Source organism: Nocardioides dongkuii (assembly GCF_014127485.1).
GTDB classification, from domain to species: Bacteria; Actinomycetota; Actinomycetes; order Propionibacteriales; family Nocardioidaceae; genus Nocardioides; species Nocardioides dongkuii.
This window is the reverse complement of record NZ_CP059903.1, coordinates 3,943,732-4,165,834: the sequence shown is the minus strand read 5'-3', so window position 1 is coordinate 4,165,834 and position 222,103 is coordinate 3,943,732. Positions and strand designations below refer to the sequence as shown.

Sequence of the window (222,103 nt, the reverse complement as noted above, 5' to 3'; positions counted from 1 at the left end):
CGCGGGGGTCGGGTCCAGGTTCCCGGCGGCGTCGACCGCCTGCACGCGCAGGGTCTTGTCGCCCGGGGTCAGCGCCGGCAGGGTCGTGGTGCCCGCCGCGCACGGCACCGACCTGCGGTTCAGGGTGCACCGGAAGTCCGCGGCGTCGGTCGAGGAGAGGACGAACCGCGGGCGGGGGGTGCCGACCACCGGGCGGCCGGGGGTGTACCGGTCGGGCGCGGTGCCCGCGACGGTGGTGTCGGGCGCCACGGTGTCGACCCCGAAGGTCAGCGTCGCGGGGGTCTGGTCGACGTCGTCGACGGGCTCGGAGAGCCGGCGGGACAGGTCGTACCAGCGGATCCCGGAGTCGGTGTCGTCGACGGCCCGGGCCCAGAGCACGTACGCCGCCGCGTCGGACTCCTCGAGGTCGGTGAAGACCTGGTCCACGTCGCACTCCTGCCACTGCGCCGCGGTCGGCGCGGCGCCGTCGGTGCTCAGGTGGCATTCGAGCGAGATCGGGTCGGTGTCGGCGTCGGTGTGCACGCCCCGGAGGCTCACGCGCAGGCTGCGCTTGTTGATCCAGCCGCCGGCCGTGACCCGCGGCGCGCTCGGCCCGAAGGAGGTCTCCGGGGGCGTGGTGTCGTCGCACCCCTGGGGGCTGAGGACCGGCACGACCGAGACGTCCCGGAGGCACCCCGCGGCCGCGCTCGCGACGGCGGCGCTCGTGGGCGACGGCGCGACGATCGCCGCAGCGACCAGCCCCGTCGTGGCGGCGAGCAGGATGGCGCCGCGGGGCAGCTGGCGTCGAGCGCCCATGGGGAAGACCTCCGGGGTGTGACCGTCGTCGTGAGGCGGACAAGGTAACGGAGCCCGGACGGCGAGGAGCGGCTTTCAGCGGAGCGCGGCCCCGGTCACCAGCCAGGCGTCCCCGCGGGCGCGGTGCAGGAGGACCGCGAGCCGGGCGCCCATGAACACGAAGACCATCGCCGCCCACACCGCGACCAGGCCGGCGCCGGCGACGGCGAGCGCCACGGGCGCGTAGACGACCAGCGTGACCAGGCCGCCGCGGGCGAGGTAGCCCCCGTCGCCGGCGCCGATCAGCACGCCGTCGAGCACGAACACCACCCCGGCCACGGGCTGCCCGAGAGCGGCGACGAGCAGCACCGGCACCAGCGCCTCCCGGACCGCCGGGTCGCCGGTGAAGAGCCGGCCGAGCACCGGGCTCGCCGCCGCCAGCAGCACGCCGGTGACCACGCCGCTCCCGACGCCCCACTGCACCATCCGCCGGGTGACCGCGCGGGTGCCGGCGACGTCGCCCGCGCCGAGCAGCCGGCCGGTGATCGCCTGGGCGGCGATGGCGACGGCGTCCAGCACGAAGGCGAGGAAGGTCCACAGCGTCATCGCCAGCTGGTGGGTCGCGATGTCCACCGACTGCCCGGACGCGCGGGCGGCGCCCAGCGTGACGGCGTACGTCGTGACCAGCAGCGCGGCGCGCAGGGTCAGGGTGCGGACGACCAGCGGCACCCCGGCCCGGGCGGCGGACCGGACGCCGGCCGGGTGCGGGCGCAGCGACGCGCCCTCGCGCCGGGCGCCCCGGACCACGACGATCAGCAGCGCCGCCGCGCTGGCGACCTGCGCGACCACCGAGCCGATGGCCGAGCCCGGCAGCCCGAGGCCCGAGACCGGGCCCACGCCGTACACGAGCAGGACGTTGAGGACGACGTTGAGCACGTTGCCCCACACCGCGACGACCAGCGGGGTGCGGGTGTCCTGCAGGCCGCGGAGCACGCCGGTCGCGGCGAGCATGAGGAGCAGCGGGGTGATGCCGAGCACGGCGATGCGCAGGTACGTCGTGGCGTGGTCGGTGACCTCGGGCGCGGCGCCGAAGACGGCCACCAGCGGGCCGGCGAGCAGCAGGCCCAGGACGGTGGCGACCGCACCGATGAGGACCGCGAGCCAGAGGCCGTCGACCCCCTGCGCGAGCGCCCCGCGCCGGTCGCCCGCGCCCAGCTGCCGCGCGACGCCCGCGGTGGTGCCGTAGGCCAGGAAGACGCAGAGGCCGACCACCGTCTGCAGCACGACCGCGGCGATCCCGAGCCCGGCGAGCTCCGGGGTGCCGAGGTGGCCGACGACGGCGGCGTCGGCGAGCAGGAAGAGCGGTTCGGCGACCAGGGCCAGGAACGCCGGCCCGGCCAGGCGCAGGATCTCCCTGTCCTCGGGCCGCCGCATGGGAACAGCGTAGTCATGTAAGAGTCACTTCTTGCCCCTGACCCCGACGGGCCTAGTTCTCCACGACCGGTGGATAACCAGCTCACATCTGTGGACGGGCCCTCCGGGGGCGCGGTTTGTCGACATAGCAACGGACGCCGTCCGGATGGCGGGCAGGTGACGCATCCCCGGGTGCCTTATTTCTCCTCCACAGGCTTGAGGCGGTGTTTCCGCAGGTCAGCGCGGTGTCGCCGGAACGGCGCGGCGTGTCCTCCACAGGGTCTTCCCCAGGCTGTGCGCGCGGCCCAGCGTGTCATCCCCCGGGTTTCCCAAGTTATCCACAGGGCCTGTGGACAGGGTGGTGTCGGGCGGGGACCCGCGCGACGTACGGTCCCGGGGTTGTCGGTGCCGGTCCCTAGCCTCGACAGCACCATCCGGGGTCGACCCGGGAGCGCACCAGGAGGCACGTTGAGCGTCACCGAGCAACCGGGTCGAGGGTTCCCCGACCCGCCGTTCGAGGACTGGGGCGACGGCCCCGTGTCCTATGCCCCGGGCGAGCGCCCGAGCACCCCGGGTGACCGCACCCCGCCCCAGGACATGGCCGCCGAGCAGTCGGTGCTCGGCGCGATGCTGATCTCCAAGGACGCCATCGCCGACGTCAGCGAGACGATCCGCGGCACCGACTTCTACCGGCCCTCCCACGAGACCATCTACGACGCGATCATCGACCTCTACGGTCGCGGCGAGCCGGTCGACATGATCACGGTCGCCGCCGAGCTCCAGCGCCGCGGCGAGCTCCAGCGCATCGGCGGCGCGCCGTACCTGCACACGGTCTCGGCCAACGTCCCGATCGCCGCCAACGCGTCGTACTACGCCGAGATCGTCCGGGAGAAGGCGATCCTGCGCCGCCTCGTCGACGCCGGCACCAAGATCGTGCAGATCGGGTACGCCGGCGAGGGCCAGGTCGACGACGTCGTCGACCAGGCGCAGGCCGAGGTCTACAAGATCGCCGACAAGCGCTCCGGCGAGGACTACGCGCCGCTGAGCGACATCATGACCGGCGTCCTCGACGAGATCGAGGCGATCGGCAACCGCGAGTCCGGGCTGTACGGCGTGCCCACGGGCTTCGCCGACCTCGACGACCTCACCAACGGCCTGCACGCCGGCCAGATGATCATCGTCGCGGCCCGTCCTGCGATGGGGAAGTCGACGCTGGCTCTGGACCTGTGCCGGGCGGCGTCGATCCACAACAACCTGGCGAGCGTGTTCTTCAGCCTGGAGATGACGCGCTCGGAGATCACGATGCGGCTGCTCTCGGCCGAGGCCAAGGTGCCGCTGAACCACATCCGCAACGGCAACATGAGCGACGACGACTGGGTCAAGCTCGCCCGCAAGATGGGCGAGATCTCCTCGGCGCCGATGTTCATCGACGACAGCCCGAACATGACGATGATGGAGATCCGGGCCAAGGCGCGGCGGCTGCGCCAGCGCCACGACCTGCGGCTGATCGTCATCGACTACCTGCAGCTGATGTCGTCGGGCAAGAAGGTCGAGTCGCGCCAGCTCGAGGTCTCGGAGTTCTCGCGCCAGATCAAGCTGCTGGCCAAGGAGCTCGGCGTCCCGATCATCGCGCTCTCCCAGCTCAACCGTGGGCCCGAGCAGCGCGGCGACAAGCGCCCGATGATGAGCGACCTTCGCGAGTCCGGCAGCATCGAGCAAGATGCGGACATGGTGGTGCTGCTGCACCGCGACGACGTCTACGAGAAGGAGTCGACCCGCCCCGGCGAGGCCGACCTGATCGTCGCCAAGCACCGCAACGGCCCGACCCGGGACATCACCGTCGCGTTCCAGGGCCACTACTCACGCTTCGTCGACATGGCGCACTAGCAGCTGTCCGGCGTAGGAGTGCCGTCCGGCGCCTAGCCCCGCCGCCACCAGGACCGCCGCGGGGCTGGCGCGACCCGGTGGCCCAGGGCGACGCGGAGCATCCGGAGGGTGGTGTCGTCGCCCTCGACCCGGGGGGAGGGCCCGGCGTACCCCTCGAGCCAGCGGAGGAGCGCGGCGGAGTCGTCGGTCAGCACGATCGCCGCCGAGGCCGCGGAGCCGGGGGCGATGGCCGGGTCGAGCTCGTCGCCGTCGCTGAATCGGATCCACCACGACCGTCCGGTGTCCGCGGCGACGAGATGGGCCGGTGCGGGATGCCAGTCGACCTCGGCGTCCGACCGGCTCCAGTGCGCGAGGGCGCGGTCGATGCAGTCCGACGCGACGTCCGGGTGCAACGGCGACGGCGGGGTGCCCCGAGCCTCGCCGGCGGCAGCGGCGACGCTGATCGCCTCGTGGGCGAGCAGGCGCGCCACGTCGTACGACGTGCCGGGCCGGCCGAAGTAGTCGAGTGCCAGGTCGGGCCCGACGTCCACGAGCTGCCGGGTGAGGCGGTCCCGCTCGCGCCCGATCGCGGCGAGCACCTCCTCGTAGCGAGCGGGGGGAGGGCCGCCGTCGAAGGCGTCCCAGCCGGACCCCGGGTTCGCGAGGAGCCAGGCCCAGACCTCCAGCGTCGCCAGGTGGTCGCGGGCGTACCCCAGGGCGTCGGCGCCGTCGGGCGGGAGCGTCGCGTCCGGCCGCAGCGTGCCGAGGGCGTCGAGCGCCGCGCGCTCGTGCCGGTCGAGCAGCTGGAGGTACTGCGGGAACGGGAGGGCGGGAGGCGTGGCCACCGGGCGACCCTAGGTCCTCACGGGTCGGCCCCGGTCAGCGACCGGAGGCGGCCAGGCGCATCGCCCGGCGCGGGGCCTCCCACCAGTCGCGCAGCGGCGACATGGTCACGACCAGGAACCCGGCGACGCCGGCGGCGAAGACGGGGAAGCCGGCGCCCACGGTCCTCTCGTCGGAGGAGGCGGCCGCCAGGTAGAAGATGCCGGCGACCAGGGTGCCGACGACCAGGAGGGTGGCCACCAGGTTGATGCTCTTGCGGGGCCGGTCGATCGGGGCGGCGGACCCGATGACGTAGAGCACCCAGAGGGCGGCGAGGGCGCACACCATCAGGCCGAGGAACCCGGTGCCGACGGCGATCGTGAACCCCTCGACGTCGCCGTCGTCGTCGCGCCAGCTGAGGCCCTCGAACCCGACGGTGACCAGACGCGTCATCGGGCTGTCGTACTCCGAGGTCTCCTCCAGCGGCAGGTAGTCCAGCAGCGACCCGACCACCAGGAACAGCCCGGTGAGCCAGCAGGCGACCTGCACGACCAGTCGCTCGAGCCGGTCCACGCGTCCTTCGAGCAGCCTCAGGTCATGTTCGGTGTGGATCTCCATGGCGCACCCCCTCCGGGCCCCGTCGAGATGCCCGGAGGGGTCGCGGCTCAAACTCCGGGCCGCGCCGCGGTCGGGCCGACCAGGCCGGTCTCGTACGCGGTGACCACGAGCTGCGCCCGGTCGCGGGCGCCCAACTTGAGGAAGAGACGCGAGACGTGCGTCTTCACGGTGAGCGGCGAGAGCACCAGGGACAGGGCGATCTCGGAGTTGGAGAGCCCGCGGCCGACGTACGCCAGCACCTCGCGCTCGCGGGGCGTCAGCGCGGAGAGCCGTACGTCGGGCGGCGCCGCCGCGGGGACGGGTACGGCGGGCGCGGGCTCGTCCTGCGCGACGAACGCCTCGATCAGGCGGCGGGTGACCCGCGGCGAGAGCAGCGCCTCGCCGTCCGCGACCGTCCGGACGGCCTCGATCAGCGCCGCCGGCTCGATGTCCTTGAGCAGGAAGCCGGAGGCGCCGGCGCGCAGGGCGCCGAAGACGTACTCGTCGAGCTCGAAGGTCGTCAGCACCACCACCCGGGTCGCGGCCAGGTCGGGGTCGGCGGTGAGCGCGGCGGTGGCCTGCAGGCCGTCGAGGCGCGGCATCCGGATGTCCATCAGGACCACGTCGGGCCGGGTGCGGTGGGCGAGGGCGACGGCGTCCTCGCCGTCGACGGCCTCGCCGACCACCTCGATGCCGTCCTCGGCGTCGAGCAGCACCCGGAAGCCGGCCCGCACCAGCGCCTGGTCGTCGGCGAGCAGCACGCGGATCACGCGCCCACCCCGTGCGGGGCGGGCGTGGCGGGCGTGGCGGGCGTCGCGGCTGGCACCGGCACCGGGACCGGCAGCGCGGCGGTGACCAGCCAGCCGCCCTCGGGCCGGGGCCCGGCCGACAGGGTGCCGCCGAGCGCGCGGACCCGCTCGCCCATCCCGCGGACGCCGTGCCCGCCGGCGCCGCTGCGCGGGCTCGGCGGGCGGTCGCCGGCCGGTCCGTCGTCCTCGACCCGGAGCCGCAGCGCCCCGTCGGCGCGGGTGACCTCGACGCGGACGGTGGTCGGGCCGACGTGCCGCATCACGTTGGTGAGCGCCTCCTGCAGCACCCGGTACGCCGTGGCGTCGAGCGTCGGCGGCAGGGTGCCGACCGCCGGGTCGAGCGAGAGCTCCACCTCGACGCCGGCGGCCAGGAGCCGGCGGCGCAGGTCCTCGAGGCCGGCCAGCCCCGCCGCGGGTGCCACCGGGGCCTGCTCGTCGACCTCGCGCAGCATGCCGAGGGTGGTCCGCAGCTCGCCGAGCGCCTCGCCGCTGACCCGCTTGATCTCACGGAACGTCGCGCGGTTGGTCTCGGGGTCGGGGTCCCGCACGTGCGCGGCGACCCCCGCCTGGACGTTGATGGCCACCAGCGCGTGCGCGACCACGTCGTGCAGGTCGCGGGCGATCCGCAGCCGCTCCTCGTCGACCCGGCGCCGGGCCTCCTCCTCGCGGGTGCGCTCGGCGGTCTCGGCGCGGTCGACGAGCGCGTCGAGGTAGTCCTGCCGGTTGCGCGCCGCCACCGCCACCACCAGCGGCAGCGCGACGAACGCCAGGTTCTTCGGGGTCTCCCAGGAGAAGAAGATGTGCGGGGCGACGATCGCGAGGTTCACCAGCACCACCGCGCCGAGCACCAGGCCCAGGACGATCGCGGCGCCGCGGTCCAGGCGCCGCGCGAGCGTGTAGCCCACGACCATGCTCGGGAACGGGATCGTCTGGTGGATCGCGATGACCGTCTCGAGCAGGAAGAGCGCCCCGAAGCAGGCGACCAGCGCGGCCACCGGGTGCGTCCGCCGCCACAGGACCGGCAGCGCCGCGAGCACGATGACGGCGACCGCGGCCCCGCCGACGTGGCTGGAGTCGTCCAGGCGCGCCTCGACGAGCATCGCCGCGGCGAGCGCCGCGGCGATGCCCAGGTCGACGGCGAGGTCGACCGCCCGGTCACGGTCGGGCACGGACCACCTCGTCGTCCGGCCCGACGTCACTCCCGCTCTGGTCACGGGTCGACGCTAGCCCCGGGTGGGCGCCCGTGGCATCCGCCTGGGGGAGTACGTCGTCCTGGCCGCCCTCCGCGAACCCCACGCGGTCGTGCACCCGGCGCAGCCACAGCGGGGCCCACCAGTTCCACCTGCCGAGCAGCCCCATCAGCGCCGGCACCAGCAGCGACCGGACGATGAACGCGTCGACCAGCACGCCGACGGCGGTCGCGACCCCGATCTGCTGGATGAACGAGATCGAGCTGGTCGCGAAGGCGCCGATGGCGACCGCGAGGAGGATGGCCGCCGCGGTCACGACCGACCCGGTGCGCTGCAGGCCCACCGCCACCGACTCCCGCTCCGGCAGCCCGGAGTCGCGCGCCTCCTTGATCCGGCCGAGCAGGAAGACCCCGTAGTCGGTGGACAGCGCGAAGACCAGTGCGCTGGTGACCAGGAAGTCGGTCGGCTCGACGCCGCCGTTCGGCGTGTAGCCGAGCACGTCGGTGAACCGCCCCGCCTGGTAGACGAACACCAGGGCGCCGAGCGCGGTCCCGACGGTCAGGGCGTTCATCAGGACCGACTTCACCGGCAGCACCACCGAGCCCGTCATCAGCCACAGCACCAGCAGCGTGAGCCCGACCAGGAGGGCGACGGCCAGCGGCAGCCGGTCCGCGATCGCGGCCTGCTGGTCGACGAACTCCGCCGCCGGCCCGGCGACCCAGGTCTGCACGCCGGCGGCGTCCAGGTCGCGGACCTGCTCGACCAGCTCCCGCGCCGCCGGACCGGAGGGCTCCCCGGGGACCTCGACGTCCAGCTGCCAGGTGTCCGCGTCGAGCGGCACCGGGTCGGCGACGGCCGCGGCCGGGTCGAGCGCCGCCACCTGCTCGGCGTACGCCGCGACGTCCGCGCCGCCGTCCGGCCCGTCCGTCGCGACGGCGACGGTCAGCGCGCTGTCGGCGCGGCCGGAGAAGTCCGCGGCGATGGCGTCGGAGACGGTGCGGGCGCTCTGGCTGGTCGGGATCGCCGTGGCGTCGATGGGGGTCCAGGTCGCCTGCAGGGCGGGCAGCGCCAGGCCGAGCATCACGACGGCGGTGACCACGGCGACCGCGCCGGGGCGGCGCATGACCGCGTGCGAGAGCCGGTACCAGCGGCCGGCGTCGTCCGGGGCGCCCGTCCGGGCCGCCGACCGACGGGAGCGGCGGACCAGCTTCTCGCCCCAGAGGCCGAACATCGCGGCGCTGACGACGATCGACGCCGTGGCGGCGACGACCGCGACGACCGCGCCGGCGATCCCCATGGAGACCAGGAAGCCGAGCGGGAACACCGTGAGCGTGGCGAGGGCGACGGCCACGGTGGCGGCGGAGAAGACGACGGTACGGCCAGCCGTGCGCATGGTGGTCGCGATCGCGGCGGGGGTGGCGCCCTGCCGGGCGACCTCCTCGCGGTACCGCGTGACCAGGAAGAGCGTGTAGTCGATGGTCAGCCCCAGCCCGAGGCCGATGACCAGGTTCAGCGCGAAGACGCTCAGCCCGTAGACCTCGTTGACGCCGGCCAGGACCAGGAAGGTGCCGAGCACGGCCGTGCCGCCGGCGGCGAGCGGCAGCACCATGGCCCGCCCGCCGAAGAAGAGGAAGGACAGCAGGAGCAGCAGCGGCAGCGCGAGGGCCTCGGCGCGACCGAGGTCCTTCCCGACCGTCTCGCCGATCTGGAGCCCGGCGATCTCCTGGCCGCCGGCATCGACGCCGTCGCGGGAGCCGATCCCGTCGAGCACGTCCTGCGCCACGGCCTCCTCGTCGGCGTCCGCGTCGAGGGTGCCGACGACCAGCGAGGAGTCGCCGTCGGTGGCGACCAGGCCCGAGCCGGGTGGGGCGTCGTCGCTGGAGACGACCTCGGACATCCCGGGTACGGCGGCCAGCTCGGCCGCGGCCTCGTCAGGGCTCGGCGCGCCCTCGTCAGGGGTCAGCAGCAGCACCACACCCGGGCCGGCGGCGCGGCCGGTCGCGGCCTCGATGCGGTCCAGGGCGGTCACGGAGTCGGCATCGGGGGGCGTGAAGCTGCCGGAGTTCTCGAGGGCGCCGGCGACCGGCCCCCCGAGGACGCCGGCCAGCACGACGAAGAGCAGGAGGGCCAGCAGCGAGCGGCGTGGGCGGCGGGCGAGGGATGCGGTCAGTGAGGTCATGCACCGATGCTCGGCCCGCGAGGGGGTGCGGCGCGTCCGCCCGGGGGATGCTCTCGGGCGGCCCGGGAGGACGGCGTACATCCCCCGGAGTAGGCCCCGGGATGGGGCCGGCCGGTCAGGCCCCGGTGGGCATGATGGTCCGGTGGGCGACGTACGCCGGGCCGCTCGCGGCTCCCTGGGGTCCTGGCTGGCGACGGTGCTCGCGCTCGCGTGGGCCCGGGCCTGGGGCGCGCGGATCCGGTACGACGAGTCGGCGCGCATGTTCGTCTGCAGCGGCATGCGCGGCGGTTTCGCCCGCGGCGGTACGGCGGTCGGCGGCGTGTTCCTCAGCCGGCGCGAGCCGGGTCCGCGGCTATTGCGCCACGAGGCCGTGCACGCCGACCAGTGGGCGCGGCACGGGCTGGCGTTCCCGCTGCGCTACCTGCTGGAGGAGCGGCGACGGCCGGGGCCGCGCAACCGGTTCGAGGTGGAGGCGGGCCTGCGCGACGGTGGCTACCGCCCGCCGGTCACGTGACCGGTCGATCTGCCCGCCGTGACCGCCCCAGCAGCCCGCCCGCCCAGAGCGCCCAGACGACCAGCACCGGCTGGAAGAACAGCCGGACCAGGCGCTTGGTGTCGGTGTCCAGGCCGAAGGCGTCGGTGCCCTCGGCGTACTGGGCGATGTTGCCGGGGAAGATCACGACGTAGAACCCGGCGAGCAGTGCGCCGACGAGGCGCTTGCGGCGCGGGAGCGCGACGAACGAGGCGCCGAGCGCGATCTCGACGACGCCCGACCCGAGCACGGTGAGGTCCTCATCGACCGGGAACCAGTCCGGCACCTGCGCCTGGAACTCCTGGCGCTGCACGGTGAGGTGCGCGACGCCCGCTCCCACCATCAGCGAGCCGAGGACGATGCGGCCGACGGTGCGCGCGAGGCTCATGCCACCACCCTACGGAGCCACCCCCCGCCGAGTCGGCGTGAATGTCCGGCTTTTTCCCAGGCCTGCTGTGGAGAAAGCGAACATTCACGCCGACTCGGCGTGCAGGGAAACCGGAAAACCCTTGCTAAGTACAGTGAAGGTCCTTTAGTGTTCTAAGGGTGAACCTCACTGACCGGGAGCGCGAGATCGTGGCGCTGCTGCGGCGCGACCCCCTGCTGGGCTCCGAGGCGCTGGCCCGCGCGATCGGCAGCACCCGCGCCGCGGTCAACGTGCACCTCTCGAACCTCGGCAAGAAGGGCGTGATCCTCGGCCGCGGCTACGTCCTCGGCGACGGGCCCTCGGTCGTGGTCGTCGGCGGCGCCAACATGGACGTCAAGGCGCGCAGCGCCCGGACAGTACGCCGCGGCACCAGCAACCCCGGCGTCTCGGTGCTCGCGCCGGGCGGCGTCGGCCGCAACGTCGCGGAGAACCTCGCCCGCCTCGGCACCCGCACCCACCTCGTCGCCGCCGTCGGCGCCGACCCGCTGGGCGACCAGGTGCTCGCCGCGACCTCGGACGCCGGCGTCCGCGTCGAGCACGTCCGCCGCAGCCCGCACGGCACCGGCACCTACACCGCCGTCCTCGACGCGGACGGCGAGCTCGTGGTCGCCGTCGCCGACATGCGCGCCACCGACGAGCTGGCGCCCGAGGACGTCGACGCCGCCCGCGACCTGGTCGCCGCCGCCAGCCTGGTCGTCCTCGACGGCAACCTCGCCCCCGCGACCCTCGGCTACGCGCTCGACCTGGCCGCGTCGGCCGGCGTCCGCGTCGTCCTGGAGCCGGTCAGCGTGCCCAAGGCCGAGGCGGCGAGCGCGCTGCTCGACCCCGACCGGCCCGTGCACGTGATCACCCCCAACCGCGACGAGCTCGCCGCGATCACCGGCCGCCCCGTCGGCACCGAGCGCGAGCTGGCCGCCGCCGTCGACGACCTGCACGCGCGGGGCGCGACGTACGCCTGGGTCCGGCTCGGCGTGCAGGGCTCGCTGCTGAGCGGGCCCGACGGCCGCGTCGCGCTGGACACGGTCGCCGCCACCGAGGTCGTCGACGTCACCGGCGCCGGCGACGCGATGCTCGCGGCGTTCTGCCACGCGTTCCTGGCCGGCGAGGACGAGGCCGCCGCCGCGGCGTACGGCCACGCCGCCGCCGCCCTCACCGTCGCCAGCACCCACACCGTCCGCCCCGACCTCACCGACCGGCTCGTCAGGAGACAGACCGCATGACCACCCCGAACCCCGTGCCGCACCCCTCGCTCCGCCTCACCGAGGAGGTCGCCGACGCGCTCCGCGACGGGCGCCCCGTCGTCGCGCTCGAGAGCACGATCATCAGCCACGGCATGCCCTACCCCGAGAACGTCGCGATGGCGACCGAGGTGGAGGACATCGTCCGCGAGCACGGCGCCGTCCCGGCCACGATCGCGGTCCTCGACGGCGTCCCGCGGATCGGCCTGGAGACCCAGGACCTCGAGCTGCTGGCGAGCCACGCCGACGTCACCAAGGTGAGCGTCCGCGACCTGCCGTACGTCGTGGCCCGCCGCCTGCACGGCGCCACCACCGTCGCGGCGACGATGCGGCTGGCGGCGCTGGCCGGCATCCGGGTCTTCGTCACCGGCGGTCTCGGCGGCGTGCACCGCGGCGCCCAGCAGACCTTCGACGTCAGCGCCGACCTCACCGAGCTCAGCCTGACCGACGTCGCGGTGATCAGCGCCGGCGTCAAGAGCATCCTCGACATCGGGCTCACCCTGGAGACCCTCGAGACCCTCGGCGTGCCGGTGCTGGTGGCCGGCAGCGACGAGTTCCCGTCGTTCTTCTCCCGCGTCAGCGGCCACGCCGCCCCGATGCGGGTCGACGGGGCGGAGCAGGTCGCCGCGGTGATGCGCGCCAAGTGGGACCTCGGGCTCGCCGGGGGCGTGGTGCTCGCGCACCCGATCCCCGAGGAGGACGAGATCCCGGCCGACGAGATCGGCGGCATCATCGACCAGGCGCTCGCCGACATGGACGCGCTCGGCATCCGCGGCAAGGACGCCACGCCGTACCTGCTCGGCCGGATCGTCGAGATCACCGGCGGCGCCAGCCTCGAGGCCAACATCGCGCTGGTGCGGGCCAACGCCCGGTTCGGCGCCGCGGTCGCGCGGGCGTACGCCGGCTGACCCGCCACTCCCCGACGCGCCCGGCCCACCACTAGGGCAGGCTGGACGCGTGCAGCAGCCCGCCCCCTCGCCCCCGCCGACGTACGTCGGCCTCGACCTGGCCTGGGGCCCGAAGGGCGCCACCGGCGTCGCGGTCCTGGACGCCGACGCGCGGCTGCTGCACGTGTCCACCCAGCGCACCGACGACGAGATCGACGCGGTGCTGTCGGCGTACGTCGAGGGGCCCTGCCTGGTCGCGATCGACGCGCCGCTGATCGTGAAGAACCCGACCGGCTCGCGGCCGGCGGAGAAGGCGCTGAGCAAGGACTTCCGCCGCTTCGAGGCCGCGACCCACCCCTCCAACACCGGCAAGCCGGAGTTCGCCGACGGCGGCCGGGCCTGGCACCTCGCCAAGCGGCTCGGGCTGGACGTCAACCCGCGCTCCGGGCGGGCCCGGCGGGCGATCGAGGTCTACCCGCACCCGGCGATCGTCGTGCTCTTCGGCCTGGGCCGGACGCTGAAGTACAAGCACAAGCAGGGCCGTGACCTCGAGCTGCTCCGCTCCGAGCTGCTGGAGCTGATGCGCCACGTCGAGTCGGTGGTCACGGTCGAGGAGACCTGGGCCGCGCTGCGCCGCCAGGTCGAGCAGGCCACCCGCAAGAGCGAGCTGCGCGTCGTGGAGGACCAGGTCGACGCGGTCGTCTGCGCGTACGTCGGGCTGTTCGCCGACCGCTGGCCGGACCGGACCACGACGTACGGCGACCCGGACCCGGGCTGGGACCAGGGCTACATCGTCACCCCGGCGCTGCCGGACGAGAGCAAGGCGATCAGCCGCGCCGTCCAGGCCTACGCCGACGGGCACGCCGAGCTCACCGAGGCCGCGGACCAGGCGCTGGCGCTGGTCACGGCGGTCCTCGACGAGGCCGGCATCAACTACCTGACCGTCACCGGGCGCGCCAAGTCGGTCGCGTCGTTCGCCGAGAAGGCGGCCCGGATGGTCGACGGGAAGCCGCTCTACGCCGACCCGCTGCGCGACATCACCGACCAGATCGGCATCCGGGTGATCACCTACGTGCAGAGCGACGTCGACGCGGTGGCCGACCTGCTCGCCGACCAGGTGGTGGTCAAGGACGACCGCGACATGGGGCAGGAGACCGCCAGCGAGGGCCGCTTCGGCTACGCCAGCCGGCACCTGATGGTCGCGCTCGACGAGACGCGGGCCAGCCAGCCGGCGTACGCCCTGCTCCGCGGGCGGGTCGCCCAGGTGCAGGTGCGCACCGTGCTCCAGCACGCGTGGGCGGAGTTCGAGCACGACATCCGCTACAAGGGCACGATGCCGGCCGAGCACGCCAGCGACTTCGACCGCCGGTTCACCCTCGCCGCGGGGCTGCTGGAGCTCGCCGACCGGGAGTTCTCCACGATCCGCGAGCGGCTGCGCGAGGCCAGCACCCCGCCCCCGGCGCCCGCCGCCGACGACGCGGCCGACCCGCGCCTGGACCCGCGCGAGCTCGCGGCGTTCCTCGCCGGGCAGTACGCCGACGCGGGCTGGTCGCGCACCGACCACTACGCCTGGATCTCCGGGCTGCTCCTCGAGCTCGGCATCACCTCGCTCGACGAGCTGGCCGAGGCGCTCCGGCCGACCGCGGCGATGGGGCTGCCGGAGCGGATGGAGTACCGCTACCCGCCCGGCGCCGTACGCCGCCTCGACGACGCGCTGCTCGCCGTCTTCGGGGAGCGGTACGTCGGGCTGCACGGCAACGCGCACCGCGCCCCGCTGCTGCGCCAGCGCCTGGAGCGGCTCCGGCCCCTCCCCTGAGGCCCTAGGACGCGGCGCTGCGCAGCTTCTCGAGCAGCGGCTCGGCGACCTCGGCGAGGAACCGCTCCTGGTGGCGGTCGCCGACCTGCACCAGCGCGACGTCGGTGAAGCCGGCCTCCCAGAACGGCGTGACCGCCTCGACGATCGCGTCCAGGTCGGGGCCGCAGGGGATGCTGTCGGCGACGTCCTGGGGCCGCACGAACTGCGTCGCGCCGGAGAACCCGGCGGGCGTCGGCAGGTCGGCGTTCACCTTCCAGCCGCCGGCGAACCAGCGGAACTGCTCGTGCGCGAGCTCGATCGCCTCGTCCTCGCTCGGCGCCCAGCAGATCGGGATCTGGCCGACCGCGCGGGCGCCGTCCTGGCCGATCGGGGTCGCGCCCTCGGTGTCGTTCCAGGACTCGATCAGGTCGGCGCGCGGCTCGGTCGCGACCAGGTGGTCGGCCAGCGGCGCCAGCTCGGCGACCGCGCGGTCACCGCCGACCGCGACACCGATGTCCACCCCCTGCTCGGGCACGTCCCAGATCCGCGCGGACTCCACGTCGAAGTGCGCGCCGCGGTAGTCGACGAGCTCGCCGCTGTGCAGCGCGCGGATGATCTCCACCGCCTCGACCAGCATCTCCTGGCGGACGCCGACCGCGGGCCAGCCGGCGCCGACGACGTGCTCGTTGAGGTTCTCGCCGCTGCCCAGCCCGAGGGTGAACCGGCCCTCGGCCAGGATCTGCAGGGTCGCGGCCTTCTGCGCCACGACCGCGGGGTGGTAGCGCAGCGTCGGGCAGGTCACGTAGGTCATCAGCCCGACCCGCTCGGTCGCGTGGGCCACCGCGCCCAGCACGGTCCAGGCGTACGGCGCGTGGCCCTGCTCGGTCAGCCAGGGGGAGAAGTGGTCGCTGGAGACCTCGAAGTCGAAGCCGGCCTGCTCCGCGGCGACGGCGTACCGCACCAGCTCGCGGGGTCCGCTCTGCTCGGTCATCAGGGTGTAGCCGAAGGACGTCATGGCGCGCTGGTACCCCGTGGATGGCCGTCGTACCGTCGAGGGCATGACCCCTGCCGAGCTCCTGACCGACGCCTTCGACCGGGTCCGCGAGAGCGCCGCCGCGGTCGTCGACGGCCTCTCGCCCGACGACCTCGCGCGCCGTCCCGCGCCGGACGCCAACCCGATCGGGTGGCTGGTCTGGCACCTGACCCGGGTGCAGGACGACCACGTCGCCGACGTGGCCGGCACCGAGCAGGTGTGGACCGGGCAGGGGTACGTCGAGCGGTTCGGGCTGCCGCTCGACCCCGCCGACACCGGCTACGGCCACTCCGCGGAGCAGGTCGAGGCGGTCCGCGCGGACGCGGCGCTGCTGACGGCGTACCTCGACGCCGTGCACGCGCAGACCCTCGCCTTCCTGCGCGGGGTCGGCGAGGACGACCTGGACCGGGTCGTCGACGAGGGCTGGGACCCGCCGGTCACCCTCGGGGTGCGCCTGGTCAGCGTCGTGAACGACGACACCCAGCACGTCGGCCAGGCGGCGTACGCCCGGGGCCTGCTCAGCCGCTGACCCGCTCCGCGCCCTTCTGCCCGTCCGGCCCGTCCTGCTCGTCCTGCTCCTGGTCGACCTTCTTGCGGATCCGGCCCATGCCCGGCAGGCGCAGCACGGTCTCGCTGAGCTCCTCGACGACCGCGAGCATGGTGTGGATGTCGGGTGCCACCGTGCCGAGCGTCCCGAGCAGGGGGATCACGTCGTCCCGGAGCGCGGTCTCGAGCTGGGGCAGCCGGTCGATCATCGCGACGGCCGCCTCGACCTCGTCGGGGTGGGTCGACTCCGCGAGCGCGGCGAGCACCGGCTGCAGCGCGATCAGCGGGGGCTCGAGGCCGTCGAGCAGCCTGGTCATCCGGTCCAGCGGGTCCTGGACCCGGTCGATCAGCCCGTCGGCGCGCCGGCGTACGTCGTCCACGCCGCCGATCGCGGTGTCGGCCTTGTCCCGCACCTCCGCGACGCCGTCGATGACCCCGTCGGCCCGGGTGCGGACTTGGTCGACGCCGTCGATGACGCCGTCGGCGCGGGTGCGGACTTGGTCGACGCCGTCGATGACGCCGTCGGCGCGGGTGCGGACTTGGTCGACGCCGTCGATGACGCCGTCGGCGCGGGTGCGGACTTGGTCGACGCCGTCGATGACGCCGTCGGCGCGGGTGCGGACTTGGTCGACGCCGTCGATGACGCCGTCGGCGCGGGTGCGGACCTGGTCGACGCCGTCGATGATGCCGTCGGCGCGCGCCCGGATGCCGTCGACCTTCTCCACGACCTCGACCGCGCGCAGCCGGGTCTCCTCCATCCGCACGACGAGGGCCTGCACCTGCGCGAGCAGCACCCCCGCCTCGGCGACGAGGCGCTCGGCGCCGGAGAGCAGCCGGCCGGCGCGCGGCGCGAGCGCCAGCACCTGCTCCAGCAGGTCGGCCAGGTCACGGGGCCCGGGAAGTGATGGGAGTCTCACCGGGAGGCGGTACCCCGCGCGCGTCAGCGCACGCTGCTGAGCCGGTAGCGCACGAACGCGGGGACGGCGAGCGCGGCGACCACGGTGCCGACGACGACCAGGACGCCGCCGCCCGCCGCCGCGGCCGCGGTGCCGACGGCGGCCGCCGAGGCGCCGTGCGCGACGTCGGCGACCCGCGGCCCGCCGGCGACGACCACGATGAAGACGCCCTGCAGCCGGCCCCGCATGTCGTCGGTCGCGGCGGTGAGCAGCATCGAGGTGCGGAACGCCGCCGAGGCCATGTCGGCCGCGCCGCCGACGACGAGCATCAGCAGCGCCGCGACCAGCATCGGGGTGCGCCAGTGCTCGGCGAGCCCGACGGCGAGCCCGAACCCGGTCATCGCGCCGCCCCACACGAGGATGCAGACGATCACCGCGAGTCCCTGGCGGTCGATCCGCGAGACCCAGCCGCTGAGGACGCCGCCGAGCACCGCGCCCGCCGGGATCGCGGCGAAGAGCAGCGCGAACACCAGGCCGCCCTCGTCGGGCCCGCCGAAGTCGAGGTGCGCGATCTCCGGGAACAGCGCACGCGGCATGCCGAAGACCATCGCGATGATGTCGACGACGAACGACATCAGCAGCACCGGCTGGTGCCGCAGGTAGGCGAACCCGTCGACGACCGCGCGCACCCCCGGGACGCCCCCCGTGGTGACCGACCCGAAGCGCGGCAGCCGGACCACGGCGGACAGCGTCGCGATCAGCGTGAGGGTGTCGATGAGGTAGAGCCAGGAGAAGCCGATCACCGGGATCAGCACGCCCGCGACCAGCGGCCCGGCGATCGCGCCGGCCTGCATCACGGTCATGTTCAGCGAGTTCGCCGCGGGCAGCAGCTCGGTGCCGACCAGCTTCGGCAGCAGCGCGCTGCGGGTCGGCTGGTTGACCGCGAAGAACGCCTGCTGCACCGCGAACAGGCACAGCAGCAGCCACACGTTGCCGAGGCCGAGCGCCGCCTGGGCGTAGAACAGCCCGCTGGTCACGATCAGCCCGATCGTGGTGACCACCAGGATCGTGCGCCGGTCGAAGACGTCGGCGAGCGCCCCGCCGTACAGGCCGAAGACGACGAGCGGCACCAGGCCGAACAGCCCGGTCAGCCCGACGTACGCCGAGGAGCCGGTCTGGGCGTAGATCTGCGCCGGCACCGCCACCACCGTGAGCTGGGCGCCGACGACCGTGATGATGTTGGCCAGCCAGAGCCTGCGGAAGTGCTCGTTGCGCAGCGGGCGGGTGTCGGCGACGAGGCTGCGGAGGCGCGACACGCCGCGGAAGGTTACGCCGGGCTTGGTCGCGCGGGTTCACTGGCCTGGTGCGACGACCACGGCCCGAGCGGCCCGGACCCGGCCAGGAGTCGGTCTGGGACTACCCCCGCCCGCCGCGGGTCGAGGAGTGCTCGGCGTCGGTCGTGGTCGAGCTCGGCGGCACCGTCGTCGCGCGGACGACCCGCTCGTGGCGGGTGCTCGAGACCAGCCACCCGCCGACGTACTACCTGCCGCGGGCGGCGTACGCCGAGGGCGCGCTGCGCGCGTGCGCGGGCAGCTCCTTCTGCGAGTGGAAGGGCGCGGCGGCGTACTTCGACCTGGTCGGGGGCCCCGAGGGCGACGTCGTCTCGCCGCGCGCGGCCTGGACCTACCCCGACCCCGCCCCCGGCTTCGCGGCGATCGCGGGCGCGGTCGCGGTGATGGCCGCCGGCACCGACCGGTGCCTGGTCGACGGCGAGGTCGTCGTGCCGCAACCGGGCGGGTTCTACGGCGGCTGGATCACCTCGGGCGTCGTGGGTCCGTTCAAGGGGATCCCGGGCTCGCACGGCTGGTGAGCGGGGCGGTCACTCGGCCGCGGGGAGGTCGTCGACGCCGATGTCGAGGTGCAGCAGTTTTCGTCGACGATGTCGTATCCGTCCGGGCCTGTTCGTGGAGAGGATGAGAGGCAGCCACGGGGCGCCCCCGAGACCGAGGAGACCGTCATGTCCGAGTACCTGCTGTCCGTCCACCACGACCCCGCCGACGACGAGCGGATGGCCGCGATGACCCCCGAGGAGATGCAGCCGGTCTTCGAGGCGGTGGAGGCGTTCAACCAGAAGCTGCAGGCCGAGGGCGCCTGGATCTTCGCCGGTGGCCTGATGCCGATCGAGCAGGCCACCACCGTCGACAACACCGGCGCGCAGCCGGTCGTCACCGACGGCCCCTTCGCGGAGTCCAAGGAGTACCTCGGCGGCTTCTGGGTGATCACGGTCCCCGACCTCGACGCCGCGCTGGGGTGGGCCAAGGAGGGGTCCCGGGCCTGCCGCGGCAAGGTCGAGGTCCGGCCGTTCCAGGCCGAGTGAGCGGTACGGCGGCCCCCGGCGCCGCGATCGAGCGGGTCTTCCGCGACGAGCACGCCCGCGTGGTCGCCTCGCTGGTGCGCCGCTTCGGCGACCTCGACGTCGCCGAGGACGCCGCCAGCGAGGCGCTCGTCGCCGCGCTCGAGCGGTGGCCGGCCGACGGCACCCCGCCCAACCCGGGCGGCTGGCTGACGACGACCGCCACCCGCAAGGCCATCGACCGGATCCGCCGCGAGCAGCAGCGCGACGCCAAGCACCAGGCGGCCCTCGTGATCGGCGACGACACCCCGCCCGAGCCGACCGGCGTCGTGGCCGACGACCGGCTCCGGCTGATCTTCACCTGCTGCCACCCGGCGCTCGCGCCCGAGGCCCGGGTGGCGCTCACGCTGCGGCTGCTCGGCGGGCTCACCGTCGGCGAGATCGCCGCGGCGTTCCTCGTGCCGGAGACCACGATGGCCCAGCGGATCACCCGCGCGAAGGCCAAGATCAAGGGCGCCCGGATCCCGTTCCGGGTGCCGGGGCCCGACGACCTCGCCGAGCGGCTGGGCGCCGTCCTCGCGGTGGTCTACCTGGTCTTCAACGAGGGCTACCTCGCCTCCGCGGGCGACGCCCCGGTCCGCGCCGAGCTCACCGACGAGGCGGTCCGGCTCGGCCGGGTGCTGCGGTCCCTGCTCCCCGAGGAGCCGGAGGTCGCCGGGCTGCTCGCGCTGATGCTGCTCACCGACGCGCGCCGCGCGAGCCGGTTCGCCGGCGGCGAGCTGGTCCCGCTGCCCGAGCAGGACCGCGGCGGCTGGGACCGCGCCAAGATCGCCGAGGGGCACGCGCTGGTGCGCGAGTGCCTGGCGCGCAACCGGCCCGGCCAGTACCAGCTGCTCGCCGCCGTGAACGCCGTCCACACGGATGCCCCGACGGCGGCCGACACCGACTGGGCGCAGGTCGCGACGCTCTACACCCACCTGCAGGCGATCGCGCCCAGCCCGTTCGTCACGCTCAACCGGGCGGTCGCGGTCGCGGAGCTCGACGGGCCGGAGGTGGCCCTGGCCGAGGTCGACCGGCTGCCGCTCACGACGTACCACGCCTGGCACGCGACCCGCGCCGACCTGCTGCGCCGGCTCGGCCGCAGCGCCGAGGCCCGCGCGGCGTACGACGCTGCCATCGCCGCGACCGGCAACTCCGCCGAGCGGGCCTACCTGACCCGGCGGCGGGACCAGCTCAGCGGGCCCTGAGCCGGCGTCGGCAGGGCCACCTACGCTGGCCCGCGTGACCCTCGAGCCGCTCGCCCTGCCCGCCACCGACGACGCCCTCGCCTGGGTGGAGGGCCGCACGACCGACGGCCTGGCCACGGCCCGGCGCCTGGTCGACGAGCTCCGCGCGGCGCCGCCGGCCGACGCGCTGGACGCGCTGCGGCAGTGGGACGAGGTCGCGCTGCAGCTCGGCAACGTCGCGGCGGTCGGGTCGCTGCTCTCCAACGTGCACCCCGACGAGGCGGTCCGCACCAGCTGCGAGCAGGCCGAGGTCGAGGTCGACCGGCTGGCGACCGAGCTGCGCCAGGACCGGGCCCTGTACGACGTGTTCGCCGGCCTCGACGCCAGCGGGCTCGACGAGCAGGCGGCCCGGCTGCACGGCAAGGTCCTCGACGACTTCCGGCGCGCGGGCGTGGACCGCGACGACGCGACCCGCGCGCGGCTCGCCGAGATCAACGAGCGGCTGACCGCGATCGACCAGGAGTTCGGCCGGAACGTGCGCGACGACGTCCGCACCGTGACCGCGGCCGCCGAGCGGTACGCCGGCCTGCCGCAGGACTGGCTCGACGCGCACCCCGCCGACGCCGACGGCAACCTCACGGCGACGACCGACTACCCCGACGCGGTGCCGGTGCGGATGTTCGCCCACGACGCCGGCCTGCGCCACGACATGAGCGTCGCCTTCCTGACCCGTGGCTACCCGCAGAACGAGCCGCTGCTGCAGGAGATGTTCGCGCTGCGCCACGAGCTGGCGACCCTGGTCGGCTACGCCGACTGGGCGTCGTACGACGCGGCCGTGAAGATGATCGGCTCCGGCCCCGCGATCCCCGCGTTCATCGACCGGATCGCCGACGCCGCGGCCGCGCCGATGGAGCGCGACCTCGCCGTGCTGATGGAGCGCTACCGCCGCGACCACCCCGACGCGACGGAGATCCCGGCCTCCGACGCGACGTACTACCAGGAGGTCGTGCGCCGCGAGCAGTACGACGTCGACGCCCAGCAGGTGCGTCGCTACTTCGACTTCGCCCAGGTGCGCCAGGGGCTGCTCGAGGTGACCGGGCGGCTCTTCGGGCTGCGCTACGAGCCGGTCGCCGACGCGCCAGTCTGGCACGACGACGTCACGGCGTACGACGTGTGGGAGGCCGACGGCGCGGCGCCGTTCGCGCGGATCTACCTCGACCTGCACCCGCGCGAGGGCAAGTACAAGCACGCCGCCCAGTTCACCCTCGCCGAAGGGGTCGCCGGACGGCAGCTGCCCGAGGGGGTGCTGGTCTGCAACTTCGCGCGCGGGCTGATGGAGCACGACCACGTGGTGACGCTGTTCCACGAGTTCGGCCACCTGGTCCACCACGTGCTCGGCGGGCGCGGGCAGTGGGCGCGGTTCGCCGGCGTCGCCACCGAGTGGGACTTCGTCGAGGCCCCCAGCCAGATGCTCGAGGAGTGGGCGTGGGACGCCGACATCCTGCGCAGCTTCGCCACCGACGAGGACGGCGAGCCGATCCCGGCCGCGCTGGTCGAGCGGATGCGCGCCGCCGACGACTACGGCAAGGGGATCCAGGCGCGGGTGCAGATGTTCTACGCCGCGATGTCGTACTGGTTCCACACCGACCGGCCCGCCGACCTCACCGCGGCGATGAAGCAGATGCAGGCGCGCTACTCGCCGTTCCCGTACGTCGAGGGCACCCACATGTTCGCCAGCTTCGGCCACCTCGCCGGCTACTCCTCGGCGTACTACACCTACATGTGGTCGCTGGTCATCGCCAAGGACCTGTTCAGCGCCTTCGACCCCGACGACCTGTTCGCCCCCGACGTCGCCCGCCGCTACCGCGACCGGGTGCTCGCCCCCGGTGGCGCCAAGGACGCCGCCGACCTGGTCGCCGACTTCCTCGGCCGGCCGTACACCTTCGACGCGTACGCCGCGTGGTTGGCGCGGTAGGTGGGGCGGGTCTGCCTGGGCGGGTTTCCCCAAATATCCGGGGAAACCTGACGTTCTCGGCCATCACGATCCCTGAGAACATCAGGTTCTCCCTGATCACCGGGGAAACCTACGACGACTAGATCCACCCCAGCCGGCGAGCAGTGGCAGCGGCGTCGTGCCGGTTGGCGGCACCGAGCTTGGTGACCGCGCTGGAGAGGTAGTTGCGCACGGTGCCGGGGGAGAGCGAGGCCCGGCGGGCGATCTCGTCGACCGGGGCGCCGTCGGCGGCGAGCTCGAGTACGTCGGCCTCTCGCGGCGTCAGCGGGCTGTCGCCGGCGGCGATCGCCTCGGCGGAGAGCTCCGGGTCGACGTACCGGCCGCCGGCGTGCACCGACCGCACGACCGCCGCGAGCGTGGCGGCGGAGGTGGTCTTCGGCAGGAACCCGCGGACCCCCGCGGTCAGCGCCCGCTTGAGGTGGCCGGGGCGGCCGTGCCCGGTGACGATGACGACCCCGCAGCCGGGGTGGATCCGCAGCAGCTGCTCCGCGGCGGAGATGCCGTCGGTGCCGGGCATCTGCAGGTCGAGCACCGCGACGTCGAGCTCGCGGGCCCGCGCCACCGCGACCGCCTCGTCGCCGGAGCCGGCCTGGGCGACGACGGTGAGGTCGTCCTCGAGCTCGAGGAGCTGGGCGAGCGCGGTGCGGATCAGCTGCTCGTCGTCGGCCAGCAGGATCCGGATCGGAGCGATCACGCCGGCACCTCCGCGGCGCGGGTCGGCAGCTGCACCCGCACCTCGAACCACTCGGCGTCCCCGCCGGACTCCAGCGTGGCGCCGAGCGGCGCGAGCCGGTCGGCGAGGATCCGCAGCCCCGTGCCGGAGACGGCCGCCGCACCCGGCGGCACGGTCGGCCGGTCGTTGCGCACCCGCAGCACGCCGTCGTCGTACCCGATGTCCACCCGGGTCGCCGCCGAGTGCCGCAGCACGTTGGTGACCGTCTCGCGGACCACCCACCCGGCGGCCTCGTGCCAGGGCCCGGGCAGGCCGTCGACGTCGAGGTCGACCGCGATGCCGGCCGAGCGCAGCAGCGACCGCGCCCCCTCCAGCTCCTGGCCGAGGTCGGTCGTGCCGTAGCCGCGCGCCAGCTCGCGGGCCTCGCGCAGCGCCTCGTGCGCCACCCCGCGGACCTCCAGCATCCGGTCGGCGGCGCTGGGGTCGCCGCGGCGCGCGAGCGACGCGGCCAGCTCGGCCTGCAGCGCGATCGCCGAGAGCCGCCGGCCCAGCACGTCGTGCACGTCGCGGGAGAACCGCAGCCGCTCCTCGGCCACGGCGAGCGCCTCGCGGGCGACGCGGGCGCGGTCGAGCTCGCGGACCACGCTGTACATCCACAGCGACACCCGGACCGTGAAGACGAAGAAGCCCCCGATCACCAGCGCGCCGAGCATGAACGCCGGCATCAGCACGAGCTGGCGCGCGGCGGCCGCCGGCAGCACCGCGAGGGCGACGACCAGCGGCACCGAGACGCGACGGTCGCGCAGCCCGCCCAGCGCCCAGGCCAGCGCCGACCAGAGGACCATCACGCCGAAGCCGCGGACCTCGGTCGGCATCGGCAGCACCGCGACGTACCCGACCGCGGCCAGGCCGAGGAACGGCCCCATGCTGCGCCACGGCAGCGGGCCGTACGCCGGGTGCAGCGAGACCACGTCGCCGAGCACCCGGTGCGCCGCGGCCGTGAGGACCAGGCCCCCGATCGCGACCGCGAGCAGCAGCCGCCGCTCGTCGTCGGGGACGGTGTTGGCCGCCTGCACCCCGACGAGCAGCGGGGTGCCCCAGAGCAGCAGGTAGAGCGACTGGCGGGTGTAGAGGTCGACGCGGCGCACCTGGTCCTGCTCGGTCCCCGCCGTCCAGCCGGCCCACCATCGCCTCACGGCCCCAGTCTGCCCGGCCCGCGGGCCGGGCCGGGTCACGAGCGCGGCTCCCACCGCATCGAGCGTGCCGCGAGCCACACCGCGAGCGCCGCCCAGGCCGCCAGGACGAGCAGCGGCTTGCCGGCCGCGGTCCAGGTCTCGGCGAACGAGAGCACCCGGTCGGTGGAGGTGCCGTCCATCCCGAACCACGAGCTCCGCACCAGGTCGGTCACGGCGGCCCCCGGGGTCAGGTCGGTCCAGCGACGCACGTCGTCGGGGAACCCGATCGCCATCTGCCCGAGGACCGCGAGGACGAGCACCGGCATGCTGGTGATCTGGGCGGCCTCGGCGTTGCGCGTCCACGCGGCGGTCCAGAAGGCGAGGACGGCGAAGACTGGCGCGGCGGCCAGCACGGCGAGCAGCACCAGCACCGGGTTGACCGGCGCCTCGGCGCCCAGCGCCAGCGCGACCGGGGCGGCCAGGACGGTCACGACGACGGCGACGACGACGCCGGGCAGCGCGAGCGAGACCAGCAGCTCGAGGTCGCGCGTCTCGCCGGTGCGGATCCGCTTGAGCACCAGCTCGTCGCGGCGGGTCACGACCATGGACAGCACGTTGTAGAAGACGGGGAACAGCAGCGCCAGCATCACCACCGACACCAGCCCGGCGGCGGCCGACCCGGTGTCGCCGCGCGGGCCGATCGGCAGCAGGGCCAGGGGCAGCAGCGGCAGCAGCAACCCGTAGGCCAGCGTCAGCCGGTTGCGCAGCATCAGCACGGCGTTGGCGCGGGCGAGGCCGAGCGTCCGGCGTACGGCGGGGGCGCTGGTCAGCGCGGTGGTGGCACTCATCGGGTGGCTCCTTCTCGGGCGATCGCGAGGAACGCCGACTCCAGGGTGGCGCTGCGGGCCTCCAGCCCCTCGAGGCGTACGCCGTGGCGCCCGGCCCAGGCGAGCAGGTCGGCGAGGGTGGCCTGCAGGTCGTCGGTCTCGAGCGTGGTGGTGCCGGGCGCGCCGCGGCCCGCGGGCCGGGCCGCCGCGAGCGGGGGCAGCTCGTGCCCGGGGGCGGCGAACCGCACCGTCGACGGTTGGGAGGACACCACCTCGGCCACGGTGCCGGAGCGGACGACGACGCCCTCGTGCATGATCGCCAGCGCGTCGGCGAGCTCCTCGGCCTCCTCGAGGTGGTGGGTGGTCAGCAGCACCGACGCGCCCTCGTCGCGCAGGTCCCGGACCAGGTCCCAGACCGCGCGGCGGCTCTCCGGGTCCAGCCCGGTGGTGGGCTCGTCGAGGAGCAGCACCTCGGGCCGGCCCAGCAGCGTGCACGCCAGGTCGAGGCGGCGCCGCTCGCCGCCGGAGAGGGCGACCACGCGGGTGCCGGCGCGCCCGCCGAGGTCGAGCAGGCCGAGGACGTCGTCGGTGGGGCGCGGGTCGGTGACGGTCGAGGCCCACATGCGCAGCGTCTCGGCGACCGTGAGGTCGCCGCTGAAGCCGCTCGCCTGGAGCAGCACGCCGGTGCGGCGGCGTACCTCCGCGCGGTCGGCGCGTGGGTCCAGGCCCAGCACCCGCACGGTCCCGGCGTCCGGCTCGGCCAGCCCCTCGACGACCTCGAGGGTGGAGGTCTTGCCGGCGCCGTTGGTGCCGAGCAGGGCGACCAGGCGGCCGCGCTGGACCTCGAGGTCGACGCCGCGCACCGCCTCGAACGGCTGGCCGCCGGCGGTGCGGTAGCTGCGCCGCAGGCCGCGCACCTCGATCGCGAGCCCCGGATCGGGGCTGGGTCGGGCGTCGGGCCGGGCATCGGGTCGGGTCTGCATGCCTCCAGCCTGTCGCCGCTCCCGGCCACGCGGCAGTGCGAGGCCTCATCGATCACCCGTGACGGATGTCAGGTCGGCTGAGGTGACTCGCCAGTAATCTCGGTGCATGAGCGACGCGACCACGCCCTCCTTCGGCCTCGGCCCCGACCACCTCGAGCTGCGCGACTGGGTGCACACCTTCGCCGCCGACGTCATCCGCCCGGCCGCGGCGGAGTGGGACGAGAAGGAGGAGTTCCCCTGGCCGGTGGTCGAGGAGGCCGCCAAGGTGGGCATCTACTCCTTCGACTTCATCGCGACCCAGGCCTTCGACCCGACCGGGCTGGGCTTCCCGCTCACCATGGAGGAGCTCTTCTGGGGCGACGCCGGCATCGGTCTCTCCATCGTCGGCACCTCGCTGGCCGCGGCCGGCGTGCGGGCCAACGGCACCGACGAGCAGGTCGGCGAGTGGATCCCCGAGATGTACGGCGAGCCGGGTGACCTGAAGCTCGGCGCGTTCTGCTCCTCCGAGCCCGACGCCGGGTCCGACGTCGGCGCGATGCGCACCCGCGCCGTGTACGACGAGAAGACCGACGAGTGGGTCCTCAACGGCACCAAGACCTGGGCCACCAACGGCGGCATCGCCGACGTGCACGTCGTGACCGCGGTCGTCGACCCCGACCTGCGCACCCGCGGCCAGGCCAGCTTCGTCGTCCCGCCCGGCACCAAGGGGCTCAGCCAGGGCCAGAAGTTCCACAAGCACGGCATCCGCGCCTCGCACACCGCGGAGGTCGTGCTCGACCAGGTCCGGGTGCCCGGCCGCTGCCTGCTCGGTGGCAAGGAGAAGCTCGACGCCCGGCTGGCCCGGGCGCGCGAGGGCGGGGGCGGCCGCGGCAACGCGAGCATGGCGACCTTCGAGCGCACCCGCCCGGCGGTCGGCGCGCAGGCGGTCGGCATCGCGCGGGCGGCGTACGAGGTGGCGCTGGACTACGCCAAGACCCGCGAGCAGTTCGGCAAGGCGATCATCGAGAACCAGGCCATCGCCTTCGCGCTGGCCGACATGAAGACCGCGATCGACGCCTCCCGGTTGCTGGTCTGGCGCGCCGCGTGGATGGCGGCCCAGGGCAAGCAGTTCGAGGCCGCCGAGGGGTCGATGTCGAAGCTGATGGCCGGCGAGACCGCGGTGAAGGTGACCGGGCAGGCGATGCAGATCCTCGGTGGCAACGGCTTCACCCGCGAGTACCCCGTCGAGCGGTGGGCGCGCGACGCCAAGATCTACACGATCTTCGAGGGCACCTCCGAGATCCAGCGGCTGGTCATCGCGCGGACCATCTCGGGGGCGCCGATCCGATGACCGGCGGGGTGGCGCGGCGACGCGACCGGGGGCGCGAGCGCCTCCGCGACCCGGTGTTCTGGACCGACGTCACCCAGCTGGTCAAGACCGTCGTCGCGGTCGTGGCGTCGTGGGTGCTGGCCACCCACGTCCTCGACCTCTCCCAGTCCTTCCTCGCGCCGTGGGCGGCGCTGCTCGTCGTGCACGCGACGGTCTACCGCACCTTCTCCCAGGGCCTGCGGCAGGTCGCGGCCGCCGTCCTGGGCGTGGTCCTGGCCTGGGGCGTCGGCAGCGCGCTGGGGCCCGACCTGCTCGCGCTCGGCCTGGCCGTCGGGGTCGGCCTCGCCGTCGGCGCGATCGGGTGGTTCGGCGACGAGGGCACCACGATCGCGGCGACCGCGCTGGTCGTGCTGACCACGGGGTTCTCCGACGACCGGATCGTGCTGGCCGCCCGGCTCCTGGACACCGCGATCGGCATCGTCGTGGGCCTGGTCGTCAACGCCCTGGTCTGGCCGCCGCTGCGCCAGCGGGTGGCGATCGTCGCCCTGGACGCGATGGACGGCAAGATCGGCACGCTGCTGGTCGACATCGCCGCCGGCGTCGAGCGGGGGTTCAGCGACGACGAGGTCTCCGCCTGGCTCGAGCGCACCCGCGAGCTGGACGAGGAGCTCGACCGCACCTGGGCGCTGGTCCGGCAGGCCAGCGAGAGCGCCCGGATGAACCCGCGGCGGGCGGCCGACGAGCTGCGCGACCCCAAGGAGTGGTTCGACCTGATGTGGCGCATGGAGCAGGCGCTCGCCGAGATCCGCAGCCTCGCCCGGACCCTGTCCTACGACCAGGCCGACGAGCCGCAGTGGCAGCCGCGGTTCCGCACGGCGTACGCCGCGGCGCTGCGGACCGCGGGCGAGGGCCTGGTCGACGCCGACCGGGAGGAGATGCTGCGCGCCTGGGAGCAGCTCGACCGTCTGGTCGAGGAGCTCGGCGAGCTGCGGCCGGCGCCGGCCCAGTGGCCGGTCTACGGGAGCCTGGTGGTCAACCTGCGCAACCTCGTGGACGCGATGGAGGAGGTCGCCGCCGAGAACCCGCTCGCCCAGCCCCCGCTGCCGTTCGCCCGGCTCCGCGCGCGGCGGCGGCGATGACCGGCCGGTCGCGCTCACGGTCGCGCTTCCGCGGCGCGATCGCCGGGATCGGCACGACGAGCGGCGTGCGGGTCGTGGTCGGGCGGTGGCCGGACTCGCCGTACGGCTCCTTCGCGGACGCGATGGTCGAGACCGCGGCCGGCCACCGGGTGCTGCTCGCGCCGAGCGAGGAGGTCGCGGAGTTCGTCGCGGCGACGTACACCTTCGACGAGGTGCGGATCGAGGACATCGGCGCGGAGGTCGGCGTGGGCGGCGACTGGCAGGTGCGCTCGCCGTCCCTGACCCTCGACCTGGCGGTCGGCGGGCGTACGCCGCTGGGCCGGCTGCTGCGCCTGGTGCCGGCGCGGCTCGCCGAGGCGCCGGCCTGGTGCGCGGTCACCGACCCGGTGGCCCGGGTCGTGCTGCGCGGCGTCCGCACCCGCGGGACCGCGGGCGGCGACCGGCGGGAGTACTACGGCGCGACCGACCACCACCGGCTGCTCGCCGCGACCGGCCGCTTCGACGGCGCCGACCTCGGCACCCTCGCCCCGGTCGACCCCTCCCCCCGCTTCGGGTTCTCCTCGACCCCCCGCCGACCCTCGGTCACCTCGGTCACCACCACCGTCCTCGCCGCCCCGTAGGTCCGTAGGTCCGTAGGTCCCGCGAGTCGGCGCTTATGTCCGCCTTCTCCACAGCCGATCTGTGGATAACCCGGACATTCGCGCCGACTCGGCGAGAAGGCGGCGGGTCAGGCGGCGGGGGCGGGGCGGACGGCGGGGAGCACCGTCTCGGAGATCAGGCGCAGGCTGGCCCAGGACGGCTCGGCGGGCAGGCCGCCGCAGGCGGGGTGGCTGGTGACCAGGCGCAGGCCGTCGCGGCACCGGTCCACGAGCTCGTCGGCGGTGGTGACCAGGTAGACGCCCGCCGCGCGCATCTCCTCGACGGTGCGCGAGGGGTCCAGCACGTAGGACCCGGCCTCGCCGTGCCACTCCTGGTACGACGTGGCGTCGGCGAGCAGGTGGTGGCCGTAGCGCTCCCAGAACTCGTCGGGGTCCTCGGCGCAGAAGACGTTCGCGGGCCCGCCGAAGGGCGCGCGCAGCACCATCCCGGGCTCCCGGCCGAGGGCGCGGCAGGTCTCGTCGTAGGTGGTCTTGAGCGCGCGGTCGCCGTGCTGGGGCTGGAAGCCGAGCCCGAGCCGGGCCGCCCGCTTCGCCGCGGCGGGCGAGCCCCCGCCGTACAGCAGGAACGGGTGCGGCTGGGAGTACGGCGCGGGCGTGACCGCCCCCGACGCCCACAGGTCGAGCATCCGCAGGATCCGCTCCTCGATGTCCTTGCCGCGGGTCGACCAGGAGCGGCCGTGCAGCTCGTACTCGACCGGCCGGTAGCCCAGCCCGAGCGTGTAGCTGACCCGCCCCGCGCTCAGGTGGTCGAGCACGGCGATGTCCTCGGCCAGCCGGGCCGGCTCGTAGAGGTTGACCAGCAGCGCCGAGATGGTGATCGGCACCCGCGAGGTGACCGCGGCGAACGCCGACGCCAGCAGCATCGGGCTCGGCAGGTAGCCGTCCTCGGAGGCGTGGTGCTCGGAGACCATGATCGCGTCCTGGCCGTTCCGGTCGACGTACGCCGCCTGCTCGACGGCGCGCGCGTAGACCTCCTGCCGCTGGGCGGGGGTCGCGTCGGGGACGCGGAGGTCGTAGCGGGTGACGAAGCTGGTGGCCATGGCGTCAGCCAACCAGAAGTAGAACGTGTTCTACAGGGCAATGGCGCGGTTCACCCAGGTCGAGGTGACCTGCATGCCGACCTTCTCGTAGAGACCGAGGGCGCCGGTGCGGGAGTCCGTGGAGAGCTCCGAGCGGACGGCGCCGTGGGCCCGGGCCTCGGCGAACGCGTCGACGAGCAGCGCCTGGGCGAGCCCGCGGCCGCGCCGGTCGCGGCGGGTGGCCAGCCGCGCGACGTAGCCGGTGCCCTCGCCCATGGTCAGCACCGCGGCGGCGACCACCTCTCCGTCGTCGGTCACCACCCGCAGCTGCCACGGCTCGTACCCGGGCCGCTCGAGGACGGTGGCGGTGAAGTCCTCGAAGGACTGGCGGTCCCGCTCCGACCACTCGAGGAACGCGTCCTCGAGGACGGTCCAGCAGGCCCGGTGCTCCTCGGCCCGCGCCGCGCGGACGGCGTACCCGGCGGGCAGGGGGCGCTCGGGGACGGTGCGGCCCTCCGGGAGCTGGAGGACCCAGCTGGTCCAGCGGACGTGGTAGCCGAGCTCCGCCAGCAGCCGGTCGCCCGGCGAGCCCTGCGGGACCGGCATCCCGACGACGGTCGCGCCCTGCGCGCGGGCCAGGTCCTGCATCCGGTGCGCGAGCCAGGTGCCGATCCCGCGGCCGCGGGCTCCGGGGTGGACGGCGGCGTCGCCGCGGTCGGCGCCGGACGCCTCGGCGTACCCGACCATCCGGTCGCTCTCGAGGACGCCGACCGCGCTCGTGGCGAGGTCGAAGGAGGGCCGCTGCCAGTCGGCGACGATGTCGGCCTCCTCGATCACCACCTCGCCGAGGTCGGCGAGCTCCTGGGCGGCCATCAGCCCGTAGACGGCCGGGGCGTCGGCCGGGGTCAGCGGGCGTGCCGTGAGCCCGGCGGGGAGGTCGGGGTCGGCCATGGCCAGCAGTGTGGACGCCGGCGCCGCCGCGGCGCGCGGGATTTTCCCGGGCCCCCGCCTCAGGTGCGGGCCGCCACGGTCGATGGGAGGGGTGACCCCGGGGGACACCCCTCGCGGTGCCAGAAGCCAGGAAAGGCATCCCCCCGTGCCGAGCACCTCGCCCGCTGAGACCCTCCCCTCCCGCCGCCGCGCGCTGCGGATCGCCGGCAGCGCCGTCGTCGCCGCGACCACCACGGTCGCCGCCGGCCCGGTCGAGGCCGCGCTCGCCGGCGGGGCGTCGGACGACGCCGCCGAGCGCCGCCGCCGCCGGCGCAAGCGTCGCCGGGACCGGCTGGACGACAAGAAGGACAAGAAGAAGCCCAAGCCCAAGCCCAAGCCGAAGCCGAAGCCCAAGCCGAAGCCCAAGCCGAAGCCGAAGCCGCCGTCCCCGGCTCCCACCCCGCAGCCGACGACCGAGCCGACGCCCACCCCGCAGCCGACGCCCACGCCGACGCCCGAGCCGACTCCCACGCCCGAGCCCCAGCCGACCCCGAACCCGACCCCGGACAGCCCGTTCGCGTCGGGCAGCTACCCCGGGACCCCGGTGCTCCCGGTGGCGGCGCGGCACCTGGCGAACCGGTTCAGCTACGGCATCACCCCGGAGCTGGCCGACGAGGTGCGCGCGGCCGGGCACCACTGGGCCTGGTTCGACCGCCAGCTCGAGACGGCGTACGACGGGCAGGCCGACGCGGTCGGCGACTGGTGGCCCGACCTGCACCTGGACGCCGCGACCATCTACCGGCGCCAGGTCGACCAGGTGCGCGGCTCCTGGGAGGTCAGCACCGACCACGGCCGCCGCGCGATGGTCCGCCGGATGCAGTCGCCCCGGCAGGTGCTGGAGGTGATGACGGAGTTCTGGGAGAACCACCTCCACGTGCCGAGCAACGCCGACAACATCGGCACCTTCCGCGGTGCGTACGGCGAGGTCGTGCGCCGGCACGCGCTGGGCCGCTTCGAGGACCTGCTGACCGCCGCGGTGCTGCACCCGGCGATGCTGATGTACCTCGGCAACGCCTCCTCCACCAAGAAGCACCCGAACGAGAACCTCGGCCGCGAGCTGCTGGAGCTGCACACCGTCGGCGTCGGCAACCACACCGAGGACGACGTGAAGAGCTCGGCGCGGATCCTCACCGGCTGGCGGGTCGCGACGTACTCGACCTGGGCGGCCTACTACAGCCCGAACGACCACTGGACCGGGCCGGTGCGGGTCAAGGACTTCACCGACGCGAACGCCGCGGCCGACGGGCAGGCGGTCACCAAGCGGTACCTCTCCTACCTCGCCCACCACCCCGACACCGCGCGGCGGATCGCGACCAAGCTGGTGCGCACCTTCGTCTCCGACACCGTGCCGGCCGCGCTGGTGGACGCGCTCGCCGCGGTCTACCTGGAGCACGGCACGGCGATCGCGCCGGTGCTGCGGGCGCTGGTGCGCTCGCCGGAGTTCGCGGTCTCGGTCGACCAGAAGCTGCGGGACGCCGACGAGGACGTGGCGGCGACGTACCGGCTGCTCGGGGTGCGGGTGACCCCGCCGGCCACCGGGTCGTCGGCCGCGAACGCGGTCACCTGGCAGGTCTCCTCCCTCGGCCTGGCCCCGTTCACCTGGCCGCGCCCGGACGGGCAGCCGGTGGACAACCGGGCCTGGGCCTCGCCCACCCGCGCCCTCGCCTCGATGGAGCTGCACTGGAGCATGGCCGGCCGCTGGTGGCCGACCGAGGGCATCGCCTGGACCGAGCCGGCGGGTTCCCTGCCGGCGCCCACGATCGCGTTCCGCGACCTGGTGGACCACCTCTCCCGCCTGCTGCTGCAGCGGCCCTCGACCGAGGCACTGCTGCGGATCTGCTGCGCGGCGACCGAGACCGCGCCGACCAAGCAGGTCACGGCGGCCTCGGACCTGGTCCGCTGGCGGTGGCCCCGCCTGATCGCGGCGATCCTCGACAGCCCGACGTTCTACCAGCACTGACCGCGCCCGAAGACCCGAAGGACACCCCATGACCCTGACCGTTCCCCCCGAGCTCACCGGGTGCGGCTGCCCGGAGGGCGCCGCGCTCGCGTCGGGCGGGCTGGTCGCGAGCCGGCGCGGGGTGCTGCGCGGCGCCGCGCTGGCCGGCGCCGCCACGGTCGTCGGCTCCACGGTCGTGACGATGGGCCGCGCGGCCGCGGCGGGCACCACCCCCGCGGCGAAGTCGGTCCTGGTGGTGGTCTCGCTGCGCGGCGCCGCCGACGGGCTCTCCCTGGTCGTGCCGCACGGCGACCCGGCGTACTACGCCGCCCGGCCGCGGATCGCCGTCCCGAAGCAGAGCCTGGTGGCCCCCGACGGGTTCTTCGGGATGCACCCGGCGATGGCGCCGCTGCTGCCGCTGTGGGAGTCCGGGCGGCTCGCCGCCGTGCACGCCACCGGCCTGCCCGTGGCGAACCGGTCGCACTTCTCGGCCATGGAGGAGCTCGAGGACGCCGACCCGACCTCCTCGGCGCGGGTCGGCTGGCTGAACCGGATGATCGGCACCGACGACGTCACGGGCAGCCTGCAGGCGATCGCGGTCGGGGACACCCTGCCCACCTCGGTCCTCGGCCCGGAGGTGGTGATGTCGTTCCGCTCGGTCGACGACGCGGTGCTGGCCGGCGCCGACAAGTGGGACCCGACCGGCACCCGCGTCCGCGCCCTCACCGAGGCGTGGTCCGACGCGCCCGGCGAGATGGCGGTCGGGGTGCGGACCGCCCTGGGCGCCGTGGTCGACCTCGGCGCCGCGCAGCAGCAGCCGGACCGCTCCGCGACGTACCCCGCCACCGACCTGGGGGAGGGGCTGGCGTCCGTCGCGCGCACGCTGCGCGCCGACATCGGCGTCTCGACGGTCACCGTCGACTCCGGCAACTGGGACATGCACACCGGGCTCGGCTCGGCGACGTCCGGCTGGATGGTGCGCAACGCCGGCGACCTCGCCGGCAGCATCGCGGCGTTCTTCGCCGACCTCGGGCCGGTCGCCGACAAGGTGACCCTGGTGACGGTGAGCGAGTTCGGCCGCCGGGTCCAGGAGAACGCCAACCAGGGCCTCGACCACGGCTGGGGCAACGTGATGCTGGTCGCCGGGGCGGGCGTCAAGGGTGGCGCGTACTACGGCCGCTGGCCCGGCCTGCAGAACACCCTGGACGCCGACGTGGCGGTCACGACCGACTACCGCAGCGTGCTCGCCGAGATCGTCGCGGCGCGCACCGAGGCGTCGGTGTCGACGGTCTTCCCGGGCTTCCAGCGCGAGCGGGTCGGCGTGATGGCGGGCCAGTAGCCGCCGCTCCTCCGCCTCACGACGACGACGGCCCGGGTCCACCAGGACCCGGGCCGTCGTGCGTGCGGCGTCGTACGCCGTGGCTCAGGCGTTGCGGATCGCCGAGACGTCGAAGTCGAGCTTGACCTTCTCGGAGACCAGCACGCCGCCGGTCTCGAGCGCGGCGTTCCAGGTGAGGCCCCAGTCCTTGCGGTTGATGCTGGTCGAGCCCTCGAAGCCGACGCGCAGGTTGCCGAACGGGTCGCGCGCGGAGCCGGTGGGCTCGAAGGTGACCAGCACGGAGCGGGTGACGCCCTTGATGGTCAGGTCGCCGGTGACGGCCCAGTCGTCGCCGTCGCGGGCCACCTCGGTGGAGACGAAGGTGATCTCCGGCTGGGCGGCGGAGTCGAGGAAGTCGGCGGAGACCAGGTGGCCGTCGCGGTCGGCGACACCGGTGTCGATGCTCGCGCTCTGGATCGTGAGGCTGACCGAGGAGGCGGCGGGGTCGGCGGCGTCGATGTGCGCCGTGCCGGTGAAGTCCTTGAACTGGCCGCGGACGGTGGTGACCATCGCGTGGCGGGCGCTGAAGCCGACCCGGCTGTGCGTGGGGTCGATGGTGTAGTCGCCGGTCAGGTCGTCGATGGCCGTGGTGGCCGGGTCGAAGACGGGCTCGTCGGTGCGGGTGCTGCGGCTGAAGATGCTCATAGGGGACTCCCTCGGGTCGGTGCCGGTGTGATGCAAGATTCAAGGACTAGAACCGGACCCAGGTCCGCTTCATTCCTGGGGCGCATCAAGTGGTCTCGACCAGTGGCGTTTTGCTTCTTCCTGCCCGATTCCGGGCAGGAAGTTGTCGTACGGCGCTGCGCCGACGCACAGTGGGGACGTGGCTGTCGACCCGGACCTCGTCGCGCACCTGACCCGCACGGCGGGGCTCACCGCCGCCGAGGCGGCGCGGGTGGTCGAGGACGTGGTGGCCTTCCACGCGGAGCCGGTGGAGGAGTACGTCCGCCGCCGGCACGCCCACCTGAAGACCTACGGGGTGCGCAACCCCGAGATCTTCGCGCGGGTGGCCGAGGAGCTTGCGGACCGCGTGGTCGCGCCGCCGCCGCTCTCCGAGCGCCAGCTACGTCGCATCGTCTACGGCTGACAGGAGTCACACATGTGCGGGATCGTCGGGTACGTCGGGGCGCAGCAGGCCGCACCGCTGCTGCTGGAGGGCCTGGCCCGGCTCGAGCACCGGGGCTACGACTCGGCGGGCATCGCCGTGCTCGGCGGCAACGGCGCCGCGGCGGCCAAGCCGCGCGTGGTCAAGCGGGCCGGCCGGGTCCGTGACCTGGTCGAGGCGGTGCCGCAGCGGTTCGCCGGGAAGGTCGGCATCGGCCACACCCGCTGGGCCACCCACGGGCCGGCGACCGACGCCAACGCCCACCCGCACACCGACGCCACCGGCGAGGTCGCCGTCGTCCACAACGGCATCCTCGACAACGCGGCCGCGCTGCGGGAGCGGCTGACCGAGGACGGCATCGAGCTGGTCAGCGACACCGACACCGAGGTGCTCGCCCACCTGATCGGCCTCTCCACCGCCGACACCCTCGAGGCCCGGGTGGCCGAGGCGCTGCGCGTCGTCGAGGGGACGTACGGCGTCGCGGTGGTCCACGCGGCGTTCCCCGACCGGATCGTGGTGGCCCGCAACGGCAGCCCGCTGATCATCGGCGTGGGCGAGAAGGAGATGCACGTCGCCTCCGACCTCGCCGCGCTGGTCCGCTACACGACCACCGTCGCGCACCTCGAGGACGGCGAGATGGCGACCCTCACCGCGGGCGGCTTCACGACCTACCGCCAGGACCTCTCCGCCACCTCCACCCGGCCGACGACCCTCGACATCGACCCCGCGGCGTACGACGCGGGCGCGGCGCTGGGCCCCGGCGAGTCGCACATGCACCGCGAGATCCACGAGCAGCCGCAGGCCGCCGAGCGGGCGCTGCGCGGCCGCCTCGACGAGCGGTTCGGCACCGCGCACCTCGGCGGGCTGAACATGGACCCGCGCGAGGTGCGCGCGATCCGCCGGGTGAAGGTGCTCGGCTGCGGGTCGGCGTACTACGTCGGCCAGATGGGCGCCTCGCTGATCGAGGAGCTGGCCCGGGTGCCCGCCGACGCGGAGGCGGCGAGCGAGTTCCGCTACCGCAACCCGATCATCGAGCCGGACACGCTCTACGTCGCGGTCAGCCAGTCCGGCGAGACCATCGACACCCTGCTCGCCGTCCAGGAGATCCGCCGCAAGGGCGGCCGGGTGATCGGCCTGGTCAACGTGGTCGGTAGCGCGATCGCGCGCGAGTGCGACGGCGGCATCTACCTGCACGCCGGTCCCGAGGTGTCGGTCGCGTCCACGAAGGCGCTGACCAACATGTTCGTCGGGTTCGCGCTGCTGGCCCTCCAGCTCGGCCGGGTGCGCGACCTCTCCATCGCCGACGGGCGCCGGCTCATCGACGGGCTGCGGCGGCTGCCGGAGCAGATCGCCGAGGTGCTCGACCAGGAGAAGCAGGTCGCGGCCGTCGCCGAGCGGCTGGCCGAGGCCGAGAGCCTGTTCTTCATCGGCCGGGTCCGCGGCTTCCCGGTCGCGCGCGAGGGCGCCCAGAAGCTCAAGGAGGTCAGCTACCGGCACGCCGAGGCGTACCAGACCTCCGAGCTCAAGCACGGGCCGCTCGCGCTGATCAGCCCGGCGGTGCCTACGGTCGCGATCGTGCCGTCCGACGAGCTCACCGACCGCAACGTCGCGGCGCTGCACGAGGTCGCCGCCCGGCGCGGGCCGCTGGTCGTCGTCACCCACGCGGACGTCGACCTCGGCGGGCTCGACGTGCAGCGCATCGACGTCCCTCGCAACGAGCGCGAGCTCGACCCGATCCTGCTCACCGTGCCGCTCCAGCTGCTGGCGCTGCACGCCGCGCAGCACCTCGGCCTCGACGTCGACAAGCCGCGCAACCTCGCCAAGTCGGTCACCGTCGAGTGAGCGTGACCGATCGCACCGCCACCTCGAAGCGGCTCCACGGCACCGAAGCCACTACCGTAGGCGGGTGAGCACCGAGGACATCGACGTCGACCCGACCCCCACTTTCGCGGACCTCGGACTCGACGACGCCGTGCTGAAGGCGCTGCGCGACGTCGGGTACGAGACCCCGTCGGCCATCCAGGCCGCGACCATCCCGCCGCTGCTGGCCGGCCGCGACGTGGTCGGCCTGGCGCAGACCGGCACCGGCAAGACCGCGGCGTTCGCGCTGCCGATCCTGAGCCGGCTCGACATGCGCCAGAAGACGCCGCAGGCGCTGGTGCTCGCGCCGACGCGCGAGCTCGCGCTGCAGGTGTGCGAGGCCTTCGAGCGGTACGCCTCCCACCTCAAGGGCGTCCACGTGCTGCCCGTGTACGGCGGCCAGGGGTACGGCGTGCAGCTCTCCGCGCTGCGCCGCGGCGTCCACGTCGTCGTCGGCACGCCCGGCCGGATCATGGACCACCTCGAGAAGGGCACGCTCGACCTCTCCGAGCTGCGCTTCCTGGTGCTCGACGAGGCCGACGAGATGCTCAACATGGGCTTCGCCGAGGACGTCGAGAAGATCCTCGCCGACACCCCGGCGGACAAGAACGTCGCGCTCTTCTCCGCGACGATGCCCGCCCAGATCCGCCGGATCTCCAAGAAGTACCTCAACGACCCCGAAGAGATCACCGTCAAGAACAAGACGACGACCTCGGCGAACACCACCCAGCGCTACCTGATGGTGAGCTACCCGCAGAAGGTCGACGCGCTCACCCGCATCCTCGAGGTGGAGAACTTCGAGGGGATGATCGTCTTCGTCCGCACCAAGCAGGAGACCGAGACGCTCGCGGAGAAGCTCCGGGCGCGCGGCTTCAGCGCGGCGGCCATCAACGGCGACGTCGCCCAGAACCAGCGCGAGCGCACCGTCAACCAGCTGAAGTCGGGCAAGCTCGACATCCTGGTCGCCACCGACGTCGCCGCCCGCGGCCTCGACGTCGAGCGGATCAGCCACGTCGTCAACTACGACATCCCCACCGACACCGAGTCCTACGTGCACCGGATCGGCCGCACCGGCCGCGCCGGCCGCAGCGGCGACGCGATCTCGTTCGTGACCCCGCGCGAGCGCTACCTGCTCAAGCACATCGAGAAGGCGACGCGCCAGCCGCTGACCCAGATGCAGCTGCCGAGCGTCGAGGACGTCAACGTCACCCGGCTCTCGCGCTGGGACGAGCAGATCACCGCGGCCCTCGAGCAGACCGGCCGCATCGACCGGTTCCGCGAGATCATCGGCCACTACGTCCGCAACCACGACGTGCCCGAGGCCGACGTCGCCGCCGCGCTCGCCGTGGTCGCCCAGGGCGAGGAGCCGTTGCTGCTCGACCCGGCCCGCGAGAAGCCCGTCCGCGAGCCCCGCGGCGAGGAGCGCGACCGCCCCGAGCGGTCCGCCAGCCGCGAGCGCCGCGGGTCGCAGTCCGACGTGCCGATGGCGACGTACCGGATCAGCGTCGGCAAGCGCCACAAGGTCGAGCCGCGCCAGATCGTCGGCGCGATCGCCAACGAGGGCGGCCTGCGTCGCGGCGACTTCGGCCACATCTCGATCAAGCCGGACTTCTCGCTCGTCGAGCTGCCCGCCGAGCTGCCCAGCGAGGTCTACGAGGCGCTGCGCGGCACCCGGATCTCCGGCAAGCTCATCGAGCTGCAGCCGGACTCCGGCGCGAGCGCTCAGAGCGCGCGCCCGTCGTACGACCGCAAGCCCCGCCACAAGGGCTGAGCCGCACTTCTCAGGGTTTCCCTGAACTTCTCAGGCGTTGCGATGCCTGAGAAGTTCAGGTTTCCCCGGTGAACCGGGGAAACCGGCAGCCCACCAAGCCCTATCCCGCCAGCCCCCAGTCCTCGACCACCAGCGCCTGCACGGCACTGGAGGCGGCGACCAGGCCGGCGGCGGCCGACGTGAGCACCGACGGCATCGGCATCGGCAGGGCAGCCAGGTGGGCGAGGTCGCCGGCGGCGTACACGCCCGGGCGGCTGGTGCGGCCGAGCTCGTCCGGCCCGGACGCGAACGACACCGTCGCGCCGCCGGCGCTGCGCCGGAACCCGGTGACCGGTTCCGGCCGCACCGTCACGCCGGCGCGCGCCAGGAGGTCGCCGGCCGCGGGGTCGATCGGCCCGCCGTCGGCGAGCACGGTCACCCGGTCCGCGATCGGGGCGAGCAGCAGCGGCAGCCGGGCGGCGTGCGGCCCGTTCCCGAGCACGGCGACGTGGGTCCCCGCGAGCTCGTGCCCGTGGCAGAACGGGCAGTGCGCCGCGACCGTGCCGAACAGCTCGCCCAGGCCTGGCTTGTCCGGGAGGGTGTCGCGGACGCCGGTCGCGAGCAGCAGCGTGCGGCCGCTGATGCTCGTGCCGTCCTCGAGCGCGACCCGGAACAGCCCGTCCTCCTCCGTCGCGCTCCCGGCGCGGGCCTCGCGCACGGTGACCGAGGAGTACGCCGCGAGGTCGGCGCGCGCGGCGGCGCGGAAGTCCGCGGGGGCCCGGCCGTCGTGCGTGAGGAAGTTCTGCAGGTGCTCCACCGGGGCGTTGCGGTACTCGCCCGAGTCCAGCAGCAGCGTGCTCCGGTGCATCCGGCCCAGGGTGAGGGCGGCCTGCAGGCCGGCCGGCCCGCCGCCGACCACGACCGCGTCGTAGGTGTCCATCGTGCGTCTCCGTCCGTCGGGATTGCGTCCGTGACGAGGATGTGACTTCATGTTGACATGAAGTCAAGCACCGATCCGACACCGTGGTCCGTGGGCGACGTCGCCGCCCGGTTCCGGCTCGCCACGCACGTGCTGCGGCACTGGGAGGACGTCGGGCTGCTGCGTCCGGCGCGCGACGCCGCGGGCCGCCGGCGCTACGGCGTCGACGACCTGTTCCGGGTCGCGGTGATCATGCGGAGCAAGGACTCCGGCATGAGCCTCGACCAGATCGCGGTGCTGCTCGACGCCGACGCCGCCGACCGGCACCGCGTGCTCCAGGCCCACGTCGACGACCTGGACCGCCGGATGGCGGAGATGGAGCGGTCCCGCGCGATGACCCTGCACGCGCTCCGGTGCCGCGCGCACGACGTCGCCGCCTGCCCCAACTTCCAGCGGTTCGTCGACGACGTGGTGGGTGCCGTGGGCTGACCGGCGCGGTCCTCCACAGGTCCCGCCGGAGACCCTGGCGGCCGTCGGCGGGCGGTGCTTGGCTGGAGCCGGGCCGCACCGGGCGGCCCTCTCGGACCTCGGAGCCGCTCGTGCGAGCCGTCACCGCCTTCGTTACCGCCTTCGTCACCGCCGTCGTCACCGTCCTGCTGGCGCTGCTCCCCGCCGCGCCCGCGGCCACCGCCAAGCCCGTGTACGTCGCGCTCGGCGACTCCTACGCCTCGGGCGTCGGCACCGGCGCCTACCGCGACGACGGCACCACCTGCCGCCGGTCGTCCGCGGCCTACCCGGCCCTCGCCGCCCGCGCCCTCGGCTACCGGCTCCGGTTCCGGGCGTGTGCCGGTGCCACGGTCGCCCACGTGACCGCTGCCCAGCTCGGTGCGCTGCGGCGCTCCACCCGCTACGTCACCCTCTCGGTCGGCGGCAACGACGCGGGCTTCGCCGGCGTCCTCACCACCTGCGCCACCCCGTGGTGGCTGGGCGACTGCGAGCGGGCGGTCGCCGGCGCCCGCAGGTTCGTGCGCGACTCCCTGACCCGCCGGCTCCAGACGTTGTACGCCGAGGTCCGGCGCCGCGCCCCGCTCGCCCGGGTCGTCGTGGTCGGCTACCCGCGGATCTTCATGGGCGAGGACTGCGACGCCGGCACCTGGTTCTCCGCCGACGAGCAGCGGCGGCTCAACGGCACCGCCGACCTGCTGAACGCGCGGCTCGGCGCGGCGGCCCGCGGCGCCGGGTTCGCGTTCGCCGACCCCACGTCGGCGTTCCGCGGCCACGCGGTCTGCGACGAGGCGGAGTGGGTCAACGGGCTCTCGTTCCCGGTCGCGGAGAGCTACCACCCCCACCGCGCCGGGCACGCCTCCGGCCTGCTGCCGCTGGTCCGCCCGCTGCTGCGGGGTGCGCCGGCCCGCGCCGCCGTGGTCCGTCCGGCGGCGGAGCCGAGCCCGGCCCGGGCCCGCGGCGTACGCACCGCGCCGTTCCGCCGGCCCGACCTGACCACGCCCCGGGCCGAGCGTGCCGCCCGCCGCCACGGCATCGACCTCGATCGGTGGCTGGCACGGCACCCGTGAGCCGGTCGGCGCCGGCTGGTAGAAGGGTGCGCATGCTGCGCCGACCCCCCGCGACCCGGCTCGCCCTCCCCGCCGCCGTCCTGCTGGTGCTGGGGGCGCTGTCCTCCTGCGACCAGGCCGACCCGGACCCGGGCCCCGACCCCGAGGGTGCGGCCGCCGACCTCGCGACCGGCCTGGCGGGGGGCGACCTCGCGGAGGTCGCGTTCACCGGCACGACCGGTGCCGAGGCGACCGCCGTCCTCGAGGGCGTCACCGAGGGGCTGGTCGCCGGGCTGGGCGAGGTCTCGCCCACGGTCGAGGTCACCGACGTCACCGACGGGGAGGGCGGGACCGCCACCGCCACCCTCACCTGGTCCTGGCCGGTCGGCGAGGAGTCCTGGGACTACGACAGCGAGGCCGCCCTCGAGCTGGTCGACGGCGAGTGGCGCGCGGCCTGGTCGCCGAGCCTGGTCGAGCCGTCGCTGGCCGACGGCGAGGTGCTCGACGCGACCCCGATCGGCGCCCGCCGCGGCGACATCACCGGGGCGCGCGGCCAGACCCTGGTCACCCAGCGGCCCGTGGTCCGGTTCGGTGTCGACCGCTCGGCGGTGCCGAAGGCGGCCGCGGTCGCCGCGGCCCGCCGGCTGGCCGCGCTCACCGACGTCGACGCCGCGCCGTACGTCGAGGAGGTCCGGGCGGCCGGCGAGAAGGCGTTCGTCGAGGCGATCACCTACCGCCGCGAGGACGTCCCGGTCGCGCTGGCCCGTGAGTACGGCTCGGTGCCCGGGATCCTCGCCGTCCAGGACGAGCTGGCGCTCCCGCTGACCCGTGACTTCGCCGCGCCGATCCTCGGCACCGTCGGCGAGGTGACCGCGGAGATGGTCGAGGAGGACCCGGAGTCCTACGCCGCCGGCGACGTGGCCGGGCTCTCCGGGCTCCAGGCGCGGTACGACGACCTGCTCCGGGGCGCCGACGGCGTGGTCGTCGACGCGGTCCCCGCCGAGGACGCCGAGGACGCCGAGGACACCGAGCGCGAGCTGTTCCGCGTGGAGCCCACGGCCGGCGAGCCCCTCGAGCTCACCCTCGACCCCGACCTCCAGATCGCCGCCGAGGACCTGCTCGCCGAGGTCCGGCCGGCGAGCGCGATCGTGGCGCTGCGCCCGAGCAGCGGCGAGATCGTCGCGGCGGCCAACGGTCCCGGCACCGACGGCTACAACATCGCGACCTTCGGCCAGTTCGCGCCCGGGTCGACGTTCAAGGCCGTGAGCACCCTGGCGCTGCTCCGCGCCGGGCTCACGCCGGACAGCCCGGTGCCGTGCTCCTCGACGCTCACCGTCGACGGCAAGCGGTTCACCAACTACTCCGACTACCCCGCCTCCGCGCTGGGCCGGATCCCGCTGCGCACCGCCCTGGCGCACTCCTGCAACACCGCCTTCATCTCCCAGGCCGACCGCCTCGGCGGCACCGACCTCTTCGACGCGGCCGTCTCCCTGGGGCTCGGGCTCGACCACGACCTCGGGTTCCCGGCGTACTTCGGCAGCGTCGAGCCGCCGGCCTCCGAGACCGAGGCGGCCGCCGACCTGATCGGACAGGGCACGATCCTCGCCTCGCCGATGGTGATGGCGACGGTCGTGGCCTCGGTGCAGCGCGGCGAGCTGGTGGTCCCGCAGCTGGTGCGCTCGGTCGAGGTGAGCGCGCCCGACGGCGCCCGGCCGCTGGGCGCCGCGGAGGCGCGCGCGCTGAAGACGATGATGCGCGGCGTGGTGACGTCGGGCAGCGGCAGCGGGCTGGCCGACCTGCCCGGTCCGCCCGCGATCGCCAAGACCGGGACGGCGGAGTACGGCAGCGGGACGCCGCTGCGCACCCATGCCTGGATGGTGGCCGCCCACGGCGACCTCGCGGTCGCCGTGTTCGTCGAGGACGGCGAGTCCGGGTCGCGCACCGCGGGCCCGCTGCTGGAGGCGTTCCTGCGCGCCGCGCGCTGACCGGCCCGGGGAACGGCGCGCTGAGACCGGCCGCTCTGAGGCGGACGCGGGGGCCCGGATCGAGATCCGGATCCCCGCGCCCGCGACGTCCGGCACAGGGGGGACAAGCGGCGCCGGACGGGAGCGGACCCCTCGCCGCATGGGGTCGGCGGGGGGTCCATGTCGGTTCGAAGTGCTCCCTCCGAGTCGACTCCTCCAGCATTCCACGGGCGCTCAAACCTGTCAGCGGATCCTCGCAACTGAGGAGGTGGCAGGCTGGGTCCCATGACCGGACTCGACCTGCTCGCCGACCGTCACCGTCTCCTGCTCGTGGGCGGCACCTGGCGCGAAGCCGACGGTGACCGACGCTTCGACGTGCTCGACCCCGCCGACGGCAGCGTGCTCACCGAGGTCGCCGACGGCTCGGTCGCCGACGCCGTCGAGGCCCTGGACGCCGCGGTCGCCGCGCAGGCCGACTGGGCGCGGACGGCGCCGCGCGAGCGCGGGGAGATCCTGCGCCGCGCCTTCGACCTGCTCGCCGCCCGCGCCGACGACTTCGCGCACCTGATGAGCCTCGAGATGGGCAAGACCGTCGCCGAGGCCAAGGGCGAGGTCGGCTACGGCAACGAGTTCTTCCGCTGGTTCTCCGAGGAGGCCGTGCGCATCCACGGCCGGTGGATGCAGGCACCTGCCGGCGGGAGCCGGCTGCTGACGGTCAAGAAGCCCGTCGGCCCCTGCCTGTTCATCACCCCGTGGAACTTCCCGCTCGCGATGGGCACCCGCAAGATCGGGCCCGCCGTCGCCGCCGGCTGCACGATGGTGGTCAAGCCCGCCGCGCAGACGCCGCTCACCATGCTCGCGCTCGCCGCCCTGCTCGAGGAGGCGGGCCTCCCGCCGGGCGTCCTCAACGTCGTCCCGACCACCCAGGCCGGCGCGGTCAGCGAGGCGCTCCAGGCCGACGGCCGGCTCCGCAAGGTCAGCTTCACCGGCTCGACCGGCGTCGGCAAGGTGCTGGTCCGCCAGTCCGCCGACCGGCTGCAGCGGATGAGCATGGAGCTCGGCGGCAACGCGCCGTTCCTGGTCTTCGAGGACGCCGACATCGACGCGGCCGTCGACGGCGCGATGATCGCCAAGATGCGCAACATGGGCGAGGCCTGCACGGCCGCCAACCGCTTCCTCGTGCACTCCTCCGTGGCGGCCGAGTTCGCCGAGCGGCTGGGCGCCCGGATGGGCGCGCTCACCGTCGGCCGCGGCCAGGACGAGGGCGTCGACGTCGGCCCGCTGATCGACGAGAAGGCCGTCGACTCCGTCGACCGGCTGGTCTCCGAGGCGGTCCGTGACGGCGCCACGGTCGTGACGGGCGGGTCCGCCCCCGAGGGCCCCGGCTACTTCTACCCGCCCACCGTGCTGCTCGACGTCCCGGAGGGCGCGGCGATCACCGCGGAGGAGATCTTCGGCCCGGTCGCCCCGATCACCACCTTCGAGACCGAGGAGGAGGCGGTCGCGAAGGCCAACGACACCGAGTACGGCCTCGCGTCGTACGCCTACACCCGCGACCTGGCCCGCACGATCCGGCTGGCGGAGTCCCTGGACTTCGGGATGATCGGCATCAACAGCGGCCTGATCTCCAACCCCGCGGCGCCGTTCGGCGGCGTCAAGGCCAGCGGCTTCGGCCGCGAGGGCGGGTTCGAGGGCATCGAGGAGTACCTGGAGACGACGTACGTCGCGCTGCCCGCGGGCTGAGCCCCGGGCCACGACCGGTCAGGTCGGGCCCCGCCGTGCCGATAGGGCTCCCAGGAGTCATCGGCAACGGGGGGACGCGCGACAGTGGGTGGGGCCAGGAGGCGAGGTGGCGCGCACGCCGCCGTGCGCGAGCACCGGCTGCCCTGGTGGGCACGCCGCGCCCTCGGGGCCGGTCTCGCCGGCGGCCTCGCCGGCATCGCCTGGGCCGGCGCGTGCGAGCTCGGCGACCCCACCGCCCCCTGGAACCCGCACGCCGCCCCCGTGGCCCGCGCGCAGGCCGCCGTGCCCCCGCTGGTCGCCGCCGCCCCGCCGGTCGTGCCCGTCGTGCACACGGTCGTCGCGCCGCCGGGGATCGCCGGGACGGCCATGTCCCGGAGCGACCGTGCCGCGCGGTCCCTGGTCCGGCTCGCCGGGCAGCGGGCGGACGCCCTCGGGCGGCTGGCCGCGGAGGCCGACGAGCACGCCGACGAGCTGCTCGAGCGGCAGCGTCGCGAGGCGCTCCGCGAGCGGGAGCTGGCCGCGCTGGCCGGCCTGCCGCCGATGGCCGACGGCTCGACCGCGTGGGTACGACCCGTGGGCGCCTACGTGCTCACGGCCCGGTTCGGCGACGCCGGCCGGCGGTGGTCCAGCACCCACACCGGCCTGGACTTCGCCGCCCCCACCGGCACCCCCGTCGTCTCGGTCGACGCCGGCACGGTGACCTTCGCCGGCACCGCGGGCGCCTACGGTTCCAAGGTCGAGGTCACGCACGCCGACGGCACCGTGACCTGGTACGCCCACCTCTCGCTGATCGCCGTGACCGAGGGCCAGGAGGTGCTGCGCGGCGGCGCGGTCGGCACGGTCGGCGCGACCGGCAACACCAGCGGCCCGCACCTGCACTTCGAGGTCCGCCCCGCCGGCGGCGGCCCTATCGACCCGGTCGCGGCGCTGCTGGCCCGCGGCGTCGTGCTCTGAGCCGTCAGGCCGGGGCGCCGAAGGTGGTCGCGAGGCGGGTGCGCGAGGCGATGCCGAGCTTGCGGTAGACGTGCGAGAGGTGCCACTCCACGGCCTTGATGGTCACCAGCAGCTGCTCGGCGATCTGCCGGTTGGTGAGGCCGTCGGCGGCGAGCCGCGCGACCCGACGCTCGGCCGCGGTCAGCGCCGCGAGCGCCTCGCTCTGGACGCGCCGCGGCGGCTCGCCGAGCCGGTCCAGGAGCCGGCGCACCCGGCCCTGCAGCGGCCACAGCTCCTGGTGGCCGGCGTACTCCTCGGCCGAGCGGAGCAGCGCCAGCGCCTCGACGCTCGTCGCCGGGGAGGGGTCGAGCAGCAGCAGGCCGGCGAGGTCGGTGTCGACCTGCGCGGCGAGCCGGGCGGCGGGGGTGTCGCCGAGGGTCGCGCGGGCCCGGCGCAGCGTCGCGACCCGGTTGCCGGAGGAGTCCACGGTGGCCAGGGTGCGCAGCGCGTGCGCCTCGGCGTACGGCGACCCGGCGGCCACCGCGACGGCGTACCACTCGGTCGCCAGCGCGGCGGCCTCCCGGCGCCGGCCGACGCGGACCAGGGCCAGCGCCGCGCCGGCCCGCCACGGGACCAGCGCGGGGTCGGCCAGGGGCGGGCCGGCGGCGAGCCGCCCGCCGGCGGTGGTGGCGTGCTCGACGGCGAGGTCGTCCTCCCCGAGCGCCGCGGAGAGCTCCCCGCGGGCGTGGTGCGCGACGGCGCCGGCGGTGCCGGGCAGGTCGAGGCGGCCGTCGAGGTCGGTGCCGAGCGCGATCGCCTCGCCGAGCGCGCCGCGCGCGAGGTGGCAGTCGAGCAGGGCTGCGGCGACGAGCGCGGCGGAGACCGGGTCGTCCGCCGTCGCACCCCGGGCGTGCAGCGCGGCGAGCGCCGGCAGGGACTCCGCGATGCGTCCCGCGCGGACGCCGGCGAGGGCCGCCGCGCAGGTCGCGGACGCGCCGGTGAGCGCAACGGGGACCTCGAGCGACGGCATGCGCCGAGACTAGGCAACCCCGGCCGGGGGCCGAGGGGGGATCGCGGAGATCCCCTCCGGTGGACCAGTCAGGTCGCGGCCCAGGAACGCCAGCAGCCGTACGTCGGGCGTCGCGTCCGCCGGGACCGGTCGCGGTCGGCCGAACCGGACGCCGCGGTCGCGGTCGTCGACGAGGCGGCCCGCCACCCCGAGGAGCCCGCGAGCGAGGTCGGGGGGCAGCGGCCGGGGCCGCCCGGTCGCCTGCCGGACGTCCCACCCGTGCACCGCGATCTCGAGGGCCGCGGCCGCGACCAGGACCGGGCTGGCGAGCGCGGCGTCCCCGACCAGCACCGCGTCGTGCCGAGCGCGCACCCAGGCGCCGAGCAGCGCGCACGCCTTCTCCCGCAGCGCGTCGACCCGGTCGGCCGCGGGTGCCGGTGGCGCGACCGCCACCACGCCCTCGGCGGCCTCGAGGAAGGCGTCGAGGGAGTCGCCCATGTGGGCGAGCAGGGTCTCGAGCGTCCACCGGCCGCAGGGGGTCGGCGCGGCGAGGCGGGTCGCGTCGACCGTGCTCAGGGCGCCGCTGGTGTAGGCCAGGGAGCGGTCGAGCAGCTCGACGGCACCGTCGAGCGCGGTGCTCACCGCGGGGCCACGCTCTGGGGGGCGTCGTCCGGCAGGTAGCCCGCGGGCAGCTCCTCGGGCAAACCGAACCGCGCGAAGAGCGTGGCGTCGAAGAACGCGTGCACGTGCCGCACCCGCTCGCCGTCGAGCTCGAGCACCTGCAGCTGGAACGGCACGAAGCTGCCGGTCGCGGTGCGCATGTAGAGGCCGAAGGCGGGCTGGCCGTTGGCGGAGGTCGCCAGCATCGGCATGTCGTTCTCCTGGCCCGGGCACTGGTGGTCGATCAGCTCGCCGATGTTCCGCGCCCCGACGTACCAGCTCGTGAACGGCGGCATCTCCCACACCGCCTCGGCGGTCAGCAGGCTGACGATCTGGTCGATGTCCTTGCGCCAGAACGCGTCGACGTAGCGGTCCAGGAGGTGCTGCTGCTGGGCGGTGAGGTGCGGCTCCACCGTCTCCTCGGTCAGCCCACGGTCGGCGAGCTGCGCGTGCGCGCGCTGGAGCGCGGAGTTCACCGCCGCGGGCGTGGTCTCCAGCGCCTCGGCCACCTCCGCGGCCGACCAGCGCAGCACGTCGCGCAGGATCAGCACCGCGCGCTGCCGGGCCGGGAGGTGCTGGAGGGCGGCGACGAACGCGAGCCGGATCGAGTCGCGCTCGGCGACCACGACCGCGGCGTCCGGCACCGGCTCGAGCCAGGCGATCTCGTTGTTGGACTCCAGCGTGTCACCCGCGACCGAGTCGGGGGTGCCGAGCCCGGTCGGGAGCGGGCGGCGCGGCCGGCCCTCGAGGTTGGTCAGGCACACGTTGGTGGCGATCCGGTAGAGCCAGGTGCGCACCGAGGAGCGGCCCTGGAAGTCGGCGGACGCCTTCCAGGCGCGCAGGAAGGTCTCCTGCACCAGGTCCTCGGCCTCGTGCACCGAGCCGCTCATCCGGTAGCAGTGGGCGAGCAGCTCCCGCTGGTAGCGCTCGGTCAGGGTGGGGAAGTCGTCCAGCTCGCTCGTGGTCACGTGCTCGGTCTCCACTGCCATCGGTACTGCCATCGGTGCTGCCGTGGGTGTGGTCATGTGGTGCGCCCCTCGCGTCGTCCAGTCTGCCTGTCGTACCGACCGAGGTCGAGGGGTCGATTCATCGGCGACCGGCCGCTACGCGTCGAACGCCCAGACCAGCAGCTCGGTGGGGACCGCGGCGGTGACGGAGACCGACGGGTGGTCGGTGAGCTCGAAGGCGTCGCCCGAGGCGAGCGGCTCGGCGAGCGAGGAGCGGGTCAGCGCGCCGGACGCGACGTAGGCGTGCACGCGGGCCGCCTCGGGGAGCGCGACGGTGTCGCCGATCCCCAGCCGGGCCACCGAGAACCGGGCGCCGGGCAGCGGAGTGACCACCTCGGTCAGCGCGCCGGGCACCAGCGCCGGCTCCACCACGTCGTACGACGGGCCGCCGTCGTCGTCGGCGTCGGTCGCCAGCCACACCTGCACGAACCGGGTGCGCGGCGCGCCGGCGTGCTCGCTGTGCTCGACGCCGTCGCCGGTGCGCAGCACGGCCGCCTGCCCCGGGGCGACGACCACGTCGCCGCCGACGGACCCGGCGTGGACCAGCGCGCCGGAGACCACCCAGGACACGATCACCAGCCCGGAGTGCCCGTGCTCGGGGAACCCCTGGCCGTCGGCCAGCAGGTGGTCGTCGTGGCACACCATCGGGCCGAAGCGGAGCCGGTCCGGGTCCAGGTGCGGCCCGAAGGAGAGCGAGTGGTGGGTGGCTCGGCCCGGCGCACGTTCGGTCAAACGTGCGGAAGCTCGGCGGATCTCGACGGTCACGGTCATGATTGTGCCCGTGGACCCTCAGTCCGGCGGTGGAGCGTTCCCCGCGCTGCCTCCCGGCTTCCGGTTCGGGACGAGCACCGCGGCGTACCAGGTCGAGGGCGCGTGGGCCGAGGACGGCCGCGGCCCGAGCGTCTGGGACACCTTCGCCCACACCCCGGGCCACATCAACGACGGGTCGACCGGCGACGTCGCGTGCGACCACTACCACCGGTACGCCGAGGACGTCGCGCTGATGCAGCGCCTCGGCGCCGGCGGCTACCGCTTCTCGATCTCCTGGCCGCGGATCCAGCCGACCGGCTCCGGGAAGCCCGAGGGGCGCGGCCTCGGCTTCTACGACCGGCTGATCGACCGGCTGCTCGAGGCCGGCGTGCAGCCGATGGCCACGCTCTACCACTGGGACCTGCCGCAGGCGCTCGAGGACGACGGCGGCTGGCTGAACCGGACCACCATCGACCGCTTCGCGGAGTACGCCGCCATCCTCGGCGAGCGGTTCGCCGACCGGGTCGAGCACTGGGTGCCGGTCAACGAGCCCAACGTCGTGATGATGATGGGCTACGCGATCGGCATGCACGCCCCCGGCCGGGTGCTGATGTTCGACGCGGTCCCGGCCGCCCACCACCTGCTCGTCGCGCACGGCCGGGCCGCGATCGCGCTCCGGGCCGCCGGCGCCACCAGCATCGGCTGCGCCAACAACCACGCGCCGATGTGGCCGGCCAGCGAGGACGCCGCCGACGTCGGGGCGACCAAGCTCTTCGACGCCCTGTGGAACGGCATGTTCCTCGAGCCGATGCTGCTGGGCCGCTACCCGGCCGACCTGGCCCCGCTGCTCGAGGACGTCGTCCAGGACGGTGACCTGGCGACCATCCGGCAGCCGCTCGACTTCTACGGGATCAACTACTACCACCCGATGCGGGTCGGCGCCGCCCCGGACGAGTCGGAGATGCCGTTCGAGCTCCGCGACCTGGTCGGCCACCCGGTCACCGACTTCGGCTGGCCGGTGGTGCCCGAGGCGCTGCGCGAGTGGCTGATCGTCCTGCGCGCCCGGTTCCGCGCGGCCCTGCCGCCGCTGATGATCACCGAGAACGGCGCGTCGTACGCCGTCGGCCCCGACGAGCACGGCGTCGTCGACGACCAGGCCCGCATCGACTACCTCGAGGGTCACCTCCAGGCGATCGCGGACGCCTGCCAGCGCGGTGTCGACGTCCGCGGCTACTACGCCTGGTCGCTGCTCGACAACTTCGAGTGGACCGAGGGCTACACGCAGCGGTTCGGGCTCGTGCACGTCGACTTCGAGACCCAGGTGCGCACCCCGAAGCGCTCCTTCGACTGGTACGCCGCGCTGATCCGCGCCCAGACCCGCTCCACGGGCTGACGCCGCGGCCCTACGTCCGCAGCGCCGCCGCGAGCCGCTCCACGATCGCGGCCAGCCGGTCCGCGGAGGTCGCGAAGTTCAGCCGCACGTGGCCGGGGAGCGCGGGGTGGTAGTCCTGCCCCGGCGCGAGTCGTACGCCGTGCGGCAGCGCCGCGGCGGCCGGGTCGTCGACGCCGTACGCCCGCAGGTCCAGCCAGGCGAGGTACGTCGCCGACGGCGGGGTCCAGCGCGCGTCGGGCAGCTGGTCGGCGAGCAGCTCGCCCAGCAGCGCGACCTGTCCGGCGAGCCGCTCGCGCAGCGCGGCCAGCCAGTCGTCCGTGCGCGTCCAGGCGGCCAGGCCGGCGATGATGCCGAGCGGCGAGAAGCCGAGGTTCTGCACGTGCGGGACCGCGCGCAGCCGCTCGTGGTCGGGGGTGAGCACCTGGGCGCAGTGCAGCCCGGCGGTGCCGAAGGTCTTCGAGTGGCTGGTGACGATCGTGGCCCCGGGGTCGACGACGGCGTACGGCGTGAACGCGGCCCCGGGCAGGGTCAGCGGGCCGTGGATCTCGTCGCTGACGACCAGGGCGTCGTACCGCCGGGCCACGTCGCGCAGCGCCTCCAGCTCGGCCCGGGTCGGGACCGTGCCCAGCGGGTTGTGCGGGTTGCAGAGCAGGATCGTGCGCGCCCCGCCCGCCAGGGCGTCGGCCACCGCGGCCAGGTCGAGCGAGGGCACGGTCACCGCCTCGCGGCCGACGACCTCGACCACCTGGAGGAACGGCGGGTAGCACGGCAGCGGCACCACCACCGGCCCCGGCGGGGCGAGCACCTCCAGCGCCAGCCGCAGGCCGCCGACGACGTCGCTCACCACGACCGAGGTCGCCGGGTCCGGGGCCCAGCCCCAGTGCCGGCCCGCGAAGCCGGCGAAGGCCGCGCCCAGGCCGAGGTCGCCGAAGGGCGGGTAGCCGGTCGTGCCCCGGCGCACGGCCTCGCCCACGGCGTCCAGGATCGCCGGTGCGACCGCGTAGTCCATCTCCGCCACCCAGGCCGGGATCACCCCCGGCCCGACCTCGCCCCACTTCAGCGGCAGCGCCGCCCGGGCCTCGTCGTCGCTCAGGTCGCGGATCACCCTGGCGACGCTAGCCGAGCCGGGCGAAGGAGTGGCGCTGCTCACGTCGGCCGGAGCTGGGCGAGATGGGCGGCGGCAGGGGCTCCCGGGTGCCTACGATTCGACCATGCGCCTGCGCCGTACCGCCCTCGCCGTCCCGCTCCTGCTCGCCGCCGCGGCGTGCGCCCCGGTCGACGACGAGGAGCCGGAGACCGCCGCGGACGCCTGCGCCACCGACGCGCTGCCGCTGGTCACCCCCGGGACGCTGACCGTCGGCACCGACTCCCCGGCGTACGAGCCCTGGTTCGTCGGCGACGACCCCACCAACGGCGAGGGCTTCGAGTCGGCCGTGGCGTACGCCGTCGCCGAGGAGCTCGGCTTCTCCGCCGACCAGCTCGAGTGGGTGACGGTGCCGTTCAACACCTCCTACAAGCCGGGTGCGAAGGACTTCGACTTCGACATCAACCAGATCTCGATCTCGGAGAAGCGGGCCAAGGTCGTCGACTTCTCCGACGGCTACTACCAGGCCGCGCAGGCCGTGATCGCGCTCAACGGCTCCGAGGCCGCGGACGCGACCTCGCTCGAGGACCTCGCCGGCCTCAAGCTCGGCGCGCAGACCGCCACCACCTCGCTCACCGCCATCACCGACGTGATCGCGCCCGAGACCGACCCGCTGGTCTTCGAGGACACCAATGCCGCCAAGCAGGCGCTGCTCAACGGCCAGGTCGACGCGATCCTCGCCGACCTGCCCACGGCGTTCTACATCTCCGCGGTCGAGATCGAGGACAGCACGATCGTCGGCCAGTTCCAGCCGGAGACCTCGGAGACCGAGGAGTTCGGGATGCTCTTCGAGAAGGACAGCAAGCTGGTGCCGTGCGTGAACGAGGCGCTCGCCACCCTCCGCGAGGACGGCACGCTGGAGCAGATCGAGCAGGAGTGGCTCTCCGACGTCGTGGACGTGCCCGAGCTCCAGTGAGCGACTGGCAGCCCAGCGCCCGGGAGCTCGAGCGCCGCGAGGTACGGCGCACGCTGCGGCGGCGCGGCGTCCTGGTCGCCACCGGGGCCACGGTCGTGCTCGTCGGCGCGCTCGCCGTCGGCGTCCTCTCGTCGCCCGGGTGGCCGCGGGTGCAGGCGCTGTTCTTCGACGGCTTCCACGCCCGGGAGTCCTTCGACGAGGTGGCGAAGGGGTTCTGGATCAACGTCCAGCTCTTCTTGATCTGCCAGCCGATCATCCTGGTGTTCGCGCTCGCGGTGGCCCTCGCCCGCACCGCCCGGTCGCCGTGGCTGGTGCCGCTGCGGCTGCTCGCCGTCGTCTACACCGACGTCGTCCGCGGCATCCCGACCCTGCTGCTGGTGGCGCTGCTCGCCTTCGGCGTACCGGCGCTGGAGCTGCAGGGGCTGACGACCAGCCTGCTGTTCTGGGCCGGCGTCGCCCTGGTGATGTCCTACGTCGCCTACGTGGCCGAGGTGTTCCGCGCCGGCATCGACTCGATCCATCCCTCGCAGGTCAACAGCGCCTCCGCGCTCGGGCTCAGCCGCGCCCAGACGCTGCGTTTCGTCGTGGTCCCGCAGGCGGTGCGCCGCGTCGTACCGCCCCTGCTCAACGACTTCGTGTCGCTGCAGAAGGACACCGCCCTGGTCTCCTCGGTCGGCATCCTGGACGCGCTGTACGCCGCGCGGAACTACGGCGGCTACAACTTCAACTACACGCCGATCGTCGTCGCCGCGTGCTTCTTCATCGTGATGACGGTGCCGCTGGCGCGCTACACCGATTGGCTGCAGCGGCGCTGGCTCGAGCGCGAGCGGGCGGGGGCACTGTGAGCGCGCTGCTGGAGGTCGAGGGGCTGCGCAAGTCCTACGGCGACCGCGTGGTGCTGCAGGACGTCTCGCTGACGGTGCAGCCCCACGACGTGGTCTGCCTGATCGGGGCGTCCGGGTCGGGGAAGTCGACGCTGCTGCGTTGCCTGAACCTGCTCGAGGAGATCGACGACGGCGTCATCCGGCTCGAGGGGCGCGAGGTGTCCGACCCGAAGGTCGACGTCCGCGCGGTGCGCCAGCGGATCGGGATGGTCTTCCAGGCCTACAACCTGTTCCCGCACCTGACGGTCCTCGACAACTGCACCCTCGCGCCGCGCCGGGTGCACGGCGTACCCCAGCGCGAGGCGGAGGACCGCGCCCGGGAGCTGCTGTCCCGGTTCGGCCTCGCCGGGCACGCCGACCAGCACCCCGACCGGCTCTCCGGCGGCCAGCAGCAGCGCGCCGCCCTGGTGCGCGCGCTCTGCACGCGCCCCTCGGTGCTGCTGCTCGACGAGATCACCGCCGCGCTGGACCCCGAGCTCGTCGGCGAGGTGCTGGCGATCGTCCGCGCCGAGGCGGAGGCAGGGATGACGATGGTGCTCGCCACGCACGAGATGGCGTTCGCCAGCGAGCTCGCCACCACCGTGTGCTTCCTGCACGAGGGCCGGATCCTCGAGCAGGGCCCGCCCGAGCAGCTGTTCCTGGCCCCCCGCGAGGAGCGGACCCGGCAGTTCCTGCGCCGGGTGCTGCCGAGCTGACCGCGGCGGGCGGCCGGGACGTCATACGAGTCGGCGGCTGTCGCGACCACGTCGTATGACGTCCGGGCGCCCCCGGGCCGCGGACACCCCTGCGAACGTGACAGCGATGGTGTCATGATCGGCGGCATGACGGAGACGGAGACGTACGAGCTCGGCCAGGGCACCGGACCCCTGCGGGGCGTGAAGGTCGTGGAGATCGCGGGGATCGGGCCGGGCCCGCACGCCTGCATGATCCTGGCCGACCTGGGCGCCGACGTGATCCGGGTGGAGCGCCCCGGCGGGCAGGTGCTCGCGGGCGGCGCGCAGAACCTGCTGAACCGCGGCCGGCCCAGCGTCGCGATGAACCTCAAGGACCCCGAGGCGGTCGCCACCGTGCTGGAGCTGGTGCGCGGCGCCGACGTCCTCGTCGAGGGGATGCGCCCGGGCGTCACCGAGCGGCTCGGCCTCGGCCCCGAGGACTGCGCGGCGGTCAACGAGCGGCTCGTCTACGGCCGGATGACCGGCTGGGGGCAGGACGGCCCGCTGGCGCAGGCCGCCGGCCACGACATGAACTACATCGCCATCACCGGCGCGCTCTACGGCCTCGGCCAGGACAAGAGCCGCCCGCACTTCCCGACCAACCTGCTCGGCGACTTCGGCGGCGGCTCGACGTACCTCGTCATCGGCATCCTCGCCGCCCTCCTCGAGGCGCGCCTGAGCGGCAAGGGTCAGGTCGTGGACGCCGCGATCGTCGACGGCACCGCCCACCTCAACGCGATGACGGCGGCCTTCGTCGGCGCCGGCACGTTCAGCGAGGAGCGCGCGACCAACCTGCTCGACGGCGGGTCGCCGTTCTACGACATCTACGAGACCAGCGACGGCCGGCACATGTCGGTGGGCGCGCTCGAGCCGCAGTTCTTCGACGCGTTCGTGACCCTCCTCGGGGTCAAGGACGTGGTGCCGGGCCAGTTCGAGCTGGAGCGGTACGACGAGATGCGGGCACTGTTCGCCGACACCTTCCGCACCCGCACGCAGGCGGAGTGGGTCGAGGTCTTCGAGGGCACCGACGCCTGCGTCGCGGGGATCCTGCCGCTCAGCGAGGCCGCGAAGCACCCGCACCTCCAGGCGCGCGAGGTGTTCGTGACCAAGGACGACCTGCTGCAGCCGATGCCGGCGCCGCGCTTCTCCCGCACCGCGCCCACGCTGACCACCCCGCCGTCCCCCGAGGCCGGGGCCGACACCCGGGCCGCGCTCGCCGCGTGGGGGATCGGCGACGTCGACGGGCTGGTCGCCCGCGGGCGCCGTCCAGGCGTGAGACCGTGCAGCCGATGAAGCCGTTCCTCTTCCTCGGCACCCGCGCGGAGGACCTCGCCGCCGACGGCGAGTACGGCGCCGTCCTGCGCTTCTCGGGCCTCGACGAGCGCGACGTACGCCGCGTGCGGCTCGAGCGCGACGAGCTCGGCCCGATCGACCTCGACGACTGGTCGGGGATCGTCCTCGGCGGCGGGCCGTTCAACGTCAGCGACCCTCTGGAGGCCAAGAGCCCGGCCCAGCAGCGGGTCGAGGCCGAGCTGCGCGGGCTGGCCGAGGAGGTCGTCGCGCGGGACTTCCCGTTCCTCGGCGCCTGCTACGGCATCGGCACGCTCGGGGGCCTGGCCGGCGGCGTCGTCGACCGGACGTACGCCGAGCCGATCGGCGCCACCACGATCACCCTGACCGAGGAGGGTCGCGCCGACCGGCTGACCGGCGTGCTGCCCGAGGAGTTCGACGCGTTCCTGGGCCACAAGGAGGCCGTCTCGCGGCTGCCCACCGGCGCCGTGCTGCTCGCCTCGAGCGCCGGCTGCCCGGTGCAGGCGTTCCGGATCGGCGAGCACGTCTACGCCACCCAGTTCCACCCCGAGCTCGACCTCGAGGGCATCTGCACGCGGATCGACGTCTACCGCCACTACGGGTACTTCGAGCCGGGCGGCGCCGACGAGCTGATCGCCCGCGCCCGGGAGGCGACGGTCAACGAGCCGCCGCGGATGCTCGCCCGGTTCGTCGAGCTGTTCGCCACCTGAGCGGCCCTCGCCGGGCCTACCGTCGGGGCATGACCCCCTCACGACTGCTGCTGCCGCTCGCCGTCGCCTCCTCGCTGGTCCTCGGCGGCGCGGCCGTCGCCGGCGTGCTGCCGGGCCCCGCGCCGACCACCGCCGACCCGACGCCGGCCGCCGTCGAGCGCGCCCACGGCTACCTCCGCGAGGGTCCGGCGGCCACCTACGGCAGCGACTACGGCGCCATCGCGGAGGTCGACCCGGTCGTCGTGGAGGTGCCCGACGAGGCGGGGCGGTACGACGCCGTCGTGACGGTCTCCTTCGCCTACCGCACGAAGGGGCCGGGGCCGTTCGCGGCTGCGGTCGCCGTGCGGGAGGCCGGCACGTCCGGAGACGGGCTCACGGTCCGTCCGGGAACGCTGCCGCTGGCACCGGCCCGCCGTGGCACCGCCACGCTGCGCTTCCTGGTCGGCGGGCTCACCGCCGGCACGTCGTACGACGTCCTCCCGAGCGTGAGCTCGACCTCGGCCGGGCGCTGGCGGAACGTGGTCCGCACGACCAAGGTGCTGGTGACGGTCGACCTGACCCCCCGTTGACGCTATTGAACAATCGTCAATAGCGCGGCTAGGATCGCGGCATGACCGAGCACGTGGACGTCCTTGTCATCGGCGCAGGCCTCTCCGGCATCGGTGCGGCCTGCCAGCTGCGGGTGCACCACCCGCAGCGCAGCGTCGCGGTGCTCGAGGCCCGGTCGGTGAGCGGCGGCACCTGGGACCTGTTCCGCTACCCCGGCATCCGCTCGGACTCCGACATGTTCACCTTCGGCTACCGCTGGCGGCCGTGGCCGAGCGACACCGCCCTCGCCGACGGGCAGCTGATCCTCGACTACGTGCGCACCGTCGCCCGCGAGCACGGCGTCGACGAGCTGATCCGCTACGACCACCGGGTGTCCGGGGCGAGCTGGGACTCCGCGACCCAGCGCTGGACCGTCGAGGTCGAGGGCCGGGAGCCGATCACCGCCAACCTGCTCTGGGGCTGCTCGGGCTACTACGACTACGAGGCCGGCCACGCGCCGGAGTTCCCCGGCGCCGACCGGTTCCGGGGCGAGGTCATCCACCCCCAGCACTGGCCCGAGGACCTCGACTACGCGGGCAAGAAGGTCGTCGTGATCGGCAGCGGGGCGACCGCGATCACGCTCGTGCCCGCGATGGCCGACACCGCCGAGCACGTCACGATGCTGCAGCGGTCCCCGACGTACGTCCTCTCCCGGCCGGGCCGCGACCCGTGGGCGAAGGCCCTGCGCCGGCTGCCCGGCCGCGTCCGCCACCCGCTGGTCCGCTGGAAGAACATCCTCGTCGCGACCGGCTTCTACCAGCTCTCCCGCCGCCGGCCGGCGCTGGTGAAGAAGATGATCGGCGGCGCGCTCCAGCAGCAGCTCGGCAAGCACGTCGACGTCGACAAGCACTTCCGGCCGACGTACGACCCCTGGGACCAGCGGCTCTGCTTCGTCCCCGACGGCGACCTGTTCAAGGCGCTGCGCAAGGGCACGGCGTCGGTGGTCACCGACACGATCGAGACGTTCACCGAGACCGGCATCCGGCTCACGTCGGGCGAGGAGCTCGAGGCCGACATCATCGTGACCGCCACCGGGCTGAAGCTGCTGCCCTTCGGCGGCATCGCGCTCGAGGTCGACGGCGAGAAGGTCGAGCTCAGCGACACCATGGCCTACAAGGCGCTGATGCTCAGCGGCGTGCCGAACTTCATCTACACGATCGGCTACACCAACGCCTCCTGGACGCTCAAGGCCGACCTGGTCGGCGAGTACGTCGTCCGCGTGCTGAAGCACCTCGACCAGCACGGCCTGTCCAGCTTCGTCGCGGAGAAGGACCCGTCCGTGGGGGAGCGGCCGTTCATGGACTTCCAGTCCGGCTACGTCCTCCGCGCGCTCGACGGGCTCCCGAAGCAGGGCGACCGGACGCCGTGGATGCTCAAGCAGAACTACCTCACCGACGTCCGCACCATCCGCACCGACAAGATCGACGACGGCGTCCTGTCCTTCCGGTGACGGTGCCGTTTCCCATCCCGCCGCCGCGGTTACCGGGGGAGCACCCCAACCAGGAGGTCCACACATGGGCATGATGGACAAGGCCAAGAACAAGGGCGAGGAGCTCAAGGGACAGGGCAAGGAGCACGCCGGCAAGGCGAGCGACGACCCGGGCCTGGAGGCCGAGGGCAAGGCCGACCAGACCTCGGCGTCGGTGAAGAACGCCGGCGAGCACGTCAAGGACGCCGCCAAGGACGTCAAAGACGGCCTCACCAAGTAGCGCAGATCACCCTGCGCGGATGCGCGGGTTGCCGGGCCGCACCCCTAGTGTTGAGGGTGCGGCCCGTCCTGTCTTGCCTCGGGCCCGCCTCGCGACCGGATCTGATCGGTCGCGCTTCTTCTGGCGAGACGCCGCCACAGTGAGTGATCTTCTCTTGTCCTCGAACACCTTCGCCGATCTCGGCGTCCCCACCTCCCTCGTCGCGCTGCTCTCCGAGCGCGGCATCACCGAACCCTCCCCGATCCAGGCCGCGACGCTGCCCGACTCGCTCGCCGGCCGCGACGTGCTCGGCCGAGGCCGCACCGGATCCGGCAAGACCTACGCCTTCCTGCTCCCGCTCGTCACCCGCCTGCAGGCCTCCGGCCGCACGGCGCAGGCGAAGAAGCCCCGCGCCCTGATCCTGGCCCCGACGCGCGAGCTCGTCGGCCAGATCCAGGAGGCGCTCGCGCCGCTGGCGAAGGCCACCGGCATGACCACCATGACCGTCTTCGGCGGTGTCGGCCAGAACCCGCAGGTCCAGAGCCTGCGCCGCGGCGCCGACATCGTGCTGGCCTGCCCCGGCCGCCTCGAGGACCTGATCGGCCAGGGGCACTGCGACCTCTCCGACATCGAGATCACCGTCCTCGACGAGGCCGACCACATGGCCGACCTCGGGTTCCTGCCCGCCGTGCGCCGGCTGCTGGACCGCACCCCCCGCGAGAGCCAGCGGCTGCTCTTCTCCGCCACGCTCGACAACGCCATCGACGTCCTGGTCAAGCGCTACCTGCGCCAGCCGGTGACCCACCAGGCCGACTCCGCGCAGTCGCCGGTCTCGACGATGGACCACCACGTGCTGCACGTGTCCCGCGAGCAGCGGGTGCCGGTGCTGGTCGACCTGACCAGCGCCCCCGGCCGCACGGTCGTCTTCACCCGCACCAAGCACGGCGCCAAGGCGCTGGCCCGCCAGCTGAACAAGAACGGCGTCCCCGCCGTCGAGCTGCACGGCAACCTCAGCCAGAACGCCCGCACCCGCAACATGGACGCCTTCCACGAGGGCCGGGCCACGACGCTGGTCGCGACCGACATCGCCGCGCGCGGCATCCACGTCGACGACGTGGCGCTCGTCGTGCACGCCGACCCGCCGGCCGAGCACAAGGCCTACCTGCACCGCTCCGGTCGTACGGCGCGCGCCGGCGCCGCGGGCACCGTCATCACGCTGATGACCGAGGACCAGGTCCGCGACGTGCGCGACCTGACCCGGGCGGCCGGCATCAAGCCGACCATCACCCGCGTCGACGGTCCGCGGCACCCCGTGCTCGTCACGCTCGCCCCCGGCGAGCGGGTCGTCGTCGACGGCGGCCTGGTGGTCGACGTACCCGAGGCGCAGCCGCAGCGGCGCACCAGCTCGCGACCCAAGCAGGGTGGCGGCCAGCGCGGTCCCAAGCCGGCCGGCTCGCCGTCCGGGTCGCCGTCCGGTCGCTCCGGCTCGGGCTCCGGCTCGGGTGGCGGCGGCGGGCGCAACCGGCGCCGCGGCGGGTCCTCGTCGGCCGGCTCCTCCGCCGGCTCCTCGACGGGCGGCTCCCGCCACAGCGCGTCCGGGTTCTCCACCGGTCGCTAGCCTCCACTGGCATGAGCCCGGTGGTCGACTGGCTGCGGAGGTCGTTGTGGGACATGGTCCCGCGCGACCACCGCGAGGCGCCCGAGACACTGCGCCGTCGCCAGTGGGTGACCGCCGGGTTCGTGCTGCTCGGGGCGTCGGTGCTGGGCTTCTCGCTCCGCATCGAGCCCGGCAGTGACTGGTTCTACCTCTCGACGCTGGTGCTGGCCGGGGTGTGGGCGGTCGGAGCGTTCGTCTCCGGACCGCTGCACCTCGGCCGCATCGCGCACCGCGACGAGCTGGTCCGTCCCTGGGCCACCCCGATCGGGCTGGGCCTGGCGATCGCCGGCCTCTTCGTGGTCGGCGGGCTCGTGGTGCGGGAGATCCCGTTCCTCGGCGACCAGGTCGCGTCGGTCCTCGACTACGCCGACCAGGGGTCGCTGGCCATCCTCGTCGGCATCACGCTGGTCAACGGCGTCGCCGAGGAGCTGTTCTTCCGCGGGGCGGCGTACGCCGCGATCCCGCGACGTCCCGTCCTGTGGACGAGCATCGCCTACCCGATCGCCACGCTCGCGACCGGCAACGTGATGCTCTCCTTCGCCGCGGCCCTGCTCGGCGTGGTCGTCGGCCTCGAGCGCCGCGCCTCCGGCGGCATCCTCGCCCCGATCCTGACCCACATCACCTGGTCGCTGTCGATGCTGCTGGTGCTGCCGCTGGTCTTCGGCGCCACGCCCGGCTGAGCCGACCGGCCCCGGATCAGCCCTCCGCCAGCGCCCGCCGCACCGACTCGGCGTACGTCAGCGGCTCGCCGGGGACCAGGTCGCGGATGGCGAAGTCGGTCTGGATCACCTCGGTGCCCATCGAGTCGATGAGGTTGCGGCCGGTGGTGACGTCGACGCTGGTGACCAGCGAGATCCAGTACGACGAGAGGCGCGGGGTCAGCACCGGCGCCTTGAGGATCGGGACGCGGCGGCCGAGCATCACCTCGGCGGCCTCCTGGAGCATCTGCAGGTAGCTGAGCTGGTCGGGACCGCCGACCTCGAAGACCCGGCCCATCGCCTCCTCGCGGCCGACGACGCCGACCAGGTAGCGGACCACGTCGTGGATCGAGATCGGCTGGGTGCGGGTCTCGGCCCACTTCGGCACCACCATCGCGGGCAGGTTCTTCACCAGCTCCCGGGTCATCTCCCAGGAGATCCCGCCGGCGCCGACGACGATCGCGGCGCGCAGCACGGTGACCGGCACGCCGGACTCGCCGAGCAGCCGCTCCACCTGACGTCGGGAGCGCAGGTGCGGCGAGAGGTCCTCGCCGTCCTTGCCGAGACCGCCGAGGTAGACGATCTGGCGCGCCCCGGCCGCCGCCGCGGCGAGGCCGAACGACCGGGCGGCCTCGGCGTCCACGCGCTCGAAGTCGTCGTCGTCGAGGGAGTGCACGAGATAGATCGCGACGTCGACCCCGGACAGCGCGTCGGCCAGCGAGCCGGCGTCGTGCACGTCGCCGTGGACCGGCTCGCCCGGCCCGTCGTACGCGTCGGGCTTGCGGGTCATCGCCCTGACCTGGTGCCCCTCCTCGACGAGGGCGGGGACCAGGCGCTTGCCGACGAAGCCGGTGGCGCCCGTGACGAGCACGGTCTGGGTCATGCCCCGACTCTAGGAGTCGTCGCCTGACACCCGGCGGGTCCGTTCGGCGATCCGCTCGCGCTTGGTCTCGTCCATCGCCGACTCGTACGCCGAGACCAGGCTGGCGATCGAGAGCGGCTTGAGCCGCTCGACCACCTCCTGGATCTTCTCGGGGGCGGCGCCGGCCTCGCGGTAGACCGGCCAGACCATGGTGCGGAACAGCTCGTTGAGCTCGTGGGCGAGCTGGCGGCCGTGGGCGGCGTACACGTCGGCGGCGGCGAGCGCGGCCTCGGTCGGGAAGCCGAGGTCGATCAGCCCGAGTCCTACCGGCAGCTGGGACATCGAGACCTGGTAGCGACCGCGCTTGCCGCGGATCGCGATCCCGAGGGCGGCGAGGGTGGCGAGGTCCTCGTCGCTGAGCGTCCGGCCGGTACGCCGGTCCAGCTCGGCGCGGGTGAGCTCCGCGGGCGCGTCCGCCTGCCAGGGCGCGAGCATGGTGCGGTGCAGCGCGATGTCCTCGGGCGTCGCGTCGGCGGGGATCGCGCCGACGTACCGCTCGATCGCGGAGAGCGTGAACCCGTGCTCCTGGAGCTCGCGCACCAGCTCCAGCCGGGCGACGTGGTCGGCGGTGTAGTAGCCCGAGCGGCCGCGCCGCAGCGGCGGCGGGACCAGGCCCTTGGTCGTGTAGAAGCGGATGTTGCGCACGCTCATGCCGACCCGGGCGGTCAGCTCGTCGAGCGTGAGCAGCTCCTCGCCTGCCAGGGAGTCCGCCATCGAGTACCTCCTCCTGCGTCTGGGGCCGTGACCGGCGCCACATCGGCGGGTTGCCTCTTGACCGTGACACTAACGGTGTCACAATCGACGGACCACCGCGGGTCCACGAGGCCCGCGCCCCTGAACAGTCGCTAGGACGGTCATGGCTGAAGCTTTCGTGTACGACCACCTCCGCACGCCCCGCGGCAAGGGCAAGGCGGCCGGCTCCCTCCACGAGGTGAAGCCGGTCGACCTCATCGTCGGGCTCCTCGACGAGGTCAAGGTCCGCAACCCCACCCTCGACCCCGCGCGCGTCGACGACGTCGTCCTCGGCGTCGTCTCGCCGATCGGTGACCAGGGCGGCGACATCGCCAAGACCGCCGCGCTCGCCGCCGGCTACCCCGACACCGTCGCCGGCGTCCAGCTCAACCGCTTCTGCGCCTCCGGCCTCGAGGCCGTCAACCAGGCCGCCTCGCGCGTCCGCGGCGGGTTCGAGGACCTGATCCTCGCCGGCGGCGTGGAGTCGATGAGCCGGGTGCCGATGGGCTCCGACGGCGGCGCCTGGGCGTCCGACCCGGCCACGGCGTTCCGCGCGGGCTTCGTCCCGCAGGGCATCGGCGCCGACCTGATCGCGACCATCGAGGGCTGGAGCCGCGACGACGTCGACGCGTACGCCGCGGAGTCCCACCAGCGCGCCGCCAAGGCGTGGGCGAACGGCTACTTCTCCGGCGCGATGGTGCCGGTCCGCGACCTCAACGGCCTGGTCGTGCTCGACCGCGACGAGACCATCCGTCCCGACACCAGCGCGGAGAGCCTGTCCCGGCTCAAGCCGTCCTTCGCCGGCATCGGCGCGGACGCGGGCTTCGACGACGTCGCGCTCGAGAAGTACCACTGGGTCGAGAAGATCGACCACGTCCACCACGCGGGCAACTCCTCCGGCATCGTCGACGGCGCGGCCCTGATGGCGATCGGCACCGAGCAGGTCGGCACCGACCTCGGCCTGACCCCGCGCGCCCGGATCATCGCCACCGCGGTCTCCGGCGCCGACCCGACGATCATGCTCACCGGTCCGGCCCCGGCCGCCCGCAAGGCGCTCGGCAAGGCGGGCCTCGAGGTCGGCGACATCGACCTGTTCGAGATCAACGAGGCGTTCGCCGCGGTCGCGATGCGGTTCATGCGCGACCTCGACATCAGCGCCGAGATCACCAACGTCAATGGCGGCGCGATCGCCATGGGCCACCCGCTCGGCGCGACCGGCGCGATGATCCTCGGCACGCTCATCGACGAGCTGGAGCGCCGCGGCCAGCGCCGCGGCCTCGCCACGCTCTGCGTCGGTGGCGGGATGGGCATCGCGACCATCGTCGAGCTCGTGTGACCCAGGCACGAGGTCACCTCGTGAGCCGGGCGCCGAGCGCAACCACAAGCCTTTCGACGTACGAAGGAAACAGATGAGCCAGACCCAGACCCAGAGTGCCGTCCGCTACGAGCGCGACGCCGACGGCATCGTCACCCTCACCCTCGACGACCCCACCGCCAGCGCGAACACGATGAACCAGCTCTACCTCGACTCGATGCAGGCGGTCGTGGACCGTCTGTACGCCGAGGTGGCCGCCGACGAGCAGAGCATTTCGGGCGTCGTGGTCGCCAGCGCGAAGAAGACCTTCTTCGCCGGCGGCAACCTCAAGAACATGGTCCAGGCCACCAAGGACGACGCGCAGTCGGTCTTCGAGATGGGCGAGAACGTCAAGGCCGGCCTGCGCCGCCTCGAGCAGTTCCCCCGCCCGGTGGTCGCCGCGATCAACGGCGCCGCGCTCGGCGGCGGCTACGAGATCTGCCTGTCCTGCAACCACCGCGTGCTGCTCGACGACCCCAAGGCCATCGTCGGCCTGCCGGAGTCGACCCTCGGGCTGCTCCCCGGCGGCGGCGGGGTGACCCGCATCGTCCGGATGTTCGGGCTGCAGGCCGGCCTGATGGACGTGCTGCTGCCCGGCACCCAGTTCAAGCCGGCGGTCGCGCTCGAGAAGGGCCTGGTCGACGAGCTGGTCGCGACCCGCGAGGAGCTGGTCCCGGCCGCGAAGGCGTGGATCAAGGCCAACCCCGAGGCGTCGAAGAACCCCTGGGACGCCCCGGGCTACAAGATGCCCGGCGGTACGCCGAAGTCCCCGGCGCTGGCGAGCTTCCTCCCGGCGTTCCCCGCCTTGCTGCGCAAGCAGACCAAGGGTGCGGTCTTCCCGGCCGCGCGGGCGATCCTGTCCGCGGCCGTCGAGGGCGCGCAGGTCGACTTCGACACCGCCTCGCGCATCGAGTCGCGCTACCTGACCAACCTGATCGTCAACCAGGGCGCGAAGAACATGATCCAGGCGTTCTTCTTCGACCTGCAGGCGATCGGCTCCGGCTCGCTGCGCCCGCAGGGCATCCCGCCGTACCGCGCGGTCAAGGTGGGCGTCCTCGGCGCCGGCATGATGGGCGCCGGCATCGCGTACTCCTGCGCCCGCGCCGGCATGCAGGTCGTCCTCAAGGACGTCTCCGCCGAGAACGCCGCCAAGGGCAAGGCCTACTCCGAGAAGCTCAACGCCAAGGCAGTGAGCCGCGGCAAGCTGACCGAGGAGAAGAGCCAGGAGCTGCTCGACCGGATCACGCCGACGGCCGACCCGGCCGACCTCACCGGCTGCGACCTGGTCATCGAGGCGGTCTTCGAGGACCCGGCGCTGAAGGCCAAGGTCTTCGCCGAGGTGGCGCCGTACGTCAACGACGACGCGCTGCTGTGCTCCAACACCTCGACGCTGCCGATCACCGAGCTCGCCTCGGGTGTCGACCGCCCGGCGGACTTCATCGGCCTGCACTTCTTCTCGCCGGTCGACAAGATGCCGCTGGTCGAGATCATCCGCGGCGCCGACAGCTCCGACGAGGCGCTGGCCAAGGCCTACGACGTGGTGCAGCAGATCAAGAAGACCCCGATCGTCGTCAACGACAGCCGCGGCTTCTACACCTCGCGGGTCATCGGCTTCATGGTCAACGAGGGCATGGCGATGCTCGCCGAGGGCGTCCGCCCCTGGACCATCGAGCGGGCCACCAGCCAGGCCGGCTACCCGGCCCCGGTGCTGCAGCTCTCCGACGAGCTCAACCTGGAGCTGATGGGCAAGATCGCCACCGCGACCCGCGAGGCCGCCGAGCGCGACGGCACGCCGTACGCCGAGCACCCCGGCACCGCCGTGGTCACCCGGATGCTGGAGGCCGGCCGCGCCGGACGGCTCCGCGGCGCGGGCTTCTACGAGTACGACGAGGCCGGCAAGCGGGCCTCGATGTGGTCGGGGCTGGCCGAGCTGTTCCCGCCCGCCGAGGTGCAGCCGCCGATCCAGGACGTCAAGGACCGGATGCTGTTCGCCGAGGCGCTCGAGACCGCGAAGTGCTTCGAGGAGGGCGTCATCACCTCCGCCGCCGCCGCGAACATCGGCTCGATCATGGGCATCGGCTTCCCGCCGATGACCGGTGGCGCCGCGCAGTTCATGACCGGCTACGAGGGCACCGACGGCGAGATCGGCCTGGCGGCGTTCGTCGCCCGCGCCGACGAGCTCGCCGAGCAGTACGGCGACCGGTTCCGCCCCACGGCGTACCTCCGCGAGCTGGCCTCCTCGGGCGGCTCGTTCCCCGCCTGACCCGCCCACCAGCACGACCAGCACGACCTGTGGAGGACCTCGCCGAGTCGGCGCACATGTGCGCCGACTCGGCGGGTCTGTCCACAGCTGCGGGGAGCCGGCGGCGTCACCGTAGGGTCGCCCCCATGGACCTCGACCCCCGAGCACGCAGATGAGCCGCATCCTGGTCACCGGGGCCGCCTCCGGGCTCGGCGCCGCGCTGGCCGAGGCGTTCGAGGCGCGCGGCGACGAGGTGCTCCGCACCGACCTCACCGGCGGCGACCTCACCCTCGACATCACCTCCGACGACGACTGGGCGGCCGCGGTCGCCCACGTCGAGGAGCGCTGGGGCGGCCTCGACGTGCTGGTCAACAACGCCGGCGTCGCCGGCGGCGGCCGGCTCGACGTGGCCGACCTCGACGAGTGGCGCTGGATCACCGAGATCAACCTGTTCGGCGCCGTCCGCGGCCTGCGCGCCTTCGTGCCGATGCTCAAGCGGCAGCGGTCCGGGCGGATCGTCAACGTCGCCTCCCTCGCCGGGCTCGTGCACCCCGCGGGCATGGCGTCCTACAACGCGGTCAAGGCGGCGGTCGTCGCCCTCACCGAGACCGCCGGCCACGAGCTCGCGCCGTACGGCGTGACCGCGCACGTGGTCTGCCCGTCCTTCTTCCGCACCCGGCTGATGGACTCCCTGCGCGGCCGCGACGAGGGTCTCGGCAGCGTCGTCCGCCAGCTGGTCGAGGAGTCGCCGACGACCGCCGAGCAGGTGGCGGCCGCGGTGCTCGAGGGGCTGGACCGCGGCGACGAGGTGATCCTGCCCGACCCGGCCGCGCAGGCGGCGTACGGCCTCAAGGTCGGCGACCGCGCGGCGTACGACGCGATGATGCGCGACCAGGCCCGCAAGCTCGACACCCTCGCGTCGTCCCGGGGGGACCGTCGATGAGCACCGACGGCAACCCGGCGCGGCCGGTCCGCGACGAGGACGCCTTCGACACCGAGGCGGTCGCCGCCTGGCTCGGCCTGGGCGAGATCAGCGAGGTGCGGCAGTTCGCCGGCGGCGCCTCCAACCTCACCTACCTGCTGCGGCTGCCCGACCGTGAGCTGATCCTGCGCCGCCCGCCGGCGGGGCAGAAGGCCGCGGGCGCCCACGACATGGCCCGCGAGCACCGGATCCAGGCCGCGCTCGCGCCGGTCTTCCCGCACGTGCCGGCGATGGTCGGCCTCTGCGAGGACGAGTCGCTCATCGGCTCGCCGTTCTACGTGATGGAGAAGGTCGAGGGCACGATCCTGCGCCGCGACCTGCCCGGCGCCATGACGGCCGACGAGGTCTCCCGGCTGTGCCGCAACGCCTGGGACGTGCTCACCGAGCTGCACTCCGTCGACGTCACCCGGCACCCCGAGCTGGCCGCGCTCGGCCGCGGCGAGGGGTACGTCGGCCGCCAGGTCGCCGGCTGGACGAGCCGGTTCGCGAAGGCCCGCACCGACGACACCGGCGACTGGTCCGACGTGACGTCGTGGCTCGAGCAGCACCAGCCCGCCGACGTCGCCCAGGTGCTGGTGCACAACGACTTCCGCCTCGACAACCTGGTGCTCGCGCCCGACGACCCGACCCGCATCGTCGGCGTCCTCGACTGGGAGATGGCCACCGTCGGCGACCCGCTGATGGACCTCGGCGGCTCGATGGCCTACTGGGTCGAGGCCGGGGACGACGAGGTGTTCCAGATGTTCCGGCGCCAGCCCTCCAACGCGCCGGGCATGTGGACCCGCGCCGAGATCGTCGAGCGCTACTGCTCCCGGGCGGGGTACGACGTGTCGCCGGACCAGTGGCGCTTCTACGAGGTGTTCGGGCTCTTCCGGCTCGCGGTGATCGCCCAGCAGATCTGGTACCGCTACGCCCACGGGCAGACCACCAACGAGGCGTACGCCGTGTTCGGCCCGGCCGTGCAGTACCTCGAGGCGCGCTGCCGCCGCCTGGTCGACGAGACCCGCTGATGGGGCGGCTGCTCCTCGTCCGGCACGGGCAGGCCTCGTTCGGCGCCGACGACTACGACGTGCTCTCCGAGACCGGGTGGCAGCAGGGCCGGCTGCTCGGCGCCCACCTCGCCGCGAGCGGCACGGTCCCGACGGTCGTGGTCCGCGGCGGCATGCGCCGCCACTGCGAGACCGTGGACGCGATGCTCGAGGGGGCCGGCTGGGACCTCGCCGCCGGCGTCGACCCCGGGTGGGACGAGTTCGACCACCTCGGCGTGGTCGCGCGCCACCCCGACCTGCCCGAGGGCGAGCTGGACCGGCGGGCCTTCCAGGCGCTCTTCGAGCAGGCCACCGCGCGCTGGACCAGCGGCCGGCACGACGAGGACTACCCCGAGTCGTACGCCGCGTTCCTCGCCCGGGTGCGCGACTCGCTGCGCCGCGCCTGCGAGCAGGCGGGCCCGGGCGGCACGGTGGTCGTGGTGACCTCCGGCGGGCCGGTCGCCGCCGCCTGCGCCGACCTGGTGCACCCGCCCGCCGGGCCCGACGACGGCGACCTCTCGGCCACCGCGCGCCTGTGGGCCCGGTTCAACACCGTGGTCGTGAACTCCTCGGTCACCCGCGTCGTGGTCGGGTCCACCGGACCCCGGCTGCTCACCTTCAACGAGCACGCCCACCTCGCCGGCGACGCGCTCACGTACCGCTGAGCGGCCGCCGCCCCGGGGTGGCCCTCACCCGAACGGGCTACTGGCACGCAACATTTGGGTTACGGCCGCGCAGACCCTTGACCACGCCGAGGTAGTCCTCTTAGGTGATCGTGCCCCCGGCCGGCGCGCTCGCGCCGGTCCGGGAACGACCAGTCAGGAGAACGTCGTGCTCAATCACAGGTTGGGGTCCGGGCGCCAGAAGCGCCTCGTCGGCCTCGCGTCGGCGGGAGCGGTGGTCGCCGCCCTCCTTGCCAGCGTGCCTGCGGCCACCGCCGCGGGCAGCGTCTCGGCCGACGAGAACGTCGCCCTGCCGGCCGGCGCCAAGCCGACCCGGTTCACCGACGGCCGCTACGTGGTCGTCCTGCAGGAGCCCGCGGTGGCCGCCCGTGCCGCCGCCCGCGCCCCCGGTGCGGTGTTCCGTGCCGACAGCGGTGACTCCCGCGCGTACGCCGAGCGCCTGCGCACCAGCCACGCGCGGATCGCCGACGAGGTGGGCGCCGAGGTCGACCGCAGCTACACGGTCGCCACGAACGGCTTCGCCGCGCAGCTGACCGCGGAGCAGGCCATGGACCTGGCCACCGACCGCCGCGTGCTGGCCATTGAGAAGGACGTCGCGCGCGAGCTCGACACCTGGCGCTCGCCGGACTTCCTCGGCATGACCGGCAAGAACGGCGCCTGGACCAAGTTCGGCGGCCAGAAGCGGGCCGGCGCCGGCGTCGTCATCGCCGACCTCGACAGCGGCATCTGGCCGGAGTCGAAGTCGTTCGCCGGCAACCGCCTCACGCGCAAGGCGAAGACGAAGTGGGACATCTCCATGAAGGGCACCGCGACCCGGATGGAGAAGGCCGACGGCGGCGTCTTCCGGGGCGAGTGCGAGCCGGGCGAGGCGTGGACCGCGTCCCTGTGCACGACCAAGATCGTCGGCGCCCGCTACTACCCCGAGACCTTCCTCGCGGCGACCGATCCCGCGAACATCTCCCCGGACGAGTTCATCTCCACCCGTGACGGCGACGGGCACGGCACCCACACCGCCGGCACGGCCGCCGGCAACGCCAAGGTCAACGCCCGGGTGGAGGGCCGCAGGTTCAAGGCACTCTCCGGCATGGCCCCGGCCGCGAAGCTCGCGATCTACAAGGTCTGCTGGGAGGACACCGACCCCGACACGGGCGGCTGCTACAACAGCGCGATCCTCGCCGCCGTCGACGACGCGGTCTCCGACGGCGCCGACGTCCTCAACTTCTCGATCTCCGGCGCCACCGACACCGTCGTCGACGTGGTCGAGCTCGCCTTCGAGGGCGCGGCCGAGGCCGGCGTCTTCGTGAGCGCCTCCGCGGGCAACTCCGGCCCCGGCGCCTCCACCGTGGCGCACAACAGCCCCTGGCTGACCACGGTCGCGGCGAGCACGCACGCCCTCTTCGAGAACACCCTGGTGCTGGGCAACGGCCGCAAGATCCTCGGCGCGTCGATCGCGGCCGAGAAGCTCCCCGCCAAGCCCCTGGTCACCGCCGAGGCCTCCGTCGTCGCCGGCGGCGACGCCGCCGACGCCGCCCTGTGCGGCCCGGACACGCTCGACCCGGCCAAGGTCACCGGCAAGATGGTGGTCTGCATCCGTGGCGGCTACGACCGGGTCGCCAAGAGCGCCGAGGTCAAGCGCGCCGGCGGGGTCGCGATGCTGCTCGCCAACGCCACCGAGGGCAGCCTGGACGCCGACTTCCACACCGTCCCGACCGTGCACATCCCGCACACCGAGACCCCGCAGGTGATGAGCTACATCGCCTCCGCGGGCGCCGGTGCCACGGCGAGGTTCGAGCTCGGGAACCTCACGAAGAAGAAGACCCCGCTGCCCCAGGTGGGCGGGTTCTCCTCGCGCGGTCCGGCCCTGGCCAACGACGCCGACCTGCTCAAGCCGGACATCGCGGCACCGGGCGTCAGCGTCCTCGCGGCGGTGGCCCCGCCGTCGAACTCCGGTCGCAAGTACGACCTCTACTCCGGTACCTCGATGGCCGCTCCGCACATCTCCGGCCTCGCGGCCTTCATCCTCGGCAACCGCCCCCGCTGGGAGCCGATGGACGTGAAGTCGGCGATGATGACCACGGCGAAGAGCGTCAGGAACGCCGACGGCCGCCGCTCCAAGGACTGGTTCGGCCAGGGTGCCGGCCAGGTGCAGCCGAGGAAGTTCCTCAAGCCCGGCCTGTTCGTCACCTCCGACGCCCAGGACTGGCGCGGCTTCCTCACCGGGCTCGGCGTCGCCAACACCGGCGTCCGGGCCATCGAGGCCAAGGACCTCAACGTGCCGTCGCTGGCGCAGAGCGGGGTGACCGGCCAGACGTCGTTCACGCGGAGCTTCCGCTCCTCGATGAAGGGCCGCTGGAAGATCAAGGTGAACGTGCCCGGCTTCACGGTGAAGACCCGCCCGGGCATCACCGCGACGCGGGCGGGCGACGTCAACGACGTCACCTTCCGGTTCACGCGCACCACCGCGCCGCTCAACCAGTGGGCCAAGGGCTCGGTCACCCTGACCGGCCCCACCAAGGTCCGGATGCCGATCGTCCTGCAGCCGGTGGCCGTCGACGCCCCCGACCTGGTCGAGGGCGAGGGCACCAGCGGTGAGGTGCGGGTCCCGATCACGGCCGGCTACACCGGCACCCTCCAGGTCGACCCGGTGGGCCTCACGCCCGCCGAGTCGTTCCCGGGCGGCGTGCCGGAGGGCGACTACGCCATCGAGTGCGTCCAGGTGACCGAGGGCACCGACCTGTCCCGGTTCGAGCTCGACGCGACCGACGACTCCGCCGACCTCGACATGTACGTCTACAGCGCCACCTCGTGCAGCCCGGCGACGGTGACGGGGCTCGTGGGCGAGGCGGCGACCGGTTCGGCCGACGAGCTGTTCATGGCCGAGGAGCTCGCCGCCGGGACGTACCTGGTCCAGGTCGACGGGTTCGCCGCCGGTTCCGCGGGCAGCCCGATCGACTACGAGCTGCGCTACTTCGGCGTCGGCGGGGTCCCGGACCAGGGCAACCTCACCGTGGACCCGAACCCGGTGCCGGTGCAGGCGAACCAGCAGACGGCGTTCGACCTGTCCTGGAGCGGCCTGACGGCCGACACGCGGTACTTCGGGATGCTGAACTACGCCGGGTCCGACGACCCGACGTACGTCTCGGTGGTCACCGGGACCGACTGACCGGTCGGCAGCAGCAACACAGCAGCACGGGCGGCGCCCGGGACCCACGGGGTCCCGGGCGCCGTTCCGCGTGTCAGGCCGGGGGCCGCAGCAGCAGGCCGTGCGCCACCAGCAGCCGCTCCACCCGCTCGCGCTCCAGGTCGCGCTGCGGGCCTTCTGGCAGGTCCCGCAGCCGGTGCTCGAGGTCCAGGCACCGGCACGCGGCGGCCAGCACGTCGTCGTACGCCGCCTGCCAGCCGCGCAGCCGGGCGACCGGGGTGCCCGGCGGTGCGTGCCGCACCGTGGAGCGCAGCCGCTCGGCGGTCGCGGCGAGCTGCTCGATCGGCGGGCCGTCGGGGGTCGGGGGCGGAGGGTCGACGAGGTGCAGGGCCCGCCCGAGCCGGACGGCGCGGCGGCGGTACCGCTGCCAGTCGGCGGCCACCCAGAGGGCGACGAGGACGGCGAGGACCACGCCGACCTTGACGACCACCTCCGCGTCCACCACTCGATGGTGCGCCGGGCCCCGCGCCGGGACAAGACGGCCGGGGCGCCGCGGTCAGATGAGGCGCTTGAGCACCGGCAGCGGGGCGTGCTTCATCAGCACCGACAGCGGTGCCCACGGCAGTCGCGGCACGCAGGCGGAGTCGACCCGCTTCTCGATCGCCGCGACCATCGCGCGCACGCCCTTGTCGGTGGGCGCCATCAGCGGCGTCCGCTGCGCGACCTTCTCGTTCATCTCCGAGGCGATGTAGCCGGGGTAGAGGACGGTGACCTGGACGGTGCGGCCGAGCTCGGTGCCGTACAGCTCGGTGCGCAGCCCCTCGGCGAGGTGGGCGATGCCCGCCTTCGACGCGGCGTACGTCGTGAGCGTCTTGGGCATCCCGCGCATCGCCGACATCGACGAGACGACGACGAGGTGCCCGGCGCGCTGGTCGCGGAAGACCTCCATCGCCGCCTCGCACTGGGCGAGCGCGGAGACGAAGTTCGTCGTCGCGGTCTCCTTGTTGGCGGCGAAGCCGCCGGTCCCGAGCGGCGCGCCCTTGCCGAGGCCGGCGTTCACGACGACCCGGTCGAGGCTGCCGAGGTCGGCGCGGAACCCCCGGACCACCTCGAAGACCTGGTCGTGGTCGTTCACGTCGAGGGCGCGGACCGCGACCCGGCGGCCGGGGTGCGCGGCGAGGATCTCGGCGCGCAGCTCCTCGAGGCGGTCGGTACGGCGGGCGCAGAGCGCGAGGTCCTCGCCCTTCGCGGCGAGCTGGCGGGCCATCTCGGCGCCGAGGCCGGAGGACGCGCCGGTGATCAGGGTGGTGGGCATGCGCGCAGTCTGGCGCACCGGTCATCGAGCCCTGTCGGGGCAGGTGCATACGTGGTATACATACTCGGTATCCATCACCCGAGGAGTCGCGATGTCGGTCAAGCAGGCACTGCTGGCGCTGCTGGAGCAGGGGCCGATGTACGGCTACCAGCTGCGCAGCGAGTTCGAGCAGCGGACGGGCGCCACTTGGCCGCTCAACGTCGGGCAGGTCTACACGACCCTGACCCGCCTGGAGCGGGACGGACTGGTCGAGGGCGCGGGCGACGACGGCGAGGGCCACGTCGTCTACCGGATCACCGGGCCGGGGCGCGAGGAGGTGGCCGCCTGGTTCACGACGCCGGTCGAGCGCACCCAGCCGCCGCGTGACGAGCTGGCGATCAAGCTCGCGCTCGCGGTGACCGTCCCGGGCGTCGACGTCGGCACCGTGATCCAGCAGCAGCGCAGCGCGACGATGCGCGCCCTGCAGGACTACACCCGGCTCAAGCGCAGCGGCCGAGCGGCCCGTCCCGCCGAGCCCGCCGACCTGGCCTGGAGCCTGGTGCTCGACTCGCTGGTCTTCAGCGCCGAGGCCGAGGTCCGCTGGCTCGACCACTGCGAGGCGCGGCTGCGGCGGGCCGCGCTCGAGATGCCGGCGCCGGTTCCCGGTGCGGCATCTACCTCGGCGTCCGCTGCCGCGTCCGCTGCCGAGGAGGAGGTCCGGTGACCCCGCTCGGCGAGGACGAGCAGCGCCGGCTGCGGCGCGCCGAGGAGTCCTGGCTGCGGCAGAGCGCCGAGCGCCTCCGCCGGGCGGCCGACGCCCGCCGCGCCGAGCGACCCGAACGCACGCGGCCGACCCGGCCGGAGCAGGCGCGATGAGCGCGGTGCTGCGCCTGGACCGGGTCTCGCGCGTCCACGGCGAGGGCGAGACCGCGGTGCGCGCGCTGCGCGAGGTCTCCTTCTCCGCGTACGCCGGCGAGCTGGTCGCCGTCATGGGCCCCTCGGGCTCCGGCAAGTCGACGCTGCTCACCCTCGCGGGCGGGCTCGACAGCCCGACCACCGGCACGGTGTCGGTCGAGGGCGTCGACCTCGGCGCGCTGGGCGCCACCGAGCGGGCGCGGATGCGGCGTACCTCGCTGGGCTACGTCTTCCAGGACTTCAACCTGATCCCCGCGCTCACCGCGGCCGAGAACGTCGCGCTGCCCCGCGAGCTCGACGGGGAGCGCACCCGGGCCGCGCGCCGCAAGGCCCTCGACGCGCTCGAGGAGGTCGGCCTGGTCGACCTCGCCGACCGGTTCCCCGACGAGATGTCGGGCGGCCAGCAGCAGCGGGTGGCGATCGCGCGGGCCATCGTCGGCGAGCGGCGGCTGGTGCTCGCCGACGAGCCGACCGGGGCGCTCGACACCGAGACCGGCGAGGAGGTCCTGCGCCTGCTGCGCGCCCGGTGCGACGCGGGCGCCGCCGGCGTCCTGGTCACCCACGAGGCCCGGCACGCCGCGTGGGCCGACCGGGTGGTCTTCCTGCGCGACGGGGTGGTGGTCGACGAGACCGGCGCCGACCCGGTCGACGCGCTCCTCGTCGAGGACGGCTCCCGGTGATCTTCCTGTCGGGCTGGACCGTGCCGCTGAGGCTGGCCCGGCGCGACGCGCTGCGGGCCAAGGGGCGCAGCGTGCTGGTCCTGGCGATGATCGCGCTGCCGGTGCTGGCCGTGACCGCGGCGGACGTCGTGCTCGAGACCCAGGACGTCGACAGCGTCGAGTCGCTCGACCGCCAGCTCGGGTCCGCGACCGCCAGCGTGACCGTCAACCTGGCGCGCGGCGTCGTCCAGGCCCCGGACCCGGAGTTGTACTCCAGCTGGTCCGACGCGGCGGACACCATCGCGACCGCGGAGCAGGTGACCGGCGTCCTCGGCGACGCGCGGCTCGTCGAGTGGCGCGCGAGCACCGTCGGCGTCGCCACCGAGGCCGGCCGCGCCGACGTCGAGGTGCTCGAGGTCGACCTGCGCGACCCGGTCGCCGACGGCCTGGCCCGGCTGGACGAGGGCCGGCTGCCCCGGACCGACGACGAGGTCGTGGTGAACGCCGCCCTCGCCGCCAAGGGGTACGCCGTGGGCGACCGGCTCGACCTCACCGGTCCGGAGCAGGACGACGCGGACGACTCCGCCGACCCCGTGGTCGTGGGGATCGCGGAGTCCGCGGAGGCGCGGGGCTACCCGGTCGCGATGGGACCCCTCGGCGCGTTCGCGCTCCCCGACCGCGACCTGGAGGCCAGCCGCTCCTGGTTCGTCGACGGGGACGAGGTCGACTGGGCGGAGGTCCGCGCGCTCAACGAGCTCGGCGCGACCGTGCTCTCCCGGGCGGTCGTGCTCGATCCGCCGCCCCTGCCGGCCGAGGCCGAGGAGATGGTCTCCTCCGGCGACGACGCGATGGCCACGGTGGTGGCGCTGGTCGTGGTGATGGCGCTGATCGAGGTGGTGCTGCTGGCCGGCCCCGCGTTCGCGGTCGGCGCCCGCCGCCAGGCGCGCAGCCTCGCGCTGATGACCGCCACCGGCGGCACCCCCCGCCAGGCCCGCCGGGTCGTGCTCGCGAGCGCGGTGGTGCTCGGCGGCGCGGCCAGCATCCTCGGTGTGGCGCTCGGCATCCTCGTGGCCCGCCTGGTCCTGCCCGTGGCCCAGGGCCGGAACGACTCCTGGTTCGGCCCCTTCGACGTCCCCTGGCCGCACCTCGCCGGGATCACGGCGTTCGGCCTGGTCAGCGCGCTGCTGGCGGCCATGGTCCCCGCCTGGACCGCCTCCCGTCAGGACGTCGTGGCCGTGCTCGCCGGCCGGCGGGGCGACCGGCGGCCCTCGCTCCGCTCGCCCGTGCTCGGCGTGGTCCTGCTCGCCGCCGGCATCGGCCTCGCGGCGTACGGCGCGCTCGGCACCGGCTCCGGGGAGGTCCTCATCGCCGGCTCCGCGGTGGTCGCCGTGCTCGGGATGATCCTGCTCGTGCCCGTGGTGCTCGCCGGACTGGCCCGCGTGTCCGGACGGCTCCCGCTCGCGCTGCGGTACGCCGTCCGCGACGCCGCGCGGCACCGCACCCGCACCGTCCCGGCCGTCGCCGCCGTGGCGGCCACCGTCGCGGGCGTCGTCGCGCTCGGCATCTCGCTGCAGAGCGACCAGGCCGAGGACCGCGCCACCTACGTCCCCCAGCTCCGCGACGGCGTCGGGGCCGTCACCTGGTACGGACCCGACCCGCAGTGGGACCGGGTCCGCGGCGCCCTCGCCCGCGAGGTCCCCGACGCCGACGTGGTCGAGGTCCGCGGGCTCGGCTACGACGGCGGCTACTCCGACGTGCGCCTGCGGCGGGCCGGCGACGGACGGCTCCTCACCGGCTGGGGCTCGCCGTTCGGCGCGGACCTGCTCGTCGGGCCCGAGTCGCTCGACCTGACCGACGACCTGCGCCCGGGCGACCGTGAACGTGCCGTGGCCGCGCTCGCCCGTGGTGCCGTCGTCGCGTTCTCCACCGCCGGAAGCGAGGGGGACCAGCGGCTGGACCTGCGCGTGCGCACCTTCGACGAGGACGGCGAGCCGACCGGACCGGCCTCCCGGGAGCAGGTCGCGGCGCTCGTGGTCCGCGTCGACGACGAGTACGCCGGGCCGCAGGCCCTGCTCAGCGAGGACGCGGTGCGCGACCTGGGGATCAGCGTCCGCACCGTGAGCCTCGGCCTCACCGGAACCGCCATCGACGAGGACCAGGAGGAGGAGCTCGCCGAGGCGGTCGGCGCCCTCACCGTCGATGCGAACGTCTACGTCGAGCGGGGCTTCCAGCTCGACGACGAGATCGTCGTCATCCAGCTCGTCCTGGTCGGGCTCGGCGCCGTGCTGATGCTCGGCGGCACGCTCACCGCGACCTTCCTCGCGCTCTCCGACGCGCGTCCCGACCTCGCCACCCTGGCGGCCGTCGGGGCCGCGCCCCGCACCCGGCGCGGCGTCGCCGCGGCGTACGCCGCCGTGGTGGGGGTGGTCGGCGCGATCCTCGGCGCGCTGGTCGGCTTCGTGCCGGGCATCGCGGTGACCTACCCGCTCACCTCCAGCACCGGGTCGGGCCCGTTCCTCGACGTGCCCTGGCTGCTGATCGTCGGGCTGGTCGTGGCGCTCCCGCTGCTCACCGCCGCCGTGGTCGGCCTCGCCGCCCGGTCTCGCCTCCCGCTGGTGGCGCGCCTGGACTGACCCCCACGCCGAGTCGGCGCTTGTGTTCGCGGCGGTACGCCGCGGCACGGCTTGCGTCATACGAGTTGGGAAAGTGCTGGGGACGACCCATTGCTGTTCGAACGTGTGTTCGATAGAATCGGGACATGTCCCGGACCCCCAACCCGCTCGTCGAAAGCACCGGCGTGCCCGGCGTAGAGCAGGTCGCGTCCTGGGCTGGGGGACTCGTCCACGGTGACCTCACCGACGCCGAGCGGGTGGACCGGATCCGGGCGCTGGAGGACCTCAAGGCCCAGCTGTGCGCCGCCCAAGCGAGGTTGACGGTCGACCTGGACGTCTCCCAGTGCGAGGAGCAGACCCACCGCGGGGTCCCGGCCGACCAGCGGGGCCGTGGGGTGGCCGGTCAGGTGGCGCTGGCGCGGCGGGAGTCCCCGCACCGCGGCGGCACCCACCTGGGGTTGGCGAAGGTGCTGGTCGACGAGATGCCGTGTGCGTTGGCGGCGATGGAGGCCGGGGTGCTCTCGGAGTGGCGGGCCACCCTGGTCGCGCGGGAGACCGCGTGCCTGTCCCGTGAGGACCGTGCCGCGGTGGACGCCCGGCTGTTCGCCGACCCGTCCACCGTCGAGGGGTGGGGGGACCGGCGACTGGTCGCGGAAGCCAAGAAGATCGGCTACGCCCTGGACCCGCACGCGGTGGTCGACCGGGCGCGGCGCGAGGTCTCCGAGCGGCGGATCAGCGTCCGCCCGGTCCCGGAGACGATGTCGCAGGTCACCGCGCTGCTGCCGGCCGCGGAGGGGATCGCTGTGTGGGCGTGCCTGGGCGCGCACGCCGACCGGCTCCGCGCCCAGGGTGACCCCCGCACCCGCGGACAGATCATGGCCGACACCCTGGTGGTCCGGGTCACCGGACAGGACACCGCCGAGGCGGTGCCGGTCGCGGTCAACATGACCGTCTCCGACCAGACCCTGATCGCCGGCGGCACCGACCCCGCCTGGCTGCAGGGCCACGGACCGATCCCCGCCGCCCTGGCCCGCGAGCTCACCGCGAGCGCGGCCGAGCAGGCCCTGGCCACGCTGCGCAAGCTCTACGTCTCACCCACCACCGGCCAGCTCACCGCCCTGGAGTCGGTCGCCCGGACCTTCCCCGCCGGGCTCGGACTGTTCCTGGACCTGCGCGACCAGTCCTGCCGCACCCCCTGGTGCGACGCCCCGGTCCGCCACCACGACCACATCGAGGACTGGGCCGCGGGAGGTCCCACCACCGGGCCCAACGGTCAGGGGCTGTGCGAGCAGTGCAACCACACCAAGCAGGCCCCCGGCTGGACCACCACCACCGACCCACCCGATCCATTCGACGAGGGACCCAGTCGACATCGGGTCACCACCACCACCCCCACCGGGCACCAGGTCACCTCGACCGCACCCGACCTACCCCGACCAGCGATGCAGATCCACACCCTCACCCGCCGAGAGCAACGCCTCCTCGAGCTCGTCCTCGCTGTCTGACGGGGTGCGTTCGGCGCTCAGTGAAGCGGCTAGCGCGGTGCGGCGACGTCTTACCGGGCCGTTCGCACCGCCAGTCGGGCCAGGCGGACCGCGCGCTTCGCGGCGGGCTTGCCATTGGTCGAGGCGACGGTGGTGGAGGTGACGGTCTTGCCTTCGCGGACGAGGAGCCGGTGGGTTACTCGTGTGGCCTGTCCGTCGACCAGGACGCCGGTCACGGCGAATCGCTGGTCTCCGAGACCGAAGCGAAGCTTCTTGGTGGTGAGCGCCGCGTCATCGCTCGCGCCCGCGAGCATGCACGCAGAGTGCGTCTTCACGCTGTCGGCCACGTAGTCCGAGGCGTGACGGACAGAGCGGAAGGACAGTGCGATGATCACCACATCGGGCTTGCGCCGGGTGGGATCTCGCCGCGTGCCAGCCGGGACATAGTCGTCGGAACGAAGCTGCGAACCGGCATAGGGCTTGCCCCACGAGCAGTCCCTCCGGACAGCAGGGACGACCCCGCTTGCCCCACCGGGAACTGAGCCACCAGCGAAGTGTGGGTAGACCTCGGCGACCTGCTCGATCGTCGGCACCTGAGGGCTCCGCGCTGCGGATGTGGCAGTCGCGTGTGCGGAGAAAGGGGCGGTGATCGTGGCGGCGGTGAGGGCTACCCCTCCTGCCAGGTGACCGAGACGACGAGCCATGGGAGCAGCCTCCCAGCGTCCCGGCAACTGGGCAGTCGATTCCCTCAACTCGCAACCCCTTCGAGGGTCTAGGCACTCGCGTACACGAACAAGTCCTCAACGGGCACCCGATCTGTCGGCTTGCAGCTGACGAGCGCGCCCCCTCAGCGACGAGCGTCGTCGTCCGCGCGGGCAGGCTGAGGAGAGGGACGCAGCAGCCCGCGGAGGTAGAGGCCTAGCGGTACGCCGAACAACGCCATCGCCACGACAGCGAAGCGTGACGCGTCCGGGCGGTCCGTGTGCGGCGTGCCGTCCAGCCACCACGTGCACGTCGTCCCCGGCGGCAGCCACGTGCGCTCGGCTTCACCCCACCGGGACGAGGCCCCGCCCAGGTCGCACATCAGTGCTCGGTCGCCGGCCAGCACGAGCCAGCCCACGACGAGTGCAGCCGAGGGCGGCGAGCACGAACGACGACCGAACGAGCCAGCGACCGCGATAGGGAGGCGTCGGAGGCATGTTCGGAACCCTACGAACATGCCAGAGGGGGGAGGATGGCGGTATGCGGAGCCAGGCGGAGCGGGACCAGCAGACGATCCTCATCGCGACGTCGTTGGCCATCTTCTTCGGGATCCTGCTGGCCGCGTTCCTCTGTGCCGTCCTGGCGGCCGCGATCAGCGATCTGTCCCTGCCGGAGCGTGCGGCCTCAGCGCTCGGCGTCGGGACGGTCGTCCTGGCCGGAGTCGCGAGCGTCGCCCACCTGGTTCGTCACCGGCGCTCGTGACCCCCCGGAGGTGTGAGTCCGGTCAGCGCGGTGCCGGCGTCGCGCCGAGGTGCTTGGCCACGATGCCGCAGAAGTCGAAATCGGGCTCGAGCGAGGGGAACGACCCGCGGGTGAACCGGTGCAGGATGGTCTCCTCGCCCACGGGTTCGCCGCCCGGGACGCCGTCGCCGAGGGTGTCGAAGCGCTGCACGCGGACCAGCTTGCCGCGGTCCGCCACGACGACCCGGCCGCGGCTGGTCCGCATGACGAAGGGTGCGCCCGTCTCGATCGAGACGAAGTCCCACACGGTGCCCTCGACGTGCCGGGCGCGCACCTCGCGGACGTGGCCGTCGCCGGAGAGGTACATCTTCTTGCCGTTCGCGGGGTTCGAGATCGTCTCGCGCCAGTGGTACCGGTTGTTGGCGAGGAACGCCTGCCGGTCCGAGCCGGGCACGATGTAGTTCTTGTACCGGCCCCACTGCCTGCCCTCGACGTGGAAGAGGAAGCCGCACTCGTCGTCGTCGAACTCGTACGGGTCGTCGTAGGTGCCCTGGTCGTAGACCTCGAGCCCGCCGCGGTGGGCCTGGCTCGGTGGCGCGACCAGCAGACAGCTGGCCAAGGCGACGATGCACGACAGGACGAGACCTCTGACCATGAGTCCATTGAGCGCGCCCCCGCGCCCGTTGTCATCCGTCAGACGCGGTAACCAATAAAAGACAGGCTTGACTGTTTGTTGTCCCCGCCACGATGCTGGGCCGGTGCCCCCGTCCGCCCCGCCCCGCGTCCCGCAGGGCGAGCGCACCCGGGCGATGCGGGCGCGGCTGCTGGACGCGACGGTGGAGTGCCTGGTCGAGCGCGGGTTCGCCGGCACCTCGACCACCCTGGTCTCCGAGCGGGCCGGCGTCAGCCGAGGGGCGCAGCTGCACCACTTCCCGACCAAGAACGCCCTGGTCGTCGCCGCCGTCGAGCACCTGACCGAGGTACGCGGCGCGGAGCTGGCCGCGGCGGCGCGGGCGCTGCCCGCGGGCGAGCGGCGTACCCGTGCGGTGCTGCAGGTGCTCGCCGACCACTTCACCTCGCCGGTCTTCACCGCGGCCCTCGAGCTCTGGGTCGCCGCCCGCACGGACGCGACGCTGCTGGAGGCGGTCGCCCCGCTCGAGCAGCGCGTGGGGCGCGAGACGCACCGGCTGACCGTGGAGCTGCTCGGCGCCGACGAGTCACGCGAGGGCGTCCGCGAGCTGGTGCAGGGCACCCTCGACCTGGTGCGCGGCCTCGGCCTGGCCGCCACCATCACCGACGACACCCGCCGCCGCGGGCGGATCCTGGACGAGTGGGCGGTCGTGCTCGACGCCGCCCTCCGCGACGACCGCGAGGAGCCGGCATGACCCTGCTCGACGACCTGCTCGGCGACCTCCGAGCGGAGGGCGACGCACTCTGGAACGCGGTCGCCGGCCTCGACCGGGACGGCTGGGCGACGCCCACCCCCGCGCCGGGCTGGACCGTGGCGACCCAGGTGGCCCACCTGACCTGGACCGACGAGGTCGCCGTCCTCGCCGCGCGCAGCCTGGACCCGGCGAAGAAGACCGCGTGGGATGCCGTCGTGGAGCAGGCCGCCGCCGACCCGCACGGGTTCGTCGACTCCGGCGCCCACGAGGTCGCCCGGCTGGCGCCGCGGGCGCTGCTCGCCCGGTGGGGGACGGCACGGACCGACCTCGTCGAGGCGCTGCGCGCCGTGCCGGACGGCGCCCGGATGCCGTGGTTCGGCCCCCCGATGTCGGCCGCGTCGATGGCGACCGCGCGGTTCATGGAGACCTGGGCGCACGCGCTCGACGTGTACGACGCCCTCGGGATCGAGCCGGAGCGCACCGACCGGGTCCGCCACGTCGCCCACCTGGGCGTGCGCACCCGCGACTTCGCCTACGCGGTGCACCAGCAGACGCCGCCGGCCGAGCCGTTCCGCGTCCAGCTGGTCGCGCCGTCCGGGGAGACCTGGACCTGGGGGCCGGAGGACGCGACCCAGTCGGTGACCGGGTCGGCGTACGACTTCGGCCTGCTGGTCACCCAGCGCGTCCACCGTGACGACACCGACCTCGTGGCCGTCGGCGGCGACGCGGCGCACTGGCTGGGCATCGCCCAGGCCTTCGCGGGTCCGGCCGGCGAGGGGCGGTCGCGGCGATGACGGACCTCCTGCGGATCGGCAACTGCTCGGGCTTCTACGGCGACCGGATGTCGGCGATGCGCGAGATGCTCGACGGCGGGCCGCTCGACGTGCTCACCGGCGACTACCTCGCCGAGCTGACCATGCTCATCCTCGGCCGCGACACGATGAAGGACCCCTCGCTGGGCTACGCGAAGACCTTCGTGCGCCAGCTCGAGGACTGCCTCGGCACCGCGCTCGAGCGGGGGGTGCGGATCGTCAGCAACGCCGGCGGCCTGAACCCCGCCGGCCTCGCCGACAAGGTCCGTGAGGTCGCCCGCGGTCTCGGGCTGGACGTCGCGGTGGCGCACGTGGAGGGCGACGACGTCCGGGCCCTCTCCTTCGAGGGCGCGCTCACCGCCAACGCCTACCTCGGCGGCTTCGGCATCGCCGCCGCGCTGACCGGCGGCGCCGACGTGGTCGTGACCGGGCGGGTCACCGACGCCTCGCTCGTCGTCGGGCCCGCGGTCGCGCGGTTCGGCTGGGCGCCCACGGCGTACGACGAGCTGGCCGGCGCCGTCGTCGCCGGGCACGTGCTGGAGTGCGGCGCCCAGGCCACCGGCGGCAACTTCTCGGGCTTCCGCAGCCTGCGCCACGACGGCACCCCGCTCGGCTTCCCGCTGGCCGAGCTCGCCGCCGACGGCTCGTGCGTGGTCACCAAGCACGACGGCACGGGCGGCGCGGTCACCGTCGACACGGTCACCGCGCAGCTGCTCTACGAGGTGCAGTCCACGCGCTACCTCAACCCCGACGTCACCGTGCACCTCGACTCCGTGCGGCTCGACCAGGCCGGCCCCGACCGGGTGTCGGTCTCCGGCGTCCGCGGCGAGGCCCCGCCCGAGCGGCTCAAGGTGTGCGTCAACGAGCTCGGCGGCTACCGCAACAGCATCGAGCTGGTGCTGACCGGGCTCGACGTCGAGGCCAAGGCCGACTGGGTGCGCGAGCAGCTCGCGCCGGCGCTGACCGCCGAGACCGTGCACTGGTCGCGGGTCGCGGCCCCGCCGTACGACGCCGACACCGAGGAGGGCGCCTCGACGCTGCTGCGCTGCACGGTGATGGACCCCGAGCCCGGGCCGGTCGGCAAGGCGTTCACCGGCGCCGCGGTCGAGCTCGCGCTCGCGTCGTACCCCGGCTTCACGATGACCGGCCCGCCCGCCGCCCCCACGCCGTACGGCGTCTACCGGCCCGAGTACGTCGACCGCGACGCCGTCACGCACACGGTCGTGCACGCCGACGGCCGCCGCGAGGTGGTCGCCGACCCGGGTGCGTACGCCGAGGTCGACCCGCGGCTCGGCCTGCGCCCCTCGCCGTACCCCGCCCCGCCGGACACGCTGACCCGCCGGGTCCCGCTCGGCACCTTCGTGCACGCGCGGTCCGGCGACAAGGGCGGCGACGCCAACATCGGGCTGTGGGTCGTCCACGACGGGTCGGACCTCTACGAGCAGCGGGTGACCTGGCTGGCGAAGCTGGCCAGCCCGCGCAAGCTGCGCGAGCTGCTGCCGGAGGCGGCCGACCTCGACATCGAGGTGTACGTGCTGCCGAACCTCGGCGGCGTCAACATCCTGGTCCGCGGCCTGCTCGGCCGCGGGGTCGCCGCGTCCGCGCGGTTCGACCCGCAGGCCAAGGGCCTCGGCGAGTGGCTCCGCTCGCGGATGGTGCACGTCCAGGAAGGACTGCTCACATGACCAACCGGGAGGCGATGCTCACCAAGCTCGCGGACCTCGACGCCGAGCACGCCAAGGCGGTGGCCGGCGGCGGGGAGAAGTACGCCGAGCGGCACCGCGCGCGCGGCAAGCTGCTGCCCCGCGAGCGGATCGAGCTGCTCGTCGACGAGGGGTCGGCGTTCCTCGAGCTCTCGCCGCTGGCCGGCTGGGGCTCCGACTTCGCGGTCGGCGCCAGCGTCGTGACCGGCGTCGGCGTCGTCGAGGGCGTCGAGTGCGTGATCACCGCCAACGACCCCACGGTCAAGGGCGGCGCGAGCAACCCGTGGACGGTGCGCAAGATCTTCCGCGCCGCGCAGGTGGCCGAGGAGAACGGCCTCCCGACGATCTCGCTGGTCGAGTCCGGCGGCGCCGACCTGCCCACGCAGAAGGAGATCTTCATCCCCGGCGGGAAGCTGTTCCGCGACCTCACCCGCGCCAGCGCCCGCAAGGAGCCGACGATCGCGCTGGTCTTCGGCAACTCCACGGCCGGCGGCGCCTACGTGCCCGGCATGTCGGACTACACGGTGATGGTCCGCGAGCAGGCCAAGGTGTTCCTCGGCGGCCCGCCGCTGGTGAAGATGGCCACCGGCGAGGAGTCCGACGACGAGTCGCTCGGCGGCGCCGAGATGCACGCCCGGACCTCCGGCCTGGCCGACTACCTGGCCGAGGACGAGCTCGACGCCATCCGGATCGGCCGGCGGATCGTGGCCCGGCTGAACTGGCGCAAGGGTCTCGATACACGCCGCTCGTCCCTCGCGGCGCACTCGACCACCGGGAGCACCGAGCGCACCTACGCCGAGCCGGACGCGGACCCCGACGAGCTGCTCGACCTGGTGCCGGCCGACCTCAAGGAGCCGTTCGACCCCCGCGCGGTGATCGCGCGGGTGTGCGACGGCGTGAGCGAGGGCAACGCCGTGGTCTTCGACGAGTTCAAGCCGCTCTACGGCCCCTCGCTCGTCACCGGCTGGGCGCGGATCCACGGCCGCCCGGTCGGCATCCTCGCCAACGCGCAGGGCGTGCTGTTCAGCCAGGAGGCGCAGAAGGCGACCCAGTTCGTCCAGCTCGCCAACCAGACCGACACCCCGCTGCTGTTCCTGCACAACACCACCGGCTACATGGTCGGCAAGGAGTACGAGCAGGGCGGCATCATCAAGCACGGCGCGATGATGATCAACGCGATCAGCAACTCGACCGTGCCGCACCTGACGGTGATCCTCGGGGCGTCGTACGGCGCGGGGAACTACGGCATGAACGGCCGCGCGTACGACCCCCGCTTCCTGTTCACCTGGCCCTCCGCGAAGTCGGCGGTGATGGGCCCGGCGCAGCTGGCCGGCGTGCTCTCGATCGTGGCGCGGGCGGCGGCCGAGGGCCGCGGCCAGGCGTACGACGAGGAGGCCGACGCCGGCATGCGCGCCTTCATCGAGCAGTCCGTGGAGGAGCAGAGCCTGCCGTTCTTCCTCTCCGGGATGCTCTACGACGACGGCGTCATCGACCCGCGCGACACCCGCACCGTCCTGGGCATCTGCCTCTCCGTCATCGAGACCAAGCCGATCGTCGGCACCGACCGGTTCGGGGTGTTCCGCCCATGATCGTCAGGCTCCTCGTCGCCAACCGGGCCGAGATCGCCAGCCGGGTCTTCCGCACCTGCCGCCGGCTCGGCATCGAGACCGTGGCGATCCACTCCGACGCCGACGCGGCGCTGCCGTACGTGGCGGAGGCCGACCTCGCCGTCCGCCTCCCCGGCAGCACGCCCGGCGAGACCTACCTGCGCGCCGACCTGGTCATCGAGGCCGCCCGGCGCGCCGGTGCCGACGCCGTGCACCCGGGCTACGGCTTCCTCTCCGAGAACGCCGACTTCGCGCGCGCCGTCCTCGACGCGGGCCTCACCTGGGTGGGCCCGGCGCCGGACTCCATCGACCGGATGGGCGCCAAGATCGAGGCCAAGCGGATCATGCAGGCCGCCGGCGTGCCGGCGCTCGAGGCTCCCGCGGAGCCCACGGACGCCGACCTCCCGCTGCTGGTCAAGGCGTCGGCGGGCGGCGGCGGCCGCGGCATGCGCGTCGTCCGTGCGCTGGCCGACCTGCCCGCCGAGCTGGAGCGGGCGCGCGCCGAGGCGGCGTCGGCGTTCGGCGACGACACCGTCTTCGTGGAGCCGTACGTCGAGCGCGGGCGGCACGTCGAGGTGCAGGTGCTCGGCACCCCCGACGGCGTCGTCGTGCTCGGCGAGCGGGACTGCTCGCTGCAGCGGCGCCACCAGAAGGTCGTCGAGGAGTCCCCGGCGCCCGCCCTCCCCGAGGCGACCCGCGCGGCCCTGCACGAGGCGGGGCGCGCGGCCGCGGCGGCGATCGACTACCGGGGCGCGGGCACCGTGGAGTTCCTCTACGACCCGGTCCGCGACACGTTCTTCTTCCTGGAGATGAACACCCGGCTCCAGGTCGAGCACCCGGTCACCGAGGAGGTGCGCGGCGTCGACCTGGTCGAGCTGCAGCTCGCGGTCGCCGAGGGCCGGCCGGTCGACCCCGCCGTGGGCTCGACCGTGACCGGGCACGCGATCGAGGTGCGCGTGTACGCCGAGGACCCGGCGGCCGACTACCAGCCGCAGAGCGGGGTGCTCACCACCTTCGACGTCCCGGAGGAGCCCGGCATCCGGGTGGACGCGGGGTTCGCGTCCGGCTCCACCGTCTCCACCCACTACGACGCGATGCTGGCCAAGGTCGTCGCGCACGCGCCGACCCGCGAGCAGGCCGCACGGGCGCTGGCCGGGGTGCTGTCCCGGGCCCGGATCCACGGCCTGGTCACCAACCGCGACCTGCTCGTCGACGTGCTCCGCTCGCCGGAGTTCCTGGCCGGCGAGGTCACCACCGCGTTCCTCGCGGAGCGGACCCCGGTCGCTCCGGCCGCCGACGCCGGCGCCCCGGTCGCGGCGGCGCTCGCGCTCGCCGCCCGGGCCGGCGCCCGCCGTACCGTCCAGCGCGGCGTCCCCGTCGCCTGGCGCAACGTCACCAGCCAGCCGCAGCGCACGGTGTTCGCCGAGGCGGAGGTCTCCTGGTGGGGCGGCCGCGACGGCTACCGCGTCGACGGGTTCGAGGCGGTGGCGGTGGGGCCGGACGCGGTGACGCTGGAGGCGGGCGGCGTGCGGACGACGTACGCCGTCGCCGTCCACGGCGCCGTCGTCGAGGTGGACTCGGCGCGCGGGCACGTGCGGCTCACGCGGGTGCCGAGGTTCACCGACCCGGCCGACACGGTCGCGAGCGGCAGCCTGCTCGCGCCGATGCCCGGCACGGTCGTCAAGGTCGCGGTCGGGGCGGGCCAGCAGGTCGAGGCCGGCCAACCGGTCCTCGTCCTGGAGGCGATGAAGATGCAGCACACCGTGAGCGCGCCGCACGCCGGCACGGTCACGGAGATCAGTGTGTCCCCCGGGTCGCAGGTCGCGTCCGGGGAGGTCCTGGCCGTCGTGGAGCCAGCAGTCGTGGAGGAAGCATGAGCACCCAGTTCACCGAGTCCGAGGAGCGCCAGGAGCTGCGCAAGGCGGTGACCCGGCTGGCGTCGAAGTACGGCCGCGACTGGTTCACCGAGAAGGCGCGCGCAGGCGAGAAGACCACCGAGCTGTGGCTGGAGATCGGCCGCCACGGCTACCTCGGCATCAACATCCCCGAGGAGTACGGCGGCGGGGGCGGCGGCATCGGCGACATCGCGGCGGTCTGCGAGGAGCTCGCCGCGCAGGGCTGCCCGCTGCTGCTCATGGTGGTGAGCCCGGCGATCTGCGGGACGATCATCACCCGGTACGGCACCGAGGAGCAGAAGCAGCGCTGGCTTCCCGGGCTGTGCGACGGCACCGGCACGATGGCGTTCGCGATCACCGAGGCCGACGCCGGCACCAACACCCACAACATCACCACGACCGCCCGACGCGATGGCGACGGTTGGGTGCTGAAGGGCCAGAAGGTCTGGATCTCCGGCGTCGACGAGGCCAAGCACATGCTGGTCGTCGCGCGGACCGAGGACGCCCGCACCGGCAAGCTCAAGCCCTGCCTGTTCGTGGTCCCCACCGACGCGCCGGGCCTCGAGGCGCGGGCGATCCCGATGGAGATCGTCTCGCCCGAGCGGCAGTTCCAGGTCTTCCTCGACGACGTCCGGCTCCCCGCCGACGCGCTCGTGGGCGACGAGAACGGCGGGCTCGTGCAGCTCTTCGCCGGGCTCAACCCGGAGCGGATCATGGCCGCGGCGTTCGCGCTCGGCCTGGCCCGGCACGCGCTGGACCGCGCGGTGGCCTACGCCAAGGAGCGCACCGTCTTCCAGGGCCCGATCGGCGCGCACCAGGCGATCGCGCACCCGCTCGCGCAGTCGCACATCGAGATCGAGATGGTGCGGCTGATGAACCAGAAGGCCGCCGCCCTCGTCGACGCCGGCGACGACATGGGCGCCGGGGAGGCCGCGAACATGGCGAAGTACGCCGCCGGCGAGGCGGTCTGCAACGCCGTCGACGCCGCCGTGCAGACCCACGGCGGCAACGGGATCAGCCAGGAGTACGGCATCGCCGGGCTGCTGGTCGCCTCCCGGGTCACCCGGATCGCGCCGGTGACCCGCGAGATGATCCTCAACTACGTCGCGATGCACACGCTGGGCCTGCCGAAGTCGTACTGACCGGCCCGCCGAGTCGGCGTGAGTTGCACGCCGAGTCGGCGTGATGGGTACGCCGCCGGGCGTCGCCCGGGATAGTCCGGCACGTTCGGGTCGTCGATCATCGCGATCCACGACCGAAACGTGCCGGACTACCCACGCGAGCGTGCCCTGCCGGCGGCGCGCTGCTCCTGGCGATGATCGTCTCGGGGGTGGGCGCCCGTTAGATTGGGGCAGTGGGCCGAGTGATCGATGCCGTCGATCGCGGCCAGCAGCGTTTCCCGGTGCTCGGGGTGCCGCTCGCGGTCTACTACAAGTACCTCGACGACCAGGGCAACTTCCTCGCCGCGACGATCGCCTACTACGCGTTCATCGCGATCTTCCCGCTGCTGCTGCTGGCGACCTCGATCCTGGGCTTCCTGCTGCAGGGCAACCCCGACCTCCAGGAGCGGATCCTGGACTCGGCGCTGAGCCAGTTCCCGATCATCGGCGACGAGCTCGGCCGACCCGACGGGCTGCGCGGCTCCACCACGGGCGCGATCGTCGGTGGCCTGGTCGCGCTGTACGGCGCGCTCGGCCTCGGCCTGGCCATCCAGAACGCGATCAACCAGGCCTGGGCGGTGCCGCGCAACCGCCGCCCCAACCCGATCCTGCTCCGGCTGCGCAGCCTGCTGCTCCTGACCACCGCCGGCCTCGCGCTGCTCGGCCTGACCGTCGGGTCGGCCCTGCTGAGCCAGACCGAGGTGTTCGGCGAGCTCTCGTCCTACCGCTGGCCGATCGTCGTGGTCACCGTCGTCCTGGTGACCCTGGTGCTGGCGGTGCTGCTGCGGCTCGGCGCCGCACGGCGGCACCCGTTCCGCTCGGCGCTGCCCGGCGCGTTCGTGGTGGCGGTGCTGTGGCAGACGCTGCAGGTGATCGGCACGGCGTACGTGACCGGGGTGATCGCGGAGTCCGAGGGGATGGACGAGACCTTCGCAGTGGTCCTCGGCCTGATCGGCCTGCTCTGGGTGGCCGCCGTGATGGGCGTGCTCGGCATGGAGGTCAACGTGGTGCTGGTCCGCCGGCTGTGGCCGCGGGCCCTGCTCACCATCGTCACCGACCGGGTCGACCTCACCGAGGCCGACAAGCGGGCCTACGCGTCGTACGCGCAGATGCAGCGGCACAAGCGCTACCAGCACATCGACGTCACCTTCGGCGACCGGCACCGGCCGGCCCGCCCCGACATCTCCCCGGACGTCCCGCCCGCGCCCCCTCCGCGGGACGGCTGAGGGTCAGCGCAGCTTGGCGCGGAGCGCCCCCAGCACGTCGTCGCCGAGGCCGAGGCCCTGGCGGAGGTAGGCGTCCAGCGTGCCGTAGCGCGCCCGGACCGCGGCGTACGACGTGCGCAGGTAGTCGGCGTCGGCGACCAGCACCGGCGCGTAGACCTCGGCCTTGTCCGGCCCGAGGTTCTCGACGATCGTGTCCAGCACGGCCGCGCGGCTGGCGGCGGCGTACTCGTTGGTGAGCAGGTAGTCGGCCTCGATCACGTCGTCGGCCACCCCGGCGAGGTGCAGCAGCAGCGCGGCGGTCCAGCCGGTGCGGTCCTTGCCGGCGCTGCAGTGGAACAGGTGGGCGCCCTCGCCGGCCAGGATGGTCAGCACCCGGCCGAGCGCGGCGCGGGTCGCGGGCTCCTCGACGAAGCCGACGTAGACCCGCTCCATCATCGCGACGGCGGCCTCCCGGTCGGGGAGCGAGGACATCTGGTCCATCGGGATGCCGAGCACGTCGACGTGCTCCCACCGCGCGCCCGGCACCTCGACGTCCGGGTGCAGCTCGACCTCGTGCGAGCTGCGCAGGTCGACCACGCAGGTCACGCCGAGGTCGGCGATGGTGGCGGCGTCCGCGTCGGTCAGCCGCAGCTCGTTGGCACGGAAGAACACCCCGCGCCGCACCCGGCCGCCGTCGACGGTGGGGTGCCCGGCGCCGGTGCCGGCGACGTCTCGGAAGTTGTCGGCCGAGGCGAGTCGGACCAGCTCCTCGGCGAACCGCTCGGAAGTCACGCGCGCAGCCTAGAGGAGGGGGACGAAGCGGTAGGCGCCGTGCCGGGTCACGTCGGCGCCGTCGGGATGGATGACCACGCGCAGCATCTCGCCGCGCACCGGGACCACCATCCGGCCCCCGGGCACCACGAGCTGGTCGACGAGCTGCTGCGGCAGCTCCTGGGCCTCGGCGGAGACCAGCACCCGGTCGTACGGCGCGTGGCCCGGGTCGCCGAGGACCCCCGGCTCGGCCGGGCGCACCGCGGCCCAGGTGCGGCCGGTCCGGGCCACGTTGGCGGCGCCGAACGCCACCAGCGCCGGCACCAGCTCCACCCCGCGGACCTCGCCCCCGGGGCCGACCAGGTGCGCGAGCAGCGCGGTGGTCCAGCCCGAGCCCGCGCCGACGTCGAGCACCCGGTGGCCCGGCCGCACGTCGAGCAGCCGCAGCATCGCCTCGACGGTGCGCGGCTGCGAGCTGGTCTGCCCGTGGCCGATCGGCAGCGGCCCGTCGTACGCCGCGCGCCGCCGCTCGGCGCGGGGCAGGAACCCCGTGCGGGGGGTGGCGTCGAACGCGGCGGCGACCGGGTCCACCTCCTCAGCAAACCACGGACAGCCGGCCCGCGGCTGCGGCAGGATGCCGCGCATGATCCGGTTCCTGCCTGCCGTCGTGGTCTTCGTGCTGTGGGTCTACTGCGTCGTGGACGTCATCGGCACCCGTGACGACCGGGTCCGCCACCTGCCCAAGGTGGGCTGGCTGGTCCTGGTGCTGCTGTTCCCGCTGGTCGGCTCGATCGCCTGGCTGGTCGCGGGCCGGCCGCAGCGCGAGCGGCCGCTCACCCGCGAGCAGGGCGCGGCGCCGTCGTTCCCGGAGTACCACCGGCCCGGCCGCGCGGCGGCCGCGGACCCCGAGAAGGACGAGGAGTTCCTGCGCGGGGTGCGCGAGCGCGCCGAGCAGCAGCGGGCGGCGTACGAGGAGCAGAAGCGGCGCGAGCGCGAGCAGGCCGAGAAGACCGACCCGGAGGCGTGAGCCCGCTCAGGCCTGCTCGAACGCGACGTAGGCGATCGGCGGGGTGGTCGGCTCCTCGGAGCCGCCCGCGGGCTCGACGCTGATCCCGAACCCGTCGGCGGACCGCGGGTCGCCCTCGAGCTCGACCTCGTTGTCGGGGCCCTCGGGCATCAGCCCGGCGGGCACCATCACGTCGTCGTGCTGGAGCCAGAGCTGGTAGACCTTGCCCTCCGGCGCGGCGGGCATGTCGTGGGTGACGATGGCGGCCTTGTTGAGCGACGGGGATCGCACCAGCGTCGCCCGCGCGCCGTCCTCGAACTCCTGGTCGAAGACCTGGCTGTCGTCGGCCGCGCGGATCTTCTCCGCCGGCGAGGCCTCCGGGACCTGCGAGGTCTCGTCGTCCTCCCAGGGCTGCACCACGGCGGCGCCGACCCCGAGCACGGCCACGGCGGCGGCCGCGGCGAGGGCGGGCGCCCAGCGGCGCCGGCGGCCGTCGTCGGCGCTCCCGGAGCCCGTCGCGGGGGCGACGACCGGGGGCAGCGGCCGGACGGTCGCGATGTCGGCGAGCACCCGGTCGCGCAGCGCCGGGGGCGGCGCCAGCGGGACGGTCTCGGCGAGCAGGCTGCCGGCCTCGGTGAGGGTGCGGACCTCGTCGCGGCAGTCGGCGCAGTCGGTGAGGTGCTGCTCGAACCGGGCCCGCTCAAGGTCGTCGAGGGCGTCGACGGCGTACGCGCCGGAGAGGGCGTGGATGTCGCTCATGCGCCGACTCCCATCGTGTCGCGCAACCGGATCAGGCCGTCTCGGATGCGGGTCTTGGCGGTGCCGACCGGGAGGTCGAGCAGGCCTGCCACTTCAGTGTGGGTGTAGCCGCCGAAGTACGCGAGCTCGAGGGCCTCGCGCTGCACCGGCGTCAAGCTCACCAGGGCCGTGCGGACCCGGCGCGCCTCGAGCGAGGCCTGCGCGGCCTCGGCCGTCGCGTCGTGCGGGACCGGCTGGCTCTGGTGGTGGTACGTCGTGTCGCGGCGGGTGGACGCCTCCGCGGACCGCACCCGGTCGACGGCCCGCCGGTGCACGATCGTGAGCAGCCAGGCGAACGGGCTGCCCTTGTCGGGGTCGTAGCGCGCCGCGGTCCGCCAGATCTCCAGGAACGCCTCCTGGACGACCTCCTCGGCCTGCGCCGGGTCGCGGACGACCCGGACGGCGAGGCCGAAGACGCGCGCCGAGGTGGCGTCGTACAGCCGGGCGAAGGCCTGCTGGTCGCCCCGCCCCGCGAGCTTCAGCAGCTCGGCGAGGTCAGGACCGGCCGGCGTCCCCTCCGAGGAGGGGACGCCGGGGACGGACCGGATCGGTTCCACAGGGTTGATCCTTGCGCTCAGGTCGTGATCGCGGAAGCGATCAGGGCATCATGACAGTGTCGATGACGTAGACCGTGGCGTTGGCGGTCTGGATGCCGCCGCAGAGCACGGCAGCGCCCTCGTCGCCGATCATCGCCTCCTGGCCCTCGCCCTGGATGGTCACCATGTCGCCGTTCAGCGTCTCGAACTCGCCGGAGAGCTCGTCCGGGGAGATCCGCTGCGGCACGACGTGGTGGGTGAGGATCTGGGTGAGCATCTTCTTGTCGGCCAGGACGGCCTTGAGGTCCTTCTTCGGGATGGCCTCGAAGGCGGGGTTCGCCGGGGCGAAGACGGTGAGCTCCTCGGCGGAGTTCAGCGCGTCGACCAGGCCGGCCTCGCCGACCGCGGTGACCAGGGTGCTCAGCAGCGGGTTGGCGCTGGCGGCGGAGGCGACCGGCTCGGTGGCCATGCCGTTGAAGGAGCCGGCGCCGTCGGCCGGGACCTGCTCGCAGCCGGCGCCGTAGGTCTCGGCGCTGGCGTCCATGGCGTCCCCGGACGGCATGTCCTCCGCCGGCGACTCCATCGGGGTCTCCATCGGGGTCTCCTCGGCCGACGAGCTCGAGCTGCTGGTGTCGGAGGCGGACTCGCCGCCGTCGTCGTCGCTGCACGCGGCCAGGCCGAGGGTCATGGTGAGGGCGGCCGCGGTGAGGGCGCCGGTGCGTCGGAGGTTGTGGTGGAGCTTCATGGTCGTGCCTTCCGGTCGGTGGGGGTGACATGAGGTTGTTCGGGGCCGGGGGCCGGACGGATTGGTCCCCGGCCGGGCTTTCTCCGGTCGTCCGCGCCGGGTCAGGAGACGGTCACGACGATCTCCTGGACGCCGCTGGAGCCCTCGGGGAAGGGCGTCATCCGCACGGGTGTCTGGGTCTCGCCGTCGCCGTTGACGGCGCGCACGGCGAGCGAGTGCTGGCCGGACTCGGCCTGCCAGGGCAGGTACCACTGGCGCCAGTAGTCGTTGCCGCCGTCGGGGCCGAGCTTCGCCTCGGTCCACGGGCCGCCGTCGACGCGCACCTCGACGCGGGCCACGCCGCCGGTCTGCTGCGCCCACGCGACCCCGCCGATGAACGTGTCGCCGGGGTCGATGGTGGTCAGCGACTTCGGGGTGTCGATCCGGCTGGAGATCTTGATGGGGGCGTCGGTCGCCCACTTCTTCTTCGTCCAGTACGAGTCCTGCTCGGCGTACGTCGTGAGGGTGATCCTGCTGATCCACTTGGTGGCGCTGATGAAGCCGTAGAGGCCGGGGATGACCAGCCGGGCGGGGAAGCCGTGCTCGAGCGGCAGCGGCTCGCCGTTCATGCCGACGGCGAGCAGCGCGTCGCGGCCGTCGGTGGCGAGGTCCAGCGGGGTGCTGATCGTCATCCCCTCGACGTCGGTGCTGAAGAGCTGGTCGGCGTCCGCTCCCACGCCGGCCCGGTCGAGCAGGTCCTTCAGCGGTACGCCGAGCCAGCGCGCGGCCCCGACGTACTCGCCGCCGACGTCGTTGGAGACGCAGGTCAGGGTGATGTCGCGCTCCACCATCGGCATCGCGAGGATCTCCTCGAAGGTGAACGTGAGCTCCTCCTCGACGTCGCCGTCGATGGTGAGCGTCCAGTCGTCGACGTCGATCACCGGCAGGGTGAGCCGGGTGTCGACGCGGTAGAAGTCCCCGTTCGGCGTCCGGAACGGCGAGATCCCCGGCACCTTCTCCTCCAGGCCGGCCGGCAGCGGCGGTGCGGGGTTCGCGGCGGCGGGCAGGTCGACGTCCGAGATCCGGGTGCGCTGCTGGGCGATCCACCGGCCCGCGCCGCCCAGCACGGCGGCCGCGGCGGCGAGCACGCCCGCGGCGACCAGGACGCCCCGGCGGCTGGCCCGCGGAGCCTCGTCCGGCACGTGCTGCGGGGCCGCGGCGGCGTCCTCGGGGGCCTGGGGCGCCGGTCGGGCGGCGCGGTGCAGCCAGAACAGGGCGGCGACGCCGCCGACGGCCGCGGCGAGCGCGGGCAGCAGGTCGACGGGCTCGAAGACCGGGCGGTTGATGGTCGCTGCGGCGGCGAGGCCGACCAGGGCGATGAGCAGCCCCGCGCCGTGCTCGAACCGGCGCAGCGTGAGCAGCCCGGCGACCGCGGACAGCACCAGCACGCCGGCGAAGACCGAGCCGATCAGGATCGGCTTGTCCCAGGTGCCGAACTGCTGGATCGCCCACTCCTTCATCGGCGTCGGCGTCAGGTCGATGACCTGCGAGCCGACCGCCAGGACGGGGGAGGCGGCGGGGTCGGTGAGCCCGGCCACCAGGTGGGCCAGGGCCACTCCGAAGAGGGTCGCCAGCACCCCGAATGCTGCGTGTGCGAGACGAGTCCTCATGGGGGGTGTTCGGAGCGGGCCCGGCCGCAGATGGGTGCCGGGCGGCGATCCGGCAGGATGCGGCCATGACCGACGCCCCTGCCAGCACCGGCAGCCCCCTCGAGCTCGTCCGGTACGCCGTCGCCGACGACGTCGCGACGATCACGCTGGACTCCCCCCGCAACCGCAACGCGCTGTCCCGGCAGCTGGTGAGCGAGCTGTCCGCCGCGCTGGAGCGCGCGGAGGCCGACCCGGCGGCGAAGGTCGTCGTCCTGCGCGGCGCGGGCCGGGTGTTCAGCTCGGGCGCCGACCTGTCCGAGGCCGCCGTCGGCAGCATGGAGGAGGGCGCCCTGACCATCGTCGCGCTGCAGCGTCAGGTGCTGGCGCTCGGCAAGCCGGTCGTCGTCCGGCTGCTCGGCGCCGTGCGCGCGGGCGGCATCGGGATCGTCGCCGCGGCGGACGTCGTGGTGGCCGCCGAGGACGCGACGTTCGCGCTGACCGAGGTGAAGCTCGGCCTCGCGCCCGCGGCGATCTCGCTCACCGTGCTGCCGCGGATGACCTCGCGGGCCGCCGCGCTGGCGTGCCTGTCCGGCGACATGTTCACCGGCCGGCAGGCGGTCGAGCACGGACTGGTCACCACCGCGGTGCCCGCGGCCGACCTCGACGCCGAGGTCGCGCGGGTCTGCGCGTCGCTGGCCTCCGGCGCCGCCCAGGGCCTGCGGGAGACCAAGGCGCTGCTCAACCGTGACCTCCTCGAGCACCTCGATGCCCGGGGACCCGAGGTCGCCGCGCTGTCCGCGCGGCTCTTCGGCTCCGAGGAGGCCCAGGAGGCGATGGGCGCCTTCCTCTCGCGGGGGAGGTAGCGGACCCCCGCCGGGTCAGCCGCGCGCGATGCGCGGGCTCAGCCGCCCGGGACGGGTGAGGGCGTTCGTGCCGATGGCGTCGTCCATCGAGTAGGTGAACTCCTCGGGGGCGTCGCGATCCTCGATCGTGCTCGCGAGGCCGATGCCGGCCCGCACCCAGTCGGGACGGTCCAGACAGGTCCGCGGCACCCGCACGCGCAGCCGCCCGGCCGCGCGGTCCACGGACCCGGCCGCCCGGCACCCCTGCCGGTCGGAGAGCCGCTCCTCGACGTCGAAGGCCCGGGCCCGCACCCGCTCACCCCGCCGGGCCAGACCGAAGGAGACGGTGAACCGCCGCTCTCCGTCGGTCTCCAGCGCGATCTCGCCCGCCCGGCGCACCGGCGCGGACAGGTCGCGCACCCGCATCGTCACGACGACGGCGGCGCGGGTGTGCTTGACGGTGACGCGGCTCAGGTCGGTGGCGGCGTTCCGCGGGTCCGCCGACGTGGTCAGGTCGCCGTCGGCGTAGCGCTGCGTCTGCACGTCGCCCACCGCGTCGCGGTGGGTCCACCGGGCGGCCTCGGCGGGTGCCGCGGCAACGGCGGGCAGGACGGCGGCGGCCAGGGCGACGGCGAGGGCACGACGGAGGATCACCGACCGAGGATGACACCGTCGACGCCCGCGCGGACCGGAACCGGAAACCCGTCCCGGGCATGGATCGGGCGCGGATAGAGTTGTGCACTTGCCGTGCCCCGTTCGGGGCGCGTGCACGAGACCGGTCCCGAGGGGAAGCGCAGCGTTGACGGAGGAGACGACCGAGGCCCGTGAGGTCGCGCGCGAGCAGGAGTTCGTCGACCGGGTCTACCTGCAGCTGGCCGACTCCGCGAAGGCCGCCCAGCAGCTCGCCCGCGAGGGGCACGAGCGCGGCCGGCTGGGCCACGAGGGCGGCCTCGTCGAGCGCGACGCGATGGTCTTCCAGGCCGCGAAGCGGATCGCGCAGCTCGACGCCGCCCACGAGGGGCTGGTCTTCGGGCGCCTGGACATGCGCCCCGAGCTCGACCCGAAGCCGCGGTACGTCGGCCGGATCGGCCTGCGCGACGCCGACCGCGACTCGCTGCTCATCGACTGGCGCGCGCCCGCCGCCGCGGTGTTCTACCAGGCCACGGCCGCCGAGCCGCACCAGGTCGTCCGCCGCCGCGTGCTGCGCTGCACCGGCCCCCAGGTCGTCGGGGTCGAGGACGAGCTCCTCGACGCGGAGGCGCTGGAGGAGTCCGGGCTGGACCTGCCGATCGTCGGCGAGGGCGCGCTGATGGCGCAGCTCTCCCGGGCCCGCGACCGCTCCATGCACTCGATCGTCGCGACCATCCAGGCCGAGCAGGACCGGGCGATCCGCGCCCCCGGCAAGGGCGTCGTGGCGATCTCCGGAGGCCCCGGCACCGGCAAGACGGTCGTCGCGCTGCACCGCGCGGCGTTCCTGCTCTACAACGACCGGCGCCGCTACGAGACCGGCGGCGTGCTGGTCGTCGGCCCCTCCGGCGTCTTCATGCGCTACATCGAGCGGGTGCTGCCCAGCCTCGGCGAGACCGCGGTGGCGCTGCGCTCGCTCGGCGAGGTCGTCGACGGCGTCCGCGCCGTCCGCCACGACGAGCCCGCGGTCGCCGACGTCAAGGGCTCGGCGCGGATGGCCGAGCTGGTCCGCCGTACCGCCCGGCAGCAGGCGCCCGGCTCGCCGCGGGAGTTCCGCGTCTTCTACCGCGACGACACGGTCGTGCTGGACCGCGGCGCGCTGGGCCGGGTGCGCCGCAACCTGATGTCCCAGGGCCTCCGGAACCGGCAGCTGCCCCGGGTCCCGCAGGCGCTGCTGGACCAGATGTGGCGCCAGGTGCGCGGTGAGCGCGGCCGCGAGCGCGGGCGCGAGGCGTTCGACGAGGAGATGCTCGGCAACGACGACTTCCTCGACTTCGCCGCGTCCTGGTGGCCGCCGCTCGACGCGCGGACCGTGCTCGGCTGGCTGCGCGACCCCGAGCTGCTCGCCCGGGTGGGCGAGGGCGTGGTCTCCGCGGAGGAGCAGCGGCTGCTGCTGAAGTCGTGGAGCCCCGGCGGCGACCTGTCGATCGAGGACGTGCCGCTGCTCGACGAGCTGCGCTACGCGCTGGGCGACGTCCCGGCGCGCACCGCCGACGAGCGCGACGACCCGCTGACCGCGATCGAGGGCGGCGTCGACCTGCAGGAGCTGTTCACCGCCGCCGACCGCGAGTACGCGCCGACCGGCCGCGCCTGGGCGCCGCCCACGCACAGCATCGAGGACGACGGCTTCGCGCACGTGCTCGTCGACGAGGCCCAGGACCTCACGCCGATGCAGTGGCGGATGGTCGGCCGCCGCGGCCGCACCGCGTCCTGGACGATCGTCGGCGACCCCGCGCAGTCGTCGTGGCCGGTGCCCGAGGAGTCCGCGGCCGCCCGCGCCGAGGCGCTGGAGGGCAAGGCGCTCCACGAGTTCCACCTCTCGACCAACTACCGCAACTCCTCGGAGATCTACGAGCACGCCGCGGCGTACGCCGAGCGGGTCGGCCTGGACGCCGACCTCCCGACCGCCGTCCGCTCCACCGGCGTGCCGCCGAAGGTCGTCGAGGGCGTCGCCGACCTCGAGGCCGCCACGCGCGAGGCGGTGGCCGAGCTCGCCGACGCGGTCGCCGGCACGGTCGGGGTCGTGGTCCCGGTGGCGCGCCGCTCGGAGGTCAACGCGTGGCTGGCGTCGTGGCCCGAGCGCGCCGGCGACGCCGCCGGCGCCCGCGCGGCCGTCGACTCCTCGGTCACGCCGTCGGGCGAGGACCGGGTGGTCGTGCTCACCGGCCTGGACACCAAGGGGCTGGAGTTCGACGGCATCGTGGTCGTGAGGCCGCAGGAGATCGAGGAGGAGTCGGCCACCGGCCGATCGACGCTGTACGTCGTGCTGACCCGCGCGACCCAGCTGCTCACCACGATCTCCTGAGCACGGTCTCCTGACCCCCGCCGCCGCAACTAGAGTTCGGCCATGACCGCCACGCCAGACGCCCGGGCCGCCATCGAGGCACTCCAGGGGCACGAGGCCTGGGCGATCATCCGGCGCTCCACCCGGGCGGGCGACCGCGACACGGTCGGGCTGGTCGGCGGGCGGCGCACCGAGGTGGCCTCGATCCTCGACGTACCCCTCGAGGACGGCGTGCCGGCCGACGGACACATCGCCGACCGGCTGCTGGCGATCCCGTTCCGCCAGGTCGCCGAGCGCGGGTTCGAGGCGCACGACGACGGCACCCCGCTGGTCGTGGTCGACGTCGAGACCGAGCTGGAGTTCTCGGTCGCCGAGGTGCTGGACGCGATCGACGACACCGGCGTCGAGATGGCCGACCGCGGCGGGTTCGAGACCGACGACGAGTCCTACGCGAAGCTCGTCGGGTCGATCATCAGCGACGAGATCGGGCAGGGCGAGGGCGCCAACCTGGTCGTCGGCCGCCACTACCGCGCCACCGTCGCCGACTGGGACGCCGGCAAGGCGCTGACCGTCTTCCGGCGGCTGCTCGAGCGCGAGCGCGGCGCGTACTGGACCTACGTCTTCTTCACCGGCGACCGCTACCTGATCGGCGCCAGCCCCGAGCGGCACGTCTCCATCCACGGCGGCGACGTCCGGATGAACCCGATCAGCGGCACCTTCCGGCTGCCCGTCTCCGACGACGGCGAGGTGCCGCTGAAGCGGCAGCTCCTCGACTTCCTCCACGACGAGAAGGAGATCTACGAGCTCTTCATGGTCGTCGACGAGGAGCTGAAGATGATGTGCGACATCTGCGACCAGGGCGGCCAGGTGCTCGGCCCGTTCCTGAAGCCGATGAGTCGCCTCGTGCACACCGAGTACCTGCTGGCCGGCCGCACCGACCGCGACCCCCGCGAGGTGCTGCGCGACACGATGTACGCCGCCACCGTCACCGGCTCGCCGGTCGAGAACGCCTGCCGGCTGATCAAGAAGTACGAGACCTCCGGCCGCGGCTACTACGGGGCGGCGCTGGCGATCCTCGGCCGCGACGAGGAGGGCGGGCCGGTCGTCGACAGCCCGATCGTGATCCGCACCGCCGACGTCTCGCCCGACGGCCGGCTCACGGTCACCGCCGGGGCCACCCTGGTGCGCGACTCCGACCCGGCGTACGAGGTCGCCGAGACGCACGCGAAGGCGGGCGGGATCCTCAGCGCGTTCGGGCTGGTCCCGCCGGCGCCGGTGCCGAGCGTCAACGTGGCCGAGCTGGTCAACGACGAGGACGTGCTGCTCGCGCTCAACGCCCGCAACCGCCGGCTCTCGACGTTCTGGCTCACCGACCAGGGCGGCGCCCGGCCCGACCCGCGGCTGGCCGGCCGGAGCGTGGTGATCCTCGACGGCGAGGACGACTTCGTGAACATGCTGCGCCACGTCCTCGGCGTGCTCGGCATGACCAGCACCGTCGTGCGGCACGAGGAGTACGCCGCAGGCGCGCTCGACGGCCACGACCTGGTGATCGTCGGCCCGGGACCCGGCGACCCGCGCGACGGCTCGGACCCGAAGATGGCGCAGCTGCGTGCGGCGGTCGCCGAGCTGATGGCGGCGGAGCAGCCGTTCCTCGCGGTCTGCCTGGGCCACCAGGCGCTGTGCCACCACCTGGACCTGCCGCTCACGTACAAGGACATCGTCTTCCAGGGCACCCAGTCGGCGGTGCCGATCGGCGGGCGCACCGAGCGGGTCGGGTTCTACAACACCTTCGTGGGCCGGCAGGGCGACGCGGCGCTGCCCGACGGCGTCTCGGTCGAGACCGACCCGGAGACCGGCGACATCCACCTGGTGCGGGGCCCGCACTTCCGCGGCATCCAGTTCCACGCGGAGTCGATCCTGACCCAGCACGGCTACGACCTGCTGCACGAGCTGGTCGGCGACCTGCTGCTGCGTCCCGGCACCTGACGCGGATGGCCAGGCCCGGGGCGCCCGACGTCGTGGTGGTCGACCACCACGACTCCTACACCTGGAACCTGGTCCACCTGGTCGCCTCGGTCACCGGGGTGCTGCCGCGCGTGGTGCTGCACGACGAGGTCGACGCCGACGACGTCCTGGCCCACTCCCACGTGGTGCTGTCGCCCGGTCCGGGCCACCCCGGCACGCCCGCGGACTTCGGCGTCGGCCGCGACGTGCTGTTCGCCGGCACCCGCCCGGTGCTCGGCGTCTGCCTGGGCATGCAGGGCCTGGTCGCGGCGTACGGCGGGCGGGTCGAGCGGGTGCCGCCGGGCCACGGCGTCCTGGCGACCGTCGAGCACGACGGCACCGGCGTGTTCGCCGGGGTGCCGCCGTCGTTCGCCGCGGTCCGCTACCACTCGTTGGCCGCCGTCGAGGTCCCCGACTGCCTGCGCACCACCGCCCACGACGCGGGCTCCGGCCTGGCGATGGCGGTCGCCCACCGCGACCTCCCGCTCGTCGGCGTCCAGTTCCACCCCGAGTCGGTGCTCTCCGAGCACGGCGCCCGGCTGGTCGCGAACTTCCTGGGCCTGGCGTGACCGGCGATCCCGTCGCGGCGTTCGTGGAGGTCGCCACCGCCCACCCGCGCTGCTTCTGGCTCGACGGCGGCGGCGCCCGCGCCTGGTCCGGACGGCGCTCGCTGCTCGGCTGGCTCGACCCCGACGACGTCTCGCTCAGCTACTCCGCGGCCACCGGGGAGGTGGTCCGGCACCGCGGCGGCCGCGCCGAGGTGGTCGGCGACGACCCGTTCGCCGTGCTCGAGGCGGAGCTGGCCGCAGGGTCCCGGACCGACCAGTGGTTCGGCTACCTCGGGTACGCCGCCCGCGCCGACCTCCCGGCGTACCCCTCCGACACCGTGCCGGACGCCGTCTGGATGCGGCCGAGCCACGTCCGGCTCTTCGAGCACGATGTTCTCAGGGAGAACCGGACGTTCTCAGGGGGAGTTCTGCCTGAGAACGTCAGGTTTCCCCGGATCACCGGGGAAACCGACCACCCCCCCGCCCCCTACGCCGCCGCCTTCGCGCGCGTCCAGGAGCACCTGCACGCGGGCAACAGCTACGAGGTGAACCTGACCTACCGCACCGAGGTGGCCAGCGACCTCGACCCGGTGACGGCGTACCTGCGGCTGCGCGCGCTCAACCCCGCGCCGTACGCCGGGTTCCTGCAGCACGACGTGCCGGGGGCGGAGGCGTGGCTGCTGAGCTCGAGCCCGGAGCGGTACGCCGTGGTCGGGGCGGACCGCAGCATCGAGACCAAGCCGATCAAGGGGACCACGCTGCGCGGCCGCACGCCGGAGGAGGACGAGGAGCACCGGCGGGCGCTGGCGGCGGAGCCGCGGTTCCGCAGCGAGAACCTGATGATCGTCGACCTGCTCCGCAACGACCTCTCGATGGTCTGCGAGGTCGGCAGCGTCGAGGTGCCGGAGCTGATGGCGGTCGAGTCCTACGAGACCGTCCACCAGCTGGTGTCCACGGTCCGCGGGCGGCTGCGCCCCGACGTCACCACCGTCGGCGCGGTGCGGGCGCTGTTCCCGGCGGGCTCGATGACCGGCGCGCCGAAGCTGCGGACGATGGAGATCGTCCGGGAGGTCGAGGACACCCCGCGGGGGGCGTACGCCGGGGCGTTCGGCTGGATCTCGGCCGACGGGCGGGCCGACCTCGGGGTGGTGATCCGTAGCCTGATGACGACCGGTGACGGCCGCTGGCACCTGGGTACCGGCGGAGGCGTCACCGTCCACTCCGACCCCGCCTCCGAGCACGCCGAGTCGCGCTGGAAGGCGGAGCGGCTGCTGTCCGTGTTCGCGACACCGGGAGGAAACACCGCGTGACTACCGTCGAGGCCATGCACAAGCCCCACGTCATCGTGCTCTTCGGGGCGACCGGCGACCTGTCCCGGCGCAAGCTGCTGCCGGGCCTCCTGCACCTCTTCGAGGCCGGCCTGCTCGCGGACACCCGGATCATCGGCACCTCGCTGGAGGACTCCGACGACGCGCACTTCGAGCAGTTCGCGCGCGCCGCCTGCGAGGAGTTCGGCGAGGGCACCATCGACGACGTGCGCTGGGCGCCGTTCGGCCACCTGCTGAGCTACGTCCCGCAGACCGCCGGCCCGCAGGCGCTGGCCGACGAGGTCGCGCGCGCCGAGGACACCCTCCCCGGCGCCGAGGAGGACAAGCGCCGGCTGCACTACCTCAGCGTGCCGCCCAAGGCCGCCCTCGACGTGGTGCACGAGCTGGACAAGGCGGGGCTGGTCGAGCGCTCCCGGATCGTGATGGAGAAGCCGTTCGGCACCGACCTGGAGTCCGCGGTCGGGCTCAACGCCCGGCTGCACGAGGTCTTCGACGAGCAGCAGATCTTCCGCATCGACCACTTCCTCGGCAAGGAGGCGGCGCAGAACATCCTCGCGTTCCGGTTCGCCAACGGCCTCTTCGAGCCGATCTGGAACCGCAACTTCATCGACCACGTGCAGATCGACGTCCCGGAGACGCTCGGCCTCGAGGGGCGCACCAAGTTCTACGAGTCGACCGGCGCCTACCGCGACATGGTCGTCACCCACCTGATGCAGGTGCTGGCGTTCATGGCGATGGAGCCGCCGACCTCGCTGGAGCCGGGCCCGATCAGCGACGAGAAGCTCAAGGTGTTCCGCTCGATGAAGCCGATCGAGCCGCACCACGTCGTCCGCGGCCAGTACCAGGGCTACCGCGGCAAGGAGGAGGTCGCCGACGACTCCGACACCGAGACCTTCGTGGCGCTCCGGGTGGAGATCGACAACTGGCGCTGGGCCGGCGTGCCGATCTACCTGCGCACCGGCAAGAAGCTGGCCGAGAGCGCCCGGATCATCTCGATCGCGTTCAAGGAGCCGCCGCTGTCGATGTTCCCCGCGGGCTCGAACGCCGGCACCCAGGGCCCCGACCACCTCACCTTCGACCTGGCCGACCAGTCCCGGATGTCGCTGTCGTTCTACGGCAAGCGGCCCGGGCCCGGGATGAAGCTCGAGAAGCTCTCCATGCAGTTCGCCACCCACGAGACCTCGTCCTCGACCTCGGTGCTGGCGGCGTACGAGCGGCTCATCCACGACGCGATGCGCGGCGACCACACGCTGTTCACCACCGCGGACGGCATCGAGACGCTGTGGGAGAAGTCGACCTCGCTGATCGAGCACCCCACCCCGGTGCGCCCGTACGCGCCGGGCACCTGGGGGCCCAACGCCATCCACCAGCTGATCGCCCCGCACGCGTGGCGGCTGCCGTTCGAGCGGTCCTGGCGGGACGCCAAGCAGCGCTGACCGGCTGACCGGGGAGCCCTCAGCCCCGGGTGCGGCTCCCGTCGTCGGCGTACTCGACCCCGCCGATGTCGACCGACCGCTTCGCGTTCGCCAGCGAGGTGACCACGACGGTGCCGATCGGGCCCTCGCGGTCGAGGACGGCGGCGGTGCCGACCGCGATGCCGTCGTGCTCGACGCGGTCCACCGCCGCCAGCCCGACCGAGAGGTCGACCGGCAGGCGGGAGAGCGCGAGGGTGATGTCGGTGTTGATGTGCTCGACGCCGCGGTCGCCCCAGTTGGTGACCAGGCTGGCGCCGTCGGCGATGGCGGCGACCGCCTGGAACGGCGTGCCCGGCTCGCCCGCGACCACCGGGATGGCGGTGTTCCAGGACTGCTTGCGCGCGGCGTTCTGGTGCGCCCCGAAGGACTGCGACCAGCCGGCCGAGCTGTGGATGAACGGCACGTGCGGCTCCCGGGTGGGCGGGGCGACGTCCAGCGGCGGCGGCACCGGCCGCTCGGCCGCCGGCGGCGACCAGACCGTGCCCGCCGTCGACTCCGACGGCTTGAGGAAGACCACCCCGGCCCGGGCCACGCGGGTCCCGCCCTGGGTGAGCACCACGTCGACCAGGAGGATCCGCGGGCCCTCGCGGACCACCTCGGCCGCGACGAGGGACTCGGTCATCCGGGCCGCCCGGAACAGGTCCACGGTGTAGCGGGCGGGACGCAGGTCCTCGCGCCCGCGCTCGGCAAGGCACCGCTCGGCGGCCCGCGCGAGCGCCCCGCTCACCGCGACGCCGTGCATCTGGTCGTCGTCCCACATGCTCCGGGCCATGTCGGTGGGGACGAGGGCGTCGCCGCTGCGGCGGAAGAACGAGAGGTCGATGGCGTTCATGATGTGCTCATGATGGTGCCCCGCCGCGCCCGGCGTACGCGGAGAGCTGCGCCATGGACTCCCGGACGGCGGCCAGCACCGCCCGCCGGTCGTACGGCGCGGGGTCGACGGCGTTCACGACCTGCACCACCGCGCCGTTCTGCACGAACCCGGTGACCGTGAGCGCGCCGTCCTCGGAGGTGCCGGCGACCAGGCGCGCGTCGTCGGCCCCGGGTACGTCGGGCTCCGTGGCGCTGCCGTCGTCGGGCGCGCCCATCTGCTCCCACGCGGCGTCCAGGCCCTCGGGGAACACCAGGTAGTTGGCGTCCAGGACGGCGCCGCCCTCGGTGCGGGGCACCAGCGCGCACCGCGGGGCGTCGGGGGTCCCGCTGTCCTTGCGCAGCCGCTCGCCCAGCGCCGCCTCGATCCTGGCGACGCGCAGGCCGTCGCACGGGTTCCACGCGGGAGCCGCGGACGCGGACGGGTCGGACGACTCCGCGGAGGGCGACGGGTCCGCGGACGGGGCGGGGTCCGACCCGCCGCCGCACCCGGCGAGCAGCAGGACGAGCGCGGCGGGCACCGCGGCCAGCCGCCTCACGGGGTCGCCTCGCCGGGCGCGTCCGGCGGCGGGGTGGGCGCACCCGGCAGCCGCATCACCAGGCGGGCGCCGCCGGTGGGTGCGCGGCCGGCCTCGACGTCGCCGGAGTGCCGGGAGGCGACCTGCTGGACGATCGAGAGCCCCAGGCCCGAGCCCGGCATCGACCGGGACTCCTCGGAGCGCCAGAACCGCTCGAAGACGTGCGGCAGGTCGGCCTCGGCGATCCCGGGTCCCTCGTCGTCGACGGTGAGCTCCCCGTCCACCAGCGTCACCCGGATGGTGCCGCCCTCGGGGCTCCACTTCGCGGCGTTGTCGAGCAGGTTGGTGATCGCCCGCTCCAGCGCGCCCTGCTCGCCGACGACGAACCAGGGCTGGGCCCAGACCTCGACGCTGACGCCGGGCGCGCGGCGGCGTACCCGGGCGACCGCGTTGTCGAGCACCTCGACGAGGTCGACGGTGGCGATCACGTGGGTGAGCGGCTCGTCGCGGGCGAGCTCCACCAGGTCACCGATCAGCGTGGTCATCTCCTCGATCTGGGCGCGGACGTCGTCGAGCAGCTCGGCCCGGGCGGCGGCGGGCAGCGCGGACGCCGTCGACGCCGCGTCGGACTGGGCGAGCAGGTCGAGGTTGGTGCGCAGGGAGGTCAGCGGGGTGCGCAGCTCGTGACCGGCGTCGGCCACGAGCCGGCGCTGCCGGTCCCGCGAGGCCGCGAGCGCCGCCAGCGTCTGGTTGAACGCCGTCGCCAGCCGGGCGATCTCGTCGTGCCCCTCGACGGGCAGCGGCCGCAGGTCCTCGGTGCGGGCGATGTGCTCGACCTCGGTGGTCAGCCGCCGCACCGGACGCAGCCCGTTGGCCGCGACGCCCCACCCGGCGGCGCCCGCCGCGATCACGCCGGCGACCCCGAAGAGCAGCATCACGATGCCCAGCTTGGACAGCACCTGCTGCTGGCCCTCGAGTGACTGCGCGACGAGCAGCGCCTCGCCCTCACGGTAGGGGACCGCCACTACCCGGTAGCTGCTGCCGTCCACCCGCACCGTGCGGATGCTCGACCCCGCCTCGTCGCGGGCGACCTCGACCTCGGCCTTGCCCAGACGGGGCGGGTCGCCGATCCGGTCGTACCAGACGTACTTGCCGTCGGCGTACATCATCCCGATCCGGACGTCGGTGGCCACGAGCCGGAACGCCGGGATCTCGCTGCCGGTCTCCTGGTCGGTGATCGCCGGCGCCTGGGCGGCCTGCGTGGCCCGCGACATGAGCGACTCGTCGAGGCTGGACTGCATCTGCATCCGGACGGTGACGTACGCGCCGAGCGCCACGAAGGCGACCGAGATGCCGACGGCCAGCGTGGTGAGCAGGGTGACCCGGCTGGCCAGCGAGCGGCGGTAGCGCCAGCGCCGGTCGACGGGCCCGTCGCCGGGTCGGTCGACGGGCCGGGGGTCCACCGTCACGATTCCTTCAGCACGTAGCCGACGCCACGCACCGTGTGGATCAGTCGCGGCTCGCCCTCGGCCTCGGTCTTGCGCCGCAGGTAGCCGACGTACACCTCGAGGGAGTTGGCGGTCGTCGGGAAGTCGAAGCCCCAGACCTCCTCGAGGATGAAGCTGCGCTCCAGCACCCGCCGTGGCCGCCGCAGGAACATCTCGAGCAGGGTGAACTCGGTGCGGGTCAGCTCGATGAGGCGGCCGCCCCGACGCACCTCGCGGGTGGCGACGTCCATGCTGAGGTCGGAGAAGGTCAGGACCTCGTCGGGCGCGTCCTCGTCGGGCACCACCCGGCGCAGCAGCGCACGGAGCCGGGCCAGCAGCTCGGCCAGCGCGAAGGGCTTGGTGAGGTAGTCGTCGGCGCCGGCGTCGAGCCCGTCGACCCGGTCGCTCACCGCGTCCCGGGCGGTCAGCACCAGGATCGGCACGTCGTTGCCCGCCGACCGCAGCGCGCGGGTCGTCTCGATCCCGTCCAGCCGCGGCATCATCACGTCCATCACCACGACGTCCGGCGCGACCGTCGCGATCCCGGCCAGCGCCTCCGCGCCGTCGCCGGCGAGGTGCACCTCGTAGCCGTTGAACTCCAGCGACCGGCGCAGCGACTCGCGCACGGCCTTGTCGTCGTCGACGACGAGGACACGCGGCTTCGGCGTGGTCGTCATGCGGCGGCTCCTCCTCTGGTCGGACCGCTCCACTGTGCCATTCGAGCCTGAGCCATGTCTGAGAGCAGGGGTACGCTCCGGCGGGGCGCCCCGTGGGGAGGGCGTCCACCAGGGGGGTTCCACCATGTCCGTCGTCGTGTCCGTCGTCACCGCGTCCACCCGTCCGGCGCGTCTCGCGCTGGCGCTGCTGCTCTCGGTGGCGCTGGTGCTGCCGGCCTGGCCCGGCCCGGCCCGCGCGCACGAGGGCCACGACCACGGCCAGCGGGACCAGGCGCGCGCGCCGCAGCTGCCGGCCGGCTTCCAGGACCGCGAGGTCATCACCGGGCTGAACGAGCCCACCGTCGTGGACTTCGCGCCCGACGGCACCGCCTTCGTGGGCACCAAGGCCGGGGAGATCAGCACCTTCGCCCGCGCGGGCGACGGGTTCGCCGGCACTCCCGCCCCGTTCGCCGACCTCAAGGTCAGCGTCTACAACTACTGGGACCGCGGCCTGGTGGGCCTCGCCGTCGACCCCCGGTTCGGCACCGGCGCGGGGCGTGACTACGTCTACGTCACCTACACCTACAACCGCGACCCGCGCGACAACCCGCCGCGGGTGCCGAAGTACAGCGGCGTCGGCAGCCCCTACTACGACGACTGCGCCACGCCGGCGGACTACGAGGACGGCAACCCCGTCGGCTGCATCGCGATGGCCCGGGTCAGCCGGCTGGCCGCGGAGAAGGTCGACGGCGCCTGGCGCCTGAAGCAGAACGGCGAGACCCAGCTGCTCGCCGACGGCTGCTTCCAGTTCCCCAGCCACGCCTCCGGCGCGGTCCAGGTCGGCCCCGACGGGCTCCTCTACGTGACGATGGGCGAGGGCGCGAGCTTCGACACCGTCGACTACGGCCAGTTCGGCAACCCCTGCGGCGACCCGGCCGGCGCCGGCGGCTCGCTGCGCTCCCAGGACCTCCGCACCACCGGCGACCCGCTCGGCACCGACGGCACCCTGCTGCGGATCGACCCGATGACCGGGCTCGCGGCCGACGGCAGCAACGACAACGCGAAGCGGATCGCGGCGTACGGCCTGCGCAACCCGTGGCGCTTCACCTTCCGCCCGGGCACCGACGAGGTCTGGATGGGCGACGTCGGAGCGGGCGGCTTCGACGAGGTCAACCGGCTCACCGACGCGGACAACCCGGCCGCCGCGCCGCGCAACTTCGGCTGGCCCTGCTTCGAGGGAGGCCGCACCGGCACCTCCGTCCGCACGCCCGGGTGGGACGAGGTCGACAAGCCCCTGTGCGAGTCGCTCTACGACGGCACCGCCCCGGCCGCCGAGCGAGCGGTCGCCCCGCACCTGGCGTACTCCCGCTCGGGCGAGGTCGTGACGGGCGACGGCTGCGCCACCGGCACCGCGTCGGTCTCCGGCGTGCAGTTCATGAGCGGCTACCCGGCGCCGTACGAGGGCGCGCTGGCGTTCGCCGACTTCGCCCGCGGCTGCATCTGGGTCGCGCCGCTGACAAACGGCCAGCCGGACCGCACCAAGATGCAGCGCCTGGTCGGCGACGCCGAGTCGCCCGTGGACCTGACCACCGGGCCGGAGGGCGACCTCTACTACGTCGACTACGGGCTGGGCGAGGACGGCGGCCCGGTCGAGGGCGCGGGAGCGATCCACCGGATCGCCCACGAGGGCAACGGCCGCCCGCCGGTGGCCTCGTTCACCGCGAACCCGCCGTACAGCTCCGAGGTGCCGCTCTCGGTCACCTTTGACGCGTCCCGCTCCAGCGACCCCGACGCCGACCAGCTCACCTACCGCTGGGACCTCGACGACGACGGCGCCTTCGACGACGGCGACGCCCCCGTGGTCTACCGCACCTACACGCGGGCCGGCCCGGTGCGGGTGCGGGTGCGGGTCGACGACGGCAACGGCAACACCGACGTCGCCGAGCGCACGGTCCACGTCGGCAACGACCCGCCGCAGCTGGTGGACGTGCGGCCCGGCGCCGACCTGAGGTGGGCGGTCGGCGACGAGATCCCGTTCTCGGCGAGCGCCACCGACGTGCAGGACGGCCCGCTGCCGGCCTCGGCGATCACCTGGTCGCTGGCGATCAGCCACTGCCCGTCGGTCTGCCACAGCCACCCGATCGAGACCCGCACCGGCGTGCCGTCCGGCGTCTTCACCGCGCCCGACCACGAGTACCCCTCCAAGCTGGTGCTCCGGGTGCAGGCCACCGACTCCCTCGGCTTCACGGCCGAGCGCAGCATCGTGCTCCAGCCGAAGACGGTCGACCTCACCTTCGACACCACGCCGGTGGACGCGCCGGTCAGCGTGCTCGCGGTCTCGAAGTCCGGCCGGTTCACCCAGCGCGTCATCGTCGGCTCGACGCTCACGATGTCGGTGCCCGAGACCGTGCCGGCCCAGGGCCGCACCTGGCGGTTCCGGCGCTGGTCCGACGGCGGCGAGCGGGTGCACCAGACCATCGCGCCGGCGACCGACACCACCTACTGCGCGACGTACGCCGCCGGCGCCGCGGCCTGCTCGAGCCTGGCGGTGCGGGCGGTCCCGGGCCGGCTCAAGGTGAAGGTCGAGGTGGACGGCAAGGCCCGCCGCTCGGGCTGGTCGACGAAGGTCGAGGACGGCGACCGGGTGCGGGTGCAGGCGCCGAAGCGGGTACGCCGCGGCGGCAAGGTCTGGGTCTTCAAGCGCTGGTCGGACCGGGGCGGGCGCGCCCACACGGTCACGGTGCGCGGCGACCTGGTGCTCAAGGCCGTCTACCAGCGGCGCCGGCGGGCATAGGCCCGGGAACAGGAGGAGCATGTACTTCGACAACAGGCCCTGCGACGTCTGCGGGTCCGAGGTCCGGCTGAAGGCCCACGACTCCTCGACGCCGCTCCGCGGCCCGGACCCCGACGGCACGGTCGACGAGCGGGTCTGCACCAACCCCGACTGCGCGAGCCACGAGGACGGCGGCCCTCAGGCGTAGCGGGCCGCCGCGGCGGCGGCCCGGGCGCCGTACCCGCCGCCGAAGAGGCAGGCGTGCACCAGCAGCGGGAAGAGCTGGTGCAGGGCGATCCGGTCCTCCCAGCCGTCGGCGAGCGGCGCCGCCTCGTCGTACGCCTCGAGCACGCGCGGCAGGTGCGGCAGCCCGAAGAGCGAGAGCATCGCGAGGTCGACCTCGCGATGACCGCCGTACGCCGCGGGGTCGATGACGCTGACCCGGCCGTCGGCGCCCCACAGCACGTTGCCGTTCCACAGGTCGCCGTGCAGCCGCGCGGGGGGCTCGTCGGGGAGCAGGCCGCTCAGCCGGCCGACCACCGACTCCACGGTCGCGGCTTCGCGCTCGGTGACGGCCTCGCGGTCGCGGGCCAGCTTGAGGTAGGGCAGCACCCGGCGGACGGCGTAGAACTCCGCCCAGGACGGCGCGGGCCGGTTCGGCAGCGGCAGCCGGGCGATGAAGCCGTCCTCGTCGAACCCGTACGTCGGTGCGCCGGCGGCGTGCGTGGCCGCGAGCGCCTGGCCGAACGCCGCCGCCATGTCGCCGCCGTTGCGGCCCGGCTCCACCCAGCGGATGATCAGGCACTCGGCGTCGACCGCGAGCACCTCGGGCACGGCGACCCCGCCCTCGGCCTGGGCCTCGGCGAGCCAGCGCAGCCCGCGGGCCTCGGACTCGAAGAACCCCGGGGGCGACTGCGGCAGGGTCTTGATCAGCGCGGTGGTGCCGTCGCTGAGCCGCAGCTTGGTGGCGGTCGCGACGTCCCCGCCGGCCACCGGTGCCGTCGCGACGACCGCCGAGCCGAGCAGCGCCTCGGCCCGCCGGGCCACCAGCGGCTGCCGGGTCACGGCTCCTCGAGCCTCCGGAAGGCGTCCACGATCGCGGCCGACGTCCGCTCCACCATGGTCAGCACCTCCTCGAACCCGTCGTCCCCACCGTAGTACGGGTCCGGAACCTCCCCGCCGGTCCCGACCGGGTCGAAGTCGCGGAACAGCCGCACCCGCTCGCTGCGGCCGCCGAGGTCGGCGAGGTTGCTCTCGTCCATGGCGAGGACCAGGTCGTGCTCCTCGAGCCAGGTCTGCGCCCACTGCTGCGCGCGGTGCCGCGACGCGTCGTACCCGGCGGCGGTGAGCGTGGCCGCGGCCCGCTCGTCCATCGGGTGACCGACGTGCCAGTCGCCGGTGCCGCAGCTGGCCACGGTGACCCGGCCGGAGAGCCCGGCCTCGTCGACGCGCTCGGAGAGCACCACGTCGGCCATGGGGGAGCGGCAGATGTTGCCCAGGCAGACCAGCGCGACCGAGTAGCGGCCGGGCGTGCGGGGCGCGGGCAGGTCGGGGGCGCTCACCGGCGGGGCCCGTCGTCGTCGATGACCCCGTCGACGACCCAGGTGACCAGGGTGATCACGATCGCGCCGCCGACCGCGGACCAGAAGCCGGTCACCCGGAAGCCGATGTCCAGCTGCTCGGCGACCCAGCTGGTCAGGCCCAGCATCGCGGCATTGATGACCAGCAGGAAGAGCCCGAGCGTGAGCACGATGAAGGGGATGGAGAGCACCTTCAGCACCGGCTTCACGAACGAGGTGACGATGCCGAGGATCAGCGCCACCAGCAGCAGCGGGACGATCTTCTCCTCCAGCTCGGCGCGGCCGGAGGACGGGCCGGTGAACCGGATCCCGTCGATCAGCCAGGCGGCGACGGCCAGGGCGACGGTGTTGGTGAGGAGCCAGGAGACGAAGCGCACGGGCCGATCCTGTCAGGCGTCGGTGAGCCCCAGCGCATCGATGATGTCCTCCTCGGCGTCGATGAGGTGCTGGCGGAGGAACTCCGAGGCGCCGGGGATGTCGCCCTGCTCGAGGAGGGCGACGAGCGCGGTGTGGTTGTCGGCCTCGTCGTGGGCGTTGCGGCGGATCCGCTCGACCTGGGCGAGCGCGAGCTTGAGCTCGACGACCAGGTTGTCGGCCATCGCCACCAGGCGCGGCGACCCGGTCAGCCCCACCAGGGAGACATGGAAGGTGAGGTGCCGCTCGTTGAGCTCCTGGTACGTCGCGTCGCCGCGGTGCACCGCCGAGGTGTAGGCGTCCAGCGTCGCGCGCACCTGCTCCCGCTGCTCCTCGTCGGCCTCGAGCCACCGGCGTACCCCGGCGCCCTCGAGCACCCAGCGCGCGGCGCAGACGTCGCGCACCGAGGCGGTCTCGGGCGTGGCGACGTGCACCCCGCGGTTCGGCTCGCGGGTGGCCAGCCCCTCGGCGACGAGCAGGGTGAGCGCCTCGCGCACGGTGGGCCGGCTGACGCCCAGGGAGGCGGCGAGCGCCATCTCGCGCAACGGTGTGCCGGACTCCAGCTCCCCGTCGAAGATGGCGCGCCGGAGCTCCTGAGCGACTCGGTCCACGGTGGACGAGAGCTCGAGGTGCAGCGTGCCGAACGGCGCGGACATGACCTCATTGTGGGGGGAAAGGGGCCAGGTTGTCCGGACAGGTTGCGCGGCGACCGGTTTTGGCCCCACACTGACCGCGTTGTCAGATTGTCTGACAATGCTGGCCGCGGTCCTGGGAGGTCGTCGATGTCGGTGCTGCAGAGGACGCGTGGTCTGGGCTGGGGTCAGCGGTACGTCGCCGTCGAGCCCACCCACTTCCGGGTCGACTACGTCATCAACCCGTTCATGGATCCCGCCGTGCAGCCCGACCCCGTGCTGGCGATGAGCCAGTGGCAGACGATGGTGCGCACCCTGGAGGGCCTCGGTGCCAGCGTCGACGTCCTCGCGCAACGCCCCGACGCGCCGGACATGGTCTACGCGATGAACCTCGGCCTCGGCCTGGTCCGCGCCGACGGCACCCGGCAGGCGGTGATGTCGCACATGCGGTACGCCGAGCGCCGGATGGAGACCGTGAGCGCCGGACCGTTCTTCGCCGGCCTCGGCCACGCCCCGTCGTACGTCGGGAGCGACGGCGTCGGCGCCCACCTCGAGGCGGGCGACGCGTTCGCGTTCGGCGACGCCCTCGTCGTCGGCTACGGCCCCCGCACCGAGGAGCTCGCGCTCAAGCACCTCGCCGCCGACCTCGGCGTCCGGGTCCGCGGGCTGCGGATCACCCACCCCGGCATGTACCACCTCGACCTGGCGTTCTGCCCGCTCGACGAGCGCCGGGCGCTGGTCTGCCCGGCCGCGCTCGACGCGCCCTCGGCCGCCGCGCTGCTGGAGCTGGTGCCCGAGCCGCTGGTGCTGACCGAGGAGGAGGCGCTGACCACGTTCGCCGCCAACTCCGTCGTCGTCGGCAGCACCGTCGTGATGCCCGCCTGCCCGCCGCGGGTGCGCACGAAGCTCGAGGAGTGGGGCTTCGACGTCGTCATCGTCGACGTCTCGGAGTTCCACAAGGGCGGCGGCTCGATCCGCTGCCTCACCAACCCCATCGACATCACCGTCGGCCGCGACCTGCCCGCCGTCCCCGGCGGCGAGGTCGTCATCCCGCCCGAGGCCTGACGCCCCGCCGGTGGTTGAGCAGCGAAGGCGCTCTGCGCCTGAGCGTTGTCGAAACCCGGTGAGGTGAGGCAGGGCCTCGATCGACGTGGGCGGGGATGCTGCGGGGGTCTCGACATCGCTCGTCGCTGGCGCTCCTCGCTGCTCGACCACCGGTGCCTGAGCAGCGACGAGCGTCAGGATCGCCGAGTCGGCGCTTGTGTCCGCGCGCTGCCGGTGGTTGAGCCCCGCGGTGGTTGAGCAGCGAAGGCGCTCTGCGCCTGAGCGTTGTCGAAACCCGGTGAGGTAAGGCAGGGTCTCGATCAAGGTCGCGGGGGTGCTGCGGGGGTCTCGACATCGCTCGTCGCTGGCGCTCCTCGCTGCTCGACCACCGGTAGCTGAGCGTTGTCGAAACCCGGTGAGGTGAGGCAGGGTCTCGATCAAGGTCGTGGGGGTGCTGCGGGGGTCTCGACATCGCTCGTCGCTGGCGCTCCTCGCTGCTCGACCACCGGGGCGACCTCGGCACGCCCGTGGCCTCGGTACGGTCACCCCCATGTTTCCGGTCGGTGGCATCGAGGTCATGCTCGTCGGCGCCGTGCTGTCCGGGCTGGTCTGCCTCGTGCTCGGCGGCCTGCTCGGCCCGCGCGTCGGGTGGATCACGGCGTGGTCGCTGGCGGGCCTGCTCTGGTCGCTCGCGGTGATCGCCTGCCTGACCCTCATCCCCGCGGAGGCCAACCCGGGCGTCGTCAGCGCCGAGAGCCGGATGGACACCTGCTCCTGGGACATCGGCGGGCCCGCGCCGGACGGTTTCTGGATCTTCTCGGGTGGCCAGCGGCTGCTCAACACGGTCGCGTTCGTGCCGTCGGGCGCGCTGCTCGTGCTGCTCGCGTCGCGGTGGCGTGCGGCCGCGGTGATCTTGGTGCCGATCGGGCTGGCGCTGCTCGTGGCGTACTCCGCCGCCATCGAGCGGACCCAGCTCGAGCTGGCCCGGATCGACCGCGCGTGTGACGTCACCGACGTCGTCGACAACGTCACCGGCGCGGTGCTGGGCGTGCTGCTCGGCGGGGTGCTGGCGCTGGTTCTGCGGCCCTGGCGGGCTCGCATAGCCTGACGCGCATGCCGTCCCCGCAGCCCCGCCCGAACATCGCCGACATCCCGCCGTACGTCGCGGGGAAGCCGCCGACGGTCCGCCCCGGGATGACGTCGTACAAGCTCTCCTCGAACGAGAACCCGTACCCGCCGCTCCCCGGCGTCGTCGAGGCCGTGCAGGCGGCCGTCGGCCAGATGAACCGCTACCCCGACATGGGTTCCGGTGCGCTGTACGCCGCGCTCGCCGACACCCTGGACGTACCGGCGGAGGACCTGTCGGTGGCGACGGGGTCGGTGGGCCTGATCTACCAGCTGGTGCAGGCGTTCTGCGAGCCCGGCGACGAGGTCGTCCTCGCGTGGCGCTCCTTCGAGGCCTACCCGATCGCGATCACCGCCGCCGGCGCGACCGCCGTGCGCGTGCCGCTGCGGCCCGACGCCCGCCACGACCTCGACGCGATGGTCGACGCGATCACCGACCGCACCCGGATCGTGCTGGTCTGCACGCCCAACAACCCCACCGGCCCGGCGGTCACCCAGGCCGAGCTGGACGCCTTCCTCGCCCGGGTGCCCCCGCACGTGGTGGTCGTCGTGGACGAGGCGTACGTCGAGTTCGTCCGGATGGACGACCCGGTCGACGGGGTCGCGACGTACCGCCGCCACGAGAACGTCGTCCTCACCCGCACCTTCTCCAAGGCCTACGGCCTCGCCGGCTTCCGGGTGGGGTACGCCGTGGCGCCGACGCCGATCGCGGGCGCCCTGCGCGCGGTGTCGCTGCCGTTCGGGGTCTCGACGATCGCCCAGATCGCGGCGGTCGCCTCGCTCGAGCGCCACGCCGAGCTGATGGAGCGGGTCGACGCCCTGGTCGCCGAGCGCACGCGGGTCGTCGACGGGCTGCGCGCGGCCGGCTGGGACGTGCCGGACGCGCAGGGCAACTTCGTCTGGTTCGCGCTCGGCGACCGCACCACCGACTTCGCGCTCGCTGCCGACGAGCTCGGCATCGTCGTCCGGCCCTTCGCCGGGGAGGGTGCCCGCGTCTCCATCGGGGAGACCGAGGCCAACGACCGGCTGCTCCAGCTGGCGGCGGACTTCCCGCGCTGAGCCGCGCCCGTGGTCAGAGGCTGTCGGCGCCCGGCTCCTTGCTCGCCATCTCCGTGCTGGCCCGCCCGCGCTCGGCGGTCTCGGGCGGACCCTCGGTGGCGGTCTCCTCCTCGTCGGTCTCGGCCATGATCGCGATGATCGCCGCGCGGTCGGCCGCCGACGGCAGGCCCCAGCCGGGCTCGTAGCCGTAGACCTCGTCGAGCATCCGCCCGTCGGTGAGGTGGTCGAGCACCTCGAGGTCGCGGGGGCCGATCAGCGCCGGGTGCTCCACGCCGCAGGTCTCGGCCACCTTGAGCAGGTCGCGGCGCACCGTGCGCAGGTAGTTCGCCACCCGCTCGCCCTTGAGGACCGGGTCCAGGCCGTGCTCGAGCCACGCGTTCTGGGTGGCGACGCCGGTGGGGCACTCCCCGGTGTGGCACTTCTGCGCCTGGATGCAGCCGGCGGCCAGCATCGCCTCGCGGGCGACGCTCACCATGTCGGCGCCCAGCGCGAACGCGACGACGGCGTTGTCGGGCAGCCCGAGCTTGCCGGCGCCGATGAACACGACGTCCTCGTGCAGCCCGCGGGACGCGAACTCCCGGTAGACCCGGGAGAAGCCGATCCGGAACGGCAGCGACACGGCGTCGGTGAAGATCAGCGGCGAGGCGCCGGTGCCGCCCTCGCCGCCGTCGACCGAGATGAAGTCGACGCCGCGCTCGCGCGACTCCATCTGCGTCGCCAGGTCGCGCCAGAACTCCATGTCGCCGACCGCGGACTTGATGCCGACCGGCAGGCCGGTCTCCTCGGCGATCATCTCCACGAAGTCGAGCATCGAGTCGACGTCGTGGAACTCCGCGTGGCGCGAGGGGCTCAGGCAGTCCACGCCCATCGGCACCCCGCGGGTCTCCGAGATCTCCCGGGAGACCTTCGGGGCGGGGAGCACGCCGCCCAGCCCGGGCTTGGCGCCCTGGCTGAGCTTCACCTCGATCGCCCGGATCGGCGCGGACGCCACCAGCTCCTGGAGCCGCGGGAGGCTGAAGCGGCCCTCCTCGTCGCGGCAGCCGAAGTACGCCGTCCCGATCTGGAAGATCAGGTCGCCGCCCCCGTTGCGGTGGTACCGCGAGACCGCGCCCTCCCCGGTGTTGTGCAGGCAGCCGGCCGCCGCCGCGCCGCGGTTGATCGCCTCGATCGCGTTGCCGGACAGCGAGCCGTAGCTCATCCCGGAGATGTTGACGACCGACGCCGGCCGGAACGCGTGCCGCCGTCCGCGCGCGCCGCCGAGGACCTTGGCCGCGGGCAGCCGCGCCTCCTGCCCCACCCGGCCGTGCGTCGGGTAGGCGGAGCCGAAGGTCTTGTGGTGGACGATCATGTTGCCGCTGCTGTGCTCGAGGTCGTTGTCGGAGCCGAACCCGAAGTAGTTGTTCTCGAGCTTCGCCGAGGCGTAGACCCAGCGCCGCTGGTCGCGGCTGAACGGCCGCTCCTCGTCGTTGCTCGCGACGATGTACTGGCGCAGCTCCGGCCCGACCGCCTCCAGCCAGAAGCGCGCGTGCCCCACCAGCGGGAAGTTGCGCAGGATGGCGTGCTTGCGCTGCAGCAGGTCGTGCGCGGCGACCGCGCCGAGCGCCGCGACGGGGGCGGCCCAGAGCTTCTTCATGGCGCTCCGGTACCCGGCCGTGGTCGGGCTGCTCATCCTCCCGAGAGGCTGAAGTGCTGCGGGTCGGTGAGCGAGGTCCACGCGCCGCCCCAGCCCCAGCCGATCCGCTCGAACGCGCGGACGACCGGCCCGCCGGCCACCACCATCCCGGGCCGCACGTCCGCGCGGTCCAGGTACGCCGAGGCCAGCTCGGGCAGCACCACGTCGCCGCGCCGGTACGGGTTGTGGAACGGGTTGAGGTCGACGGCCAGGCCCAGCGCGTGCTCGGAGTACGAGGTCCCGCTGGTCACCGGCCGGCACACGAACGCCCCCGAGTTGTTGCCGTCGCCGGTCGGGGCCAGGTCCAGCTCGGCCGCGGTCGTGATCCGCAGCTCCTCCAGCGGGAACCGCGCCCGCCACAGGTCGCGGAAGACGCTGACCAGGTCGTCGGCCACCGCCGAGGCGACCAGCAGCTCGCCGGTGTGCCGCGCGCCGTCGAAGCCGTGGAACGCCACCCGCACCCAGGCCAGCTCGTCACGGCCCACCGGGCAGCCCGGCTGCCACGTCGAGCGGGCGAGCACGCCCGCCGGCGCCGGGTCGCGCACCCGGCTCGCGAAGCCGCGGCCCGGCAGCGGCGGCAGCCGGTCGGCCAGCGTGAACCGCCGGTCCCGCAGCGCGCGCGGCGTACGCCGGACCTCGCCGTACCCGTCCTCGGTCAGCGGGAGCGCGCGGCTGCCCAGCCAGGACGGCGGCACGGCGCCGGGGTCCGGCGCGGGCGCGGGGTCCGGCTCGGGCTCCGCAGTGGGGGAGGCGGGCGAGGAGGCGGCGGACGGGGCGGTCGCCGCGGGGGTGCGGTCGGTCGCCGGCTCGGTGCTGCAGGCGGGCAGCACGAGCGCCACGAGCAGCACGGGCAGCAGGGCGAGGAGCGGACGACGCACGCCCCGACCGTACGACCGCGGAGCCCGGCGCGGTCGTTGAGGGTTCACCTAGGCTGGGGGGATGAGCGACCCGGACGAGCAGGACCAGACCCCGTCGTACGTCGCGAAGGGTCAGGAGTTCGACCGCGACATGAACTACATCCCCGACCGGATCACCCGGGACGCGCGGCGCCCCGAGCACGGCCCCGTCGAGGGTGAGCTGTGGCCGGTCGAGCCGTGCCGCTACCGGCTGATCGCGGCGCCCGCCTGCCCGTGGGCCAACCGGTCGCTCATCGTGCGCAAGCTCCTCGGCCTCGAGGACGTCATCTCCGTCGGCCTGCCCGGGCCGACCCACGACAAGCGCAGCTGGACCTTCGACCTCGACCCGGGCGGCGTGGACCCGGTGCTGGGCATCGAGCGGCTGCAGGACGCCTACTTCGCGCGCTACCCCGACTACCCGCGCGGCATCACGGTGCCCGCGATCGTGGAGGTGGAGAGCGGCAAGGTCGTCACCAACGACTTCCCGTGGATCACCCACGACCTGTTCTTCGAGTGGCGCGACTTCCACCGCGAGGACGCCCCGGACCTGTGGCCCGCCGAGCTCCGCGAGGAGATGGAGGAGGTCATGCAGCGGATCTTCACCGAGGTCAACAACGGCGTCTACCGCTGCGGCTTCGCCGGCTCCCAGGAGGCGTACGACGCGGCGTACGACCGGCTGTGGGCGGCGATGGACTGGCTCGAGGAGCGGCTCGCCACGCGCCGCTACCTGATGGGCGAGGCGATCACCGAGGCCGACGTGCGCCTGTTCACGACCCTGGCCCGCTTCGACGCGGTCTACCACGGCCACTTCAAGTGCAACCGGCAGAAGCTCACCGAGATGCCGGCGCTGTGGGGCTACGCGCGCGACCTGTTCCAGACGCCCGGGTTCGGCGAGACGATCGACTTCGAGCAGATCAAGCAGCACTACTACGTCGTGCACGTCGACGTGAACCCCTCCGGCATCGTCCCGAAGGGGCCGGACCCGGCGGTCTGGGAGACCCCGCACGGACGGGACGCGGTCTAGCCGCGGGCCCTCAGGGGCGCGCCGCGTCCTCCGCGACGGCCCGGCCGAGGCGGACGAGGGTCTCCTCGATCGCCTTCTTCGTCCGCCCGCCCATCAGGGTGCGCATGACCACGCGCACCGGGGCCGGGTAGCGGGTCAGGTCCCAGGACTCGGTCACCCGGGTGCCGCCCTCGACCGGCTCCAGCTCGTAGCGCCAGCGGTGCTGCCCGAAGTGACGCCAGGCGATCAGCCGGTCCTCCTCGAACTCCACGACCCGGTTCTTGACCTTGTACGGCGCGCCCTGCTTCATGTCCATCCCGAACTCGGCGCCGAGGCTGAGCCGCTCCGGGCCGGAGACCGTGCCGCGTACGGTCCCCGAGCCGTCGATGCGCGGGTGCTGGCGGGGGTCGGCGAGGATCGCGAAGACGGCGCTCGGCGGGCCCGCGACGACGGTGCTGGCGGTGATGACATCAGATCCCATGACCCGAGCCTAGGGACGTGCACCCGAATTGGCCCGCCGCACGCCGGGCGATAGGTTGTCCGCACCCGTATGTGGTCCCGGTCACAGCGCACACCCAGCGCCCGTCCGGACCCGATCCGCGGTCGTCGGTGACCCCGCACGGCCGCTGACGTGAAGGAGTGCAGGTGACCCAGCAACCGAGTCCCGAGGGCAGCTTCGGCCCGGACCTCGTGGAGGTGTTCGGCCCCTCGCAGAGCGACGGCGGCCCGGACCTCGTCCAGCTCCTCACGCCGGAGGGCGAGCGCGTCCACCACCCGGAGTTCGACTTGGACTTCGACGCCGAGCAGCTGCTTGGCTTCTACCGCGACATGGTGCTGACCCGGCGCATCGACGTGGAGGCCACCGCCCTCCAGCGGCACGGCGAGCTCGGCATCTGGGCCCAGCTGCTGGGCCAGGAGGCCGCCCAGATCGGCGCCGGCCGCGCGCTGCGCCGCCAGGACCACGTCTTCCCGACCTACCGCGAGCACGGCGTCGCCTGGTGCCGCGGAATCGACCCGCTGCGCCTCCTCGGCCTCTTCCGCGGGGTCGACCACGGCGACTGGGACCCCGCCGAGCACGGCTTCGGGCTCTACACGATCGTCATCGGCGCGCAGACCCTGCACGCCACCGGCTACGCCATGGGCATGCAGCGCGACGGCGTCGTCGGCACCGGCGACCCCGACCGCGACGCGGCGGTGATCGCCCACTTCGGCGACGGCGCGTCCTCGCAGGGCGACGTCAACGAGGCGTTCATCTTCGCGGCCTCCTACAACGCCCCGGTCGTGTTCTTCTGCCAGAACAACCAGTGGGCGATCTCCGAGCCGATCGAGCGGCAGACCCGGATCCCGCTCTACCAGCGGGCGCTCGGCTTCGGCTTCCCCGGCGTCCGCGTCGACGGCAACGACGTGCTCGCGACGTACGCCGTGACGCAGGCGGCGCTGCAGCGGGCCCGCGACGGCCAGGGCCCGACGCTGGTCGAGGCCTACACCTACCGGATGGGCGCGCACACGACCACCGACGACCCGACCCGCTACCGGCTCTCCGCCGACGTGGAGAGCTGGAAGCTCAAGGACCCGATCGCGCGGCTGGACGCCTACCTCAAGCGCAACGGCCTCGCGGACCCCGCGTGGTTCGCCGAGCTCGACCAGGAGGCGGCCGACCTGGGCGCCACCCTGCGCGAGGGCTGCAAGGCGCTGCCCGACCCGCGGCCGCTCGACATGTTCGAGCACGTGTACGCCGAGCAGACCGAGGAGCTGCGGGTCCAGCAGGCGGGCTACGCCGCCTACCTCGAGTCCTTCGAGACCGAGGGGACCCACGCATGAGCACCAAGGTCACCCTCGCCAAGGGCCTCAACATGGGCCTGCGCCAGGCGATGGAGGACGACCCCAAGGTCCTGCTCATGGGCGAGGACGTCGGCAAGCTCGGCGGGGTCTTCCGGATCACCGACGGGCTGCAGAAGGACTTCGGCGAGGACCGGGTCATCGACTCCCCGCTCGCCGAGTCCGGCATCGTCGGCACCGCGGTCGGCATGGCGCTGCGCGGCTACCGGCCCGTGGTCGAGATCCAGTTCGACGGGTTCGTCTACCCGGCGTACGACCAGATCGTCTGCCAGGTCGCGAAGATGCACCACCGCAGCAAGGGCCGCTCGAAGATGCCGATGGTGATCCGCATCCCGTTCGGCGGCGGCATCGGCGCGGTCGAGCACCACAGCGAGTCGCCGGAGGCTCAGTTCGCGCACACCCCGGGCCTCAAGGTGGTCGCCTGCTCCAACCCCGTGGACGGCTACTGGATGATCCAGCAGGCCATCGCCTGCGACGATCCGGTGATCTTCCTGGAGCCCAAGCGGCAGTACCACGCCGACAAGGCCGACCTCGACGAGTCGGCGACCCCCGACCCGCTGTTCACCTCGCGCGTCGTCCGGGCCGGCACCGACCTCACCCTGCTCGCCTACGGGCCGACGGTGAAGACCGCGATGCGGGCCGCCGAGGCGGCGGCGACGGAGGGGCGCTCGGTCGAGGTCATCGACCTGCGCACGCTCTCCCCGCTCGACATGGGGCCGGTGCTCGACTCCGTGCGCCGCACCGGCCGCGCCGTCGTGTGCCACGAGGCGCACGTCAACCTCGGCATGGGCGCCGAGCTCTCCGCGCGGATCACCGAGGAGTGCTTTTACTCCCTGGAGGCGCCGGTGCTACGGGTCGGCGGCTTCGACACGCCGTACCCCGCCTCGCGGATCGAGGAGGACTTCCTCCCCGACCTCGACCGGGTGCTGGACGCCGTCGACCGCTCGCTGGACTTCTGACCGGATCGCCTGAGGAGCCTGATGCCCGAGTACAAGCTGCCCGACGTCGGCGAGGGCCTCACCGAGGCCGAGATCGTGGCCTGGAAGGTCAAGGTCGGCGACGTGATCGACGTCAACGACGTCGTCGTCGAGATCGAGACCGCCAAGTCGCTGGTCGAGCTGCCCTCGCCGTACGCCGGCGAGGTCACCGCCCTGCTCGTGGCCGAGGGCGAGACGGTCGCCGTGGGGACGCCGATCATCGCGGTCGGTGTCGCCTCCGAGGCGCCGATGGAGATCGACCTGTCCAACCCGGCCGCCAGCGGCGGCGGCGAGGGCGAGAGCCTGGTCGGCCGCAACAAGGCCGACCGCGGCCCCACCCGCCGGGTCCGCAAGACCCCCGGCGCCGCCGCGGCCAACGTGCAGGTCCAGGCCGCGTTCGAGCCCGGCGCCGCGCCGGTCGTGGAGGCCGTGGACCTCGAGCCCGCCGTGCCGGCGACCTCCGCGGTGCCCGCGCCCGCCACCGCCCCGGCCGCGGTGCGCGCGCTCGCGAAGCCCCCGGTCCGCCGCCTCGCCAAGGACCTCGGCGTCGACCTGGCCACGCTGACCCCGTCCGGCCCGCACGGCACCGTCACCCGCGCCGACGTCGAGGCGGCCGCGGCCGGCGCCGGGACGTCATCCGAGTCGGCTGCGGTAGCGACCAGTTCGTATGACGTCTCGGCACCCGAGCGCGAGACCCGCGAGCCGATCAAGGGCGTCCGCAAGATGATGGGCGCGGCGATGGTGCAGTCCGCGTTCACGATCCCGCACGTCACCGAGTGGATCACCGTCGACGTGACCCGCACGATGGAGCTGGTCGAGAGGCTCCGCGCGCGCCGCGAGCTCCGCGACCTCAAGGTCACCCCGCTGCTGGTGCTGGCGCGGGCGGTCATGCTCGCGATGCGCCGCACCCCCGAGATCAACTCGTTCTGGGACGACGCGGCCGGCGAGGTTGTGCTCAAGCACTACGTCAACCTCGGCATCGCGGCGGCGACCCCGCGCGGCCTGGTCGTCCCCAACATCAAGGACGCCCAGGACCTCGCGCTGCCCGACCTGGCCCGCGCGCTCGAGGCGCTCACGGCGACCGCGCGCGAGGGGCGCACCCAGCCGGCGGAGATGAGTGGCGGCACGTTCACGATCACCAACGTCGGCCCGTTCGGCGTCGACGGCGGCACCCCGATCATCAACCCCGGCGAGGCGGCGATCCTGTGCTTCGGCGCGGTGAAGAAGCAGCCGTGGGTGCTCACCGAGGGCGGCGAGGACCGCATCGTCGTCCGCCAGGTGTGCACGCTGGCGCTCTCCTTCGACCACCGGCACATCGACGGCGAGAAGGGCTCGCGGTTCCTGGCCGACGTGGCCGGCGTGATGGAGGACCCGGCGCTCTCGCTCCTGATGTGAGCGCGCCCGCGCCGGTCGTCCGGTGTGGCCGGCCCGGGTCGTGGGTAGTCGGTCACCCATGAGCGAGCACCCGGCCTTCCCCGACCCCGGCGCGGTGCTGGGCAGGTACGCCGTCGGCCGACGCCTCGGCGACGGCCCCGACAGCGACGTCTTCGAGGCGATGGACGAGCAGGAGCAGCGGCTCGTCGCGCTGACCGTGTTCTCCGAGGACCTCGACGGCGCGCGCGAGCAGCGGGTCCGCGAGCTGGTCACGGCCTGGACCGCGATCAACTCCTCGCACCTGCTGCCCGTGCACGAGGTCGGCGAGGAGGAGGGGCGGCTCTGGGTCTCCGCGCAGCTCGCGCCGGAGGGCGGGATCGACCGGCTGCGGGAGCAGTACGGCCCGCCGGCGCCGGCCACCGCCGTCGCGCTGGTCGCCGACCTGGCCGCGGGCCTCGCGGACCTGCACGAGGCCGGCCTGGTGCACGGGTCGGTCGACACCGAGCACGTGCTCCTGCACCAGGAGGGCGAGGTCGTCCGGGCCTGGCTCGCCCCGCCGCTGGTGAGCCCGCCCGACCCCGGCGCCCTCCCGGCCGACGACGTCCGCGCCCTCGGCGACCTGCTCGCGACCCTGGTGGAGGGCGCCCACGAGCCGGGCGCCCGGGGCGCCGAGCTGGACCGGGTGCTCGCGAGCGTGGGCTCCTACCCGAGTGCCGCGGCCTTCCGCGACGACCTGGTCCGCGCGGGGGAGGCGCCGCGGGGGCAGATCGTCGTCGAGCCTTCGCCGTCCCGGCCGTACGCGCCGATGCCGGGCGGTCCGTCGCGGCTCTCGATGGTGCTGCTGTTCCTCGTGGTGCTGGTGGCCGCGATCGCCGCGCTGATCGGCATCGACGCCGCGCTCTGACCCGGCGCGCGCTCAGGTGGCGGCGATGACGTCGGCCACCACGCGGCTGAGCCGCTCGCCGGCGTCCTCCTGGAGGAAGTGACCGGCGTCGGGGAGGACCACGTGCCGCTGGCCACGGGCGCCGGGGACGCGCTCCTGGAAGACCGTCTCCCAGCCGCGGGTCGCGGGGTCGCCGTCGGAGTAGCAGGTGAGGAACGGCCGGTCGAAGGACTCCAGCGCCCGCATCGTCCGCCGGCCGATCCGGGCGCCCACGTCGTTGCGGGTCAGCGGCAGCAGCGCGGTCATCTGGCGCAGCCCCGCGGTGTGCCGGGCGTCGGGGAACGGGGCGTCGTACGCCGCCAGCACCTCGGGAGGGAGTGGGTGCACCGTGGCCGCGCCGACGAAGTCGCTGGCGCGCAGCTCGGGCGCGCGCTGGGTGTGCAGCAGGTAGTCGAGGAGCGCCTCCTCGATCACCACCCGCGACTCCCCGGCGCCGTGCACCGCCCAGGTCAGCCGGTCGGCGAGGGCGGGGTCCGCGGTGTGCAGGATCGTGTTCGCGGCGACGACGCGGGCGAAGCGGTCCGGCTCCGCGGCCAGGACGCTGAGGCCGATCGGGCCGCCCCAGTCCTGGGCGACGAGCGTGACGTCGCGCAGGTCGAGCGCGGTCACCAGGCTGCGGGTCCACGCGACGTGCCGGGCCAGCGTGTAGGCCGTGGTCCGGGTCGGCTTGTCGGAGCGGCCGAAGCCGATGTTGTCCGGGGCGATCACCCGGACGCCGGCCTCGACGAGCACCGGGACGACCTTGCGGTAGAGGTAGGACCAGGTCGGCTGGCCGTGCAGCAGCAGCGCGACGGGGCCGTCGGCCGGGCCCTCGTCGAGGTGGTGCATCCGCAGCGGGTCGAGCCCCTCGGCCTCGACCTCGACGTAGTGCGGCGCGAAGGCGTAGCCCGGCAGGCCGGCGAAGCGCTCGTCAGGGGTCCGTACGACGTCGGTCATCGTGCTCACGCCTCGATCGGGCCGACCTGCCAGCCCTCCGGGGAGACCGGGTGCAGGATCGCGTCGGTGCCGCCGTCGACGAACAGCACCGCGCCGACCACGAGCGAGGCCGCCGCGGAGAGCAGGAACGCGATCGGCGCGGCGATCTCCTCGGGCCGGCCGGGCCGGCCGACGGCGGTGGGATAGGTGTCGGCGAACTGGCCCAGCACCGGGTCCGCCCGCAGCTGGTCGCTCATCGGGGTGGTGACCATGCCGGGGGCGACCGCGTTGAGCCGGATGCCGTGGCCGATCCAGTGCTCGGTGACGCCCTCGCGCCGCGCCCACCAGGCCAGCGCCGCCTTCGTCGCCGGGTAGACCATCACCGAGTCGACCCGGCTCGCGGCCTCCCGAGCGGCGGGCTCGTCGTCGCGCAGGCAGTGGCCGGCCACCGAGGCCTCCCAGCCCGGCATGCCGGTGATCGAGTTCGAGGCCAGCAGGACGACCCCCGCGCCGCCGTCGTCCGCGGCCGCCGCGAGCTGCTGGTGCAGCCCGCGCACCAGCGCGAGCGCGCCGAAGTAGTTCACCGACACCACCAGCGCCGAGTCGACGCCGGTGAACCCGCCGATCCCGGCGGCCGGCACCAGCCCGTGGACCACGTCGGTCAGCGCCTGGACGCCGGCGACCGCCGCCGCCCGGCCGTCCGCGGTGGCCAGGTCGGCGACCACGTCGGCGTTGCGCTGGTCGACGGTGATCACCCGGCCGCCCTGCTCGCGCAGCAGCACCGTGGTGGCCGCCCCGATCCCCGACGCGGCCCCGGTCACGACGTACGTCCTCATGGCCGGGGACTGTAACGCGTTCTAGTTCGGCGAGTCGGCGCTTGTGTCCGCGCGGAGGCGGGGATCGAGGTCGACGTCCGTCACCTCGTAGTGGTCGACGTGCGGATCCTTCTCGACGAGGAGGTCGTCGTCGCCGGGGTAGAAGACGGCCACCTCCGGCCGGTCGCCCGCGAACCGGCGGACGTCGTCCATCGAGGCCCACAGGGACAGCGTGATCACCTCGACGAGCTCGCCCACCGGGCGCCGCAGCACCAGGACGCCGAGGTTGCCCGGGGTGGCGCGGTAGTCACGCACCCCCGTCTCGCCCTGGTGCGCGAGGTAGGCCTCGGCGTCCTCCGCCCGCACGGCCCCTCGCCAACGTCGCAGGATCATGGTCGCTCTCCTACTCGGCGGTGACCTTGCGGTCCACGCGGATCGTCTCGGTGCCGCGCTGGTAGAGGTGGCCGGCGCCCCGCTGATAGGTGAGCTCGATCTCCGCGAGGTGCGCGACGCCGGCCCGGGTGGGCGCGATGGTGGCGAACAGGTAGTCGCTGTCGGGTACGCCGTGGCGGAACCTCGCTCCCGGCTCGAGGGGCACGACGTCCGCGCAGTACTTCTCGGGGCGGTCGACCGAGCCGATGGGGTCCTCGTCGGCTCCGAGGTGGCAGATGGAGAAGGACACGGTGGCCTCCGCCGTGTTGGCCGCGAAGACCGCCTCGGCGCGGTCGATCGTCACGGTCTCCGGTTCGCCGTCGACCCGGGGGAAGACCACGGTCGTGGAGAGGGCGGCGTCGGCGACGGGGCGCGGCCCCGACGTGGCGAAGGAGTCCCCGAGACCCCCGAAGACGGTGGGGTGCGTCCACCATCGCAGGAACGAGACGGCGCCGACGAGGACCGCCAGCACGGCGACGGCCACGGCCACGGCGACTCTCACGCGTCGGGACGATAACGGAGTCTCACCCGTCAGGGCCGGGGATCGCCATGGCCGTCGACCATCAGCTAGCGAGGATCGCCGCGCTGAGCACCGAGGTCACGACGAAGAACGGCGCGTTGACGGCGCCGTAGAGCAGCGGCCGGGGGACGTTCGGGTTGATGGCGATCTGGAAGGCCATCGCGCTCAGGTAGCCGACCCCCACCATCAGGCCGAGGGCGACGGCGTCGCCGAGGGACGTGAGGTCCAGGGCCTCGACGAGCACGGCGGTGGTGAGCAGGGTGACCAGCTGGCAGACGACCGGTCCGGCCGCGGAGACCGGGGTCGTCGCGGGCGGGGGCGCGCCCTCGCGCCCGAGCGCGACGGCGTACGGCTTGGTGATCACGACGGCGAACCAGACGCCGGCGAGCAGGACGGACGCGACGGCGGCGAGGACGTAGGCCAGCCAGTTGATGTCACCGAGGACGTTGAACACGGGGGAGCTCCATCTCCGCGACCACCGTGGCCGCTCGAGGTCCAGCCTGGACGAGGTAGAGGACAGGTTGTGACCGCTACTTGGGCCAGGATGGGCGGCATGCTCACGACCTCCGGACGGCTGCTCGCCCTGCTCTCCCTGCTGCAGGCCCGCCGTGACTGGCCCGGCGACGTCCTTGCCGAGCGGCTCGCCGTGAGCCCGCGGACCGTGCGGCGCGACATCGACCGGCTCCGCGAGCTCGGCTACCGGATCGCGGCCGTCAAGGGGCCCGACGGCGGCTACCGGCTCGCCGCGGGCTCCGACCTCCCGCCGCTGCTCTTCGACGACGACCAGGCGGTCGCCCTGGCCGTGGCTCTCCAGCTCGCCGCGACCACCGGGGCGGGCCTCGGGGACGCCGTGGGCGAGGCGGCGCTGCGCGCGCTCACGACCGTCCGCCAGGTGCTGCCCGCGCGACTGCGGCGCCGCCTCGACCTGTTGCCCCTGACTGTCGTCGAGCCCCCGCGCGGCGCGACCGCCGGGGTGGACCCCGAGGTGCTGCTCGCCCTGGGTGCCGCGGTCCACGCCCGCGAGGTCCTGCGGCTCGACTACGCCGCGCCGGGCGGCGACCCCGACCCGCGCCGGGTCGAGCCGCACCACCTCGTGACCTGGCGCGGCCGCTGGTACCTCGTCGCGTGGGACCTCGACCGCGTCGCGTGGCGCACCCTCCGCGCCGACCGGATCACGCCCCGCGTCCCGACCGGGCCGCGCTTCGCCCCTCGGGAGCTCCCGGGCGGGGACGTCACCACCTTCGTGACCGCCCGGTTCCGGGGCTCCGAGACGGATCCCCGGTGGCCGTGCACCGGCGAGGTGGTCCTCGACCTGGCGCTGGACGAGGTCCGCCCGTTCGTCGGCGACGGCGTCGCCGAGGCCGCCGGCCCCGGCCGCACCCGGCTCGTCCAGGGGTCCTGGTCCTGGGCGGCGCTGGCCGCCTCCCTGGCCCGCTTCGACGCCGACCTCACCGTGGTGGGCCCGCCGGCGCTGCGGGAGGCGTTCGGCGTCCTGGCCCGGCGCTCGGCGCGCGCAGCGCAGCCGGGGTGAGTCAGGACCCCAGCAGGGCGAAGGTGGCCAGGGCGTGCACGAGCGACTTTCCGTCCTGCTCCACGTCGGCCTCGCACACCGTGAGCGACTCTCCCCGCTTGCTGACGGTGGCGGTCACGACCAGGCGGCCGGGCTTGCCGGGCCGCAGGTAGGTGACGGTGAGCTGGCTGGTGGCCGGGGTCTCGTCGTCCACGGCGCTCCGGATGGCGGCGCCCATCGTGGTGTCCACCAGGGTGGCGAGCAGTCCCCCGTGGACGGTGCCCGCGGGGTTGAGGTGCCGTTCGTCCACCTCGATCTCGAGGGTGGCCCGGCCGTCCGCGGCCTCCGGGTCCTGGGCGCCGATGAGGGAGAGGAAGTCGTGCGCGTCGTTTGTCACGCGGGGTCGGTACCCAGCGGCGTACGGTGACCCCCATGTCGAGGCTGCGCGCGATCGGTTCCGCGCTGCTGTCGCGCGGCGTGCTCACCCCGGGTTGGTACGCGATCCTCACCGGGCTGGCGATGCTCGTCGTCGCCCACGCGCTGGGCACGGTGGCCGACGACGACCCGGCGGCGGCGTACGTCGCGGTGGGGATGGCCGTCCTGGGGATCTGGCAGCTGGAGCGTGGGGTGCGCGCGGAGCTGGCGCGGTGGCCCCGACCTACGGCCGTCTCGGACCACGACCGCGCCTGATGGGTACCGGTCCGACATGAGTGAGACGAGCAGCGAGCGCGAGCCGGAGCAGCAGGAGATCGCCGAGAACCAGGAGAAGCTGGACGCCGAGGCGGAGGGCGACGGGCTGGCCGCGGAGGCCGACGCCGCCGAGGGCACCGGGATCAGCCAGGGCTGATCAGCCGGGGCTGAGCCCGAGCCGGGCGCCGGCCTGCAGCCGCTCCATCAGGGCGCGGATGGCGGGGACGCCCTCCGCGCCGGGGCGGTGCACCATCCCGACGTGGCGCTCGCCGAACCCGGCCGCGCGGCGTACGTCGACGCCCGAGTGGCGGAACGCGGTCAGGGCGAGCTGGGGGAGCACCGTGACGCCGAGGCCGTGCGCGACGAGGTTCTGCACGACCACGTAGTCGTCGCTCTCGTGCAGCAGCCGCGGCTCGAACCCCGCGGCCCGGCAGCTCGCGACCAGGTGCTGGCGGCAGCGCTCGCACCCGGCGACCCATCCCTGCTCCGCGAGCCACGCCGGCCCGACCCGGGCCGGGGCGTCGCTGTCGGCGGGGAGCACCAGGTGCATCGGCTCGGCGCCGAGCGGCACCCAGGCCAGCGACCCGTCGTCGGCGGGCGGGCCGTCGTACCCGAAGACCAGCGCCACGTCGACGTCGCCGGCGAGTACCCCGGCCCAGGCCTCGGGCGGCTCGGTCTCCACCAGCGTCACCTGCACGCCCTCGTGGTCGTCGTGCAGGGCGCGGACGGCGGGGGGCACCAGCGTCGCCGCCGCCGACGGGAACGCCGCGAGCCGGACGGTGCCGGCGCGCAGGTCGGCGAGCGCGCCGAGCTCCTCGCGGGCCAGGTGCAGCGCGCTGTGCACGACCTCCGCGCGTGCCAGCAGGGCGGTCCCGGCCTCGGTCGGTCGGGTGCCGCGGGTGGTGCGGACCAGCAGCGGCCCGCCGACCTCGCGCTCGAGCTGCTGCAGCTGCTGGCTGACCGCGGACTGGGTGGTCCCCAGCTCGCGGGCCGCGGCGCTCAGCGACCCGGACCGGGCGACGGTCCGGAACAGCAGCACGCGGCGGGGGTCCATCCAGCCATTAGAAGCGCTGGGGGCCGCCCTCGGCAATCTCAGGCTACCTACGAGGCGGCGCGCGACGCAGCATGGTGGGCATGGAGACACGCATGGAGACCGTGGGCCTGATCGGCGGGATGAGCTGGCACTCGACCGCGACGTACTACCGGGTGATCAACGAGGTGGTCGCCGCCGCACGCGGCGGGCACGCGTCCGCCCGGATCGCCCTGCAGTCACTGGACTTCGCGGAGGTCCGCGACTGCCAGGTGCGCGGTGACTGGGACGGCGCCGCGGAGCTGCTCGCCGAGGCGGGCCGGCGCTGCGTCGGCGGCGGCGCCACCGCGGTCGCGATCTGCACCAACCTGATGCACAAGGTCGCGCCCCAGGTCGAGGCCGCGATCGACGTGCCGCTGCTGCACATCGCCGACGCGGTCGCGGCCGAGGCGGGCCGGCACGGCTGGGGGACGCTCGGCATCCTCGGCACCCGCTGGGTGATGGAGGAGTCGTTCTACGCCGACCGGCTGGCCCGCCACGGGGTGGCCGCGGTCGTGCCCGGCGCCGCCGAGCGGGAGGCCGTCGACACGATCGTCTTCGACGAGCTCACCCAGGGGATCGTGCGGGACGCCTCGCGCACGGCGTACGTCGACGTCATCCGCGGGCTCGCCGACCAGGGCGCCGAGGCCGTGGTGCTCGCCTGCACCGAGATCGGGCTGCTGGTCAGCCCCGAGGACAGCCCGCTGCCGCTCATCGACAGCGCCGAGGTGCACGCCCGCGAGCTGGGCCGGGTGGCGCTCGGCGAGCTCACGGTCGCCTGACCGGGAGGGCGCGCGTCAGGTCCGTCCCGCGACCTCCGCGAGGAGCGGGACCATCGAGGAGACGGGCGGCAGCGCGGCCATCTCGTCCGCGACCGCCCGAGCCGCGGAGCGGTACCGGTCGTCGCCCAGCACCCGGCGGACCGCCGCCGGCAGGTCGGGCAGTGCGTCCGGTCCCGGCAGTGCGAGGCCGGCGCCCAGGGCCGCCACGTGCTCGGCGTTGATGAACTGGTCCATCGCGAAGAGCGGCAGCACGACCTGCGGGACGCCCGCCGCGAACGCCGCCATCGTGGTGCCGAAGCCACCGTGCCCGACCACCGCCGCCGCGTGCGGGAGGACGTCGGCCTGCGGCCACCACGGCCGGACGCAGGTGTTCGGCGGGGCCGACAGCGAGTCCGCCGTGGCACCGTGCCCGGTGGTGAGCAGGACGCGCACCGGCTGGTCGGCGAGCGCGGCGAGGACGGCCGGGTAGATCCCGGCGAAGTGCGGGATCGCGGCGGCGACGGATCCGAAGGTGACGTAGATCAGTGGGTCCTCCGGGTCCCCCCACGGCTCCGGGAGGCGGCCGGCGCCCGGGTCGGCGGGCTCCCGGTAGCGCTGCGGGGTCCGGCCGGGCGCGGTCCCGGCGCGCACGCCGTCCAGCACGGCCGGCACGCTGGTGAAGGTCGCCGCTCCGTGGAACGCCGCCTCGCAGGAGCCCGGAGCGAGGCCGGCGACCGCGTCGAGCTCGGCCAGCGGCTCGGGCAGGAGCGCGCCCATCCGGGCCGTCATCGCGGCGACCCCGACGGCGACGACCGCGTGCGGGACGCCGCGAGCGAGCGCGGCGGCGAGGGAGCCCAGCTCGCCCGGCTCGCGGACCACGAGGTCGGGACGCCACTCCTCGAGGGTCGCGGTCACGCCCGGCAGCGCCGCCCGCGCGTCGAGGCGACCGAAGATCTCGGCGACCACCGTGCGGTTGGCCTCGTCGAGGGACAGGGACGGCAGCCGGCCCATCACCGGACCGATGACCTCGCCGGGGACGTCGGCGAACGGCCGGTGGGCGAACCCGGCACGCGTGACCTCGTCCGCGAACGACGCCGGCGCGGCGACCGCCACCTCGTGGCCGGCCTCGACGCAGGCGCGGGCCACCGGGACGAGCGGGCCGAAGTGGCCGGAGCCCGCGGTGCTGGCGACGAGCACGCGCATCCCGTCAGCGTCCCACCGCTCAGGGCCGGGGAACAGCCCCCAGCACCTCGGCCTCCTCCTCGGCGGTGAGGCCGGTGACGACGGCGTCCGGGGTGGCGCGGAGCCAGGCCAGCGTGTCGCGCGCGGTCTCGGCGTGCGGGCGGATCCGCAGCCCGGCTTCCAGCGACGGGGTGACGTCGTGCGCCGTCAGCCCGTCGTACGCCGGCCGCGGCAGCCACAGCGGGACCGACCGCGGGCCGTCCCACGGCTCGACCCCCTGCGCCTCCAACGCGCCCTGGGGCACCCAGGTCCAGGTCGGGGCGGCGCCGACGCCCTCGGCGACCTGGGTCAGCAGCTCGGCGATCGGCAGGACCGGGCCGACGCCGTCGAAGTCGCCGGTACGCCGCTGCTCGGCGCTGTCGACGATCCAGGTGGCGAGGTCGCGGACGTCGACGACCTGCACGGTGTCGGCCGGGTCGCCGGGCGCCAGCACCTCGGGCCGCTCCGCGGCAGCGCCGAGGCGGGCCGGCCAGTAGCTGAACCGGCCCGTCGGGTCGCCGGGCCCGACGATCAGCCCGGGCCGGACCACCATCGCGCTCGCGACGCCGTCGGTCACCAGCCGCTCGCAGGCGACCTTCATCGGGCCGTAGGCGTCCGGGTCGCTCGCGAGGTCGCGGTCCTCGTGGACCGGCTCGCGCAGCGGGAGGGTGCCGGGCCGGCCGCCGGGCGTGGACTCGTCCTCGTAGACGTTGATCGTCGAGATGAACACCCAGTGGGCGTCCGGCAGCCGCTCGACCGCGCGGCGCACCCACGACGGCTGCCGCGCCACGTCGACGACGGCGTCGAACCCGGTCAGCTCCACGGGCAGCGGCCCGGTGCGGTCGACCTCGACGTGCCGCGCCCCGTCCGGGACCGACCCGGACGCCCCGCGGCACGCGCAGACCACGTCGTGCCCCCGGCGTACCCCCTCCTCCGCGACCGCGCGGGAGAGGAAGACCGTTCCGCCGAGCACCAGGAGCCTCATGTCCCGAGCCTCGCCGACCCGCCGCAGGCGGGGCAAGGGACTTCGCTGTGGGCGGACGGGCCTCAGTCGCGGGACGGCGTGGTCTCGCCGAGCAGCCAGTCGTCGAAGAACGCGGTGAGCTCCTCGCCGGTCTGCTCCTCGATCCAGGCGAGGTACTCGTCGCGGCTGCCGTGGCCGTTGTCGCGGGACGCCGGCCAGGCGCGCACCATCGCCCAGAACTCCTCGTCGCCGACCCGCTCGCGCAGCTCGTGCCACATCAGCGCCGGGCCGTAATAGATGTTGCCCTCGCCGAACGTCCGCGGGTCGTACGCCGCGGGCGGGCCGGACTCCGCGCGGTACGTCGGCTCCTCGACCGCCCAGGCGTCCATCACCTGCTCGACGCTGGTGCCGGTGTCCTCCGCGGTCCACACGCCCTGGAGGTACATGGCCATGCCCTCGTTCATCCACACGTCGCGCCAGTCGCGCGGCGTCACCTGGTCGCCGTACCAGTGGTGCGCCATCTCGTGCACCAGCACCTCGGGGGAGGTGGCGTAGTCGTTGTCGCCCAGCGTGATCATCGTCTGGGTCTCCATGCCGCTGTCGCCGTCCACGACGACGATCCCGAGGGTGTCGAACGGGTAGGGGCCCAGCCGCTCCTCGAGCCAGTCGAGCCCGGCGGCGGTCTCGCGGACCGCCGCGGCGTACTTCGCCTGGCCCTCGCGGGTCCAGTAGGTCAGCGGCACGCCGCTCGCGGACTCGTGCTCCTGCACGAGGAACGGCCCGGTCGCCACGGTGACGAGGTACGACGCGGCGGGCTCGGCGAGGTGCCACCGGGTCTCGGTGACGCCGTCCTCGTCGGTGCGCGAGCGCAGCTCGCCGTTCGCGACACCGACCCAGGGCGAGGGCACCGTGATCGTGAAGTCGTAGAGCGCCTTGTCGGAGGGGTGGTCGTTGACGGCGTACCAGGTGAACGCGCCGTACGGCTCCTGCATCGTCCACGTCTCGCCGCGGCGGGTGGTCTGCCAGCCGGTGCTGTCGAAGTCGGTGCGGGTGGTGGGGGCGGGCGTCGGCTCGGGGGTGCCGGCGTAGGTCAGCGCGAGCTCGTGGCGGGTGTCGGCCTCGACCGGCGCGAGGACCACCAGGTCCTTGCCGTCGTGCTCGACCTCGACCGGCTCGCCGTCGAGGGTCGCCTCCTCGACCTCCAGCGGCTCGCCGAGGTCGAGCTGGAAGCGGTCGCCGGTCGTCGTCGCGCGGAAGGTCAGCGTCTCCTCGCCGCGCAGCACCGACGCCTCGGGGTCCCAGTCGAGGGTCAGGTCGTAGTGCAGGGCGTCGACCGAGGGGTCGCCGACGTCGGGGTAGACCCGGTCCTCGACCGGCTCGTTCACCGCGAGGTCGAGGCCACCCGTCGGCGCCTCGGACGAGCCGGACGGCGAGACCGGTGCCCCGGGCGCCGGGGAGGCCTCCGGCTCGTCGGCGTCGGAGCTGCAGCCGGCGACCAGGCTCCCGGCGAGCACCGCGGCCGCGAGGAGCGGCGCGGCCCTCACTCCGAGCCCCGGAGCAGCGGGCGGGCCAGCTTGCGGCCGTGGTGGACCTGCGCCTTGACGGTGCCCAGCGGCGCGTCCAGGTGGCGCGCGATCTCGTCGTACGGCAGGCCGTAGACGTCGCGCAGCAGCAGCGGCTCCACGAACTGGGGGTGGTCGCGCTCGATGGTCTCCATCGCCTCGAGCAGGTCGAGGCGGGTGCCGGCGATGACGCTGGTGGTGCGGGGGTCGGGCCGCTCGAGCGGGCCGTGGGCCTGCGGGTCGGCGGCGACCGCCTGGTTCCGCATCCGGCGGTACGCCGAGCGGGCGCTGTTGAGCGCGACCACGTGCATCCAGGTGGTGAACCGCCCCCGCCCGCTCCAGGAGCCGATCTTGGTGGCGATGTTGAGCAGCGCCTCCTGGCAGGCGTCCTCCGCGTCCGAGAGGTGCGGGAGCACGCCCCGGCAGACAGCGAGCGCCCGCGGCCGGACCGCGGCGAGCAGCCCCTCGAGCGCGTCGCGGTCGCCGTCGCGTGCCCGGTGGGCCAGCGCGTCGATCTCGTCGGGACCCAGCCCCTCGGCCGTCATGGCAGCACCCCTCCCTGTCCGCGCGCAGCCTACGGGCCGGCGGGGACGGGGAGGGGGAGCCGGCTACTTCACCTCGGAGCGCAGCACGCCCCAGAGCCCAGCGGCCAGGGGGAGGACCACCCAGACGAACCCGGTCACGCCGAGCTGCGCCCAGTGCTCGCCGGTCATCGACGCGCCGTCGGTGAGCGCGCCCTGCGCGAAGTTGAAGTCCACCCAGGGCCGCAGGTCGGCGAACCACTGCTGGGTCGCGGCGAGCACCTCGGTGAGGGTCACCAGGACGAAGCTGAAGACGAAGTAGCCGACGATCGCGACGGCCGAGCTGCGGAACAGCACGCCCAGCGTGAAGCCGATCAGCATGTTGAGGATCTGGAACAGCGCCAGCGTGGCGAGGCTGGTGGCCTCGATGTCCCAGACCGGGTCGACGCCCACGATCGCGGCGCCGAGCACGTTGCCCAGCGCGCCCACGGTGAGCGCGACCACCATCGAGGTCACGCCGATGCCGAGGGCCACGGCGAGCTTCGCCGCGACCACCCGCCCGCGGTGCGGGACCAGCGTGAACGACGTGAGCCCGCTGCGCTGGCTCCACTCGCTGGTGATCGAGAGGATCGCGATGATCGGCAGCAGCACGGCCATCGGGATGCCGATGGCGGCCCCGAAGCTGTCGTAGGTGATCTGGTCGTCGGGCGCGAACGCGATGGTTGCGGCGGTCGCCAGCACGGCGGCGATCCCGACGCCGGCGAGCAGCCAGAAGCCGGAGCGGGTGTCGAGGGACTTGCGCAGCTCGACCGAGACGAGCCGGGACATCGGGATGGGGGCGGGGGCCGGCCGCGCCGGACGGGCGGCGACCTCCTGGTCGAGGACGGCGGTGCTCATGCTGCTGCTCCTTGCGTGGTGGTGCCGGCGGACGTGGTGGACGCGGACTCGCGCTGGGTCTCGGCGGTGAGCTCGAGGAACATCTCCTCGAGGCCCGCGCCCTCGGCGGCGCGCAGCTCGACGAGCGGGACACCCGCCTCGAGCGCGACCTTGCCGACGACCTCGGGGTCGGCGTCGACGCGCAGCGCGTCCTGGCCGCTGGTCGCGCCGCTGGGGACGGGGGTGAGGCCGGACGCCGTGAGCGCGCGGGTGAGGTCGGGGACCGCGCGGGTGCGGACCAGCGTGCCGGCGGAGGCCAGCAGCTCGGCCTTGGTGCCCTGCGCGACCACCCGGCCCTGCCCGATCACCACGAGGTCGTCGGCGATCACCTCGATCTCGTGCAGCAGGTGGCTGGAGAGCAGCACGGTGGCGCCCGCGTCGGCGTACCTCCGCAGCAGGTCGCGCATCCACCGGATGCCGGCCGGGTCGAGGCCGTTGGCGGGCTCGTCGAGCACCAGCACCTCCGGCTCGCCGAGCAGGGCCGTGGCGATGCCGAGGCGCTGCCGCATGCCGAGGGAGTAGTGCCGGACCCGGCGGCCCGCCTCGGTCGGCGTGAGGCTGACCCGCTCGAGCATCTCGTCGACCCGGCGGGCCGGGAGGCCCATGGTGCGCTGGGCGACGGTGAGGATCTCGCGGCCGGTGCGCCCGGCGTGCTGGGCGGAGGCGTCGAGCAGCACGCCGACCTCGAGGCCGGGGTTCGGCAGCTCGGCGAAGCGGCGCCCGAGCACGTGCGCGGTGCCGGACGTGGCCGGCGTGAGCCCGACCATGACCCGCATGCTGGTGGACTTCCCGGCGCCGTTGGGCCCCAGGAAGCCGGTGACGCGACCGGGTCGCGCCGTGAAGGTGACGTCGTCGACGGCGGTGAATCCGCCGTACTGCTTGGTGAGGTTCTCGACCGTGATCATGGGCCTCAGCCTGTCGCCGGGGCGACCCCCGCCACATCGGGGAACGACGCTGGTCCGACCCCTGTCCACACCCCTGAGTCGTCTCAGGGTCGCCATACTGAGCGGGTGTCCATGCCCAGCCGCCTCGGCCGGTACGCCGTGCGCCGGCGGATCGGCGCCGGCGGCTTCGCCACCGTCTGGCTGGCCTACGACGAGCAGCTCGACGCGCCGGTCGCGGTCAAGGTGCTCGCCGACAACTGGACCGAGGACCACCAGGTGCGGCGCCGCTTCCTCGAGGAGGGCCGCTACCTGCGCCGCGTCGAGTCCCCGCACGTCGTGCAGGTCTTCGACGCCGGCGAGCTCGAGGACGGCCGCCCCTACCTGGTGATGACGTACGCCGACCAGGGGACGCTCGCGGACCGGCTCGAGGTCGAGGGCCTCACCGCCGGCCAGGCGCTCGAGGTGGTCCGCCAGGTCGGCGCCGGGCTCACCGCGCTGCACCGGCGCGGCATCCTGCACCGCGACGTGAAGCCGGCGAACGTGCTGTTCCGCACCGTCGACGGCACGGTGCGCGCGATGGTCGCCGACCTCGGGCTCGGCAAGGCGCTGGACGTGTCCTCGCGGCTGACCATGGTCGCGGGCACGCCGTCGTTCGTGGCGCCGGAGCAGGCGCAGGGCGAGCCGCTCGACGCGCGCGCCGACCTCTACTCGCTGGGCGCGCTGACCTACCTGCTGCTCGCCGGCCGCGCGCCGTACGCCCACGCCAGCCTGGCCGCGGCGGCCCGCCCCGGCCCGCCGCCACCCCTGACCTCACCGGGCCGGCCCCTCCCGCCCGAGGTCGACGCGGTGGTCCGCCGCGCGCTCGCCGCGGACCGCGAGGAGCGCTGGCCCGACGTGGCGTCGTACGTCGACGCGCTGGCCGCCGCGCTCGGGCCCGCGGCCGCCGGTGCCGGCGACACCGGCGGCCCCTGGCTGCCGGTCGACCCCGAGCTCACCCAGCCGATCGCGCGGCCCGCGCGCACCCTGCCCACCGCGCCCGCGCGCCGCCGCCGCTGGGTGCCGGCCGTCGTCGGCGTGGCGGCGCTGGCCGCGGGCGTCGCGGGCGGGCTGGCGGCGGAGGACGCGCGGACGGACCCCCACGTCGAGGTCGCCGACGCGTCCGGCTACCTCAGCGTGGTCGTCCCGCCCGACTGGCACCGGGCGGTGGCGGACGACGGGTGGGACGCCCCGCAGGACGGCGCCGGCTACCCCGCGCTGTCGGTCGGGAGCACGCGGGACTGGGCCGACCCGGAGCGCCGCGGCGAGGGCGTGTTCGTCGGCCTGATGCCGGGGGACGCGCTGCCCGAGCAGCTGCCGGGCCACCCCGAGTGCGGGACCACCGGCGGCCCGGTCACCGACGAGGGCGACCAGCCGTCGACGACGGTCATGCACACCGACTGCCCGGGCGGCGTCACCGCCGAACGGGTGGTGCAGGTGGCCGCCAACCGGCTGCTCTGGGTGCAGGTGCGCAGCGCCGACACCGCCACCGCGAACCGGGTGCTCGACAGCGTCGAGACGCACGGCCTCTAGCGGGTGCTGGTCACCGCCTCGAGCAGGCTGGTGAGCCCGTCGCGGTCCTCCTCGCGCCCGATCACCGCGATCGAGGCGAACGCGTTGCCGCTGCGGCCGTCGGTCACGAACCGCTCCATGGTCACCCGCCGGTAGCCCTCGGAGACGTACGTCGCGACGAACGTGTCCGCGCTGCGCGACTCGACGTCGAGCTCGCTGATGCCGCTCGCGCTGCCGAGCGCCTCGATCCGGGCGTCGCGGGCCTCCTCGACGCCGGTGAACAGGCTCGCCACGAACCGGACGCGCAGGAAGTAGGTGTTCTCGGTGAGGTCCGGCCCCGGCGGCGGGTACCACTGCGAGGCGCCCATCGTCGCGTCCGAGCGGATCCACCCGCGCGGGACGAGCAGCCGCAGGTCGAACGGCGGCTCCCCCAGGCGCACCGGCCGCACCGGGAGGTTGCGCTCCAGGGTCGGGAAGTCGGGGTCCGGGCGGACGGTGACCTCGGGGTCGCGGGGGTACGCCGGGGAGGCCGCGGGCAGCGGCGCGGCGACCGGGATCGTGCCCGGCTCCCCGCCTCGCAGCGCGCCCACGCCGTACCCCGCCGCGAGGCCGACGAGCGCCAGCGCGAGCGCCGCCACGAGCCCGCGCGCCGTCATGGCCGACACCGTAGTGGGTGCCGGGTGTACGCCGGGCTCCTCGCTGTCCTAGCGTTCGCGGCGTGAGCAGCCTTGTCCTGCGCGACGCGCGCCTGGTGCCGGTGGAGACCGGCGCGCTGGTGCCGGACGCCCCGGTCGACGTCCTGGTCGAGGACGGCACCGTGACCGCCGTCGGCGTGCGGCTGGACCGGCCGCCGGGGGTCGACGAGGTGGACGCCGGCGGCCGCTGGCTGGCGCCGGGCCTGTGGGACCAGCACGTCCACCTCGCGCAGTGGACGCTCGCCTCGCAGCGGCTCGACCTCGCCGGGGCGCGGACGCCGGAGGAGGTGGTCGGGCGCGTGGCCGCCCGGGTCGCCGCGCACCCCGGCGTGCCGGTGATCGGGTGGGGGCACCGCGCCGGCGGCTGGGAGCGCGACGTCACGGTCTCCGAGCTCGACGCGGTCTCCGGCGACACCCCGGTCGTGCTGATCAGCGGCGACGGCCACCACGCCTGGCTCAACACCACCGCGCTGATGCACCTCGCGATGCCGGTGCGCGACTCCGTCGTGCGGGAGACCGAGTGGTTCGCCGCCTACCCGCGCCTCGCCACGCTCGTGGGCAACGACGGCACGTCCCCGAAGGCCTACCGGGGCACGCTCGCGCGGGCCGCTGCGGTGGGCGTGGTCGGGCTCGCCGACTTCGAGTTCGGCGCGAGCCGCGACGGCTGGACCGAGCGGTGGCACCAGGGCTGCGACACGCTCCGGGTGCGGTGGGCGACGTACGCCGACACGCTGGAGGACGTCATCGAGGCCGGGCTGCGCACCGGCGACCCGCTCGCCGGCGACCCGCTGCTGACCATGGGCCCGCTGAAGATCATCAGCGACGGCTCGCTGAACACCCGCACCGCGTGGTGCTGCGAGCCGTACGCCGACGCGCGCCGCCTCGAGTACCCCTGCGGCCAGCCCAACCAGCCGCCCGAGGAGCTGCGCCGGCTGCTCGCCCGCGCGCACGGCGCCGGGCTCGAGGTCGCGACCCACGCCATCGGCGACGCCGCGGTGGCCGACGCGCTCGCGGCGTACGCCGAGACCGGGGCGCGCGGCTCGATCGAGCACGCGCAGGTCGTCGGCCGCGACGACGTACGCCGGATGGCCGAGCTCGGCATCCGCGGCAGCGTGCAGCCCGCCCACCTGCTCGACGACCGCGACCTGACCGAGAAGGTGTGGCCCGACCGCGCCGAGCGCTGCTTCGCGTTCCGGTGGATGCTGGACGCCGGCGTCACGCTGGCGCTCGGCTCGGACGCCCCCGTCTCGCCGCTCGACCCGTGGCTGGCGATGGCCGCCGCCGTGCACCGCAGCGGCGACGAGCGCGAGGCCTGGCACGCCGAGCAGGCGATCACCCCCCGCGAGGCCTTCGCCGCCTCGGTCGACGGCCGGCCCACGGTCGCCGTCGGCTCCCGCGGCGACCTGGTCCTCCTCGACGCCGACCCGCTCGCCCGGGACGCTCCCGACACCGTCGCCGCCGCCGCCGTCCTCCGCGGGATGCGGGTCGCCCTCACCGTGGTCGACGGCCGGGTCGTCCACGACGCGGTCTGACTACCCCGCCACGGCCTCCAGCACCAGGTCGGCGACGGCCTGCTGGCCGGCGGCGAGGGGGTGGAACGCGAGCGCGGTGCCCGGGACGGTCTGCTGGCCGTTGACCCAGGGCTGCGCGGAGCAGACGTCGTGGCCGGCGCTGGCGGCGTACACGTCGACGTACGTCGCGCCCGCGGCGCGGGCCGCCTCGGCCTGGACGTCCGCGAGCTGCTCGTTGAGGTCGGCCAGGAACGGCACGTCGCCGGTGGCGAGCGGCATCAGGTCGGGGCAGGCGCCCTCGTCGGGGACGAACCGCGGGTAGCCCACGACCACGATCTCCGCGTCCGGCGCGCGCTCCCGCACCTGCTCGATCACCGCGGTCAGCGCGGGGCCGGTGGCCGCCACGTCCTGCTCCAGGGTCGCGACGCCCTCGGGGCCGAGGGCGTCGAGGCACGGCGACCCCTCCGGGTCGGCCGCGCGCTGCTGCGTGCACCCGATCAACCGGCTGAAGACGCCCCGGTCGTTGCCGCCGAGGCCGATCGTGACCAGCTCGGTGTCGGCGCCCACCGCGTCGAGCTGCGGCGGCACGGTGCCGGTGAGGGTGGGCTGCGGCGCGGTCACGTGCGTGGTCTCCGCCCCGCCGCAGCTGACGTCGGTGAGCTCGGCGCCGAGCTCCCCGGCGACCAGCGCGGGGTAGTTCGTCGACGAGCGCAGGCAGCCGTCCTCCGTGGCCTGCTCCGAGATGAGCGGCGAGGAGGTGTAGGAGTCGCCGAGCGCGACGTACCTCGGGCCCTCGGGCACGGCGGTGGCGCTCGGCTCGGCGGAGGACTCGGCGGTGCTGGACTCAGCGGTGCTGGGCTCGGCGGCCGGCTCGTCGGACGACGTCGAGCACCCCGCCAGCACCAGGCCGCCGAGGACGACGAGGGCCGCGACCCGGGGACGGCGGCGGGTCCGGTTCATGGGGCAAAGGTACGGACCGGACCCGCCACCGCCGCGGACTGACGCTCGGCTCAGAGGTCGACCGGGCGCAGCACCCGGTTGACGGCGTGGCCGATCTGCTTGTTGCCCTTGTTGATGTCCAGGACGACGACCTGGGCGTTCTGGGCGTCCTTGTCGCGGTCGACGAGGGTGACCTTGCCCTGGCGCAGGGTGATCTTGATCTTGCCGCCCTGGGCGGTGGTCACCTTCGAGCCGACGGCGTCCAGCACCTTGCCCGACGGCAGCGTCTTGCCGGCGATCACGTGGTAGAGCAGCACGGTCTCGAGGGTGTCGACGTCGGCGACCGAGGTGACGGCCTTGAGCGTCGCGCGCTCCGTGGCCGGGGACTTGCCGGTCAGGCCCTTGACGAGGAACCGGAACGCCCCGTCGGTGGGCACGAACACGGTCGCGCGCTTGCCGCCCTGGGTGAGCAGGCCCACGGGGCTGTGCGGCTTCTCCGCGAGGACGGCGAGGACCGCCTGCTCCACGATGTCGAAGTCCTTCCAGTTCTTGTCCAGCTTGGTGCCGTCCTCGGCGAGGACGGTGGCCAGGCTGCGCCGCCCGTCCTGGCGCTCGGCGGAGTCCGCCTGGGCGGGGGCGATGCCGGTGGCCGCGAGCGCGATGGTCGCGAGGGCGGCGAGACCGGTGGTGATGCGCGTGTTCATCGTTCCTCCTGGGGTGTTCGGTGTGGAGCGGGGTCGCTCTGTGACGTGTTTCGACACCCCCGGGCGTATGGATTGGTGCGTTCCCGATCTTTTTTCGCGACCGCGTCAGACCAGGTCGCGGACCCGGTCGGCGAGCGAGTCCTGCACGGCCCGGGTGACCGCCGCCTCGACCTGCTCCTCGAGGCGGTCCTGGTCGTCGAGGTCCGCGAGGACCTGGCGGAGGTCGAGGTCGTCGATGGCCCGGACGAGCACGTCGTCGGTCTTCAGGGCGGCGTCGACGAGCGAGTCCGGCAGCGCCCGGAGCGCGGCCTCGAGGAAGCGGTTCAGGTCCGCGGAGTCCAGCGCCTCGTCGACCAGCTCGGAGGCGGGCGGCAGGGTGCCGTCGTCCTTCATCCGGCGTACGGCGGCGACCAGCCCGTCGTGCAGGGCCGTGACCTCGGCGTCGGTGGGCTCCCCGCCCCGACCGAGCTCCAGGGTGAGGGTCTCGCGGCTGACGCCCAGCTCGCAGGCGGCCTCGTCGACCCCGATCAGCACCAGCCGCTCGGTGAGCCCCTCGATGCCGTCGGACTGCGAGGTGACCTCGCGGACCACGCACGGGTCGGCCACGCGGAGCGGCTCGAACGTGCCGCCGCCGTGGGCGAGCTGGACCGCGAGCACGCCGCCGACCAGCGCCAGCGCGAGCCCGACCATGCCGGCGCTCCCCCCGCGGGTCACGGGCGTCTCCGCCGGGGCGCGAGGACGGTGAGCAGCGCGACGAGCGCGAGCCCGGCGCCGATGAGGAACGAGTCGCGGAACGCCCACGTGGCGGCGCGCTCCAGCTGGGAGTCGAGCGCGCGCTCGAGGGTGTCCGCCGCCCGGCGCTCGTCCGGGTCCAGGTCCAGCGTCGTGAAGGCGCGGTGCAGGTCGGGGATCCGGCCCTGCTGCTGCACCAGCTCCTCGCCGAGACCCTCCGCGAGCGCGATCTTGTCCTCGACCGGCAGGGGCGCGTCGATGACCAGCGACGTGATCGCCTCCTGGGCCGGCACCTCGGCCGCGCGCAGGTCCGCGGTGAACACCGGCGTCAGGATCGCCAGCCCCACGACCACGCCGAGGTGCCGCGCCCCGATGGTCCAGCCGGCGTGCCGGGCCCGCGGCAGGCGCAGCTCCATCGCCTGGGCGGTGAGCCGGTCCATGGTGAGGCCGAGCCCGAGCCCCACGAGCGCCTGCGGTGCGACCGTCCAGCCGAGGTGGGCCGACGGGAGGAGCGCGAGCCCGGCGAGCCCCCCGGCGACCAGGAAGCAGCCGACCGCGACCTCGACCTCCGCCGAGGGCCGCAGCAGGCGCGCGAGCGGGCGTGCGGCGAGGGCGGCCACCGGCACGACCGACACGGTGAGGGCCGCGGTGGCCGGGGACCGGCTCCAGCCCTGGACCAGCAGCAGCACCAGCAGGAACAGCGCCGCCGTGAGCGCCGCCGACAGCAGGGCGAGGGTCAGGTTGGGGCGCACGGCCGGGGGGTGCCGGTCCGGCGGGTCCACCGGCGCGGCGCGGACGGCGAGCGCCGCCGGCACCGCCAGCGCCGCGAACGGCACCTGCACCCAGAAGATCGCCTCCCACGAGAACGCCTCCGTGAGCAGCCCGCCCGCCACCGGCCCGGCGGCCGTGCCGACCACGCCGGCCGCGACCCAGACGGCCACCCCGCGGCGCTCGCCCCACTCCGCGACCATCAGCTCCAGGCACCCCAGGAGCGCCAGCGCGCCGCCGACCGCCTGCACGCACCGGGCGGCGATCAGGACGTCGATCGAGCCCGCCACCCCGCACCAGGCGGAGGCGCCCGCGAACACCGCGATCCCGAGCGCGGCGAAGATCCGCGGATCGGCCCGGGCGAGCCCCGCCGCGGTCGGCACCGCGCCGAGCCCCAGCACCAGGTTGAACGAGATCAGCACCCACGCGACCTGGGCGACCGAGGCGTCCAGCTCCACGAGGATGTCGGGCAGGGCCAGGGTGACCACGGCCGAGTCCGCGAGCACCAGCGCCACGGTCAGGGCGAGCAGAGGACCTGCAGCGCGTCGCACCCGGTCATCCTGGCAGGGGGCGGGCGGGCCGGACCCCGAGGGCGAGGGTCAGGGCCAGCACGGTCCCGGGGTCGTCGAGCCGGTCGCCGTACAGCTCGCGCAGCTGTCCCATCCGGTAGCGCACGGTCTGCGGGTGCACGAACAGGGCGTCGGCGACCTCCTCACGACGGCCGAGGTGCAGCAGCCAGGCGCGCAGGGTCTCCTCGAGCTTCTCCGCGGTCGCGGGGCGCAGTTCGGCGAGCGGCTCCAGCGCCCGCGAGCGCAGGTCGGCCAGCGCCTCGGGGTCGGCGGTGAGCACCAGCTCCGGCAGGTGCGTCTCGGTGTCCAGCTCGAGGCCGAGGAACCGCGCCCGTCGTACCCGGTCGTACGACGCGCGCACCTGCTCCCAGGGCCGCGCCGGCCCGGCGACCGCGGCCCGGTCGCGCAGCGCGCGCAGCAGCGGGCCGCGGCGCCGGCCGTGCGCGTCGGGGACCAGGAGCAGCGCGTCGTCCTCCAGGCCGGGGACGTCGGGGACGGCCAGGGTGTCGGGGGAGAGCGCGGCCAGCACCGGCCGCACCTGCGCCGCGGGGACGAGGACGGCGGTGAGCGTGCGGGGCGGGTCCCACCCGGCGCGCTCCGCGGACTCCAGCACCGCCTCGGCCGAGGAGCCGTCGAGCAGCCGCTGGGCCAGCCGCTCCCGCAGCCGCTGCCGCACCCGCCCCGACGTCGCGGACTCGTCGTCGTGGCCGGCGACGCTCGCCGCGGAGAGCTCGTCGATGTAGGCGAAGACCAGCTCCGCGAACGCCGCCAGCACGTCGCCGTCGATGCCGTTGGCGACCGCGGTGCTCGACATCTCCCGCCACGACACCCGCGCCCCGATCCGGTACGCCGCGAGCAGCGCGTCCGTGGTGCGCCCGCTCCGGGCCTCGCCGCGGCCGAGCTGGTAGGCGCCCTCGACCGCCGGCGCGGCCGGGGTGCGCAGGTCCGCGCCGCGCCGGCCGCTGGCGAGCGAGAGGAAGCCGCCGAGCGCCATCTCGACGGCGTTGCGGATGGTCTCGCCCATCGGGCCGCTGAACGCGTCGGTGTAGCTCGGGATCTCCTCGATGATGGCGGCGACCACGTGCTCGGCGACGTCCGGGAGCTGGCCGCGCATGATCGCGACCGCGGGGGCGGGCAGCCGCAGTCCGTGGCCCGCCGTACGCCGCGGGGTGGGTCGAGCCATCACAGCCTCCGATCCTTTTGTCTCCACCGAACAAGAAGGGGCGCCCGGTTCATCCGGACCGGTCAGGACTTTACGCCGTCAATGCAGGACAGTAGGGAACATGACTGCGACTGCTGTGCCGAGCGGACCCCCGGCGTCCCGCTCGGTCAAGGGGTTGCTGCGCCGCGTCGCCGAGGCGGCCGTGACGCCCCTCGAGATCGACGACGTCCTCGACCAGTTCCACCCGCTCCGCGCCGGCACCGAGCTGCGCGGCAAGATCGTGGAGGTCGTGCCCGAGACCGCCGAGTCGGCGACGATCGTCATCAAGCCCAGCCGCGACTGGTCCGGCCACGTGCCCGGCCAGTACGTCCGGGTCGGCGTCGACGTCGACGGCGTCCGCCTCTGGCGCACCTACTCCCTGACCCACGGCCGCCGGCGCGACCGCTGCATCAGCATCACCGTCAAGGCGATCCCGGACGGCGTCGTCTCCGGCTACCTCGTGCACCGCGCCCGCCCGGGCCAGCTGCTCCAGCTCGCGCAGCCCGAGGGCGAGTTCGTGCTCCCGCAGCCGCTGCCCGAGCGGCTGCTGCTGGTCACCGCCGGCTCCGGCATCACCCCGGTGATCGGCATGCTGCGCAACCTCTTCTCCAAGGCCGAGGCGCCCGCGACCGACATCGTGCTCGTGCACGTCAACCCCTCGGAGTCGGCCGCGATCTTCCGCGACGAGCTGCGGGCGCTGGGCGCGGCCGGGCGGATCACGCTCATCGAGCGGTACGACGACCAGCACGGCCTGCTCGACGTCGCCCACCCCGAGGACGGGCTGGACGCGCTGGTGCCCGACCTCGACCAGCGGCTCACCTACGCCTGCGGCCCGGCCGGCCTGCTCGACGCGCTCGAGGAGCACCACGTCGCCCGCGGTCTCCGGCTCACCACCGAGCGGTTCCGCCCCTCGATCGCCGCGGGGGCCGACGCGGGTGAGGGCGGCACGGTCACCTTCACCTCCGGCACCGTCCTCGAGGCCGACGGCGCCACCCCGATCCTCGACGCGGCCGAGGCGGCCGGCGTCCTGATGCCCAGCGGCTGCCGGATGGGCATCTGCATGGGCTGCGTGCTGCCGATGCGGGAGGGCGCCGTCCGCGACCTCCGCAACGGCGCGATCACCACCGCCGTCCCCGGCGAGACCGGCCCCCAGGGCGTCCCCATCCAGACCTGCATCAGCGCCGCCGCCGGCGCGTGCGCCATCGACCACTGACTCCCCCGTACGACGAAAGGCGATTCCGATGACCGTCATCACGAAGCAGCCCGTCAACCCGACCGCCCACCTGACCCCCGAGGACATCGAGCAGATCGGCGTCGAGCTCGACGCGATGCGCCAGGAGGTCCTGGACTCCCGCGGCGAGCGCGACGCGGCGTACATCCGCCGGATCGTCGACGTCCAGCGCAGGCTCGAGCTGGCCTCCCGCGCCGTGCTGCTCGGCGGCGCCTTCCCGCCCGCGTGGGTCGCCGGCACCGTCGGCCTCTCGGTCGCCAAGATCCTCGAGAACATGGAGATCGGCCACAACGTCATGCACGGCCAGTGGGACTGGATGCGTGACCCGAAGATCCACTCGACCACCTGGGAGTGGGACAACGCGTCCACCGCCGACGGCTGGAAGCACTCGCACAACGAGATCCACCACACCTACACGAACATCGTCGGCAAGGACAACGACCTCGGCTACGGCATCATGCGCGTCGACGAGGACCAGCGCTGGTACCCCTTCCACCTCGGCCAGCCGCTGTGGAACTTCATCAACGCCTGCTTCTTCGAGTACGGCATCGCGGCGTACGACCTCGAGCTCGGCAAGAACCTGTCGGTCCCGAAGGAGAAGCGCAGCCCGGAGTTCGCGACCAACCTGCGCAAGACGCTCGGGAAGATCCGCAAGCAGGCCACCAAGGACTACGTCGTCCACCCCGCGCTCGCGCTCCCGTTCGGCGCCGCCGTGCCGACGCTCGCCGCGAACTTCACCGCCAACCTGGTGCGCAACCTCTGGTCGCACTCGGTGATCATGTGCGGCCACTTCCCCGAGGGCGTCGAGACGTTCGAGCGGAGCTCGATCCCGGACAACGAGACCCGCGGCGAGTGGTACCTGCGCCAGATGCTCGGCTCGGCCAACATCTCCGGCTCCAAGCTGATGCACCTGATGACCGGCAACCTCTCCCACCAGATCGAGCACCACCTCTTCCCCGACCTGCCGAGCAACCGGTACGCCGAGGTCGCCCCCAAGGTGAAGGCGCTGTTCGACAAGTACGGCCTGAACTACCACGAGGCGCCGCTGCCCGCGCAGGTCTACTCGGCCTGGCACAAGGTGGTCCGGCTCTCGCTGCCCAACGGCTGGCTCGCCACGACCAAGCCGTCCAACGCCCCGCAGCAGCTCGGCCTGCTCTACAAGATGGCCACCGGCGGCCCCAAGGTCCGCCGCGCCGCCCAGGCCCGGCTCCAGCAGCAGGCCAAGCGCCTCACCACCGCCGCCTGAGCCGTACCGGCGACCGGTGGTCGAGCAGCGAGGAGCGCCAGCGACGAGCGTTGTCGAGACCCCTGCAGCGTCCCCAGAGCCTTGATCGAGGCCGTGGCTGACCTCACCGGGTTTCGACATCGCTCAGGCGCAGAGCGCCTTCGCTGCTCAACCTCCGGCAACCGGTGGTCGAGCAGCGAGGAGCGCTAGCGACGAGCGTTGTCGAGACCCCCGCAGCGTCCCCAGGGCCTTGATCGAGGTCGTGGCTGACCTCACCGGGTTTCGACATCGCTCAGGCGCCAGGGCGCCTTCGCTGCTCAACCACCGGCGGCCTTGATCGAGGTCGTGGGTCGGCTGACCGGGTTTCGACAACGCTCAGGCGCAGAACGCCTTCGCTGCTCAACCTCCGGTGCTGCTCAACCTCCGAGGAAGCGGACGTCGATGGGGCTCTCGGCGACGATCGGGGCCGTGGTGCCGTCGAGGGCGTCCAGGCCGTCGCCGGCGAGGTGGACGCGGTACGCCGCGGCGTCCGGCCGCGAGGAGACCGCCTCGACCAGCTCGCCGTCGCGGAAGTGCAGGGCGCAGCCGTCGTCCGCGGCGTACCCGGACGGCAGCGCGCCCGTCCCGACCAGGTCGAGGTACGCCGGGCGCCGGTCCGGCTCGCCGTCGTAGTGCGGGCACGCGCTGCCGGGCAGGAAGCCGAGCCCGTCGCGCAGCGGCGCCAGGGGTCCGAAGGAGTCGGTGACCGACGCCTCGAACCAGCAGTTCATGCCGGCGCTGACCCCGGCGAGCACGACGCCCTGCTCCAGCGCCTCGCGCAGGACGGTGTCCAGCCCGTGCAGCCGCCACAGCGCCAGCAGGTTGGCGGTGCTGCCGCCCCCGACGTACACCACGTCCTGGGCGAGCAGATGCTCGCGCAGGTCGGCGCCGCCGAGCTCGTGGAGGTGGAAGAGCCGAAGGGTCGCGGTCTCGGCCCGGCCGGCGAACGCCTCGAGGAACCGGTCGACGTAGGTCTCGGCGTCGCCGCTCGCCGTCGGCACGAAGCACACCTTCGGCAGCCCGCCCACGCCACGCCGGCGGGTGGCCAGGGAGAGCACGAAGTCGTCGAGCAGCGGCTCCGGATCCATCGAGAACCCGCCGCCGCCCAGGGCGACGATGGTGCCGGGCGCGCTCATGCGGACTCCCCGGGCAGCCGGACGCGGAAGGTGGTGCCCCTGCCGAGCTCGCTCTCGACACTCACCTCGCCCCGGTGCGCGGCGACGATCGAGCTCACGATGGTGAGCCCGAGACCGGTGCCCGGGATGTGCCGGTCGCGGGCGTCGCCGCCGCGGAAGAAGCGGCCGAACACCTGCGTGACCTCGTCCTCGGCGATGCCGATGCCGGTGTCGGTGACCTCGAGCACGAGGGCGTCCCCGGCGTCGCAGAGCACGACGGTGACGGAGTCGCCGGGCTCGCTGTACTTCACGCCGTTCGCCACCAGGTTGTCGAGCACCTGGGCGATCCGCTGCTCGTCGACGTGCGCGACCAGCCGTTCGGGCACGTCGGCCCGCACGCTGACGCCGAGGCTCTCGGCGTAGGGCCGCGCCGCCTCGACGGCCTCGCGCACCACCCGGACCAGGTCGGTCGGCGTGCGGTGCATGCGCAGGTTGCCATCGCCGACCTGGGCGACCTGCAGCAGGTCGGAGACCAGCGCCCGGAGGCGTACGGCGTTGCGCTGCACGACCTCCAGCTGCCGGACGACGCCGGCGGGCAGGTCCTCCCGCTCGCCGAGCAGCTCGAGGTGCCCGAGGACCGCGGTGAGCGGGGTGCGCAGCTCGTGGGAGACCGACGAGACGAACTCGTCCTTGACCTGCATCGCGCGCAGCAGGTCGGTGACCTCCTGGTAGGCGAGCGCGGCGCCGAGCCGCTCGCCGTCGGGGCCGCGGACCTGCCGGGCCGAGGTGGAGAACGCCGCGCGGGTGCTCGGGTCGGCGCCCACCCAGTAGGTGTAGTCGTCGAACTCCTCGCCCTGCACCGCGCGGTAGGACGGCATCTCCTCGCGGGTGAGCGGTGTCGTGCCGTCGGCGCGGAAGACGTGCCCGAGCTGCCCGGCTCGGCCCTCGTGGCCCTCGGGGAACGGCAGCGACATCGTCTCCTGGTGGCGCCGGTTCATCCGCGCGTAGTTGCCGTCGGCGTCGATCAGCAGCAGTCCCACGCTCACGGTCTCGAAGATCGCCTCGAGCGCCTGGCGCTCGTGCTCGATCTCGGCGTTCGCCTGCTGCAGCCGTTGCTCGTACTCCTGCTGCTCGCTCACGTCGAGGATCTGGGAGACGACGTGGAGGGGACGAGCGTCGTGGTCCCGGACCACCGCCACCGAGAGCTCGCCCCAGACCACGTGCCCGTCGGCGTGCAGGTAGCGCTTGCGCAGCCGGTAGGAGTCGAGCTCCCCCGAGATCGCCCGCTCGAAGTGCCGCAGGTCCATGTCCAGGTCGTCGGGGTGGGTGAGCTCCTGGAAGCCGCGCGTGCGGAGCTCCTCGACGTCGCGGCCGAGCATCTCCGAGAACGCCCGGTTGACGAGGAGCAGGCGGCCGGCGAGGTCGACGATGGCCATGCCGACGGGGGAGTGCTCCCAGGTGAGGCGCCACAGCTCGGCGCTGTCGGGGGAGCCGTCCATCCCTCAACCCTAGGGCTACTCGTCCCCGGTGAGGTTGAAGGCCCGCAGCTGTCGCCCGGTCATCGCGCCGCCGGCGACGACGACGACGACGGTGGCCACGACGGCGTACGTCACGGGCACCCCCTCGACGAGCCGTACGTCGGCGACCGCGTCGACGATCTCGCCCGACCACCGGGTGATGCTGAGCCAGCGGACCCCGTCGAGGAGGCCGCCGAGCAGGCCCTCCCAGATCAGCAGGTAGATCAGGCCGACCACGACCGCGTGCCGGGTCAGCACGGAGAGCAGCGCGAAGAGCGAGCAGTACGCCAGCCCGCCGAGCATCGAGCCCAGCGCGAACCCGCCCGCGAGCACCGGCTCCGAGGTCGCCAGGACCAGGCCCGCGGCCAGGGTCGGCAGCGCGGCGAAGACCAGCACGCAGGCGGCGGCGACCGCGAGCTTGCTGGCGATGATGGTCTGCCGCGAGACCGGCTTGGCGAGCAGGTAGGAGATCGACCCGTCGTCGATCTCCGGGGCGAGCAGCCCGGACGTCGCGAGCAGCGCGACCAGCGGCGTGACCACGGCCAGCGCGAACGCGTACAGGGTGTTCTCCGCGACCTCGGCGTCCTCGCCGACCAGCACCCGCACCAGGACGGCGAGGCCGAGCAGCACCACGGGCAGCACGACGAGCAGCGCGCCGCGCCAGCGCCCGAAGACGCTGAGCACGCCCAGCCGGACGATGGTGCGCGAGATCCCCGGGGCGCTCACGTCGCCACCAGGTAGGCGAAGACGCTCTCGAGCGACTCGTCGGTCGGGCTCACCTCGTGCAGGCGTACGCCGTGCTCCCGGGCGAGCCGGGGCAGCACCTCGCTGAACCGGCCGAAGTCGGACGCCTCCACCTCCATGCCACCCTCGGCGCGCAGCCGGACGCCGCGGACCGACCGGTCGGCGAGCAGCGCCGCCGCCATCCGCCGGTCGTCGCCGGTGCGCAGCACGAACCGGTTGGGGCGGTCGGTCATCAGCCGGCGGATCGCGCCGAAGTCGCCGGAGGCGGCGTGCCGGCCCGCGACCACGACCTCGATCTGACGGGCCACCTGCTCGACCTCCTCGAGGATGTGGGAGCTGAACAGCACCGTCCGGCCCTCGGAGCCCATCGTGCGCAGCAGCTCCATCAGGTGCATCCGCTGCCGGGGGTCCATGCCGTTGAACGGCTCGTCGAGCAGCAGCACGGCCGGGTCGTGGACGAGCGCGGAGGCCATCTTGATCCGCTGCCGCATCCCCTTGGAGTACGTCGAGATCACCCGGTCCTGGGCGTCCGACATCTCGATCATCGCGATCGCCCGCTGCGCGGCCGCGCCCGGGTCGGCCAGCCCGTGCAGCTCGGCGTTCGCGACCACGAACTGCCGCCCGGTCAGGTAGTCGAAGAGCGCCTCGCGCTCGGGCACCAGCCCGAGCTTGCGGTAGACCTCCTCGTTGCGCCACAGCGGCTCGCCGTCCAGCGTCACCGCGCCGCTCGACGGCGCGAGGAAGCCCGACATCAGCGCGATCAGCGTGGACTTGCCGGCGCCGTTCGGCCCGAGCAGGCCGGTGACGCCCGGCCCGATCGTCATCGAGACGTCGTTGACGGCGACGACGTTGCGGTACCAGCGGGAGACGTGGTCGAGCACGATCGCGCTCATGGGCCGACCTTCCGGTAGCGCAGCATCAGCAGGCCGATCGCGCCCAGCACGACCAGCAGCGTCGTGGCGACGTACAGCAGCCCCATCGCCGTGCCCTCCGGCGGCGTCGGGGTGGCGGCCGGGGAGTCGAAGAGGAACGCCTGCACCCCGTTGACCAGCGTGTACGGCGAGAACAGCCCGGCGACCTCGCCCACCGTCTCGTCGCCGGTCTCCGAGGAGATGCCCTGGATCGTCGAGACCACCGTGTAGGTCACCAGCAGCACCACGATCACCGCCGCGACCGCGAGGCCGCGCCGGACGGTCAGCGCCGCGACCACCGCCGACATCGACGCCAGGCAGGGCGCGAGCAGCAGCGCCCCCACGACCCCTCCGAGGAACCGCTCGGTCTCGCGGCCGAACGGCAGGTCGGCGAGCAGCCCGCCGACGTACATCAGCAGCAGCGGCGCGGCGATCAGCACGAAGGTCGCGACGGTCAGTGACGCCAGCCGGACCAGCACGTACGTCACCCGCCGCATCGGCCGGGAGAGGTAGAGCGTGATGCTGCGGAAGCGCAGGTCGCGCGAGATCAGCGCCGGCGCCTGCGCGGCGACGAAGACCGAGATCAGCAGCTGCGTGGTGATCGGGTACGTCGAGTACGCCACGATCTGGCTGTCCAGGCCGAGCAGGTCCTGGGCCTGCACCAGCACGCCGACCAGGATCAGCGCCGGCAGCAGCATCAGGCCCAGCAGGACCATCGGCAGCGCCTTGGAGCGCGCCGACCGGCCCAGCCCGTAGGTGTTGCGCAGGCCGGTCAGGAAGAACGCCCAGGCGACCGCGCGCTCGCCGAGCCGCGGCCCGCGGTACCGGCGGTAGCCGAGGTCGTGGATGACGCCCGACGGGACCTCGGACGGGGCCTCAGACGGGCTGGACATGGCCGGCACCCCCCTCGCGGAAGACGTCCTCGATGCGGTGGTGCCGCTCCTGCATCCGCACCAGGCCCAGCCCGAGGTCGACGACGAGGTCGCGGACGACGTCGCGGGTGTGCTCGTCGCGGACGTCGACCTCGACCAGCCGGCCCTCCGCCGGCCGCGCGGTGAGCCCGGCGTCCACCAGCGCCTGCCCGAGCAGCCGGTCCGCGTCGGTGCGGCCCTGCACCTCGACGAGCAGGCTCCCCGTGGCGTGCAGGAAGTCGGTGGTGGCCGAGGAGCGCAGCAGCCGGCCGCCGTCGAGCACCACCACGTGGTCGCTGACCCGCTCCAGCTCGCCGAGCAGGTGCGAGGTGACCAGCACCGCGATGCCGAAGTCGGTGCCGATCCGGCGCACGAGCGCGAGCATGTCGTCGCGGGAGGCCGGGTCCAGGCCGTTGGTGGGCTCGTCGAGCAGCACCAGCCGGGGGTCGTGCACCAGCGCCTGGGCGAGCTTGGCGCGCTGCTTCATGCCGGTGGAGTAGCCCCCGATGGGGCGGTACCGCTCCTCGGCCAGCCCCACGTGCCGCAGCACGTCGGAGGCCCGCTCGCGGGCGGCGGCGTACGGCAGGCCGGACATCTGGCCCAGGTGCACGACCAGGTCGCTGGCGGAGACGTCGGCGGGCAGGCAGTCGTGCTCGGGCATGTAGCCGACCAGCGCCCGGATCGCCGCACCCTCGCTCGCCACGTCGTGGTTGAGCACCCGGGCCGTGCCGCCGCTCGCCGGGACCAGCCCCAGCAGGATCTTGATGAGCGTCGACTTGCCGGCGCCGTTGGCGCCCACCAGCCCGGTGACGCCCTCGCCGATGCTGAGGTCGAGCCGGTCGAGCGCGGTGACGCGCGGGTAGGACTTGGTCAGCCCCACGGTCTCGATCACGGTCACGGACCCATCCTGGGGGACCCGGGTGTCGGTGGCGAGGCCTAAAGTGGTCCCCGTGAAGCGACGATGAGCAAGATGGACGGCCTGCGGGCGATGCGCGAGGCCCGGTACGCCGAGGCGCAGAAGCGTTCGGGCGCGGCGAAGCCCACCAAGGCGGCCGCCGCCAAGCCGGCTGCCGCGAAGCCGGCGGCCTCCGCCGAGGAGCCGGCCGCGGAGGGGCTCTGCGGCCACCGCAACATGAGCGGCCGCACCTGCACCCGCGAGCAGGGGCACGCGGCGAAGAGCCACCGCTACTCCTGACCCGGGCTCAGCCCTCCAGCGCGGCGGAGACCACCGACCGGGCCTCGTCCTGCACCTGGGCGAGGTGCTCGGGACCGCGGAACGACTCGGCGTAGATCTTGTAGACGTCCTCGGTGCCCGACGGCCGGGCGGCGAACCACGCGGACTCGGTGGTCACCTTGAGCCCGCCGATCTTCGCGCCGTTGCCGGGCGCCTCGGTGAGCTTGGCGGTGATCTCCTCCCCGGCGAGCTCGGTGGCGGTCACGTCGGAGGGCGCGAGCGCGGCCAGCGCCGCCTTCTCCGCGCGGGAGGCGGGCGCGTCGATGCGCGCGTAGGCGGGCTCCCCGTGCGCGGCGACCAGGGCGGCGTACCGGTCGGACGGCGAGGAGCCGGTCCGCGCCTGGATCTCCGCGGCGAGCAGGCACAGGATCAGCCCGTCCTTGTCGGTGGTCCACGCGGACCCGTCGCGGCGCAGGAACGACGCGCCGGCGGACTCCTCGCCCCCGAAGCCGAAGGACCCGTCGAGCAGGCCGGGGACGAACCACTTGAACCCGACCGGCACCTCGACCATCGGCCGGCCGAGCGCTGCGGCGACCCGGTCGATCATCGAGGACGAGACCAGCGTCTTGCCGATCCGCGCGCCGGCGGGCCAGTCGGGGCGCGCGCCGCCGAAGAGGTACTCGATCGCCACGGCCAGGAAGTGGTTGGGGTTCATCAGGCCGGCGTCCGGGGTCACGATGCCGTGCCGGTCGGCGTCGGCGTCGTTGCCGGTCGCGATGTCGTACGACGAGCGCTGCGAGATCAGCGAGGCCATCGCGTCGGGGGAGGAGCAGTCCATCCGGATCTTCCCGTCCCAGTCCAGGGTCATGAACCGCCAGGTCGGGTCGACCAGCGGGTTCACCACGGTCAGGTCCAGGCCGTGCCGGTCGGCGATCTCGCCCCAGTAGTGCACCGACGCCCCGCCCATCGGGTCGGCGCCGATCCGCACCCCGGCGTCCCGGATCGCCGCGAGGTCGACGACGGCGGGCAGGTCGTCGACGTACGTCCCGAGGAAGTCGTACGCCGTCGCGGCGGCGCGGGCGCGCGCGAACGGCACCCGCCGCACCTCCGCCAGTCCGCCCGCGACCAGCTCGTTCGCGCGCCGGGCGATCACCGAGGTGGCGTCGCTGTCGGCCGGGCCGCCGTGCGGCGGGTTGTACTTGAAGCCGCCGTCGGACGGCGGGTTGTGGGACGGCGTCACCACGATGCCGTCCGCGAGCCCGGTGGTCCGGCCCCGGTTGGCCCGCAGGATCGCGTGCGAGACCGCCGGCGTCGGGGTGTAGCCGTCGCGCGCGTCGACCAGCACGGTGACGTCGTTGGCGACCAGCACCTCGAGCGCGGTCGCCCAGGCCGGCTCGGAGAGGCCGTGGGTGTCCCGCCCGAGGAACAGCGGGCCGTCGGTGCCCTGGTCCCGGCGGTGGTCGCAGATCGCCTGCGTGGTGGCCAGGATGTGGGTCTCGTTGAAGGAGGTCTTCAGCGAGGAGCCGCGGTGCCCGCTCGTGCCGAACGCGACCTGCTGGTCGACGTCGTCGGGGTCGGGGACCCCGGTGTAGTACGCCGTCACCAGGTGGGCGACGTCGACGAGGTCGGCGGGTTCGGCGGGGGTGCCGGCGCGAGGGTGGGCCATGGGGTCATCATGCCCAGCGGCGGTGCGCTGACGCGTGGAGGCGGCGACCGTCGGAGACCCACTGCCGACATCGGGGGGGATTGGCAGGAAGTCGTGCACCGACGGCCGCCGCGATGTGCAAGATATGGCATCCCCAGCCGTCCGCAGAATCCCCCTGGGCCGACGAGACCTGGCACACGCTCACCGACGATCCGCCGCCGCCGCGGCGCGGCCGGATGGCATGATCCCCCGCATGTCGCAGCGCCCGTCGTCCATCTCGTGCTCGGTCCAGGACGGCATCGCGCACGTCCGGCTGGACCGGCCCGACAAGCTCAACGCCCTGACCCTCGACATGCTCGACGACCTGGTCGCGACCGCCCGCACGCTGCGGCGCGACCGCCACCTGCGCGCGGTCGTCGTCGCGGGGGAGGGTGACGCGTTCTGCGCCGGGCTCGACTTCGGCACGGTGCTCAAGGAGCCCGTACGGATCGCGACGGCGTTCGTGCCCCGGCCCTGGCGCGGGACCAACACCTTCCAGGAGGCGTGCTGGGCCTGGCGCCGGCTGCCGGTGCCGGTCATCGCCGCCGTCCACGGGCACTGCCTCGGCGGCGGCCTGCAGATCGCGCTCGCGGCCGACTTCCGGATCGCCACCCCCGACTCGCGCTGGTCGGTGCTCGAGGGCAAGTGGGGGATCATCCCCGACATGTCGGGCGTCCGCAGCCTGGCGCAGCTGGTCGGCATCGACACGGCCAAGCGGCTGACGATGACCGCCGAGGTGGTCTCCGGCAAGGAGGCCCACGACCTCGGGCTGGTCACCGAGCTCGACGCCGACCCCGTCGCCGCCGCCCTCGCCCTCGCCGCCCGGCTGCGGGAGCGCTCGCCCGACCAGCTCGCCGCCGCCAAGCGGCTCTTCGAGCAGACCTGGAGCTCGGGCCCGCGCCACACCTTCGCCCGGGAGCGGATCGAGCAGGCCTTCCTGCTCGCCGCGCGCAACACCGTCGTCGCCCGCGCGGCGGCGTTCGGCAAGACCACCCCCGAGTTCGGCCCCCGGGCCCGTCGGTAGTGAGGTTCCAGCGCACGCTCGCCCTGCTCGGGGTCGTGCTGCTGCACCACCTGCTCGGCCCGGTCGTCCTGCTGGTCGCCGGCGGCGCCCTCCTCGTGCCCCGGGTGCGGGCGTGGCTGCGTCCCAGCCGGCGGGTCGTCGCGATCGGCCTCGCCGCGGCCGTGGTCGTCACCGGGCTCGTGGTGCTGGTCCCCGACGGCTGGCTGCCGATCCCGCCCGGCTCCGGCACCCTCGTGGCCCCGTCGTACCTCGGCCGGCCGGCGCGGGCCGAGCCGATCCCGATGGAGGTGCCGCAGCACCCCGGGCTGGCGCCCAACGGCCGCAGCTCCATGCACAACGACGCCTGGGCGAGCGACGCGTACGCCGGCCCGGGCCCGCTCGGTGACTCGCCCGAGGTCGACACGGCCTGGTATGGGCTGGAGGAGTGCGCGACGCTCGCCTTCGACGAGCACGACCGGATCGTGGCGCTCTGCGGCGACCTGTCCGGCCCGACGCTGCACGTCCTCGACCCCGAGTCGATGCGGCCGCTGGTCACCAAGGACCTGCCCGCGCGTTCCGGCGACACCGGGAAGCGCCCCTGGGAGGACCTCTGCGGCGGCTCCTACTTCTACCTCGACGACGAGGACCGCGCGGTCGTGGCGACGACCGACCAGCGGATCCTGGTCGTCGCGACCGACGACGGCGCGGGCGACCCCGACCTCACCGTCGACGCCAGCTACGACCTCTCCTCGGCCGTGCCCGACGGCGACTGCCTGATCGCGCTGCTGCCCGACTGGGAGGGCCGGATCTGGTGGGTCACCCGGGACGGCACCGTCGGCACCGTGGTGCCGGGCGAGGGTGACGCGGACCCGGTGGTCCGGACGCTCGACCTGGGCGAGGAGATCGCGAACTCGATCAGCACCGGGGCGGACGGCGGGGTGTACGTCGTGACCGTCGAGGCGCTCTACAAGCTCGCCGCCGACGACCGCCGGGACGTGCCCGTGGTGCGGTGGCGGACGGCGTACGACCGCGGCACGGAGCAGAAGCCCGGCCAGCTCAGCCGGGGCAGCGGCACCACCCCGACCCTGCTGCCGGGCGGGCTGGTCGCGATCACCGACAACGCCGACCGGCGGATGCACGTGGTCTTCCTGCGCACCGACGACGGCGCCGAGGTCTGTCGCGCGGCGGTGTTCGAGGAGGGGGAGAGCGCCACCGACAACTCGCTGGTCGCGGTCGGCGACGGGGTCGTGGTCGAGAACAACCACGGGTACTCCGGGCCGTGGAGCACGCTCCTGGGCCGGACGACGTCCGCGGGGCTCGCCCGGGTCGACGTGGCCGAGGGCGAGTGCGAGGTCGTGTGGACCTCCCCGGAGACGGCGCCGACCTCGGTCCCGAAGGCGTCGCTGGCGACCGGCCTGGTCTACGCCTACACCAAGCGCCCGAGCTGGTGGGGCGTGAACGCCTGGTACCTCACCGCGATCGACGCCCGCACCGGACGGCGGGCGTTCTCGGTGCGCACCGGCCTCGGCGCGATGTTCAACAACCACTACGCCGCGGTCACGCTGGGGCCCGACGGCTCGGCGTACGTCGCCACGATGGCCGGGATGGTGCGGGTGCGGGACCGGGGCTAGTCCTGCTCGTCCCCCTGGTGCTGCCGGCGCAGCTCGTCCTGGCGCCGCCGGCGGCGCACCTCGCCCCGCGCGAGCACGACCGCCAGCAGCACCGGCCAGACGTAGCCGGCCTTGTCGAGCACCGCGCGCAGCCAGCCGGGCAGGGAGACGTCGGGCAGGTCGGGGCGCGGGAGCGACGGCAGGTCGGGGCTGGGCAGGTCCGGCAGGTCCGGCAGGGGTACGTCGGGGAGCGGCAGCGAGAGCGCGAGGCGCGCGAGCAGGACGGTCACCAGGATCGGGCCGACGACGGTCACCACCCCGACCACGGTCTGGAGGAGCGCGTAGCGCGTGGGGTGGGCGCGGACCCGCTCCTCGTGGGCAGCCGCCGGCGACCCGGGCGCGGGCACCAGGTCGAGGTCCTCGTGCCCGGGCCGCACCAGCGTCGCGCGCCGCGGCCGGCCGCCGCCGCCGAACCGCAGCCGCACCTTCCCGAGGTCGGGCTCCTCGGCGGTCACGGTCACCCGGTCGTCGCTCGACTTCGTGGCGCCCACCTCGGCGCCGTCGACCAGCCACGAGATCCGCCGCGAGAGCGAGCCGTGCACCTCGACGCGGTGGGCGCGGCCGTCGACGCGGAGGTCCCACACCTGGCTGGGGTCGTGGGCGGCCATGTCAGGGGTAGCGGATCCCGGTGACGTCCTCGCTGAGGTCCCACAACCGGCGCTGGGCGTCCTCGTCGTGCGAGAGGCGGTTGCTGCTCACCACCCGCGGAGCCCCGGACATCTCGGCGGGGCCGCCGGGGCCGCAGTACGTGCCCCCGGGCAGGTCGGCGGTGGCCGCCATCAGCGTGGGGAGGGCGCCGGCCGCGGCCGACTGGGACACCGCCCGCACGGCGGCGTCGAGGATGGTGGCGATGCCGCCCCGCGACCGGCCCAGCTGGCCGTTGGCGGCGAGGTGGGTGCCGGCGAACCCGGGGTGCGCGGCGAGCGCGCGCACCGGCAGCCCGGCCCGGCGGGCGCGCCGGTCGAGCTCGTAGGTGAACAGCAGGTTGGCGAGCTTGCTCTGCGCGTACGCCGGCCAGCGCGAGTAGCGGCCCTCGGCGCGCGGGTCGCCCAGCGGGGCCGATCTCGCGTAGCGGTGGAACTGGGAGGACACCGCGACCACCGTGGCGGACCCGCTCGCGACGAGCTGCGGCAGCAGCAGGCCGGTGAGCAGGAACGGGCCGAAGTGGTTGGTCGCCATCTGCTGCTCGAGGCCGTCCTCGGTGCGGGAGTACGGCGTGCCCATGACGCCGGCGTTGTTGACCAGCACGTCCAGCGGCCCGAGGCGCGCCGCCTCGGCCGCGCCGCGGCGTACCGAGGACAGGCTGGCGAGGTCGACGGTGAGGTGCTCGAGCTCGGCGTGCGGCACCTCGCCGCGGATCGCCTCGTCGGTCTCGGCGAGCTTGCGCTCGGTGCGGCCGGCGAGCACGACGCGCGCCCCGCGCCGGGCCAGCTCGAGGGCGGTGTGGTGGCCCAGGCCGCCGACGCTGGTGCCGGTGACCAGGACGGTGCGGCCGCCCTGGTCGGGCATGTCGGCGAGGGTCCAGGAGTCGGCGGCGGTCACGGCGTGGTCGCCATCGCGCCGAGCATCCGCTGGCCGAGGTCGTCGTCGCCGACGACACTCACGCTGCCGGGAGCGGGACGGCGGCCGCCGGCGAGGCAGATGAAGCTCTCGCGGTCCATCCGGAGAGTGACGTCGGCGGCGGCGGGCGGGCTCGCGAGCCGCTCGCCCCGGCCGGCCTCGTTGACCGCGAACGCGAACGGCGCGCTGCCCTCCATCTCCAGCACCGCGGTGGTTCCGGGCGCAGCGCCGACCTTCTTGGCGAGCACGTAGCCCAGGCTCTCGGCGAGGTACTCCGCGGTGTGCCGCGCCGGCGCGCCGTCCATGCCACCGGGCCGGCCGACCGCGCGCCGGACGTCCTGCTCGTGCATCCACACGTCGAGCGGGCGGTTGCGCAGCAGCGTCTCCCAGCTCCACGGCACGCCGCCGAAGATCACCTCGGGCTTGGCGGCGGCGTCGGTCGGCGGGTCGGCGAGCAGCGCCTCGTGCCGCGCCGTGGTCGCGGTGCGGATCTCCTCGACGATCTCGCGCGGCGTGCGGTCGCGGCGGGTGACCACCCCGATCTCGGTGTAGGCGCCCAGGAACCCGGTGACGTGCGCGGGCTCGCCGATCTCCGCGGTCTCCTCGGGCCCGCCGGCCAGGATGCTCTCGAGGTGGGCAATGTGGGAGGCGACGGCCTGCACGTCCCAGCCCGGGAGGTCGGTCGGAGTGGACCACTCCTCGTCGGGGAGGTCGTCGAGGAGCGCGACCAGGTCACCGATCGCCTCCCACCAGACCTCGACGTACGCCGCGAGCCGCTGCTGGTCGTCCATGGGGCCGGAGCCTAGCGCCGGAGCCGAGCCTCGATCCGGTCGAGCGCGTCGTCGAGCGCGCCGGGATGGCGGAGCGACCAGGCGTCGTGGGCGTCGAGCCGGTGGGTGCCGGTGGGGTCGACGTGGCGGTGCAGTCCGTGCGGCGTGGTCCAGACGTAGCCGGCGGGTGCGACGGCGGTGACCCGGTAGGGGCGGTGGGTCTTGGTGCGGTGGCTGCGCCGGGCCAGCGGGGCGGCGTTGTGGTCGCCGGTCTGGCCGGGTGGACCGCCGCGGGCGGGCGGTCGGTAGGGGACGACGTGGTCGAGGTCGACCGTGCGGGTCAGGGTGGTCGCGTGCGGGAAGGCGTCGCCCGGGTGGCGGGCCAGCACGCGGTCGCGGACGTCGGTGGGGTGCTCGTAGCCGTTGACCGAGCGGCTCTCGCGCAGGTCGATGACCGGGTGCAGCTCGACGTGGGCGTGGCCGAGCAGGCGGCGTACCTCGTCGAGCAGCATCGGCCCGATCTCCTCGACCCGGGCGACCCCGCAGCCGGTGAGCCCGGCCTCGGAGAGGTGCACGTGGAGGTCGACGCGCTGCCGCAGCCCGGTCGGCTCCTCCGGGAGGTCGGCGGCAGCGTTGTCGTCGGCGGCGTCCATCTGGGCGAGCAGGGCGGCGAGCGCATGCGGACGGGCCAGCCAGCCGAGGGCCACCGCGCGGAGCTCGGCCTTGCTCGGCTGCTCCGGGAGATCGGGGTGGTGCTCGCGGCGGAGGCCGGGGTGCGCGCGGAGGTGGTCGGCGACGCGATCGACGGTGGCGTCGAGCCAGACCGCGTCGCCCGCCTCGAGCCGGGCGATCAGGGTGCGCAGGCCGTGCTCGTCGGTGGGCGTGACCACGACCCCGCGGCGACGACGTCCGTCCTCGAGGCGGGCGGCGTGGGCGTCGGGGTCGGCTTCGATGACGGCGGCCTCGGCGATCCGCAGGACCCGGCCCGGTGCCTCGGCCACGGCCGCGACGACCTTGTCGTCGACCAGCGCGACCTGGTGCCGGTCGAGGGTGCGGGACATCGACGCCACCTTGCCCGCCACCCACGGCTCGATCTCGAGCGAGCGGACGGCCAGCCACAGGCGCGGCAGCCGGTGCCGCAGGTCGAGGACGTCGGCCATGGTCGAGCGGGTGGACAGCACGTGGGTGCCGCGGGCGATCGCGAGCTCGCCGAGACAGAGGTCCTGGACCGGCGGGGTGCCGTCGCCGCCGAGCTCGACGAGGTGGTCGCCCCCCGCCCAGGCCGGGACCGCCCCGGGCCGCTCCTGCGGGTCGTCGCCGTGCAGGTCGGCCCACCGCAGCACCAGCTCGAGGTCGGTCACGATCGCCAGCCGTCGCGCCACCACCGACTCCTCGGCCCGCGCCAGCACCTGCGCCGGGCCGAGCTCGTCGACCGCGGGCGGCAGCGCCGGGACGGGCCCGGGGACGTCGGCGGCGAAGGTGGTCATGCCGACATCCTAGTCGAACATACGTTCGAACACAAGGGTCGGGGGTGCCGGATCTTGTGTCATGTCGCAGGACATCGGCGACAAGCACCACCATGTCGGCGACCGGGTGGTTGCAGGTCGTCTGCATCGCGACGACGCTGCGGCATCTGGCACGGGAACGAGCTCGCCAGCGATGAGTCGAGCTCGCAGTTTGACTGCACCCGTGAACGCGCGGATCGCGGCATGAGCGGGCGTTCTCCCATGAAAGGGTTTTGCTATGGCAGGTGAAGCGGCTGGGGGCGATCATGTCGTGCTTGAGACGGAGCGCCTGCTGCTGCGGCCGTGGCGGGCGGATGAGGCCTCTGTACGGCGGGAGATGTGGATCGAACGCGATCCACGCGTGCCGCCGCACCGCCGCATCGACGCGAACGGACACCCCCCAGTCGAGGAGTTCGAGGAGATGATCCGAGCCGAGGAGCCGTCGTCAGTCCGGTTGCTGGCGGTCGAGCGGAAGGTCGGTGGCGACACCATCGGCTACTGCGGCCTGGTCGACAGTGGCCAAGGTGCGCGAGGTGTGCGCGGACCAGAACTGGCCTTCGAGTTCCTGCGTCGGTTCTGGGGCCTGGGATACGCGACCGAGGCGTCGTGGGCGGTGTTGGATTGGGCGAGATCCTCGGGACACGAGCGGCTGTGGGCCTCTGTCTGGGATTGGAACACGGCTTCTCGCCGTGTGCTGGCGAAGGTCGGATTCATCGAGACGGCTCGCGAGAAATCCAACTACGGGATCAACGTCGTCACGACCAGGTCGCTCTGACCTCGTCCGATCATCGGCATGAGCGCGCGGGCTGGCAGGTCCAAGCAAGCCGGCCTCAACGCGGCAGAAGCGTGTGTCTGCGAGCGCACGCTCGGCGGCATCGAGCAGACGTCAGTGTCTGGCCTCGTGCTCCTTCGCCCATCGCGTCGCAGCCTGCCGATCATCTGCCCTCGGCGAGTCTTCCAAGCAAACCGAGCATCGGGCGTACCAGCGTCCGTCGTCTTCCCAGGCGTGCACCTCACCCTCGCGCACCCAAGCCGGTGACCAGTCCACGCGGAAGGCGTACAGGACGGAGGAAGTGATCATCCCCATGATGTTCTCGAGGGTGTCCTCGGTCAGTCCCAGACCCAGCGCGCCGTCGGCAATCTGCAACTCGGTGCGCACGTTGTCCTCCAGGAGTCCGAACACGCGCCGCTCACGCTCGGTGTACGTCATGTGTCCATTGTCAACGAGCGCCCACTCATCGGCATGAGCGCGCAGAGCCGGCAATGAGCGGACGTGTCTGACCCTGCGGCTAAGTTCCGGCGCATGACCGCCCTCGCCGCAGGAGCGTTCCGACGAACGGACGCCGAGCGGTCCGACCAGCGCATTTCATGGGAACGGATTGAGCAAGCATTCTTCGCAGCCGGAGCGTGTCACGTTCTCGCGTGGGCATGCCGCGACGCTTATGCAGACCGATCGGTGCGCGTTGCGGCAATGCGGTTCGAGGGGGAGCGACAGGCTGTTCACACTTACGCGAAGTGGAAGGGCTGGGCGTTCGATCACTCAGGCTGGAACCCGGAGCCGGAGCTGCTCGCGGTGAACACCGAGTTCGAGGGCCACCGGCTTGAACGCATCGAGATCACAGTCGGTCTCGCTGAGTTCTGCGAGCAGCACGACCACCGCATGCCCCACGAGTACTGGCGCAACCCGGTTCAGCGCGCGCACGAGTACCTGAGCCGACACCGGCCCCCTTGGGCGTGACCTTCGGGCGCGCTCTCATCGGAAGAAGACTGCGTTCCGACCGGCGCCTGCTCCGACCGCCCAGCACCGTGGCCTACGTGGGCAGCGGCAAGCCCCGCGGTCCGCGCCAAGACCCGCGAACGCCACCGATGTCTGGAGACGTCACGGAGTGACGGATCTTGACGAGCCCCACCGCACCGAGCAATCATCGTCGTATGACGATGACAGAGACGGACGGCGTTCGGTCCGTGCCGCTCGGTCCCGCGGCGAGCCTGTTCCGCGGGTTCAGCGACCCGTCCCGGATCGCCATCCTGCGCCACCTCGCCCTCGGCGAGCACCGGGTGGTCGACCTGACCGCGCACCTCGGGCTCGCGCAGTCCACGGTCTCCCAGCACCTCGCCTGCCTGCGGGAGTGCGGGCTGGTCAGCGCCCGCCCGGAGGGGCGCGCCACCGTCTACAGCCTCAACCACTCCGAGGCCCTCGACGACCTCTGGAGCGCCGCGGAGCGCCTCCTCGAGCTCACCGGCGACGCCGTCGCCCTCTGCAGGAGCGCCCGATGAGCGCCGTCGCCCACACCCACGGCACCGCCACGACCCCCGAGGAGCGCGCCCGGTACGGACGGCGCGCCCAACTGCTCGCCGGGGCGTCGGTCGCCTACAACGGCATCGAGGCGGTCATCGCGATCGCGGCCGGGCTCGTGGCCGGGTCGGTCGCGCTGGTGGGGTTCGGCCTGGACTCCGTCGTGGAGGTCTCGTCCGGCCTGATCATCCTGTGGCAGTTCCGCCACCCGCTGCCGGAGTCGCGCGAGCGCACGGCGCTGCGGCTGATGGCCGGGTCGTTCTTCGCCCTGGCCGCGTACGTCACGTTCGAGTCGGTGCGGGCCCTGGTCGGGGGCCACGACCCCGACACCTCGACGGTCGGCATCGCGCTCGCCTGCACGTCGCTCGTGATCATGCCGTTCCTGTCCTGGGCGCAGCGTCGCACCGGCCGGGCGCTCGGTTCGAACGCCGTCGTCGCCGACTCCGCCCAGACGCTGCTGTGCTCCTACCTCTCGGCGGTGCTCCTCGCCGGCCTGGTCCTGAACGCGACGCTGGGCTGGTCCTGGGCGGACCCGGTTGCCGGCCTGGTCATCGCCGCGGTCGCGGTCCGCGAGGGCGTCGAGGCCTGGCGGGGCGACGGCTGCGCCTGCGGACCCGCCGCCGGCGCCGCCGCCGCCCCGTCGTCGGGGCCTACCCGGTCACCCTGACCGAGTCGCTCCTGGTGGCGCTGCCGCCCGGGCCGGTCGCGGTGGCGACGATCTTCACGGCGCCCCTCCGCACCTTCGCGGTACGGAGCGAGACCGTGCCGCCCCGGGGTCCGGTCTTCGCGGTGTCGAGGGTCCGGGAGCCTCGGACGAGCCTCACGGTGACCCGGGTGGCGCCGGACGCGGCGACCGCGACCCTCAGCCCCTTCGTGGCGAGGGCCTTGGCCGAGATGCGGGACGTGCCGGCGACCACGGACACCGCGGGCTTCTGCGGTGTCGGCTCACCCGCACCGGGGAGCGTGCTCGGCGTGCGGCCCAGCAGCGTGCGGAAGAGATCGGTCTGGTCGATCACGCCGGTGACGTTGGCCGCCTGCGGACCGGAGGCCGCGACCCGGATCTGGGCGCCGGTGTGGTCCGAGCCGACGTCGCTGGTGGAGTAGGCCACGGTCATCGGGTCGCCGTCCGCGGTCTTGACGGTCGCGGTCTGCTTGCCGTCGGTGGGGCCGCCCACGATCTGGGTGGAGTGGGCATGGTCGCCGGTGACGATGACGAGCGTGTCCGGGTGGTCCTCCTGGTACTCCAGGGCCACCGCGACCGTCTCGTCGAGCTCCTTCAGGTCGCCGATCGCGCCGCAGATGTCGGAGGAGTGCTCCTGCTTGTCGATCATCGCGCTCTCGGCTTGCAGGAAGAACCCCTGCGGGTTGTCCAGCAGGTCGATCGTCTTCTCCGTCATGGCGGAGAGGTCGGGCTGGGACCCGCGGCCGGCCGGCGTGCAGGTGACCTCGGGGCCGCCGGCGCCCGCCGCGGTCGCGACGAGGGGCTGGTACATCGGGGTCATGTTCCCGGAGGCGAACAGGCCGAGGACCGGCCCGTCGTCGAGGGAGGTGAGCCCGGCGAGGTCGGCGGAGTCGTCGAGGAGGCGGTAGCCGTGGGTGTCCTCGGCGTAGTCCAGGACGGTCGGGCCGGCGTCGGTGGCCTGGGTGTAGCGGCTCATGCCGCCGCCCATGAGCACGTCGACCTCGTTGTCGACGAGCTGCTCGGCGATGGAGCCCTTGCCGCCGTTGGCCTTGCGGGCCGGCGCGCAGTCGGCCATGTTGGCCGGGCCCTGGCAGGCGCGGGCGTTGATGTGGGCGGCCGCTGCCGCCGGGGTGGCGTCGGTGATCTCGGAGGTGGTGATGTTGCCGACGAGCTTGCCCTGCTCCTGGTACTTCTCCAGGACGGTCTCGTAGTCCTCGCCCGGGACCGTGAGCGCCGTGCTCGGGCCCTGGGAGACGCGGCTGTCGATGGTCTTCTTGCCGGTCGACCAACCGCTCGCGGTCGGAGCGGAGTCGGAGACGTAGGCGACCGGGTAGTCCGGGCCGGCTCCGGCCCGGAGGCCGTAGGTCGTCATCGCGCCGGTGAAGGGGAGCGCGTCGAGGGCCGGGAACCGGCCGCCGGCGCCGTGCTCGTAGTTGCGCGCTGCGGTGATCATCGAGTCGTCCATGCCGTCCCCGATGATCAGGATGACGTTGCGCGGCTTGCTCGGGTCGACCTGGGCGGCGAGCTCCGCCGAGCGGTCCTGGGTGAATCCCTCGTCCGTGGGGGCGGGGATGGCGGCGGTGGCGGCCGCCGTTCCGATGGCGACGAGCCCGGCGAGGGCTCCCATCGCGGCGGCAGTGCGCTTCGTGACCAGCACGGTGCGGTCCTTTCGGTAGGTGGGCACGCGCAGGCTGGCGCGGCCAGACGACCGACAGGCGCGCACCGGCCGACTCCGAGGTGACCAGCAGACGACGAACGTCCGGCCGCGCCCTCGCGGGCAGCGCTGGTCTCAGGCGATCTCGCTGCGGCGCTCGAGCAGGACGGTGTCGCGCCACACGCCGTCGAGCCGGGCGATCCGGGTGCGTACGGCGAGGGTGCGGTAGCCGGCGGAGCGGTGCAGGGCCAGGCTGGCGCGGTTCTCGGGGAAGACCGAGGCCTGCAGCGTCCAGAGACCCGCCTCGTCGCACTGCGTCACCTGGGTGAAGAGCAGTGCCTTGCCGACCCCGCGGCCGCGAGCGGCCTCGGCGACGTAGACGGCGGTCTCGCCCACACCGGCGTAGCACTCCCGCGCGGACGTCGGTGTGACGGCGGTCCAGCCGACGACCCGGCCGTCGAGCTCGGCGACCCACGCCAGGCCCGGCAGCCACCGGGCGCGCAGCTCCGCGGCGGTCGGCACCCGGGTCTCGAAGGTCGCGGTGCGGGTGGCCAGGCCCTCGGCGTAGATGTCGAGCACGGCAGGCAGGTCGCCGTCGGCCACCGGGCGCGTGGTGACGTCGGCCGGCAGGTCCTCGGGGCAGCACGGCGGGGCCGACAGCGTCCCCATGATGACGTCCGCGGCGTGGGGGAGTCCCGTGCAGCAGGCCGCGTTGACCGAGACCATGCTCGCGGTGCCGACCTTGTCGACCGCCACGAAGCCGACCTTCCGCAGCAGCTCGACGTGGTGGGAGCAGGTGGACTGGCTGACGCCCAGCGCGGCGGCGAGGTCCCCCACGCGCATCGCCCCGGCCGCGGAGGTGGACAGCGTGTGCAGCAGCCGCACCCGGGTGGCGTCGGCGAGGACGGCGAACCACTCCGCGTACCCCTCCGCCTCGGACCTCCCCATCTCCGGGCGGGCCCGATCCGACGTGGACAGGGGCACGCGCGTGGTCATGACGCCAGCCTATCTTTGCCTTCATCGACACCCATCGATAGATTGGCGCGATGCAGCACCCAGTCGTCATCATCGGAGCGGGCCCGATCGGGCTGGCCGCCGCCGCCCACGCCGCCGAGCGCGGGATGGACTTCGTCGTCCTCGAGGCCGGTGCCGAGGCGGGCGCCGCCGTCGGGGAGTGGGCGCACGTGCGCCTGTTCTCGGCGTGGTCCGAGCTCGTCGACCCGGCTGCCCGCCGCCTTCTCGACGCTGCCGGCACCTGGACGGCCCCCGACGACGCCGCCTACCCCACCGGCGGGGAGTGGCGCACGACGTACCTGCAGCCGCTCGCCGACCTCCTGGACGGCACGGCCGGCGGCTCGGTCCGGTACGGCGCCCGCGTGGTCGGGGTGGCCCGCGCCGGCCGCGACCTCGTGGTCGACTCCGGACGGGAGGACGAGCCGTTCGCCGTCCACGTCGAGGGGCCCGCGGGCCGCGAGCGGCTGCTCGGCAGCGCGGTCGTGGACGCGTCGGGCACCTGGACGCAGCCGAACCCGCTCGGCGCCGACGGCTACCCCGCCCTCGGCGAGACCGAGAACGCCGGGCGCATCACCTACGGGATCCCCGACCTCGACGACCCGGCCGTCGCGTCCCGCTACGCCGGCCGGCACGTCGCGGTCGCCGGCCGGGGTGCGTCCGCCCAAGGCGTGCTCGTCGGGCTGGCCCGGATCGCCCGGGCGGACCCCGCGACCCGGGTGTCCTGGCTGCTGCGCCGCCCGTCGGCCGGTGACGCCTTCGGTGGCGGCGACAACGACCAGCTCGAGGAGCGCGGCCGGCTCGGCCAGGCCGCGCAGGCGGCGGCCACCGGGGGCGCCGTCACCCAGGTGACCAGGTTCCGCACCGAGTCGGTCACCGCCGAGAGCGACGGCACCCTGACCCTCACCTCCGTGGACGGCCAGCAGGTGACCGGCGTCGACGAGGTCATCGTCGTCACCGGCTTCCGGCCCGACCTCGGGTTCCTCTCCGAGGTGCGCCTCGACCTCGACCCCGCCCTCGGCGCGGCCCGCGTCCTCGCCGCGCAGATCCATCCGGACCACCACAGCTGCGGCGACGTGGCGCCGCACGGCTACCGCGAGCTCGCCCAGCCCGAGCCGGGCCTGTACCTGGTCGGGATGAAGTCCTACGGGCGGGCCCCGTCGTTCCTCGCGATGACCGGGTTCGAGCAGGTCCGCTCCGTCGTGGCCGCCCTGGACGGCGACCTCGAGGCCGCCGGCCGGGTCGACCTGGTGCTGCCCGAGACCGGGGTGTGCGGCGGCGCCGCGGCCTTCGACGCCCCCGATGCCGCCGGCGGGTGCTGCGGAGCGGCCTAGCGGCTCAGGACCGAGGGCGGCAGCTCGAGGTCGGGGACGAGCTCGCCGACCAGTCGGCGCACCCGCTCGTCGAGGTCGGCGACGACCGCGCGGACGGTCTCCGCGTCCTGTCCGCCGGGATCGGCGACCGGCCAGTCGACGTACCTGACACCGGGGACGTAGGGGCACTCCTCGCCGCACCCCAGCGTGATGGCCAGGTCGCTGGCGGCGACGGTCTCCCGGGTGAGCAGCGTCGGTCGTTCGCGGGAGGTGTCGAGCCCGAGCTGCTCGAGGACGTCGGCGACCTCCGGGTGGATGTGCTCGCCGGGCTGGGTGCCGGCGGACAGGGCGCGGACCCGCCCGCCGGCGTAGTGCTCGGTGAGGACGCGGCTGATGACCGAGCGGCCGCCGTTGCGCACGCAGGCGAAGACCACCTGCGGGACGGGGCTGTTCGCGGTGCCGGTCATCGGGGCGCTCCTGGGGTGGTGTCGGTGAAGAACCTGCGGGCCCAGAGGCTGACGTAGACCAGGGCGACCAGGACCGGCACCTCGATGAGCGGGCCGACGACACCCGCGAGGGCCTGGCCGGAGGAGACGCCGAAGACGCCGATGGCGACGGCGATGGCGAGCTCGAAGTTGTTGCCGGCCGCGGTGAAGGACACCGCGGTGGCCCGCTGGTAGTCGAAGCCGAGGAGCCTGGTCAGCAGCATCGAGCCGCCCCACATCAGCAGGAAGTAGACGAGCAGCGGCAGCGCGATCCGGGCCACGTCGAGGGGCTGGTGGGTGATGGTGTCGCCCTGGAGGGCGAAGAGCAGCACGATGGTGAACAGCAGGCCGTAGAGGGCGGCGGGGCCGATGCGGGGCAGGAAGGTCGTCTCGTACCAGTCGCGGCCCCGGGCGCGCTCGCCCAGGGTGCGGGTCAGGAACCCGGCGAGCAGCGGGATGCCGAGGAAGACCAGCACCGACCGCGCGATCTCCCACATGGAGACGTCGAGCTCGGCCTGCTCCAGGCCGAGCCACCCCGGGAGGACCTCGAGGTAGAAGTAGCCGAGCACGGCGAAGGCGACGATCTGGAACACGGCGTTGAGCGCGACCAGGATGGCGGCGGCCTCGCGGTCCCCGCAGGCGAGCTCGTTCCAGATCAGCACCATGGCGATGCAGCGGGCGAGGCCGACGATGATCAGCCCGGTGCGGTACTCCGGCAGGTCCGGGAGCAGCAACCACGCCAGCGCGAACATCAGCGCCGGGCCCAGGACCCAGTTCAGGACGATCGAGGTGCCGAGCAGCCGGCGGTCGCCGGTGACGTGGCCGAGCTCGTCGTACCGCACCTTGGCCAGGACCGGGTACATCATCACCAGCAGCCCGATCGCGATCGGCAGGGACACCGATCCGACCTCGACCGCGGCGAGGGCGTCGTCGAGCCCGGTGACGACCCGGCCGAGCACCAGGCCGGCGACCATGGCCACACCGATCCAGACCGGGAGGAAGCGGTCGAGGGTGGAGAGCCGGCGCAGGACCGGGTCGTCCGCGCCGGCGGCGGGGGTCTCGCGGACGGTGTCGCTCACGTGCCGGCTCCCGCGAGGGAGGGGGCCGGGCGCTCCAGGGTGAACAGGGTGCCGAGCGCGGCGATCGCCTCGGGCCGGGCGAGGTAGTACACCCAGGTCCCGCGCTTCTCCCGGTCCAGCAGCCCGGCGTCGTGCAGCACCTTGAGGTGGTGGCTGATCGTGGGCTGGGAGAGGTCGAAGTGGGGGAGCAGGTCGCACACGCAGGCCTCGCTGCCCTCGTGGGAGAGGACCAGCGACAGCAGTCTCAGCCGGGTGGGGTCCGCGATCGCGCGGAGCAGGGGGACGACGCCCGCCGCCTGGTCCACGGTCAGCGGCTCGCGGGCCAACGGCACGCAGCGCGGGAGGTTCGACATGGGTCGATATTGACAGACGTCGATGCTTGATACCACCCCGAGGGGTGAGTCCGCCCCTCCTGGTGGGTACGGATCACTGCCATGGGGCCGGACAGACCAGAGGGGCCGAACAACCGCCGCCCGGGCAGCCACGGCGCGCGGGAATCCGGCGCGGCGAGCCGTGCCCGCGCCGCCGAGGACCGGTCCCTGCGCTCCGACGCCCAGGACGACGCGGCCGACGACCGGGAGCGGGCGGCGGACGCCCGCGACGCCGAGCAGGACGTCCGGGAGCTCGAGCAGGACGCCCGGGAGCGGGGGATGGACGACCGGGAGGCCCAGGACGCCCGGGACCGGGTCGGGGCCGCCGCGCACCTCGACGCCCTGCCGCCTCGCCAGCGCGAGATCATCGAGATGATCGCCGACGGCATGTCGAACAAGGCCATCGCCGATCGGCTCTTCATCTCCCCCGACACCGTGAAGACCCACATCCGAGCCCTGTACGCCAGGATCGGCGTCGTCTCCCGCACCCAGGCCGTGCACTGGTACGAGCACGGCCCACGTCGATCGGACTGACGCGGCCCTCGGGAGTCCCTATGCTCGCCGCATGGGTGTGGCCGACGACCTCGACTACCGGTTCCGGCGGGCCAACCCCGTGCAGCGGACCCTCCAGGCGCTGGTGGCCTCCCGCGGCGGGGCGTGGGCCTTCTCCCGCGTCCTCCCGACCCTGGACACCGGGGTGCAGCGGCTCACCCGCGGCCGGCACACGGTGCCGAGCCTGCTCGCCGGCCTGCCCGTCGTCGACCTGACCACCACCGGGCGGCGGACCGGCGCCCCGCGGACCGCCCACCTGATCGGCATCCCGTACGACGGGACCCTGGCGCTGCTCGGCACCAACTTCGGGCAGCCGTCGACCCCGGCCTGGGTGCTGAACCTGGAGGCGGACCCGGCCGCGCGGGTGGGCTACCGCGGCACCACGCTCGACGTGACTGCCCGGCCCGCGAGCCCCGCCGAGCAGGAGGCGGTGCTGGCACGCTCGGAGGAGCTCTACGTCGGCTACCGCCGCTACCAGTCGCGGATCAGCGGCCGGCGGCTCCGCGTGTTCCTCCTGGAGTCCGCGGGACCGGCTGCCTAGCCGAGGGCCAGCTGCAGCGCGATCGCGAGCATCGTGAGCCCGATCAGCACGTCGAGCACCTGCCACGCCCGCGGGCGGGCGAGGAGCGGCGAGAGCAGCCGCCCGCCGAAGCCCAGGGCGGAGAACCACAGCAGGCTGGCCGCGCAGGCGCCGAGCGCGAACCACCACCGGCCGTCGGGCCCGTGGGTGTTGGCGATCGACCCGACGAGCAGGACGGTGTCGAGGTAGACGTGCGGGTTGAGCCAGGTGAGCGCGACGGCGCGGATCGTCGCCGACCGCAGCGAGAGCGAGCGGCCGCCGTCCGCCGCGAGCCCGGAGGCGTGCCGCGCCCGCGCGAGCGTCGCGACGCCGTACCAGGTCAGGAAGGCGACGCCGAGCCACCGCACGACGTCGATCACGATCGGGGCCTCCTCGACGACGGTGCCGATCCCGGCGACGCCGGCGAGGATCAGCACCAGGTCGGAGACGGCGCAGACGGCGACGACGACCGCCACGTGCTCGCGGGCGAGCCCCTGGCGCAGCACGAAGGCGTTCTGCGCGCCGATGGCGACGATGAGGGTCAGTCCGGTCAGCAGGCCGGTGGCGATGGAGTCGAGCACGAGACGACGCTACGGTCGCGGCGTCGTGAAGGCCAACGAAAGATTGTGCACGTTCATTAGCATTGCTTCATGAGGCCGCCTCCCGACCAGCTCGCCGCGCTCGTGGCGATCGCCGACCACGGCACGTTCGAGGCCGCCGCGCGGCACCTGCACGTCAGCCCGAGCGCGGTGAGCCAGCGGATCCGTGCGCTGGAGTCGGCCGCCGGCCAGGTCGTCGTACGCCGGGGCACGCCGTGCCGGCCGACCGCCGCGGGGGAGACGCTGCTGCGGCTGGCCCGCCAGACCGAGCTGCTGTACGACGAGGCGCGCGCCGCGCTGGGCGACGACGCCGCGGGCCGCACCACGCTGGCCCTGGCCGTGAACGCCGACACCCTGGCCACCTGGTTCCGCGACGTCGTGGCCGAGGTCGCCGGGTGGGAGGGCGTGGCCCTGCGGCTCGTGGTGGAGGACCAGGCTTACTCCGGCCGGCTGCTGCGCAGCGGCGACTGCCTGGCCGCGGTGACCGGCGACCCGGTCCCGGTGCAGGGCTGCTCCTCGGAGCGGCTCGGCGTGCTGCGCTACCGGCCCGCCGCGAGCCCGGCGTTCGCGGAGCGCTGGAGCACCGGTCGCGGCCACGACTGGGCGCGGATGCCGATGGTGGTCTTCAACGAGCAGGACGCGCTCCAGCACGACGTGCTGCGCGACCGCGGCGTCGACCGGCCGCCGGTGGTGCACCGGGTGCCGACCAGCGCGGACTTCCACGAGGCGGTCCGGCTGGGGCTGGGCTGGGGCGTGCTGCCCGAGCCGCAGCTGCTCCCGGACGTGGAGGCGGGGCGGGTGGTCACCCTGGGCGGGCGCACCCACGTCGACGTCGACCTGCACTGGCAGCGCTGGCGGATCGACTCCCCGCTCCTGATGCGCCTCACCGACGCAGTCCGCCGCGCGGCACGCGGCGGACTGCGTCGGTGAGGTGAGCAGAGGTGGGCGGAGACCCTAGAAGGCAGCCTCGTCGAGGTCCATCAGCGAGAGGTCGGTCGCCTCGGCGATCGCCCGCTCGGCGCTGACCCGCGGCAGGTTGAGCTGCGCGAAGAACTGCGCCGCCGCGACCTTGCCCTCGTAGAAGGCCCGGTCCTTGCCGGGGTCGCCGGCGAGCTTCTCCAGGGCCACCTCGGCCTGGCGCAGCAGCAGCCAGGCGCACACGACGTCGCCGAGCGCCATCAGCAGGCGGCTGGTGTTCAGGCCGACCTTGTAGATGTTGCGGACGTCGTCCTGGGCGGACATCAGGTCGTTGATCATGTGGCCGACCAGCGCGTTGGCGTCGTCCAGCGCGGTGCCGAGCAGCTGGCGCTCGTTCTTGAGCAGCCCGTTGCCGGACTCGGCGTCGACGAACGCCTGGATCTGCGCGGCCAGGTGCCCCAGCGCCTTGCCCTGGTCCTTGACGATCTTGCGGAAGAAGAAGTCCTGGCCCTGGATCGCCGTCGTGCCCTCGTAGAGGGTGTCGATCTTGGCGTCGCGGACGTACTGCTCGATCGGGTACTCCTGCAGGAAGCCGGAGCCGCCGAAGGTCTGCAGCGACTCGGTGCCCAGCAGCGTCCAGGAGCGCTCGGAGCCGTAGCCCTTGACGATCGGGAGCAGCAGGTCGTTGACCGCGTTGGCGAGGCGGAACTCGTCGGAGTCGGTCCGGCCGGCGGCCTCCGCCAGCATCACGTCGTCCTGGTACGTCGCGGTGTAGAGCACCAGCGAGCGCATCGCCTCGGAGAAGGACTTCTGCACCATCAGCGAGCGGCGGACGTCGGGGTGGTGGGTGATCGTCACCCGCGGCGCCGTCTTGTCGCCGGACTGGGTGAGGTCGGCGCCCTGGACGCGCGACTTGGCGTACTCGAGCGCGTTGAGGTAGCCGGTCGAGAGGGTCGCGATGGCCTTGGTGCCCACGAGCATCCGGGCGTTCTCGATGACCTGGAACATCTGCGCGATGCCGTCGTGCACCTCGCCGAGCAGCCAGCCGACGGCCGGCTCGCCGCCGCCGACCGAGGAGTCGCCGAAGGTCAGCTCGCAGGTGTTGGAGACCTTGATGCCCATCTTGTGCTCGACGTTGGTGACGTAGACGCCGTTCCGCACGCCGGTGGACTCACCGGTCTCGAGGTCGAAGTGGTACTTCGGGACGAGGAAGAGGGAGAGGCCCTTGGTGCCCGGGCCGCCCACGCCCTCGACGCCCACGGGGCGCGCGAGGGTGAGGTGCATGATGTTCTCGCTCATGTCGTGCTCGCCCGAGGTGATGAAGCGCTTGACGCCCTCGATGTTCCACGAGCCGTCCTCGTTGCGGGTGGCCTTGGTGCGGCCGGCGCCGACGTCGGAGCCCGCGTCGGGCTCGGTGAGGACCATGGTGGCGCCCCACTGGCGCTCGATCATGTGCGTGGCGATCTTCTTGTCGCGCTCGTTGCCGTTGCGGTGCACGATGTCGGCGAACGACGGGCCGGCGGCGTACATCCACACCGGCGCGTTCGAGCCGAGCACCATCTCGCCGAGGGCCCAGACCAGGCTCGAGGGGGCGGGGGTGCCGCCGAGCTCCTCGTTGATCTGGAGGCGCCAGTACTCGGAGTCCATCCAGGCCTGGTAGCTCTTCTTGAACGACTCGGGGATCGGCGCGGTGTTGGTCGTCGGGTCGAAGACCGGCGGGTTGCGGTCGCTGTCCTCGTACGACGCCGCCAGGTCCTCGCGGGCGAGCCGGTCGACCTCGCCGAGGATCGCGCGGGCGGTCTCGCCGTCGACCTCGGCGAACGGGCCGGTGCCGAGGACCTCGTCGCGGCCGAGCACCTCGAAGAGGTTGAACTCGATGTCGCGGAGGTTGCTCTTGTAGTGGCTCACTGCTTCTCCAGAGTCGTCGGTTGGCCGGTGACGTACTTCTACTGGCCAGTAACTTGATGGTAGGTCCACTCCGACCGCCTCGCAACACAGGCGACCCGGTGTGGCAGGAGCCACGCCGCGCCACGCCGGGGGTCCAGACCAATCTCGTCAAAGACGACTAGTTCGGGTATGTTACGTGTCAGACCTGTTTCATGGTTGTTCTCATTCGGTGCCGGTGCAGGCACCGAACGACAGAAGGTGCAGGCCACGGCATGCGCAAGCTCATCGTCCTCGGCTTCGTGGGCCTCCTCGCCCAGCTCATCGACGGCTCCCTCGGCATGGCGTACGGGGTCACGTCCTCGACCCTGCTGATCGCCGTGGGGATCGCCCCGGCGGCCGCGTCCGCCGCGGTGCACTTCTCGGAGATCGGCACCTCGCTCGTCTCCGGGTTCTCCCACCACAAGCTGGGCAACGTCGACTGGCGCACCGTCTCGATCCTCGCCGTGCCGGGCTTCATCGGCGCCTTCGCCGGCGCGACGTTCCTCGCGAGCCTCGACGGTGACGTCGCCAAGCCGTGGGTGGCCGGCATCCTGCTGTGCCTGGGCCTCTACGTGATCTGGCGCTTCCTGGTCCTCGGCGGCCGGCGCCCGACGTTCAAGAGCCGCCCGAGCGCCCGGATGCTCGCGCCGATGGGGCTCGTCGGCGGCGCGCTCGACGCGATCGGCGGCGGCGGGTGGGGGCCGGTCGGCACCACGACGCTGCTCTCCTCGGGACGCCTCGAGCCCCGCAAGGTGATCGGCTCGATCGACACCTCGGAGTTCGTGGTCGCGGTCGGCGGCTCGATCGGCTTCATCCTCGCGCTCGGCTCGCAGGGCATCCCGTGGTCGTACGCCGGCGCGCTGCTCGCCGGCGGCGTGATCGCCGCCCCGGTCGCGGCGTGGCTGGTCCGCAAGCTTCCGGCCCGGGTGCTGGGCGTGGCGGCCGGCGGCCTGATCGTGCTCACGAACACCAAGACGATCGCGGAGACGCTCGGCGCCCCGGGCAGCGCGGTGATCGCGATCGCCTCGGTCGTGGGCGTGCTGTGGATCTCCGGCATCGTCTGGGCCGTCCGGCAGGAGCGCCGGGCGCGCCGGGCCGAGCCCGTCGAGCAGGAGCTCCTGCCGGCCTGACCCCCCTTGGTCGACTGTGTGGATGGACATTTCTGACACACTGGACCTGTGCGAGTCTCCGCGAAGTCTGACTACGCCCTCCGGGCGCTGATCGAGATGGCGACGCGGGCGGACGGCCGCGCGGTGAGCGCCGAGGAGCTCGGGCGGTTGCAGGAGATCCCCCACGGGTTCCTGCAGGCGATCCTCGCCGACCTCCGCCGCGCCGGCGTCGTGATCTCCCAGCGCGGCCAGTCCGGCGGGTGGCGGATGGGGCGTCCGGCCAGCGAGGTCTCGGTCGCCGACGTGATCCGGGCCGTCGACGGGCCGCTGGTCTCCGTCTACGGGCTCCGGCCGGAGGCGGTCAGCTACAACGAGTCCGCCGACGTCCTCCAGCACGTGTGGATCGCGGCCCGCCACTCGCTGCGCGACGTCTTCGAGCAGGTCTCCATCCAGCAGCTCGCGGACCACCAGCTGCCCGAGGCGGTCACCTCGCGCACGGCCGACGAGGACGCCTGGCAGCCCCACTAGTCCACTAGAACGTGTTCTACGTTCGGTCTACGCTGCGGCCATGATCTCGTCCGACGCCATCACCTGGAACGCCCCGAACGACGACCACCCGGCGCGCGCCGCCTCGCAGCGCTCCTACTCCGCGGTCGCCAAGGGCGACCTGGCCGAGTGGCTGACCGTGTACGCCGAGGACGCCGTCCTCGAGGACCCGGTCGGTCCCTCGATGTTCGACCCCGAGGGCCGCGGCCACCGCGGGCACGAGGGCATCGCGGCGTTCTGGAAGCAGGCGATCGAGCCGATCGAGTCCTTCGCCTTCGAGATCACCGACTCCTTCGCCAACCCCGGCAGCAACACCTGCGCCAACGTCGGCCGGATCCGCACGACGTTCGCCGACGGCAGCCACTCCACGACCGACCTGGTGATGGTCTACGTCGTCCACGACGACGGCCGGGTCGCCTCCATGCGGGCGTTCTGGGAGCCGGAGCGCACGATGGCGTCGTTCACCAAGGGCTGAGCCGCCCGCTCAGCCGGTGTGCCGGGCGACCCACTCCACCAGGGGTCGCAGCACGCGCCAGTCCTCGCGGACCAGGTCGAGCAGCTCCGGGGTGTGCACGACCGGGCCGAACCCGAGGTCGTGGTGCGCGGTCAGCGAGCGGTGCCGCAGCAGCTCGATGCGCGGGTGGTCGCGGTCGTACCCGCGCGGCGTGGTCTTGAGCCGGTCGCCGCCGATGACGAAGCCGCGCCCCTCCAGGTCGCGCAGCAGCGCCTCGAGCCCGGGACCCGTGCGGTCGTCGTCGATCGCCGCGCGGATGCGGGCGAGGACCGGTGCCTCGGCGCGGTAGAACCCGGCGTCGGTGCTGATGCCGCGGGGCGAGACCTGGACGTACCAGCCGGTCGCGTCCCCGACCTGGACGAACGCGCCCTGGTGGGTCTTGTACGGCGTCTTGTCCTTGGCGAAGCGGACGTCGCGGTAGGGCCGGAAGATCTTCGCGGGGCCGAACTCAGGGGCCAGCGCCTCGCAGAGGGCGGTCATCGGCGCCTTGACCGCCTCGGCGTACACGCTCTTGTGCTTCTCCCAGAACGTCCGGGTGTTGTCCACCTCGAGGTCGTCGTAGAAGTCGAGGGCGGCGGCCGGGAAACCGGTGAAGGCACTCACCGGTCCAGCCTACGGAGCCGCCTCCGGGTCAGCCGACGGTGGCCGTGACCTGCTCGTCCCCGCCCTCGGCGTACGCCGTCACGGTGAGCACGTCGCCCCCGCAGCGGGGGGTGTCCAGGAACGCCGGGCCCGCCGGCGACTCGTAGACGGTCTCGGCCGTGGTGCCGTCCCAGCGCACCAGGCGGGCGGGCTCGCGGGGGCCCTGCGGGTCGCGGACGACGTACGCCGCGTCGCCGCACGCCACGAGGGTCCCGGACGTGCCGGGGCCGAGCTCGACGGGGTCGCCCCCGTCGGGGCCGGTCGCGAACAGGTCGACCCGCTCCACGTCGTTCTCCTTGCGGACCACCGACCAGACCTGGCCGGAGTCGAGCACCAGGCCGTCCCAGGCGGTGCAGTCGGGCGCGTCGGGGAAGGGGACGAGCTCGGTGCCCTCGACGGTCGCGACCGTGCGGCACGAGGGCCGGGAGTCGTCGAAGGTCTGCAGGGTCGTGCCGGCAGCGGTGATCCGGGCGTCGGTGAACCCGTGCCGCCGCGGCGCGCACCAGCCGCGGGTCGCCTCGCCGGTGGCGAGGTCCACGGTGGCCAGGCAGTACGCGCGGCCCGGCCCGACGGTCGCGTGCACCAGGGTGTCGGGACCGAGCGCCCAGGTGCCGCCGGTGGTGGTCGGGACCTCGGAGCCGCCGTCCAGCACGGTCTCCTCGCCGGTCGCGAGCTCGGTGAGGACCGCGCGCGCCGGCTCCATCTCCTCGGGGTCCTGGTGGACGACGAGGGCGTGGGTGTCGGTGAGCAGCGCGTCGCTGACCAGGCCGCTCCCGCCGGACGCCGAGCCGCTGTCGGCGGACTCGAGGGTCGCCTCCCGGCGGTCCTCGGAGACGGTGAGCGTCCAGGTGCCGTTGGACGTGACGCTGTCCTCGACCGGGCCGGGGACCGGCTGCCAGTCGATGGTCGCGGGGTCGCTGGTCTGGCTGGGCTCGGCGGGCTCGCTGGACTCGCTGGACGGGGCCGGGGCCGGGGCCGGCTCCTCCTCGGTCGCGTCCCCGCCGCAGCCGGCGGCGACCAGGAGCACGAGCGCGGCGGCCGCGGCGCCGGCGTACCGGGCCGGCATCAGACGCCGATGTTGTGCTGGTGGTGGGCGAGGTTGCCGCGGTAGCTCTTGTACGCCGCCCGCCACTGGACGCGCTCGATGTAGGGCTCGGAGGGGTCGAAGCGCTGCTGGTTCCACGGCTCGAAGTAGGAGATCTTCACCGGCTTGCCCGGCCGCCGGGTGTAGCCGCGACCGACCTGGAAGTGGCCCGAGGCGTCGTCGTCGAGGTAGGGGTAGAAGCGCTCGAGGAGGATGGGGTGCAGCACGACCGGCGCCCGGTAGTCGGCGAGGTGCCGCATCAGCAGCGTCTTCCACTCGCGGTAGGACCAGTCGCCGATGTCGAGCACGACGTACGGACCGGCGTGGCTCTTCCGGTCCCAGCCGGTGCTCTCGTTGGTGACGCGGACCATGTCCCAGATCGAGCTGCCGCTGGTCGTGGTGCCCAGCTTGCGCGCCCAGCCGCCCTGGCTGGACTTCGTGCCGGTCCAGCCCCAGGCGATCATCTGCATCGAGGTCGGGCCGCACCAGTAGGTGCGGTTCTGGGAGGAGACCCGGCCGGGCCTCATGATGACGGCCTTCTCGGGGTAGTCCGCCGGCCCGGACTGGCGCCCGACGGCGGCGGTGCGCGCGGTCGTGGCGGGCGTGCCGTCGGCCTGGGCCTCGGGGTGCCGCTCCAGGAAGCCGTCGGGGAGCGGCTCGCCCTGGATCTCGTGCCGCAGCAGCCAGACCTTGGCGACCGAGCGGGCCGCCATCGTCAGCTCGGCGCGCTCGAGCTCGGCGCGCTCGGCGGCGGGGAGGGCCGCCGTACGTTCCAGCAGGGCGGCGGCGTCGAGGTCGCCGGTCTGCTCGACCGGCACCCGGCGCCCGGTCGTGGTCGCGGCGCGGGCGCTCGCGGCGACCCGCGCCTGCACCTCGGCGGGCGTGTCCTGCGTCCAGCCGGAGCCCAGGCAGTAGCGCTGACCCTCGAACTCCGCGCATCGCGCCAGGCCCGCGGCGAGCGCCTCGGGGGAGCGGCGGGCCGAGGTCGAGGCGGACACCGAGGCGCCCTGGGCGAGCACCCGGTCGATCTCGGCCTGCGCCTCGGGAGTGAGCGTGCCGAACCCGGCGGTCGCCGCGGGTCGGGCCGCGGCCTGGCCGGACGGGGTGATCGCGCCGTTGTCGTCGTCCCCGCCGCGGGGGACGAACGGCGTGGCGCAGAGGATCAGGGCGAGGGCGCCGAGGGCGAGCGTGCGGGGACGGGGGCGGGACATCCGGGACTCCGAGACAGCTGGGGAAGCGCCGGACGGGGAAGGGAACCGGCTCGTCCACTGTCCACAACTGTCACAGGAGTTGTCAATCGCCCCATGAGTCACACGCGTCACCGGCGGTGCCGGGCGTGCGCGGGGGGTGGTGCCGTGGAGCGGATGACGAGACTCGAACTCGCGACATCGACCTTGGGAAGGTCGCGCTCTACCAACTGAGCTACATCCGCAGTGCCGGCTGGACCGGCGGGAGGATGCTACCCCAGGTCGGGGCGGCCGAGGACGGGGTACCGCGGGTCGAGGCCATCGCCGGAGGACCGCCCGGTGAGCCGCCGGTGCACCCACGGCCCGGCGGACTCGCGCACCCAGGCACGGTGGGCCTGCCAGGCCTCGGTGCGGCTGAGCGGCACGATCTCGCGCAGCGGCAGCGGCTCGAGCGCGTGCGGGACGCCGAGGGCGTCGAGCACCGCGACCGCCATCCGCTGGTGGCCGGCCGGACCCATGTGCATCCGGTCCTCGTCCCAGTAGCGCCAGTCGCGGTACTCCTTCATCCGCCAGAAGTCGACGATCGTGGCGCCGTGGCCCTCGGCCGCCTCGCGGACCAGCTCGTTGTAGAGCGCGAACCGGCCGCGGACGGCGCGGTAGAGCGGCGTCCCGCCCGGGTCGAACGCGGTCCACACCAGCAGACGGGCGCCGGTGGCGGCCAGCTTGCCGAGCGCCGCGTCGTACCGCTCCACCAGGGCGTCGAGGTCGACCCGGGGGCGGAGGATGTCGTTGGCGCCGGCGTAGATCGTCACCAGGTCGGGCCGGAGCGCGACGGCGGGCTCGAGCTGCTCGGCGAGGATGCCGTCGAGCTTGCGGCCGCGGATCGCGAGGTTGGCGTAGCCGAAGTCGGGGTCGTTCGCGGCGAGCACCTCGGCGACCCGGTCGGCCCAGCCGCGCAGGCCGTTGGGACGGCGCGGGTCGGGGTCGCCGACCCCCTCGGTGAAGGAGTCGCCGAGCGCGACGTACCGGTGGAAAGCCATGGCGTCATTGTGCCGCGGGCGAGAAGGTGGGTCCGTGCGGTGGTGGCTGGCAGGGACGCTCCTCGTGGCGGCGCTCACGGCGTGCAGCAGCAGCCCGCCGTCCGCCGAGCCCTGCGCGCCGCCGGCCGACCTGCGCGAGCAGGGCGACCTGGCCGAGCGGGTCGGGGGGTACGCCGGGGACGGCTACCGCGTGCGGTGGGCGGCGAGCAGCGCCGTGGGCCTGGTGGCGCTCGTCGAGGGGGACGTCGACCGCGCCCGGACCGAGCTGGAGGCACGCGGCGTCGCGCTGGTCGAGGAGTGGGACGAGAAGGTCGCGGCGTTCGCGCAGGTCGAGCGGGTCCTGGAGGCGGCGGGGTGCCGGTAGGTTGAGCGCGTGCTGCTGTCTGACCGCGACATCCTGGCCCAGATCGACGACGGCCGGGTCGCCCTCGATCCCTGGGACCCGGCGATGCTGCAGCCGTCCTCGATCGACGTGCGGCTCGACCGGTACTTCCGCGTCTTCGAGAACCACCGCTACCCGCACATCGACCCCGCGGCCGACCAGAGCGACCTGACCCGGGTCGTCGAGCCGGAGGGCGACGAGCCGTTCATCCTGCACCCGGGCGAGTTCGTGCTCGGCTCGACGTACGAGGTCGTGACGCTGCCCGACGACGTCGCCGCGCGCGTCGAGGGCAAGTCGTCCCTGGGCCGGCTCGGCCTGCTCACCCACGCGACCGCCGGCTTCGTCGACCCGGGCTTCTCCGGGCACGTCACGCTGGAGCTCGCGAACGTCGCGACGCTGCCGATCAAGCTCTACCCGGGCATGAAGATCGGGCAGTTCTGCTTCTTCCGGCTCTCCTCGCCCTCGGAGCACCCGTACGGCGCGGAGAAGTACGGCTCGCGCTACCAGGGCCAGCGCGGACCCACCCCGTCGCGGTCGTTCCAGAACTTCCATCGCACCTCGATCTGAGTCGTAGTCAGGTAAGGTCAGCCTTACCTGATTCCGACGCTCGAGGACCTGATGACCACGCTCGCCGCACCCGCCTTGCCGATGCTCCTCGAGGAGGTCGAGGTACGGCGGGTCGACCGGCTCTCCCCGAGCTACGTGCGCATCGAGCTGGGATCGCCCGCCCTCGCCGAGTTCGGCGTCGACTCCGGCCCGCTCCTCGACCAGCGGATCAAGCTGATCTTCCCGGCGGCCGGGCGGCCGCTGCCGTCCTTCGTGGGCGCCGACGAGACGGCGATGGCGTCGTGGTTCGCGCGGCCCGCCGAGGAGCGCGGCCACATGCGCACCTACACCGTGCGTGACGTCCTCGGCGAGGGCGAGGACACCCGCCTGGTCGTCGACTTCGTGCTGCACGGCGTCGAGGGCCACGGCGAGGCCGGCCCCGGCTCGACCTGGGCGGCCGCCGCGGCCGTCGGTGACCGGCTGGTGACCATGGCGCCGCGGCGCGGCGCGGTGTACGGCGGCATCGAGTTCACCCCCGGTACGGCGGGCCGGCTGCTGCTGGTCGGCGACGAGACCGCGGTGCCGGCCGTGGCGGCGATCCTGGGCGCGCTCCCGGCCGACGCGCGCGGCGCGGCGTACCTCGAGGTGCCGCTGTCGGCCGACGTGCAGACCCTCCGGCACCCCGAGGGGGTCGCGGTCACCTGGGTGCCGCGCGACGGCGCCCCGCGGGCGGAGCGGCTGCACGCGCTCGTCCTCGAGCACCTCGGGACCAGCCTCGCGCCGCTGGCCGTGGACCTGGCCGTCGGCGACGACGAGGTCGACCCCGACCTGTGGGAGACGCCGTCGTACTCCTCCTCCGGCGAGGACGTCGAGGCCGCGCCGGTGACGACCGACCCCGACCTCGCCGACCTCTACGCGTGGATCGCGGGGGAGTCGAAGCTGGTGACCGGGCTGCGCCGGGCGCTGGTGCAGGGGCTCGGCGTCGACCGCCGGCAGGTGTCGTTCATGGGCTACTGGCGCGAGGGCGTCGCGATGCGCTCCTGACCCGGGCGGACCTCGGTCGCGCCGTCGACGCCGTCGACGCCGCCGGTGCTGTCGTTTGCCGCGGGGGGTATCGGGGAACGGCTCCTCCATGAGTCCGCTCGCCAGCGACACGCTGATCTCTGCGAACGCCGTCGACTACCTGATCATCGGCCTCTACTTCGTGGTGGTCCTCGGCATCGGGATCATGGCCCGTCGCCAGGTGTCCGACTCCGTCGACTTCTTCCTCTCCGGCCGCTCGCTGCCCGCCTGGGTGACCGGCCTGGCGTTCATCTCCGCCAACCTCGGCGCCGTCGAGATCATGGGCATGTCGGCGTCCGGCGCGGAGTTCGGCCTCCCGACCGTGCACTACTTCTGGGTCGGCGCGATCCCGGCGATGCTGTTCCTCGGCGTCGTGATGATGCCGTTCTACTACGGCTCCAAGGTGCGCTCGGTCCCCGAGTTCATGTTCCGCCGCTTCGGCACCGGCGCCCACCTGGTCAACTCGTTCTCGTTCGCGATCGCGCAGCTGCTGATCGCCGGCATCAACCTCTACCTGCTCGGCACGATCATCCAGGCGCTGCTCGGCTGGCCGCTCTTCGTCGCGCTCCTGATCGCGGCGATCGTGGTGCTCTCCTACATCACGCTCGGCGGGCTCTCGGCGGCGATCTACAACGAGGTCCTGCAGTTCTTCGTCATCGTCGCGGCGCTGCTCCCGCTGACCCTCATCGGCCTCAACAAGGTCGGCGGGTACGGCGGCCTCAAGGACAAGATCACCGAGGCCGCGGACGGCAACCCCGCCGTCGCGCCCGCCGACCAGCAGCTCAACTCCTGGCCGGGTGAGGCGCTCACGGGCTTCGACTCGCCGGTGCTCTCGGTGATCGGCATCGTCTTCGGCCTCGGGTTCGTGCTCTCCTTCGGCTACTGGACGACGAACTTCGTCGAGGTCCAGCGCGCGATGGCCTCCGACTCGATCTCCTCGGCCCGCAAGACGCCGATCATCGGCGCCTTCCCGAAGATGTTCGTCCCGTTCATCACGATCCTGCCCGGCATGATCGCCGCGGTCCTCGTCAGCGAGATCGCCGAGACCAAGGCCGGCGAGGAGGTCTCCGGAGGCACCGGCGGCACGGTCGAGTACAACGACGCGCTGCTGTACCTGATGCGCGACCTGCTGCCCAACGGCCTGCTCGGCGTCGCGATCGCGGGTCTGCTCGCCGCCTTCATGGCCGGCATGGCCGCCAACATCTCGGCGTTCAACACGGTCTTCAGCTACGACCTCTGGCAGCGGTACGCCGTCAAGGACCGCGAGGACTCCTACTACCTGCTGATCGGCCGGATCGCGACGGTCGCGGCGACGGTGATCGCGATCGGCACGGCGTACCTCGCCACGAACTTCTCGAACATCATGGACTACCTCCAGGTGCTGTTCGGGTTCTTCAACGCCCCGCTGTTCGCGACGTTCATCCTCGGCATGTTCTGGAAGCGGATGACGCCCACCGCCGGCTGGGTCGGCCTCGTGGCCGGCACCGTGTCGGCGGTCGCGGTGGCCTTCCTCAGCGAGGACGCCTTCGGCTCGCTCAGCCTCGGCATCATCCCGCTCGGCGGCCAGGGCGCGGCGTTCGTCGCCGCGGCGACGGCGTTCGTCGTCGACATCGTGCTCAGCGTCGCCGTCTCGCTCGTGACCACGCCCAAGCCGGTCGAGGAGCTCAAGGGTCTCGTCTACTCCGAGACCCCCCGCGAGGACCTGGTGGACGCCAACGAGGCGTCCTACCCCTGGTACCGCCGCACGATGCCGCTCGCCGGCATCGCGCTCGCCATGGTCATCGTCCTGAACCTGCTCTTCTGACCCTCCCGAGGAGGACCGCATGCCTTCCCAGCCCCCCGCCGCCGGCCAGGCGGAGCCGCGCCGTCACCAGGCCGGCCTGCTCGACATCCGCAACATCATCGGTCTGCTGCTCACGGCGTACGGCGTGATCCTGACGCTGATGGGCCTCTTCGGCGACACCGAGACCGAGAAGACCGGCGGCGTCAACGCCAACCTCTGGGCCGGGATCGGCCTGCTCGTCGTCGGCCTCGCGTTCATGGGCTGGGCGCGGCTGCGCCCCATCCTCGTGCCCGAGCACACCGACAAGGACGAGGTCGCCAAGGCGCCGTAGGTCTTCTCCACAGATCGGTCCGCGCGGCCCCACAGGCCGCTCCGCCGGGCCAGCCTGGGGCGGTGGACGCCCTCGCGCTGTTGCTCGCCGACCAGGGCGGCGTGGTCTCGCGCCGGCAGGCGCTGGCGGCGGGGCTGACCAGGTCCGACATCGAGCGGAAGCTCCGCCGCCGCGAGTGGGCCGTCGCCCATCCGGGCGTGTACGTCGATCACACCGGGCCGCTGACCTGGGAGCAGCAGGCCTGGGCTGCGGTGCAGCACGCCTGGCCGGCGGCGCTGAGCCACGGGTCCGCCCTCCGGGCGGTCGCCGGCCTCGGTCGGCTCGGGCACGACGATCGGGTGGTCCACGTCGCCGTCGCACGTGGACGTCACCTCGTCGCGCCGGCCGGGGTGGTCCTGCACCGCACGAGCGGGTTCCGAGAGCGCGTCCAGTGGAACGCCTCCCCTCCCCGGATGCGCGTGGAGGAGGCGGCGCTCGACTGTGCGGTCGAGGCGCGGACCGACCTCGACGCCATCGCCGTCCTCAGACGTGTGCGCGAGTCGGCGTACCACCGCTGCGCGGGTCAGCCAGGCGCTGAGCTCCCGGGCTCGCGTGCCGCGCCGGGCGGTCCTGGCCGGGGTCCTCGAGGACGTCGCGACGGGGACCTGCTCGGTCCTGGAGCACGGCTACCTGACCCTCGTCGAGCGGCCGCACGGACTCCCGCGCGGGGAGCGCCAGGCCGAGGAGCGTGACCAGGACGGGCGGCGCATGTTCCGGGACGTCCGCTACCCGGATGGCTCGGTGGTGGAGCTGGACGGTCGGCTCCACCACGACTCGGTGGTCGCCCGGGATCGTGACCTCGATCGCGATCTCGACGTGGCGGTGTCGGGTCGGCGCACCGTGCGGCTGGGCTACGGACAAGTGTTCGGCCGTCCCTGTCGGACCGCCGCTCGCCTGGCAGTGATCCTCGGCGCGGGTGGCCCCTGCGCACAGTGCGGTTGATCGGTCGCACCTGCTGCGACCAATCAACCGCACTGTGGGGAATCGACTCAGAGGTCGAAGAGCGAGCTGCTCTCGTTGATGTCGACGCCGGTCTTGGGCTGGTGAGCGGCGCCGTTCGAGGTGGGCTTCGGCTTCTCCTCGGGCTCGGGCTCGGGCTCGGGCTCGGGCTCGGGCTCGGGCTCGGGCTCGGGCTCCGGCTCCTCGGTGGCCTCCGGCTCCGGCTCCGGCTCCGGCTCCGGCTCGGGGTCCGAGCTCGCGGCGGCCGTGGCCGCCGCGCTCACCGCGGCGCCGCCGCTGGCGGGCTGCTCCTGCTCCTGCTCCGGCTCCGGCTCCTCAGTGGACTCGGCCTCGGCCGGCGGGGCCGGGGTGGACGCCGCCGGGGTGGACGCCGCCGGGGTGGACGCCGCCGGGGCCTCGATGTCGAAGAGCGAACCGAGGTCGTCGAAGTCCACGTCGGTCTTCGGCGTCGCGGCGGCTCCCGACGAGGTCGGCTGCGGCGCCGGCTCGGCCTTCGCCACGGGCTCCGGCTCCGGCTCCGGCGTCGGCTCGGCCTTCGTCGCGGGCGCCGGGGCGGCAGCGGGCGGTGCGGCGATGTCGAAGAGCGAGCCGCCCGAACCGAGGTCGGCGGTGGGCTTGGCAGGCGCGGCCTCGGGCTCGGCCGGGGCCTCCTCCTCGACCACCGGGGCGGCGGACGTCTCGGCGGACTCCGCCGCGGGCGACGACTCGACCACGTCGGCCTCGATGTCGAACAGCGAGCCGCCCGACCCCAGGTCGGCAGCCGGCTTCGCCGGCTCGACCGGCTTCTCGACCGGCTCCTCGGCGACCGGCTTCTGGACCGGCGCGGCCTCCGGCTCGGCCTCGTCGCCACCCAGGTCGAACAGCGAGCCGCCCGACCCGAGGTCGGCGTCGGCCTTCGCCGGCTTCGCGGGGGCCGGCTCGGCCTTGACCTCGGTCTTGGCCTCGGCCGGGGCCTCCGCCTCGTCGCCACCGAGGTCGAACAGCGAGCCGCCGCTCTTCGTCGGTGCGGCCTCGGCGACCTTCGCCTCCTCGGCGGCGGACTTGTCCGGATCGGCGGTCTCGGCCGGCGCCTTCGCCTCGGGGGTGTCGAACAGCGAGGAGCCGCCGGAGGCCTTGGCCAGCGGGCCGGCGTCCTCGGTGGCGACGACGGTGTCCTCGGTGACGGTCTCGTCGCCGGCCTCGGGCTCCGCCTTCGTCGCGACGGCCTGGCCGCCGGCCGAGCCAGCCGAGCCGGGCGCCTGCTTGGTGGCCATCTCGCCCTTGACCGAGGCGAGCAGCATCTGCGCGACGTCGAGGACCTCGACCTCCTCGCGGGCCTCGCCCTTGGCCTGCTCGGCGGTCAGGCCGTCGGAGAGCATCACGCGGCAGAACGGGCAGCCGACCGCGATCTGGTCGGCGCCGGTGCCGACGGCCTCCTTGGTGCGGTTGACGTTGATCCGCTCGCCGATGTTCTCCTCCATCCACATGCGGGCGCCACCGGCGCCGCAGCAGAAGGACCGCTCGGAGTTGCGCTCCATCTCGACGTACTCGGCGCCGGGCAGCACCTGGAGCAGCTCGCGCGGCGGGGAGTAGACGCCGTTGTGGCGGCCGACGTAGCAGGGGTCGTGGTAGGTGATCGAGCGCTTGTGGGCGCCGGCGCCGTCGTTGACCGGGGTCAGCTTGCCCTCGCGCACGAGGCGGTTGAGCAGCTGGGTGTGGTGGACGACCTCGAGCTCGACGCCGAACTCGCGGTACTCGTTCTTGAGCGTGTTGAAGCAGTGGGCGCAGGTCGAGACGACCTTCTTGACCTGGTGCGCCTTGAACGTCTCGGCGTTCTGCTGGGCCAGGCCCTGGAAGACGAACTCGTTGCCGGCCCGGCGCGCGGGGTCACCGCTGCAGGTCTCGCCGTTGCCGAGGACGCCGAAGCTCACACCGGCGATGTCGAGCAGCTCGGCGACCGCGCGGGTGGTCTTCTTGGCGCGGTCCTCGTAGGCGCCGGCGCAGCCGACCCAGAACAGCCAGTCGACCTCGTCGAGGGACTCGATCGTCTCGCCGACGACCTTGACCTCGAAGTCGAGCCCCTTGGCCCAGTCCATGCGCGCGTTCGGCGACATGTTCCACGGGTTGCCCTTGTTCTCCAGGCCCTTGAACAGGCCGTTGAGCTCGGCGGGGAAGTTCGACTCGACCAGGATCTGGTGGCGGCGCATGTCCATGATGTGGTCGACGTGCTCGATGTCGACGGGGCACTGCTGGACGCACGCGCCGCAGGAGGTGCAGGACCAGAGGACGTCGGGGTCGATGACCGCGGCGCCGTTCTCCGGCATGTAGAACCAGTCGTCGCCGGTGTCGCCGACCAGCGGCCGCTCGACCTCGCGGGTCAGGGTGTCGTTGCCCTCGAGCAGCGCGGTCGCCGCCTCGCTGCCCTCGCCACCGGCCTGCACGTACGGCGCCTTCGCGTACGCGTGGTCGCGCAGCGCGGTGATCAGCAGCTTGGGCGACAGCGGCTTCTCGGTGTTCCAGGCGGGGCACTGCGACTGGCAGCGGCCGCACTCGGTGCAGGTCGTGAAGTCGAGGATCCCCTTCCAGCTGAAGTCCTCGATCTTGCCGACGCCGAGCGCGGTGTCCTCGTCGAGGTCCTCGATGTCGTCGAGGCTGATCGTCTGGCCGCCGCTGGTGAGCGGCTTCATCGCGCCGAGCGCGGTCGTGCCGTCGGCCTCGCGCTTGAACCAGATGTTGAACCAGGCGGTGAAGCGGTGCCAGGCGACGCCCATGGTGATGTTGCGGCTGATCACGATCAGCCAGGTCATCGAGACGAGGATCTTCACCATCGCCAGGGCGTAGATGAGGTTCTCGAGCGCCGAGAGCGACAGGCCGCTCCAGAGCTCGCCGATCCACGCGGTGGTGGGGAAGTGCGCGAGGCCGTTGTGGTCGGCCGCCTCCGGGTGGTCGCGGAGGTACTCGGCGTTGTTGAGGACGGCGTACTCGATCGTGCGCAGGGTGATGCCGAGCAGCACGACGCTGAGGATGATCGCCTCGACGAAGTAGGCCTGCCAGAAGTTGGAGCCGAAGAAGCGCGAGCGGCGGCCCTGGTGGCGCGGGTGGTCCTTCTGGCGGCGGTAGATCAGGTACAGGATGCCGACCAGCGTGAGCCAGCTCAGCAGCTCGACGGGGTACTCGTAGACGATCCAGTTGCCGATGACCGGGAACGCCTGGTGGGCGTCGAAGATCAGCAGGTAGGCGCCGAAGACCAGCGAGGACAGGAAGATGAACCCGGCCGCCACGAACCAGTGCATGATGCCGATCCAGGTCCACTGGAGCATCCGGGTGTGGCCGAGCGTCTCCTTGGCCATGTTCGCCCAGCGGCGACCCGGCTGGTCGGTGCGGCCGAGGGCGGGCTGTCCCATCCGGACGACGGCGAGCATCCGCCGTACCGCCACGGCGGCCAGGCCGACCGCGACCGCGGTGATGGCCAGGGAGACAACGATGGCGACAATCTGCATGGACCAGGGCTCCTCGTCATGGGGCGCGGCGCGCGCGACCGTGAGCCTAGAGGCCCACGCACCCTTCGTCAGTGGCCGGAGGGCGTGACACGTATCGTACCCGCCGGTAACTTCAGCCGCGGACCTGCACGGCCCGCACCCGGCCCGCCTTCGTGAACGAGATCGTCACCGGCACCTTCTTGTCGCCCTTGGCCCGCGCGCAGGTGCCGTACGACGTGCCGAGGCGCGTGTAGGGCTGCCCGACGGCGCGCAGCACCTGCTGGGTGGTCATCCCCCGGCGCACCAGGGAGCGCACCTTGCCGACCGGCTTGCGGAGCCCGGGGTTGCGGCAGGCGTCGGGGCGCACGCCCTCGGCCCGCTCCCAGGTCTGCAGGTACGCCTCCGCGCCGCGGGCCATGTCGTCGACGATGTCGGCGCCGTCCGCGCCGCCGGCGACCTGGCGCAGGTCCTCGACCCAGTCGGGGTAGAGGCCGTACTGCGCGACGCCGTCGACGTTGATGTCGTAGACGCGCTGGCCGGCCCGCTGCTTCTGCACCCGGACGCCGCCGAGACCCCGGAAGGGGTAGCGGACGGGGTTGCGCACGTCGGCGCCGCGCGGGTCGCCCTGGGCGCCGAGGCCATTGATGTCGGCGCCGAACCCGAGGCCCCAGTAGTAGCGCTTGTCGGCCCAGCCGACGTGCCGGCGCCACTTGCCCACGAAGCCGGTCGAGTCGCCGGCGTACGGCGCGATGAAGCCGCCGGACCTGTAGATCCGCGGGTAGGTGTCGGGGGTGGACCAGGAGTGGCTCGACAGCACGCCGGAGTAGTCGAGCTCCTCGATGGTGTCCATCGAGGACCGGCGGGCCTTGACGCTCATGTGGTCGGGGTCGAAGAGCATGTGCCGCTTCGCCAGGGCCTTGATGGTGTGCTCGCCGAGCGTCGTGAGGCCGCGGCTGTTGCAGTGGTCCGGGGGCGGGTAGAGCGGCAGGGCCAGGTCGGGCAGCAGGCCGAGGGAGTCGACGAGCTGGCCGACCGCGCCGAACAGCGCGTCCTGCTGCCCCGCGCTGATGTCCGGGATGGCCGCCTGGTTGTTGTCGTGGGACTCGCCGTCCGCGGGCTCGCAGTGCTTCATGTCCCAGAACGACCCGGTCTCCAGGAAGTTGCCGAGGTTGACCACCGGCCCGATCGCGCCGGTGTCGCCCGCGACGCCGGACAGCGCGTTGTCGAACTTGTTGACCAGCTCCATCTGCCGCACGCCCATCTTGTGCACGGCGTCGAGCTGTCGGTCGATCTCGGCGGTGCTGCACTGCGGGACGTCGAGCTTCACCGTGCAGCCGAACGGCACCGAGGTCTCGATGCCCATCACCACCGCCATCTTGCCGGCGTTGACGACGCGGCGGGCCTGCCACGGGGACGTCACGATCCGGTAGAAGCCCTTGCCGGGCCCCCCGAACTGGGCGTCGATGTAGTCCTGCATCTCGTACATGTCCCGGGCCTGGCGCCGGACCGAGACCATGTCGTCGCAGGCGGCGTACTCGAGGCTCTTCTTGACCGGGTAGAGCATGCACAGCTGGTTGTTCTCGACCAGCAGGTTGACGAAGATCCGCTGCCCGCCGCGCCAGGCGCGCTCCAGCCAGCGGTAGTAGGTGCCCTCGTGGGTCAGCGACTCCGGGGCGGGCCAGTCCTTGAACGTCGGCCAGCCGACCGGGTCGTGGTTGGCCTCGCCGGACAGCAGCGACTCGAGAAGGGCGCCGTACCCGCCGGTGGTGGTGTGGTCGGGGCAGTCGACGAGCGCGTACGCGACGCCGTACCTGTCCCACGGCTTGCCGCAGTGGGCGCCGCCGCCGAGGAACTCGAAGGCCATGCCGTGGGTGTGCGCGTCGACGTACCCCCGCACCTCCTGGTACGACGTGGCGCCGCCGTACGGCTTGCCGCGGACGCTGATCTGCGACTCGGGGTACGCCGCGCAGCCCTTCGCCGTCCGCAGCCGGAACGTCGACTCGCGGCCGATCCGCAGCGGGCCGGTGCCGTTGCGGAAGGCCATCCGCTTCCCGGACTTCGTGGCCCGCCACTCCGCCGCCGGCGAGGGCGAGGCGACCCGCTCGCCGCCGTCGAGGATGAACCGCCGGTCGTCGTCGTAGAGCAGGTAGGTGCCGAGGGCGGTGGGCTTGAAGAACACCGGCCCGCCCGCCATCCGGTAGCACCCGTTGGCCATCGCGTAGCGGTCCTGCGGGTGGGTGCGCCGCTTGGCGGTGACCGGCACCCGGGTCAACCGCGGGTCCTTCATCCGGCGCTGCTTCTCGACGTACCTCGCGGCCGAGCGCTTCTGGGCGGCCGTGGTCGGGTCCTGGGTCTCGGCGCTGACCTCGGAGGCGCGGGACAGCGCGTTCTTGGTCGCCGGGTCGTCGTGGGTGTGCGCGGGGGTGCCGGGAGGGTCGGTGTGCGGCAGGCCCTGGGCGGCCTTCTCGGCGTTGAAGTCCGCGGCGAGGGTGCCCTCCCGTCCGGGCCCGGGGCCGGTGAGTGCGATGGCGCTGCCGACGAGGGCGAGGGCGGTCACGCCCGAGACGAGCAGGCGGGTGACGGGGCGGGACGGGCGCAACCTGGACCTCCGGGACGACGAGTCCCCGAAACCTGACACCTTTTCATGTCGCTGTCGAGGGTCTGTCCGCCGCGACGCCGCCGAGCCGGCGGGTGAGCAGGTCGGCGGTGCGCCGGACCTCCCGCGCGAGCCGGTCGGGGTCGGCGTCCTGGTAGGTCACGGCGACGGCGGCCACCGGGTGCGCGTTGTGGTCGAGGACCGCGGCGGCGACGCTGGCGAGCCCCGGCGTGACCTCCCCGTCCTCGACCGCCCAGCCGCGGGCGCGCGCGTCGCGGAGCACCGCCCGGAGCTCGCCGGGGGTCGCGGGGCCGATGCCGTGCCGGTCGGTGAACGCCGAGCCGTCGGGGTAGAGCGCCCGCACCTGCGCGGCCGGCAGCCGGGCCAGGATCGCGCGGCCGCTCGCGGTCAGGTGCGCGGGCAGCCGCACCCCGACGTCGGTGACGAGCGGGGGACGCCCGGACGCGCGCTCCTCCACGACGTACAGGACGTCGCGGCCGTGCAGCACCGCGAGGTGGGTGCTCTCGCCGACCCGGTCGGTCAGCGCGGCGAGGGTGCGCCGGGCGATCCGCTGGAGCGGCTCCTGGCGGGCGTAGCCGCTGCCGACCTCGAACGCCGCGAGCCCCAGGCCGAAGCGGTGCTCCTCGACGAGGTGGGTGGCGAAGCCCTCGTCGACCATCGCGCGCAGCAGGTGGTACGCCGTGCTGCGCGGCAGTCCGCAGGAGCGGGCGATCTGGTCCAGCGGCACCGGCTCGGGCTGCGCGGCGAGGTAGCGCAGGACCCGCAGCGTGCGGGTCGCCGCAGGGACCTGGGCCATGCGCGGAGGCTACCGGTGCGGCAGCCCCCGCGCAGGCGCGATCAGGCGTCGGTCAGACGTCCCGGTGGCGGCCCGGGACGTCGGTCTCCGCGGCGCCGCTGGTGCTGCCCGTGGTGCTGCCGGTGCTCGTCGTGCCCGTGCTCGTCGTGCCGGTGCTCGTCGTGCCCGTGCCCTCGGCCGGGGTGACCGGCGTGTAGCCCTCGGACCGGTGGTCGACGCGCGGGTCGATGCTGTCGGCCTGGCGGACGACGTCCTCCTGCCGGGCCTCAGTGACGGCCGAGGCCTGGCGGGCCTCGGCGGCCCGGCGCTCGGCGCGCTCCGCCTCGGTGCGGGCGAGCTCGGCCTCGGCCTCGGCCTTGCGGGCGTCGAGCTGCGACTCGGTCACCTCGGGCTGGTGGGTGAGGGCCTGCCGGCGCAGCTGCTCGGCGTGGGCGTGGTCGCGTTCCTGGTCGCGCTGCTTCTTGCGCTTGCTCAGCACGTACGCGAGCGCGGCCAGCAGGGCGAGCACGACGACGGCGATGACGATCCAGACGATGACGTCGTTGTCCATGTGGTGCCTCCTCGGTCGGTAGCCCGTCCGGTACCCGGCCACAAACCAGGGCAACGTCCTGGCTACCCGGACGGACCAGCCCCGGACGCACGACGACGCCGGTCGCCCCACAGCGGGGCGGCCGGCGTCGTCAGGAGGGTGCGGTCAGCGCCCGCTGGGGCGGATCTTCAGGTACGCCTGGCCCAGGTCGACCACGGCGCCGGTGCCGTCGAGGAGGGTCAGCCGGAGCGCGGTGATCCGGCCGCCGTTCTTGACCTTCTCCTTCACCAGGGTCTCGACCTTGGCGATACCCGGGATCTCGATGCCGTCGAGCTCGGGGAGCGAGTAGCGCTCGCCGTCGACGGTGATGCCGCCGATGGTCGAGCCGGCGTAGCTCACGCGGGCCTTCTTGCCCTTGGCCTTGACGACCCGGACGCGGCCCATGATCGCGTCGACCTTCAGCGCGCCGTCGCCGAGGTTCAGGCTGGCCACCGAGGCCTCCTCGAAGCCGAGCGCGCGCCGCTTGCCCTGCTTGCCCATCTGCCGCGAGGAGACCGCGCCGAGGTCGAGCAGGCCGGGGATGCTCACCTTCGCCGCGGCGTTGGTCTGCACCTTGCCGTCGGTGCCCTGGCAGGGCATGGTCAGCGACTGGGTGCGGCCGAGGCGGACGTTGCCGGCCAGCAGCTCGGCCCTCGTCGCGGCGGAGGAGCCGTTGAAGAGGCCGGTGCGGATGCCGCGGGTCATGTAGGCGACGGTGCGGCCGACGACGACCCGGGTCTGGGTCGGGAGCAGCGCGATCTTCAGGCCGTTGGCCCGGGCGTGGGCGAAGTCGGCGCCCTTGCGCTCACGGATGTCCCCGATGCTGACCCGCAGCAGGCCGGGGACCTCGATCGGCCGGTTGAGCGTCGGCAGCCTCAGCTCGCGGGGCTCGCCGCCGGTCGGGGTGAAGACCAGGCGGGCCAGCGTGGTCTCGGCGTCGGTGCTGTAGCCGGACCGGCCGGCGCTGGCGGTGGCCATCGAGGTGATGCCCTGGATGGAGAGCCGGCCGAAGGACGACTCGGCGAGGACGATCTGGGCGACGCTGTGCTCGGAGACCGACGACACCCCGGTCTTGGTCTTCACCGTGGAGATGTCGGTGCGGACGCCCGAGATCCGGCCGAGCCCCGGCAGCTGCACGTCGGCGACCTCGTTGTGCTTCCGGATGCCGGTGCGGTTGGTGCAGCCGAGGGAGGCCAGCGCGGTGGCGCCGGACACCGACGGGAGGTCGCCGCCCTTGATGCGGGTGCCGTAGCCGTGGGCGCGGAACGCGTAGGGCGTGGGCTTCTTGGCCTTGCCGGCCTTCGGCTTCGCGGCGTACGACGTGGCGGCGGCGCTCGGCGCGGTCGCCGAGCTCGCGGTGGTGGGCGCGACCAGCACTGCGGCTGCGAGCGCGAGTGCGGTGCCGACGGGAATGAACCGGCGCATGTGGGTCTCCTCATGAGGTATCGCCGGCCGCACGGTTCCCCCCGCGTCGCGGCCGACGGCGTATCCAGGCTCAACGTGCCCGGTGCGAAGAAGTTACACGTGTGCACCGAGATCGAAACCTGCGAGCGGCAGACGTCTCGGATCCCAGACGGTCGGCCGCCGCCGGTGCTGGCGCGAGGGGCGGCGCCGGGATTGTGATGGCTGCATGACTCTCCCCGTGACCGTCGAGGTCGGACCGCTGTCCTTCGCCGACGTGGTCGCGGTCGCCCGGCACGACGCGCCGGTGGTGCTGTCCGCCGCGGCGCGGGAGGCCGTCGTCCGGTCGCGGGAGGTGGTCGACGCGCTGGCCGCGGCGCCCACCCCGACGTACGGCGTGTCCACCGGGTTCGGGGCGCTCGCGACGCGGCACGTCCCCGTCGAGAGCCGTGCCCGGCTGCAGCGCTCGCTGGTGCGCTCGCACGCCGCCGGGTCCGGGCCGGAGGTCGAGCGGGAGGTGACCCGGGCGCTGATGCTGCTGCGGCTCTCGACGCTCGCCACCGGGCGCACCGGCGTCCGGCCGGAGACGGCGGAGCTGCTCGTCGCGCTGCTGGCCCGCGGGATCACCCCGGTCGTCCACGAGCACGGCTCCCTCGGGTGCTCCGGCGACCTCGCGCCGCTCGCCCACTGCGCGCTGGCGCTGATCGGCGAAGGGCAGGTGCGCGACCCCGAGGGGCGCCTGGTGCCGGCGGCCGAGGCGCTGGCCGCCGCCGGGCTGTCGCCGGTCGAGCTCGGCGCCAAGGAGGGGCTGGCGCTGGTCAACGGCACCGACGGGATGCTCGGGATGCTGGTGCTGGCGCTCGAGGACCTCCGGATGCTGCTGCGCACCGCCGACGTCGCCGCGGCGATGTCGGTCGAGGCGCAGCTCGGCACCGACCGGGTCTTCGCCGCCGACCTCCAGGCGCTCCGGCCGCACCCGGGCCAGGCGCGCTCGGCCGCCAACCTGGTCGCGCTGCTGCGCGACTCCGGCGTGGTGGCCTCGCACCGCGGCGGGGACTGCCACCGGGTGCAGGACGCCTACTCGCTGCGCTGCTCGCCCCAGGTCCACGGCGCGGCCCGCGACACCGTAGAGCACGCCGCGACCGTCGCCACCCGCGAGCTCGCCTCGGCGATCGACAACCCGGTGGTGATGGGCGACCGGGTCGAGTCCAACGGCAACTTCCACGGCGCCCCGCTGGCCTACGTCCTGGACTTCCTGGGGATCGTCGCGGCCGACGTCGCCTCGATGAGCGAGCGCCGCTCGGACCGGTTCCTCGACCGGGCCCGCAACCACGGGCTGCCGCCGTTCCTCGCCGATGACCCGGGCGTCGACAGCGGCCTGATGATCGCGCAGTACACCCAGGCGGCGATCGTCTCCGAGCTCAAGCGGCTGGCGGCGCCCGCCTCGGTCGACTCGATCCCGTCGAGCGCGATGCAGGAGGACCACGTCTCGATGGGCTGGTCGGCGGCCCGCAAGCTGCGCCGGTCGGTCGACGGCCTCACCCGGGTCGTGGCGATCGAGGTGCTGACCGCGGCCCGCGCGCTCGACCTCCGGGCGCCGTTGAACCCTGCGCCGGCGACGGGCGCCGTCGTACGCCGGCTGCGGGAGGCGGGCGTCGAGGGCCCCGGGCCGGACCGCCACCTGGCGCCGGAGATCGAGACCGCCGTCGGGCTGGTCCGCGACGGTGCCGTCGTCCACGCCGCCGAAGCAGTGATCGGAGAGCTGGCATGAGCCACCACGCACCCGTCCGCGCCGCGCGCGGCACCGCGCTGACCGCCCGGTCCTGGCAGACCGAGGCGCCGCTGCGGATGCTGATGAACAACCTCGACCCCGACGTCGCGGAGGACCCCGACGAGCTGGTCGTCTACGGCGGCACGGGCAAGGCGGCCCGCAGCTGGGCGGCGTACGACGCGATCGTGGCCGCGCTGCGCGACCTCGCCGACGACGAGACGCTGCTGGTGCAGAGCGGCAAGCCGGTGGGCGTGATGCGCACGCACGCGTGGGCGCCGCGGGTGCTGATCGCCAACGCCAACCTGGTCGGCGACTGGGCCAGCTGGGAGGAGTTCCGGCGGCTGGAGGACCTCGGCCTGACGATGTACGGCCAGATGACCGCCGGGTCGTGGATCTACATCGGCACCCAGGGGATCCTGCAGGGCACCTTCGAGACCTTCGCCGCGGTCGCCGACACGCGGTTCGGCGGCACCCTCGCCGGCACCATCACCGTGACCGCGGGGCTGGGCGGGATGGGCGGTGCGCAGCCGCTCGCGGTGACGATGAACGACGGGGTCGCGATCTGCATCGAGTGCGACCCGGCCCGGATCCAGCGGCGGATCGACCACCGCTACCTCGACGTGCGGGCGCCGTCGCTCGAGGAGGCGGTGCGGAGGGCGGTCGAGGCGCGGGACGCCCGACGGCCGCTGTCGATCGGCGTCCTCGGCAACGCGGCGGAGCTGCTGCCGGCGCTGCTGGAGATGGACGCGCCGGTCGACATCGTCACCGACCAGACCTCCGCCCACGACCCGCTCGCCTACCTGCCGGCCGGTGTCCCCGTCGAGGAGTGGGAGGCGCGGCGGACCGCCGACCCCGAGGGGTTCACGAAGGAGGCGCGGGCCTCGATGGCCGCGCACGTGCGGGCGATGGTCGAGCTCCAGGACCGCGGCGCCGAGGTCTTCGACTACGGCAACTCGATCCGCGACGAGGCGCGCAAGGGCGGCTACGACCGGGCGTTCGCGTTCCCCGGCTTCGTGCCGGCCTACATCCGGCCGCTGTTCTGCGAGGGCAAGGGACCCTTCCGCTGGGCGGCGCTCTCCGGCGACCCCGCCGACATCGCCGCGACCGACCGGGCCGTGCTCGAGCTCTTCCCCGAGGACCAGAAGCTGCGGCGCTGGATCACGCTGGCCCAGGAGCGGGTGCGGTTCCAGGGGCTGCCGGCGCGCATCTGCTGGCTGGGGTACGGCGAGCGGCACCGCGCCGGGCTGCGGTTCAACGAGATGGTCGCCAGCGGCGAGCTCTCGGCGCCGGTCGTGATCGGCCGCGACCACCTCGACTGCGGGTCGGTCGCCTCGCCGTACCGCGAGACCGAGGCGATGCTGGACGGCTCCGACGCGATCGCCGACTGGGCGCTGCTCAATGCGCTGGTCACCACCGCGTCGGGGGCCACCTGGGTCTCGATCCACCACGGTGGCGGCGTCGGCATCGGGCGCTCGATCCACGCCGGGCAGGTCTGCGTCGCCGACGGCACGCCGCTGGCCGCGGAGAAGATCGCCCGGGTGCTCACCAACGACCCCGCCACGGGCGTGGTGCGCCACGTCGACGCGGGCTACGACCGGGCCGCGGAGGTCGCCGCGGAGCGCGGCGTACGGGTCCCGATGGCGTTCCGGTCGCGGGAGAGCTGAGCGACGGCCCCGGAGGGACGCACGTCACGGTGACCCGGGCCCGCTGGCGGGCTAAGAGGGCGGGTGGCGGGTAGTGGGAAGTCATGGACGAGAAGACGCCCCGGCAGCGCCCGTTCCGCGAGCGATGGTCCGTCATCCTGTTCCTGGTGATCGGCCTCGCGATCTGCGTCGCCCTCATCGTGTGGCAGCTCTCCGACGTCGAGGTCGACGAGACCCCCGAGGGCCCCGGGACGGGCACCGGCACCGGCAGCGCGCCGGCGTTCGTGGGTGCGCCGTGACCGCCACGCAGGCCGACGCCTGGGGCCTCCAGCAGGACTGGGTGGACGCCGACGACCGGCCGCAGCGGGTCGCCGACGAGACCATCAAGCGGCTGCGCGAGGTGATCGGGCGGCCACCGGAGGACCTCGACGAGCGCCGCCCGGTGGTGACCCGGCCCGGCCGGCGGCTCGGCCTGGGACCGGTCACCGTGGTCTGCGAGGACGGCACCGAGCGGCAGGTCGGCGACGTGCTGCCGGAGGACTTCCCGCTCGGCTACCACCGGGTGCAGGTGGGCGGTCGCGACCGGCTGCTGGTGGTCTCACCGGGCCGGTGCGCCGTGCCGACCGAGCAGCGGTGGGGCTGGACGGTGCAGCTGTACGGCGCCCGCTCGCGGCGCAGCTGGGGCATCGGCGACCTCGGCGACCTGCGCACGCTGCGCGAGTGGACCGAGCGGCTCGGCGGCGGGTTCCTGCTGGTCAACCCGCTGCACGCGGTCGCCCCGACGCTGCCGCAGGAGACCAGCCCCTACCTGCCCGCGACGCGGCGGTTCCGCAACCCGGTCTACCTCCGGGTCGAGGACGTGCCGGGCTTCGACCCGGCGCTGCTGTCCGGTCACGAGGCCGACCTCGCCGCGCTGCGGTCCGGCGGGCCGGTCGACCGCGACGGCGCCTGGGCGCTCAAGCGCCGGGTGCTCCGGGCCGTCTTCGAGGCGCGCTCCGGCGCGGACGAGGACGAGCAGCGGTGGCGGGCCGAGGTCGGGGGGCCGCTGGAGGAGTGGGGGGCGTGGTGCGCCCTCGCCGACGAGCACGGTCCCGACTCGCGGGCCTGGCCCGACGACGTACGAGGGCCGGACGCGCCGGGGGTCGCGGCGTACGTCGCGGCGCACCGCGCCGACGTCGACTTCCACGTCTGGCTGCAGTGGCTGGTCGACCGGCAGCTGCGGGACGCGGCCGGCGACCTGACCGTGCTGCAGGACCTGCCGATCGGCGTCTCCGGCGCCGGGGCGGATGCGTGGGCCTGGCAGGACGTGCTGGCGGCGGGCGTCAGCGTCGGCGCGCCGCCGGACCTGCTGAACTCCTCCGGCCAGGACTGGGGCTCCCCGCCGCTGGTGCCGTGGCGGCTCCAGCTGGCGGAGTACGCGCCGTTCATCCAGTCGGTGCGTAGCACCATCTCCGGCGCCGGCGGGCTCCGGATCGACCACGTGATGGGGCTGTTCCGGCTCTGGTGGGTCCCGGAGGGCGAGGGGCCGACCGAGGGCGCCTACGTCCGCTACCCGGCCGAGGACCTGCTCGACATCGTCGCGCTGGAGTCGCACCGCGCGGGCGCGGTCGTGGTCGGCGAGGACCTCGGCACCGTCGAGCCGGGCGTGCGCGAGGCGCTCGCGGAGCGCGGGATCCTGTCCTACAAGGTGCTGTGGTTCGAGGACGAGGACCCCGCGGACTGGCCCCCGCAGGCGATGGCCGCGGTCACCACCCACGACCTGCCGACCGTCGCCGGCCTGTGGAGCGGGACGGACGTCGACGAGCAGCTCGCGACCACCGACATGGCCGAGGAGGACGTGCGCTCGGGGCGCAAGGACCTGCTGGCGCGGCTCGCCCGCGGGGGCCTCGACGAGGACGCGGGACCCGACGAGGCCGTGGCGTCGGCGTACGCCCAGCTCGCGGCGGCGCCGTCCCTGCTGCTCTCGGTGGCGCTCGAGGACGCGGTGAGCGAGGAGCGCCGTCCCAACGTGCCCGGCACCGTGGAGCGCGACAACTGGTGCATCCCGCTGCCGGTGCCGCTGGAGGACCTGGTCGAGGACCCGCGGCCCGCGCGCCTGGTCGAGATGTTCGCGGACGGGGCGCGGGGCTCCGTGCCAGAGTGACCGCGTGACCACGACCCCCGCCCGCGGGCGCACCGTCCTGCGCGACATCAGCTCCCGTGCCTGGGAGCACCCTGCCGACCGCGGCGCCCTGGTGGCGCTGCGCAAGCTGAAGGGGTTCGACTCGGTGCTCAAGGCCGTGTCCGGGCTCTTCAACGAGCGGGCCGTGCGCCTGGTCTTCCTGGGGTCGGCGGTGCGCGCCGACGAGCGCCAGTTCCCGGTGCTGCACCGGTTGCTGGGCGAGGTCGCGCAGACCCTGGACGCCCCGGACCTGCCGACGCTGCCGGAGCTGTACGTCGTGGCGAACCCGGTGCCGAACGCGCACACGCTCGGCATGAACGAGCCGTTCATCGTGCTCACCTCCGGGCTGGTCGACCTGCTCGACGAGGACGAGCTGCGGTTCGTGGTCGGCCACGAGCTCGGGCACGCGATCAGCGGCCACGCGGTCTACCAGACCCTGCTGCAGCGGCTGATCCAGCTCTCCGGCCTGCTCTCGACGATCCCGATCGGCGGGCTCGGCGTCCGCGCGATCATGGCGGCGCTGCACGAGTGGTCGCGCAAGGCCGAGCTGTCCGCCGACCGGGCGGGGCTGCTGGCCACCCAGGACCCGGCCACGGCGTTCCGGGTGCACATGAAGCTCGCGAGCGGCGGCCACCTCGACGACCTCGACACGGCGTCGTTCTTCGCCCAGGGGCAGGAGTACCTCGCCGCCGGCGACCTGCGCGACTCGGTGCTCAAGCTGCTGCTGATCGAGAACCAGACGCACCCGTTCGCCGTCGTCCGCGCCGCCGAGCTGCGGCGCTGGGTCGACTCCGGCGAGTACACGGCCGTCGTCGCCGGCGGCTATCCCCGCCGTGGTGACGACGACGGCGCCACCGTCAGCGACGCCGCCCGGGAGGCGGCGCGCAGCTACTCCGAGACCTTCCAGCAGAGCCAGGACGCGGTCGGCCGGCTCGTGCACGACATGGCGGGGTTCCTCGGCACCGCCAAGGTGTGGCTCGACGAGACCTTCCGCCGCACCCGGGAGTGACCTCGCCGGCGGCGCTGTTCGACCGGCTCCCGGAGGGGTGGTCCGAGGTCGACTTCGCCGGCCGCCGGTACGGCGTGACCCGCACCGTCCGCCTCGGCGGCCGCGTGCAGAGCGTGTACGCCGAGGAGCTCGGCGGCACCGACGTGATCAGCGCGAACCTCTACCTGCCCGCCGACGGCGAGGAGCGGTTCCGCCCCTGCGAGATGCCCGCCGAGAAGGTCCTGGCGTTCCTCGCCGGGGCGGCGTTGGTCGAGTAGCGAGCGCCGGTTTTCGTTGGTCGAGTAGCGAGCGTATCGAGACCCGCCGGTGTGTGGTCTCGATACGCCCGCTCGTACCTCGCGGGCTACTCGACCAACGAGGTTGAGGGCTACCCGAGCGCCTGGATCGCCTCGTGGATGCTCAGCGTGCGGCGGGCGGACTCGACGTGCAGGTTCTCCACCATCTTCCCCTGGTAGGTGACGACGCCGGCGCCCTGGCCGTCCTCCCAGGCCTGGATCAGGCCGCGGGCGTCCTCGACGGCCCGCTCGGAGGGGGCGAAGGCGGCGTTCGCGCCCTCGACCTGGCCGGGGTGGATCAGCGTCTTGCCGTCGAAGCCCATCTGCCGGCCCTGCTCGCACTCGGCGAGGAAGCCCTCGGTGTCCTTCACGTCGTTGTAGACGCCGTCGATGATCGCGATGCCGGCGGCGCGCGCGGCGAGGAGCGCGGTGTGCAGCGACGGCAGGATCGGGGCGCGGCCGGGCACGTGCTCGGCGTACAGCTCCTTGACCAGGTCGTTGGTGCCCATCACGAGCGCCGAGAGCCGGTCGGAGGCGCGGGCGATCGCGAGCGCGTCGAGGATCGCGACCGGGGTCTCGACCATCGCCCACAGCGTGGTGTGGTCGGGGGCGCCGGCGCGCTCGAGGGCGTCCACGAGCTGCTGGACCTCGGCGGCGCTGCCCACCTTCGGGACCACCACCGCGGCCGGGCCGGCCTGGGCGGCAGCGGTGAGGTCGGCGTCGTGCCACTCGGTGCCGATGCCGTTGACCCGGATGGTGACGGTACGGCGCCCGTACTCACCGGAGGACGCCGCGGCGCAGGCCGCCTCGCGGGCGGCCGGCTTCGCGTCGGGGGCGACGGCGTCCTCGAGGTCGAGGATCAGCCCGTCGCAGGGGATCGACTTGGCCTTCTCGAGGGCGCGCTCGTTGGAGCTCGGCATGTAGAGGACCGAGCGGAGCGGGGTGAAGTCGGACATCTCAGGCCTCCTCGAGGGTGATCGCGTCGTACTGCTTCTTCAGCTCCGGGTCGATGGCGGCCAGCTCCTCGGCCAGCGCCACCATCACCTGGCACTGCTTGACCGAGGCGTCGTCCTCCATCTTCCCGTCGAGCATCACCGCGCCGGTGCCGTCGCCCATCGCGGCGATCACGCGGCGCGCGTGGGCGACGTCCTCGACACTGGGGGAGAAGACCTTGTTGGCGATCGCGATCTGCTTGGGGTGCAGGCTCCAGGCGCCCACGCAGCCGAGCAGGAAGGCGTTGCGGAACTGGTCCTCACAGGCCACGGTGTCGGCGATGTCGCCGAACGGGCCGTAGTAGGGGTAGATGCCGTGCATCGCGCAGGCGTCGACCATCCGGGCGATCGTGTAGTGCCACAGGTCCTGCTGGTACGTCGTGCGCTCGGCGTCGTACTGCGTCTCGCCGCCGGCGCGCGGCGGGTCCTGGCGGACCAGGTAGCCGGGGTGGCCGCCGCCGACCCGGGTGGTCTTCATCCGCCGGTCCGCGGCCAGGTCGGCCGGGCCGAGCGAGAGCCCCTGCATCCGCGGGGAGGCCGCGCAGATCTCCTCGACGTTCGCGACGCCGCGGGCGGTCTCGAGGATCGCGTGCACCAGGATCGGGCGGGAGAGGCCGGCCTTGGCCTCGAGCTGGGCGAGGATCCGGTCGACGTAGTGGATGTCCTCGGCGCCCTGCACCTTCGGGACCATGATCACGTCGAGCTTGTCGCCGATCGCCGGGACCAGCGTGGTCAGGTCGTCGAGCGCCCAGGGGCTGTCCAGGGAGTTGATCCGCGTCCAGAACTGGGTCGGGCCGAAGTCGGTCGCGCGGCCGATGTCGACCAGCCCCTGCCGGGAGCGCTCCTTGTTCTCCGCCTTGACCGCGTCCTCGAGGTTGCCCAGGAGCACGTCGACCTTGCCGACCATGTCGGGCACCTTGGCGGCCATCTTGGCGTTGCCCGGGTCGAAGAAGTGGATGGCCCGGCTCGGCCGGGCGGGGATCTCGCGCACGGGCGCGGGCGCGCCGACGGCGAGGGGGGCGAAGAAGTCCTTGGCGCTGCGGGAGCCGGTCATGGGGCGGAACGTAGCAGCGGTTGGTTACTCGCCGGTATGAGCAATCTCTCGGGCCAGCACGACCTCGTCGAGCGCGGTCCGGAACGACGGCAGCTGCTCGGTCAGGCGGCGGACCGCCTCGTCGGTGAGGTGGATGAGATCGAGGGGCGTGAGCGCCACCAGGGTCGCCGTGCGGAGGGTGTGGTTGACGATCGCGGTCTCGCCCATGATGTCGCCGGCGCCGAGCCGGGCGATCTCCTCGCGGCCGTGCCGGACCGAGACCTCGCCGGCCAGGATGATGTAGGCCTTGTCGGCCGGGGTGGACTCCCAGATCGGCGACCACCCCTGGGGGAGCCGGACGCGCGTGCCGGCCGCGCTGATCCGCGCGACCTCCTGGGGCGTGAACGCCTCGAAGAACGAAACTGCCATGGTCACATACTGCCGGTACGGAAGCAGATGCACAGCCCCCGAGGGCGGTGATCATGGGCACAACGGGTCCACAGCGGGTCAGCGGCGGCGCTGCCACCACCGGCGCCGCGGCGGCTCGGGCGCCGGGGCGGCCGCCGTACGCCGGCGCTCGGCGCGGCGGGTCCGCCAGGCCTCCAGGGTCTCCTCGAGGTCGCGCGGCATGGTCACCAGCGGCGGCCCCTCGGGCAGCCGGTAGCGGGCCGCGACCACCCGCTGGTTGAAGTCCTCGACCGCGGCCCGGACCTCGCGCTCGGCGTGCAGCCGGTCCAGCCGGTCGTCGAGCTCGGCGTCCTCCTTGCGCAGCGCCACGCTCGGCGGCAGCACGACGAGCCGCTCCCGCTCCACCAGCTTCTTGAGCCACCACTCCGGGTCGTGCTGGGTGCCGAGGTCGCCGAGCGGCTTGCCGGCGCCGGGCAGGTCGTCGAAGTCGCCGCGCTCCATCGCCACCCGGATCTGGTGGTCGACCCAGGTCTGCTGGTGCTGGATCCGCGCCCCGGCGGCATCGCGATCCTTGCGCTTGCCTTCGCGCTCCTCCATGCCCTCCGAGGATAGTCAGGCGGGCAGCGCGAAGTCCTCCCGCTCCTCCGGGGCGGTCGCCGGCATCAGCAGCAGGACGGCGGCGGCGACCAGCGCGGCGCCGGCGCAGACCGCCCAGACGGTGAGGTAGCCGGAGAGCGGCGCCTGGCCCTCGTCCGGGCCGTCCAGCGAGCCGGTGGCGGTGAGCGCGATCGCGAAGATCGAGGAGGCGATCGCGCCGCCGACGGTCTTGGTCGCGTTGGTCATGCCGGTGGCGAAGCCGGTGCGGTCGGGCGGGGCGGCGGCCGCCGCGGTCGCCGGCAGGGCGGCGACGAGCGCCCCCGAGCCCAGTCCGGCGACGGCCATGTTGACCAGGGCCTGGCCGGTCGTGTCGTGCAGCACCAGCCACATCGCGTAGCCCAGCGCGACCAGCAGCGCGGAGGCGACCAGTGCCCCGCGCGGGCCGAGCAGCCGCGAGGTCAGCGGCAGCGTGAACGCGCCGATGGCGAGGAACACGACGTACACGCCGATCAGCGTGGAGACGAAGCCGGCGCTGGCGCCGAGGCCGTAGCCGGCCACGTCGGGGTCGGTCTGGGCGAAGGTGGACAGCGGGATCTGCGCGCCGAGCACCGACATGCCGAAGAGGAACGCGGTCAGCTGCACCGGCCACTGGGCGCGCGTGGCGAGCAGGCGTACGTCGATGAGCGGTTGCTCGAGGCGGTTCTCGTAGCGGGCGAACGGCACCAGCGTGGCGAGACCCGCGAGGACCAGCAGCCAGGCCCAGACGCTGTCCGGCCCGTCGAGGCGGATCACGACCAGCCCGGCCATCACCAGCCCGAGCGCAAGCGTGATCAGCCCGAGGCCGCCGTAGTCGATGCCGCCGGTGGACTCACCCGGCACGTCGGCGATGCCCCACCAGATGAGGAAGAAGCAGACGGTCACCACGATCGCGGGCAGGGTCAGCAGCACCGTCATCGAGGTCGCCTCGACGAGTGCGCCGGAGGTGAGCGCCCCGACGATCACGGACAGCTCGAGGGCGCCCACGAGGATCGCCGCGGACCGCCGGGTGAGGCGGGTCTGCTGGCCGGTGCCGGCGGTGCGGCGGTGGATGATCGCGACCTCGAGCGGCAGCCAGACGACGTACGCGCCCTGGATCGCCCACCCGATGAGGAACGTCGTGAAGCCGGGGGCGAAGGCCAGCACCCAGGACCCGAGCGCGGTGACCGCGGTCGAGAGCAGCAGCACCTTCTTGTGGCCGACCAGGTCGCCGAGCCGGGCGAGCAGCGGCACGCACAGCGCCGAGACGATCAGCTGCGCCGCCTCGAACCAGTTGACGTCGCCCTCGGGGATCGAGAGGTGCTCGGCGATGTCGGGGTAGATCGGCGTGTAGTAGCCCTGCAGCACCCCGCTGGCGACCTCCACGCAGACCAGGAAGCCGACGATCGCGAACAGCCCGTGCACGGGCCTCAGCGGGGTCTCGGTGCTCATGCGGGCAGCCTCTCGATCAGGTGGCGGTACCAGCGGACGCCGTCGAGGAACGCGTCGACCGCGAGGTGCTCGTCGTAGGAGTGGATGGCCTGGCGCTGGGCCTTGGTCATCCGGAAGGGGGCGAACCGGTAGACGCGCTCGCAGATCGCGGTGAAGTGGCGGGCGTCGGTGGCGGCCATCATCACGTACGGCGCGGGGACGGCGTCGGGGAAGATCTCGCTGATCGAGCGCTCGATCAGCGAGAAGGCGTCGTCGCGGGGGGAGACCGGGCTCGGCTCGTTCTGCTCGACGACCTCGAGCCGCACCGCGTCGTCGTCGACGACCCGGCGGACGTGGTCGAGCACGCCGGCGACGGTGTCGCCGACCATCACCCGGATGTTGACGCCGGCCCGCGCGGTGGCGGCGATGACGTTGATCGCCGGGCTGCCCGACAGCGTGGTGACGGCGAGCGTGGTGCGCGTCATCGCCGCGGTCTCCGGCCCGGCCGCGAGGAGGGCGCGGGTGAGCAGCGGCCGGATCCGGTCGGCGTGGGCCATCAGCGGGCGCAGGGGGAGCGGGGCGTGCGGCGCCAGCCGGCGGAACAGCTCGAGGGTCGGCTCCGGCGTGCTGGCCGGCATCGGCGCGCGCTCCAGGCGGGTGATGGCGCGGGCGATCCGGGCGGTCGGCCCGCCCTTCGCGGGCGTCGAGGCGTGCCCGCCGCGGCCCTCCGCAACCAGCTCGACCGACGTGACGCCCTTCTCGGTGACACCCACGACGCCGACGGGTGCGCCGACGCCCGGGAACGCCTCGCTCGCGATCGCCCCGCCCTCGTCGAGGACGAACCACGGCCGGACGCCGCGGCGTACCAGCTCCGCGACGGCGAGCGGCGCGGCCCGGCCGAAGACCTCCTCGTCGCAGCCGAAGCTCAGCCAGACGTCCTGGGCGGGGGTGAAGCCGTCCTCCAGCAGCACCTCGACCGCCTCGCAGATCGCGACCAGGGAACCCTTGTCGTCGAGCGTGCCCCGGCCCCAGACCTGGCCGTCGACGAGCGCGCCGGAGAACGGCGGGTGCTGCCAGGTGCCCTCGACCGGGACCACGTCGAGGTGCGCCATCAGCACCACCGGGCGCGCCGCGCTGCGCCCGGGCCAGCGGAACAGCAGCCCGTGGGTGTGGATCCGGGTCAGCTCGAGGCGCTCGTGCAGCACCGGGAACTGGCGCGCGAGCTCGACGAGGAAGTCGTCGAACGCGGCGGTGTCGACCAGCGCGGGGTCGCGGTGGCTCACGGTCGGGATCCGCACGAGGGCCTGCAGCTTGGCCACGGCCGGGTCCACGGCCCTGTCGGTCATGCGCGGGACCGTACACACCCCCGGTCGCTCTCGTATCCGAGACCTCCGCGCGGGGCGGCGGCTTGTCGGGACCGGCGTCAGGCGGTCTGCTGGGTCAGTGACCCCAGCCGCCGCGATGGACGACCTCGGTGAGCGGGCGCCGGCGGCGCCGGGCGGGGGAGCCGGCCGCGCCGCCGTCGGCGGGGTGGCCGAGGGTGATCACGCCGACCGGGTCGTGGTCGTCGGGGATGCCGAGCTCCTCGCGCAGCGCGGCGTCCGCGTGCGGCGGCACCCCGAAGAAGCAGCCGCCGAGGCCCGCGTCCACCGCGGTCTGCAGCACCAGCAGGCTCGCCATCGCCGCGTCCATGTGCCAGAACGGCACCGGCCAGCGGGCCTCGTCGCGGTCGGTCCAGCCCTTGTCGGGCTCGGCGTAGCGGTCCAGGTAGGCCGCCTTGCTGCTGCACGGCACCACGACCACGGGGGCGGTCATCATGCCGCGCAGCCAGGAGTCGGGCTCGCGGCCCGGCGCGGCGGGGTCGGCGGTGGCCGCCCAGAACCGGCGTACGTCGTGCGGGGTGTCCAGGACGACGAACGCCCAGCCCTGGCTGAACCCGGCGCTCGGGGCGCGGGTGGCGTTGTGCAGCGCCCGGTCGACGACGGCCGGGTCGACCGGCTCGTCGGTGTAGCGGCGCACCATCCGGCGGCGGCGGACGACGTCCTGGAACTCCATGGAGGACACCATGCCTGACGACTTCGAGCGGATGTGGGCGGACCTGGCCCCGGTGGGGCGCTCGGCGGAGACGGGCGGCTACTTCCGCCAGCCGTTCCTGGCGGCGGAGACCGAGCTGCGGGCCTGGCTCGCCGAGCAGGCGGCCGCGCGCGGGCTCGCGGTGCGCGAGGACGGGTTCGGCAACGTGGTCGCGTGGTGGGGCGGCGTCCCCGGTGATGACGCCCGGGGAGTCCTCACCGGGTCGCACCTCGACTCGGTCCTCGACGGCGGGGCGTACGACGGCCCGCTCGGCGTGGTCTCGGCGCTGGCGGCGGTCGACGGACTCCGGGAGCGGGGCGTGGCGCCGGCCCGGCCGCTGGGGATCGGCGTGTTCGCCGAGGAGGAGGGCTCCCGCTTCGGCGTCGCCTGCCTGGGCTCGCGGCTGGCCACCGGCGCGCTGTCCTGGGACGACGCCCGCGGGCTGCGCGACCGCTCCGGCGTGCCGCTCGGGGACGTCGTGGCCGGCGGGACGTCGGCGCTCCTGGACGGCGTCGGCACGTTCGTCGAGCTGCACGTCGAGCAGGGCCGCGGCCTGGACCAGCTCGACGCGCCCGTCGGCGTCGCGAGCGGGATCTGGTCGCACGGGCGGTGGCGCTACGACTTCCGCGGGGACGCCGACCACGCCGGCACCACCCGGATGGAGGACCGCGCGGACCCGATGCTGACCTACGCGATGACCGCGCTGGCCGCCAACAAGCAGGCGCGGATCGCCGGGCAGCGGGCGACCTTCGGGCGGCTCGAGGTCGCGCCGAACGGCACCAACGCGATCCCGTCGCGGGTCAGCGCCTGGCTCGACGCCCGCGGCGCGACCGACGCCGCGCTCGAGGAGCTGGTCGCCGCGGTGTCCCGGCAGGCGGCCGACCGCGCGGGCCGCGACGGCACCAGGGTCGAGGTCGCCGCCGAGTCGGTCTCGGGCGCGGTCGCCTTCGACCCCGCGCTGGCCGCCGCCCTCGCCGAGCCGCGCGGCTGGCCGGTGCTCGCGACCCAGGCCGGCCACGACGCCGGCGTCCTGCAGGCCGCGGGCATCCCGACCGCGATGCTCTTCGTCCGCAACCCCACCGGCGTCTCGCACTCGCCCGCCGAGTCGGCGCTCGTGTCCGACTGCCTGGCCGGCGTGACCGCCCTGACCGACGTGCTCGAGGACCTGCTGCGGTGACCCGCACGGCGTACCTCCTCGAGCGGGCCTGGGTCGACGGCGCCGTCGCCGACGAGGTGCTGGTGGAGGTCGAGGACGGGCGGTTCGCGGCGGTCGATGTTCTCAGGGAGAACCTGATGTTCTCGGGCATCGCGACGGCCGAGAACATCAGGTTTCCCCGGATCACCGGGGAAACCGTCCGACTCCCCGGCCTCACCCTCCCCGGCCTCGCGAACGCGCACAGCCACGCGTTCCACCGGGCGCTGCGGGGGCGGACGCAGCGCGGGGGCGGGACGTTCTGGACCTGGCGCGAGCAGATGTACGCCGTGGCGGGGCGGCTCGACCCCGACTCCTACCGACGGCTGGCGCGGGCGGTCTACCGCGAGATGGCGGCGGCCGGGATCACCACGGTCGGCGAGTTCCACTACCTGCACCACCAGCCCGGCGGCACGCCGTACGACGACCCGCACGCGATGGGGCTCGCGCTCGTCGAGGCGGCCGCGGAGGCCGGCGTACGGCTGGCGCTGCTGGACGCCTGCTACCTCAGCGCGGGGTTCGGTGCGCCGGTCGAGGGCGCGCAGCTGAGGTACTCGGACGGGTCCGCGGACGCCTGGGCGGCGAGGATCGCGGAGCTGCGCGACACCGTCGGCGCGCGGGCGGTCGTCGGCGCCGCGATCCACTCGGTGCGTGCCGTGCCGCGGGAGGACCTCACGACGGTCGTGGCGGGGGCGGGCGACGGCCCGCTGCACGTGCACCTGAGCGAGCAGGTGCGCGAGAACGACGACTGCCTGGCGGCGTACGGCGTCACGCCGACCGCGCTCCTCGACGAGGCCGGCGCGCTCGGTCCGCGGACGACCGCCGTGCACGCGACCCACCTGACCGCCGACGACATCGGGCGCCTCGGACGCAGCCGCACGAGCGTCTGTCTCTGCCCCACCACCGAGCGCGACCTCGGTGACGGCGTCGGCCCGAGCCGCGCGCTGCACGACGCGGGGGCGCGGCTCGCGCTCGGCAGCGACAGCCACGCGGTGGTCGACCTGTTCGAGGAGATGCGCGCCGTCGAGCTCGACGAGCGGCTGGCGACGCAGCGGCGCGGCCACTGGTCGGCGGCCGAGCTCCTCGAGGCCGCGACCCGCCACGACAGCCTGGGGTACGCCGACGCGGGGCGGATCGCGGTCGGGGCCCGCGCCGACCTGGTCACCGTCGCCACCGACACCCCGACCACGGCCGGCACCGGCGCGGACGAGCAGACCGCGGTCTTCGCCGCGACCGCCGCCGACGTCACCCACGTGGTCGCCGACGGGCGGGTCGTCGCGCGCGCCGGCGACCGCGCCGACATCGGCCGCGAGCTGGCCCACGAGATCGAGAGGCTGTGGGCATGAGCAGCACGCTGTTCACCGGCATCGGCGAGCTGGTCACCAACGATCCGCAGGCCGCCGACCTCCTCGGCGTACGTCACCACGCGGCGCTCGTGGTCGAGCGGGGCCGGGTCGCGTGGGTCGGCAGCGCGGCCGACGCGCCCGCGGCCGACGTGGCGTACGACCTGGGCGGGCGCGCGGTGCTGCCCGGGTTCGTCGACAGCCACAGCCACCTGGTCTTCGCCGGCGACCGGAGCGCCGAGTTCGCCGCCCGGATGGCCGGCGAGCCGTACGCCGCCGGCGGCATCCGCACCACCGTCGCCGCCACCCGCGCCGCGACCGACGAGCAGCTCGCCGCCAATCTCGCCCGGCTGGTCGGGGAGATGCGCCGCCAGGGCACGACCACGGTGGAGGTCAAGAGCGGCTACGGCCTGACCGTCCGCGACGAGGCGCGCAGCCTGGCGATCGCGCGGCAGGTCACCGACGAGACCACGTTCCTCGGCGCGCACGTCGTCCCCGACGGCGACCCGGCGGCGTACGTCGCGCTGGTCACCGGCCCGATGCTGGAGGCGGCCCGCAAGCACGCCCGCTGGATCGACGTCTTCTGCGAGCGCGGCGCGTTCGACGCCGACCAGGCGCGCACCATCCTGCAGGCCGGCGCGGCGGCCGGGCTCCGCGGCCGGCTGCACGCCAACCAGCTCGGCCCGGGACCCGGCGTACGACTCGCGGCGGAGCTCGGGCTGGTCGCGGTCGACCACTGCACCCACCTCGACGACGCGGACGTCGACGCGCTGCGCGACAGCGGCACCATCGCGACCCTGCTGCCCGGGGTCGAGTTCTCGACCCGCCAGCCCTACCCCGACGCCCGCCGGCTGCTGGACGCCGGCGTGCGGGTCGCGCTCGCGAGCGACTGCAACCCCGGGTCGTCGTACACGAGCAGCCTGCCGTTCTGCATCGCCGTCGCGGTCCGCGACCTCGGGATGACCCCCGCCGAGGCCGTGCACGCCGCGACCGCGGGCGGCGCCGCCGCGCTGGACCGTGACGACGTGGGCCGGCTGGTTCCGGGCGCGCGGGCGGACTTCCTCGCGATCGACGCCCCGAGCCACGTCCACCTCGCCTACCGTCCGGGCGTCCCGCTCGTCGCCGGCACCTGGGTCGGTGGCCGGGCGGTCGCTACCGCCTGAGGTAGCAGCGCGCCGCCCGCTCCCGGAGATAGGGCATCCGCCCGATGTGCGGGCCTACCTCAGCGGACGAGTCTCGGGTCATCGAGAAGCCCTGAGACCGAGGAGCAGCACCATGTTCGAGAGCAACGTCTACGCCAAGTCCGAGATGGACTACCGCAGCAGCCGGATCCGCGCCGGCGTCCGCAGCCGCCGCCACGGGCACGGCCGGGCCCCGCGGGTGCGCCGGGTGCGCCGCCCGTCCGTGCCGGTCGAGGACGCCCGCTGAGCAATTCCGAGCAGACCGTCCCGCTTCGCGGGATCATGGAGCACGTGGCCCACCCCGACCGGAGCACCCCGACCCCGATGGTCGGGCGGGACGCCGAGCTGACCGAGATCGCCGCGGCGCTCGGCGTCGGCACGTCCGCGGGCGGGAGCCGTCCCGGCGGCGTGGTGCTGCTCTCCGGCGACGCCGGCGTCGGGAAGACCCGGCTGCTCACCGAGCTGCGCGACCTCGCGGTCGCCGACGGCTGGCAGGTCTGCGCCGGGCACTGCCTCGACTTCGGCGACAGCGCGCTGCCGTACCTGCCGTTCTCCGAGGTGCTCGGGTGGCTCGCCGCCGACCTCCCCGACGTCGTCGACCGGGTCGCGGCGGCCCAGCCCGCGCTCGCCCGCCTCCAGCCGGGACGGCGGGTGCTCACCGCGCCCGACGACGGGAGGACCGCCGCGCTCGACCGCGGCGACCTGTTCGAGGCGGTCCACGCGCTGCTGGAGGCCGCGGCCGACAAGGCGCCGCTGCTCCTGGTCGTCGAGGACACCCACTGGGCCGACCGGTCGACCCGGGACATGCTCAGCTTCCTGTTCACCCGCCCGTTCGCCGGGCCGGTCGCAGTGGTCGCGTCGTACCGCGCCGACGACCTGCACCGCCGGCACCCCCTGCGCGCCCAGGTCGCGGAGTGGTCGCGGCTGCGCGGGGTCGACCGGATCGCGCTGAGCCCGCTGCCCGACGAGGCGGTGCGCGCGCTCGTCGCCCAGCTCGCGCCCGCGGGGCTCTCGCACAAGGAGCTCGCCGCCGTCGTCGAGGACATCGTCGACCGCGCCGACGGCAACGCGTTCTTCGTCGAGGAGCTCGCGAGCGCCGCGTCCGGCGGCGGCAGCTGGGTGCCCGCGGACCTCGCCGACCTCCTGCTGGTCCGGGTCGACCGGCTCGACGACACCGCGCGCCAGGTGGTCCGGGCGGCGTGCGTCGCCGGGCGCAAGGTCGCCCACGACGTGCTGGAGGCGGTCGCCGGGCTGGACGCCGCCGCCCTCGAGACCGGCCTGCGAAGCGCCGTGGAGATGAACGTCCTGGTCACCGAGGGCGGCCGCTACGCGTTCCGGCACGCGCTGCTCGGCGAGGCGGTGTACGACGACCTGCTGCCCGGCGAGCGGGTCCGCCTGCACGCGACGTACGCCGCGGCGCTGCGCGACGGCCGCGCGCGCGGCACGGCCGCGGAGCTGGCGCGGCACGCCCGGCTCGCGATGGACCTCGAGACGGCGCTCGACGCCAGCATCCGCGCCGGCCACGAGGCGTCGGCGGTGGGCGGCCCGGGCGAGGCGGCCTACCACTACCAGCAGGCGCTGGAGCTGTTCGCCGACTCGCGTCGGACGGCCGGGGACGTCGGCCTCTCGACGCTGGTCGTCCAGGCCGCCGACGCGCTGACGGCCAGCGGCGACCCCGAGCGGGCGGTCGCGCTGATCGCCGAGCACCTCGGCCGGCAGGGCGAGGGCGGCACCGACGCGGAGCGGGCCCGGATGCTCATCGCCCAGGCCGGCGCGCTCTACCTCATCGAGACCGCCGGCGACCCCGTCCAGCTGTCCGCCGAGGCCGTCGCGCTCGCGCCGGACGGCGAGAGCCCGCTGCGGGCGCGCGCCCTGACCGTGCACGCGCGGATCCTGGCCGCCTCCGGCGACTACGAGGAGGCGACCGCGGTCGGCCAGGACGCGCTGGCACTGGCCGAGCGGCTCGACCTCCACGAGCTCGTCGCTGACGCGGTCACCACGCTCAGCGGCCTGAAGAAGGCCGGGCCCAAGGAGGGGCTGCGCGCGGCCCTCCGGGATGCCGTCGAGCACGCGGAGCGCACCGGTGCGGTGCTCAGCGAGCTGCGCGGCCGGTTCCTGCTCGGCCGCTCCTACCAGGACTGGGCCGAGCTCGACGAGGCCGTGGCGTGGTTCCGCAGCGCGATCGACCGGGCGGCGGCGGCCGGGCTCCCGTGGGCGCCGTACAGCTTCGAGGCGCGGTGGCAGCTGGCGCTGGTGCTGCATGTCCGCGGCGAGTGGGACGACGTGCTGGCCCTCACCGAGGTCGTCGACCTGCACGCGCCGATCATCCCGCGGGCGCTCCTGGACTCGGTGCGGCTGCTGGTGCTTCAGGCCCGCGGGGCCGACGTGGCCCGCGAGGTCGAGGGGCTGCGCCGGTACTGGGAGCGCGAGGGCGGCGTCGCCATCCACGCCGCCGAGCTCGGCATCGTGGCCGCCGGACGCTCCGGGGACGTCGCCGCGGTCCTCGGGGCGTACGACGACGCGGCGGTCGAGATGACCCGCATCTGGCACGCGTGGTTCAGTGCCCGGGTCCGGCTGGCGGCCGTGACCGTCGCGACCCTGGCCCCGCTCCTGCCCCGCCTCAGCGCCGCCGAGCGGGAGCGGCTCGCCGTGGACGTCGCGCGGCTGCACACCGACGGGCACACCGTGCTGCTGCGCTACACCGATCCCTCGGGCCACTGGGGCCCGGAGGGGCGCGCCTGGGTCGCGCGGCTGGACGCGGAGACGCTGCGGGTGCGCTGGCTCATCGGCGTCGACGCGCCTCCCCAGGACGTGCTGGTGCAGGCGTGGCGCGAGGCGGAGGCCCGGTACGACGAGCTCGGCCACGCCCACGAGCTCGCCCGGGTGCGGGCCGGGCTGGCCGGCATCCTGCGCGCCACCGGCGACGTCGCGGACGCCCGCGAGGCCGCCGACCTGGCGCGCGCGACCGCCCGTCGCCTCGGCGCGCAGCCGCTGCTCGAGGAGCTGCGCGCGCTGGGCACCGCCCCCGGCCGCGCCGAGCCGGCCGCCGGCTCGCTCACCGCGCGCGAGACCGAGATCCTCGCGCTGGTCGCCGAGGGCCGCAGCAACGGCGAGATCGCGCGCCGGCTCTTCATCAGCGCCAAGACGGTCTCGGTGCACGTCTCCAACATCCTGGCCAAGCTGGGCGCCGCCGGCCGCACGGAGGCCGCCGCGATCGCCCGCCGCCGGGGCCTGCTCGGGTAGCGACGTGACGCAGGACTCCGCATGAAGTGGTGACGCAGCGGTTACCTGACCAGGGTGCCGCGACCGCGGCAACCCTGAAGGAGGCACGACATGGAGATCATCGGCGTCATCATCGCTGGCATCATCATCGGGCTGCTCGGTAAGTTCGTCGCCCCGGGCGACAAGGACAACATTCCGATCTGGCTCACCATTCTCTGCGGCATCGGGGGTGTCATCCTCGGTTGGTTCGTGTACTCGGCCTTCGGTGGAGACGGCTCGAACGGCATCGACTGGGTGCGGTGGATCGTCGCGATCGTCTGCGCCGCCGTGCTGGTGATCATCGCGTCGACCGTGACCGGCCGCAATGCCGGCAGCGGTCGCACTCGCGCCAACCACTGACACCTCACACCACGTCGCGCCACACGACTGCCCGCCACCGCACGGTGGCGGGCAGTCGTGCGTCCGGGCCCGGCGACCACGGATCCGGCGCGTCTGTTGACGCGTGTCAACTCCTGCCCTAGCGTCGCGGCCATGGCTGCACCCACCCTTCCGCGGACCGCCGTCATCGGCGCCGGTATCAGCGGGCTCACGGCCGGCAAGATGCTCCACGACTACGGCGTGCCGTACACCTGCTTCGAGTCCTCGGACCGGGTCGGCGGCAACTGGGCGTTCGGCAACCCCAACGGCCACAGCAGCGCCTACCAGTCGCTGCACATCGACACCTCGAAGCACCAGCTGTCGTTCCGGGACTTCCCGATGCCCGACGACTACCCGGACTTCCCGCACCACACCCTGATCAAGGACTACCTCGACGCCTACGCCGACACGTTCGGCCTGCGCGAGCACATCGAGTTCGAGAACGGCGTGCAGCACGCGGAGCGGCTGCCCGGCGGGGGCTGGGAGCTGACCGACCACGCCGGCGACGTACGCCGCTTCGACCTGCTGGTCGTCGCCAACGGCCACCACTGGGACCCGCGCACCGCGGAGTTCCCGGGCGAGTTCACCGGCCAGTCGATCCACTCCCACCACTACATCGACCCGTGGAACCCGCTGGACCTGATGGACAAGCGGATCCTCGTGGTCGGGCTCGGCAACAGCGCCGCCGACATCACCGTCGAGCTCTCCCAGCGGTCGCTGCGCAACACGGTGACGCTGTCGACGCGCAGCAGCGCCTGGATCGTGCCGAAGCTGATGTACGGCAAGGCCGCCGACATGAACTACCGCACCAACCCGCACCTGCCGCTGAGCTGGCAGCGCAAGGTCGCCCAGTGGGGCCAGCGGTTCACCGCCTCCGACCCGACGCTCTACGGGCTGCCGAAGCCCAACCACAAGTTCTTCGAGGCCCACCCCACCCAGTCCGGCGAGCTGCCGCTGCGCCTGAAGTCCGGCGACGTGACGCCGAAGGGCGACGTGGCCCGGCTCGACGGCGAGACCGTGCACTTCGAGGACGGCACCAGCGCCGACTTCGACGTGATCATCTACGCCACCGGCTACAACATCACCTTCCCGTTCTTCGACCCCGGCTTCATCAGCGCCCCGGAGAACAACATCCGGCTCTACAAGCGGATGTTCAAGCCCGGCATGGAGGACCTGGTGTTCATGGGGTTCGCCCAGGCGACGCCCACGCTCTTCCCCTTCGTGGAGAGCCAGGCCCGACTCCTGGGTGCCTACGCCATCGGCCGCTACGCACCGCCGGACGCCGCAGAGATGGAGCGGGTGATCGACGCCGACATGGAGCTCTACACCGGGCACATGCTGCACCGGCCGCGGCACACCCACCAGCTCGACTACTTCGTCTACGAGCACGACCTGCGCACCCGCGAGATCCCCGCGGGCCGGGCCCGGGCCGAGCGCCAGGGCGCCCCGGTGCTGGCGCACCGCGCATGAGCGTCACGCGCGGCGACCGGCGCCGTTCGGCCCTGCTCGCCGCGCTCGACGAGCAGCTCCGCGAGGCCGGGCCGGCGGCGCGGCTGGAGGACATCAACGTCGCCGACCTCTCCCGTCGCGCCGGCGTGACCCGCTCGGCGTTCTACTTCTACTTCGACAACAAGGCCGCCGCCGTGGCCGCGCTGATGGACGACATGTACGACGAGGCGTGGGGCGCCGCCGACCTGCTCGGCGGCGAGGGGTCGATGCGCGACCGCACCGCGACCGCCATCCGCTCGGTCTTCGAGGGCTGGAGCAGCCGGCCGCACGTCTACCGCGCGATGCTTGAGGCGCGGGCGACCAGCGCCGCGGCCCGCGAGCGGTGGAACACCCACATCGCGAGGTTCATCGAGGTCGTCGCGGCGGTGATCGACGCCGAGCGCGTCGCGCACCAGCAGTCCGACGGCCCGCCCGCGCTGGCGATCGCGACCGCGCTGATGGACGTCAACGACCGGGCCCTCGAGCGGCTGGTCCGCGCTCCGGGCGACCGCGACGACTTCGACTGGGAGACCCACGTCGACGCCGTCGTGCACCTCTGGCTGAGCAGCATCTACGGGAGCACCTCATGACCTACGAGTCCGTCACCTTCACCTCCGGCGACGCCACGTGCGACGCCTGGCACTTCTCCGGCGCCGGCGACGAGCTCGCCACCGAGGCGGGCCGTCCTGTCGTCGTGATGGCGCACGGGCTGGCCGGCACCAAGGACTCCGGGCTGGAGCCGTTCGCGGTCGGCCTGGCCAAGGCGGGCCTCGACGTGCTCGCCTTCGACTACCGCGGCTTCGGCGCGTCCGGCGGCTCGCCCCGCCAGGTGGTGTCGATGGCCGGGCAGCTCGAGGACTACCGCGCGGCCATGACCACCGCCGCCCGCCTCCCCGGCGTCGACCCCCAGCGGCTGGTCCTGTGGGGCGTCTCGCTCGCCGGCGGGCACGTGCTCGCCGCGGCCGCCCACCGCGACGACGTCGCCGCGGTCGTCTCGCTGACCCCGCTCGTCGACGGGCTGGCCGCCGGCCGGCACGCGATGGCGCACCACAAGCCCTCCGCGATGCTGCGCTCCACCCTGGCCGGCGTCCGCAGCCGGGTCGCCTCGCCGGTGATGATGCCGGTCGTCGCCCGCCCCGGGGAGCTCGGCGCGCTGACGCTCGAGGGCTGCCTCGAGGACTACCTCGCCATCGCCGGGCCGACCTGGCGCAACGAGATCGACGCGGCGGTCGGGCTCGAGCTCGGCGGCCACCGCCCGGCCAAGCAGGCCGCGCACGTCCGGGCCCCGATGCTGGTGCAGATCGCCGACTTCGACCGCAGCGCGCCGCCGCACGCCGCCGCCAAGGCCGCCTTCGACGCGCGCGCCGAGGTGCGCCACTACCCCTGCGACCACTTCGACG

215 protein-coding genes and 1 tRNA gene (2 of these 216 running past the window's edge) are annotated in these 222,103 nt (G+C 73.9%); 113 read left to right on the top strand and 103 right to left on the bottom strand.

Annotated features, from left to right (window positions below; genetic code table 11):
• On the bottom strand, positions 1–795 hold the 5' portion of the coding sequence (locus tag H4O22_RS20160) for a hypothetical protein (protein WP_182525073.1). The gene continues 369 nt to the left of window position 1, outside the view; 795 of the gene's 1,164 nt are visible here — the first part of the coding sequence; its start codon is at positions 793–795; its stop codon lies beyond the left edge, outside the window.
• Between the two features lie 75 nt (positions 796–870).
• A complete protein-coding gene (locus tag H4O22_RS20155; RefSeq protein WP_182525072.1) occupies positions 871–2,208 on the bottom strand; it encodes an MATE family efflux transporter in 1,338 nt (445 codons plus the stop codon).
• Positions 2,209–2,724: 516 nt separating this feature from the next.
• On the opposite strand from H4O22_RS20155, the gene dnaB reads away from it, so the two are divergent.
• Positions 2,725–4,074 carry a replicative DNA helicase gene (dnaB, locus tag H4O22_RS20150; RefSeq protein ID WP_280530196.1) on the top strand — a complete coding sequence of 450 codons (1,350 nt, stop codon included), beginning with the start codon at positions 2,725–2,727 and terminating at the stop codon, positions 4,072–4,074.
• Positions 4,075–4,106: 32 nt separating this feature from the next.
• Here dnaB and H4O22_RS20145 read toward each other — a convergent pair whose 3' ends face one another.
• Genes H4O22_RS20145 through H4O22_RS20125 form a run of 5 tightly spaced genes read right to left on the bottom strand, consistent with a single transcriptional unit; the run spans position 4,107 to position 9,650 of the window.
• Positions 4,107–4,898, bottom strand: coding sequence for a hypothetical protein (locus H4O22_RS20145; protein WP_182525071.1), 792 nt, complete (start codon positions 4,896–4,898; stop codon positions 4,107–4,109).
• 34 nt (positions 4,899–4,932) lie between these two features.
• Positions 4,933–5,493, bottom strand: a complete 561-nt coding sequence (locus H4O22_RS20140) for a hypothetical protein (protein ID WP_182525070.1) — start codon at positions 5,491–5,493, stop codon at positions 4,933–4,935.
• 47 nt (positions 5,494–5,540) lie between these two features.
• Complete coding sequence (locus H4O22_RS20135; RefSeq protein WP_182525069.1) at positions 5,541–6,242, bottom strand: response regulator; 702 nt, start codon at positions 6,240–6,242, stop codon at positions 5,541–5,543.
• A complete protein-coding gene (locus tag H4O22_RS20130; RefSeq protein WP_244963039.1) occupies positions 6,239–7,450 on the bottom strand; it encodes a sensor histidine kinase in 1,212 nt (403 codons plus the stop codon). Before H4O22_RS20130 ends, H4O22_RS20135 begins: the two co-directional genes overlap by 4 nt.
• The gene (locus tag H4O22_RS20125) at positions 7,437–9,650 is read right to left on the bottom strand and encodes an MMPL family transporter (protein WP_182525068.1); all 2,214 of its coding nucleotides are present in this window, start codon (positions 9,648–9,650) and stop codon (positions 7,437–7,439) included. The genes H4O22_RS20130 and H4O22_RS20125 overlap by 14 nt, the downstream gene beginning before the upstream one ends.
• A 142-nt stretch (positions 9,651–9,792) precedes the next feature.
• Here H4O22_RS20125 and H4O22_RS20120 point away from each other — a divergent pair, with 142 nt between their 5' ends.
• Entirely contained in the window at positions 9,793–10,164 is a 372-nt protein-coding gene (locus H4O22_RS20120) for a hypothetical protein (protein ID WP_182525067.1), read from the top strand.
• Here the strand turns inward: H4O22_RS20120 and H4O22_RS20115 are convergent.
• Positions 10,157–10,570 carry a DoxX family protein gene (locus tag H4O22_RS20115; RefSeq protein ID WP_182525066.1) on the bottom strand — a complete coding sequence of 138 codons (414 nt, stop codon included), beginning with the start codon at positions 10,568–10,570 and terminating at the stop codon, positions 10,157–10,159. The two genes, H4O22_RS20120 and H4O22_RS20115, sit on opposite strands and share 8 nt — an antisense overlap.
• 158 nt (positions 10,571–10,728) lie before the next feature.
• On the opposite strand from H4O22_RS20115, the gene H4O22_RS20110 reads away from it, so the two are divergent.
• From H4O22_RS20110 to H4O22_RS20100, 3 genes are read left to right on the top strand one after another with little or no spacing between them, the layout of a single operon-like run.
• Complete coding sequence (locus H4O22_RS20110; protein WP_182525065.1) at positions 10,729–11,829, top strand: carbohydrate kinase; 1,101 nt, start codon at positions 10,729–10,731, stop codon at positions 11,827–11,829.
• Complete coding sequence (locus H4O22_RS20105) at positions 11,826–12,755, top strand: pseudouridine-5'-phosphate glycosidase (RefSeq protein ID WP_182525064.1); 930 nt, start codon at positions 11,826–11,828, stop codon at positions 12,753–12,755. The genes H4O22_RS20110 and H4O22_RS20105 overlap by 4 nt, the downstream gene beginning before the upstream one ends.
• Before the next feature lie 49 nt (positions 12,756–12,804).
• Positions 12,805–14,550 carry a DUF429 domain-containing protein gene (locus H4O22_RS20100; protein WP_182525063.1) on the top strand — a complete coding sequence of 582 codons (1,746 nt, stop codon included), beginning with the start codon at positions 12,805–12,807 and terminating at the stop codon, positions 14,548–14,550.
• Positions 14,551–14,554: 4 nt separating this feature from the next.
• On the opposite strand, the gene H4O22_RS20095 is transcribed toward H4O22_RS20100, so the two are convergent.
• Complete coding sequence (locus H4O22_RS20095) at positions 14,555–15,544, bottom strand: LLM class F420-dependent oxidoreductase (protein WP_182525062.1); 990 nt, start codon at positions 15,542–15,544, stop codon at positions 14,555–14,557.
• 43 nt (positions 15,545–15,587) lie between these two features.
• On the opposite strand from H4O22_RS20095, the gene H4O22_RS20090 reads away from it, so the two are divergent.
• Positions 15,588–16,091 (top strand): mycothiol transferase, encoded by a 504-nt coding sequence (locus H4O22_RS20090; RefSeq protein ID WP_182525061.1) that lies wholly within the window; start codon positions 15,588–15,590, stop codon positions 16,089–16,091.
• On the opposite strand, the gene H4O22_RS20085 is transcribed toward H4O22_RS20090, so the two are convergent.
• A complete protein-coding gene (locus H4O22_RS20085; RefSeq protein WP_182525060.1) occupies positions 16,081–17,025 on the bottom strand; it encodes a methyl-accepting chemotaxis domain-containing protein in 945 nt (314 codons plus the stop codon). The genes H4O22_RS20090 and H4O22_RS20085 overlap by 11 nt on opposite strands.
• Positions 17,026–17,048: 23 nt before the next feature.
• Complete coding sequence (locus H4O22_RS20080) at positions 17,049–18,320, bottom strand: MFS transporter (protein ID WP_182525059.1); 1,272 nt, start codon at positions 18,318–18,320, stop codon at positions 17,049–17,051.
• A gap of 47 nt (positions 18,321–18,367) precedes the next feature.
• Between H4O22_RS20080 and H4O22_RS20075 the strand changes: the two genes are divergently transcribed.
• The 4 genes from H4O22_RS20075 to H4O22_RS20060 all read left to right on the top strand — a co-directional run bounded on the left by H4O22_RS20075 (position 18,368) and on the right by H4O22_RS20060 (position 22,558).
• Positions 18,368–18,874 carry a DUF427 domain-containing protein gene (locus tag H4O22_RS20075; protein ID WP_220451223.1) on the top strand — a complete coding sequence of 169 codons (507 nt, stop codon included), beginning with the start codon at positions 18,368–18,370 and terminating at the stop codon, positions 18,872–18,874.
• A 147-nt stretch (positions 18,875–19,021) separates the two neighbouring features.
• Positions 19,022–19,381, top strand: a complete 360-nt coding sequence (locus H4O22_RS20070) for a YciI family protein (protein WP_182525058.1) — start codon at positions 19,022–19,024, stop codon at positions 19,379–19,381.
• A complete protein-coding gene (locus H4O22_RS20065) occupies positions 19,378–20,604 on the top strand; it encodes an RNA polymerase sigma factor (protein ID WP_182525057.1) in 1,227 nt (408 codons plus the stop codon). The genes H4O22_RS20070 and H4O22_RS20065 overlap by 4 nt, the downstream gene beginning before the upstream one ends.
• A 34-nt stretch (positions 20,605–20,638) precedes the next feature.
• Complete coding sequence (locus H4O22_RS20060) at positions 20,639–22,558, top strand: M3 family metallopeptidase (RefSeq protein WP_182525056.1); 1,920 nt, start codon at positions 20,639–20,641, stop codon at positions 22,556–22,558.
• Between the two features lie 118 nt (positions 22,559–22,676).
• On the opposite strand, the gene H4O22_RS20055 is transcribed toward H4O22_RS20060, so the two are convergent.
• The 4 genes from H4O22_RS20055 to H4O22_RS20040 are packed head-to-tail and all read right to left on the bottom strand — an operon-like array spanning position 22,677 to position 26,255.
• On the bottom strand, positions 22,677–23,291 hold the full coding sequence (locus H4O22_RS20055) for a response regulator transcription factor (RefSeq protein WP_182525055.1): 615 nt from the start codon (positions 23,289–23,291) through the stop codon (positions 22,677–22,679).
• Positions 23,288–24,466 carry a sensor histidine kinase gene (locus H4O22_RS20050; protein ID WP_182525054.1) on the bottom strand — a complete coding sequence of 393 codons (1,179 nt, stop codon included), beginning with the start codon at positions 24,464–24,466 and terminating at the stop codon, positions 23,288–23,290. The genes H4O22_RS20055 and H4O22_RS20050 overlap by 4 nt, the downstream gene beginning before the upstream one ends.
• 35 nt (positions 24,467–24,501) lie before the next feature.
• A complete protein-coding gene (locus tag H4O22_RS20045; RefSeq protein ID WP_182525053.1) occupies positions 24,502–25,293 on the bottom strand; it encodes an ABC transporter permease in 792 nt (263 codons plus the stop codon).
• Positions 25,290–26,255: an ABC transporter ATP-binding protein gene (locus tag H4O22_RS20040; RefSeq protein WP_182525052.1), complete on the bottom strand. Its 966-nt coding sequence runs from the start codon at positions 26,253–26,255 to the stop codon at positions 25,290–25,292. The genes H4O22_RS20045 and H4O22_RS20040 overlap by 4 nt, the downstream gene beginning before the upstream one ends.
• A gap of 106 nt (positions 26,256–26,361) precedes the next feature.
• Here H4O22_RS20040 and H4O22_RS20035 point away from each other — a divergent pair, with 106 nt between their 5' ends.
• Genes H4O22_RS20035 through H4O22_RS20025 form a run of 3 tightly spaced genes read left to right on the top strand, consistent with a single transcriptional unit; the run spans position 26,362 to position 29,323 of the window.
• Complete coding sequence (locus H4O22_RS20035; protein ID WP_182525051.1) at positions 26,362–27,585, top strand: acyl-CoA dehydrogenase family protein; 1,224 nt, start codon at positions 26,362–26,364, stop codon at positions 27,583–27,585.
• Between the two features lie 8 nt (positions 27,586–27,593).
• Positions 27,594–28,703 (top strand): FUSC family protein, encoded by a 1,110-nt coding sequence (locus H4O22_RS20030; RefSeq protein WP_182525050.1) that lies wholly within the window; start codon positions 27,594–27,596, stop codon positions 28,701–28,703.
• Positions 28,700–29,323 (top strand): hypothetical protein, encoded by a 624-nt coding sequence (locus tag H4O22_RS20025; protein ID WP_182525049.1) that lies wholly within the window; start codon positions 28,700–28,702, stop codon positions 29,321–29,323. The genes H4O22_RS20030 and H4O22_RS20025 overlap by 4 nt, the downstream gene beginning before the upstream one ends.
• A gap of 107 nt (positions 29,324–29,430) precedes the next feature.
• Here the strand turns inward: H4O22_RS20025 and H4O22_RS20020 are convergent, their stop codons facing one another.
• Positions 29,431–30,402, bottom strand: a complete 972-nt coding sequence (locus tag H4O22_RS20020) for an LLM class flavin-dependent oxidoreductase (protein ID WP_182525048.1) — start codon at positions 30,400–30,402, stop codon at positions 29,431–29,433.
• A 30-nt stretch (positions 30,403–30,432) separates the two neighbouring features.
• Positions 30,433–31,332 (bottom strand): GNAT family N-acetyltransferase, encoded by a 900-nt coding sequence (locus H4O22_RS20015; protein WP_182525047.1) that lies wholly within the window; start codon positions 31,330–31,332, stop codon positions 30,433–30,435.
• 145 nt (positions 31,333–31,477) lie between these two features.
• Between H4O22_RS20015 and H4O22_RS20010 the strand changes: the two genes are divergently transcribed.
• Positions 31,478–33,331, top strand: coding sequence for a DUF1800 domain-containing protein (locus tag H4O22_RS20010; protein ID WP_182525046.1), 1,854 nt, complete (start codon positions 31,478–31,480; stop codon positions 33,329–33,331).
• 28 nt (positions 33,332–33,359) lie between these two features.
• A complete protein-coding gene (locus tag H4O22_RS20005; RefSeq protein ID WP_182525045.1) occupies positions 33,360–34,649 on the top strand; it encodes a DUF1501 domain-containing protein in 1,290 nt (429 codons plus the stop codon).
• An 84-nt stretch (positions 34,650–34,733) separates the two neighbouring features.
• Here the strand turns inward: H4O22_RS20005 and H4O22_RS20000 are convergent, their stop codons facing one another.
• Positions 34,734–35,333: a YceI family protein gene (locus tag H4O22_RS20000; protein WP_182525044.1), complete on the bottom strand. Its 600-nt coding sequence runs from the start codon at positions 35,331–35,333 to the stop codon at positions 34,734–34,736.
• Positions 35,334–35,511: 178 nt separating this feature from the next.
• Here H4O22_RS20000 and H4O22_RS19995 point away from each other — a divergent pair, with 178 nt between their 5' ends.
• From H4O22_RS19995 to H4O22_RS19985, 3 genes are all read left to right on the top strand, one after another.
• Positions 35,512–35,775, top strand: coding sequence for a hypothetical protein (locus tag H4O22_RS19995; protein WP_182525043.1), 264 nt, complete (start codon positions 35,512–35,514; stop codon positions 35,773–35,775).
• A 12-nt stretch (positions 35,776–35,787) separates the two neighbouring features.
• Positions 35,788–37,635, top strand: a complete 1,848-nt coding sequence (gene glmS / locus H4O22_RS19990) for a glutamine--fructose-6-phosphate transaminase (isomerizing) (protein ID WP_182525042.1) — start codon at positions 35,788–35,790, stop codon at positions 37,633–37,635.
• Between the two features lie 64 nt (positions 37,636–37,699).
• A complete protein-coding gene (locus tag H4O22_RS19985) occupies positions 37,700–39,424 on the top strand; it encodes a DEAD/DEAH box helicase (protein ID WP_182525041.1) in 1,725 nt (574 codons plus the stop codon).
• A 100-nt stretch (positions 39,425–39,524) separates the two neighbouring features.
• On the opposite strand, the gene H4O22_RS19980 is transcribed toward H4O22_RS19985, so the two are convergent.
• Positions 39,525–40,343, bottom strand: coding sequence for an NAD(P)/FAD-dependent oxidoreductase (locus H4O22_RS19980; RefSeq protein WP_182525040.1), 819 nt, complete (start codon positions 40,341–40,343; stop codon positions 39,525–39,527).
• 57 nt (positions 40,344–40,400) lie between these two features.
• Between H4O22_RS19980 and H4O22_RS19975 the strand changes: the two genes are divergently transcribed.
• The 5 genes from H4O22_RS19975 to H4O22_RS19955 all read left to right on the top strand — a co-directional run bounded on the left by H4O22_RS19975 (position 40,401) and on the right by H4O22_RS19955 (position 46,536).
• On the top strand, positions 40,401–40,811 hold the full coding sequence (locus H4O22_RS19975) for a MerR family transcriptional regulator (RefSeq protein WP_182525039.1): 411 nt from the start codon (positions 40,401–40,403) through the stop codon (positions 40,809–40,811).
• A gap of 110 nt (positions 40,812–40,921) precedes the next feature.
• Complete coding sequence (locus H4O22_RS19970) at positions 40,922–41,896, top strand: SGNH/GDSL hydrolase family protein (protein WP_182525038.1); 975 nt, start codon at positions 40,922–40,924, stop codon at positions 41,894–41,896.
• Positions 41,897–41,928: 32 nt separating this feature from the next.
• Positions 41,929–43,860 carry a penicillin-binding transpeptidase domain-containing protein gene (locus tag H4O22_RS19965; RefSeq protein WP_182525037.1) on the top strand — a complete coding sequence of 644 codons (1,932 nt, stop codon included), beginning with the start codon at positions 41,929–41,931 and terminating at the stop codon, positions 43,858–43,860.
• Positions 43,861–44,124: 264 nt separating this feature from the next.
• On the top strand, positions 44,125–45,582 hold the full coding sequence (locus H4O22_RS19960; RefSeq protein WP_182525036.1) for an NAD-dependent succinate-semialdehyde dehydrogenase: 1,458 nt from the start codon (positions 44,125–44,127) through the stop codon (positions 45,580–45,582).
• A gap of 123 nt (positions 45,583–45,705) precedes the next feature.
• Positions 45,706–46,536, top strand: a complete 831-nt coding sequence (locus H4O22_RS19955) for a M23 family metallopeptidase (protein ID WP_182525035.1) — start codon at positions 45,706–45,708, stop codon at positions 46,534–46,536.
• A gap of 4 nt (positions 46,537–46,540) precedes the next feature.
• Here the strand turns inward: H4O22_RS19955 and H4O22_RS19950 are convergent, their stop codons facing one another.
• From H4O22_RS19950 to H4O22_RS19935, 4 genes are all read right to left on the bottom strand, one after another.
• Positions 46,541–47,545 (bottom strand): helix-turn-helix transcriptional regulator, encoded by a 1,005-nt coding sequence (locus tag H4O22_RS19950; protein WP_182525034.1) that lies wholly within the window; start codon positions 47,543–47,545, stop codon positions 46,541–46,543.
• Positions 47,546–47,554: 9 nt separating this feature from the next.
• A complete protein-coding gene (locus H4O22_RS19945; RefSeq protein WP_182525033.1) occupies positions 47,555–48,166 on the bottom strand; it encodes a TIGR03086 family metal-binding protein in 612 nt (203 codons plus the stop codon).
• A complete protein-coding gene (locus H4O22_RS19940) occupies positions 48,163–49,173 on the bottom strand; it encodes a sigma-70 family RNA polymerase sigma factor (protein WP_182525032.1) in 1,011 nt (336 codons plus the stop codon). Before H4O22_RS19940 ends, H4O22_RS19945 begins: the two co-directional genes overlap by 4 nt.
• Positions 49,174–49,287: 114 nt before the next feature.
• Positions 49,288–49,956: a pirin family protein gene (locus H4O22_RS19935; RefSeq protein ID WP_182525031.1), complete on the bottom strand. Its 669-nt coding sequence runs from the start codon at positions 49,954–49,956 to the stop codon at positions 49,288–49,290.
• Between the two features lie 16 nt (positions 49,957–49,972).
• Here H4O22_RS19935 and H4O22_RS19930 point away from each other — a divergent pair, with 16 nt between their 5' ends.
• Positions 49,973–51,334, top strand: coding sequence for a GH1 family beta-glucosidase (locus H4O22_RS19930; protein WP_244963038.1), 1,362 nt, complete (start codon positions 49,973–49,975; stop codon positions 51,332–51,334).
• 10 nt (positions 51,335–51,344) lie between these two features.
• Here H4O22_RS19930 and H4O22_RS19925 read toward each other — a convergent pair whose 3' ends face one another.
• On the bottom strand, positions 51,345–52,439 hold the full coding sequence (locus H4O22_RS19925; RefSeq protein ID WP_182525029.1) for an aminotransferase class I/II-fold pyridoxal phosphate-dependent enzyme: 1,095 nt from the start codon (positions 52,437–52,439) through the stop codon (positions 51,345–51,347).
• Between the two features lie 106 nt (positions 52,440–52,545).
• Here H4O22_RS19925 and H4O22_RS19920 point away from each other — a divergent pair, with 106 nt between their 5' ends.
• From H4O22_RS19920 to H4O22_RS19875, 10 genes are all read left to right on the top strand, one after another.
• The gene (locus H4O22_RS19920) at positions 52,546–53,394 is read left to right on the top strand and encodes an ABC transporter substrate-binding protein (RefSeq protein ID WP_182525028.1); all 849 of its coding nucleotides are present in this window, start codon (positions 52,546–52,548) and stop codon (positions 53,392–53,394) included.
• On the top strand, positions 53,391–54,239 hold the full coding sequence (locus H4O22_RS19915) for an amino acid ABC transporter permease (protein ID WP_220451221.1): 849 nt from the start codon (positions 53,391–53,393) through the stop codon (positions 54,237–54,239). The genes H4O22_RS19920 and H4O22_RS19915 overlap by 4 nt, the downstream gene beginning before the upstream one ends.
• Positions 54,236–54,973: an amino acid ABC transporter ATP-binding protein gene (locus tag H4O22_RS19910; RefSeq protein ID WP_182525026.1), complete on the top strand. Its 738-nt coding sequence runs from the start codon at positions 54,236–54,238 to the stop codon at positions 54,971–54,973. Before H4O22_RS19915 ends, H4O22_RS19910 begins: the two co-directional genes overlap by 4 nt.
• A 126-nt stretch (positions 54,974–55,099) precedes the next feature.
• Positions 55,100–56,284 carry a CaiB/BaiF CoA transferase family protein gene (locus tag H4O22_RS19905; protein ID WP_182525025.1) on the top strand — a complete coding sequence of 395 codons (1,185 nt, stop codon included), beginning with the start codon at positions 55,100–55,102 and terminating at the stop codon, positions 56,282–56,284.
• Entirely contained in the window at positions 56,281–57,012 is a 732-nt protein-coding gene (locus H4O22_RS19900; RefSeq protein WP_182525024.1) for a glutamine amidotransferase, read from the top strand. Before H4O22_RS19905 ends, H4O22_RS19900 begins: the two co-directional genes overlap by 4 nt.
• A 29-nt stretch (positions 57,013–57,041) precedes the next feature.
• A complete protein-coding gene (locus H4O22_RS19895) occupies positions 57,042–57,581 on the top strand; it encodes a hypothetical protein (protein WP_182525023.1) in 540 nt (179 codons plus the stop codon).
• A 41-nt stretch (positions 57,582–57,622) separates the two neighbouring features.
• A complete protein-coding gene (locus H4O22_RS19890) occupies positions 57,623–59,050 on the top strand; it encodes a flavin-containing monooxygenase (protein ID WP_182525022.1) in 1,428 nt (475 codons plus the stop codon).
• Between the two features lie 64 nt (positions 59,051–59,114).
• Positions 59,115–59,309: a CsbD family protein gene (locus H4O22_RS19885; RefSeq protein ID WP_182525021.1), complete on the top strand. Its 195-nt coding sequence runs from the start codon at positions 59,115–59,117 to the stop codon at positions 59,307–59,309.
• Positions 59,310–59,463: 154 nt separating this feature from the next.
• The gene (locus tag H4O22_RS19880) at positions 59,464–60,906 is read left to right on the top strand and encodes a DEAD/DEAH box helicase (protein ID WP_227465679.1); all 1,443 of its coding nucleotides are present in this window, start codon (positions 59,464–59,466) and stop codon (positions 60,904–60,906) included.
• A gap of 11 nt (positions 60,907–60,917) precedes the next feature.
• Positions 60,918–61,625 carry a CPBP family intramembrane glutamic endopeptidase gene (locus H4O22_RS19875; RefSeq protein WP_182525019.1) on the top strand — a complete coding sequence of 236 codons (708 nt, stop codon included), beginning with the start codon at positions 60,918–60,920 and terminating at the stop codon, positions 61,623–61,625.
• A gap of 16 nt (positions 61,626–61,641) precedes the next feature.
• Here the strand turns inward: H4O22_RS19875 and H4O22_RS19870 are convergent, their stop codons facing one another.
• Both H4O22_RS19870 and H4O22_RS19865 read right to left on the bottom strand, forming a co-directional pair.
• Positions 61,642–62,526 (bottom strand): NAD(P)H-binding protein, encoded by an 885-nt coding sequence (locus H4O22_RS19870; protein WP_182525018.1) that lies wholly within the window; start codon positions 62,524–62,526, stop codon positions 61,642–61,644.
• 9 nt (positions 62,527–62,535) lie between these two features.
• Positions 62,536–63,279, bottom strand: a complete 744-nt coding sequence (locus H4O22_RS19865; protein WP_182525017.1) for a MerR family transcriptional regulator — start codon at positions 63,277–63,279, stop codon at positions 62,536–62,538.
• 142 nt (positions 63,280–63,421) lie between these two features.
• Between H4O22_RS19865 and H4O22_RS19860 the strand changes: the two genes are divergently transcribed.
• The 6 genes from H4O22_RS19860 to H4O22_RS19835 all read left to right on the top strand — a co-directional run bounded on the left by H4O22_RS19860 (position 63,422) and on the right by H4O22_RS19835 (position 72,749).
• Positions 63,422–64,633 (top strand): acetyl-CoA C-acetyltransferase, encoded by a 1,212-nt coding sequence (locus tag H4O22_RS19860; protein ID WP_182525016.1) that lies wholly within the window; start codon positions 63,422–63,424, stop codon positions 64,631–64,633.
• Positions 64,634–64,706: 73 nt separating this feature from the next.
• A complete protein-coding gene (locus H4O22_RS19855) occupies positions 64,707–66,914 on the top strand; it encodes a 3-hydroxyacyl-CoA dehydrogenase NAD-binding domain-containing protein (RefSeq protein WP_182525015.1) in 2,208 nt (735 codons plus the stop codon).
• Positions 66,915–67,065: 151 nt separating this feature from the next.
• Positions 67,066–67,836, top strand: a complete 771-nt coding sequence (locus H4O22_RS19850; RefSeq protein ID WP_182525014.1) for an SDR family NAD(P)-dependent oxidoreductase — start codon at positions 67,066–67,068, stop codon at positions 67,834–67,836.
• Positions 67,833–68,885, top strand: a complete 1,053-nt coding sequence (locus tag H4O22_RS19845) for a phosphotransferase family protein (protein ID WP_182525013.1) — start codon at positions 67,833–67,835, stop codon at positions 68,883–68,885. Before H4O22_RS19850 ends, H4O22_RS19845 begins: the two co-directional genes overlap by 4 nt.
• Entirely contained in the window at positions 68,885–69,568 is a 684-nt protein-coding gene (locus H4O22_RS19840) for a histidine phosphatase family protein (RefSeq protein WP_182525012.1), read from the top strand. Before H4O22_RS19845 ends, H4O22_RS19840 begins: the two co-directional genes overlap by 1 nt.
• Before the next feature lie 256 nt (positions 69,569–69,824).
• Positions 69,825–72,749 carry a S8 family peptidase gene (locus H4O22_RS19835; RefSeq protein ID WP_182525011.1) on the top strand — a complete coding sequence of 975 codons (2,925 nt, stop codon included), beginning with the start codon at positions 69,825–69,827 and terminating at the stop codon, positions 72,747–72,749.
• Between the two features lie 73 nt (positions 72,750–72,822).
• Here H4O22_RS19835 and H4O22_RS19830 read toward each other — a convergent pair whose 3' ends face one another.
• Positions 72,823–73,230 carry a hypothetical protein gene (locus tag H4O22_RS19830; RefSeq protein WP_182525010.1) on the bottom strand — a complete coding sequence of 136 codons (408 nt, stop codon included), beginning with the start codon at positions 73,228–73,230 and terminating at the stop codon, positions 72,823–72,825.
• 54 nt (positions 73,231–73,284) lie between these two features.
• Positions 73,285–74,043: an SDR family oxidoreductase gene (locus H4O22_RS19825; protein ID WP_182525009.1), complete on the bottom strand. Its 759-nt coding sequence runs from the start codon at positions 74,041–74,043 to the stop codon at positions 73,285–73,287.
• A gap of 91 nt (positions 74,044–74,134) precedes the next feature.
• Between H4O22_RS19825 and H4O22_RS19820 the strand changes: the two genes are divergently transcribed.
• The 5 genes from H4O22_RS19820 to H4O22_RS19800 all read left to right on the top strand — a co-directional run bounded on the left by H4O22_RS19820 (position 74,135) and on the right by H4O22_RS19800 (position 79,713).
• Complete coding sequence (locus tag H4O22_RS19820) at positions 74,135–74,746, top strand: PadR family transcriptional regulator (protein ID WP_182525008.1); 612 nt, start codon at positions 74,135–74,137, stop codon at positions 74,744–74,746.
• On the top strand, positions 74,743–74,898 hold the full coding sequence (locus tag H4O22_RS19815; RefSeq protein ID WP_182525007.1) for a hypothetical protein: 156 nt from the start codon (positions 74,743–74,745) through the stop codon (positions 74,896–74,898). Before H4O22_RS19820 ends, H4O22_RS19815 begins: the two co-directional genes overlap by 4 nt.
• Positions 74,895–75,617, top strand: coding sequence for an ABC transporter ATP-binding protein (locus H4O22_RS19810; RefSeq protein WP_182525006.1), 723 nt, complete (start codon positions 74,895–74,897; stop codon positions 75,615–75,617). The genes H4O22_RS19815 and H4O22_RS19810 overlap by 4 nt, the downstream gene beginning before the upstream one ends.
• Entirely contained in the window at positions 75,614–78,229 is a 2,616-nt protein-coding gene (locus tag H4O22_RS19805) for an ABC transporter permease (protein ID WP_182525005.1), read from the top strand. Before H4O22_RS19810 ends, H4O22_RS19805 begins: the two co-directional genes overlap by 4 nt.
• Before the next feature lie 125 nt (positions 78,230–78,354).
• On the top strand, positions 78,355–79,713 hold the full coding sequence (locus H4O22_RS19800) for an HNH endonuclease (RefSeq protein WP_182525004.1): 1,359 nt from the start codon (positions 78,355–78,357) through the stop codon (positions 79,711–79,713).
• Positions 79,714–79,763: 50 nt separating this feature from the next.
• On the opposite strand, the gene H4O22_RS19795 is transcribed toward H4O22_RS19800, so the two are convergent.
• Positions 79,764–80,285: a hypothetical protein gene (locus tag H4O22_RS19795; protein ID WP_182525003.1), complete on the bottom strand. Its 522-nt coding sequence runs from the start codon at positions 80,283–80,285 to the stop codon at positions 79,764–79,766.
• A gap of 649 nt (positions 80,286–80,934) precedes the next feature.
• Between H4O22_RS19795 and H4O22_RS19790 the strand changes: the two genes are divergently transcribed.
• The gene (locus H4O22_RS19790) at positions 80,935–81,156 is read left to right on the top strand and encodes a DUF6332 family protein (RefSeq protein WP_182525002.1); all 222 of its coding nucleotides are present in this window, start codon (positions 80,935–80,937) and stop codon (positions 81,154–81,156) included.
• A 22-nt stretch (positions 81,157–81,178) separates the two neighbouring features.
• Here the strand turns inward: H4O22_RS19790 and H4O22_RS19785 are convergent, their stop codons facing one another.
• Complete coding sequence (locus tag H4O22_RS19785; RefSeq protein WP_182525001.1) at positions 81,179–81,754, bottom strand: hypothetical protein; 576 nt, start codon at positions 81,752–81,754, stop codon at positions 81,179–81,181.
• 139 nt (positions 81,755–81,893) lie between these two features.
• Between H4O22_RS19785 and H4O22_RS19780 the strand changes: the two genes are divergently transcribed.
• From H4O22_RS19780 to H4O22_RS19750, 7 genes are all read left to right on the top strand, one after another.
• The gene (locus tag H4O22_RS19780; RefSeq protein ID WP_319804093.1) at positions 81,894–82,520 is read left to right on the top strand and encodes a TetR/AcrR family transcriptional regulator; all 627 of its coding nucleotides are present in this window, start codon (positions 81,894–81,896) and stop codon (positions 82,518–82,520) included.
• Positions 82,517–83,314 carry a TIGR03084 family metal-binding protein gene (locus H4O22_RS19775; protein ID WP_182525000.1) on the top strand — a complete coding sequence of 266 codons (798 nt, stop codon included), beginning with the start codon at positions 82,517–82,519 and terminating at the stop codon, positions 83,312–83,314. Before H4O22_RS19780 ends, H4O22_RS19775 begins: the two co-directional genes overlap by 4 nt.
• Positions 83,311–85,017 (top strand): acyclic terpene utilization AtuA family protein, encoded by a 1,707-nt coding sequence (locus H4O22_RS19770; protein ID WP_182524999.1) that lies wholly within the window; start codon positions 83,311–83,313, stop codon positions 85,015–85,017. The genes H4O22_RS19775 and H4O22_RS19770 overlap by 4 nt, the downstream gene beginning before the upstream one ends.
• Positions 85,014–86,624 carry an acyl-CoA carboxylase subunit beta gene (locus H4O22_RS19765; RefSeq protein WP_182524998.1) on the top strand — a complete coding sequence of 537 codons (1,611 nt, stop codon included), beginning with the start codon at positions 85,014–85,016 and terminating at the stop codon, positions 86,622–86,624. Before H4O22_RS19770 ends, H4O22_RS19765 begins: the two co-directional genes overlap by 4 nt.
• Entirely contained in the window at positions 86,621–88,519 is a 1,899-nt protein-coding gene (locus H4O22_RS19760; RefSeq protein WP_182524997.1) for an ATP-binding protein, read from the top strand. The genes H4O22_RS19765 and H4O22_RS19760 overlap by 4 nt, the downstream gene beginning before the upstream one ends.
• Entirely contained in the window at positions 88,516–89,679 is a 1,164-nt protein-coding gene (locus H4O22_RS19755; RefSeq protein WP_182524996.1) for an acyl-CoA dehydrogenase family protein, read from the top strand. The genes H4O22_RS19760 and H4O22_RS19755 overlap by 4 nt, the downstream gene beginning before the upstream one ends.
• Positions 89,680–89,891: 212 nt before the next feature.
• The gene (locus H4O22_RS19750) at positions 89,892–90,923 is read left to right on the top strand and encodes a YihY/virulence factor BrkB family protein (protein WP_182524995.1); all 1,032 of its coding nucleotides are present in this window, start codon (positions 89,892–89,894) and stop codon (positions 90,921–90,923) included.
• 3 nt (positions 90,924–90,926) lie between these two features.
• Here the strand turns inward: H4O22_RS19750 and H4O22_RS19745 are convergent, their stop codons facing one another.
• Positions 90,927–91,694, bottom strand: coding sequence for a tyrosine-protein phosphatase (locus tag H4O22_RS19745; RefSeq protein WP_182524994.1), 768 nt, complete (start codon positions 91,692–91,694; stop codon positions 90,927–90,929).
• Positions 91,695–91,703: 9 nt separating this feature from the next.
• Positions 91,704–92,318, bottom strand: coding sequence for a protein-L-isoaspartate O-methyltransferase family protein (locus H4O22_RS19740; protein ID WP_182524993.1), 615 nt, complete (start codon positions 92,316–92,318; stop codon positions 91,704–91,706).
• On the opposite strand from H4O22_RS19740, the gene H4O22_RS19735 reads away from it, so the two are divergent.
• Positions 92,317–92,700, top strand: coding sequence for a PLDc N-terminal domain-containing protein (locus tag H4O22_RS19735; protein ID WP_182524992.1), 384 nt, complete (start codon positions 92,317–92,319; stop codon positions 92,698–92,700). The two genes, H4O22_RS19740 and H4O22_RS19735, sit on opposite strands and share 2 nt — an antisense overlap.
• 6 nt (positions 92,701–92,706) lie before the next feature.
• Here H4O22_RS19735 and H4O22_RS19730 read toward each other — a convergent pair whose 3' ends face one another.
• The 4 genes from H4O22_RS19730 to H4O22_RS19715 form a co-directional block, all read right to left on the bottom strand.
• A complete protein-coding gene (locus H4O22_RS19730; protein WP_182524991.1) occupies positions 92,707–93,438 on the bottom strand; it encodes an anti-sigma factor in 732 nt (243 codons plus the stop codon).
• The gene (gene sigK / locus H4O22_RS19725; RefSeq protein WP_182524990.1) at positions 93,435–94,034 is read right to left on the bottom strand and encodes an ECF RNA polymerase sigma factor SigK; all 600 of its coding nucleotides are present in this window, start codon (positions 94,032–94,034) and stop codon (positions 93,435–93,437) included. The genes H4O22_RS19730 and sigK overlap by 4 nt, the downstream gene beginning before the upstream one ends.
• A gap of 40 nt (positions 94,035–94,074) precedes the next feature.
• Positions 94,075–94,758, bottom strand: coding sequence for a fasciclin domain-containing protein (locus H4O22_RS19720; RefSeq protein ID WP_182524989.1), 684 nt, complete (start codon positions 94,756–94,758; stop codon positions 94,075–94,077).
• A 101-nt stretch (positions 94,759–94,859) separates the two neighbouring features.
• Positions 94,860–96,374, bottom strand: a complete 1,515-nt coding sequence (locus H4O22_RS19715) for a molybdopterin-dependent oxidoreductase (protein WP_244963037.1) — start codon at positions 96,372–96,374, stop codon at positions 94,860–94,862.
• A gap of 98 nt (positions 96,375–96,472) precedes the next feature.
• Between H4O22_RS19715 and H4O22_RS19710 the strand changes: the two genes are divergently transcribed.
• On the top strand, positions 96,473–97,249 hold the full coding sequence (locus tag H4O22_RS19710) for an enoyl-CoA hydratase-related protein (protein WP_182524987.1): 777 nt from the start codon (positions 96,473–96,475) through the stop codon (positions 97,247–97,249).
• A gap of 15 nt (positions 97,250–97,264) precedes the next feature.
• On the opposite strand, the gene H4O22_RS19705 is transcribed toward H4O22_RS19710, so the two are convergent.
• The gene (locus H4O22_RS19705) at positions 97,265–97,882 is read right to left on the bottom strand and encodes a hypothetical protein (protein ID WP_182524986.1); all 618 of its coding nucleotides are present in this window, start codon (positions 97,880–97,882) and stop codon (positions 97,265–97,267) included.
• 145 nt (positions 97,883–98,027) lie between these two features.
• Here H4O22_RS19705 and H4O22_RS19700 point away from each other — a divergent pair, with 145 nt between their 5' ends.
• Genes H4O22_RS19700 through zwf form a run of 5 tightly spaced genes read left to right on the top strand, consistent with a single transcriptional unit; the run spans position 98,028 to position 105,515 of the window.
• Positions 98,028–100,220 (top strand): HelD family protein, encoded by a 2,193-nt coding sequence (locus H4O22_RS19700; protein WP_182524985.1) that lies wholly within the window; start codon positions 98,028–98,030, stop codon positions 100,218–100,220.
• 42 nt (positions 100,221–100,262) lie between these two features.
• Positions 100,263–102,185, top strand: a complete 1,923-nt coding sequence (locus H4O22_RS19695) for an anthranilate synthase family protein (RefSeq protein WP_182524984.1) — start codon at positions 100,263–100,265, stop codon at positions 102,183–102,185.
• 5 nt (positions 102,186–102,190) lie between these two features.
• Positions 102,191–102,772 carry an anthranilate synthase component II gene (locus H4O22_RS19690; protein WP_182524983.1) on the top strand — a complete coding sequence of 194 codons (582 nt, stop codon included), beginning with the start codon at positions 102,191–102,193 and terminating at the stop codon, positions 102,770–102,772.
• Positions 102,769–104,061: an anthranilate synthase component I family protein gene (locus tag H4O22_RS19685; protein WP_182524982.1), complete on the top strand. Its 1,293-nt coding sequence runs from the start codon at positions 102,769–102,771 to the stop codon at positions 104,059–104,061. The genes H4O22_RS19690 and H4O22_RS19685 overlap by 4 nt, the downstream gene beginning before the upstream one ends.
• Before the next feature lie 14 nt (positions 104,062–104,075).
• Entirely contained in the window at positions 104,076–105,515 is a 1,440-nt protein-coding gene (zwf, locus tag H4O22_RS19680) for a glucose-6-phosphate dehydrogenase (protein ID WP_182527246.1), read from the top strand.
• 19 nt (positions 105,516–105,534) lie between these two features.
• On the opposite strand, the gene H4O22_RS19675 is transcribed toward zwf, so the two are convergent.
• From H4O22_RS19675 to H4O22_RS19660, 4 genes are read right to left on the bottom strand one after another with little or no spacing between them, the layout of a single operon-like run.
• Positions 105,535–106,386: an acyl-CoA thioesterase domain-containing protein gene (locus tag H4O22_RS19675; RefSeq protein WP_182524981.1), complete on the bottom strand. Its 852-nt coding sequence runs from the start codon at positions 106,384–106,386 to the stop codon at positions 105,535–105,537.
• A 7-nt stretch (positions 106,387–106,393) separates the two neighbouring features.
• On the bottom strand, positions 106,394–106,963 hold the full coding sequence (locus tag H4O22_RS19670) for a DUF3558 domain-containing protein (protein ID WP_182524980.1): 570 nt from the start codon (positions 106,961–106,963) through the stop codon (positions 106,394–106,396).
• Positions 106,960–108,405 carry a HAMP domain-containing sensor histidine kinase gene (locus H4O22_RS19665; RefSeq protein WP_182524979.1) on the bottom strand — a complete coding sequence of 482 codons (1,446 nt, stop codon included), beginning with the start codon at positions 108,403–108,405 and terminating at the stop codon, positions 106,960–106,962. The genes H4O22_RS19670 and H4O22_RS19665 overlap by 4 nt, the downstream gene beginning before the upstream one ends.
• Before the next feature lie 2 nt (positions 108,406–108,407).
• Complete coding sequence (locus tag H4O22_RS19660) at positions 108,408–109,106, bottom strand: response regulator transcription factor (protein ID WP_182524978.1); 699 nt, start codon at positions 109,104–109,106, stop codon at positions 108,408–108,410.
• 124 nt (positions 109,107–109,230) lie between these two features.
• Here H4O22_RS19660 and H4O22_RS19655 point away from each other — a divergent pair, with 124 nt between their 5' ends.
• Both H4O22_RS19655 and H4O22_RS19650 read left to right on the top strand, forming a co-directional pair.
• Positions 109,231–111,879 (top strand): PQQ-dependent sugar dehydrogenase, encoded by a 2,649-nt coding sequence (locus H4O22_RS19655; protein ID WP_182524977.1) that lies wholly within the window; start codon positions 109,231–109,233, stop codon positions 111,877–111,879.
• Between the two features lie 19 nt (positions 111,880–111,898).
• Positions 111,899–112,066 (top strand): hypothetical protein, encoded by a 168-nt coding sequence (locus tag H4O22_RS19650; RefSeq protein WP_182524976.1) that lies wholly within the window; start codon positions 111,899–111,901, stop codon positions 112,064–112,066.
• Here the strand turns inward: H4O22_RS19650 and H4O22_RS19645 are convergent.
• The 4 genes from H4O22_RS19645 to H4O22_RS19630 are packed head-to-tail and all read right to left on the bottom strand — an operon-like array spanning position 112,057 to position 114,508.
• Complete coding sequence (locus H4O22_RS19645; RefSeq protein WP_182524975.1) at positions 112,057–112,923, bottom strand: fructosamine kinase family protein; 867 nt, start codon at positions 112,921–112,923, stop codon at positions 112,057–112,059. The genes H4O22_RS19650 and H4O22_RS19645 overlap by 10 nt on opposite strands.
• Entirely contained in the window at positions 112,920–113,420 is a 501-nt protein-coding gene (locus tag H4O22_RS19640) for a low molecular weight protein-tyrosine-phosphatase (RefSeq protein ID WP_182524974.1), read from the bottom strand. The genes H4O22_RS19645 and H4O22_RS19640 overlap by 4 nt, the downstream gene beginning before the upstream one ends.
• Positions 113,417–113,815: a phage holin family protein gene (locus H4O22_RS19635; protein ID WP_182524973.1), complete on the bottom strand. Its 399-nt coding sequence runs from the start codon at positions 113,813–113,815 to the stop codon at positions 113,417–113,419. The genes H4O22_RS19640 and H4O22_RS19635 overlap by 4 nt, the downstream gene beginning before the upstream one ends.
• Before the next feature lie 12 nt (positions 113,816–113,827).
• The gene (locus H4O22_RS19630) at positions 113,828–114,508 is read right to left on the bottom strand and encodes a GntR family transcriptional regulator (RefSeq protein ID WP_182524972.1); all 681 of its coding nucleotides are present in this window, start codon (positions 114,506–114,508) and stop codon (positions 113,828–113,830) included.
• A 126-nt stretch (positions 114,509–114,634) separates the two neighbouring features.
• Here H4O22_RS19630 and H4O22_RS19625 point away from each other — a divergent pair, with 126 nt between their 5' ends.
• From H4O22_RS19625 to hisC, 3 genes are all read left to right on the top strand, one after another.
• Positions 114,635–115,549 (top strand): dimethylarginine dimethylaminohydrolase family protein, encoded by a 915-nt coding sequence (locus H4O22_RS19625; protein WP_182524971.1) that lies wholly within the window; start codon positions 114,635–114,637, stop codon positions 115,547–115,549.
• Between the two features lie 529 nt (positions 115,550–116,078).
• A complete protein-coding gene (locus tag H4O22_RS19620) occupies positions 116,079–116,636 on the top strand; it encodes a VanZ family protein (RefSeq protein WP_182524970.1) in 558 nt (185 codons plus the stop codon).
• Positions 116,637–116,641: 5 nt separating this feature from the next.
• Positions 116,642–117,712, top strand: a complete 1,071-nt coding sequence (hisC, locus tag H4O22_RS19615; protein ID WP_182524969.1) for a histidinol-phosphate transaminase — start codon at positions 116,642–116,644, stop codon at positions 117,710–117,712.
• A gap of 13 nt (positions 117,713–117,725) precedes the next feature.
• On the opposite strand, the gene H4O22_RS19610 is transcribed toward hisC, so the two are convergent.
• Together H4O22_RS19610 and H4O22_RS19605 are read right to left on the bottom strand one after the other, a co-directional pair.
• Positions 117,726–119,345 (bottom strand): FMN-binding glutamate synthase family protein, encoded by a 1,620-nt coding sequence (locus H4O22_RS19610; protein ID WP_182524968.1) that lies wholly within the window; start codon positions 119,343–119,345, stop codon positions 117,726–117,728.
• 32 nt (positions 119,346–119,377) lie between these two features.
• Positions 119,378–120,262, bottom strand: a complete 885-nt coding sequence (locus tag H4O22_RS19605) for a M15 family metallopeptidase (RefSeq protein WP_182524967.1) — start codon at positions 120,260–120,262, stop codon at positions 119,378–119,380.
• A 61-nt stretch (positions 120,263–120,323) separates the two neighbouring features.
• On the opposite strand from H4O22_RS19605, the gene H4O22_RS19600 reads away from it, so the two are divergent.
• Complete coding sequence (locus tag H4O22_RS19600) at positions 120,324–121,304, top strand: glutathione S-transferase family protein (RefSeq protein ID WP_182524966.1); 981 nt, start codon at positions 120,324–120,326, stop codon at positions 121,302–121,304.
• Positions 121,305–121,314: 10 nt separating this feature from the next.
• Here the strand turns inward: H4O22_RS19600 and H4O22_RS19595 are convergent, their stop codons facing one another.
• Positions 121,315–121,764, bottom strand: a complete 450-nt coding sequence (locus H4O22_RS19595) for an SRPBCC family protein (protein WP_182524965.1) — start codon at positions 121,762–121,764, stop codon at positions 121,315–121,317.
• 164 nt (positions 121,765–121,928) lie between these two features.
• Between H4O22_RS19595 and pdhA the strand changes: the two genes are divergently transcribed.
• Genes pdhA through H4O22_RS19575 form a run of 4 tightly spaced genes read left to right on the top strand, consistent with a single transcriptional unit; the run spans position 121,929 to position 126,377 of the window.
• Complete coding sequence (gene pdhA / locus H4O22_RS19590; RefSeq protein WP_182524964.1) at positions 121,929–123,104, top strand: pyruvate dehydrogenase (acetyl-transferring) E1 component subunit alpha; 1,176 nt, start codon at positions 121,929–121,931, stop codon at positions 123,102–123,104.
• On the top strand, positions 123,101–124,081 hold the full coding sequence (locus tag H4O22_RS19585) for an alpha-ketoacid dehydrogenase subunit beta (RefSeq protein ID WP_182524963.1): 981 nt from the start codon (positions 123,101–123,103) through the stop codon (positions 124,079–124,081). The genes pdhA and H4O22_RS19585 overlap by 4 nt, the downstream gene beginning before the upstream one ends.
• A gap of 21 nt (positions 124,082–124,102) precedes the next feature.
• Positions 124,103–125,494 (top strand): dihydrolipoamide acetyltransferase family protein, encoded by a 1,392-nt coding sequence (locus H4O22_RS19580; RefSeq protein ID WP_182524962.1) that lies wholly within the window; start codon positions 124,103–124,105, stop codon positions 125,492–125,494.
• Positions 125,495–125,552: 58 nt separating this feature from the next.
• Entirely contained in the window at positions 125,553–126,377 is an 825-nt protein-coding gene (locus H4O22_RS19575; RefSeq protein ID WP_182524961.1) for a protein kinase domain-containing protein, read from the top strand.
• 12 nt (positions 126,378–126,389) lie between these two features.
• Here H4O22_RS19575 and H4O22_RS19570 read toward each other — a convergent pair whose 3' ends face one another.
• The 5 genes from H4O22_RS19570 to H4O22_RS19550 all read right to left on the bottom strand — a co-directional run bounded on the left by H4O22_RS19570 (position 126,390) and on the right by H4O22_RS19550 (position 129,552).
• Positions 126,390–127,352, bottom strand: a complete 963-nt coding sequence (locus H4O22_RS19570) for a haloalkane dehalogenase (protein ID WP_182527245.1) — start codon at positions 127,350–127,352, stop codon at positions 126,390–126,392.
• A gap of 5 nt (positions 127,353–127,357) precedes the next feature.
• Complete coding sequence (locus H4O22_RS19565) at positions 127,358–128,167, bottom strand: SDR family oxidoreductase (RefSeq protein WP_182524960.1); 810 nt, start codon at positions 128,165–128,167, stop codon at positions 127,358–127,360.
• 21 nt (positions 128,168–128,188) lie between these two features.
• Positions 128,189–128,539 (bottom strand): antibiotic biosynthesis monooxygenase, encoded by a 351-nt coding sequence (locus tag H4O22_RS19560; RefSeq protein ID WP_182524959.1) that lies wholly within the window; start codon positions 128,537–128,539, stop codon positions 128,189–128,191.
• Between the two features lie 10 nt (positions 128,540–128,549).
• A complete protein-coding gene (locus H4O22_RS19555; protein ID WP_182524958.1) occupies positions 128,550–129,080 on the bottom strand; it encodes a hypothetical protein in 531 nt (176 codons plus the stop codon).
• Between the two features lie 61 nt (positions 129,081–129,141).
• Positions 129,142–129,552: a DUF1761 domain-containing protein gene (locus tag H4O22_RS19550; RefSeq protein ID WP_182524957.1), complete on the bottom strand. Its 411-nt coding sequence runs from the start codon at positions 129,550–129,552 to the stop codon at positions 129,142–129,144.
• Between the two features lie 99 nt (positions 129,553–129,651).
• On the opposite strand from H4O22_RS19550, the gene H4O22_RS19545 reads away from it, so the two are divergent.
• Positions 129,652–130,629, top strand: coding sequence for a helix-turn-helix transcriptional regulator (locus H4O22_RS19545; RefSeq protein WP_182524956.1), 978 nt, complete (start codon positions 129,652–129,654; stop codon positions 130,627–130,629).
• 1 nt (position 130,630) lies between these two features.
• Here H4O22_RS19545 and H4O22_RS19540 read toward each other — a convergent pair whose 3' ends face one another.
• Positions 130,631–131,005: a PaaI family thioesterase gene (locus H4O22_RS19540; protein ID WP_182524955.1), complete on the bottom strand. Its 375-nt coding sequence runs from the start codon at positions 131,003–131,005 to the stop codon at positions 130,631–130,633.
• A gap of 35 nt (positions 131,006–131,040) precedes the next feature.
• Between H4O22_RS19540 and H4O22_RS19535 the strand changes: the two genes are divergently transcribed.
• Positions 131,041–131,298 (top strand): hypothetical protein, encoded by a 258-nt coding sequence (locus tag H4O22_RS19535; RefSeq protein ID WP_182524954.1) that lies wholly within the window; start codon positions 131,041–131,043, stop codon positions 131,296–131,298.
• 16 nt (positions 131,299–131,314) lie between these two features.
• A complete protein-coding gene (locus H4O22_RS19530) occupies positions 131,315–131,455 on the top strand; it encodes a hypothetical protein (protein WP_182524953.1) in 141 nt (46 codons plus the stop codon).
• Here the strand turns inward: H4O22_RS19530 and H4O22_RS20810 are convergent, their stop codons facing one another.
• On the bottom strand, positions 131,456–132,352 hold the full coding sequence (locus H4O22_RS20810) for a LysR family transcriptional regulator (protein WP_182524952.1): 897 nt from the start codon (positions 132,350–132,352) through the stop codon (positions 131,456–131,458). It lies immediately after the preceding gene.
• A gap of 80 nt (positions 132,353–132,432) precedes the next feature.
• Here H4O22_RS20810 and H4O22_RS19520 point away from each other — a divergent pair, with 80 nt between their 5' ends.
• Positions 132,433–133,149, top strand: a complete 717-nt coding sequence (locus tag H4O22_RS19520; protein ID WP_227465653.1) for an aspartate/glutamate racemase family protein — start codon at positions 132,433–132,435, stop codon at positions 133,147–133,149.
• Between the two features lie 15 nt (positions 133,150–133,164).
• Here H4O22_RS19520 and H4O22_RS19515 read toward each other — a convergent pair whose 3' ends face one another.
• The 6 genes from H4O22_RS19515 to H4O22_RS19490 form a co-directional block, all read right to left on the bottom strand.
• Positions 133,165–134,331: a glycosyltransferase gene (locus H4O22_RS19515; RefSeq protein ID WP_182524951.1), complete on the bottom strand. Its 1,167-nt coding sequence runs from the start codon at positions 134,329–134,331 to the stop codon at positions 133,165–133,167.
• Positions 134,332–134,350: 19 nt separating this feature from the next.
• Positions 134,351–135,334 carry a Rossmann-fold NAD(P)-binding domain-containing protein gene (locus tag H4O22_RS19510; protein ID WP_182524950.1) on the bottom strand — a complete coding sequence of 328 codons (984 nt, stop codon included), beginning with the start codon at positions 135,332–135,334 and terminating at the stop codon, positions 134,351–134,353.
• A gap of 62 nt (positions 135,335–135,396) precedes the next feature.
• Complete coding sequence (locus H4O22_RS19505) at positions 135,397–136,857, bottom strand: M1 family metallopeptidase (RefSeq protein WP_182524949.1); 1,461 nt, start codon at positions 136,855–136,857, stop codon at positions 135,397–135,399.
• The gene (locus H4O22_RS19500; RefSeq protein ID WP_182524948.1) at positions 136,854–137,420 is read right to left on the bottom strand and encodes an RNA polymerase sigma factor; all 567 of its coding nucleotides are present in this window, start codon (positions 137,418–137,420) and stop codon (positions 136,854–136,856) included. The genes H4O22_RS19505 and H4O22_RS19500 overlap by 4 nt, the downstream gene beginning before the upstream one ends.
• Before the next feature lie 63 nt (positions 137,421–137,483).
• Positions 137,484–138,293 carry an ABC transporter permease gene (locus H4O22_RS19495; RefSeq protein ID WP_182524947.1) on the bottom strand — a complete coding sequence of 270 codons (810 nt, stop codon included), beginning with the start codon at positions 138,291–138,293 and terminating at the stop codon, positions 137,484–137,486.
• The gene (locus H4O22_RS19490; protein ID WP_182524946.1) at positions 138,290–139,237 is read right to left on the bottom strand and encodes an ABC transporter ATP-binding protein; all 948 of its coding nucleotides are present in this window, start codon (positions 139,235–139,237) and stop codon (positions 138,290–138,292) included. The genes H4O22_RS19495 and H4O22_RS19490 overlap by 4 nt, the downstream gene beginning before the upstream one ends.
• A gap of 111 nt (positions 139,238–139,348) precedes the next feature.
• On the opposite strand from H4O22_RS19490, the gene H4O22_RS20680 reads away from it, so the two are divergent.
• Entirely contained in the window at positions 139,349–140,785 is a 1,437-nt protein-coding gene (locus H4O22_RS20680; protein WP_244963036.1) for a serine/threonine-protein kinase, read from the top strand.
• Here the strand turns inward: H4O22_RS20680 and H4O22_RS19480 are convergent.
• Positions 140,782–141,420, bottom strand: coding sequence for a hypothetical protein (locus tag H4O22_RS19480; RefSeq protein WP_182524945.1), 639 nt, complete (start codon positions 141,418–141,420; stop codon positions 140,782–140,784). The two genes, H4O22_RS20680 and H4O22_RS19480, sit on opposite strands and share 4 nt — an antisense overlap.
• 62 nt (positions 141,421–141,482) lie before the next feature.
• Between H4O22_RS19480 and H4O22_RS19475 the strand changes: the two genes are divergently transcribed.
• Positions 141,483–142,991 (top strand): amidohydrolase, encoded by a 1,509-nt coding sequence (locus H4O22_RS19475; protein WP_182524944.1) that lies wholly within the window; start codon positions 141,483–141,485, stop codon positions 142,989–142,991.
• Here the strand turns inward: H4O22_RS19475 and H4O22_RS19470 are convergent, their stop codons facing one another.
• The 5 genes from H4O22_RS19470 to H4O22_RS19450 all read right to left on the bottom strand — a co-directional run bounded on the left by H4O22_RS19470 (position 142,992) and on the right by H4O22_RS19450 (position 147,865).
• Positions 142,992–143,930 carry an SGNH/GDSL hydrolase family protein gene (locus tag H4O22_RS19470; RefSeq protein WP_182524943.1) on the bottom strand — a complete coding sequence of 313 codons (939 nt, stop codon included), beginning with the start codon at positions 143,928–143,930 and terminating at the stop codon, positions 142,992–142,994. It lies immediately after the preceding gene.
• Between the two features lie 50 nt (positions 143,931–143,980).
• The gene (locus H4O22_RS19465) at positions 143,981–144,613 is read right to left on the bottom strand and encodes a fasciclin domain-containing protein (protein ID WP_182524942.1); all 633 of its coding nucleotides are present in this window, start codon (positions 144,611–144,613) and stop codon (positions 143,981–143,983) included.
• Between the two features lie 105 nt (positions 144,614–144,718).
• Positions 144,719–145,327, bottom strand: a complete 609-nt coding sequence (locus H4O22_RS19460; protein ID WP_244963035.1) for a hypothetical protein — start codon at positions 145,325–145,327, stop codon at positions 144,719–144,721.
• Positions 145,324–146,664 (bottom strand): MFS transporter, encoded by a 1,341-nt coding sequence (locus H4O22_RS19455; RefSeq protein ID WP_182524941.1) that lies wholly within the window; start codon positions 146,662–146,664, stop codon positions 145,324–145,326. Before H4O22_RS19455 ends, H4O22_RS19460 begins: the two co-directional genes overlap by 4 nt.
• Positions 146,665–146,668: 4 nt before the next feature.
• Entirely contained in the window at positions 146,669–147,865 is a 1,197-nt protein-coding gene (locus H4O22_RS19450) for a PucR family transcriptional regulator (RefSeq protein ID WP_182524940.1), read from the bottom strand.
• A gap of 100 nt (positions 147,866–147,965) precedes the next feature.
• Here H4O22_RS19450 and H4O22_RS19445 point away from each other — a divergent pair, with 100 nt between their 5' ends.
• Together H4O22_RS19445 and H4O22_RS19440 are read left to right on the top strand one after the other, a co-directional pair.
• Positions 147,966–149,096, top strand: coding sequence for a ferredoxin reductase (locus H4O22_RS19445; protein WP_182524939.1), 1,131 nt, complete (start codon positions 147,966–147,968; stop codon positions 149,094–149,096).
• A gap of 28 nt (positions 149,097–149,124) precedes the next feature.
• Positions 149,125–150,360, top strand: a complete 1,236-nt coding sequence (locus H4O22_RS19440) for a fatty acid desaturase family protein (protein WP_182524938.1) — start codon at positions 149,125–149,127, stop codon at positions 150,358–150,360.
• Between the two features lie 395 nt (positions 150,361–150,755).
• On the opposite strand, the gene H4O22_RS19435 is transcribed toward H4O22_RS19440, so the two are convergent.
• From H4O22_RS19435 to H4O22_RS19410, 6 genes are read right to left on the bottom strand one after another with little or no spacing between them, the layout of a single operon-like run.
• Positions 150,756–151,514, bottom strand: a complete 759-nt coding sequence (locus tag H4O22_RS19435) for a Type 1 glutamine amidotransferase-like domain-containing protein (protein ID WP_182524937.1) — start codon at positions 151,512–151,514, stop codon at positions 150,756–150,758.
• Complete coding sequence (locus H4O22_RS19430; protein WP_182524936.1) at positions 151,511–152,992, bottom strand: sensor histidine kinase; 1,482 nt, start codon at positions 152,990–152,992, stop codon at positions 151,511–151,513. Before H4O22_RS19430 ends, H4O22_RS19435 begins: the two co-directional genes overlap by 4 nt.
• Positions 152,993–153,007: 15 nt before the next feature.
• Positions 153,008–153,736: an ABC transporter permease gene (locus H4O22_RS19425; protein WP_182524935.1), complete on the bottom strand. Its 729-nt coding sequence runs from the start codon at positions 153,734–153,736 to the stop codon at positions 153,008–153,010.
• Complete coding sequence (locus H4O22_RS19420; RefSeq protein ID WP_182524934.1) at positions 153,733–154,647, bottom strand: ABC transporter ATP-binding protein; 915 nt, start codon at positions 154,645–154,647, stop codon at positions 153,733–153,735. The genes H4O22_RS19425 and H4O22_RS19420 overlap by 4 nt, the downstream gene beginning before the upstream one ends.
• Entirely contained in the window at positions 154,644–155,558 is a 915-nt protein-coding gene (locus H4O22_RS19415; protein WP_182524933.1) for an ABC transporter permease, read from the bottom strand. Before H4O22_RS19415 ends, H4O22_RS19420 begins: the two co-directional genes overlap by 4 nt.
• Positions 155,542–156,474 (bottom strand): ABC transporter ATP-binding protein, encoded by a 933-nt coding sequence (locus H4O22_RS19410; RefSeq protein WP_220451218.1) that lies wholly within the window; start codon positions 156,472–156,474, stop codon positions 155,542–155,544. Before H4O22_RS19410 ends, H4O22_RS19415 begins: the two co-directional genes overlap by 17 nt.
• Positions 156,475–156,537: 63 nt before the next feature.
• Here H4O22_RS19410 and H4O22_RS19405 point away from each other — a divergent pair, with 63 nt between their 5' ends.
• Entirely contained in the window at positions 156,538–156,771 is a 234-nt protein-coding gene (locus H4O22_RS19405) for a hypothetical protein (RefSeq protein ID WP_182524932.1), read from the top strand.
• A 7-nt stretch (positions 156,772–156,778) separates the two neighbouring features.
• Here the strand turns inward: H4O22_RS19405 and pgm are convergent, their stop codons facing one another.
• Entirely contained in the window at positions 156,779–158,416 is a 1,638-nt protein-coding gene (pgm, locus tag H4O22_RS19400) for a phosphoglucomutase (alpha-D-glucose-1,6-bisphosphate-dependent) (RefSeq protein WP_182524931.1), read from the bottom strand.
• Between the two features lie 232 nt (positions 158,417–158,648).
• Here pgm and H4O22_RS19395 point away from each other — a divergent pair, with 232 nt between their 5' ends.
• Positions 158,649–159,458, top strand: a complete 810-nt coding sequence (locus H4O22_RS19395; RefSeq protein ID WP_182524930.1) for a crotonase/enoyl-CoA hydratase family protein — start codon at positions 158,649–158,651, stop codon at positions 159,456–159,458.
• Positions 159,458–161,068 (top strand): hypothetical protein, encoded by a 1,611-nt coding sequence (locus H4O22_RS19390; RefSeq protein WP_182524929.1) that lies wholly within the window; start codon positions 159,458–159,460, stop codon positions 161,066–161,068. The genes H4O22_RS19395 and H4O22_RS19390 overlap by 1 nt, the downstream gene beginning before the upstream one ends.
• On the opposite strand, the gene H4O22_RS19385 is transcribed toward H4O22_RS19390, so the two are convergent.
• From H4O22_RS19385 to H4O22_RS19370, 4 genes are read right to left on the bottom strand one after another with little or no spacing between them, the layout of a single operon-like run.
• Entirely contained in the window at positions 161,065–161,715 is a 651-nt protein-coding gene (locus tag H4O22_RS19385) for a hypothetical protein (RefSeq protein ID WP_182524928.1), read from the bottom strand. The two genes, H4O22_RS19390 and H4O22_RS19385, sit on opposite strands and share 4 nt — an antisense overlap.
• 1 nt (position 161,716) lies before the next feature.
• Positions 161,717–162,649 carry an oxidoreductase gene (locus H4O22_RS19380; protein WP_244963034.1) on the bottom strand — a complete coding sequence of 311 codons (933 nt, stop codon included), beginning with the start codon at positions 162,647–162,649 and terminating at the stop codon, positions 161,717–161,719.
• The gene (locus H4O22_RS19375) at positions 162,646–163,458 is read right to left on the bottom strand and encodes a maleylpyruvate isomerase family mycothiol-dependent enzyme (RefSeq protein ID WP_182524927.1); all 813 of its coding nucleotides are present in this window, start codon (positions 163,456–163,458) and stop codon (positions 162,646–162,648) included. The genes H4O22_RS19380 and H4O22_RS19375 overlap by 4 nt, the downstream gene beginning before the upstream one ends.
• An 11-nt stretch (positions 163,459–163,469) precedes the next feature.
• A complete protein-coding gene (locus H4O22_RS19370; RefSeq protein WP_182524926.1) occupies positions 163,470–164,924 on the bottom strand; it encodes a hypothetical protein in 1,455 nt (484 codons plus the stop codon).
• Between the two features lie 289 nt (positions 164,925–165,213).
• Here H4O22_RS19370 and H4O22_RS19365 point away from each other — a divergent pair, with 289 nt between their 5' ends.
• The gene (locus H4O22_RS19365) at positions 165,214–165,717 is read left to right on the top strand and encodes a GNAT family N-acetyltransferase (protein ID WP_220451217.1); all 504 of its coding nucleotides are present in this window, start codon (positions 165,214–165,216) and stop codon (positions 165,715–165,717) included.
• Positions 165,718–165,828: 111 nt separating this feature from the next.
• On the opposite strand, the gene H4O22_RS19360 is transcribed toward H4O22_RS19365, so the two are convergent.
• Entirely contained in the window at positions 165,829–166,152 is a 324-nt protein-coding gene (locus tag H4O22_RS19360; RefSeq protein WP_182524924.1) for a hypothetical protein, read from the bottom strand.
• 93 nt (positions 166,153–166,245) lie between these two features.
• Here H4O22_RS19360 and H4O22_RS19355 point away from each other — a divergent pair, with 93 nt between their 5' ends.
• The 3 genes from H4O22_RS19355 (at position 166,246) to H4O22_RS19345 (ending at position 167,905) form a co-directional block, all read left to right on the top strand.
• Positions 166,246–166,680: a hypothetical protein gene (locus H4O22_RS19355; protein ID WP_182524923.1), complete on the top strand. Its 435-nt coding sequence runs from the start codon at positions 166,246–166,248 to the stop codon at positions 166,678–166,680.
• A 227-nt stretch (positions 166,681–166,907) separates the two neighbouring features.
• Complete coding sequence (locus H4O22_RS19350; protein ID WP_319804157.1) at positions 166,908–167,219, top strand: ArsR/SmtB family transcription factor; 312 nt, start codon at positions 166,908–166,910, stop codon at positions 167,217–167,219.
• On the top strand, positions 167,216–167,905 hold the full coding sequence (locus H4O22_RS19345; RefSeq protein ID WP_182524922.1) for a cation diffusion facilitator family transporter: 690 nt from the start codon (positions 167,216–167,218) through the stop codon (positions 167,903–167,905). The genes H4O22_RS19350 and H4O22_RS19345 overlap by 4 nt, the downstream gene beginning before the upstream one ends.
• Here H4O22_RS19345 and H4O22_RS19340 read toward each other — a convergent pair.
• Positions 167,889–169,604 (bottom strand): alkaline phosphatase, encoded by a 1,716-nt coding sequence (locus H4O22_RS19340; protein ID WP_182524921.1) that lies wholly within the window; start codon positions 169,602–169,604, stop codon positions 167,889–167,891. The genes H4O22_RS19345 and H4O22_RS19340 overlap by 17 nt on opposite strands.
• Before the next feature lie 105 nt (positions 169,605–169,709).
• Positions 169,710–170,570, bottom strand: coding sequence for a helix-turn-helix domain-containing GNAT family N-acetyltransferase (locus tag H4O22_RS19335; protein WP_182524920.1), 861 nt, complete (start codon positions 170,568–170,570; stop codon positions 169,710–169,712).
• A 50-nt stretch (positions 170,571–170,620) separates the two neighbouring features.
• On the opposite strand from H4O22_RS19335, the gene H4O22_RS19330 reads away from it, so the two are divergent.
• Positions 170,621–171,919, top strand: coding sequence for an NAD(P)-binding protein (locus tag H4O22_RS19330; protein WP_182524919.1), 1,299 nt, complete (start codon positions 170,621–170,623; stop codon positions 171,917–171,919).
• On the opposite strand, the gene H4O22_RS19325 is transcribed toward H4O22_RS19330, so the two are convergent.
• The 3 genes from H4O22_RS19325 to H4O22_RS19315 are packed head-to-tail and all read right to left on the bottom strand — an operon-like array spanning position 171,916 to position 173,815.
• The gene (locus H4O22_RS19325; protein ID WP_182524918.1) at positions 171,916–172,365 is read right to left on the bottom strand and encodes an arsenate-mycothiol transferase ArsC; all 450 of its coding nucleotides are present in this window, start codon (positions 172,363–172,365) and stop codon (positions 171,916–171,918) included. The genes H4O22_RS19330 and H4O22_RS19325 overlap by 4 nt on opposite strands.
• The gene (arsB, locus tag H4O22_RS19320) at positions 172,362–173,462 is read right to left on the bottom strand and encodes an ACR3 family arsenite efflux transporter (protein ID WP_244963033.1); all 1,101 of its coding nucleotides are present in this window, start codon (positions 173,460–173,462) and stop codon (positions 172,362–172,364) included. The genes H4O22_RS19325 and arsB overlap by 4 nt, the downstream gene beginning before the upstream one ends.
• On the bottom strand, positions 173,459–173,815 hold the full coding sequence (locus H4O22_RS19315; RefSeq protein ID WP_182524917.1) for an ArsR/SmtB family transcription factor: 357 nt from the start codon (positions 173,813–173,815) through the stop codon (positions 173,459–173,461). Before H4O22_RS19315 ends, arsB begins: the two co-directional genes overlap by 4 nt.
• Positions 173,816–173,896: 81 nt before the next feature.
• On the opposite strand from H4O22_RS19315, the gene H4O22_RS19310 reads away from it, so the two are divergent.
• Positions 173,897–174,367: a helix-turn-helix transcriptional regulator gene (locus H4O22_RS19310; protein WP_182524916.1), complete on the top strand. Its 471-nt coding sequence runs from the start codon at positions 173,897–173,899 to the stop codon at positions 174,365–174,367.
• A gap of 31 nt (positions 174,368–174,398) precedes the next feature.
• Positions 174,399–174,926, top strand: a complete 528-nt coding sequence (locus H4O22_RS19305; protein ID WP_182524915.1) for a nitroreductase family deazaflavin-dependent oxidoreductase — start codon at positions 174,399–174,401, stop codon at positions 174,924–174,926.
• On the opposite strand, the gene H4O22_RS19300 is transcribed toward H4O22_RS19305, so the two are convergent.
• On the bottom strand, positions 174,923–175,525 hold the full coding sequence (locus H4O22_RS19300) for a LysE/ArgO family amino acid transporter (RefSeq protein ID WP_182524914.1): 603 nt from the start codon (positions 175,523–175,525) through the stop codon (positions 174,923–174,925). The genes H4O22_RS19305 and H4O22_RS19300 overlap by 4 nt on opposite strands.
• 69 nt (positions 175,526–175,594) lie before the next feature.
• Here H4O22_RS19300 and H4O22_RS19295 point away from each other — a divergent pair, with 69 nt between their 5' ends.
• A complete protein-coding gene (locus H4O22_RS19295) occupies positions 175,595–176,473 on the top strand; it encodes a LysR family transcriptional regulator ArgP (protein ID WP_182524913.1) in 879 nt (292 codons plus the stop codon).
• A 24-nt stretch (positions 176,474–176,497) separates the two neighbouring features.
• Here H4O22_RS19295 and H4O22_RS19290 read toward each other — a convergent pair whose 3' ends face one another.
• A complete protein-coding gene (locus H4O22_RS19290) occupies positions 176,498–178,369 on the bottom strand; it encodes an acyl-CoA dehydrogenase (RefSeq protein WP_182524912.1) in 1,872 nt (623 codons plus the stop codon).
• 251 nt (positions 178,370–178,620) lie between these two features.
• Between H4O22_RS19290 and H4O22_RS19285 the strand changes: the two genes are divergently transcribed.
• The 3 genes from H4O22_RS19285 to H4O22_RS19275 are packed head-to-tail and all read left to right on the top strand — an operon-like array spanning position 178,621 to position 180,517.
• Entirely contained in the window at positions 178,621–179,517 is an 897-nt protein-coding gene (locus H4O22_RS19285; protein WP_182524911.1) for a sulfite exporter TauE/SafE family protein, read from the top strand.
• Positions 179,518–179,565: 48 nt separating this feature from the next.
• Positions 179,566–180,024 (top strand): RrF2 family transcriptional regulator, encoded by a 459-nt coding sequence (locus tag H4O22_RS19280; protein WP_182524910.1) that lies wholly within the window; start codon positions 179,566–179,568, stop codon positions 180,022–180,024.
• 40 nt (positions 180,025–180,064) lie between these two features.
• Positions 180,065–180,517 (top strand): nuclear transport factor 2 family protein, encoded by a 453-nt coding sequence (locus tag H4O22_RS19275; RefSeq protein WP_182524909.1) that lies wholly within the window; start codon positions 180,065–180,067, stop codon positions 180,515–180,517.
• A gap of 9 nt (positions 180,518–180,526) precedes the next feature.
• Here H4O22_RS19275 and H4O22_RS19270 read toward each other — a convergent pair whose 3' ends face one another.
• The 5 genes from H4O22_RS19270 to H4O22_RS19250 all read right to left on the bottom strand — a co-directional run bounded on the left by H4O22_RS19270 (position 180,527) and on the right by H4O22_RS19250 (position 184,509).
• Complete coding sequence (locus tag H4O22_RS19270) at positions 180,527–181,159, bottom strand: DUF2461 domain-containing protein (RefSeq protein WP_182524908.1); 633 nt, start codon at positions 181,157–181,159, stop codon at positions 180,527–180,529.
• Positions 181,160–181,187: 28 nt separating this feature from the next.
• Positions 181,188–182,264: a hypothetical protein gene (locus H4O22_RS19265; protein ID WP_182524907.1), complete on the bottom strand. Its 1,077-nt coding sequence runs from the start codon at positions 182,262–182,264 to the stop codon at positions 181,188–181,190.
• Entirely contained in the window at positions 182,264–183,493 is a 1,230-nt protein-coding gene (locus H4O22_RS19260; protein ID WP_182524906.1) for a C39 family peptidase, read from the bottom strand. Before H4O22_RS19260 ends, H4O22_RS19265 begins: the two co-directional genes overlap by 1 nt.
• A gap of 145 nt (positions 183,494–183,638) precedes the next feature.
• Positions 183,639–183,714, bottom strand: a tRNA-Gly gene (locus H4O22_RS19255).
• A gap of 27 nt (positions 183,715–183,741) precedes the next feature.
• A complete protein-coding gene (locus H4O22_RS19250; RefSeq protein WP_182524905.1) occupies positions 183,742–184,509 on the bottom strand; it encodes an SGNH/GDSL hydrolase family protein in 768 nt (255 codons plus the stop codon).
• Between the two features lie 34 nt (positions 184,510–184,543).
• Between H4O22_RS19250 and H4O22_RS19245 the strand changes: the two genes are divergently transcribed.
• The 6 genes from H4O22_RS19245 (at position 184,544) to H4O22_RS20460 (ending at position 189,594) form a co-directional block, all read left to right on the top strand.
• Positions 184,544–184,873, top strand: coding sequence for a hypothetical protein (locus H4O22_RS19245; protein WP_182524904.1), 330 nt, complete (start codon positions 184,544–184,546; stop codon positions 184,871–184,873).
• A gap of 9 nt (positions 184,874–184,882) precedes the next feature.
• On the top strand, positions 184,883–185,458 hold the full coding sequence (gene dcd / locus H4O22_RS19240) for a dCTP deaminase (protein WP_182524903.1): 576 nt from the start codon (positions 184,883–184,885) through the stop codon (positions 185,456–185,458).
• A gap of 51 nt (positions 185,459–185,509) precedes the next feature.
• Positions 185,510–186,481: a siderophore-interacting protein gene (locus tag H4O22_RS19235; protein WP_227466051.1), complete on the top strand. Its 972-nt coding sequence runs from the start codon at positions 185,510–185,512 to the stop codon at positions 186,479–186,481.
• 88 nt (positions 186,482–186,569) lie between these two features.
• Positions 186,570–188,303, top strand: coding sequence for a sodium:solute symporter family protein (locus tag H4O22_RS19230; RefSeq protein WP_182524902.1), 1,734 nt, complete (start codon positions 186,570–186,572; stop codon positions 188,301–188,303).
• Positions 188,304–188,322: 19 nt separating this feature from the next.
• Positions 188,323–188,613: a hypothetical protein gene (locus H4O22_RS19225; RefSeq protein WP_182524901.1), complete on the top strand. Its 291-nt coding sequence runs from the start codon at positions 188,323–188,325 to the stop codon at positions 188,611–188,613.
• Between the two features lie 747 nt (positions 188,614–189,360).
• Complete coding sequence (locus H4O22_RS20460) at positions 189,361–189,594, top strand: hypothetical protein (RefSeq protein ID WP_220451216.1); 234 nt, start codon at positions 189,361–189,363, stop codon at positions 189,592–189,594.
• A gap of 47 nt (positions 189,595–189,641) precedes the next feature.
• On the opposite strand, the gene H4O22_RS19215 is transcribed toward H4O22_RS20460, so the two are convergent.
• From H4O22_RS19215 to H4O22_RS19195, 5 genes are all read right to left on the bottom strand, one after another.
• Entirely contained in the window at positions 189,642–193,091 is a 3,450-nt protein-coding gene (locus H4O22_RS19215; RefSeq protein ID WP_182524900.1) for a (Fe-S)-binding protein, read from the bottom strand.
• A gap of 112 nt (positions 193,092–193,203) precedes the next feature.
• Positions 193,204–195,627: an amidohydrolase family protein gene (locus H4O22_RS19210; RefSeq protein WP_182524899.1), complete on the bottom strand. Its 2,424-nt coding sequence runs from the start codon at positions 195,625–195,627 to the stop codon at positions 193,204–193,206.
• Positions 195,628–195,712: 85 nt separating this feature from the next.
• The gene (locus tag H4O22_RS19205; protein WP_182524898.1) at positions 195,713–196,483 is read right to left on the bottom strand and encodes an IclR family transcriptional regulator; all 771 of its coding nucleotides are present in this window, start codon (positions 196,481–196,483) and stop codon (positions 195,713–195,715) included.
• A 52-nt stretch (positions 196,484–196,535) separates the two neighbouring features.
• Positions 196,536–197,033 (bottom strand): hypothetical protein, encoded by a 498-nt coding sequence (locus tag H4O22_RS19200; RefSeq protein ID WP_182524897.1) that lies wholly within the window; start codon positions 197,031–197,033, stop codon positions 196,536–196,538.
• A gap of 144 nt (positions 197,034–197,177) precedes the next feature.
• Entirely contained in the window at positions 197,178–198,476 is a 1,299-nt protein-coding gene (locus H4O22_RS19195) for a choice-of-anchor P family protein (protein ID WP_182524896.1), read from the bottom strand.
• A 205-nt stretch (positions 198,477–198,681) separates the two neighbouring features.
• On the opposite strand from H4O22_RS19195, the gene hutH reads away from it, so the two are divergent.
• From hutH to H4O22_RS19170, 6 genes are all read left to right on the top strand, one after another.
• Positions 198,682–200,223 carry a histidine ammonia-lyase gene (hutH, locus tag H4O22_RS19190; protein ID WP_182524895.1) on the top strand — a complete coding sequence of 514 codons (1,542 nt, stop codon included), beginning with the start codon at positions 198,682–198,684 and terminating at the stop codon, positions 200,221–200,223.
• The gene (hutU, locus tag H4O22_RS19185; RefSeq protein WP_182524894.1) at positions 200,220–201,887 is read left to right on the top strand and encodes a urocanate hydratase; all 1,668 of its coding nucleotides are present in this window, start codon (positions 200,220–200,222) and stop codon (positions 201,885–201,887) included. Before hutH ends, hutU begins: the two co-directional genes overlap by 4 nt.
• A gap of 83 nt (positions 201,888–201,970) precedes the next feature.
• Entirely contained in the window at positions 201,971–202,165 is a 195-nt protein-coding gene (locus tag H4O22_RS20455) for a hypothetical protein (protein ID WP_220451215.1), read from the top strand.
• Positions 202,162–204,009: a 4-alpha-glucanotransferase gene (gene malQ, locus H4O22_RS19180; protein ID WP_220451214.1), complete on the top strand. Its 1,848-nt coding sequence runs from the start codon at positions 202,162–202,164 to the stop codon at positions 204,007–204,009. Before H4O22_RS20455 ends, malQ begins: the two co-directional genes overlap by 4 nt.
• 4 nt (positions 204,010–204,013) lie before the next feature.
• Positions 204,014–205,036, top strand: a complete 1,023-nt coding sequence (locus tag H4O22_RS19175) for a M48 family metallopeptidase (protein ID WP_182524892.1) — start codon at positions 204,014–204,016, stop codon at positions 205,034–205,036.
• Positions 205,033–205,293 carry a peptide methionine sulfoxide reductase gene (locus tag H4O22_RS19170; protein WP_244963032.1) on the top strand — a complete coding sequence of 87 codons (261 nt, stop codon included), beginning with the start codon at positions 205,033–205,035 and terminating at the stop codon, positions 205,291–205,293. Before H4O22_RS19175 ends, H4O22_RS19170 begins: the two co-directional genes overlap by 4 nt.
• A 110-nt stretch (positions 205,294–205,403) precedes the next feature.
• Here the strand turns inward: H4O22_RS19170 and H4O22_RS19165 are convergent, their stop codons facing one another.
• The 7 genes from H4O22_RS19165 to H4O22_RS19135 form a co-directional block, all read right to left on the bottom strand.
• Entirely contained in the window at positions 205,404–206,267 is an 864-nt protein-coding gene (locus H4O22_RS19165; RefSeq protein ID WP_182524891.1) for an HpcH/HpaI aldolase/citrate lyase family protein, read from the bottom strand.
• A 1-nt stretch (position 206,268) separates the two neighbouring features.
• On the bottom strand, positions 206,269–207,357 hold the full coding sequence (locus H4O22_RS19160; RefSeq protein ID WP_182524890.1) for an HpcH/HpaI aldolase/citrate lyase family protein: 1,089 nt from the start codon (positions 207,355–207,357) through the stop codon (positions 206,269–206,271).
• 24 nt (positions 207,358–207,381) lie between these two features.
• Positions 207,382–207,765 carry a cyclic nucleotide-binding domain-containing protein gene (locus H4O22_RS19155; RefSeq protein WP_182524889.1) on the bottom strand — a complete coding sequence of 128 codons (384 nt, stop codon included), beginning with the start codon at positions 207,763–207,765 and terminating at the stop codon, positions 207,382–207,384.
• Between the two features lie 78 nt (positions 207,766–207,843).
• A complete protein-coding gene (locus H4O22_RS19150) occupies positions 207,844–208,341 on the bottom strand; it encodes a DnaJ family domain-containing protein (RefSeq protein WP_182524888.1) in 498 nt (165 codons plus the stop codon).
• 15 nt (positions 208,342–208,356) lie between these two features.
• Positions 208,357–209,808 carry an MFS transporter gene (locus tag H4O22_RS19145; protein ID WP_182524887.1) on the bottom strand — a complete coding sequence of 484 codons (1,452 nt, stop codon included), beginning with the start codon at positions 209,806–209,808 and terminating at the stop codon, positions 208,357–208,359.
• Positions 209,805–211,133, bottom strand: a complete 1,329-nt coding sequence (locus H4O22_RS19140) for a M20/M25/M40 family metallo-hydrolase (RefSeq protein ID WP_182524886.1) — start codon at positions 211,131–211,133, stop codon at positions 209,805–209,807. The genes H4O22_RS19145 and H4O22_RS19140 overlap by 4 nt, the downstream gene beginning before the upstream one ends.
• Positions 211,134–211,227: 94 nt before the next feature.
• Positions 211,228–211,842, bottom strand: a complete 615-nt coding sequence (locus tag H4O22_RS19135; protein WP_182524885.1) for a nitroreductase family protein — start codon at positions 211,840–211,842, stop codon at positions 211,228–211,230.
• Positions 211,843–211,852: 10 nt separating this feature from the next.
• Here H4O22_RS19135 and H4O22_RS19130 point away from each other — a divergent pair, with 10 nt between their 5' ends.
• From H4O22_RS19130 to H4O22_RS19090, 9 genes are all read left to right on the top strand, one after another.
• On the top strand, positions 211,853–213,037 hold the full coding sequence (locus H4O22_RS19130) for an allantoate amidohydrolase (RefSeq protein WP_182524884.1): 1,185 nt from the start codon (positions 211,853–211,855) through the stop codon (positions 213,035–213,037).
• A complete protein-coding gene (locus tag H4O22_RS19125; protein WP_182524883.1) occupies positions 213,034–214,398 on the top strand; it encodes a formimidoylglutamate deiminase in 1,365 nt (454 codons plus the stop codon). Before H4O22_RS19130 ends, H4O22_RS19125 begins: the two co-directional genes overlap by 4 nt.
• The gene (gene hutI, locus H4O22_RS19120) at positions 214,395–215,558 is read left to right on the top strand and encodes an imidazolonepropionase (protein ID WP_182524882.1); all 1,164 of its coding nucleotides are present in this window, start codon (positions 214,395–214,397) and stop codon (positions 215,556–215,558) included. Before H4O22_RS19125 ends, hutI begins: the two co-directional genes overlap by 4 nt.
• Before the next feature lie 112 nt (positions 215,559–215,670).
• On the top strand, positions 215,671–215,823 hold the full coding sequence (locus H4O22_RS19115; RefSeq protein ID WP_182524881.1) for a hypothetical protein: 153 nt from the start codon (positions 215,671–215,673) through the stop codon (positions 215,821–215,823).
• Between the two features lie 44 nt (positions 215,824–215,867).
• A complete protein-coding gene (locus H4O22_RS20805) occupies positions 215,868–218,819 on the top strand; it encodes a helix-turn-helix transcriptional regulator (protein ID WP_182524880.1) in 2,952 nt (983 codons plus the stop codon).
• Positions 218,820–218,909: 90 nt separating this feature from the next.
• Entirely contained in the window at positions 218,910–219,197 is a 288-nt protein-coding gene (locus H4O22_RS19105; RefSeq protein WP_182524879.1) for a GlsB/YeaQ/YmgE family stress response membrane protein, read from the top strand.
• A gap of 132 nt (positions 219,198–219,329) precedes the next feature.
• Positions 219,330–220,685: a flavin-containing monooxygenase gene (locus H4O22_RS19100; RefSeq protein ID WP_182524878.1), complete on the top strand. Its 1,356-nt coding sequence runs from the start codon at positions 219,330–219,332 to the stop codon at positions 220,683–220,685.
• The gene (locus H4O22_RS19095; protein ID WP_182524877.1) at positions 220,682–221,293 is read left to right on the top strand and encodes a TetR/AcrR family transcriptional regulator; all 612 of its coding nucleotides are present in this window, start codon (positions 220,682–220,684) and stop codon (positions 221,291–221,293) included. The genes H4O22_RS19100 and H4O22_RS19095 overlap by 4 nt, the downstream gene beginning before the upstream one ends.
• A protein-coding gene (locus tag H4O22_RS19090) for an alpha/beta hydrolase (RefSeq protein WP_182524876.1) crosses the window boundary here: on the top strand, positions 221,290–222,103 show its 5' portion. The gene runs 92 nt beyond the window's last position; 814 of the gene's 906 nt are visible here — the first part of the coding sequence; the start codon lies at positions 221,290–221,292; its stop codon lies beyond the right edge, outside the window. The genes H4O22_RS19095 and H4O22_RS19090 overlap by 4 nt, the downstream gene beginning before the upstream one ends.

What these genes read in the sequence shown, in the direction of transcription:
- H4O22_RS20155 (WP_182525072.1), bottom strand. Translation starts at nt 2,208, where the DNA reads ATGCGGCGGCCCGAGGACAGGGAGATCCTGCGCCTGGCCGGGCCGGCG.
- H4O22_RS20140 (WP_182525070.1), bottom strand. Translation starts at nt 5,493, where the DNA reads ATGGAGATCCACACCGAACATGACCTGAGGCTGCTCGAAGGACGCGTG.
- H4O22_RS20125 (WP_182525068.1), bottom strand. Translation starts at nt 9,650, where the DNA reads ATGACCTCACTGACCGCATCCCTCGCCCGCCGCCCACGCCGCTCGCTG.
- H4O22_RS20115 (WP_182525066.1), bottom strand. Translation starts at nt 10,570, where the DNA reads ATGAGCCTCGCGCGCACCGTCGGCCGCATCGTCCTCGGCTCGCTGATG.
- H4O22_RS20105 (WP_182525064.1), top strand. Translation starts at nt 11,826, where the DNA reads ATGACCACCCCGAACCCCGTGCCGCACCCCTCGCTCCGCCTCACCGAG.
- H4O22_RS20095 (WP_182525062.1), bottom strand. Translation starts at nt 15,544, where the DNA reads ATGACGTCCTTCGGCTACACCCTGATGACCGAGCAGAGCGGACCCCGC.
- H4O22_RS20090 (WP_182525061.1), top strand. Translation starts at nt 15,588, where the DNA reads ATGACCCCTGCCGAGCTCCTGACCGACGCCTTCGACCGGGTCCGCGAG.
- H4O22_RS20070 (WP_182525058.1), top strand. Translation starts at nt 19,022, where the DNA reads ATGTCCGAGTACCTGCTGTCCGTCCACCACGACCCCGCCGACGACGAG.
- H4O22_RS20045 (WP_182525053.1), bottom strand. Translation starts at nt 25,293, where the DNA reads ATGAGTGCCACCACCGCGCTGACCAGCGCCCCCGCCGTACGCCGGACG.
- H4O22_RS20040 (WP_182525052.1), bottom strand. Translation starts at nt 26,255, where the DNA reads ATGCAGACCCGACCCGATGCCCGGCCCGACGCCCGACCCAGCCCCGAT.
- H4O22_RS20035 (WP_182525051.1), top strand. Translation starts at nt 26,362, where the DNA reads ATGAGCGACGCGACCACGCCCTCCTTCGGCCTCGGCCCCGACCACCTC.
- H4O22_RS20025 (WP_182525049.1), top strand. Translation starts at nt 28,700, where the DNA reads ATGACCGGCCGGTCGCGCTCACGGTCGCGCTTCCGCGGCGCGATCGCC.
- H4O22_RS20020 (WP_182525048.1), bottom strand. Translation starts at nt 30,402, where the DNA reads ATGGCCACCAGCTTCGTCACCCGCTACGACCTCCGCGTCCCCGACGCG.
- H4O22_RS20015 (WP_182525047.1), bottom strand. Translation starts at nt 31,332, where the DNA reads ATGGCCGACCCCGACCTCCCCGCCGGGCTCACGGCACGCCCGCTGACC.
- H4O22_RS20005 (WP_182525045.1), top strand. Translation starts at nt 33,360, where the DNA reads ATGACCCTGACCGTTCCCCCCGAGCTCACCGGGTGCGGCTGCCCGGAG.
- H4O22_RS20000 (WP_182525044.1), bottom strand. Translation starts at nt 35,333, where the DNA reads ATGAGCATCTTCAGCCGCAGCACCCGCACCGACGAGCCCGTCTTCGAC.
- glmS (WP_182525042.1), top strand. Translation starts at nt 35,788, where the DNA reads ATGTGCGGGATCGTCGGGTACGTCGGGGCGCAGCAGGCCGCACCGCTG.
- H4O22_RS19980 (WP_182525040.1), bottom strand. Translation starts at nt 40,343, where the DNA reads ATGGACACCTACGACGCGGTCGTGGTCGGCGGCGGGCCGGCCGGCCTG.
- H4O22_RS19975 (WP_182525039.1), top strand. Translation starts at nt 40,401, where the DNA reads ATGAAGTCAAGCACCGATCCGACACCGTGGTCCGTGGGCGACGTCGCC.
- H4O22_RS19965 (WP_182525037.1), top strand. Translation starts at nt 41,929, where the DNA reads ATGCTGCGCCGACCCCCCGCGACCCGGCTCGCCCTCCCCGCCGCCGTC.
- H4O22_RS19960 (WP_182525036.1), top strand. Translation starts at nt 44,125, where the DNA reads ATGACCGGACTCGACCTGCTCGCCGACCGTCACCGTCTCCTGCTCGTG.
- H4O22_RS19950 (WP_182525034.1), bottom strand. Translation starts at nt 47,545, where the DNA reads ATGCCGTCGCTCGAGGTCCCCGTTGCGCTCACCGGCGCGTCCGCGACC.
- H4O22_RS19940 (WP_182525032.1), bottom strand. Translation starts at nt 49,173, where the DNA reads ATGGCAGTGGAGACCGAGCACGTGACCACGAGCGAGCTGGACGACTTC.
- H4O22_RS19920 (WP_182525028.1), top strand. Translation starts at nt 52,546, where the DNA reads ATGCGCCTGCGCCGTACCGCCCTCGCCGTCCCGCTCCTGCTCGCCGCC.
- H4O22_RS19905 (WP_182525025.1), top strand. Translation starts at nt 55,100, where the DNA reads ATGACGGAGACGGAGACGTACGAGCTCGGCCAGGGCACCGGACCCCTG.
- H4O22_RS19900 (WP_182525024.1), top strand. Translation starts at nt 56,281, where the DNA reads ATGAAGCCGTTCCTCTTCCTCGGCACCCGCGCGGAGGACCTCGCCGCC.
- H4O22_RS19895 (WP_182525023.1), top strand. Translation starts at nt 57,042, where the DNA reads ATGACCCCCTCACGACTGCTGCTGCCGCTCGCCGTCGCCTCCTCGCTG.
- H4O22_RS19890 (WP_182525022.1), top strand. Translation starts at nt 57,623, where the DNA reads ATGACCGAGCACGTGGACGTCCTTGTCATCGGCGCAGGCCTCTCCGGC.
- H4O22_RS19885 (WP_182525021.1), top strand. Translation starts at nt 59,115, where the DNA reads ATGGGCATGATGGACAAGGCCAAGAACAAGGGCGAGGAGCTCAAGGGA.
- H4O22_RS19875 (WP_182525019.1), top strand. Translation starts at nt 60,918, where the DNA reads ATGAGCCCGGTGGTCGACTGGCTGCGGAGGTCGTTGTGGGACATGGTC.
- H4O22_RS19870 (WP_182525018.1), bottom strand. Translation starts at nt 62,526, where the DNA reads ATGACCCAGACCGTGCTCGTCACGGGCGCCACCGGCTTCGTCGGCAAG.
- H4O22_RS19865 (WP_182525017.1), bottom strand. Translation starts at nt 63,279, where the DNA reads ATGGCGGACTCCCTGGCAGGCGAGGAGCTGCTCACGCTCGACGAGCTG.
- H4O22_RS19860 (WP_182525016.1), top strand. Translation starts at nt 63,422, where the DNA reads ATGGCTGAAGCTTTCGTGTACGACCACCTCCGCACGCCCCGCGGCAAG.
- H4O22_RS19855 (WP_182525015.1), top strand. Translation starts at nt 64,707, where the DNA reads ATGAGCCAGACCCAGACCCAGAGTGCCGTCCGCTACGAGCGCGACGCC.
- H4O22_RS19850 (WP_182525014.1), top strand. Translation starts at nt 67,066, where the DNA reads ATGAGCCGCATCCTGGTCACCGGGGCCGCCTCCGGGCTCGGCGCCGCG.
- H4O22_RS19845 (WP_182525013.1), top strand. Translation starts at nt 67,833, where the DNA reads ATGAGCACCGACGGCAACCCGGCGCGGCCGGTCCGCGACGAGGACGCC.
- H4O22_RS19840 (WP_182525012.1), top strand. Translation starts at nt 68,885, where the DNA reads ATGGGGCGGCTGCTCCTCGTCCGGCACGGGCAGGCCTCGTTCGGCGCC.
- H4O22_RS19825 (WP_182525009.1), bottom strand. Translation starts at nt 74,043, where the DNA reads ATGCCCACCACCCTGATCACCGGCGCGTCCTCCGGCCTCGGCGCCGAG.
- H4O22_RS19820 (WP_182525008.1), top strand. Translation starts at nt 74,135, where the DNA reads ATGTCGGTCAAGCAGGCACTGCTGGCGCTGCTGGAGCAGGGGCCGATG.
- H4O22_RS19810 (WP_182525006.1), top strand. Translation starts at nt 74,895, where the DNA reads ATGAGCGCGGTGCTGCGCCTGGACCGGGTCTCGCGCGTCCACGGCGAG.
- H4O22_RS19800 (WP_182525004.1), top strand. Translation starts at nt 78,355, where the DNA reads ATGTCCCGGACCCCCAACCCGCTCGTCGAAAGCACCGGCGTGCCCGGC.
- H4O22_RS19790 (WP_182525002.1), top strand. Translation starts at nt 80,935, where the DNA reads ATGCGGAGCCAGGCGGAGCGGGACCAGCAGACGATCCTCATCGCGACG.
- H4O22_RS19775 (WP_182525000.1), top strand. Translation starts at nt 82,517, where the DNA reads ATGACCCTGCTCGACGACCTGCTCGGCGACCTCCGAGCGGAGGGCGAC.
- H4O22_RS19770 (WP_182524999.1), top strand. Translation starts at nt 83,311, where the DNA reads ATGACGGACCTCCTGCGGATCGGCAACTGCTCGGGCTTCTACGGCGAC.
- H4O22_RS19765 (WP_182524998.1), top strand. Translation starts at nt 85,014, where the DNA reads ATGACCAACCGGGAGGCGATGCTCACCAAGCTCGCGGACCTCGACGCC.
- H4O22_RS19760 (WP_182524997.1), top strand. Translation starts at nt 86,621, where the DNA reads ATGATCGTCAGGCTCCTCGTCGCCAACCGGGCCGAGATCGCCAGCCGG.
- H4O22_RS19755 (WP_182524996.1), top strand. Translation starts at nt 88,516, where the DNA reads ATGAGCACCCAGTTCACCGAGTCCGAGGAGCGCCAGGAGCTGCGCAAG.
- H4O22_RS19735 (WP_182524992.1), top strand. Translation starts at nt 92,317, where the DNA reads ATGATCCGGTTCCTGCCTGCCGTCGTGGTCTTCGTGCTGTGGGTCTAC.
- H4O22_RS19740 (WP_182524993.1), bottom strand. Translation starts at nt 92,318, where the DNA reads ATGCGCGGCATCCTGCCGCAGCCGCGGGCCGGCTGTCCGTGGTTTGCT.
- H4O22_RS19730 (WP_182524991.1), bottom strand. Translation starts at nt 93,438, where the DNA reads ATGAGCGACATCCACGCCCTCTCCGGCGCGTACGCCGTCGACGCCCTC.
- H4O22_RS19720 (WP_182524989.1), bottom strand. Translation starts at nt 94,758, where the DNA reads ATGAAGCTCCACCACAACCTCCGACGCACCGGCGCCCTCACCGCGGCC.
- H4O22_RS19710 (WP_182524987.1), top strand. Translation starts at nt 96,473, where the DNA reads ATGACCGACGCCCCTGCCAGCACCGGCAGCCCCCTCGAGCTCGTCCGG.
- H4O22_RS19695 (WP_182524984.1), top strand. Translation starts at nt 100,263, where the DNA reads ATGACCGCCACGCCAGACGCCCGGGCCGCCATCGAGGCACTCCAGGGG.
- H4O22_RS19690 (WP_182524983.1), top strand. Translation starts at nt 102,191, where the DNA reads ATGGCCAGGCCCGGGGCGCCCGACGTCGTGGTGGTCGACCACCACGAC.
- zwf (WP_182527246.1), top strand. Translation starts at nt 104,076, where the DNA reads ATGCACAAGCCCCACGTCATCGTGCTCTTCGGGGCGACCGGCGACCTG.
- H4O22_RS19675 (WP_182524981.1), bottom strand. Translation starts at nt 106,386, where the DNA reads ATGAACGCCATCGACCTCTCGTTCTTCCGCCGCAGCGGCGACGCCCTC.
- H4O22_RS19660 (WP_182524978.1), bottom strand. Translation starts at nt 109,106, where the DNA reads ATGACGACCACGCCGAAGCCGCGTGTCCTCGTCGTCGACGACGACAAG.
- H4O22_RS19655 (WP_182524977.1), top strand. Translation starts at nt 109,231, where the DNA reads ATGTCCGTCGTCGTGTCCGTCGTCACCGCGTCCACCCGTCCGGCGCGT.
- H4O22_RS19650 (WP_182524976.1), top strand. Translation starts at nt 111,899, where the DNA reads ATGTACTTCGACAACAGGCCCTGCGACGTCTGCGGGTCCGAGGTCCGG.
- H4O22_RS19630 (WP_182524972.1), bottom strand. Translation starts at nt 114,508, where the DNA reads ATGTCCGCGCCGTTCGGCACGCTGCACCTCGAGCTCTCGTCCACCGTG.
- H4O22_RS19625 (WP_182524971.1), top strand. Translation starts at nt 114,635, where the DNA reads ATGTCGGTGCTGCAGAGGACGCGTGGTCTGGGCTGGGGTCAGCGGTAC.
- H4O22_RS19620 (WP_182524970.1), top strand. Translation starts at nt 116,079, where the DNA reads ATGTTTCCGGTCGGTGGCATCGAGGTCATGCTCGTCGGCGCCGTGCTG.
- hisC (WP_182524969.1), top strand. Translation starts at nt 116,642, where the DNA reads ATGCCGTCCCCGCAGCCCCGCCCGAACATCGCCGACATCCCGCCGTAC.
- H4O22_RS19610 (WP_182524968.1), bottom strand. Translation starts at nt 119,345, where the DNA reads ATGAAGAAGCTCTGGGCCGCCCCCGTCGCGGCGCTCGGCGCGGTCGCC.
- H4O22_RS19600 (WP_182524966.1), top strand. Translation starts at nt 120,324, where the DNA reads ATGAGCGACCCGGACGAGCAGGACCAGACCCCGTCGTACGTCGCGAAG.
- H4O22_RS19595 (WP_182524965.1), bottom strand. Translation starts at nt 121,764, where the DNA reads ATGGGATCTGATGTCATCACCGCCAGCACCGTCGTCGCGGGCCCGCCG.
- H4O22_RS19585 (WP_182524963.1), top strand. Translation starts at nt 123,101, where the DNA reads ATGAGCACCAAGGTCACCCTCGCCAAGGGCCTCAACATGGGCCTGCGC.
- H4O22_RS19580 (WP_182524962.1), top strand. Translation starts at nt 124,103, where the DNA reads ATGCCCGAGTACAAGCTGCCCGACGTCGGCGAGGGCCTCACCGAGGCC.
- H4O22_RS19575 (WP_182524961.1), top strand. Translation starts at nt 125,553, where the DNA reads ATGAGCGAGCACCCGGCCTTCCCCGACCCCGGCGCGGTGCTGGGCAGG.
- H4O22_RS19570 (WP_182527245.1), bottom strand. Translation starts at nt 127,352, where the DNA reads ATGACCGACGTCGTACGGACCCCTGACGAGCGCTTCGCCGGCCTGCCG.
- H4O22_RS19565 (WP_182524960.1), bottom strand. Translation starts at nt 128,167, where the DNA reads ATGAGGACGTACGTCGTGACCGGGGCCGCGTCGGGGATCGGGGCGGCC.
- H4O22_RS19560 (WP_182524959.1), bottom strand. Translation starts at nt 128,539, where the DNA reads ATGATCCTGCGACGTTGGCGAGGGGCCGTGCGGGCGGAGGACGCCGAG.
- H4O22_RS19545 (WP_182524956.1), top strand. Translation starts at nt 129,652, where the DNA reads ATGCTCACGACCTCCGGACGGCTGCTCGCCCTGCTCTCCCTGCTGCAG.
- H4O22_RS19535 (WP_182524954.1), top strand. Translation starts at nt 131,041, where the DNA reads ATGTCGAGGCTGCGCGCGATCGGTTCCGCGCTGCTGTCGCGCGGCGTG.
- H4O22_RS19530 (WP_182524953.1), top strand. Translation starts at nt 131,315, where the DNA reads ATGAGTGAGACGAGCAGCGAGCGCGAGCCGGAGCAGCAGGAGATCGCC.
- H4O22_RS20810 (WP_182524952.1), bottom strand. Translation starts at nt 132,352, where the DNA reads ATGGACCCCCGCCGCGTGCTGCTGTTCCGGACCGTCGCCCGGTCCGGG.
- H4O22_RS19520 (WP_227465653.1), top strand. Translation starts at nt 132,433, where the DNA reads ATGGAGACACGCATGGAGACCGTGGGCCTGATCGGCGGGATGAGCTGG.
- H4O22_RS19515 (WP_182524951.1), bottom strand. Translation starts at nt 134,331, where the DNA reads ATGCGCGTGCTCGTCGCCAGCACCGCGGGCTCCGGCCACTTCGGCCCG.
- H4O22_RS19510 (WP_182524950.1), bottom strand. Translation starts at nt 135,334, where the DNA reads ATGAGGCTCCTGGTGCTCGGCGGAACGGTCTTCCTCTCCCGCGCGGTC.
- H4O22_RS19500 (WP_182524948.1), bottom strand. Translation starts at nt 137,420, where the DNA reads ATGACGGCCGAGGGGCTGGGTCCCGACGAGATCGACGCGCTGGCCCAC.
- H4O22_RS19495 (WP_182524947.1), bottom strand. Translation starts at nt 138,293, where the DNA reads ATGAGCACCGCCGTCCTCGACCAGGAGGTCGCCGCCCGTCCGGCGCGG.
- H4O22_RS19490 (WP_182524946.1), bottom strand. Translation starts at nt 139,237, where the DNA reads ATGATCACGGTCGAGAACCTCACCAAGCAGTACGGCGGATTCACCGCC.
- H4O22_RS20680 (WP_244963036.1), top strand. Translation starts at nt 139,349, where the DNA reads ATGCCCAGCCGCCTCGGCCGGTACGCCGTGCGCCGGCGGATCGGCGCC.
- H4O22_RS19480 (WP_182524945.1), bottom strand. Translation starts at nt 141,420, where the DNA reads ATGACGGCGCGCGGGCTCGTGGCGGCGCTCGCGCTGGCGCTCGTCGGC.
- H4O22_RS19470 (WP_182524943.1), bottom strand. Translation starts at nt 143,930, where the DNA reads ATGAACCGGACCCGCCGCCGTCCCCGGGTCGCGGCCCTCGTCGTCCTC.
- H4O22_RS19465 (WP_182524942.1), bottom strand. Translation starts at nt 144,613, where the DNA reads ATGAACACGCGCATCACCACCGGTCTCGCCGCCCTCGCGACCATCGCG.
- H4O22_RS19450 (WP_182524940.1), bottom strand. Translation starts at nt 147,865, where the DNA reads ATGGCTCGACCCACCCCGCGGCGTACGGCGGGCCACGGACTGCGGCTG.
- H4O22_RS19445 (WP_182524939.1), top strand. Translation starts at nt 147,966, where the DNA reads ATGACTGCGACTGCTGTGCCGAGCGGACCCCCGGCGTCCCGCTCGGTC.
- H4O22_RS19440 (WP_182524938.1), top strand. Translation starts at nt 149,125, where the DNA reads ATGACCGTCATCACGAAGCAGCCCGTCAACCCGACCGCCCACCTGACC.
- H4O22_RS19435 (WP_182524937.1), bottom strand. Translation starts at nt 151,514, where the DNA reads ATGAGCGCGCCCGGCACCATCGTCGCCCTGGGCGGCGGCGGGTTCTCG.
- H4O22_RS19430 (WP_182524936.1), bottom strand. Translation starts at nt 152,992, where the DNA reads ATGGACGGCTCCCCCGACAGCGCCGAGCTGTGGCGCCTCACCTGGGAG.
- H4O22_RS19420 (WP_182524934.1), bottom strand. Translation starts at nt 154,647, where the DNA reads ATGAGCGCGATCGTGCTCGACCACGTCTCCCGCTGGTACCGCAACGTC.
- H4O22_RS19415 (WP_182524933.1), bottom strand. Translation starts at nt 155,558, where the DNA reads ATGTCCAGCCCGTCTGAGGCCCCGTCCGAGGTCCCGTCGGGCGTCATC.
- H4O22_RS19405 (WP_182524932.1), top strand. Translation starts at nt 156,538, where the DNA reads ATGAGCAAGATGGACGGCCTGCGGGCGATGCGCGAGGCCCGGTACGCC.
- pgm (WP_182524931.1), bottom strand. Translation starts at nt 158,416, where the DNA reads ATGGCCCACCCTCGCGCCGGCACCCCCGCCGAACCCGCCGACCTCGTC.
- H4O22_RS19395 (WP_182524930.1), top strand. Translation starts at nt 158,649, where the DNA reads ATGTCGCAGCGCCCGTCGTCCATCTCGTGCTCGGTCCAGGACGGCATC.
- H4O22_RS19385 (WP_182524928.1), bottom strand. Translation starts at nt 161,715, where the DNA reads ATGGCCGCCCACGACCCCAGCCAGGTGTGGGACCTCCGCGTCGACGGC.
- H4O22_RS19375 (WP_182524927.1), bottom strand. Translation starts at nt 163,458, where the DNA reads ATGGACGACCAGCAGCGGCTCGCGGCGTACGTCGAGGTCTGGTGGGAG.
- H4O22_RS19370 (WP_182524926.1), bottom strand. Translation starts at nt 164,924, where the DNA reads ATGACCACCTTCGCCGCCGACGTCCCCGGGCCCGTCCCGGCGCTGCCG.
- H4O22_RS19360 (WP_182524924.1), bottom strand. Translation starts at nt 166,152, where the DNA reads ATGACGTACACCGAGCGTGAGCGGCGCGTGTTCGGACTCCTGGAGGAC.
- H4O22_RS19355 (WP_182524923.1), top strand. Translation starts at nt 166,246, where the DNA reads ATGACCGCCCTCGCCGCAGGAGCGTTCCGACGAACGGACGCCGAGCGG.
- H4O22_RS19345 (WP_182524922.1), top strand. Translation starts at nt 167,216, where the DNA reads ATGAGCGCCGTCGCCCACACCCACGGCACCGCCACGACCCCCGAGGAG.
- H4O22_RS19335 (WP_182524920.1), bottom strand. Translation starts at nt 170,570, where the DNA reads ATGACCACGCGCGTGCCCCTGTCCACGTCGGATCGGGCCCGCCCGGAG.
- H4O22_RS19330 (WP_182524919.1), top strand. Translation starts at nt 170,621, where the DNA reads ATGCAGCACCCAGTCGTCATCATCGGAGCGGGCCCGATCGGGCTGGCC.
- H4O22_RS19325 (WP_182524918.1), bottom strand. Translation starts at nt 172,365, where the DNA reads ATGACCGGCACCGCGAACAGCCCCGTCCCGCAGGTGGTCTTCGCCTGC.
- H4O22_RS19315 (WP_182524917.1), bottom strand. Translation starts at nt 173,815, where the DNA reads ATGTCGAACCTCCCGCGCTGCGTGCCGTTGGCCCGCGAGCCGCTGACC.
- H4O22_RS19310 (WP_182524916.1), top strand. Translation starts at nt 173,897, where the DNA reads ATGGGGCCGGACAGACCAGAGGGGCCGAACAACCGCCGCCCGGGCAGC.
- H4O22_RS19305 (WP_182524915.1), top strand. Translation starts at nt 174,399, where the DNA reads ATGGGTGTGGCCGACGACCTCGACTACCGGTTCCGGCGGGCCAACCCC.
- H4O22_RS19295 (WP_182524913.1), top strand. Translation starts at nt 175,595, where the DNA reads ATGAGGCCGCCTCCCGACCAGCTCGCCGCGCTCGTGGCGATCGCCGAC.
- H4O22_RS19285 (WP_182524911.1), top strand. Translation starts at nt 178,621, where the DNA reads ATGCGCAAGCTCATCGTCCTCGGCTTCGTGGGCCTCCTCGCCCAGCTC.
- H4O22_RS19275 (WP_182524909.1), top strand. Translation starts at nt 180,065, where the DNA reads ATGATCTCGTCCGACGCCATCACCTGGAACGCCCCGAACGACGACCAC.
- H4O22_RS19265 (WP_182524907.1), bottom strand. Translation starts at nt 182,264, where the DNA reads ATGCCGGCCCGGTACGCCGGCGCCGCGGCCGCCGCGCTCGTGCTCCTG.
- H4O22_RS19260 (WP_182524906.1), bottom strand. Translation starts at nt 183,493, where the DNA reads ATGTCCCGCCCCCGTCCCCGCACGCTCGCCCTCGGCGCCCTCGCCCTG.
- H4O22_RS19250 (WP_182524905.1), bottom strand. Translation starts at nt 184,509, where the DNA reads ATGGCTTTCCACCGGTACGTCGCGCTCGGCGACTCCTTCACCGAGGGG.
- H4O22_RS19235 (WP_227466051.1), top strand. Translation starts at nt 185,510, where the DNA reads ATGACCACGCTCGCCGCACCCGCCTTGCCGATGCTCCTCGAGGAGGTC.
- H4O22_RS19230 (WP_182524902.1), top strand. Translation starts at nt 186,570, where the DNA reads ATGAGTCCGCTCGCCAGCGACACGCTGATCTCTGCGAACGCCGTCGAC.
- H4O22_RS19225 (WP_182524901.1), top strand. Translation starts at nt 188,323, where the DNA reads ATGCCTTCCCAGCCCCCCGCCGCCGGCCAGGCGGAGCCGCGCCGTCAC.
- H4O22_RS20460 (WP_220451216.1), top strand. Translation starts at nt 189,361, where the DNA reads ATGTTCCGGGACGTCCGCTACCCGGATGGCTCGGTGGTGGAGCTGGAC.
- H4O22_RS19215 (WP_182524900.1), bottom strand. Translation starts at nt 193,091, where the DNA reads ATGCAGATTGTCGCCATCGTTGTCTCCCTGGCCATCACCGCGGTCGCG.
- H4O22_RS19205 (WP_182524898.1), bottom strand. Translation starts at nt 196,483, where the DNA reads ATGGCCCAGGTCCCTGCGGCGACCCGCACGCTGCGGGTCCTGCGCTAC.
- H4O22_RS19200 (WP_182524897.1), bottom strand. Translation starts at nt 197,033, where the DNA reads ATGGACAACGACGTCATCGTCTGGATCGTCATCGCCGTCGTCGTGCTC.
- H4O22_RS19195 (WP_182524896.1), bottom strand. Translation starts at nt 198,476, where the DNA reads ATGCGCCGGTTCATTCCCGTCGGCACCGCACTCGCGCTCGCAGCCGCA.
- hutH (WP_182524895.1), top strand. Translation starts at nt 198,682, where the DNA reads ATGACTCTCCCCGTGACCGTCGAGGTCGGACCGCTGTCCTTCGCCGAC.
- hutU (WP_182524894.1), top strand. Translation starts at nt 200,220, where the DNA reads ATGAGCCACCACGCACCCGTCCGCGCCGCGCGCGGCACCGCGCTGACC.
- H4O22_RS20455 (WP_220451215.1), top strand. Translation starts at nt 201,971, where the DNA reads ATGGACGAGAAGACGCCCCGGCAGCGCCCGTTCCGCGAGCGATGGTCC.
- H4O22_RS19165 (WP_182524891.1), bottom strand. Translation starts at nt 206,267, where the DNA reads ATGTCCGACTTCACCCCGCTCCGCTCGGTCCTCTACATGCCGAGCTCC.
- H4O22_RS19160 (WP_182524890.1), bottom strand. Translation starts at nt 207,357, where the DNA reads ATGACCGGCTCCCGCAGCGCCAAGGACTTCTTCGCCCCCCTCGCCGTC.
- H4O22_RS19155 (WP_182524889.1), bottom strand. Translation starts at nt 207,765, where the DNA reads ATGGCAGTTTCGTTCTTCGAGGCGTTCACGCCCCAGGAGGTCGCGCGG.
- H4O22_RS19150 (WP_182524888.1), bottom strand. Translation starts at nt 208,341, where the DNA reads ATGGAGGAGCGCGAAGGCAAGCGCAAGGATCGCGATGCCGCCGGGGCG.
- H4O22_RS19145 (WP_182524887.1), bottom strand. Translation starts at nt 209,808, where the DNA reads ATGAGCACCGAGACCCCGCTGAGGCCCGTGCACGGGCTGTTCGCGATC.
- H4O22_RS19140 (WP_182524886.1), bottom strand. Translation starts at nt 211,133, where the DNA reads ATGACCGACAGGGCCGTGGACCCGGCCGTGGCCAAGCTGCAGGCCCTC.
- H4O22_RS19135 (WP_182524885.1), bottom strand. Translation starts at nt 211,842, where the DNA reads ATGGAGTTCCAGGACGTCGTCCGCCGCCGCCGGATGGTGCGCCGCTAC.
- H4O22_RS19130 (WP_182524884.1), top strand. Translation starts at nt 211,853, where the DNA reads ATGCCTGACGACTTCGAGCGGATGTGGGCGGACCTGGCCCCGGTGGGG.
- hutI (WP_182524882.1), top strand. Translation starts at nt 214,395, where the DNA reads ATGAGCAGCACGCTGTTCACCGGCATCGGCGAGCTGGTCACCAACGAT.
- H4O22_RS19115 (WP_182524881.1), top strand. Translation starts at nt 215,671, where the DNA reads ATGTTCGAGAGCAACGTCTACGCCAAGTCCGAGATGGACTACCGCAGC.
- H4O22_RS19105 (WP_182524879.1), top strand. Translation starts at nt 218,910, where the DNA reads ATGGAGATCATCGGCGTCATCATCGCTGGCATCATCATCGGGCTGCTC.
- H4O22_RS19100 (WP_182524878.1), top strand. Translation starts at nt 219,330, where the DNA reads ATGGCTGCACCCACCCTTCCGCGGACCGCCGTCATCGGCGCCGGTATC.
- H4O22_RS19095 (WP_182524877.1), top strand. Translation starts at nt 220,682, where the DNA reads ATGAGCGTCACGCGCGGCGACCGGCGCCGTTCGGCCCTGCTCGCCGCG.